We start from the raw sequence: 230686 nt of genomic DNA on the forward strand, positions 1-230686 counted from the left end.
CAAGAAGATCAACCAGCAGGTCACGGTGAAGGGCTTCCGCAAGGGCAAGATCCCGGCCCGTGTCATCGACCAGCGGTTCGGCCGCGGCGCAGTCCTCGAAGAGGCCGTCAACGACGCGCTCCCGAAGTTCTACACCGAGGCCGTGAACGAGGCCGAGCTCAACGTCCTGGGCCAGCCCGAGGTGGACATCACCGAGCTGAAGGACAACGAGACCCTCAACTTCACCGCTGAGGTCGACATCCGTCCCGCGATCGAGATCCCGGACTACTCCGGCATCGAGGTCGAGGTCGACGCGGTCGAGGTCAGCGACGAGGACGTCGACAAGGCCGTCGAGGAGCTGCGCGAGCGCTTCGCCTCCACGTCCCCCGTCGAGCGTGCCGCCGAGGACGGCGACGTCGTGACGATCGACCTCGAGGCGAAGGTCGACGGCGAGGTCCTGGAGGACGGCGTCGCGTCCGGCGTTTCCTACACGATCGGCTCCGGCGAGCTCCTCGAGGGCATCGACGACGCCGTGAAGGGCCTGGAGGCCGGTGGCGAGGCCACCTTCACCTCCGAGCTCAAGGGCGGCTCCGCCGCGGGCAAGGAGTCCGAGGTCACCGTCAAGGTCACCCAGGTCGCCGCCCGTGAACTGCCGTCCCTGGACGACGACTTCGCGCAGCTCGCGTCGGAGTTCGACACCCTCGACGAGCTGAAGGCCGACAGCCGCAAGCGCCTCGAGAACATGAAGCAGTACGACCAGGCGACGCAGGCCCAGGAGCGCGTCCTGGAGAAGCTGCTCGAGCTGGTCGAGGTCCCCGTCCCCGAGAAGCTCCTCGCGGACGAGATCCAGACCCGCAAGCACAACCTGGTGAACCACCAGCTCGGCCAGATGGGCCTCGACCTCGCGAAGTACCTGGAGATCCAGGGCAAGACCGAGGAAGAGTTCGACGCCGAGACCAAGGAGCAGGCCGAGAAGGGCATCAAGACGCAGTTCGTCCTCGACGAGCTCGTCAACAAGGAGAAGCTGAACGTGAACCAGGAGGAGCTCACCGAGCACCTCATGCGTCGCGCGCAGTCCTCCGGCATGTCCCCCGACCAGTTCGCCCAGGCCGTCGTCGAAGGCGGCCAGGTCCCGATGCTGGTCGGCGAGGTCGCCCGCGGCAAGGCCCTCGCGGTCGTCGTCGAGGCGTCCACGGTCAAGGACACGAACGGCGAGGTCGTGGACCTCGACGACGAGGACGAGACGGCTGCCACCGAGGGTGAGCAGGCCGAGGCGTCCGACTCCGCCGAGGAGAAGACCGAGGTCTGAGCGACCTCGCTTCGCTGAACGCACCACCGGGCCCCAGGGACGCCAGTCCCTGGGGCCCGGTGTTTAGGGGCGCGGGGAACCGCGCGCTCAGCCCCCGCCGGGGGCGCGGTCGCGTCTGCCGAGGCAGGTGCCACGGCGGGTTGCGGCTCCGCGTGGGCTGCTCGCGCAGTTCCCCGCGCCTCTGACGGGGCACAGTCATCCGCCCGCCCAGGCCGAGCGCGGCGACCTGCGCTCACAGCGAACAGTCAGGCCTCCGGGATTCCCGGAGACCCCCCGCGCGTTAGGGTCCATGAATACGAGGGCAGGGGAGTCCCCGAAGCCGCCCCGGAGCGGCGAGCACGCGGGGTCCCAGGTCCCAAGAAGACGTGAGACGGCCCGGCGCCGTCGTAAGACGAGCAGGTGGATACGTGACGAATCTGATGCCCTCCGCCGCCGGCGACCCCTCCATCGGTGGTGGCCTCGGCGACCAGGTCTACAACCGGCTGCTCGGTGAGCGGATCATCTTCCTCGGCCAGCCGGTCGACGACGATATTGCCAACAAGATCACCGCACAGTTGCTGCTCCTTGCCTCCGATCCGGACAAGGACATCTACCTCTACATCAACAGCCCGGGCGGCTCGATCACGGCCGGCATGGCGATCTACGACACCATGCAGTACATCAAGAACGACGTGGTGACGATCGCGATGGGCATGGCGGCCTCCATGGGCCAGTTCCTGCTCAGCGCCGGTACGCCCGGCAAGCGCTTCGCGCTGCCGAACGCCGAGATCCTGATCCACCAGCCGTCCGCCGGCCTCGCCGGCTCCGCGTCGGACATCAAGATCCACGCCGAGCGGCTGCTCCTCACGAAGAAGAAGATGGCCGAGCTCACGGCGCACCACACCGGCCAGTCCGTCGAGCAGGTCACGCGCGACTCGGACCGCGACCGCTGGTTCGACCCGCAGGAGGCCAAGGAGTACGGCCTCATCGACGACATCATGTCCAGCGCCGCCGGTATGCCGGGCGGGGGCGGCACCGGAGCCTGAGCCCCGTGCTCAGCGCCCCGAAGCCAGCACCTAAGCCCCTCCCTTCTCAGGAGAACCAGAGATGAACAACTTCCGCGGCAGCGGCCTCCACGGGCACGCGCAGGCCGAGAGCGGCCAGGCCGAGTTCACCGGCGCCAGCGCCGAGTCCCGTTACGTGATCCCGCGCTTCGTCGAGCGCACCTCGCAGGGCGTGCGTGAGTACGACCCGTACGCGAAGCTCTTCGAGGAGCGCGTGATCTTCCTCGGCGTGCAGATCGACGACGCGTCCGCCAACGACGTCATGGCGCAGCTCCTGTGCCTGGAGTCGATGGACCCGGACCGCGACATCTCGATCTACATCAACAGCCCGGGCGGCTCGTTCACGGCCCTCACGGCCATCTACGACACGATGCAGTTCGTGAAGCCCGACGTGCAGACCGTCTGCATGGGCCAGGCCGCCTCCGCCGCCGCCGTGCTCCTCGCGGCCGGTACGCCGGGCAAGCGGATGGCCCTGCCGAACGCGCGCGTGCTGATCCACCAGCCCTACAGCGAGACCGGCCGCGGCCAGGTCTCCGACCTGGAGATCGCCGCCAACGAGATCCTCCGGATGCGTTCGCAGCTGGAGGAGATGCTGGCCAATCACTCCACGACGCCGATCGAGAAGATCCGCGACGACATCGAGCGCGACAAGATCCTCACGGCCGACGACGCGCTCGCGTACGGCTTGGTCGACCAGATCATCTCCACCCGGAAGATGAACAATTCCGCGGTTGCCTGACGCAGAGCTGTAGCATCTGCCGCTCCTTGGCATGGTTCGCGTACGACTCGCGTCGAAGTGAACCGTGCCAAGGGGGGCCCGAACGGGGGGCCCGGCAGGGTACCGTCGGATATGAGGCACCAGGAGCCGCTGAACGTGGCGTCTCCCAGGCGAAGGGGAAGCACCTCGTGGCACGCATCGGTGACGGCGGCGATCTGCTCAAGTGCTCGTTCTGCGGAAAGAGTCAGAAGCAGGTCAAGAAGCTCATCGCAGGCCCCGGTGTGTACATCTGCGATGAGTGCATCGACCTCTGTAACGAGATCATCGAGGAAGAGCTCGCGGAGACGAGCGAGGTGCGCTGGGAGGAACTGCCCAAGCCTCGCGAGATCTACGAATTCCTTGAGGGCTACGTCGTGGGCCAGGAGCCCGCGAAGAAGGCCCTCTCGGTAGCGGTGTACAACCACTACAAGCGGGTCCAGGCCGGAGAGAACGGCGGCGCACAGGGCCGTGACGACGCGATCGAACTCGCGAAGTCCAACATCCTGCTGCTCGGCCCGACGGGATCCGGCAAGACGCTCCTCGCGCAGACGCTCGCGCGCATGTTGAACGTCCCGTTCGCCATCGCGGACGCGACGGCTCTGACAGAGGCGGGCTATGTCGGCGAGGACGTCGAGAACATCCTGCTCAAGCTGATCCAGGCGGCCGACTACGACGTCAAGAAGGCCGAGACCGGGATCATCTACATCGACGAGATCGACAAGGTGGCTCGCAAGAGCGAGAACCCCTCGATCACCCGCGATGTCAGCGGCGAGGGTGTTCAGCAGGCTCTGCTGAAGATCCTGGAGGGCACCACGGCCTCCGTCCCGCCGCAGGGCGGCCGCAAGCACCCGCACCAGGAGTTCATCCAGATCGACACGACGAACGTGCTCTTCATCGTGGGCGGCGCCTTCGCCGGCCTCGAGAAGATCATCGAGTCGCGGGCGGGCGCGAAGGGCATCGGCTTCGGCGCCACCATCCGCTCCAAGCGCGAGATGGAGGAGAAGGACCAGTTCGAGGACATCATGCCGGAGGACCTGGTGAAGTTCGGGATGATCCCCGAGTTCATCGGCCGCCTCCCCGTGATCACCTCGGTCCACAACCTCGACCGCGAGGCCCTGCTCCAGATCCTCGTGGAGCCGCGCAACGCGCTCGTGAAGCAGTACCAGCGCCTGTTCGAACTCGACGGCGTGGAGCTGGACTTCGAGCGTGAGGCCCTGGAGGCCATCGCGGACCAGGCGATCCTGCGGCAGACCGGCGCCCGAGGGCTCCGCGCCATCATGGAAGAGGTCCTGCAGTCGGTGATGTACGAGGTGCCGTCCCGCAAGGACGTGGCCCGCGTCGTCATCACGGCGGACGTCGTCCGTTCGAACGTGAACCCGACGCTGGTGCCGCGCGACGCGCGCGGTCCGGGCGCCGGTGAGCAGAAGTCGGCGTAGCCGCAGGCCGGTTGCGCGGTACGACGGAGGGGGCGCCCCGCGAGTGATCGCGGGGCGCCCCCTCCGTCGTGCGCACGTGAGGAGGGTCAGGCCTTCACACGGACTTCCTTGCGGACCTTGAGCGCGGTGGCCGAGGCGTCGTCGAGCGAGAGCTTGCCCGCCATGGCCTTCGCGACCTCGACGGGGACCACGACGCCGAGGGTGCTGTGGTCGCTCCAGATGCAGACGGGCATGCGGATCTCCTTGGGCCCCGACGAGGACGAGCCGCTGCTCGCGTTCTTGTTCTCGATCACCGACTCCTGGCACTTGAGGGCCGCGGCGCCGGTGCTGAAGTCCTTGGGGCTGCCGACCAGTTCGCCGGTTTCCGAGTTCTTGCCCTGGGAGTCGTTCTTGAGTTTGGCGAACATGGCGTCGACGACCTTCTCGGGCTTGTCGATGTCACCGTAGACGCCCATGAACTGGATCGCCTTCTGCGCCAGGGGATTGCTCTCGTCCCCCGACTTGTAGGCGGCGTCCACGTCTTGGGGGTCCTTCACGCCCGCCTTCTCGGCGGTGGCCAGGTCGCTGGAGTTGAAGCCGCCGCTGTCGCCCTCGTTCTTCTCGTACTCGCCGAGGAGCGTGCCGGGCGTGGTCAGCGTGTGCGGGCCGTCGTCCTTGATGCCACCGTCCGCGACGGCCGGGGAACCGCCCTTGTCGTCGTCCTTGCCCGAGAGGAGGAAGTAGCCGCCGACGGCTGCCGCGGCGACCACGGCGACGGTGGCGATGATGATGCCGGTCTTCTTCCCGCTGCCGCCCGGGGGCGGCGGGGGGACCTGCCCGTAGGGAGCCTGCTGGGGGAACTGCCCGTAGGGGCCGGGCTGCTGGGGCTGGCTGTAGCCGCCCTGCGGGGGCGCCTGCTGCGGGTAGCCGTAGCCGGGCTGGGGCTGCGCCGGGGGAGCCTGCTGGGGGTAGCCGTAGCCGGCCTGGGGTGCCTGCGGCGGCTGCCCGTAGGGGCCGGGCTGCTGCGGGGGCTGCCCGCCGCCGTACGGGCCGGGCTGCTGGGGCTGCTGCCCGCCGTACGGACCCGGCTGGTGGTAGCTCATGGGGGTTCCCCTCCGAAACGCTTTATGTGTTTCCGACATCCTGACGCAACAGGGCCCGGTCGCATGACCGGGCCCCGTTGCGTTCGGGATCGGCGGGCCCCCGCACGGCCCGGCGGGCGTCAGCTCTTGACGCGGACTTCCCCGCGGAACTTGGCCGTGGTCGTCGACGCCTCGTCGAGGTCGGCGGCGGTGCCGGAGAGCGCGCTCGCGACGTCCGTGGTGACGACGTAGCCGATGGTGCTGTGGTCACCCCAGATGCAGGTCGCCGCGGACATCTCGCTCGGCCCCGAAGAGCCGGTCGAGGAGCCGGACGTGCCCGCCCCGCCGCCCATCGCGACCTTCATCTCCTGGCACTTGAGAACGGCGCCGTCGAGCTCGGCGGGCTTGTACTCCTTGGGCTCGCCGACCAGCGTGACCTTCTGGCCGGTGCCGCTGCCGGAGGTCCCGTTCTTCTCCTTGGCATTGGTGAACATGTGGTCGACGACCCCTTCCGGGTCCTCGATGTCCCCGTAGACGCCGCCGAAGCTCAGGATCTTCTGCGCCATCGGGTTCTCCTTGGAGCCCGACTGGTACCCGGCGTGCACGTCCTTGGGGTTCTTCACGCCCGCCGCCTCGGCCTTGTCGAGGTCGATGCTGTTGAGGCCGCTGGACTGCTCCTCGTCCTTCTTGTAGTCGGTCAGGACGGTCATCGGCGTGGTCAGCTTGTGCGGCCCGTCGTCCTTGATGCCGCCGTCGTCGCCACCGCCCCCCGCGACGTTCGAGGTTCCGCCATTCTTGCCGCCCTCGTCGTCGCCGCCCGAAAGGAGGAAGTAGCCGCCGACCGCGGCCGCGGCGACCACGGCGACGGTGGCGATGATGATGCCGGTCTTCTTCCCGCTGCCGCCCGGGGGCGGCGGCGGGACCTGCCCGTACGGGGCCTGCGGGGGTATCTGGCCGTAGGGGGCCTGGGGCGGCTGCCCGTAGGGGCCGGGCTGCTGGGGCTGGCTGTAGCCGCCCTGCTGGGGCGCCTGCTGGGGGGCCTGCTGGGGGTAGCCGTAGCCGGGCTGGGGCGCCTGCGGCGGCTGGCCGTAGGGGCCAGGCTGCTGCGGCTGCTGGCCGTACGGCCCGGGCTGCTGGGGCTGCTGCCCGCCGTACGGGCCCGGCTGGTTGTAGCTCATTACTGGGGGTCCCTCCCGATGCTTATATGTTCCGAACATCCTGGCGGACGTGCGCTCGGGGTTGGGCCCCCGGGCCGGATCGATGCGGAGTTGTTGAGGGGCTGTTCCAGAGGCCGGACGAACGAAGGTCCGGGGCGGCACACCGCCCCGGACCTTTCCTCCCCCTATGCTCCGCTACGCCTTGATGCGGGCGCCCTTGCGCAGGTCGGCGGCGAACCCGGCGACGTCGTCCGTGGCCATGCCGCCACCGCCCCCCTTCGCCATCGCCGCCACGTCGACGCCGAACACGATGCCGTACGTGCTGTGGTCGGCCCAGATGCAGATCGGCAGCTTCGTCTCGTCGCCGTCGTCCTTGATGCTGGCGGTCTGGCACTTCATGACGGCGTTGTCGAGGCCGTCGGGCTCGACGGTCTCGGGGCTGCCGGCGAGTTCGACCTCGTCACCTTCGTCGGTGGACTTGCCCGACTCCTTCTCGGTGTTCTCGTCGGCCTTGGCGAAGCCGTCGTCGACGGCCTGCTCCGGGTCGTCGATGTCGCCGTACATCCCCTGGAAGCTCATCTGTTTCCCCTTGAGGGCCGCGCCGGTCTCGTACGTGGCCGACACGTTGTGCGGGTTCTTGATGCCGATCTCCTCGGCGTTCTTCTTGTCGCCGGAGCCGAGCGGGCCCCTGCCGGGGGCGCCCGCTTCGTCGCTCTTCTCGTACTCACCCACCGAGGCCGGCGGCACCAGCCTGTGCGCGCCGTCGTCCTCGACCGACGTCGAGTCGCTGCCGCCGAAGACGAAGTAGGCGCCGACGCCGAGCGCCGCGACCACCGCGACCGCGCCGATGACGAGCCCGGTCTTCTTCTTGCCGCCGCCCGCCGCGGGCGGGGGAGGGGGCGGGACCTGCCCGTACGGGGCCTGCTGCTGCCCGTAGGGCCCCTGCGGCGGCTGCCCGTAGGGGCCCGGCTGCTGGGGCTGGCTGTATCCGGGCTGCTGGGGCGGCTGCTGGGGGTAGCCGTAGCCGGGCTGGGGCGGCTGCTGCGGCGGGCCGTACCCCGGCTGTCCGTAACCCGGCTGTCCGTAACCCGGCTGGGGCTGCTGGCCGTAGGGCCCCGGCTGGGGTGGCTGCTGCCCGTACGGGCCCGGCTGGTTGTCGCTCATGACGTGGGTCCCCCCGTGGGAATTGATGTGTCCCGGCCATCCTGGACGAAGCCGTGACCCCGTGGGGAGCCCGGCGGCAACCGTTATCGAAGATTCCGGTTTCTGGACCGCTCGGTGACCCCTCTAAACTGACCGCGTGACCGAGAACGCTCAGCAGCAGCCCCCAGCGACCACTCCCGAACTGCCGACCCAGTACGCGCCGGCCGAGGTAGAGGGGCCGCTGTACGAGCGCTGGGTGGAACGGGGTTACTTCTCGGCCGACGAGAAGAGCGAGAAGCCCCCGTACACCGTCGTGATCCCGCCGCCGAACGTGACCGGCGCGCTCCACCTCGGCCACGCCTTCGAGCACACGCTCATCGACGCCCTCACCCGCCGCAAGCGCATGCAGGGCCACGAGACGCTCTGGCAGCCCGGCATGGACCACGCGGGCATCGCCACGCAGAACGTGGTGGAGCGCGAGCTCGCCAAGGAGGGCAAGTCCCGCCACGACCTCGGGCGCGAGGAGTTCATCGAGCGCGTCTGGAAGTGGAAGGGGGAGTCCGGCGGTCAGATCTCCGGGCAGATGCGGCGCCTCGGTGACGGCGTCGACTGGGACCGCGAGCGGTTCACGATGGACGAGGGCCTCTCGCAGGCCGTCCAGACCATCTTCAAGAAGCTCTACGACGACGAGCTGATCTACCGCGCCGAGCGCATCATCAACTGGTGCCCGCGCTGTCTGACGGCGATCTCGGACATCGAGGTCGAGTACCAGGACGACGACGGCGAGCTGGTGTCGATCACGTACGGCGAGGGGGACGAGACGCTCGTCGTCGCCACCACCCGCGCCGAGACGATGCTCGGTGACACCGCTGTCGCCGTCCACCCCGAGGACGAGCGGTACAAGCACCTGGTCGGCAAGCAGATCAAGCTGCCGCTGACCGACCGCACGATCCCGGTCGTCGCCGACGAGCACGTCGACCCCGAGTTCGGCACCGGCGCCGTCAAGGTGACCCCGGCGCACGACCCGAACGACTTCGAGATCGGCCAGCGCCACTCCCTGCCGAACATCGCGGTCATGGACGAGCACGCGGTCATCACGGTCCCCGGCCCCTTCCAGGGCCTCGACCGCCTGGAGGCCCGCTCCGCCATCGTCGGCGCGCTGCGCGCCGAGGGCCGCATCGTCGCCGAGAAGCGCCCCTACACGCACTCCGTCGGCCACTGCTCGCGCTGCAAGACCACCATCGAGCCGCGCCTGTCGATGCAGTGGTGGGTCAAGGTCGGCCCGCTCGCGAAGGCCGCGGGCGACGCGGTCCGCGACGGCAAGGTCAAGATTCACCCGCAGGAGATGGAGAAGCGGTACTTCGACTGGGTCGACAACCTCCACGACTGGTGCATCTCGCGCCAGCTCTGGTGGGGCCACCGCATCCCCGTCTGGTACGGGCCGAACGGCGAGGTCGTCTGCGTCGGACCGGACGACGAGGCCCCCACCGGCGAGGGCTGGACGCAGGACAACGACGTGCTCGACACGTGGTTCTCCTCGGGCCTGTGGCCGTTCTCCACGCTGGGCTGGCCCGAGCAGACCGACTCGCTCGCGAAGTTCTACCCGAACTCCGTCCTGGTCACGGGCTACGACATCCTCTTCTTCTGGGTCGCCCGGATGATGATGTTCGGCCTGTACGCGATGGACGGCACCCCGCCGTTCCACACGATCGTGCTGCACGGCATGGTCCGCGACCAGTTCGGCAAGAAGATGTCCAAGTCCTTCGGGAACGCGGTCAACCCGCTGGACTGGATGGACAAGTACGGCTCGGACGCCCTGCGCTTCACCCTCGCCCGCGGCGCCAACCCCGGCACCGACGTGCCGATCGGCGAGGACTGGGTCCAGGGCTCGCGCAACTTCGCCAACAAGATCTGGAACGCCACGCGCTTCGCGATGATGAACGGCGCCACGATCGAGGGCGAGCTGCCCCCGGCCGAGCAGCTGTCCGCCACCGACCGCTGGGTGCTCTCCCGCCTGAACGCGACGGTCGCCGAAGTCGACGCGCTCTACGACGACTTCCAGTTCGCCAAGCTCTCCGACGCCCTCTTCCACTTCGCGTGGGACGAGGTCTTCGACTGGTACGTGGAGCTCTCCAAGACGACGTTCATGGCGGGCGGCGAGGGCGCGAAGGTCTCGGCCCGCGTCCTCGGCGAGGTCCTCGACGTCACGCTGCGCCTGCTCCACCCGATCGTCCCGTTCGTGACGGAGACGCTCTGGACGGCGCTGACCGGCGGCGAGTCGCTCGTCATCGCCGACTGGCCCAGCGACAGCGGCTTCCGCGACGCCGGGGCCGAGCGCGAGATCGAGACGCTCCAGCAGGTCATCACCGAGGTCCGCCGCTTCCGCGCCGACCAGGGCCTCCAGCCGGGCCAGAAGGTCCCGGCCCGCCTGACCCTGGACGGTACGGCGCTCGCCCCGCACGAGGCCGCCATCCGCCAGCTCCTGCGCCTCCAGCCGGAGGGCGACGAGTTCACCGCGACGGCGACGCTGCCGGTCTCGGGCGCCACGGTCGCGCTCGACCTCTCCGGCACGATCGACGTGGCGGCCGAGCGCAAGCGCCTCGCCAAGGACCTCGCCGCCGCCGAGAAGGAGAAGGCGCAGGCCGAGGCGAAGCTGGGCAACGAGGCGTTCCTGGCGAAGGCCCCGGACAACGTGGTCGACAAGATCCGCGGCCGCCTCACCAAGGCGGAGGCCGACATCGCCCGGCTGCGGGCACAGCTGGAGGCCCTGCCGGCCGCGTAGCACCCCGTACGGCCGAAGGCCCCGGAACCGTCAGCGTCGGTTCCGGGGTCTTCGCGCGTCCCGCTAGGTGATGGACTCGGCGACGGGCCCGGTCGCCTGCCGCCCGATGGGGCCGAGCTCCTCCGGGACGCGCGGCAGCAGATCGAGGCCGAGCCGTTCGAGCTCCGCCTCGGCCAGCGCGGCCAGGGTCTGGGGGTCGCCGTTGCGCCAGCCCTCGGCGAGGCTGCCGGGGGTGGCGCCCGCGATGTTCGCCGCGGTCGCCGCCACCTCGTGGAGCGGTCTGAGCAGCGTGCGCAGGGCGAGGATCTCGCGGCCGTCGTCGGATGCGGCGAGATCGCGGGCCGCGCCCGCCTGCCGGATCCAGCGCAGCCGGCGCGGCAGCCAGGCGGCCAGGACGAGGCCGACCGGCAGCACGAAGAGGGCGAGGGCGCCCACGGCCACGGCTGTCCGGACGGCCACCGGGTCCATGGCGTCGACGACGTCCGCGACGCGCCGCAGCGCGGTGTCGACGCGGCCGCCGACCAGCGGCAGCGGCGCGTTGTGTTGCTGCAGGGCACGGGGGAGGGCGAGCAGGCAGGCCAGCCGGTACGTGAGGACGGCGGCGGTGGCCCACAGCGCGGTCCACAGGAGGATGCCGGCGTCACCGGCGAGCTGATGGGTCCGCCTGGCGGGGTTCTGGGCATACCACATGGTCCGATTTGACCCCCGGGGCGCCCCGGGGCCGGTCAGCCGCGCCGAAAGTACACCCGTTGTGTGCACACCCGGTGGTTCGCCCGCAAAAGCCCAGGGTGCGGCAAATCACCAAATCGAGGACCTAAGTCCGGTGGTCCGGGCCGAAAGACCTTGGATGATGGAAGGCATGCGCAACCTGCCCGCCGCCCAGGCGATACGCCAGGCGGCGGCCACGGCCGGCCGTCTCTGCGGGCGCTGGTCGCAGGAGCCGCGGGCCCTGGACGCGCTCACGGCGGCCAGCGCCTTCGCGCTGATGAGCCTGGACATCCCCGGCCTCGCCGAGGCGGACAACTCCCTCAACGGCCCGCTCGCCGTCCTGACCCTCGCGGCCGGCGCGTCCACGCTGCTTCTGCGCCGCAGGCTGCCCTGGGTGACGTACGGGGTCGCGCTGCTCTTCCTGGGGTGGCTGCACGAGCTGACGCTGGCCCAGTTCGTGCTGTACTCCCTGGGCCGCTACCGGGGGCGTCTGGCGGGCACGCTCGGAGTGATCGGCTACGTCGGGTTCGCCTTCGTCATGTTCAACCTGCCGGGCTGGCCGGTGCACCGGGGGGCCACGATCGGCTCCTTCCTGAGCCTGGTCGTCCCGATCGGGGTGCTCGCGGCGGGCGTCGGCGTCGCCGCGAACCGGCAGGACCTGGTCCGTGCGCTGGCGGCGCAGCGCGCGGAGACCGACACGCTGCACGCCGTCCAGCAGGAGCGGGTCCGCATCGCGCGGGACGTGCACGACTTCGTCGGGCGGGAGCTCACCCTGTTGAGCGTGCGCTCCCAGGTGCTCGCGCGACGGGCCTCCGGCGGCGCCTTCGAGAACGACTTCGAGGAGCTCTCGGAGACGGCCCGCAGCGCGCACCGGATGCTGAACGAGATCATCGTGCAGCGCGGCACGGACGGCACGCCGACGCCCGGCCTGGACGCGCTCCCCGAACTGGCGGAGCGCAGCGGCCGCGCGGGCAGCCCCGTCGACCTCCGGATCGCCGACGACGCCCACCGCCTGTCCCCGCTCCGCCAGGCGGCGGTCCACCGGGTGGTCCAGGAGTGCCTGACGAACGCGGCCAAGCACGCGCCGGGCGAGAGGGTGACGGTCCGCGTGGCCCTGGGCGCCGACCGCCTGGCCATCACGGTGACCAACCCGCTGCCCACCACGGCCCCGCCCGCCGCTCCGGTCTCGGCGGGCACGGGCACGACGGGGATGGCGGAACGGATCAGGGCGGTGGGCGGCACGTTCGCGGCGGGGCCGCGGGGGGACGTGTACGAGGTGCGGGCCACGCTCTCGCCGGGCGAACTGACGGCCACCTGACGCGACGCCGCCTGCCGCGGGCCGGTGGGGGTACTCGCGCAGTTCCCCGCGCCCCTGGGTGGTCCTTGCGCGGCGTCGCCCCAGAGGCGCTGTCCACCTGAGCTGTTTCGTCTGCGGGCTGGTGGGGGCCGGTCGCGCAGTTCCCCGCGCCCCTAGGTGGTCCACCGCATCGCCCCCCGGGGGCAGCACCCTGAGGGTGAGGGGACGCCAGGGTTACCTAGGGGCGCGGGGAACTGCGCGACAAGCCCCCACGGCCCCGCAGCCGAAGAACGCACCCCCAGCCAGAGCAGCACCTCACCCCCACCGCCCCACACCCGAAGAACGCACCCCCGGCCGAAGGCCTACGCCGCTGACATCACCCGCTCCAGACCGTCGAAGTCCTCCACACACTTCCCGCACCCCATCGCGACGCTGTCCAGCGGATCATCGGCGACGAAGACGGGAATCCCCGTACCGGAGGCGAGGCGCAGGTCGAGGCCGGGGAGCAGCGCGCCGCCGCCCGTCAGCACGATCCCGTGCTCCATGATGTCGCCGGACAGCTCCGGCGGACACTCCTCCAGGGTCGACTTGACCGCCGCGATGATGTGCTCGACCGGCTCGTCCAGAGCCGCCCGCACCTCGCGCGCCGTCAGGTCCACCGTCTTCGGCAGCCCGCCCACCTTCTCCCGCCCCCGCACGGTGAACGTCCGCATCTCCAGCGCGTCCTCGCCCGGCACGGGCCACGCGGAGCCGATGCCGACCTTGATGTCCTCGGCGGTGCGCTCGCCGATGAGCAGCGCGTGCTCCTTGCGCACGAAGTCGGTGATGGCCGTGTCGAGCCGGTCGCCCCCCACCCGCAGGGACTGGGCCGTGACGATGCCGCCCAGGGAGATCACGGCGACCTCGGTCGTGCCGCCGCCGATGTCGACGACCATCGACCCGCGGGGCTCGGCCACCGGCAGCCCCGCCCCGATGGCCGCGGCCATCGGCTCCTCCACGAGGTGCACGGCCCGCGCCCCGGCCCGCTGCGAGGCGTGCACGATGGCGCGCCGCTCGACGGGCGTGACCCCGCTCGGCACGCACACGACCATGCGCGTACGGGGGCGGCGCCCCGGCACGGCCTTGCGCACGAAGTGCCGGATCATCTCCTCGGCCGCTTCGTAGTCACTGATCACGCCGTCCCGCAGCGGACGGATGGCGGTGATGGACCCGGGCGTCCGCCCGATCGTCTCCTTGGCCTCCGTACCCACGGCGAGCACCCTGCTCCTGCCGCCCCTGTCCGCCCGCACGGCGACCACCGACGGCTCGTTGAGCACGATCCCCTTGCCGCGCACATAGAGAAGGGTGTTCGCAGTGCCGAGGTCGATACCTATGTCCATGATCGCCAAGTTTGCCCGGCGGCTCTCCAAAGCGGAGGGACCAAAGTCCCGAATCGGACGGGTCGAAAGTCCCGACGAAGGCCCCGCGGAGCTTCGTGGGGCTCGCGTGAGGTCCGTCCGAGGTCTACGAGGAGGTCCTGACGGCGAGTGTCGGCACCGCTCCGTAGACTGGCCTGCGTGAGTGACCTCCCCCCGCACGACGACGACCGACCCGCCGAGCCCGACGACGCCTTCGAGGAGATCGTCGGCGCCGAGACGGACCGTGACCCCGACCTCGCGGTGATCGAGGCCGGCAGCCGCACCCTGCGCGCCCAGGCGGGCCCGCCGCAGGGCGACGTCCCCGCCCGTCCCACCGATCCGGAGGTGGACAGGGCGCTGCGCGAGGTGGAGACGGAGCTCGCCGGCCGCTGGGGCGAGACGAAGCTTGAGCCCTCCGTCAGCCGCATCGCCGCGCTGATGGACGTCCTGGGCGAGCCCCAGCGCGCGTACCCCTCGATCCACATCACGGGGACGAACGGCAAGACGTCCACGGCGCGCATGATCGAGGCGCTGTTCTCGGCCTTCGACCTGCGCACGGGGCGCTACACCTCGCCCCACGTCCAGTCGATCACCGAGCGGATCAGCCTGGACGGCAGCCCCGTCGAGGCGGAGCGCTTCGTCGAGACGTACAACGACATCAAGCCCTACGTCGAGATGGTCGACGCCAGGGAGGAGTACCGCCTCTCCTTCTTCGAGGTGCTCACCGGCATGGCGTACGCGGCCTTCGCGGACGCCCCCGTGGACGTCGCCGTCGTCGAGGTCGGCATGGGCGGCAGCTGGGACGCGACGAACGTGATCGACGGCTCGGTGGCCGTCATCACCCCCATCGACCTGGACCACACGGACCGCCTCGGCTCCACGCCCGGCGAGATCGCCAAGGAGAAGGCCGGCATCATCAAGCCGGACTCGACGGTGATCATGGCCCAGCAGCAGGTGGACGCCGCGCAGGTGCTCCTGAAGAAGGCGGTCGAGGCGGACGCGACGGTGGCCCGCGAGGGCCTGGAGTTCGGCGTCGTCGCCCGCCAGGTCGCGGTCGGCGGCCAGCTCATGACGCTCCGCGGCCTCGGCGGGGAGTACGAGGAGATCTTCCTGCCGCTGCACGGCGAACACCAGGCGCACAACGCCGCGGTGGCGCTCGCCGCGGTCGAGGCGTTCTTCGGCATCGGCTCGCAGCACGCGCGCCCGCTGGACATCGACACGATCCGCAAGGCGTTCGCGACGGTGGCCTCGCCCGGCCGCCTTGAGGTGGTGCGCCGCTCGCCCACCGTCGTCCTGGACGCCGCGCACAACCCGGCGGGGGCCCGCGCCGCGGCCGCCGCGGTCAGCGAGGCGTTCGACTTCAGCCGGCTGATCGGCGTGGTCGGCGCGAGCGACGACAAGGACGTGAAGGGGCTGCTCGAAGCGTTCGAGCCGATCTTCGCCGAGGTCGTCGTCACGCAGAACTCCAGCCATCGCGCGATGGACGCCGACACGCTCGCGGGCCTGGCCGTCGAGGTCTTCGGCGACGAGCGCGTGCAGGTCGAGCCGCGCCTCGACGATGCCCTGGAGGCGGCGATCACCCTCGCCGAGGAGGAGGGGGAGTACGCGGGCGGCGGCGTGCTCGTCACTGGTTCCGTCATCACGGTCGGCGAGGCCCGACTGCTCCTGGGGAGAGGCTGATTCCTGTGCGTACGCTCTGCGCCTCGACGCTGATCGGCGAGTTCTTCGTCATCGGCTTCGCGGGTCTGGTCGCCATGAAGGACGAGGACCTGTCCATGGGCACGGTCTGGACGGTCTGCGGCATCGCGATGGCGGTGTCCGTGCTGCTCTGCGGAATGATCACCCGGCCCGGTGGGGTGCAGCTCGGCTGGGCGCTGCAGATCGCGCTGATCGCGAGCGGCTTCGTGGTGCCGACGATGTTCTTCCTGGGCGCGGTGTTCGCCGCCCTGTGGTGGGCGTCGGTCCACTTCGGCCGCAAGATCGACGAGGCGAAGGCGCGGTTCGCGGCGCAATCGGCCGAGACGGTCTGACCGCACGGGGTTCCGGTCGCCCGGCCCTGCGGCACGCCCGGCCGCGGCGGCTCGGTATCGTGCCGGGCAACCCCCGTGATCGTAAAGATCGTAAGAACACCTCTTGGAGCCGCACATGAGCCAGCGCACCCTCGTCCTGCTGAAGCCCGACGCCGTCCGTCGTGGGCTGGTCGGAGAGATCATCGGGCGCATCGAGCGCAAGGCGGGCTGGACGATCTCCGCGCTGGAGCTGCGTTCGCTGGACCAGGAGACCCTGGAGCAGCACTACGGGGAGCACAAGGGCAAGCCCTTCTACGAGCCGCTGGTCGCCTTCATGTCGTCCGGGCCGGTCGTCGCGCTCGTCGTCGAGGGGGAGCGGGTCATCGAGGGCGTGCGCGCGCTCGCCGGACCGACCGACCCGATCGCCGCCGCGCCGGGTTCGATCCGCGGCGACTTCGGCACGATCGTCCGGGAGAACCTGATCCACGCCTCGGACTCCGAGGAGTCCGCCGAGCGCGAGCTCAAGATCTTCTTCCCGGGCGCCGTCTGACCCGCAAAAATCTTCGTCATGGTTTCTTGACGCGGCGTCAGGACGGAGCCGGACCAGCGCTGGGACGGCCGGAGGAATTCGGCCGTCCTTTGGCATATGCAACCCCAATTGGGGGAACCCGTGCCTCCGATGGCACGTCTGAAAAGGCGAGGCGACGCATCATCTGCTGACAATGGCGAAGACCCTAGCGCCGTGTTCGCGCAGCCGAGACTACGATGGAAGCCTCCACTGCCACACAGCACCCACCTCGCCTACCTAAAAAGCCATCAAACGCTCCAATAGGGAAGGCCAGACGCATCCTCATGGGGAACAACATGTCGTTCATCGGCCGTGACATGGCTGTCGACCTCGGGACCGCCAACACGCTGGTGTACGTCAGGGGTCGGGGGATCGTACTCAACGAGCCGTCCGTCGTCGCGATCAACACCAACACCGGTGGCATCCTCGCGGTGGGCGCCGAGGCGAAGAAGATGATCGGGCGCACGCCCGGCAACATCGTCGCGGTGCGCCCGCTGAAGGACGGCGTCATCGCCGACTTCGAGATCACCGAGCGGATGCTCCGCTACTTCATCCTGAAGATCCACAAGCGGCGCTACCTCGCCCGTCCCCGCGTCGTCGTCTGCGTGCCCTCGGGCATCACGGGCGTCGAGCGCCGCGCCGTCATCGAAGCCTCCTCGCAGGCCGGCGCCCGCCAGGTGCACATCATCGAGGAGCCCATGGCCGCGGCCATCGGCTCCGGTCTGCCGGTCCACGAGGCCACCGGCAACATGGTGGTCGACATCGGCGGCGGCACCACCGAGGTCGCCGTCATTTCTCTCGGCGGAATCGTCACGGCACAGTCCATCCGTGTCGCGGGCGACGAGCTGGACAACGCGATCATCCAGCACATCAAGAAGGAGTACTCCCTCCTCCTCGGCGAGCGCACCGCCGAGCAGATCAAGATCACCATCGGTTCGGCGTACGACATGGACGCCGACGAGCACACCGAGATCCGCGGCAGGGACCTGGTCTCCGGCCTGCCCAAGACCGTCGTCATCTCCGCCGCCGAGGTCCGCAAGGCCATCGAGGAGCCGGTCAACGCGATCGTCGACGCGGTCAAGACCACCCTCGACAAGTGCCCGCCGGAACTGTCGGGTGACGTGATGGACCGCGGCATCGTTCTCACCGGTGGCGGCGCCCTGCTGCGCGGCCTCGACGAGCGGCTGCGCCGGGAGACCGGCATGCCGATCCACATCGCCGAGGACCCGCTCGACAGCGTGGCGCTCGGCTCCGGAAAGTGCGTCGAGGAGTTCGAGGCGTTGCAGCAGGTGCTTGACGCCCAGCCGCGCAGATGATCTGACGCGCCGACATCCGCCGTACGAGTGCCTGCCCTCTCGTGCGGCGGATCGTTGATATAGAGGCAAGGCAGAAGAATTCCCCAGAAACCCGTGGAACCCGCAGATTCCACGGAATCCGATTGAGGAAGGCACGCCGCCGCACGTGAGGGACACACGAGAGAGCCGGCTGCTCCTGGTGCTGCTGGTCGCCATCGCGTTCGCATTGATCACGGTGGACATCCGCGGCGGCGAGGACTCACCGGTCGACGGTGCCCGCCGGGCCGCCGCGACGGTGTTCGGTCCGGTCGAGGAGGGGATGTCCTCCGCCGTCGACCCGATCGGCAACGCCATCGGCGCGGTACGCGACTCCGGAGAGCGCCACAACCGCATCGCCGAACTGGAACGCCAGAACGCCGCCCTGAAGGCGAAGCTCGGCAGCGACGACCGCAACCGCAGCCGGGTGCAACAGCTCGACAGCATGCTGAAGAAGGCGGGCGCAGGACAGTACGGCATCAAGGGCGCCGAGGTCATCGGGATAGGAGCGGCCCAGGGCTTCTCCTGGACCGTCACCATCGACGCCGGCGCGCATGACGGACTCAAGCGCGACATGACCGTCCTGAACGGCGACGGGCTGGTCGGCCGCGTCACCACGGTCGGCCCGAACACCGCGACCGTCCTGCTCGCCAACGACCCCGACTTCACCGTCGGCACCCGCATGGAGAAGACCGACGAGCTCGGCTTCGCCACCGGCCAGGGCGACCGTCCGCTCTCCGTCCAGCTGCTCAACGGCAAGGCCAAGGTCAAGAAGGGCGACCGCCTGGTCACCTTCGGCTCGCGCAAGGACAAGCCGTTCGTGCCGGGCGTCCCGGTCGGCGAGGTCGTCCGCGTCGACCCCTCGGGCGGTGACCTCACCCGCAACGTCTACGTGAAGCCGTACGTCGGGTTCACCAAGCTCGACATCGTCGGTGTCGTCGTCGAGGCGCCCCGCGAGGACCCGCGCGACACGGTCCTGCCGAAGAAGCCCGAGAAGCCCAAGCCGACCCCGACGGTGACCGTCACGGCCACCCCGTCGGGCCGGCCGCCCGCCGAGGGCGCCGACACCGGCGACGACGAGCAGTAGGAGACCGGACCCATGCGCCTCAACCGAATCCTGCTGTCCACCGCCCTCGTCGTCGTCGCCCTGGTCGTCCAGGTCAGCGTCCTGGCCCGGCTCCAACTGCCGGGCGCGGTCCCCGACCTGGTCCTGCTCACCGTCCTCGGCCTCGCCCTCGTCTACGGCCACGTCGGCGGCGCCCTCGTCGGCTTCGGCGCCGGGCTCCTGGCGGACCTGGCGCCGCCGGCCGACCACGCCGTCGGGCGGTACGCGCTCGTGCTCTGCGTCGTCGGCTATCTCGCGGGCCTCGCCAAGCCCGACAACGGCCGGCTCCGCTCCGCCACCGGCCCCCTCGTCGTGGTCGTCAGCGCCGCCATCGGATCGACGCTGCTCTACGCGGGCGTGGGCTCCCTCGTCGGGGACACCGCCGCACGCCACGTGGGCCTGATCGGGCTCCTGTTCACCGCCGCTCTCTACGACCTGCTGCTCGCGCCCTTCACGGTGCCGCTGATCATCGCGCTCGCCCGACGGGCGGAGAACGACCCGCTGGGCGAGAACTCGCCGGTGAACAAGGCGGCCGACGTCTCCTCCGGCTGGCTCTCCTCCGGCACCGGGCTGAGCATCGGCAACCAGCGCGGCGGCGGCCTGCGGGCGAAGGCGGCCAAGGCCAGAGTCGCCCGCGCCGGCCGCATCAAGGGGGTCAAGCGCCTGTGAACGCCACCCGGCGGGCCCCGCGAGCGCCCGCGCACACGCACAGGCCGAGCGTGTACACGTACTACCCGTACGCACACTGAGAGGGGGAGGCAGCAGCAGTGACCAACATCCCCGAGACCGGACGGACCCCACGCGTCCAGATCCGCCTCATCGTCATCCAGATCCTCGTCGTCTCCCTCCTGCTCACCCTCGGCGGCCGCCTCTGGTACCTCCAGGTCCGCAACGGCGACGAGTACGCCGAGGAGGCCTCGGGCAACCACGTCCAGCAGGTCGTCCAGCCCGCCGTGCGCGGCTCCATCCTGGACGCCCGCGGCGTGCCGATCGCCGACAACGAGACCCGGCTGGTCGTCTCCGCGTCCCGCACCGACCTGATGAAGATGAAGGACGACGGCAAGGCGGTCCTCGCCAAGCTCGCCGACGTCCTCGACATGAAGCCCGAGGACGTCGCGGGCAAGGTCCGCCTCTGCGACGCCAAGACGCCGCAGCCCTGCTGGAACGGCTCGCCCTACCAGCCCATCCCGATCACCGACGAGGCCACGCCCCGCCAGGCCCTGCAGATCCGCGAGCGCTCCGAGGACTTCCCCGGCATCACCGCCGAGCCCACCGCCGTGCGCCGCTACGCCGCGCCCGGCAAGTCCAACACCGCGCAGGTCCTCGGCTATCTCTCGCCCGTCACCGACGAAGAGATCAACAAGGCCGAGAACACCGACTCGCCGTTCCTGCGCTCGGACATGGTGGGCCGCTCCGGTCTGGAGCGCACGTACGACAAGCAGCTGCGCGGCAAGGCCGGCGTCACCCGCTACGAGGTCGACAACCTCGGCCGCGTCATCGGCAAGGCCAAGTCGGACGAGGCCAGGTCCGGCGCGAACGTCGTCACCAGCATCGACGCGCGCGTACAGGCCGTCTCCGAGTACTGGCTCAACGACGCGATGAAGAAGGCCCGCAAGGAGTTCGACAAGAACACCGGGGAGAACTACAAGGCCGACGCGGGCGCCGTCGTCGTCATGGAGAACAAGACCGGCCGCGTCGTCTCCATGGCCTCCAACCCGACGTACGACCCGAACGCCTGGGTCGGCGGCATCTCAGGGAAGGACTACGCGCGCCTCACCGGCAAGACGTCCAACTACCCGCTGCTCAACCGCGCCATCCAGGGCCAGGCCGCCCCCGGCTCGATCTTCAAGGTCATCCCGACGACCGCGGCGGTCAACGCGGGCTACGACTTCAACGGCCGCTACCCCTGCCCCAGCTCGTACTCCATCGGCGGCCAGACCTTCAAGAACTACGAGTCCAAGGGCCACGGCTCCATCACCCTCGGCCAGGCCCTCGAGGTCTCCTGCGACACCGTCTTCTACAAGCTGTCGCACGACCAGTGGCGCAAGGACGGCGGCAACAAGCCGACGAAGCACCCCAAGGACTGGTTCTACAAGACCGCCCACCAGTTCGGCCTCGGCAAGGAGACCGGCATCGACCTCCCCAACGAGGTCTCGGGCCGCGTCCCCGACCGCCAGTGGAAGAAGGACTACTGGAAGGCCAACAAGGACGCCTGGTGCAAGCAGGGCAAGAAGAGCGGCGGCGACTACGCCGAGCGCATCGCCTACGAGAACTGCCTCGAAGGCATGAAGATGCGTGCCGGTGACTCCGTCAACTACTCCATCGGACAGGGCGACACCCTCGTCACGCCGATACAGATGGCCACGATCTACTCCGCCATCGCCAACGGAGGCACCCTCCACGACCCCACCGTCGGTAAGGCGATCATCAGCGCCGACGGCAAGCAGGTCGAGGAGATCGCGCCCAAGTCGCACGGCAGGCTGCCGTTCGACGCGAAGCTGCAGAAGGACATAGACGGTGCCCTCGCCGACGTCGCCACGCGCGGCACGGCTGCCTGGCGGTTCCAGGGCTGGCCGCAGAAGAAGATCCCGATGCACGCCAAGACGGGTACCGCCGAGGTCTACGGCAAGCAGACCACCTCGTGGTTCGCGACGTACACCAAGGACTACACGATCGTCATGACGATCGCCCAGGGCGGTACGGGCTCCGGCGCCTCCGGGCCCGCCGTCCGCAAGATCTACAACGCGATCTACGGCCTCGACGACGACGGCAAGCAGGACCTGAAGAAGGCCCTCCTGCCCGAACCGCAGAAGAACCTGCCGAAGATCGAGACCGACGGCTCGATCGACTCCCCGAAGATCAAGCCGTACAAGCCCGAGGCGCCCAAGCCGCCGGCCGAGGAGCAGCAGCTGGCCGGGGCACCGGCCGACTGGAGGCGTGACTGATGACCGGCAGTGGTTTCTCCGTCTCCGGGTACGGGCCCGAGCGGTCCGGCGTGTCGCGGCTCCTGGCCCGCGACTCGATAGTGCGCCGGCTCGACTGGCCGATGCTGCTCGCGGCGATCGCGCTCTCCGGGATCGGCACCGCGCTCGTCTACTCCGCGACGCGCAACCGCACCGAGCTCGTCGGCGACGACCCGTGGTCCTTCGCGCTCAAGCACGTCCTGAACACCGGCATCGGCTTCGCCCTGATGATCGGCACCGTCTGGCTCGGCCACCGCACCCTGCGCACGGCCGTGCCGATCCTCTACGGCATCTCCGTCTTCCTGGTGCTGCTCGTCCTGACCCCGCTCGGCGCGACGATCAACGGCGCGCACGCGTGGATCGTGCTCGGCGGCGGTTTCTCGCTCCAGCCCTCCGAGTTCGTGAAGATCACGATCATCCTGGGCATGGCGATGCTGCTCGCGGCCCGCGTCGACGCGGGCGACCGGGAGCATCCCGACCACCGCACGGTCGTCCAGGCGCTCGGCCTCGCCGCCGTGCCCGTGGCGATCGTGATGCTCATGCCGGACCTCGGTTCGGTCATGGTCATGGCGATGATCGTGCTCGGTGTGCTGCTCGCCTCCGGCGCCTCCAACCGCTGGGTGTTCGGGCTGCTGGGCACCGGCGTCGCCGGTGGCGTCGCCATATGGCAGCTCGGCGTCCTCGACGACTACCAGATCGCCCGCTTCGCCGCCTTCGCCAACCCCGCGCTCGACCCGGCGGGCGTCGGCTACAACACCAACCAGGCGCGCATCGCCATCGGCTCCGGCGGCCTGACCGGCACCGGTCTGACCAAGGGCTCCCAGACCACCGGCCAGTTCGTCCCCGAACAGCAGACGGACTTCGTCTTCACGGTCGCGGGCGAGGAGCTCGGCTTCGTGGGCGCGGGAGCGATCCTGCTGCTGCTCGGCCTCGTCCTGTGGCGCGCCTGCCGCATCGCCCGCGAGACGACCGAGCTGTACGGCACGATCGTCGCCGCGGGGATCATCGCCTGGTTCGCCTTCCAGGCCTTCGAGAACATCGGCATGACCCTCGGCATCATGCCGGTGGCAGGCCTCCCGCTGCCCTTCGTCTCGTACGGAGGTTCGTCGATGTTCGCGGTCTGGGTGGCCGTGGGACTGCTCCAGTCGATCAAGGTGCAGCGCCCGATGTCGGCGTAGGCCCGGCCAGGTCCTGTCGCAGGCATGTTTGCCTTCGTCTTTCGCGTCTAGATTCAATTCATGGCGGAGACGAAGCGCGAGATCGAGCGGAAGTACGACGTCGGGGCGGACGCGACACTGCCCGACCTGTCCGGGGTCGCCGGGGTCGCGGACGCCGTCGACAGAGGCGTCGTCGAACTGGACGCCGTCTACTGGGACACCACCGACCGGCGCCTGGCCGCGGGATCGGTGACGCTGCGGCGCCGCACCGGCGGCGCCGACGAGGGCTGGCACCTGAAACTGCCGGTGTCGCTCGCCGACGGCGTGCGCGACGAGGTCCGGGCGCCGCTCTCCGACACCGTGCCGCGCGAGCTCGCCGAGCTCGTCCGCTCCCGGGTGCGCGGAGCCGAACTGGTCCCCGTCGTACGGCTGTTGACCGCGCGGACTCGCTGTCACCTCCTCGACGCCTCCGGCGCCCTGCTCGCCGAGGTCAGCGTCGACCGCGTCCTGGCCGAGCGGCTCGCGGGCGGCGTCGGCACCGTCGACTGGACCGAGGCCGAAGTGGAGCTGGCGGACGGCGGCGACCCCGCGCTCCTCGACAAGGTCGAGAAGAACCTGAAGAAGGCGGGCGTACGGCGCTCCGCGGCGACCTCGAAGCTGGCCAGGGCGCTCGCCGAGACCGAACCGCGCGAGGACACCGGCCGCAAAGCCCGGTCCGAGGCGTCCGTGAACGGCGGCAAGAAGGCCGGGAAGAGCGAGGCCGTGGCCGCGGCGGTGCGCGAGGCCGTCGGCGAGGGCCCCGGCTCCGCGGGAGACCACGTCCTCGCCTACCTGCGCGCCCAGCGCGACGCGATCGTCTCGCTCGACCCCGCCGTCCGCCGCGAACTGCCCGACTCCGTACACCAGATGAGGGTCGCCACGCGGCGGCTGCGCAGCGCCTTCAAGTCGTACCGGAAGATCCTCGACCGCACGGCCACCGACCCTGTGGGCGACGAGCTCAAATGGCTCGCGGGCGAGCTGGGCGTCGCCCGCGACCAGGAAGTCCTCAACGAGCGGCTCGCCGACCGGGTGGGCGCGCTGCCGCGGACCCTCGTGCTCGGCCCGGTGCGCGGCCGGCTGCGCGTCTGGGACGTCGCACGCCGCACCGGCGCGCGGCACCGGACGGTCGCCGTCCTGGAGAGCAGGCGCTACCTCGCGCTCCTGGACGCCCTCGACGCCCTGCTCGCCGAACCCCCGCTGCGCCCCGCCGCCACCGCGCCGCCGAAGAAGGCGCTGCCCAAGGCGGCACTCAAGGACCACGCCCGCCTGGCCGCCCGTATCGGCCACGCCCTGGAACTGCCCCCGGGCCGCGAGCGCGACCTCGCCCTGCACGCCGCCCGCAAGGCCGCCAAGCGCGCCAGGTACGCGGGGGAGTCGGCGGTCCCCGCGCTCGGCAAGCCCGCGCGACGGTTCGCCAAAAGGATGAAGGCCGTCCAGAGCGTCCTCGGCGACCACCAGGACAGCGTGGTCGCGCGCGAGGCGCTGCGGGCGCTCGCGATCCAGGCGCACCTGGCCGGGGAGTCCGCCTTCACCTGGGGGCTTCTGTACGGCCAGGAGGAGGCGGCGGGCGCGGACCGGCAGCGGGAACTGCCGGAGACCTGGGCCGCGGCTGAGCGCGCGAAGGTGCGGGCGGCGCTGGGCGGCTGAGCAGCGGGGTACGCTTGATGGTCACCCCTGCCAGCTCATGAAGGTCCGCGATGTCTGCCGAATCGGTCTTCCCACAGCTCGAAGCTCTGCTCCCGCATGTGCAGAAGCCCATCCAGTACGTCGGCGGTGAGCTGAACTCCACCGTCAAGCCGTGGGACAGCTGTGACGTCCGCTGGGCGCTCATGTACCCGGACGCGTACGAGGTCGGGCTGCCCAACCAGGGCGTCCAGATCCTCTACGAGGTCCTGAACGAACGCGCGGGCGTCCTCGCCGAGCGCACGTACAGCGTGTGGCCGGACCTGGAGGCCCTGATGCGCGAGCACCGGGTGCCCCAGTTCACGGTCGACTCGCACCGCCCGGTCGGCGCGTTCGACGTCTTCGGCCTCAGCTTCTCCACCGAGCTCGGGTACACCAACATGCTGGCGGCCCTGGATCTCGCGGGCATCCCCCTGGAGGCCAAGGACCGCACCCTGGACGACCCGATCGTGCTCGCCGGCGGCCACGCCGCCTTCAACCCCGAGCCGATCGCCGAGTTCATCGACGCCGCGATCATCGGCGACGGCGAGCAGGCCGTTCTCGACATGACGGAGATCATCCGCGCCTGGAAGGCCGAGGGCCGCCCCGGCGGCCGCGAGGAGGTCCTCTTCCGGCTCGCCAGGACCGGGTCGGTCTACATCCCGGCGTTCTACGACGTCGAGTACCTCCCCGACGGCCGGATCGGCCGCGTCGTGCCCAACCGCAGCGGCGTGCCGTGGCGCGTGTCCAAGCACACCGTCATGGACCTCGACGAGTGGCCCTACCCCAAGCAGCCCCTCGTCCCGCTCGCCGAGACCGTCCACGAGCGCATGTCCGTGGAGATCTTCCGCGGCTGCACCCGCGGCTGCCGTTTCTGCCAGGCCGGCATGATCACGCGCCCCGTGCGGGAGCGAAGCATCACCGGCATCGGCGACATGGTCGACAAGGGTCTGAAGGCGACCGGCTTCGAAGAGGTGGGCCTGCTCTCCCTCTCCTCCGCCGACCACAGCGAGATCGCCGACGTCGCGAAGGGCCTCGCCGACCGGTACGAGGAGGACAAGATCGGCCTGTCCCTCCCCTCGACCCGCGTCGACGCCTTCAACGTGGACCTCGCCAACGAGCTGACCAGGAACGGCCGCAGGTCGGGCCTGACCTTCGCCCCCGAGGGCGGCTCCGAGCGCATGCGCAAGGTCATCAACAAGATGGTGTCCGAGGAAGACCTCATCCGCACCGTCGCGACCGCGTACGGCAACGGCTGGCGCCAGGTGAAGCTGTACTTCATGTGCGGCCTGCCCACCGAGACCGACGACGACGTCCTGCAGATCGCCGACATGGCGATGAACGTCATCCAGAAGGGCCGCGAGGTCTCCGGGTCCAACGACATCCGCTGCACGGTCTCCATCGGCGGCTTCGTGCCCAAGCCGCACACGCCCTTCCAGTGGGCCCCGCAGCTCTCCTCCGAGGAGACCGACGCCCGCCTGGAGAAGCTCCGCGACAAGATCCGCGGCGACAAGAAGTACGGCCGCTCCATCGGCTTCCGCTACCACGACGGCAAGCCCGGCATCGTCGAGGGCCTGCTCTCGCGCGGCGACCGCCGCATCGGCGCCGTCATCCGCGCGGTCTACGAGGAGGGCGGCCGCTTCGACGGCTGGCGCGAGCACTTCAGCTACGAGCGCTGGATGCGGTGCGCCGAGAAGACGCTGCCCGAGGTGGGCGTCGACGTCGACTGGTACACGACGCGTGAGCGCACGTACGAAGAGGTGCTGCCCTGGGACCACCTGGACTCCGGTCTCGACAAGGACTGGCTCTGGGAGGACTGGCAGGACTCGCTCGACGAGACCGAGGTCGAGGACTGCCGCTGGACGCCGTGCTTCGACTGCGGCGTGTGCCCCCAGATGGACACCCACATCCAGGTCGGCCCCACCGGCAAGAAGCTCCTGCCGCTGACGGTCGTGAAGTAGCGGGACCGGTACCGGAACCGAAGCGCCGAGCTGCCCGCAGATGCCCCGACTCGTCCTGCCCACCGCCCTGGTGCACCGCTCCTACATCGCCGCGATGGAGGAGCTCAGGGCCGAGGGGCAGGGCGGGCCCGACGACGACACGACGCTCGGCAGCACCCTGCGCCGGTACGGCACCCGCTGGCGCGACCCCGCGGTCTTCGCGGCGTACGTCGCCGAGGTCCGCGCAGCCGCCTACCCCGCCGAGCCGCTCGCCGTCCCCGTCACGACCCTCTGGTACGTCGACGGCGCCCACTACCTCGGCCGCATCACCGTCCGGCACAGCGTCGCCACCCGGTTCCTGCGCGAGTACGGCGGCCACATCGGCTACGACGTCCGCCCCACCGCCCGCCGCCGCGGCCACGCCACCGACATGCTGCGCGCCTGCCTTCCGTACGCCGCCGAACTCGGCCTGGAATCCGTCCTGGTGACCTGCGACACCGACAACACCGGCTCGCGCAAGGTCATCGAGGCGGTGGGCGGCACGTTCGAGGACGAGCGGGGCGGGAAGTTGCGGTACTGGATCAGGACGGGACGGATCCGAACCGGCGCCCCGGGCGTCTAGGACAACATGGACCTGGAAAAGCGGCCCCAGCAGGCTCACCCGCCGACCGAGCAGGTGGCCCCGCGTCCCCCGGCGCCCGCGCCACCACAGGCAGAGGGCTGTCTCGCCGTCGCGATCCGCATCCCGGTGCGGATCGTGGTCCTTGTCCTCGTGGTGCCCGTGCGCCTGGTGTGGGACGCGCTCGCCGTCTGCGGCACGTTCGTGTACCGGAACGCGCTGCGTCCCGTCGGACGCGGCATAGGTGCCGTCCTGACCTGGCTGTTCAAGGCGGTGTTCGTCTGGCCGTGGGTGGGGCTGTGGCGGTATGTGGTCGTGCCGGTCGGCAGGGGCCTCGCCTGGCTGGGCCGGATGCTGGTCGTGGCGCCCCTGATGTGGCTGTACGCGCGCGTGCTGACCCCCTTCGGGCACGGCGTCGCCTGGGTGCTGCGCGGCATCGGCGCCGGGATCGGCCTGCTCGGGCAGAGCGTCACCGCGATGGTGATCGGCATCGGCAGGGGCCTCGCCTGGCTGGGCCGGATGCTGATCGTGGTCCCGGCAACGTGGCTCTACGCGCGCGTGCTGACCCCGATCGGGCACGGCATCGCCTGGGTGGCCCGGGCCCTCGGCACCGGCGCCGCCGCTGCCGGACGCGGCATCGGCCTCGTCCTGGTCTGGCTGTTCAAGGCGGTGTTCGTCTGGCCGTGGGTGGGGCTGTGGCGGTATGTGGTCGTGCCGGTCGGCAGGGGCCTCGCCTGGCTGGGCCGGATGCTGATCGTGATCCCGGCAACGTGGCTCTACGCGCGCGTGCTGACCCCCATCGGGCACGGCATCGCCTGGGTGGCGCGGGGCATCTGGACGATCGGCGTGACGCTGTTGCGCTGGATCTTCGTCGTGCCCGCCGTCGCGGTGTGGCGGTGGGTGCTCGCCCCCGTCGGGCGGGCGCTCGCCGTCGTCGCGCGCGAGATCGGCGACGCGCTCGGCCACGCCTGGCGCGTCGCCGGGCACATCTCCCTCGTCGTCGGCCGCTTCCTCGGCCGACTCCTTCGGTGGATCTTCGTCGAGCCGGTGCGGTGGGCCTACCGCTCGGTGCTCACGCCCGTCGGGCACGTGGTCCGCGACGCGGTGTGGCGCCCCGCGGCCGAGGCCGCCCGCAGCGTCGGGCGCACGGCGCGCCAGGCGATCGCGTCGGCGCGGGAGAGCGTGCGCCAGGCCCGGGCCGACGTGCGGCGCATGCTGTTCGGGGCGCCGAAGGAGCCGGCGCCGGTACCGGTGGCCCGGCGGGAACCCGCGGCGCCCGCGGCACGTACTCTAGGTAGCAGTACGACCGCACTCACGAAGGACTGAGAGAACTGGGCAAGCGACAGCCCGTAGGCCCGCCGCCCGCACCCGCGGTGCAGCGCATCCGACTGCGTTACACCAAGCGCGGCCGCCTCCGGTTCACCAGCCACCGTGACTTCCAGCGCGCCTTCGAGCGTGCGCTGCGCCGCGCCGAGGTGCCCATGGCGTACTCGGCGGGGTTCACCCCGCACCCGAAGGTGTCGTACGCCAATGCCGCACCCACCGGCACGGGCAGTGAAGCCGAGTATCTGGAGATCGCGCTCACCGCGCAGCGCGACCCGGACAAGCTCCGTGAGCTCCTCGACGAGTCGATGCCCGCCGGGCTCGACATCGTCGACGCCGTCGAGTCCCGCACGTCAGGGCTCGCCGACCGGCTGACGGCGTCCGTCTGGGAACTGCGTCTGGACGGTGTGGAGCCCGCGGCGGCCGAACGTGCCGCCGCGCTGTTCACGGCCGCCGAGCAGGTCGAGGTGCAGCGCCGGACGAAGAACGGCATGCGCACCTTCGACGCCCGCGAGGCCGTCGTGAGCCTGGCGCCGGTCACCGACGGTGAACCGATCTCCGCCGACGCTGATAGGCCGACCGACAAGCCCTGTGCGATACTGCGGCTGGTTGTTCGGCACGTGACACCTGCCGTACGACCTGACGACGTCCTGTCCGGTCTCCGAGCTGTGGCCGACCTGGCGCCGCCGGTCCCCGCAGCGGTGACCAGGCTGGCGCAGGGGCTTTTCGATGAAGAGACCGGCACGGTGACCGACCCGCTCGCGCCCGACCGCGAGGCAGTCACGGCCGCTTCAACCACGGCCGCCGTAACTGCCGCCGCGGACGCGCCGGCGCCGGAAGGCCCCCGTTAAGGACGTACGTCACCGCGCAGCCCTCGTACTCGGGAGCCACCTGGGTCGGGCAGCGCACTGACCGAGACTTTCGCCAGGCCGTCCGCATTTGGGCGTACGGAACCGGCGAGACAAGACATAGAGCTCCCGTGCGGCGCCCACGCCCCGGATGGCGGCCCCGCGCATCTAGCGCGAGCCGCGGCCATCACCGGACCAGGCGCGGCGCCCGGGAGCGTGACGGGAGAACCGCCCGCATGCTTGAGCCGAACGAACCCACTGAGGGCTCGCAGAACGACACCCCCAGCGACACCCTGCCGCCGCGCCGCAGGCGCCGCGCGGCCTCGCGTCCCGCGGGCCCGCCGACGGGCGCCGCAGCCGCGGCTCCGGCCATACCGGCCACCCCCGCCCAGGACGTCGAAGACGCCGAGGAGACCGAAGAGGTGGCCGAGGCCACCGAGGCTCCTGCGCAGCCCGACCCCGAGCCCGAGGCCGCCCCGGCGCCGCGTGCGCGTCGCCGTGCGACCCGTCGCGCCTCCGCTCCGGCCGGTGCGCCGCAGGCCGCCGCAGAGGTGCCGGAGCCCGCGGAGGCCCAGGCCCCCGCGCCCGCCACGGAAGAGGCCGAGCCCGAGGCCGCCCCGGCGCCGCGTGCGCGTCGCCGTGCGACCCGTCGCGCCTCCGCGCCCGCCGGTGAGCCGAAGGCCACGGCCACGGAGCCGGCAGCCGCCGCGGAGGAAGCCCCCGCCGCGGCCGAGCCCGAGGCCACGCCCGAGCCCGTCGCCGAGGAGGCCGCGCCGCGCCGTGCGCGCCGTCGCGCCACCCGTGGTGCCTCCGCGCCCGCCGGTGAGCCGAAGGCCGCCGCCGAGGACAGGTCCGCGGAGAAGACCGCCCCGAAGGCGGCCGAGCAGGCCCCCGAGCCGGTGGCCGCCGAGAAGCAGGCTCCTGCCGAGGAAGCCGCCGCCGAGACCGAGGCCCCCGCCCCGCGTCGCCGCCGTGCCACCCGTAAGACCGCGGCCGCCGGATTCTCGGCCCCCGCGGGACACAAGGCCCGCAAGGCCCGCAACAACGACGACTCCGGCGAGGAGGGCGGCCGCAAGCCCGCCCGCCCGGCCGTCGCCGTCTTCCAGGCCCCGGTGTTCGCCGAGCCGATGTTCCAGACCCCGGAGCGCGCCGCCGCGGCGGCCGCCGCCGAGGCCGCGGAGCCGGAGCCGGAGCCCGCCGAGCCCGTGGCCCCCGCCGCCCCCGTGGCGGAGGAGGAGCAGACCCCGCGCCGCCGTCGCCGCCGTCGGGCCGCCGACGAGCAGCCCGCGGCCGCCGAGGAGCGCGAGCCGGTCAAGGCCGCCGATGAGCAGCCGGCCGACGCCCCCGAGGACACCGACGCCGTCGAGCAGGCGGAGTCCGACGACGACGCGGAGGACTCCGGCGAGCGCCAGGGCCGTCGCCGTCGTCGCGGTGGCCGTCGCCGCCGTCGCGGTGACGCCGCGGAGCAGGACGAGCAGAACGACGCCTCCGGCGAGTCCGACGACGCCGCCGAGCAGGCGGAGCGCGCGGGCGACGAGGACGCGACGGACGCCGCCGAAGGTGACGACGACACGGACGCCGACGACTCCTCGGAGTCCGGTGGTTCGGGCTCCAGCAGCAGCCGTCGCCGCCGCCGTCGCCGTCGCCGTGCCGGTGACTCCGCCGAGGGCGAGCCGGGCGACAGCGACCCGGAGCGTACGGTCGTGAAGGTCCGTGAGCCGCGCAAGAAGGAAGAGCGCGAGCTCGGCACCGGCGTCGACGAGGTCACGTCCATCAAGGGCTCGACCCGCCTGGAGGCCAAGAAGCAGCGCCGCCGCGAGGGCCGCGAGCAGGGCCGCCGCCGCGTGCCGATCATCACCGAGGCCGAGTTCCTGGCCCGCCGCGAGGCCGTCGAGCGCGTCATGGTCGTCCGCCAGAACGGCGAGCGCACCCAGATCGGCGTCCTCGAGGACAACGTGCTCGTCGAGCACTACGTCAACAAGGAGCAGGCCACCTCGTACGTCGGCAACGTCTACCTGGGCAAGGTCCAGAACGTGCTGCCGTCCATGGAGGCCGCCTTCATCGACATCGGCAAGGGCCGCAACGCGGTCCTGTACGCCGGTGAGGTCAACTTCGAGGCGCTCGGGATGGCCAACGGCCCCCGCCGCATCGAGTCCGCCCTGAAGTCCGGCCAGTCGGTCCTCGTGCAGGTCACGAAGGACCCGATCGGCCACAAGGGCGCCCGCCTGACCAGCCAGGTCTCGCTGCCGGGCCGCTACCTCGTGTACGTGCCCGAGGGCTCGATGACCGGCATCAGCCGCAAGCTCCCGGACACCGAGCGCGCGCGTCTGAAGACCATCCTCAAGAAGATCGTCCCCGAGGACGCCGGCGTCATCGTGCGCACCGCGGCCGAGGGCGCGAGCGAGGACGAGCTGCGCCGCGACGTCGAGCGGCTCCAGGGGCAGTGGGAGGACATCCAGAAGAAGGCCAAGATGTCCACCACCAGCTCCCCGAGCCTGCTGTACGGGGAGCCGGACATGACCGTCCGGGTGGTCCGCGACATCTTCAACGAGGACTTCTCCAAGGTCATCGTCAGCGGCGACGACGCGTGGGAGACCATCCACGGCTACGTCTCGCACGTGGCGCCCGACCTGGCGGACCGCCTCTCGCGGTGGACGTCCGAGGTGGACGTCTTCGCGACGTACCGCATCGACGAGCAGCTCGCCAAGGCGCTCGACCGCAAGGTCTGGCTGCCGAGCGGTGGCTCGCTGGTGATCGACAAGACCGAGGCGATGATCGTCGTCGACGTCAACACCGGCAAGTTCACCGGTCAGGGCGGCAACCTCGAAGAGACCGTGACGAGGAACAACCTCGAGGCGGCCGAGGAGATCGTGCGCCAGCTGCGGCTGCGCGACCTCGGCGGCATCGTCGTCATCGACTTCATCGACATGGTCCTGGAGTCCAACAGGGACCTGGTCCTGCGGCGCCTGCTCGAATGCCTCGGGCGCGACCGTACGAAGCACCAGGTCGCCGAGGTCACCTCGCTCGGCCTGGTCCAGATGACGCGCAAGCGCGTCGGCCAGGGGCTCCTTGAGTCCTTCTCCGAGACCTGCGTGCACTGCAACGGCCGCGGCGTCATCGTGCACATGGAGCAGCCCACCTCGGCCGGTGGCGGCGGCAAGCGCAAGAAGCGCGGGCGCGGCGGCCCGGACCAGCAGGACCAGGGCCACGAGCACACGCACGAGCACGACACGCAGGACGTCGAGGACACCGAGAGCGCGGCCGAGGTCGAGGCCGAGGTGGCGTCCCCGGTGGCGCTGCCCGAGCCCGAGTTCGTGGCGGACGAGGAGCTGTACAGCAGTGCGGCCGAGGCGGAGGCCGCGGCGTCCCGCGGTGGCCGCTCGCGGCGCCGGGCGACCCGGCGGGCCTCGGCTCCGGCCGGCGCCCCCCGCACCGAGTCCGCTCCCGACGCCCCGCAGGCCGAGGCTCCGCAGGCGGAGGCCCCGAAGGCCGCGTCGACGAAGAAGTCGGCCAAGCGGGCCAAGGCCGCCGAGAAGGCGGAGCGGGCCGCGAAGGCGGAGGCCAAGGCCGCCGAGGTGCCCGTCGTCGACTCCGAGGTCGCGCGCACCGAGGCCCCGGCCGTCGAGGACCCGATGGTGGGTTCCCCCGCGGCCGTCGAGGCGGCCCAGGAGGCACACGCCGAGGTGGCCGAGGCCCCCGCGCAGGACGCCGCGCCGAAGGGACGCACGCGCCGTCGTGCGGTCCGCAAGGCGACGTCGCCCGCCGGTTCGCCGAAGGCCGCGGAGAGCGCCGAGGCCGCCGAGACGGTCGTGGCCGAGGCGCCCAAGGCGGAGCCGGTCGCCGAGCCGGTGGCCGAGGCGCCCGTCGCCGACGCCGCGCCGCCGCGTCCGCGCCGCCGTGCCGTCCGCAAGGCCACCGCGCCGACCGCGTCCGCCGAGGCGGCCGTGATGGTCGTCCCGTCGCCGGAGAAGGCCGCCGGGAAGCCCGCGGAGAAGGCTGCCGAGAAGCCCGCCGAGAAGACCGGGACGGAGTCCGAGGCGCCCGCCGAGGAAGCCGCTCCGGCCAAGAAGACGGCGCGCAAGACGGCGGCCAAGAAGGCGCCCGCGAAGAAGACGGCCGCCAAGAAGACCGCTGCCAAGAAGACGGCCGCCAAGAAGACGACGGCCAAGAAGGCGACGAAGTCGACGGCGAAGAAGGCCGCGGCCGCGGAGCAGACGCCGTCCGGCGTCTCGGCGAGTGCCGGGGACGGCGAGAGCTGACCCCTTCGCGACCTGGTGCCCCCTGTTCCGCGTGCGCGCGGGGCAGGGGGCACCGCCGTGTCCGGCGAATCGGCTTCGACAGCCCGAAAGCGTGAAGCGGGGCCCCCTGCCTTGGTGCGCGGGGAGACACCTGTAAAACTCATGCGGTCTGATAAGTGAACAGGGACGTGAGCGTGCGGTTGGGGAGACGGCGCGCCCGTGTCAGGGGAGGGATGACAGATGGCGCAAGCGCGCCTGCGAGGTACGGGACGTCACCGTGCCGTGAAACCGGTCAAGGGCGGTCGTCAGGCGGTCGCGCTGGCCACGGTCCTCTCGGCCGCCGGAATCCAGGCCGTCGGCTCGGCGGGGACCGCATCGGCGGACCCGGGGCCCACCTGGACGGAGGGGCCGATCTTCAACAACCCGAAGGGGACCCCCGACCAGCAGTACGCGGTGCGCACCCGGCTGGTCGAGCTGACGAACGCCGCGGTGCCGGGCTCGACGATCAAGGTCGCGGTCTACCACGTGTGGGAGGCCACGGTCGTCGACGCGCTGGTGGCGGCCAAGCGGCGCGGCGTGCACGTGCAGATGCTCCTCGACTCGACCAGCAAGACCGACCGGCCGACGAACACCTCGTACAACACGCTGAAGTCGGCGCTCGGCACGGACCGGACCAAGTCGTCGTTCGTCTCGCTCTGCCCGACCGGCAAGTCCTGCCTGGGCGACCCGGCGTACGGCAAGTCGATCATGCACAACAAGTTCTGGCTGTTCTCGGAGGTCGAGGGCGCCAGGGACGTGGTGGTGCAGACCACCTCGAACTCGACGCCGTCGGCGCACACGAAGTTCTACAACGACGCGCTGCTGCTGCCCGACAACCCCGCCATGTACGACGCGTACGCGGACTACTTCACCGACATGCTCGGCAAGCGCTGGGCCGACTGGGACTACCGCACGGTCAGCAGCGGCCGCTACAAGGCGTACTTCTTCCCGCGCAACGGCACGGTCAACGAGACCGACACCATGTACTCGGTCCTGAACAACGTGAAGTGCACGTACAAGGACGCGGCGGGCACCACGCAGCACACGAAGGTCCGCGCCGCGATCTTCAAGATCACCCGACAGCAGATCGCCGACAAGCTCGTCTCGCTGAAGAAGTCCGGCTGCTCGGTGAGCATCCTGTACGCGGAGACGGACAGCGCCAAGAGCCAGGGCGGCACCCCGGGCACCTGGGAGCAGCTGCACAAGTCGGGCGGCCCCTCCGTGCGCTGCTTCAACGACGACAGGGACCCGCTGCACCCCGGCACGCCGCTCACGACGCCCTACATCATCCACTCGAAGTACCTGCTGATCGACGGCGTGTACGACGGCAAGCGGAACAAGGTCTCCTTCACCGGCTCGCAGAACTACACGGCGCCCGCGCTGCGCGAGAACGACGAGGCGATCGTCAAGATCGACGACGACTCGGTGCACGACACCTACCGCTCGCACTTCGACCGGACGCGCGCCGTGGCCTGGCCGGGCAGCGCGGACAGGACGGACCTGTGCAAGGGCGTCAAGCCGCTGCCGCCGGACGGTGAGAATCCCCTCAGGTGAGTGGGGGAGCGGGGCCGGTTTGACCCTTCCGGGTGGGCCCCGTAACCTTGACCGTCGGCGTGTTCCTATACACCGCCACCCCCTGTAAACCTTTTTCCTCTCGTGGCCCGGGCCGTGGCTCAGGCCCATGAGAGAGGCTGTTCCGCTTCTGCGGGCGGCTGGACTGCGGGGGCACCGTTCCGAGCGAGAGAGAGATCCGCGTGTACGCCATCGTGCGCAGCGGTGGTCGCCAGCACAAGGTTGCTGTCGACGACATCGTTGAGGTTGACAAGATTTCCACTGCCAAGGTTGGCGACACGGTCGAGCTCTCGACCCTGCTCGTTGTCGACGGCGAAGCCGTGACGAGCGACCCGTGGGTGCTGGCCGGCATCAAGGTCCAGGCCGAGGTCGTGGACCACCACAAGGGCGCGAAGATCGACATCCTTCGCTACAAGAACAAGACCGGTTACCGCCGTCGTCAGGGTCACCGTCAGCAGTACACGGCGATCAAGATCACCGGTATCCCCACGGCTGCGAAGTAAGGGACTGAGACAAGATGGCACACAAGAAGGGCGCATCGTCCACTCGGAACGGGCGCGATTCCAATGCTCAGCGGCTCGGCGTGAAGCGCTTCGGCGGTCAGACCGTCAACGCCGGTGAGATCCTGGTCCGCCAGCGCGGCACCCACTTCCACCCGGGCTCGGGCGTCGGCCGCGGCAAGGACGACACCCTGTTCGCGCTGGACGCGGGTGCGGTGGAGTTCGGTACCCACCGCGGCCGCAAGGTCGTGAACATCGTTCCGGTCGCCTGAGTCCGTCTTCACTGACTGACCAGTCGCTCGTCGAGCGGGTTCTGCGAGGGCGGACCTTCTTCCCGGTCTTCGGGAAGCGGGTCCGCCCTTCGCGTGTTAGACGTAAGACATTTCCGTACGCCCCCTCTGCCTCGACGGCGTGGGGGGACCCCCAGGAGGCACCAAACCATGACCACCTTCGTGGACCGCGTCGAGCTGCATGCCGCCGCGGGTAACGGGGGCCACGGCTGTGCCTCCGTCCACCGTGAGAAGTTCAAGCCGCTCGGCGGCCCGGACGGCGGCAACGGCGGCCGTGGCGGCGACGTGATCCTGGTCGTCGACCAGGACGTCACGACGCTCCTGGACTACCACCACAGCCCGCACCGCAAGGCCACCAACGGCCAGCCCGGCGCCGGTGACAACCGCTCCGGCAAGGACGGCCAGGACCTGGTCCTGCCCGTCCCCGACGGCACGGTCGTCCTCGACAAGGAGGGCAACGTCCTCGCCGACATGGTCGGCCAGGGCACCACCTTCGTCGCGGGCCAGGGCGGCCGCGGCGGCCTCGGCAACGCGGCGCTGGCCTCCGCCCGGCGCAAGGCCCCCGGCTTCGCGCTGCTCGGCGTGCCCGGCGAGGAGCGGGACGTCGTCCTGGAGCTCAAGACCGTCGCCGACGTGGCCCTGGTGGGCTATCCGAGCGCCGGCAAGTCCTCGCTGATCTCCGTGCTGAGCGCGGCGAAGCCGAAGATCGCGGACTACCCGTTCACGACGCTCGTCCCCAACCTCGGCGTGGTGACGGCGGGCTCGACCGTCTACACCGTCGCCGACGTGCCGGGCCTCATCCCCGGCGCCAGCCAGGGCCGCGGCCTCGGCCTGGAGTTCCTGCGCCACGTCGAGCGGTGCAGCGTGCTCGTGCACGTCCTGGACACGGCGACCCTGGAGTCCGACCGCGACCCCGTCTCCGACCTCGACGTCATCGAGGCCGAGCTGCGGGAGTACGGCGCGGGCCTGGAGAAGCGCCCCCGCATCGTCGTGCTCAACAAGATCGACATCCCGGACGGCCAGGACCTCGCCGACCTGGTCCGGCCCGACCTGGAGGAGCGCGGCTACCGCGTCTTCGAGGTCTCCGCCGTCGCGCACAAGGGTCTCAAGGAGCTCTCCTTCGCCCTGGCCGAGCTGGTCGCCGAGGCGCGTGCCGCGAAGCCGAAGGAGGAGGCGACCCGCATCGTCATCCGGCCCAAGGCCGTCGACGACAGCGGCTTCACGGTCACCCGCGAGGAGGTCGACGGCGAGCCGCTGTACCGCGTGCGCGGTGAGAAGCCGGAGCGCTGGATCCGCCAGACCGACTTCAACAACGACGAGGCCGTCGGCTACCTCGCGGACCGCCTCAACCGCCTCGGCGTCGAGGACGAGCTGATGAAGGCCGGTGCCCGCAACGGCGACGGCGTCGCCATCGGCCCGGAGGAGAACGCGGTCGTCTTCGACTGGGAGCCGACGATGATGGCCGGCGCCGAGATGCTGGGCCGCCGCGGCGAGGACCACCGTCTGGAAGCGCCGCGACCGGCCGCGCAGCGGCGCAAGGACCGCGAGGCGGAGCGGGACGAGGCGCAGCGCGAGTACGACGACTTCGAGCCGTTCTAGGCGGTTGCCGGGCGGTGCCCTCGGGTGTTGCCCTCGCCGTCCCGGGCGCCCGCCCCGCGGCACGTCGCCCGTAGCGCACGTCGCACATGAGAAGGCCCCCGGAGCTCGGCTCCGGGGGCCTTCTCATGTGATCGGGCGGGGTTACGCGGTGACCGAGTCCTCCGCGCCGTTCTGTTCGGACTGGTCCGCCACGTCCTGGTCCATCTCCTCCGCGGCTTCCTCCGCGGCGCGCGGGCCGGGGATGTCCGCGTCGACGCGCTGGTCCATGCGGGCGCGGCGGGCGTCGGCCTGGGCGGACAGGGCGAGGGCCGCCGCGTTGAAGCGGGTCAGGGACGGCGGGTTCGAGGGGCCCAGGAGGTGCTCCTTGAGCTCGGCGCGGGCCTCCGCGTGGGAGTCGAGCTCGGGGGCGCGTACGGCCTTCAGAAGGGCCGCCACGCCGCTCGCGTCGGGCGTGAGGATCGCCGCCGCGGACGCCGTCGGGAAGCTCGCCCGGAACTCCGCCTCGGTCATGCCGGCCGTGTTGGCGACGGCGTACGGCTTCTCGCTGCTCAGCCAGTCCGAGACGACCGAGGAGACGTCGCTGATCAGCAGGTCGGCCTGGTTGAAGCAGTTGAAGATCGCCGGGCGCGCGGCGGTGATGATCTGGTGCTCCCACTCGGGGTAGGACGCCCAGAACGCGGCCTCCCACGCGGCGGTCGCCGCGGCCACGGCGGCCTGCTGGTCGCCGTCCGGGGAGCCCTGGAGCATCATCCGCTCCTGTTCGTCCGCGCTCTTGCGGAAGGACCTGGCGGTCAGCCGGTCCAGCTCCACGGTGCGGCGGACCAGCTCGGCGGCGGCCTCGGGGCCGGGGCGCGCGCCGGAGCGCTTCGCGTTGGCGGCGAGGATCATCGCCTTGATGCGCTCGTTGGCGGCGCCCGCCTCGGGGTTCTGCGAGCCCGTCATCGGGTGCGGCTTGTAGAGGAGGCGCACGGCGGGGTCGGCGAGCAGCTCACGCACGATGTTCTCGCCGGCCAGGACCACCGAGGTGTTGCCGGGGTTGCCGTCCCAGCCCTCCCAGGTGGGGGCGTACAGGACGGTCGTGAACGCCCCGGTGGGCGCGCCCGAGTACGGGCGGATCGGCGACAGCTGCGGGCGGCCGACCTCGACCACGTCCTTGTCCTCGACGCCGATGTCCGCGAGCTGGTAGCGGTCGCGGGCCGCGGGGCCCGCCACCCACACCTCGTCGTACGCCTTCGCGTAGGGGTTGCAGGAGGAGAGCTTGTCGCTCTCGCCGTGGTTGATGAAGGCGTGCTTGATCGTGGGGATGCGCAGGACCTGCGAGGTCTTCGCGGCGTTCGCCGGGTGCAGCATCATCTTCAGCGTCGACGTCTCCAGGGAGAACATCGTGGCGACCTTCGGGAAGCAGATGATCGGCACGTCGGTCGCGTCGATCTTCTGCACCATGAACCGCTCGCGCAGCACGATCAGCGGCTTGCCGTCGAGCTCGGAGAGGGTGGAGAGCCACATGTTCGCCTGGTACGCGGACGTGGAGCCGCCCGAGAAGTACATGGCGACGGTCGGCTTGTACTCCGCCAGCCAGGCGTCGAGCCACTCCATGACCTTCTGGTCGTTCTTCGCCCGCTTCTTCGGGAACAGCCAGGTGGCGAGGTAGATCGCGCCGGCGCCGATCAGGAGGATGGAGATGCCGAGCCCGATGCCGCCCCAGAGCGCGTCGGCGGTCGCCGCGGTGATCAGGAGGCCGACGGTGCCGGGCACCGAGAACGTCAGCAGACGGTGGGCCTGACGGCGGGAGAGGATGCGCGGCGGCGCGGCCGTCAGGTGCAGCTCGGAGGTGTCGATGTTGCGCGTGACGATCGGCAGCGAGCGGGCGCGGCGCACAAGCACGGCGACGGCCTGGCAGCCGAAGTGCAGGGCGTAGAAGGCAAGCAGCGCGATGGTCAGCGGAGACTGCTCCGCCAGCGGCTCGATGCCGTCGATGCGCAGCAGACCCACCAGGATCAGCATGTCGCGCAGCAGCTGGCGGACCGTGACGTCGAAGCGGATCTTCCCGAGCAGGGAGAGCAGGCCCGGCTGCTTGTACTGCAGATAGATGTCGAGCGCGAGGTTCGCGGCGGCCGCGGCGATGAACACCGGAACGTAGGGGATCAGCGCGGTCGCGAGCTGCGTCGCGAAGAGCGCGAACATCGCGAACAGCGCTGACAGCTGCACGATGCGACGAGGGGCGAGTCCGGCAGAGGGCACGAGCTTGGGCTCCTGGCGGGGATGGAGGGGGAATGGGGGGAAGTCGACCACTGACCGTATGACGTGCGGTGGTCCCGTAGCAATCTTCCGTGACGTCAATCACCGGATAAAGGGGCAAACGGACTGAACCTCAAGACCGCTTTTTGCCTCTGACCGGAATACGCCCTCCGCTCCCGGCCGCCCGCGCGGCCCGGTCCGTCCCTCGGAACGGGCAGGCGCGGGGCCCCCGCGCTCACGTAGATTGCAGGTCCGGAAGAGGGCAGGTCCGGGGCATCGGGATCATTTGGGGAAGAGCGTGGCAGCGGCAAGGCAGTCAGTGGCAGAGGCGCGGCGGGTCGTGGTCAAGGTCGGGTCGTCGTCCCTGACCACCGCATCGGGGGGCCTGGACGCGGACCGTGTCGACGCCCTCGTCGATGCCCTCGCCAAGAGCCGCAGCGGCGGCGAGCGCGAGATCGTGCTCGTGTCGTCCGGCGCCATCGCGGCGGGCCTGGCCCCGCTGGGCCTGGTGCGGCGCCCCAAGGACCTCGCCCGGCAGCAGGCCGCCGCCAGCGTGGGGCAGGGGCTGCTGGTGGCCCGCTACACCGCCTCCTTCGCGCGGTACGGCGTACGCGTGGGACAGGTGCTCCTCACCTCCGACGACATGGCCCGCAGGGCCCACCACCGCAACGCCTCGCGCACCCTCGACCAGCTGCTCGCCATGGGCGCGCTGCCGATCGTGAACGAGAACGACACCGTGGCGACCGACGAGATCCGCTTCGGCGACAACGACCGGCTCGCCGCCCTCGTCGCCCACCTCGTCCACGCCGACCTCCTCGTCCTCCTCTCCGACGTCGACGGCCTCTACGACGGCGACCCCGCGAAGCCCGGCACCTCCCGGCTCGACGAGGTCACGGGCCCCGCCGACATGGCGCACGTCGAGATCGGCAGCGCGGGCAAGGCGGGCGTCGGCACCGGCGGGATGGTCACCAAGGTCGAGGCGGCCCGGATCGCCGCGGCCGCCGGCATCCCGGTCGTGCTGACCTCCGCGAGCCAGGCCGGCGACGCCCTCGCGGGCCGCGCCACGGGCACGTACTTCCACCGGACGGGCCGCCGCTCCGCCGACCGGTTGCTCTGGCTGCAGCACGCCTCCGAGCCGCGGGGCGCGCTCGTCCTGGACGCGGGCGCGGTGCGCGCGGTCGTCGAGGGGCGCAAGTCGCTGCTGCCCGCCGGGATCGCCGGGGTCGAGGGCGACTTCACCGCGGGCGACCCGGTCGAGCTGCGGGACGCCGGGGGGCGGGCGGTGGCGCGCGGTCTGGTGAACTTCGACGCGAGAGAGGTCCCGATGCTCATCGGCCGCTCCACGCGCGATCTGGCACGGGAACTCGGACCTGCGTACGAGCGGGAGGTCGTGCACCGCGACGACCTCGTCCTGCTGCACGGGTAGCCCCGGAGAAGTCCCAGGTCGCATCGGACCATCCGCCCCATCCGCCCCACGCGTCCCGGCCGAAAACCACCGCGAACGGCGCGGCGCGACCGGCCCCTGCGAGGTGAAACTCCCCAAAACCGCCCCGCGAGCCCGCTTGGCCTGCTCAACTTTGTTGAAGACAGTTCCGCATGACCATTGCGTATCTGCATCACCATTGCGTAAAGGAGGCCGTCGTGAGACGAGTGCGCCCAGGGGCGGCGTCCCGCGGCCCGGCTGAGCGGGCGCTGACGAGCGTCGCCGCGGGGGCGGTGTACGAGAGCGACCCGCACAGGACGCGCGAGGGGGACCAGGGCGAGGGCCAGGAGGGCGACACGGTGGACGTGCCGCGGCTGTGGCACGTCACGCTGAGCGTCTCCGGTGCCGAGGCCCCGTTGGACGAGGTCAGGCGCGGCCTCGAACAGCTCGCCCACGACCATCCCTTTCTGCTCACCAGCAGATACGCGCCGGACCACGCCGAGATCCGCTACTGGGAAGAGGCCCGCGACCTGCACGACGCGGCCGCGGTCGCGCTGCGGCTGTGGGGCGAGCACCGGCAGAGCGCGCAGCTGCCGCCGTGGGAGATCGTGGGGCTCGAAGTGATCGGCCGCGACACCTATCACCAGCGGATAGCGGAGGGATACGGACCGTTACCGGCCACGCCCGTGGGCGTGCACCCGTTTTGAGCCGTCGTCCCGCGCCGGTCCCGGGCCGCCGCTCCAGGGGCGCCCACGGCCGCGGGCGCACTCCCGGGGGCGCCGCCGGGCCCGCCCCGGACAGCCGGTCTCGGGGACTGGAATACCGGGTGGACGCCGCACCCGCGGGGATTACCCTGCGGACATGACGTCGCTCTCTCCCGTCTCGCCCTACGACAACCTCTCGCCGGTCGCCCAGGCCGCCTACCGCGCCCGCGGCGCCGCCGCCACGCTCGCGCCACTGCCGCGCGCCGCCAAGGACGACGCGCTGCTCGCGATCGCCGACGCGCTCGAGGTGCGGACCGCCGAGATCGTCGAGGCCAACGGCAAGGACATCGCGCGGGCCCGCGAGGCAGGCACCGGCGAGGGCATCATCGACCGGCTCACCCTCACCCCCGAGCGGGTCCGCGCCATCGCCGCCGACGTGCGCGACGTGGCCGCCCTGCCCGACCCGGTCGGCGAGATCGTCCGCGGCTCGACCCTCCCCAACGGCATCGACCTGCGCCAGGTCCGCGTCCCGCTCGGCGTCGTCGGCATCATCTACGAGGCCCGCCCGAACGTCACCGTGGACGCCGCCGCCCTCTGCCTGAAGTCCGGCAACGCCGTCCTGCTGCGCGGCTCGTCCTCCGCGTACGCCTCGAACGCCGCCCTGGTGCGCGTCCTGCGCGACGCGGTGCACGGCGCGGGACTGCCCGCCGACGCCGTCCAGCTCGTCCCGGGCGAGAGCCGTGACTCGGTGCGGGAGCTGATGCGGGCCCGCGGCCTCGTCGACGTCCTCATCCCGCGCGGCGGCGCCTCGCTGATCAGGACCGTCGTGGAGGAGTCCACCGTCCCGGTCATCGAGACCGGCACCGGCAACTGCCACGTGTACGTCGACGCCGAGGCCGACATCGACATGGCCGTCGACATCCTGATCAACTCCAAGGCGCAGCGCCCCAGCGTCTGCAACGCCGCCGAGACGCTGCTCGTGCACCGGGACATCGCCGACGCGTTCCTGCCGCGCGCCCTGGACGCCCTCGCCGACGCCGGGGTGACCGTCCACGCCGACGAGCGCGTCCTCACGTACGCCGACGCCACCAAGGCCACCGTCGTGCCCGCGACCACCGAGGACTGGGAGACCGAGTACCTCTCGTACGACATCGCGGCCGCCGTCGTCGACACCCTGGAGCAGGCCGTCGAGCACATCCGGCTGTGGACCTCCGGGCACACGGAGGCCATCGTCACCACCTCGCAGCGGGCCGCCCGCCGCTTCACCCAGCTCGTCGACTCCACCACGGTCGCCGTGAACGCCTCGACGCGCTTCACCGACGGCGGCCAGTTCGGCTTCGGCGCCGAGATCGGCATCTCCACGCAGAAGCTGCACGCGCGCGGCCCCATGGGGCTGCCCGAGCTGACCTCCACCAAGTACATCGTGACGGGTGACGGGCATGTGCGGTGAGCGCCCGGTGAGTTGAACGTCGTCCCGGCTGAATTCCCTTACCGTCTGCCCAAATTGCCCCGTCCAGGTCTACTCTGGAGGGGTGCCGGAGGACGTGGGGGGCACGCCGTCGTTCCCTGACGGCTGGGAGCCCGACGACGACCGCGACCACGGGGGTGCGGACGACGAGTTCGCCTCCGTGGTCTTCGACGAGGACTTCGTGCGAGCCGCGGAGGTCCATGAACTGTCCGCCGTGGAGCGCCTCTTGGCCGCCGCGCAGGCGCGCGCCGACGCCTCCGAGGCCGAGGCCCGCCGGGCGCGCACCCGGGGCCCGGCCGCCGACGCGACGGACGACGAGCTCTACGAGGACGGCTTCGGCCCCGACGGCTTCGGGCGCGACGACGACCTCGACGACGCCTGCGAACACGACCCCCTCGTCGAGAGGTACGGCCGCCCGGGACGCCACCCCGGCCAGCTCCGCTGGCACCGCCCCATAGCGTGGATGCTCGCCCTCCTGATGGGCGTCGGCATGGTCGCCCTCGCCTTCACGGCCGTCTACCGCGGCGCCTCGTCGGGCCGCCAGGAGCGGGTGCCCGCGCCCGCCTCGACCGAGGTCGGACGGAGCGCCGGCAGAGAGGCGCCGCCCAGCCCCTCCGTCTCGGCCGGGTTCAGCCAGTCGGCGGTGCCCGCGATGCCCCGCACGCCGTGAGCGCGACCCCGTCCGGCCTGGCACATCGCCGCCGCACACGGCCGCGCCCGGCCGTGAGGAGTTGTCGGAACTTGTCGTGTACCAGGGCGTTTACCGGGCGGCCCGGAGACCTACCCTGAAGGTATGGGCGGGCCAGGGGAACCACCGACAGGGATGCCCGAGGGCGGCGCTCCCGGGGGTGGCGAGGACGAGTACCGATCCGTCGTCTTCGACGAGTCGTTCGTCCGTGCTGCCCGGCTCCAGGAGTTCTCCGCGCAGGAGCGCCTCGACGACCACACGCGCGCCGTGCGCCGCCGCCCCGGCCTCCACAAGGCCCTCTCGCGGCAGCTCGTCATCCTCGTCGTGCTGATCGCGGTGGCCTTCGGCACGGCCATCTACATGGGCGTACGGCACCCGTACCAGTCCCCGGTGAGCAAGCCCCCCGAGCCCCTGCGCATGACGGTGATACCGCTCGCCCCCGCGGGCCGGGTGCCCGGTTCGGGAAGCGTCGGCGACCTCTACGCGCACAGCCCGGCCGCGCAGTTCCGGGTGGGCGCCGCAGGCATCAACCTCCCTGCCGTACGCCGCACTTCACACTTCTCGGACGGTCAGGCGATGGCCGCGCTGATCATCGCCAAGGACTATCTGGTCGAGTCCTCGCTCGACCCGGACGTGCTCACCGGCGGCTCCCCGCGCTCCGTGCGGCTCCTGATCGACCCGCGGCAATTCAGCCAGTTCGACCGGAGCTTCGCCCGCCCGGCGGCCGACGGACGGCACGCGGCCACCGGCTGGCTCGTGCGGTTCGACCCGGCAAGGGCCGCGCTCGCCGACAAGCGAGTCAGGGCCGAGGGCACGCTGCGGGTCGTCGAGGCCGACAGGAACACGCTAGAGGTGACCTCGGAGCACACGTTCGTGTACGCGCTGCGGCCCGCCGCCCGGCGGGCGGGGGAGCAGCGGGCCGCGGCCTCCCTGTTCACCGTCCGCCGTGAGCTGCACTTCCGCTTCGACCGCGACGACCTGCGGATGCACCGGGCCGAGGTGCTCACCTCCGCCACCCAGGCGGGCCCCCTCGCCTGCGCGGCGGGCACGGCGGAGCACCTGCTGCCGCTGCTCGCCGGGCAGAAGGCGGAGGCGGGCGGTCCGGCCGGCACCGATCCGTACGGGACGGGGAACGCGACGGCGCTGTGCGGTTCGCTGGCGACGACCGCACAGCCTTCGCTCTCGGCGTCCTGAGCGCTGCGTGACGGTTACGTGGCGTCGCCCCGATCGCCCTCGCCCTGACCCCGACCGCCCCGGTCCTGGCCGCCGCCCTGGCCCGTGAACTTCCCGCGCAGCTTGCCGCCCAGGTCGCCCGCGCCGCCCGCGATGTCGTTGACCAGCTTCATCAGCGGGTCCTTGCTGCCCCGCACGTCGTCGGCGTACGACGACGCGGACTGCCGGAAGGAGTCGGAGACCGAGGTGTCCTTGTCCTCGTCGCGGCGCGGGTAGTGGCCGTCCATGATCCGCTGGAAGTCGCGGGTCCCGGCCCACTTCTTCAGCTCGGCGGCGCGGACCGTGGCGAAGGGATGCGTGCGCGGCAGGACGTTGAGGATCTTCAGCACGGAGTCGCGCAGATCGCCACCGGCCTCGTACTCCTCGGCCTGCTCCAGGAACGCGTCCACGTTCATCTCGTGCAGGTGGTTGCCGCCCGCGAGCTTCATCAGGCCGCGCATCGACGCCATGAGGTCCTGGCCGACGAGCAGCCCCGCCCGGTCCGCCGACAGCTCGGACTTGCGGAACCACTCGCGCAGGCCCGTGACGATCGCCATGATCGCGACGTTGCCGAGCGGGATCCAGGCGACCTTCAGCGCGAGGTTGGTGAGGAACAGCAGGATTGTGCGGTAGACGGAGTGGCCGGAGAGGGCGTGGCCCACCTCGTGGCCGACGACCGCGCGCATCTCCTCCTCGTCGAGCAGCTCGACGAGCCCCGTCGTCACGACGATGATTGGCTCGTCGAGGCCGATGCACATCGCGTTCGGGTTCGGGTCCTGGTTGACGTACATCGGCGGGACCTTCTCCAGGTCCAGGATGTAGCAGGCGTCCCGCAGCATGGTGTTGAGGTGCGCGAACTGGGCGTCGGAGACCCGTACCGAGTCCGACAGGAACAGGAGCCTGAGGCTCCGCTCGGGCAGTAGGCCGCTGAGCGCCTTGAAGACCGTGTCGAAGCCGGTGAGCCTGCGCAGGGCCACCAGGGCGGAGCGGTCCGCCGGGTGCTCGTACGCCCGTGACGAGATGCCGGGGAAGCGCCGGCGCTGCCTGCTCGGCACGCGCTCGTGGCCCTCGTCGCCCCCGCGGTGGTTGTCGTCGGTCATGCCGCATCCCCCATGTCTCGTCCTCCTGTGCCCCCGAGGTGGGGCCCAGCCTAGGCGGAGATACCGTGACGGGGCAGCACACAGAAGGAGTCATCCGTCATGGAGTACAACCCCGGAGCCGAGTGGCTCACCGAGGCGGCCAAGGCCGCGGAGCGGCAGGGTCCGGGCAATCTGCTGCGGATCGTGCTGATCGTCATGGTCGTCGGCTGCGTCCTGGTCGGCTGGTTCCTGCTGCGCGGGTACCGGCAGAGCAGCGACAGCGGTTCGGTACGAGGCGTGGACCGCATGCCCGAGCGCCCGTCCGGCGAGGACACGGAGAGGCCGTCCGGCAAGGCCGCGGAGAGCGCGCCCGACCAGGGCACGGAAAGCGCGTCCGCCAAGAGCGCCGAAAGCGCGCCCGACAAGAGCGCCGAAAGTACGCCGGACAAGGGTGCAGACAGCCGCAACGGCTGAGTCGGCGTAACCCGGAACGGGCCCCCCGCTTACGATGGCCCGGAAGTCTTTATGTCCATCCCACCTCCGGATAGGTCCTGCCTGAGATGAGCCTCCACAGCAACGCCGCCCAGCTGGTCACTCTCGCCTCCGAGGGCGGCGAGCACGGCGGCAACCACGAAAGCCTCAGCCCCATCCTCACCGGCGGGGGTGCGTTCGTCATCCTCCTGCTGCTCCTGTGGATCACCACCCGCTTCAACCGGGACCGCTGAGCGGGGCCGTCCCGAACGGGACCGCTGAAACAGAGCCCGTCCGCCGGGCCGGTAGGGTCTGCACGCATGGGAGAGCAGGACATGCCTACCGGTCCGGAGACCGGTCCGGTGAGCAACGGCAAGCGCCGCCTGGGCGTCATGGGCGGAACGTTTGACCCGATCCACCACGGACACCTCGTGGCGGCCAGCGAGGTCGCCGCGCAGTTCCACCTCGACGAGGTGGTCTTCGTGCCGACCGGCCAGCCGTGGCAGAAGAGCGACAAGCAGGTCTCGCCCGCCGAGGACCGCTATCTGATGACGGTCATCGCGACCGCCGAGAACCCGCAGTTCTCGGTGAGCCGCATCGACCTCGATCGCGGCGGAGCCACCTACACGACGGACACGCTGCGCGATCTGCGTGCCCTCAACCCCGACACGGACCTCTTCTTCATCACGGGCGCCGACGCCCTCGGCCAGATCCTCACCTGGCGGGACACGGAAGAGCTGTTCTCCCTCGCGCACTTCATCGGGGTCACCCGGCCCGGCCACACGCTGGCCGACCCCGGGCTGCCCAAGGGCGGCGTCTCCCTGGTGGAGGTGCCGGCCCTGGCCATCTCGTCCACGGACTGCCGCGCGCGGGTCGCCAAGGGGGATCCGGTCTGGTACCTGGTGCCCGACGGTGTGGTGCGTTATATCGACAAGCGCGAGCTGTACCGCGGCGAATGAGCCGAGAGGGGCACCGGTGAACGACCGACAGTACGACCCGTATGCGGGCAGCGACCCGTATGCGGGCGAGTACGCGGGCGAATACGCGGCTGATCAGTACCAGGTCGTCGGGTACGACGAGTACGGGCGGCCGGTGTACCAGCAGGTGCAGCCTCAAGTGCCTCAGCAGCAGACGCCGCAGCAGGCGCAGCAGCATCAGGGGTACGGGTACGACCCCTACGCGGGCGGCCGGCAGCAGGGCTATGAATCCGGGGCCTACGGAGCGGGCGGGGCCGGGGCGTACGACGCGTACGGCAATGCCGGGACCTCGTACGACACCGGCTGGATCCCGCAGCAGCAGCAACCCCAGCCATCGCAGCAACCCCAGCAACATCAGCAACCCCAGCAACAGCAACAGGCCCAGGTGCCGCCCCAGCCCGCCCCGGACCCCGAGCCCACGCCGGAGCGCGAACCCGAGGGTGAGTACAAGGACGCGTACAAGACCGAGCAGTTCTCGTTCATCGAGGAGCCGGACGAGGACTCCGAAGACGTCATCGACTGGCTGAAGTTCACCGAGAGCCGCACCGAGCGGCGCGAGGAGGCCAAGCGGCGCGGGCGCTCCCGGGTCGTCGCGCTGGTCGTGGTCCTCGCCCTCGTCGTCGCGGGCGGCGTCGGCTACCTCTGGTACGCGGGCGAACTGCCGGGCCTGTCGGACGACAAGGACTCCGCGGGCGCCGCGGCCGGACCGCAGAAGCGCGACGTGGTCGTCGTCCACCTGCACAACACCAAGGGCGGCGGCACCTCCACCGCGCTCCTGGTCGACAACGCCACCACCGAGCAGGGCGCCACCGTCCTGCTGCCCAACTCCCTCGCCGTCTCGGACGACGACGGCACGTCGACGACGCTCGGCAAGTCCGTCGACGACGACGGCTCGACCGGCACCCGCGAGTCCATCGACACGGTGCTCGGCACCGAGGTGGAGGGCACCTGGCGCCTCGACACCCCGTACCTGAACAACCTCGTCGAGCTCGTCGGGAACATCGACATCGACACGGACACCGACGTGCCCGACCCCAAGGCGAAGAAGGGGCAGGCGCCCCTCGTGAAGAAGGGCGAGCGGCAGACCCTGAGCGGCCCGATGGCGGTCGCCTACGCCACCTACCGCGCGCCCGGCGAGTCCGAGTCCGCCCAGCTCGACCGCTTCGGCCAGGTCATGCAGGGCGTGCTGCGCAAGCTCTCGTCGGACCCCCAGGCGGCCACGACCACCGTGCAGTCGCTCGCGCAGATCCTCGACCCCTCGCTGAAGGAGAAGGACCTCGGCGCCTTCCTGGCCAAGCTCGCCGACCGGGCCAAGGGCGGCGACTACAAGACCACGCTGCTGCCGGTGCGGCCGGACGGCACGCTGACCGAGCAGGCCGGCGACACCGTGGTGAAGGACGTCCTCGGCGGAGCCGTGAAGAGCCCGGAGAAGGGCGCGGCCGTGCGGGTCGGCGTCAAGAACGCCTCGGGCAAGAAGGCCGCGGCCCAGGACGCCCGGGTCTCCCTGGTCAACGGCGGCTACACCTTCATCGACAGCGGCGCGGGCTCCACTGCCCAGGCCGCCTCGCAGGTCACCTACGCGGATGCGGCGAAGAAGACGCAGGCCAGTGAGGTCGCGAAGACCCTCGGGCTGCCGGCGAGCGCGGTCCGCAAGGGCAGGACACCGCCGAACGCCGATGTGTCCGTGGTCCTCGGTCAGGACTACCGGGACGGCTGAGGCGACCGGCGCGGACGGCCTCGCGCCGGCCGCGCCGGGGGCGGCCCCGGGGCGGTGACGTAATCGTCTGGGGTGCTGTCGGCGGTCCGTGAGACCCTGGGGGTGTATCCACCACCCGAAGGAAAGCTCACAAGTGACCGCCACGGACCGCTCCACCGAGCTCATCACCGTCGCCGCCCAGGCGGCTGCCGACAAGCTCGCGCACGACATCATCGCGTACGACGTCAGCGACGTGCTGTCGATCACGGACGCCTTCCTGCTCGCCTCCGCGCCGAACGACCGCCAGGTCAAGTCGATCGTCGACGAGATCGAGGAGAAGCTCAACAAGCAGCTCGGCGCCAAGCCGGTCCGCCGCGAGGGGGACCGCGACGCCCGCTGGATCCTCCTCGACTACGTGGACATCGTGGTGCACGTCCAGCACAGCGAGGAGCGTGTCTTCTACGCCCTCGAGCGCCTGTGGAAGGACTGCCCCGAGATCGACCTGCCCGAGGACGCCAAGGCGACCCGCGGCAAGGCCGCCGAGCACGCCGAGCAGCGGGCCGCGGAGGAGGCCGACCTGGACGGTGAGCTGCGGTGACCAACCGCGGCTGCCGGATCATCCTGTGGCGGCACGGCCAGACCGCCTGGAACCTGGAGCGCCGCTTCCAGGGCTCCACGGACATCGAGCTGACCGAGACGGGCGTCGCCCAGGCCAGGCGCGCCGCCCGGCTGCTCGCCTCCCTGAAGCCCGACGCCATCGTGGCCTCGGACCTCAGGCGCGCGGCGGCCACCGCCGGTGAGCTCGCCGCGATCACCGGCCTCCCCGTCGCGTACGAGGAAGGCCTCCAGGAGACGTACGCGGGCGAGTGGCAGGGCCTGACGCACGACGAGATCATCGCCCGCTTCGGCGAGCAGTACGCCGCGTGGAAGCGCGGCGAAGCGGTGCGCCGCGGCGGCGGCGAGCTGGAGACCGAGGTCGCCGACCGCGCCGCACCCGTCGTCCTGCGCCATGCCGAGAAGCTGCCCGAGGACGGCACGCTCGTGGTGGTCAGCCACGGCGGCACCATCCGCACCACGATCGGCCGTCTCCTCGGCCTGGAGCCCCACCACTGGGAGGGCCTCGGCGGCCTCACCAACTGCTGCTGGTCGGTCCTCGGCCAGGGCGCGCGGGGCTGGCGTCTGCTGGAGCACAACGCCGGCACGCTGCCGGAACCGGTGCTCGGCGACGACGACTGAGCACCCCGGAGCCGCTCCGGCGGGCGGCCGGACCCGGATTTCACATTCCGGCTGGTCGCAGGCTAAAGTTCTTCTTGTTCGCCCGCCGAGCGGGAAGAACACAAGGGGCTATAGCTCAGTTGGTAGAGCGCCTGCATGGCATGCAGGAGGTCAGGAGTTCAATTCTCCTTAGCTCCACAGTCCCGGAAATCCCGTCCCCGTCAGGGGGCGGGATTTTCCTGTTCCTCCCGCGCCTTCGTCCTGAGCCGGTGCAGCTCCGCCGTGTGCCGCCCGCTCTCCTCGTCGTCCGGGGTGTACACGACGATCCGGCACTCCGGCATGCCGTCGATGCTCAGGGAGACCGACGACATGCGCAGCTCGCCGATCGCGCGGTGCCGGAACGTCTTCACGCGCCGCCCGGGCGGTATCACGTCGCCGCTGTCCCAGAGCTCGGCGAAGTGCGGGCTCGCGGCGGAGAGCCTGCGCAGGAAGCCCTCCCAGGCCGGCTCGCCCACGTGTCTGCCGTACGCGCTGCGCAGGGTGGCCACCATCACCGGCAGCTCCGCGTCGCGGAACACCAGCGGGCACTCCGCCGCGGGAACGGTGAACAGCGACCACAGCACGTTCGGGGCGCCGGTGCCGGGAGGCTGGGGGAGGAGGAACAGGTCGCGGTAGGCGGGGTTGGTGGCGAGGATGTCGTACCGCGCGTTGTAGACCACCGCGGGGCGCGGGTCCATGGCGTCGATGATGCCCTGCACGTCCGCGCCCACCGCGTGCTCCGCGGCCGCGTGGTCCGGGGCGTACGGCACCTCGGCCAGGTGGTACAGGTGCTCGCGCTCCGGCCGGTCGAGGCGCAGGGTGCGGGCCACGGCGTCCAGGACCTGGGGCGAGGCGTTGATCGGGCGCCCCTGTTCCAGCCAGGTGTACCAGGTGACGCCGACTCCGGAGAGCTGGGCGACCTCCTCGCGGCGCAGGCCCGGTGTGCGGCGGCGCAGGCCGGGGGCCATGCCCACGTCGGCCGGCGTCACCCGGGCCCGGCGCCCGCGCAGGAAGGCGGCGAGCTCGGGGCGGCGGCGCTGGGCCGTCCCCGGGCGGCCCCGGTCGTGGATTCCGGGCTCGCCCTGCGCGGTCGTCATCGTCGTCACGTCCCCCATCGTCCGCCCCCGCCGAGGCCGCTGACAGGTGCTGTCAGTACCAGCATCGGCGGGCTCTCGTCACCCGTACCGAAGCGCCCGCACGCTCATGCCATGACAACGACCTCCCCGTCCGTCCCCGCGAGCCCAACTCCCGTGTCCAGTAAAGCGCCCGGCACCGACAAGCGGCCCGGCCCCCTGCTCGCCGTCGTCCTCGCCGCCCAGTTCATGGCCCTGCTCGACGTCTTCATCGTCAACGTCGCGGCGCCCACCATTCGTTCCGAACTGCACGCGTCCGGCGCCGGATTGCAGCTGGTGATCGCCGGCTACACCATCACGTACGCGGTGCTCCTGATCACCGGTGCGCGGCTCGGCGACCGCGTCGGGCACCGCCGGGTCTACCTCGCGGGGCTCACGGTCTTCACCGCGGCCTCGCTCGCCTGCGGACTCGCCCGGGGGACCGGCGAGTTGATCGGCTTCCGGCTGGTGCAGGGGGCGGGCTCCGCGGTCCTCATCCCGCAGGTGCTCAGCCTGATCCAGCGCAATTTCGCGGGCGAGGCACGGACCAGGGCGCTCGGCGCGTACGCGGCGGTCCTCGCGACCGGCGCCGCGGCCGGGCAGGTGCTCGGCGGGGCCCTCGTCGGCGCCGACCTGTTCGGCGCCGGGTGGCGCCCGGTGTTCCTGGTCAACGTGCCGGTCGGGGTGGTGCTCCTGGTCCTCGCGGTGCGCGTGCTGCCGCGCGACGACGACGGGGAGCGGGCGGCCGGGCGGGCACGCGGGCTCGACCTGTCCGGCCTGGTGCTGCTCGGCGCCGCCGTCTCGCTCTGCACCGTGCCGCTGGTGCTCGGGCAGCAGGAGGGCTGGCCGCTGTGGTCCTGGCTCTCGCTGGCGGCGGCCGCGGCCTGCTTCGCGCTCTTTCACGCGTACGAGTCGCGCCTCGCCCGGCGGGGCGGGGCGCCGCTGATCGCGCCCCGGGTCCTGCGGACGCCGGGCATGGGCCTCGCGGTCTTCCGGATCGCCGCCGGGATGGCCGTGAACGCGGGCTTCCTGCTCACGCTCACCCTGCACCTCCAGGGCGGTCTCGGCTACAGCCCGCTGCGGGCCGGTCTCACCTTCGCACCGACCGCCGTGGTCTTCGGCGCGGTGGGCCTGACCTGGCGACACTGGCCGCAGGCCGCCCAACGGGCGCTGATCCCGGGCGGCTTCGTGCTGACCGCGGTGGCGACGACCGCCGTGGGGCTGCTGCTGCGGGACGGCGGCGACGGCGGTCCCTGGCTTTATGCGGCTCTCGCCGGCGTGGGTGCGGGGCTCTCCCTGGGCTTCAGCCCGACCCTCACGCGGACGCTCGCCACGGTGCGCGGCGAGGACGCGGCCGACGCCAGCGGACTGCTCGCGACGGTCACACAGCTCGGTCAGCTGACCGGTGTCGCCTGCTTCGGCGCCCTTTTCCTGAACCGGATCGAGTCGCAGGAGGCTCCCGGGGCGTATACATCCGCGGGCGCGCTCTTGGTGTGCGCCTGCGCGCTGGCCGCGGTGGCCACACTCGGCGCCGTGTCCGGACTGGTACGAATGCGTCGCTGACCGGGTCGCTCAGAGCGTGGCAGAATCGGACGGCCGGAAGGAGACGCAGCCCGACGGGAGGGAGAGCGCGATGCCTGCGAGCATCCTCGGAGAGGCCGACCGCCTCTCCGAAGCGGCGGCCGTACGGGAACGAGCCGCTCTCCGCACGCTCCTCAACTGCCCTTCCTGCGGCTCGGCCCACGTCGCCCAAGTACTCGGTGACAACGGCGGAGTCTCGTACGTGTGTACCGCCTGCGGCCACAGCTGGAGCTGATCGATGGGTGCACACAGGCGAAAGTGCGACTGGTGCGGCAGTGGCACGCCGATCGTCCGCGACATGGAACCGGTCAACCCGGACTACCAGTACTGGTGCGAGGAATGCGCACGGGCGCTGATCATAAAGGGCGACCCCATCGAGACGTACCGCGAACTCGAAGGGGAGCCGATCTACGGTCGGCTGCTCGACGAGCACTGCACGCTCAAACGGTTCTACTCCTTCGCGACCGCGTGACGGCGACCAGAAGGAACACGAAAGCGGTCACCACGTAGAGGGCGGACAGCGTCATCTGGCCATAATTCTGGACGAGTTCCGGCCGCCCTCGCCCGTGCGGCACCCACCACAGGGCGTACGAGCAGAAGACCAGGGACGCCGCCCCGGCGACCGCCCACCGTGCCCGGCTGCCCCGGTGTGCCGCCTCCACCCCCAGGAGCAGCGCCATCGGCACGCACCACACCCAGTGGTGCGACCACGAGACCGGGCTCACCAGGAGCGCCGTCGCCGCACAGGAGAGCGCGGCCCAGGCCCGTTCCCCGCGCAGTGCGGCGGCCACCGCGACTCCGAGGCCGAGCGCTGCGGTCACGGCGGCGGCCAGGACCCAGGAGGCCCCGGGCTCCCCGGTGTGCAGACACCGGGCGAGGACGCCGCGCAGCGACTGGTTCGCGGTGTCCTCGGCGAACCCGACCCGCCCCGCCTCGAAGACCATCCGGCTCCAGAAGCGCCACGAGTCGTGCGGCAGGGCGGCGGCCGCGAGGAGCGTCGCGCCGGCGAACGAGACGGCCGCCACGCACGCGTGGCGCACCCTCGGCCGCCACGGCCCGCGCCGCAGCGCCTCGGCGGCCCCGGTCAGCAGCAGGAAGAGCGCGAAGAGCGCGGGCGTGAGCTTGATCGCCGCCGCGACGCCGATGCCCACGCCCGCCCAGCGGTGGCCGGGGTGCCGGGACAGGTCCCATAGGACGAGGACGGCGAGCAGCAGGTTGATCTGTCCGTAGCGCAGCGTCGTCCACACCGGTTCGCACCAGACGGCGAGGGAGGCCACCCACAGGGCGCCCGCCACGCGCGTGTGCCGCTCGCCGTGGATCAGCCGCAGGGAGAGGTGCGCGAAGCCGACCAGGAGCAGCAGGTTCCCCAGCGCCGCGAGGGTGCGCAGGTCCGCCGTGTCCAGGAGCGTCAGCGGTGTGAACAGCAGCGCTGCGAACGGCGGGTAGGTGGTGGGCAGATGGGCCTCTGTGGTGCGCAGTGCGTAGAGGTCGCCGCCCGCGCGCACGGTCGCGCCCTCGGCCCGGTAGACCATCAGGTCGATCATCGAGACGTCGGCGGCGCGCTGCGCGAGCCAGAAGGCCGTGAAGGAGAGCAGGCAGGCCCCGGCGGCCAGCGGTACGCGGCGGCGGGCGGCGGCGAACGCGATCACGGTCACGGGGGCTGACAGTACCGGCCGTATCGGGCCGTACCGGTGCAGACCGGAATCGATTTGGTGGAGCACGGGGATGACCGTGTAATGTTGGCGGAGCCGCCGGGGAAACCGGGCGGACAAGCAAGGGGCTATAGCTCAGTTGGTAGAGCGCCTGCATGGCATGCAGGAGGTCAGGAGTTCAATTCTCCTTAGCTCCACAGGATATGAGCGGGCCACCCGGATCGGGTGGCCCGCTCTTTCGTCGTCCCCCTTCTTCTCCGTCACTGCCTTCCGCTGCCGAGCGCCCTGCGCCGCCGCCCCGGCGGAAGCGCCGCAGGCAGCCCGGGGACGCCCTGCGGCTTCGCCTTCGACGGCTCCTCGATGCGCAGCGCGAGCGCGGGACAGCGGCGCACCGCACGTGCGGCACGCGCTTCGGAGTAGCGCGGTACGGAGGCTTCCGCGACGGACGGGAAGCCGTCCGGGCCCAGCTGGATCAGTTCCGGGACGATGTCCGCGCACAGCCCGTGGCCCTGGCAGAGCGTCCAGTCGACGGCCAGCTTGCGGCCGCTGGGCGCCTCGGCCGCGGGCACGTCCTCCTGGAGGGGCAGGACGCCCTCGACGGGGCGGCCGCAGCCACCGCCCAGGACGTGTGCCGCGAGGTCGTCCGTGAACGTCGAGATCGTGGACTCCAGGAAGGCCGCCGAGCCGTCGGGGTGCTTGCACGCCCCACGCCGCTTCACGGCCCGGGTCACCTCGCGCAGCGCTTCGAGAGCGGTCGGACCGCCGCCCTGCAGCACGTCAGCGAGGCCACGGGCCGCCGCGGGGAGGCCGAGGTAGCAGGGGCCGCACTGCCCGGAGCTCTCGGCGGCCAGCCAGTTCGCGACGCGCAGCGATTCGCCGAGCGGACACGTGCCCGCGCCGATCGGCAGGACGGCGCCCGCACCGAGAGCGCCCCCGCAGGCGTCCAGGGAGGCGCGGGAGACGACCGCGTCGTGTGCCGTGACGGTGTCGAGCCACTTGCCGTGATAGCCGCCGGTGAGCACGCCCTGGGGGAGCGCCGGTGCGCCGGCGAGCTGGAGGACGTACCGCAGCGGCACCCCGGTGGGCACCTCGACGACCATCGGCCGGGCGACCGCTCCGGAGAGGGTCAGCAGGACCGTGCCGGGCTCCTCGCGCAGGCCGGTGCGGCAGTAGCGGTCGGCGCCGGTCCGGGCGGCGACGGCGAGCTGGGCGAAGGTCTCCGCGTTGGACAGCAGGGTGGGTGCGCCGCCCACTCCCGAGTCGGACGTGCGGGCCTTCCGCCCCGGTGGCAGCGGGGGGCCGCCGTCCGCCGAGCGGACGAGGGCGGAGGACTCTCCGGTGACCATGCGCACCGGATTGCGCTGCACGCGCGCGCGAAGGGCCGGTCCGCGCCGGTCGCCGAGTCCCCGTTCGGCCAGCGCGGTGCGCATCGAGGCCTCGGTGGAGTCGCGCGTCACGCCGATGACGAGGGTGCGCGCCCCGAGGGCCTCGGCGGCGAGCAGGGCGCCGTCCAGGATGAGGTGCGGGGCGCGGTTGATCAGGACGGTGTCCTTGCGGCAGGCGGGCTCGTCCTCGCTGCCGTTGACGACGACCACGGGGCGTACGCCGCGACGTATCGCCGCGTCGGCGACGGCCCGCAGCTTCCGCGCGAAGGGGAAGCCGGCGCCGCCCCTGCCGCGCAGCACGATCTGCTCGGCGAGGCGGGCGAGCGGCTCGCCCGCCATGGGTTCCAGCGGGCCGTGCACCTTCAGGTGCATGGCCAGATCGAGGCGTTCGACGAGGTCGAAGCCCGAGGTGAGCAGAGGCAGGCCGACCACGCGGACTTCGGGGACGTCGGGCAGCGGCGCGTTCACGGGTGGCCTCCGGTGGCGGCGTTCCAGGGCTCGCCCGAGCTGGGGGCCTGGAAGGGCCGGGGCAGCGGCTCGGTGGCGGGGCCACTTTCGTACGCGGGGTCGAGAGCGATGTCGTACGACGACGGGTCGTGGACGGGCAGGGGAGTCGTGTCGTACGTGGGCGGGGGCGCGACGTACGGGGACTCGGCGGGCGGTGGTGGGCAGGGCGCGGGCCAGCGGGCGTCGGGTTCGGCGCGTGGCGGGGGGACGGTGGGGGTCAGCGCGCGGTAGGCCGCCGAGATGCCGGCGGCCGGGTCGGGGGCGGGGGCGGTCGCGCCGGGCAGCGGCGCCGACGCGGTGTCCCGCGCGGGAGGGCGTTCGCGGGGCGGGGCGTCGGGGGCCGGTTCGAGCAGGGCGAGGATCCGTGCGGCGACCTTCCGCTTGACGGGCAGCGGCGCCGCGCGCAGCGTGACGGCCCCGGCGACGGCGGCCAGGCACAGGCAGTACAGCGTGACCACCCACGGCTTCGGCTCGCGGCCCGCGTACAGGCCGTGGACCAGCGCCGAGCACCAGGCGGGGTAGGCCAGCATGTGCAGCGCCCGCCAGCGCGATGCGACCCGAGCAGGAGAAGCGAAGGCACTGCGCAGAGCGCCGGTGACGCCGGTGGCGATCATCAGGAGGCCTGCGAGGGAGCCCAGGCCGATGAGGCCGGAGCTGCCGGTGACGCCGAGCCCGAACGGCATCAGGGCGCCGAACAGCGACACGTGGTCCAGGGCGACCTTGACGGTCCCGTGCAGCAGCAGGAAGCCGATGGCGCAGACCGCGGTGGCCCGGTGCACGGCCTGGGCGAGCAGGCGCTGGCGGGAGTGCAGGAACAGCCGGTCGGTGGCGACCAGGCCCCAGACGACGGCGGCGGTGAGCGAGACCAGGGACAGGACGCCCGCGGTGAAGTCCAGCGCGGCGCGCAGCCCGTCGCTGCCCGCGAAGACGAGCACGGGTATCAGGAGCAGCGCTCCGGCGCTCAGGGCCCGCGACAGCGGGACGGGGGGCCGGGAGGGCGGACGCGGAGCGGGGCGGGCCGGCGAACGGGGAGACGATCGGGGAAGGGAACGGCTCTTGCGGTGCGGGTGCAGAGGGTTCATGGGGGCGACTCCGAAATGGTTCGGTCCCGCCGCATGCTAAGTCGCTCCATACCGGTGGGTACGAGGTTTGAGTTATTGCGTTGTTATCAAAGCGCGATCCGATCTTGGTGTTGCCCCGATAGTGGGCGGTACGCGGAGTAACCTTTGGCCAAAGGCTGGGGGTGGAGCACCCCGGGTGGTGCGCGGGGAAAGCTCGTCGCGGGCCGCGCGAGCGCTGCGGTACCCTGACGCCATGCGTGCCGTACGCCTTCTGCTTAGCGGGCCGCGCTGATCAGTCCCGACCGCCGCTGAACCGCGGTCGGAATCGGCGCGGCGTCCCCTCCTGTGCGAGGGGCATTTTTGTTTGGCCAGGACGGTCAATTCCGCAGGCAGAGACGATCGATGGAGCTTTGAGGATCATGAGCGAGACGAATTCTGCTGCCGCCTCCGAGGTGGCCGCGCCGCACCGCTATACGGCCGCTCTGGCCGCTGAGATCGAGGCACGCTGGCAGGACTTCTGGGACGCCGACGGCACCTACGAGGCGCCGAACCCGAGCGGCGACATGGCCGCGCGGACCGAGGCGGAGGCCGCCCTGGTGGCCAGGCCCAAGAAGTTCATCATGGACATGTTCCCCTACCCCTCCGGAGCGGGCCTGCACGTCGGCCACCCCCTGGGGTACATCGCCACGGACGTCTTCGCGCGCTTCCAGCGCATGACGGGCCACAACGTCCTGCACACCCTGGGCTTCGACGCCTTCGGCCTGCCCGCCGAGCAGTACGCCGTGCAGACGGGCACCCACCCGCGGGTCTCCACCGAGGCCAACATCGAGAACATGAAGTCTCAGCTGCGCGCGCTGGGCCTGGGCCACGACAAGCGGCGCTCGTTCGCGACGATCGACCCCGAGTACTACAAGTGGACCCAGTGGATCTTCGTCCAGATCTTCAACTCCTGGTACGACGCCGAGGCGGCGAAGGCCCGTCCGATCGCCGACCTGGTCGCGCAGTTCGAGAGCGGTGACCGCGCCGTACCGGACTCCACGCGCGCGTGGAGCGAGCTGGACGCCGTCGAGCGCGCCGAGGTGCTGAGCCAGTACCGCCTGGCCTACGCCTCCGACGCCCCCGTCAACTGGTGCCCCGGCCTGGGCACCGTCCTGGCCAACGAGGAAGTCACCGCCGACGGCCGCTCCGAGCGCGGCAACTTCCCCGTCTTCAAGGCCAAGCTGCGCCAGTGGAACATGCGCATCACCGCGTACGCCGACCGGCTGCTCGACGACCTGGACGCGCTGGACTGGCCCGACGCCATCAAGCTGCAGCAGCGCAACTGGATCGGCCGCTCCGAAGGCGCACGCGTGAGGTTCCCCGTGGGCATCGAGGGCGATGCGATCACCGTCTTCACCACCCGCCAGGACACCCTGTTCGGCGCGACCTACATGGTCCTGGCCCCCGAGCACGACCTGGTGGACAAGGTCGTGCCGGAGGCCTGGCCCGAGGGCACCCACGAGACGTGGACCGGCGGCCACGCCACCCCGGCCGAGGCCGTCGCCAAGTACCGCGCCTTCGCCGCCTCAAAGTCCGACGTGGAGCGCCAGGCCGACGCCAAGGAGAAGACCGGCGTCTTCACCGGCGTCTACGCCACCAACCCGGTCAGCGGCGAACGGGTCCCCGTGTTCATCGCCGACTACGTGCTGATGGGCTACGGCACCGGCGCGATCATGGCCGTCCCCGCGCACGACAGCCGCGACTTCGCCTTCGCGCGCGCCTTCAACCTGCCGATGCACTGCGTGGTCGAGCCCTCCGACGGCCGCGGCACCGACACCAGGACGTGGGACGACGCCTTCTCCTCGTACGAGGCGAAGCTGATCAACTCGTCGAACCAGGAGATCTCGCTCGACGGCATGGACGTCGAGGGCGCCAAGGCCCGCATCACCGGCTGGCTGGCCACCCGGGGCATCGGCGAGGGCACCGTCAACTTCCGCCTGCGCGACTGGCTGTTCAGCCGCCAGCGGTACTGGGGCGAGCCCTTCCCGATCGTCTACGACGAGGAGGGCATCGCCCACTCGCTGCCCGAGTCGATGCTGCCCCTGGAGCTGCCGGAGGTCGACGACTACTCCCCGCGCACCTTCGAGCCGGACGACGCGGACACCTCTCCGGAGACGCCGCTGTCCCGCAACGAGGATTGGGTCAACGTCACGCTGGACCTGGGCGACGGCCCCAAGCAGTACCGCCGCGAGACCAACACCATGCCCAACTGGGCGGGTTCGTGCTGGTACGAGCTGCGCTACCTGGACCCGCGCAACGACCAGCAGCTGGTCGACCCCGCCGTCGAGCAGTACTGGATGGGCCCGCGCGAGGGCCAGCCGACCGGCGGCGTCGACCTGTACGTGGGCGGCGCAGAGCACGCGGTGCTGCACCTGCTGTACGCGCGCTTCTGGTCGAAGGTCCTGTTCGACCTGGGCCACATCGCGTCGGCCGAGCCGTTCCACAAGCTGTACAACCAGGGCATGATCCAGGCCTACGTCTACCGGGACGCCCGCGGCTTCCCGGTGCCGGCGACCGAGGTCGAGGAGCGCGACGGCGCGTTCTTCTTCGAGGGCGAGCCGGTCAAGCGTGAGCTGGGCAAGATGGGCAAGTCCCTGAAGAACGCCGTCACGCCGGACGAGATCTGCGACGAGTACGGCGCGGACACCCTGCGCCTGTACGAGATGGCGATGGGCCCCCTGGACGTCTCGCGCCCCTGGGACACGCGCGCGGTCGTCGGCCAGTACCGCCTGCTGCAGCGGCTGTGGCGTCTGATCGTCGACGAGTCGACCGGTGAGGTCACCGTCGTGGACGTCGCCGAGGCCGACACCGACGAGAGCACCCTGCGCGCCCTGCACAAGGCGATCGACGGCGTCCGCCAGGACCTGGACGGCATGCGGTTCAACACCGCCATCGCCAAGATCACCGAGCTGAACAACCACCTGACGAAGGTGGGCGGCCCGGTGCCGAGGGCTGTCGCGGAACGCCTGGTGCTGCTGATCGCGCCGCTGGCCCCGCACATCGCCGAGGAGCTGTGGCGCAAGCTGGGCCACACCGACTCGGTCGTCCACCGGGACTTCCCGGTCGCCGACCCGGCGTACGTCGTGGACGAGTCCGTGACCTGCGTCGTGCAGATCAAGGGCAAGGTCAAGGCGCGCCTGGAGGTGTCGCCGTCGATCTCCGACGCCGAGCTGGAGAAGGTGGCGCTGGCCGACGAGAAGGTCGTGGCCGCGCTGGACGGTGCCGGGATCCGCAAGGTGATCGTGCGGGCGCCGAAGCTGGTGAACATCGTTCCCGCGTAACCGTCGGGCCACTGCACGGGCAGGTGCATAGGGGTCTTCCCCTACGGGCAGGTTGGGGGTTCCGCTGGAACCCCCGGCCTGCCTTCTCCGTTTACGGTGGGAGGAGTCACTGGAACGGACGGGATGCGGAGAGGAGCGTCATGGAAGCCGTGGGCGCAATCGTGGCGCTGCTGGTCGTGCTGTTCCTGGTGCTCGGGGTGTACGCGACGGTCAAGGTCGTCCGCGCAGCCAAGCGAGGCGTGGACCGCACCATCCTGGAGGCCCGCAGGACGGTGGAGGACACCACGCTGCGGGCGAAGAGCTTCGCGCAGGTCGGCACGGCCGCCGAACTGGCCCAGTTGCGGCTCTCGTTGCGCTCGTCCATGCGTGCCACGCAGGACGTCCTGCAGGCGGGCGCCGCCGACGACGCCTCTCTGAAGGAGACGCTGAGTCTCTTCGACCGGCTCAGCGCCCACGGGCACGAGCTGGACGACGAGCTCCGGCGCCTGGAGCGCGACCCGGACAAGGCCGCTCTGGCCACGCGCCTCCCCGACCTGCGGGAGCGCACGCAGCAGATCACCAAGGCGGCCGACTCGCTGCGCTGGTCCGCACGCGACCGGGCCCGCCGGTTCGCGGACGACGACCTGGACTCGCTGAGCACCCAGATCGACATGGAGGCGGGTGCCCTGCGGCACTGGACGACGGAGCCGTCGCCCGCGCAGGCCCCGCCCGCGTGGCCCGAGCCGGAAGCGGGCCGGGACGCCGAGCAGACCTGGGCCGAGCCGTCCGCGGCCGACCGGAAGGCGGCCCAGGAGCCGACGCGGCCCGCGATCACCCCGCCCACCGCGAGGGCCGCCCATCCGTGGGAGAAGAAGCCCAAGCCCGAGAGCACGACCTGATACGGCCGGCGGCGCCGGACGCTTCCCCGGAACGGGCTGTCCCCCTGTCACAGGCGTCAACAGGGGCCGGGCTGCCACCCGACAGCACAGACAGGTAATCTCCAGCTCATGTCCCGCCATGTCGCGATCGTCACGGATTCAACGGCCTACCTGCCGCAGGGGACGATGGAGCGGCACGGCATCACCGCGGTGCCTCTGACCGTGGTCCTGGGGGACCAGGCGCTGGAGGAGGGGACGGAGATCTCGGCCCGCTCGCTCGCGCTGGCGCTGCAGAAGCGGAAGTCGGTGACCACGTCCCGGCCCAGCCCCGAAGTCTTCGCACAGACCTACCGCAAGGCCGTGGAGGCGGGGGCCACGGCCATCGTCTCGCTGCACCTCTCCGCGGAGTTCTCCGGTACGTACGACGCCGCGGTCCTCGCCGCGAAGGAGGCGCCGGTGCCGGTACGGGTGGTGGACACCGGCATGGTCGCGATGGCCCTCGGCTTCTGCGCCCTGGAGGCTGCCCGGGCCGTGGAGGCGGGCGGCTCCGTGGAGGAGGCGGTGGCCGCCGCGGAGAAGCGGGCCGCCGGTACGTCCGCGTATTTCTACGTCGACACCCTCGACTATCTGCGCAGGGGCGGCCGCATCGGCGCCGCGCAGGCACTGCTGGGCTCCGCACTCGCCGTGAAGCCGCTGCTGAAGCTGGACGACGGCCGCATCGACATGCTGGAGAAGGTACGGACGGCGTCCAAGGCGATCGCTCGGCTCGAGGAGATCGTGGTCGAGCGGGCCGGCACAGGCCAGGTCGACATCGCCGTGCACCACCTCGCGGCGCCGGAGCGGGCGGAGACGCTCGCCGACCGCCTCAGGGACCGGGTGCCGGGCCTCGCCGAGCTGCACGTCAGCGAGGTGGGCGCGGTGATCGGGGCGCACACGGGACCGGGGTTGCTGGGGGCTGTGGTCTCGCCTCGGTGAGGTGTCGGGCGGTGCGGGGTGGAGCGGCGTGTGTTTGTTGCCTGTGTCTTCGCCCCCGTGTCTCGCCCCTCCTCTGTGTCTTTGCCCCCCCCGTGTGGGTGACGGAGTTATCCACAACTGCCGGGTAATCCACGGGAATTGACCAAGATCAACAACTTTGGCCGACGGTGCCTAACGTCGTCGGCATGGCACTTCGATCACTTTCCCGGACATCTTCCGCAACGAGCGGGCCCGGCCGCGGCCCCACTTCCGACGGCCGCGTGAGCCACCGCGAAGCCCGCGGGCGAGCGCGGCGCAGACGCGCTTCGGCGGGGGCGAGGGCGGCTGCGAGGACGGACGCGGAGGCGGTGCGACTGCGGGCGGAGAGGCTTTTCGCCGAGCCGTCGGAGGTACGGGCGGGGACGGAGCCGCGGTCGCAGGTGCGGGGGCGCCCCGGAGCGCCGCTTCCGGCTTCGTCGGGTTCGTTGCCGCGCTCGCCGCGGTTGGGTGTGGCGGCTGCCGATGCGGGGCTGGTGGACGGGGGCGGCTCGGCTGTTGGCGGTTCTGGTGGTGGCGGTTCCGTTGGTGGCAGGTCTGTGCAGCGCGGGCGTGAGCCGCGTGTGCCCGCGCCCGGGTGGGCGCGGGAAGCAGAGGCGGACGCGAAGGAAGGGGCCCCGGACGCGCGTGCGGAGAGGGACGCGGAGGCGCGTGCGGAGGGAGACGTGGAGGCGCGACCGGGGCCGCCCTCGCGGTGGGAGCGGGTCGGGTTCGCCGTGCGGGACCGATTGCCGCTGTGGCTGCAGGCACGGTGTGGTCTGGAGCGGCGCGGCGTCACCGCACTGGCCGTGGTCCTCATCGTCGCCGCGGTCTTCGCCGCTCAGCACTTCTGGACGGGCAGGGCCCAGCCCGTGCGGCCGCCGGACGTGGTGCGCGAGGCGGGCTCCGCCGCCGACCGGGGTGCGGAACCGGCTCCCTCACCGGGGCCCTCGGCGCAGGCGGGAGAGCCGGGAGAGTCGGCAGGGCCGGGCGGCGCGGCGGCCGGTGGCGGGGCTGCGACCAGGATCGTCGTGGACGTCAGCGGAAAGGTCCGCCACCCGGGGGTTCTCCGGCTTCCTGCCGGGTCGCGAGTGGCCGACGCCCTGCGGGCCGCCGGTGGGGTCCGACCGGGCACGGAGACGGAGGGCCTCAATCGCGCGCGGTTCCTCGTGGACGGTGAGCAGGTGGTCGTGGGCGGGCCCGCGACGGCGGCCGGAGCGGGCGGAGGCGGCGCCGGGGTGGGCGCCGGATCGGCAGGGGCGGCAGGTGGCGTGGGAGGAGGCGCGGGAGGTGTCGCCGCCACCGGTCCGATCGGGCTGAACACGGCGACGGCCGAGCAGCTCGACCAACTCCCCGGAGTCGGACCCGTATTGGCCCAGCACATCCTCGACTACCGCGCCGAGCACGGCGGATTCCGCTCGGTCGAGGAGCTCCGCGAGGTCAACGGCATCGGCGACCGGCGCTTCGCCGATCTGCAAGATCTCGTACGGCCATGACGCGCGCGGCGGTTCACCTCGCGTCGGGCCACCGTCTCGGCGCCTCGCATCCCCGACAGGAGGGTCCTGCCGACCTCCGTCTCGTGCCGCCCGCTCTCGCGGCATGGGTCGCGGCCGCTCTGATGCTGGACGCCCCGGCCCTTTGGGCGGTGGTCACGGTGGCGGGGTGTGTGCTGGTGGCCGGAGTCCTACTGATGATGTGGACGGCTCGCGGGCGAGTGCCTGGCCGCGAGTGGAGGCCGCGGGGGCATGGGCGATACGAGCAGGTGCCGGGTCGGCGGCAGTGGGGGTGGCTTTCGGTGGCGGCGGTTCTGCTCTGCGTGGCCGGGGCTGCGGCTTCCGCGGCGTTGCACGGGGCGGATCTGCGCCGTGGTCCGATTCCTGGGCTAGCACGTGAATACGCGCAGGTGGAGGCCGAGTTGGAGGTCACATCCGACCCTCGGCGCACCCGCTCCCGGGTGGCCGGGGCGCACACGATGCCGCCTGCTGTCGCCCTGGACGCCGAGGCGGTCCGCGTCACGGAGGCGGACGGTACGTCGACGGTGACGCGCACTCCGGTCCTGGTCGTGGTGAGAGGGGAGACGGCGGGCTCGGCGGAGGGTGCGGCTTCTATGGGTTCGCCCGGGGCTTCAGGCGGCCGAGGCGGGGCGGCAGGGGAGGAGAGGGCAGGGAAGAGGGGAGCCGGGTCCGAGCAGGGTGCCGGGCCCGATGGCGCCTGGTTGAAGCTGTTGCCGTCGACCCGGCTGCGGGTGCAGGCCCGGCTGGCCCCGCCGTTGCCGGAGGGGGACAGGGCGGCCGCGGTGCTCAGGGTGTCCGGTGAGCGGGTGCCGCGTGTGGTCGGAGAGCCGTCCGGTACGCAGCGGCTGGCCGGAAGGCTGCGGGGCGGCCTGCGTGCGGCCACGGACGGGTTGCCGGCCGATGCCCGGGCGCTCATCCCCGGCCTCGTCATCGGGGACACCTCACGTGTACCGGTCGAACTGGACCAGGCCTTCCGGGCGACCGACCTCACACATCTGCTTGCCGTCAGCGGGGCGAACCTCACGATCGTGCTCGTCCTGCTCATCGGACCCCAGGGCACCGCCCAACGGGTCGAACGGCGGGGTTTGGCGCCCAAGTTGGGCATTCCGCTCCGCGCGACCGCGGTGCTCGGCGGGGCGCTCACGCTCGGGTTCGTCATCGTCTGCCGGCCCGACCCGAGCGTGCTGCGGGCCGCGGCCTGCGGGCTGATCGTGCTCCTCGCCCTCGCCACCGGTCGGCGCAGATCCCTCATCCCGGCGCTGGCCACGGCGGTCCTGTTGCTGGTCCTGTACGACCCGTGGCTGGCGCGGAGTTACGGCTTCGCGCTCTCCGTGCTCGCGACCGGGGCGCTGCTCACCCTCGCGCCGCGCTGGGGCGCCGCGCTGCGCAGAAGGGGCATGCCGCCGCGGCCGGCCGACGCGCTGGCCGCCGCGGCCGCGGCGCAGGTGGTGTGTGCACCCGTCGTCGCCGTCCTGGCGGCCCGGGTGAGCCTGGTCGCGGTGCCGTGCAATCTCGTTGCGGAGTTCGCCGTCGCACCGGTCACGGTGCTCGGTTTCGCGGCGCTGGCCGTGGCGCCGGTGGCGATGCCGGTGGCCCAAGGGCTTGCCTGGGGCGCGAGTTGGCCTGCCGGGTGGATCGCGGGGGTCGCCCGCACAGGGGCGGCGCTTCCCGGGAGCGGGGTCGACTGGCCGGGTGGCTGGGGCGGGGGCTTCCTGCTCGCGCTCACCACAGCGGCCGTCGTCCTGGTGGGGCGGAGGCTCGTGAGGCATCCGTGGCTGATCGTGGCCTGCGCTGTCCTGCTCTTCCTGGTGGTCGTTCAACCCCCTCCCGTCACACGGGTGATCGCGGGCTGGCCGCCTCCGGGGTGGCGTCTGGTGATGTGCGATGTCGGGCAGGGCGATGCCATGGTGCTCGCGGCGGGGGAGGGGTCGGGGGTGGTGGTCGACGCGGGGCCCGACCCGGTGGCGGTCGACCGGTGCCTGCGTTCGCTCGGGATCACGCGTGTGCCGTTGATCCTGCTCACCCACTTCCACGCCGACCATGTGGCGGGGCTGCCGGGGGTGTTGCGGGGGCGTGAGGTGGGGGTGATCCAGACGACGGGGTTCCAGGAGCCGCCGGGGCAGGCCGAGTTCGTGCGGGAACAGGCGGCGGCCGCGCGGGTTCCGGTGACCCGGGCCGAGGCGGGGGAGCGGCGCAGGGCGGGTCCGCTGGACTGGCAGGTCCTCTGGCCGCTGCCGCTGGGATCGGCAGGGGCGTCACCAGGTTCGGGTTCGGGGGGTCCAGCAGGGTTAGCAGGCGCACCGGGTGCACCGGGTGCAGGAGGTGGCTCGCCGGGCGCGCCAGGCCCAGGAGGCGACTCACCGGGGGCACCGGGCTCAGGAGGCGACTCGCCGGGCGCAGCAGGCCCAGCAGGCGGCTCACCGGGCCCAGCAGGGCGAGCGAAGTGGCCGGGACCTTCGGGGGCGCCGGTGCCGCGGCCCGACGGGCCGAACGACGCGAGCGTGACGTTGCTCGTGCGGACGGGTGGACTGACCCTGTTGCTTCTCGGGGACCTCGAGCCCCCGGCGCAGCGGGCCCTGCTGCGCACCCCGGCGGCCGCCTCGCTCGCCTCCGTGGACGTGCTCAAGGTCGCCCACCACGGCTCGGCCCGGCAGGATCCGGGGCTCTTGCGACGGGCGGCCCCACGGCTGGCGCTGGTCTCTTGCGGCGCCGACAACTCGTACGGACACCCTTCGCCCGTCACGCTCGCGGCGCTGCGGGCCGGGGGAGCGGAGGTGTTGCGTACGGACACGAAGGGGGCGATCGCGGTGGTGGCAGTGGGGCGGCGGTCGGCGCCACGGCTCGAAGTGGCCACCCGGCCGCCCTGACGCCCGGCCCCTCCCGAGTCCCCGGCCCCTCCCGAGTCCCCGGCCCCTCCCGGGTCTCCCGGGTCTCCCGGGTCTCCCGCCCCTCCCCAGGCTCCCGCCCGTCCCGGGGCCGCCCTGCTGATGAGCAATTCGGGCTACTCGCGACACTTCCAGCGCAACGTCTGCATTCCCGTGATCTAGGTCCGTGTTGCGCCTAAAGCCGCAACGGTGATCGAATGCCTCTTCGTTGCAGTTTGCAGGCGTTGTCAAGTATCGCGGGGATGTGTCGCAGGGTGTTCGGCCGTTGGCTGGGAAACCGTATGAATCGGGCCGGACGGACGGGGCCCTTGTCGGTGCTCACGGTTCCGTCGAGTGCGGGAGTGCTCAGCTGTCGGGTGCTCGACCCGGTCAATGAACCCGTGCGGAACGCCGAGGTCGCGGTCAGTGACGCCATGGGGCGCAAGATTGTGAGCGGGGGCACGGATCCGTACGGCTCGTTCGTCACGGCGGTCCCGGCCGGGGACTATCGGCTCGCTGTCTCCGCGGAGGGGTTCACCCCGTACCGGGCCAGCGCCACGGTAGGGGAGGACGCGCACGCCTCGATCGGTGACGTCACGCTCCAGGTCGCCCAGCCTCCGGCGCTGCCCGAGCCCGGCGACTGGGAGATCGACCCCCTGCACTCCTCGGTCGGTTTCACGGCGCGCCACATCGGGCTCGCGCGTATCCGAGGACGGTTCAACACCTTCGCGGGCGCGATACGGATGGGCGAGCGGATGGAGGACTCCGCGATGCACGTCGTCATCGACGCGGCGTCCATCGACACGGCGGTCGCGATGCGCGACGACCATCTGCGCTCAGGTGACTTCCTCGATGTGGCGCGCTTCCCCACGATGGAGTTCTACAGCGAGCGCTTCGTGCACAAGGGCGGCAGCCGCTGGGCGATATCCGGCGGCCTGACGCTGCACGGGGTGACGCGCACGGTCACGCTCGACACGGAGTACCTCGGGGTCGGCAAGGGGCTTCAGGGCGAGACCCGCGTTGCCTGCCGCGCCAGCACCGAGCTGCACCGCGACGACTTCACGATTACGTGGCAGACGATGCTCGCGCGCGGCATCGCGGCCGTCGGACACAGCATCACGATCGACCTCGACATCCAGGTCATCCCCAAGAGCTGACCACCACCGGCGGCCGTGGGCAACCATGGCCGCCTCGCCGCCTCGCCGCCCGCCGACCCCCTGCCCCGCCGCCGCGACACCCCTGCTGTCCCGCGCCGTCCCGCCGTCCGTTGCGGCGTCCGCTACGGAGCTTCCAGCCAGCCCTCGTGCTCGGCCGCGAGCGCGTCGAGCGCGGCCGGGTCGAGGCGGGACTCGGGGTCCTCGACCACGACCAGCCACTGGGCGTCCTCGGCGTCGTCCTCACCGGCCAGCGCGTCCCTGACGAGCTGCGGCTCCTCGGCCACGCCGAAACGGTCGGGGAGTTCTTCCGCCACCACCTCGGCGGCGTCGCGGTCGGGCAGGACAAGGACATGTCGTACGTCGGTCACGGGCCCATTCTCCGACATGGGCCCGCCCCGCACGGCAGGGGGCGGGCCGTGCGGGGCGGGCTGTCGGTGCCGCGTGGGATGCTGGTCCGCGATGGCCAGGAAGACAGCAAACGACGATCCGCTCGCTCCCCTCACACTCGCCGTGGGGCAGGAGGACCTGCTCCTCGACCGCGCCGTGCAGCAGGTGGTCGCGGCCGCCCGAGCCGCCGACGCGGACACGGACGTGCGCGATCTCACCTCCGACCAGTTGCAGCCCGGCACGCTCGTCGAGCTGACCAGCCCGTCGCTCTTCGCCGAGCGCAAGGTCGTCGTCGTACGGAACGCGCAGGATCTGTCGGCGGACACGATCAAGGACGTCAAGGCGTATCTGGGGTCGCCCGCCGAGGAGATCACGCTCGTTCTGCTGCACGCGGGCGGTGCCAAGGGCAAGGGCCTGCTCGACGCCGCGCGCAAGGCGGGGGCCCGTGAGGTCGCCTGCCCGAAGATGACCAAGCCCGCGGACCGGCTCTCGTTCGTGCGGAGCGAGTTCCGCGTCCTTGGCCGGTCGGCGACCCCCGAGGCGTGCCAGGCGCTGGTCGACTCGATCGGCAGCGACCTGCGGGAGCTCGCCTCCGCGGTGTCCCAGCTGGCGGCGGACGTCGAGGGCACGATCGACGAAGAGATCGTCGGGCGGTACTACACGGGGCGGGCGGAGGCCTCGAGCTTCGCCGTGGCCGACCGGGCCGTGGAGGGGCGGGCGGCCGAGGCGCTCGAAGCGTTGCGCTGGTCGCTGTCGACCGGTGTCGCGCCCGTCATGATCACGAGTGCCCTCGCGCAGGGGGTCCGGGCGATCGGCAAGCTCTCCTCCGCGCGCGGGGGGCGTCCCGCCGACCTCGCCCGTGAGCTGGGCATGCCGCCCTGGAAGATCGACCGGGTGCGGCAGCAGATGCGTGGCTGGACCCCGGACGGCGTGGCCGCGGCGTTGACCGCGGTCGCGGCGGCTGACGCGGGGGTCAAGGGGGGCGGTGACGATCCCGAGTACGCGTTGGAGAAGGCGGTTGTGGCTGTTGCCCGGGCGGCGAGGGCGCGGCGCTGAGGCCTGGCGGTATCCGCCGGGTGGGTGGCGGGGTCAGGTTCCGTGTTCGCTCGTCTGCGGGTGAGTGGGGGCTGGTCGCGCAGTTCCCCGCGCCCCTGGGGAGCGTGCCCTGTTCTGCCTCTGCGGGTACGTCGTGGCTTGTTGCGCAGTTCCCCGCGCCCCTGACCGGCACCAGGCGCGCCCCGCACCGAGCCATGCCCCGGAACAGCACCATGTCGGCCACAGCACCATGTCGGCCACAGCGCCATGTCGGCCACAGCGCCACGTCGGCCACGGCACGGTCCCCGAACACAGCGATGCCCCCGGAGTGGGCCGGGGGCATCATCGCAGCGTGGCGTACTGCGTGGTCTGTCCGCGATTCGAGGTAGAGGGCTCGAATTACCCTCGCGGGAAGGATTGATCAGCGCCCCGGCGAACCGGGGCAAAGGCTTCAGCCCTTGAGGGACGCGGCCTTCGTCGCAAGCGCCGACTTCTTGTTGGCGGCCTGGTTCTTGTGGATGACACCCTTGGAGACAGCCTTGTCGAGCTGGCGCGTGGCCTCACGCGTGAGCTCGGCAGCCTTCTGGGCGTCACCGGCGGCAACGGCCTCGCGGGCCTTGCGGATCGCGGTCTTCAGGGAAGACTTGACCGCCTTGTTGCGCTGACGCGCCTTCTCGTTGGTCTTGATCCGCTTGATCTGGGACTTGATGTTCGCCACGAAAGAGCCTTTTCAGGTTCAGGTACTGCAGAGGTACTGCAGATGAGTGTTATGACACGCGCCTCGATGCTTGAGAGGGCTACGAGACACAGCTGTCCACGGTACCAGCCGCCGTCGGACCGGCCCAAACCGAGCGCCGGAGTCCTGCCGCACCCCTCCGACCGGCCCAAACCGAGCGCAGTGCCCCACCCATGGGACGATGGAACCTACGTATAGATCCGACCCGAGGCGACAGGCGCCTCAAGAGACAGGACCCTGCGTGCCCGCGACCCCTAAAAATGTGCCCGAGCCGAGCCGTACCGATCCGGCGCTGATCCGCAATTTCTGCATCATCGCGCACATCGACCACGGCAAGTCCACGCTCGCCGACCGCATGCTGCAGCTCACCGGTGTGGTGGAGCAGCGGCAGATGCGTGCTCAGTACCTCGACCGCATGGACATCGAGCGCGAGCGCGGCATCACGATCAAGTCCCAGGCGGTGCGTCTGCCCTGGGCCCCGACCGAGGGCCCGGACCAGAGCAGGACGCACATCCTCAACATGATCGACACCCCGGGCCACGTGGACTTCACGTACGAAGTCTCACGTTCGCTCGCGGCCTGTGAGGGCACGGTCCTCCTGGTCGACGCGGCCCAGGGCATCGAGGCGCAGACTCTCGCCAACCTCTACCTGGCGATGGAGAACGACCTCAAGATCATCCCCGTACTGAACAAGATCGACCTGCCGGCCGCCCAGCCGGAGAAGTTCTCCGAGGAGCTCGCCAACCTCATCGGCTGTGAGCCCGAGGACGTCCTGAAGGTCTCCGCGAAGACCGGCATGGGCGTCGACGCGCTGCTCGACAAGGTCGTCGCCGAGATCCCCGCGCCCGTCGGTGTCGCGGACGCCCCTGCGCGCGCGATGATCTTCGACTCGGTCTACGACTCCTACCGCGGCGTCGTCACGTACGTACGAGTCGTCGACGGCCAGCTCAACAAGCGCGAGCGGATCCGGATGATGTCCACCGGCGCCACGCACGAGCTCCTCGAGATCGGTGTCTCGTCCCCCGAGATGACCCCGGCCGACGGCATCGGCGTCGGTGAGGTGGGCTACATCATCACCGGCGTGAAGGACGTCCGGCAGTCCAAGGTCGGTGACACGATCACCTCCCTGAACAAGGGCGCGACCGAGGCCCTGGGCGGCTACAAGGACCCGAAGCCGATGGTCTTCTCGGGTCTCTATCCGCTGGACGGCTCGGAGTACCCCGACCTGCGCGAGGCTCTCGACAAGCTGCAGCTCAACGACGCCGCGCTCGTGTACGAGCCGGAGACGTCGGCCGCGCTCGGCTTCGGTTTCCGCGTGGGCTTCCTGGGGCTGCTGCACCTGGACGTGATCCGTGAGCGTCTCGAGCGCGAGTTCGGGCTCGACCTGATCGCCACCGCCCCCAACGTGGTCTACCGCGTGATCATGGAGGACGGCACCGAGCACACGGTCACCAACCCGAGTGAATTCCCCGAGGGCAAGATCGACCAGGTCTTCGAGCCCGTCGTGCGCGCCACGATCCTGGCGCCCAGCGAGTTCATCGGTTCGATCATGGAGCTGTGCCAGAACCGGCGCGGCGTCATGCTCGGCATGGACTACCTCTCCGAGGACCGCGTCGAGATCCGCTACACGCTGCCCCTCGCGGAGATCGTCTTCGACTTCTTCGACCAGCTGAAGTCCAAGACGCGGGGTTACGCCTCGCTGGACTACGAGCCCACCGGCGAGCAGTCCGCCCAGCTCGTCAAGGTCGACATCCTGCTCCACGGCGACAAGGTCGACGCGTTCTCGGCGGTCACGCACAAGGACCAGGCGTACGCGTACGGTGTGCGGCTCGTCGCCAAGCTGCGCGAGCTCATCCCGCGGCAGGCCTTCGAGGTGCCCGTCCAGGCGGCGATCGGGTCCCGGGTCATTGCCCGCGAGACCATCCGCGCCATCCGCAAGGACGTCCTCGCCAAGTGTTACGGCGGTGACATCTCCCGTAAGCGGAAGCTGCTCGAGAAGCAGAAGGAGGGCAAGAAGCGGATGAAGATGGTCGGCTCCGTCGAGGTGCCGCAGGAAGCCTTCATCGCCGTGCTCTCCAGCGACGACAGCGGCCCCGGCAAGGCCAAGAAGTAATCACCCCGACCGCGGCGCAGCCGCGGTCACGCGGGCCCGGTGCGCACACGCATCGGGCCCGCGGCGCTTCCGGGCGGCGGGCCCGTTCCGTAGGGGTGTCCGGAGAAAGTGACAGGCAGCTGCCCCTTACGCGCCGGGCGTCGGAGCTCTACTCTGATCACCACTCGTAGGTTACTCACAAGTTAAACAAGTAGCCGCAGGGGCATCAGAGCAGACGCAAGACGCAGACCTGAGAACGCAGACGTAAGAAGCAGCCGCCAGCCAGTTCGCCGCACAGTCGTGGGCCCGGAGGATGTCGTGAGCGACACACAGACCTTGATCGAGAACCGTCCGCCCTCCGTGGCGCACCTCTTCGTGGAGCGCGTGGCGGCCACTCCGGACGCCGAGGCCTATCGCTACCCCGTCCCGGCCGCCTCCGGCGAGGGGCCCGACGAGTGGAAGTCGCTCAGCTGGTCGCAGGCCGCCGACCGCGTGTACGCCATCGCGGCGGGCCTGATCGAGCTCGGTCTGGAGTCCGAGGACCGCGTGGCCCTCGCCTCCTCCACGCGCGTCGAATGGATCCTGGCCGACCTCGGCATCACGTGCGCGGGCGCGGCCACCACGACGGTGTACCCGCAGACCAACGCCGAGGAGTCGGCGTACATCCTGGCCGACTCCGGCAGCCGGGTGCTGATCGCCGAGAACGCCGCGCAGCTCGCCAAGGCGCGGGAGAAGCGGGCCGACCTGCCGGAGCTGCGGCACGTCGTCGTCCTCGACGCCGAGGGCGCCGAGCCCGCCGAGGGCGACCCCGAGGGCTGGGTGCTCACGCTCGCCGACCTGGAGGCCCGCGGCGCCGCGCACCTGGAGAAGAACCCCCAGCTGATCAAGGAGCGGATCGCGGCGATCACCGCCGACCAGCTCGCCACGATCATCTACACCTCCGGCACCACCGGCAGGCCCAAGGGCGTGCGCCTGCCGCAGGACAACTGGTCGTACATGGCCAAGGCCATCGCGTCGACCGGGCTGCTCGGCCCGGACGACGTGCAGTACCTGTGGCTGCCGCTCGCGCACGTCTTCGGCAAGGTGCTGACCTCCGGGCAGATCGAGCTCGGGCACGTCACCGCCGTCGACGGCCGCGTGGACAAGATCATCGAGAATCTTCCGGTGGTGCAGCCGACGTACATGGCCGCCGTGCCGCGCATCTTCGAGAAGGTCTACAACGGCGTCGCGGCCAAGGCGCGGGCCGGCGGCGGGGCCAAGTACAAGATCTTCCAGTGGGCCGCCGAGGTCTCCCGCGAGTACGCGAAGGTCAGCCAGGACAACTTCCGCAGGACCGGCACCGCCTCGGTGCCGTTCGGGCTGCGCGCCAAGCACCGCACGGCCGACGCGCTCGTCTACTCCAAGCTGCGCGAGGCCTTCGGCGGGCGGCTGCGGGCGGCGGTCTCCGGCTCCGCCGCGCTCGCGCCGGAGATCGGGTACTTCTTCGCCGGTGCCGGCATCCACATCCTGGAGGGGTACGGCCTGACCGAGTCCTCCGCGGCCTCCTTCGTGAACCCCGGTGAGGCCTACCGCACCGGCACCGTCGGCAAGCCGCTGCCCGGCACCGAGGTGCGGATCGCCGACGACGGCGAGATCCTGCTGCGCGGCCCCGGCATCATGGAGGGCTACCACGGGCTGCCGGAGAAGACGGCCGAGGTCCTGGAGTCCGACGGCTGGTTCCACACCGGGGACATCGGCGAGCTGTCCGTCGACGGCTATCTGCGGATCACCGACCGCAAGAAGGACCTGATCAAGACGTCGGGCGGCAAGTACATCGCGCCCGCCGAGGTCGAGGGCCAGTTCAAGGCCGTCTGTCCGTACGTCTCCAACATCCTCGTGCACGGCGCCGACCGGAACTTCTGCACCGCGCTCATCGCCCTCGACGAGCCCGCCATCCTGGACTGGGCCAAGGAGAACGGCCAGGAGGGGAAGTCGTACGCCGAGGTGTGCGCCGACCCGGCCACGGTCGCGCTCATCGACGGCCACGTGCGGGAGCTCAACGAGGGCCTGCAGCGCTGGCAGACCATCAAGAAGTTCCGGCTCCTGCCGCGCGACCTGGACGTCGAGCACGGCGAGCTGACGCCCAGCCTGAAGCTGAAGCGCCCGGTCGTCGAGCGGGAGTACAAGCACCTCATCGAGGAGATGTACGCGGGGTCCCGCGAGGCCTGAGACCGGCCGTGCGCGGGGCCTGAGCCCGTCGGGCCGGGCTCAGAACGTCGTACCTGTGCTGTGTCGTGCCTGTGCCGTCCGGCGGGCGGGGCGTCCCGTTCAGACGTCCCGCCCGCGGCGCATTTCCTGCACCAGTTCCTCCATGTGGGTCACGTGGCGGCGCAGTTCCAGGACGTCCCCCAGGCTGCTCGCGGCCATATGGGTCTCGATCGCGGACAGGCGCGCCGCCAGCTCGTCGAACTGGCGCTGCTCACGGGCCAGTATCCGTTCCAACTGCTGGTTCTTCCGGTGCAGTTCGAGGAACACGGTGACCTTGGCGCGCAGCACCCACGGGTCGAAGGGCTTGGTGAGGTAGTCGGCGGCGCCCGTCGCGTAGCCGCGGAAGGCGTAGCCCGCGTCGTTGTCGGTGCCCGTCAGGAAGATGATGGGCACGTCCTTCGTCTGGTCGAGCCGTTTGATGTTGGACGCGGTCTCGAAGCCGTCCATGCCGGGCATGCGGACGTCGAGGAGGATGACGGCGAATCGTTGCCGCAGGATCGCCTTCATCGCCTCCTCGCCCGAACGGGCGCGGACCAAAGGCTCGTTCAGTGACCCCAGGACAGCTTCGAGTGCCATCAGATTGTCCTCCATGTCGTCGACAAGGAGGATGCTTGCGCGGTTGTCGGTCGTGGCCTCAGCGCTCATGGTGACGGTGCCTCACTCGGGTGCCTGCGGAACAGCCTTCTCCTTCGGTGTGACGGGCTGTTCCGTGGCGACGGATTGTGGGTCGGGGGAGGTGGCCTCCCCGGTGCCGTCCGCGCCCTCGGGGTCCAGGAGGGAGCAGACGACGCCGAGGAGCTGGTCCACGTCCACGGGTTTCGGTACGTAGTCGGTGGCGCCCTGCGCGATGGCCTTCTCGCGGTCGCCGGGCATGGCCTTGGCGGTGAGGGCGACGATGGGCAGCCCCTGCCAGCGGGAGCTGCGGCGGATCGCGGCCATCGTCTCGTAGCCGTCCATCTCCGGCATCATGATGTCCATCAGGACCAGGTCGACGTCCGGATTGCGCTCCAGCGTCTCGATGCCCTCACGGCCGTTCTCCGCGTACAGGACGGGCATGCCGACGCGGCTCAGCACGTGGGTGAGCGCGAAGACGTTGCGGATGTCGTCGTCGACGATGAGCACGCGGCGGCCCGGGAGTATGCGGCCCGCGCGCCCTTCCTTCCACTCCTCCAGTTTGGTCGGGGTCGGCCAGCTGTCGTCGGGTTCGAGTGTGGTGTGCGGGTGCAGGGCGGCCTGCTCCGCCGGTTCGGGCAGCTGGGTGTGGGTGGCTGCGTACGCGACGGCGGCCGCGCCGTGGCCGGGGTGCACCACGGGGACGTAGAGCGAGAAGGTCGAGCCGTGGCCGGGGCGGCTCTCCGCCGTGATGCGGCCGCCGAGCAGGCCCGCGATCTCGCGGCTGATGGACAGACCGAGGCCGGTGCCGCCGTACTTGCGGTTGGTGGTGCCGTCCGCCTGCTGGAACGCCTCGAAGATCACCGGGAGTTGTTCGGCCGGGATGCCGATGCCGGTGTCGCTGACGGCGAAGCAGAGCAGATCGTCGTTGTCGTGCAGGAGCCGGTCGCCCGAGGCCGCCCTGACCCGGCTGACCCGCAGCTCGACGCTGCCCGCCGAGGTGAACTTGACCGCGTTCGACAGCAGGTTGCGCAGGATCTGCTGCAGGCGCTGCTCGTCCGAGAACATCTCGCGCGGCACGTCCTCGCCCACCGACACGTCGAAGGCGAGACCGCGGTCGAGGGTGAGCGGCCGGAACGTCGCGTGGACGTAGTCCAGGACCTTGATGAGCGGGAGCTTCTTGGGCCGGACGTCCATCCGGCCCGCCTCGATCTTCGACAGGTCCAGGATGTCGTTGATGAGCTGGAGGAGGTCCGAGCCCGAGCGGTGGATGGTCGTCGCGAACTGCACCTCCTGGTCGGAGAGGTGGTCGTCGGGGTTGTCGGAGAGCAGCCGGGCCAGGATGAGGAGGGAGTTGAGCGGGGTGCGCAGCTCGTGCGACATGTTCGCCAGGAACTCCGACTTGTACTGGGAGCTCGTGGCGAGCAGGGCGGCCTTCTCCTCGAGCTCCGCGTTCGAGCGGCGCAGCTCGGCCTGCTGGCGCTGGAGTTCGTCCGAGCGCTCCTGGAGCTGGATGGCCAGGCGCTGCGACTCGCCGAGCAGGGACTCCGTACGGGAGTTGGCGATGATGGTGTTGATCGCGACGCCGATGGTGTTCACGAACTGGTCGAAGAAGGCCAGGTGGACGTCGGAGAAGCGGGAGAACGTCGCCAGCTCGATGACGCCGAGCAGCTTGTCCTCGAAGAGGATCGGGATGATGACGACCGTCGCGGGGGCCGCGTCGCCGAGCCCCGAATGGATCTTGATGTAGTCGGGCGGTACCTCCTCGACGAGGATCCGCTTCTTCTCCAGCGCCGCCTGCCGCACCAGGCCCTGTGCGGGCATGCCGCCGGTGTCGACGACGGAGCCCTGCGCGGCGCCGTACCCGGCGATGAAGGCGAGGCCCTTGGCGGTGACCTGGGTGGGCGCCGGGGACTCCGCCGTGTCCGGGTCGGCGAGGAAGAACGCGCCGTACTGCGCGTTCACCAGCGGGGTCAGCTCGCGCAGGATCAGGTCGGCGACCTCCATCAGGTCGCGGTGGCCCTGCATCAGACCGGCGAGACGGGCGAGGTTGGACTCCAGCCAGTCCTTGGCGCGGGTGGTCTCGCGGAGGTTGGAGACCATGAGGTTGATGTTGTCCTTGAGGTCGGTGACCTCGCCACGCGTCTCGACGGTGATGGCGCGGGTCATGTCGCCCTGGGCGACGGCGGAGGCCACCTCGGCGATGGCGCGGACCTGTGTGGTGAGGTTCAGCGCGAGCTCGTTCACGTTCGTCGTCAGGCGCTTCCAGGTGCCGTAGACGCCCTCGACCCGCGCCTGGCCGCCCAGCTGGCCCTCGGAGCCGACCTCGCGGGCCACGCGGGTGACCTCGGAGGAGAACGAGGACAGCGTGTCCACCATGGTGTTGATGGTGGTCTTCAGCTCCAGGATCTCGCCGCGCGCGTCCACGTCGATCTTCTTGGAGAGGTCGCCCTGGGCCACGGCGGTCGCGACCTGCGCGATGTTGCGGACCTGGCCCGTGAGGTTGTCCGCCATGTAGTTGACGTTGTCGGTGAGGTCCTTCCACACGCCCGACACGCCGAGGACCTGCGCGCGTCCGCCGAGCCGGCCGTCCGTGCCGACCTCGCGGGCCACCCGGGTCACCTCGTCGGCGAAGGCGCGCAGCTGCTCCACCATGGTGTTGACGGTGTCCTTGAGCTCCAGGATCTCCCCGCGCGCGGTGACCGTGATCATCTTGGAGAGGTCGCCGTTCGCCACTGCGGTGGTGACCTGGGCGATGTTGCGGACCTGCGAGGTGAGGTTCGACGCCATGAAGTTGACGTTGTCGGTGAGGTCCTTCCACACGCCCGACACGCCGCGGACCTGCGCCTGACCGCCGAGGTTGCCTTCCGTGCCGACCTCGCGGGCGACGCGGGTGACCTCGTCGGCGAAGGCGGACAGCTGGTCGACCATCGTGTTGATCGTCGACTTCAGCTCCAGGATCTCGCCCTTGGCCTCGACCGTGATCTTCTTGCCGAGGTCGCCCTGGGCCACGGCCGTCGACACGAGCGCGATGTTGCGCACCTGGGAGGTGAGGTTGTCCGCCATGAAGTTGACGTTGTCGGTGAGGTCCTTCCACACGCCCGACACGCCCCGCACCTGAGCGCGCCCGCCCAGATTGCCTTCCGTGCCGACCTCGCGGGCGACGCGGGTGACCTCGTCGGCGAACGCGGACAGCTGGTCGACCATCGTGTTCACCGTCGACTTCAGCTCCAGGATCTCGCCCCGGGCGTCGACGGTGATCTTCTGGCTCAGGTCGCCGTTGGCGACGGCCGTGGTGACCTGGGCGATGTTGCGGACCTGCGAAGTGAGGTTCGACGCCATGAAGTTGACGTTGTCGGTGAGGTCCTTCCACACGCCCGACACGCCCCGGGCCTGCGCGCGGCCGCCCAGCTGGCCCTCCGTGCCGACCTCGCGCGCCACGCGTGTCACCTCGGCGGCGAACGCGGAGAGCTGTTCCACCATCGTGTTCACGGTCAGCTTCAGTTCGAGAAGCTCTCCCGTCGCCTCGACGGTGACGGTGCGCGTCAGGTCGCCCTGCGCCACCGCCGTGGTGACGAGGGCGATGTCGCGCACCTGCGCGGTGAGGCGGGACGCCATCGTGTTGACGGCCTCCGTCACGTCCCGCCAGCTGCCGGAGAGCCCTCGTACCTTGGCGCGCCCGCCGAGCCGGCCCTCCGTACCGACCTCGCGGGCGACGCGCGTGACTTCACCCGTGAAGAGGGACAGCTGATCGACCATCGTGTTGACGGCGCGGCCCAGGCGGCGCAGATCGCCCCGGAGCTCGCGGGTGCCGTCGTGCAGGTCGACGCGCTGGGTGAGGTCGCCGCCCGCCACCGCGTTGAGCACCCGGGTGGCGTTCGCCGCCGGGGCGACCAGCGCGTCCAGGAGGGTGTTGACCTCCGACACGCGCGCCGCCCACCGGCCCTGTCCCGGGCTCGCGGCGAACCGCTCGTCCAGCCGACCGTGTCGTATGATCTCCCGCCGCACGCGGACGAGTTCGCCGTCGAAGTGCAGCGAGCGGTCGAGCATCTCGTTGAACACCACGTACAGCTCGGCGGTTATGCCTTCGCCGACCGGCGCGACCTTGGTGAAGTCCCCGTCCCGCGCGGCGCGCATGGCGGCGAGAAGCGGGCGCAGCTGACACATGGCCGAATCCGTACCGGACACGGCGGCCTGCGCGGGGACCGGAATCCGGTCGTCTCGAACCGCAGGCATAGCACTGTTCTCACTCATAACGGCCCACTTCAGTAACTCGGTGCTTATGGGCGCGGCCAGTCTGTCACTCTGTCGGTGTCGCCTGAGGCGTATTCGCCCGAACTGCTCAGGAGCCGCACCGTGGGGTCCATTCCGCTGCAACGGGAGACCGACTTCCGTTCTTTCGCTCCGGCCCCGGACCGCCCCGGGCCGTCGGTCGTGGTGGGTACATCTCTGCCCGGAAATCCGCTTGCGCCCGCCGCCGCACGCAAGTTCGTGCGTGCGGCGCTCGCCGACTGGACCGAACTCGGCGTGCCCGCGGCCGTGGGATTCACCGACCGGCTGGCCGACGACTCCGTGCTGCTGGTGAGCGAACTGGTGACGAACGCCGTCGTGCACGCGGGCACGGCCGTCGAGCTGCTCTGCCGCCTGGACGACGCGGAGCCCGGCGCGAGCACCGGGGCCCTCGTCATCGAGGTCTCCGACCACCACCCCTCCCGCGCCGTCCGCAGCGAGCAGACCCGCCCGGCGAGCGGCACCCCCGAGTACGGCCGCGGCCTGTACCTCGTCGCGACCCTCTCCGAGTCCTGGGGCATCACCTACCGCCCGGGCACCAAGACCGTCTGGGCCCGGCTGCCCGTCGAGGGCGTCCAGGCCGTCCACGAGATCGAGTCGTACGCGAGCGAGCAGGCGCTCCACCGCGGTCTGCGCGCCGCCGAGATCCTCGCGCCCCTGCCCAAGAGGACACCGCACGACATGGAATGGGTGAACAGGGGCGCGCTCACGTTCCTCGCCGAGGCCTCCGACATGCTGGCCGGACAGTTCGACGAGGACATGGTGGCCGCCCTCGCCGGACAGCTGCTCGTGCCGCGGCTCGCCGACTGGTGCGCGGTGTGGCTGGAGGAAGGCTCGGAGGGGCCCGTGCGCGGGGACCCGGGCGCCCCCGGCGCACGTCTCGCCCGCGTCTGGCACAGCAGCGAGCACCGCATGGAGGAGCTCCGCCGCGTCCTGGAGAAGGAGCCGCCGCAGCTGCCCGAGGCGGCCGGCTCGGGCGCCTTCCCCATCCCCTGGCCCGGCGAGGCCCTCGCGGCCGGAGCGGGCTCGTCCGGCGCGGCCCTGGCCTACCGGCTGGCCGCGGGCGGGCGCTCGCTGGGCACCCTCGTCATCGGCCGGGCGGGCCTGGTCCGGTTCGCCGACGAAATCACCGGCCTCGTCGAGGACTTCGCCCGCCGCGTCGCCCTGGCGATCAGTACCGCGCGGCGCTATCAGCGCCAGGCCAACATCAGCCAGGTGCTGCAGCGCGGGCTGCTTCCCAGCAAGGTCGCGGAGATCCCCGGCGTCGAGAGCGGCCTGGTGTACGAGCCGCGGGACAAGGGCGGCCCCGGTGGCGACTTCTACGACGTGTTCCACGCCAGTGAGGGCCGCTGGTGCTTCGCGCTCGGCGACGTCCAGGGCAAGGGCCCGGAGGCGGCCGTCGTCATCGGCCTCGCCCGCCCCTGGCTGCGCCTGCTCGCCCGCGAGGGGTACGCGGTCGCGGAGGTCATGGACCGGCTCAACCAGCTGCTCCTCGACGACGCGACCGAGGCGGCGGACGCCGCGGCCGCGGTCGTCGCGGTCGCGGGCGGCCAGGGCGTGCCGCCCGACGGCCCCACCTCGCGCTTCCTCTCCCTCCTGTACGGCGAGCTGGTCCCCTACGAAGGGGGAGTGCGCTGCACGATCGCGTGCGCCGGCCACCCGCTGCCGCTCCTCCTCTCGCCCGAGGGCGAGGTGCGGGAGGCGGCCACCCCGCAGATGCTGCTCGGGGTCGTCGACGACGAGACGTACACGAGCGAGAGCTTCGACCTGCGGGCGGGCGAGACGCTCCTGTGCGTCACGGACGGCGTGACCGAGCGGCGCTCGGGGCGCAGCCAGTTCGACGACGGGGACGGCCTCGCCGAGGCCCTCGCCGGCTGCGCGGGGCTCGACGCGGGGCTGGTGGCGGAGCGGATCAGGCGGCTCGTGCACGAGTTCTCGGACCGGCCGCCGGACGACGATCTGGCGCTTCTGGTGCTGCGGGCGCGCTGAGGCGGGCCGGGCGAGGGGGCCTGAGCGGTGGGGGACAATCGAAGGCATGCCTTCCGCACTGCCCGATGGTGAGCCCATGCCCGAGGACGGCGCGCTGCCCGCGTCCGCCCTGGCCGGCGCGGCCTCGCGCCCACTCGGCTTCTACCTGCACGTTCCGTACTGCGCCACGCGCTGCGGCTACTGCGACTTCAACACCTACACCGCCACCGAGCTGCGCGGCTCCGGCGGCGTGCTCGCCTCCCGCGACAACTACGCGGACACCCTGACCGACGAGGTGCGCCTCGCGCGCAAGGTCCTCGGCGACGACCCGCGGCCGGTGCGGACCGTGTTCGTCGGGGGCGGCACGCCGACGCTCCTTGCCGCGGGCGACCTCGTACGGATGCTCGCCGCCGTACGGGACGAGTTCGGGCTCGCCGACGACGCGGAGATCACGACCGAGGCGAACCCCGAGTCGGTCGACGCGGCGTACCTGGCCGAGCTGCGCGAGGGCGGGTTCAACCGCGTCTCCTTCGGCATGCAGAGCGCGAAGCAGCACGTCCTGAAGGTGCTTGACCGCACGCATACGCCGGGGCGGCCCGAGGCGTGCGTCGCGGAGGCGCGGGCGGCCGGGTTCGAGCACGTCAACCTCGACCTGATCTACGGCACACCGGGCGAGACGGACGACGACTGGCGGGCCTCGCTCGACGCGGCGATCGGCGCCGGGCCCGACCACGTGAGCGCGTACGCGCTGATCGTCGAGGAGGGCACGCAGCTGGCGCGGCGGATCCGGCGCGGAGAAGTGCCGATGACCGACGACGACGTGCACGCGGACCGGTACCTGATCGCCGACGAGGTCCTCGGGAGCGCGGGCTTCGAGTGGTACGAGGTCTCCAACTGGGCCACCTCCGAGAGCGGCCGTTGCCTGCACAACGAGCTGTACTGGCGCGGTGCCGACTGGTGGGGCGCCGGGCCGGGAGCCCACAGCCACGTGGGGGGCGTGCGGTGGTGGAACGTCAAGCATCCCGGCGCGTATGCCGGGGCGCTCGCGGGGGGCGGGTCGCCCGGCGCCGGGCGTGAGCTGCTCTCCGACGAGGACCGTCGGGTGGAACGCATCCTGCTGGAGCTCAGGCTGCGCGACGGCTGCCCGCTCCCGCTCCTGAAGGAGACCGGCCTCGCCGCGGCGCGGCGCGCGCTGGGGGAGGGCCTCCTGGAGGCCGCCCCGTACGACGAGGGGCGTGCGGTGCTGACGCTGCGGGGGCGGTTGCTGGCCGACGCGGTGGTGCGGGACCTGGTGGACTGAGGCGGTTCGCGGGGGCGGGCGCGGGCGCGGGGAATCTCACGCGCCGTGCGGGGCGCCCTGAGTGTCGTCACCACGGCACGGAGGCCGGCCCGGTACATGCAGGCGCAGGAGCCCCCCGTGCCGTCAGGGCAGCGTGACGAAGTCGATCAGTTCCTCCACACGGCCGAGCAGCGCCGGTTCGAGGTCCTTGTAGCTGCGCACCGAGCCCAGGATCCGCTGCCACGCGGCCCCCGTGTTCTCCGGCCAGCCCAGCGCCCTGCACACACCCGTCTTCCAGTCCTGGCCCCGCGGGACCCGGGGCCACGCCGTGATGCCGACCGAGGCGGGCTTCACCGCCTCCCAGACGTCGATGTAGGGGTGGCCGACCACCAGGGCGTGCGCGCTGGTGACCTCCGCGGCGATGCGGGACTCCTTGGAGCCGGGGACGAGGTGGTCCACGAGGACGCCGAGGCGCGCGTCGGGGCCGGGGGCGAACTCGGCGACGATCGCCGGGAGGTCGTCGATGCCCTCCAGGTACTCGACGACGACGCCCTCGACGCGCAGGTCGTCGCCCCAGACCCGCTCCACGAGTTCGGCGTCGTGCCGGCCCTCCACGTAGATGCGCCCCGCGCGGGCGACCCTGGCCCGCGCCCCGGGGACGGCCACCGAGCCGGACGCGGTGCGGGAGGGGCGTACCGGAGCGCGCGCGGCGCCCGAGGGGCGTACGAGGGTGACAGGACGGCCCTCGAGCAGGAACCCGCTCGGCTCCATCGGGAAGACGCGGTGCTTGCCGAAGCGGTCCTCCAGGGTCACGGTCGGGCCCTGCGCCGTCTTCTCGCAGCGGATCACCGCCCCGCAGAAGCCCGTGCTCAGCTCCTCGACCACGAGGCCGGCGTCCGCCGCCACCTCGGGCACGGGCTTCGGCTTCTTCCAAGGGGGCGTGAGATCGGCGGAGTACTGGCGCATTCTGCCGACGATAGGAAGAACGGGCCCGCTCCCGCCTACGACACGCCGAAACGGGCCGCCAGTGTGGCGCGCTGCGCACGGACAAAAGCCGCATCCACCACCGCACCGTGCCCCGGCACGTACAGCGCGTCCTCGCCCCCGAGCTCCAGGAGCCGGTCGAGCGCTGCGGGCCACCGCGTCGGCACCGCGTCCGGGCCCGCCTGCGGTGTGCCCGACTCCTCGACGAGGTCGCCGCAGAAGACGACCTCGCGGCCCCCGTCCACGCCCGGCACCAGGACCACCAGATCGTGGGCCGAGTGCCCGGGGCCGATGTTCGCGAGCAGCACCTGCAGGCCGCCGCCCAGGTCGAGCGTCCACTCCCCGCACACCAGGTGGTGCGGGTGGACCAGGAGGTCGGCGGCCTCGGCCGCCGCGTCCGCGTCCAGGCCGTGCCGCACCGCGTCCGCGCGCAGCTCGTCGCGGCCCGCCGTGAGAACCGTCTCGATGCCCACCGCGCCGTACACCTCCACGCCCGCGAAGGCCGCCGCCCCGAGGACGTGGTCGAAGTGCGGGTGGGTGAGGGCGAGGTGGGTGACCCGGCGGGCGCCGCCGAGGATGGCGCGGGCCTGGGTGCGCAGGGCCGCGCCCTCGGCCAGGCTCGACCCGGCCTCGATCATGAGGGCCGCGTCCCCGCCGACGACGAGTCCCGCCGTGCAGTCCCAGGTGGGCAGGCGGCGCCGCCCCACGCGCGGCGCGAGCTGCTCCCAGCCCGCCGCTTCCCAGGCCGGCGTCACGTCCATGCGGTGACGCTATCCCACGGGAGGCGTTCGGTCCGGCTGCCCGGAGTGCGGCATGACACAGGGGGGTCCGCCCTTGCCGGGGCCGTACCCGACGGCCGTACACTGACCTTCTGAAAGGCTGGCACTCCCGCACGGTGAGTGCCAGACGGGGGCTCGGGGAACGTTCGGGGCCCGTCGTGACGGAAGACAGTTGGAGGTGTGCGCGATGCTCAATGAACGCAGGCTCGAAGTGCTGCGCGCCATCGTCCACGACTATGTCGGGACGGAGGAGCCCGTCGGCTCCAAGGCCCTCACCGAGCGGCACCGTCTGGGGGTCTCACCGGCCACCGTGCGCAACGACATGGCGGCGCTGGAGGAGGAAGGGTTCATCGCCCAGCCGCACACCAGCGCGGGGCGCATCCCGACGGACAAGGGCTATCGGCTGTTCGTCGACAAGCTCGCGGGCGTCAAACCGATGACGGCGCCCGAGCGCCGGGCCATCCAGAACTTCCTCGACGGCGCCGTGGACCTCGACGACGTGGTGGGGCGCACGGTCCGGCTGCTCGCGCAGCTGACGCGGCAGGTCGCCGTGGTGCAGTACCCGTCGCTCACGCGGTCGACGGTGCGGCACGTGGAGCTGCTCTCGCTGGCTCCCGCGCGGCTGATGCTCGTACTGATCACGGACACCGGCCGGGTCGAACAGCGCATGATCGACTGTCCGGCGCCGTTCGGCGAGACCGCGCTCGCGGACCTGCGGGCACGGCTCAACAGCCGGGTCGCGGGCCGCCGCTTCGCGGACGTGCCGCAACTGGTGCAGGACCTGCCGGAGGCCTTCGAGGCCGAGGACCGCGGCACCGTCTCGACGGTCCTCGCGACCCTCCTCGAAACCCTGGTCGAAGAGACCGAGGAGCGGCTGATGATCGGCGGAACCGCCAATCTCACCCGCTTCGGACATGACTTTCCCCTCACCATCCGGCCCGTTCTCGAAGCCCTTGAGGAGCAGGTCGTGCTCCTCAAGTTGCTTGGGGAGGTGCAGGATTCGGGCATGGCCGTACGGATCGGTCATGAGAACGCCCATGAGGGACTCAGCTCTACTTCCGTGGTCTCGGTCGGCTACGGTTCGGGCAGCGAGGCAGTAGCCAAGCTCGGCGTGGTCGGACCGACCCGCATGGACTATCCGGGAACGATGGGAGCAGTACGCGCAGTGGCACGTTACGTCGGACAGATCCTGGCGGAGTCGTAAGTGGCCACGGACTACTACGCCGTACTCGGCGTGCGCCGCGACGCTTCCCAGGACGAAATCAAGAAGGCCTTCCGGAGGCTTGCGCGAGAGCTTCACCCGGACGTGAATCCGGATCCGAAGACTCAGGAGCGCTTCAAGGAGATCAACGCCGCGTACGAGGTGTTGTCGGACCCGCAGAAGAAGCAGGTCTACGACCTCGGCGGCGACCCGCTGTCCCAGGCGGGCGGCGGCGGTGGCGCGGGCGGTTTCGGGGCCGGTGGCTTCGGCAACTTCTCGGACATCATGGACGCGTTCTTCGGTACGGCGTCGCAGCGCGGCCCCCGGTCGCGCACGCGCCGTGGCCAGGACGCCATGATCCGCCTGGAGATCGACCTCGACGAGGCGGCCTTCGGGACCACCAAGGACATCCAGGTCGACACGGCGGTCGTCTGTACGACCTGCAGCGGTGAAGGTGCCGCGCCGGGGACGTCCGCCCAGACCTGTGACATGTGCCGCGGTCGCGGTGAGGTGTCGCAGGTCACGCGGTCCTTCCTCGGCCAGGTCATGACCTCGCGGCCGTGCCCGCAGTGCCAGGGGTTCGGCACGGTCGTGCCCACCCCGTGCCCCGAGTGCGCCGGTGACGGCCGCATCCGGTCGCGGCGGACGCTCACCGTGAAGATCCCCGCCGGTGTCGACAACGGCACCCGGATCCAGCTCGCGGGCGAGGGCGAGGTCGGCCCCGGCGGCGGCCCCGCGGGCGACCTGTACGTGGAGATCCACGAGCTGCCGCACGAGGTCTTCCAGCGGCGCGGGGACGACCTGCACTGCACCGTCACCATCCCGATGACGGCGGCCGCGCTCGGCACGAAGGTGCCGCTGAAGACGCTGGACGGCATGGAGGAGATCGACATCAGGCCGGGCACGCAGTCCGGTCAGTCGGTCCCGCTGCACGGCCGCGGCATCACGCACCTGCGCGGTGGCGGTCGCGGAGACCTCATCGTGCACGTCGAGGTCCTCACGCCCACGAAGCTCGATGCCGAGCAGGAGCGGGTGCTGCGGGAGCTGGCGCAGATGCGGGGCGAGGAACGGCCCACGGGGCAGTTCCAGCCGGGGCAGCAGGGGCTTTTCTCTCGGCTCAAGGATGCGTTCAACGGGCGGTAACGCCTGGAGCGGTGTCTTCGTAAGGGTTCCCCTTCGGTGCGGGTTGTCCCCGTGCCGGGGGGCCTTTGCGTGTGGCCCTTCCTGCGGGTCGTGGGGGCTTGGCGCGCGGTTCCCCGCGCCCCTGAAGGCCGCTGCGCGGCCCCTTGAGGGGCGCGGGGAACCGCGCGAGCAACCCGGGGCGGCCCGCACCTGCCGGTCGGCGCGTGGCACGATGCGTGCATGAGCTCCGCACTGACCGATCTCTGCCGCCATCCGATCGTGCAGGCACCCATGGCGGGCGGTGCCTCCGGCCCGCAGTTGGCCGCGGCTGTCGCCGAGGCCGGTGGGCTCGGGTTCCTCGCCGCCGGGTACAAGACCGCCGACGGGATGTACCAGGAGATCAAACAGCTGCGGGGGCTGACCTCGCGGCCCTTCGGCGTCAACCTCTTCATGCCGCAGCCCGACACCGCCGACGCCGCGGCCGTCGAGGTCTACCGCAACCAGCTCGCCGGTGAGGCGTCCTGGTACGAGACGCAGCTCGGCGACCCGGACAGCGGGCGTGACGACGGGTACGACGCCAAGCTCGCGATCCTGCTCGACGACCCCGTGCCGCTCGTCTCCTTCACGTTCGGCTGCCCCACGCGCGACGTCCTCGACGCCTTCGCGCGCGTCGACACCACGACCGTCGTCACCGTCACCACGGCCGAGGAGGCCCAGACGGCCCAGTGGGCCGGGGCCGACGCGGTGTGTGTGCAGGGCATCGAGGCGGGCGGCCACCAGGGCACCCACCGGGACAACCCCGAGGCCGACGGCGCCGGGATCGGGCTGCTCTCCCTGATCACGCAGGTCCGCGAGACCGCGCAGATCCCGATCGTCGCGGCCGGCGGGCTGATGCGGGGCGCGCAGATCGCCGCCGTCCTCGCGGCCGGCGCGGAAGCGGCGCAGCTCGGCACGGCGTTCCTCGTCACCCCCGAGTCGGGCGCGAACCCGCTCCACAAGCAGGCCATGACCAACCCGCTGTTCGTGCGGACCGAGCTGACCCGGGCCTTCTCCGGCCGCCCGGCGCGTGGCCTCGTCAACCGCTTCATGCGCGAGCACGGCCCGTACGCCCCCGCCGCCTACCCGCAGGTCCACCACCTCACCAGCGGTCTGCGCAAGGCCGCGGCGAAGGCCGGTGACGCGCAGGCCATGGCGCTCTGGGCCGGGCAGGGGCACCGGCTCGCCCGGGAGCTGCCCGCCGGACAGCTCGTGGAGGTGCTCGCCGCCGAGCTGGCCGAGGCGACGGCGGCGTCGGGTCCGGAGGACGCGGCATGACCGCCCCCGTCTTCGTCGTCGAGGACTTCGCCGCGGGCGCCGGCGGACGCTACGTACTGGACGGGCCCGAGGGGCGGCACGCCGTCTCCGTGAAGCGGCTGCGCGCCGGTGAGGACGTCGTGCTGACCGACGGCGCGGGGCGCTGGGCGCGGTGCGTGGTCCTCGACACCGAGGGCAAGGACCGACTGGTCCTCACCATGGACCCGGTGACCGAGGAGCCCGAGGAGTCGCCCCGTATCACCGTCGTGCAGGCCCTGCCCAAGGGAGACCGCGGTGAACTGGCCGTGGAGACCATGACGGAGACCGGCGTCGACGCCGTCGTGCCGTGGACCGCCTCGCGCTGCATCACGCAGTGGAAGGGCGAGCGCGGCCTCAAGGCCCTGGCCAAGTGGCGGGCCACCGCGCGCGAGGCGGGCAAGCAGTCGCGCCGGGTCCGCTTCCCCGAGATCGCCGACGCCGCGTCGACGAAACAGGTCGCCGCCCTCCTCGCGGAGGCCGACTTCGCGGCCGTCCTGCACGAGGAGGGCAGCGAGCCCCTCGCCACCGCGGAGCTCCCGAAGGCCGGGCACATCGTGCTGGTCGTCGGGCCCGAAGGGGGCGTGTCCCCGGACGAGTTGGCGGCCTTCGCCGGGGCGGGCGCGAAGCCCTACCGGCTGGGGCGCAGTGTGTTGCGCACGTCGACGGCCGGAACCGCGGCGACCGCTCTGCTTCTCGGCCGTACGGGCCGCTGGGCCTGACCGAACCCCCTTGGAGACCGATATGGAACTCGCTCAGGTCCGGCTGCTCGTCACGGACTTCCCCGCCTGCTACCGCTTCTACGACGAGGTCCTCGGCCTCAAGCCCCAGTCGGGCGCCGAGGAGGGGCCGTACGAGAAGTTCAGCCCCGCCGCGGGCTCCGCGGGCATCGCGCTGCAGGACCGGGCGATGATGGCCGGGCTGCTCGGCGAGGTGGCCGGGTCGGTGGCAGGCCACCGCTCGCTGGTGGTGCTGCGGGTCGACGACCTCGACGCGTACTGCGCGGTGATCACCGGCCGGGGCGCCGTGCTCACCCACGGCCCGGCGCCGCTGACGGACCGCATGCGGGTGGCGCACCTCAAGGATCCCGAGGGGAACCTGGTGGAGCTCCAGGAGTGGCTGCTGCTGCGCGCCTGACGAAGCCCGGACGGGCGCGAGGGAGCAGATGGCCGCAAGCGGTCTACCGCACCGGGGCGCGCAGTGGCACTCTGCCGCCTATGGGGGCATGGAGACGGTTACGCGGCCGGGCCATGGCGACCCGGCGCACGACGTCGTTGTACGCCGTCGCACTCGTCGGCGCCGCCGCGCTCGGCGTCACCGCGTGCGACCCCGTGGACGGGGGGATGAACACCTCCTCGATCGCGCTCACCACCGACGAGATGGGCACCAAGGAGCTGGAGCGGCAGCACGCGGACGTGGCGTGGCTCAGCTGTACCGCCGGCTTCGGCGACAAGGTCACCCCGCGCGGCAGGTCCGCGTCGTCCGACGTGGTGGCCGAGGTGGACTGCCAGGGCGAGACCGACGGCGGCAAGGACATCACCATCAAGGGCAAGGTGCGTTCCGTCGTCGACGGCAACTGCGTCCGCGGCAACCTCACCGCGCGGGTGGGCGGCAAGCAGTGGTTCCGCGTCGACGTGCTGGGCAACTGCGACGCGGACGACGGCAATGGGGACGGGAACGGGAACGGGAACGGGGGCGGAAGTGGTGGCGGGGGCGGCGAGCCGTCCGGTCCTGCCGTCTCCCACCGGCCGCCGCCCACCCACGAACAGCCCCGCCCCACGCCCACCACCACCGTCACCGTGACCGTCACCGCGGACCCGCCTCCCGGGCCGACCTGCAACTGCCTGCCCGGCAAGTGATCCAAACCGCTGTCGGCCGACTCGGCGGCTGCCTAGGGTGGACGTCGTGACAGAGGCAGCGCACACCGCATATCTCCGGTTCCCGCACATCCACGGCGAGTTGACCACCTTCACGGCCGAGGACGACGTCTGGGTCGCGCCCCTCGACGGGGGGCGCGCCTGGCGGGTCAGCGCCGACAACATGCCCGTCAACCACCCACGGATATCCCCCGACGGCACGACCGTCGCCTGGACCTCCACCCGCGACGGAGCCCCCGAGGTGCACGTCGCGCCCCTGGACGGCGGGGCCTCCAAGCGCCTCACCTACTGGGGGAGCGGGCGGACCGCGGTGCGCGGCTGGACCCCGGACGGCCGGGTCCTCGCGGTCAGCACCGTGGGACAGGCCTCGCTGCGCCGCTCCTGGGCGCGGGCCGTGCCGCTCGACGGCGGACCCGCGGCCACCCTGCCGTACGGCATCGTCGGCGACGTCGCGCACGGGCCCGACGGGCAGGTCCTCCTGCTCTCCGCCCCGATGGGCCGCGAGGCCGCCTGGTGGAAGCGGTACCGGGGCGGCACCGCGGGGAAGCTGTGGATCAGCGGGCCCGACGGGGACGGGGCGGCCCCCTTCGTACGGGTCCACGAGGAGCTCGACGGGAACATCGAGTACCCGCTCTGGGTGGACGGCCGCATCGCCTTCCTCTCCGACCATGAGGGGGTGGGCGCCCTCTACTCCTCCCTGCCCGACGGCTCCGACCTGCGCAGGCACACCCCGGTCGACGGGTTCTACGCGCGCCACGCCGCCACCGACGGCACCCGCGTCGTCTACGCCTCGGCCGGTGAACTCTGGCTCCTGGACGACCTGTCGGAGGCCGAACCGCGCCGCCTGGACGTCCGTCTCGGCGGCCAGCGCACCGATCTGCAGCCGCACCCCGTCTCCGCGGCCCGCTGGTTCGGCGCCGCCGCCCCCGACCACACCGGACGCGGCAGCGCCGTCTCCGTGCGCGGCTCCGTGCACTGGGTCACGCACCGCGAAGGGCCCGCCCGCGCGCTCGCCGCCGAGCACGGGGTGCGCGCCCGGCTGCCCCGCACCTTCCGCGTGGAGGGCGAGGAACACGTCGTGTGGGTCACGGACGCGGAGGGCGACGAGGCGCTCGAATTCGCCCCGGCCACCGGCCCCGCGCCCGGCGCCACGCCCCGCCGCCTGGCCGCGGGACAGCTCGGCCGGGTCCTCGCGCTCGCCATGTCCCCCGACGGCTCCCGCGCCGCCGTCGCCTCGCACGACGGCCGGGTCCTGCTCGTCGAGCGGGAGAGCGGCGAGGTCCGCGAGGTCGACCGCAGCGACGACGGCGACGCCACCGGGCTCGTCTTCTCGCCCGACTCCGCGTGGCTCGCCTGGTCGCACCCCGGGCCCCGGCCGCTGCGCCAGCTCAAGCTCGCCAACACCGCCGACCTGTCGGTGTCCGAGGCGACCCCGCTGCGCTTCCGCGACTACGCGCCCGCGTTCACCCTCGACGGCAAGCACCTCGCCTTCCTCTCCGCGCGCTCCTTCGACCCGGTCTACGACGCGCACGTCTTCGACCTCGCCTTCGTCGGCGGCTCACGGCCGTACCTGATCACGCTCGCGGCGACCACGCCCTCGCCCTTCGGCCCGCAGCGGCACGGCAGGCCCTTCGAGGCGCAGGACGGCGCGGGCGCCGAGACGCCCGACAGCGAGGGCGCGCCCGTCACCCGCATCGACTTCGACGGACTCGCCGACCGCATCGTCCCCTTCCCCGTCGAGGCGGCCCGCTACAGCACGCTGCGCGCCGCCAAGGACGGCCTGCTCTGGCTGCGCCACCCGGTGCGCGGCGTGCTCGGCGCCTCCCGGGCCACGCCGCACGACCCCGACCCGAAGACCGAGCTGGAGCGGTACGACTTCGCCCAGCACCGCGTCGAGGAACTGGCCGCGGACGCCGACCACTTCGCGGTCACCGGCGACGGCAAGCGGGTCCTGCTGTGGACCGACGGCAAGCTGAAGGTCGTCCCCGGCGACCGGCGCGCCTCCGGCGACGAGGACAGCGACTCGAACATCACCGTCGACCTCTCCCGGGTCCGGCTCACCGTCGACCCGGCCGCCGAGTGGCGCCAGATGTACGACGAGACGGGCCGCCTCATGCGGGACAACTTCTGGCGGCCCGACATGGGCGGCGTCGACTGGGACGCCGTCCTGGAGCGCTACCGCCCCGTCCTCGCCCGCGTCGCCACCCACGACGACCTCGTCGACCTGCTGTGGGAGGTGCACGGCGAGCTCGGCACCTCGCACGCCTACGTCGTCCCCGGCGGCCCGCACACCGCACACCGGCAGGGGCTGCTCGGCGCGGACCTCTCGCGCGGCACGGACGGCCTGTGGCGCATCGACCGGATCCTGCCCTCGGAGACCTCCGACCCGTCCGCGCGCTCGCCGCTCGCCGCGCCCGGCGTCGCGGTCCGCCCCGGCGACGCGATCGTCGAGGTGGGCGGCAGGGCCGTCGATCCGGTCGCGGGGCCCGGGCCGCTGCTCGTGGGCACCGCGGACAAGCCCGTCGAGCTGACGATCTCGCCCGTAGGCGGCGGGGACGCGCGGCACGCCGTGGTGATCCCCGTCGACGACGAGGAGCCGCTGCGCTACCACGCCTGGGTCGCCGACCGGCGGGCGTACGTCCACGAGCGCTCGGGCGGCCGCCTCGGCTACCTCCACGTGCCCGACATGCAGGCGCCCGGCTGGGCGCAGATCCACCGCGACCTGCGCATCGAGGTGGCCCGCGAGGGGCTGGTCGTGGACGTCAGGGAGAACCGCGGCGGGCACACCTCGCAGCTCGTCGTGGAGAAGCTGGCGCGCCGCGTCGTCGGCTGGGACCTGCCCCGCGGCTCGCGCCCCCTCAGCTACCCCGCGGACGCGCCGCGCGGCCCCGTCGTCGCCGTCGCCAACGAGTTCTCCGGCTCCGACGGCGACATCGTCAACGCCGCGATCAGAGCGCTCGGCATCGGGCCCGTGGTGGGCACGCGCACGTGGGGCGGCGTCGTCGGCATCGACAGCCGTTTCCATCTGGTCGACGGGACGCTGGTGACGCAGCCGAAGTACGCGTTCTGGCTGGAGGGCGAGGAGTGGCGCGTCGAGAACCACGGCGTCGATCCCGACGTGGAGGTCGTGACCACCCCGGACGACTACGCGGCGGGCCGCGACCCGCAGTTGGACGAGGCGATCCGCCTCGCCCTCGCCGCGCTCGCCGAGCACCCGGCGAAGGCGGCGCCGGACCTGCCGGGCACGCGGTGACCTTCTCCCGGCCCGTCGGACCGGGGCCGATAGCATGCCGAACGTACTGATCATTCCGTTCTAGGAGGCGGCCCATGGCGGGCGAAGCGCAAAGCGACTGCCTGTTCTGCAAGATCGTCGCGGGGGAGGTGCCGGCGACCGTCGTGCGCGAGAGCGAGACGACCGTGGCCTTCCGCGACATCAACCCGCAGGCGCCGACCCACGTCCTGGTGATCCCCAAGGTCCACCACCCGGACGCCGCGTCGCTGGCCGCCGCCGAGCCGCGGATCGCCGCCGACGTGCTGCGCGAGGCGGGCGAGGTCGCGGCCCAGGAGGGCGCGGACAGCTACCGCATCGTCTTCAACACGGGCTCCGGCGCGGGCCAGACCGTCTTCCACGCGCACGCGCACGTCCTGGGCGGCCGCGGCCTCCAGTGGCCTCCCGGATAGCGGAGCCGACCCCTCTTGTCCGTACGAGAACTGGTGGTGCTCGGCACCGCGAGCCAGGTCCCCACCCGGCACCGCAACCACAACGGCTATGTCCTGCTCTGGGACGGCCAGGGCATCATGTTCGACCCCGGCGAGGGCACCCAGCGGCAGCTGCTGCGCGCCGGGGTCGCCGCCCACGACCTGCACCGGATCTGCGTCACGCACTTCCACGGCGACCACAGCCTGGGCCTCGCCGGGGTGATCCAGCGCATCAACCTCGACCGGGTCCCGCACCCCGTCACCGCCCACTACCCGGCGTCCGGCGAGCACTTCTTCGAGCGCCTGCGGTACGCGACGGCCTACCGCGAGACCGTGCGCCTCACGCAGGCGCCGGTCGCCGCGGACGGGCCCCTCGCCGTCACCTCCTCGTACACGCTCGACGCGATGAAGCTCTCCCATCCGGTGGAGTCCTACGGCTACCGCGTCACCGAGCCCGACGGGCGCCGGATGCTGCCCCGCCTGCTCGCCGAACACGGAATCGCGGGCCCCGACGTCGGGCGGCTCCAGAAGGAGGGCAGCCTCGGCGGCGTCACCCTCGACGAGGTCAGCGAGGTGCGGCGCGGGCAGCGGTTCGCCTTCGTGATGGACACCCGGCTCTGCGACGGCGTGCACGCGCTCGCCGAGGGCTGCGACATGCTCGTCATCGAGTCGACCTTCCTCGACGAGGACGAGCGACTCGCCACCGACCACGGCCACTTGACCGCCGGGCAGGCCGCCCGCGTGGCGACCGCGGCGGGCGTGCGCCACCTCGTGCTCACCCACTTCAGCCAGCGCTACCCCGACCCGTCCGCCTACGAGCGGCAGGCGCGCGCCGCCGGTTACGACGGTGAACTCACCATCGCCCGCGACCTGACCCGCGTCCCCCTGCCCAAGCGGACCTGAACCACCCTCCCCCCCGAACTGAGCGAGACCGCACCATGCCGATCCCCAAGGCCGAACTCCACCTCCACATCGAAGGCACCCTCGAACCCGAGCTCGCCTTCGCGCTCGCCGAGCGCAACGGCGTCGAACTGCCCTACGCCGACACCGAAGAGCTCCGCAAGGCCTACCTCTTCGACGACCTCCAGACCTTCCTGAACCTGTACTACCGCCTGATGGCCGTGCTGCGCACCGAGGCCGACTTCGAGGAGCTCGCGGACGCCTACCTCGCCCGCGCCGCCGCACAGGGAGTGCGGCACGCGGAGATCTTCTTCGACCCGCAGGCGCACACGGCGCGCGGCATCCCCATCGGCACCGTCGTCGAGGGCCTCTGCCGCGCGCTCGACCGCAGCGAGGAGCGGCACGGCATCTCCACGCGGCTCATCATGTGCTTCCTGCGCGACCAGTCCGCCGACTCCGCCCTCGAAACCCTGACGGCCGCCGAGCCCCACCTGCACCGGATCATCGGCATCGGCCTCGACTCCGCCGAGGTCGGCCACCCGCCGGCCAAGTTCCGGAAGGTGTACGAGGCGGCCGCCGCCCGCGGCCTGCGGCTCGTCGCCCACGCGGGCGAGGAGGGCCCGCCCGCGTACATCACGGAGGCCCTGGACGTCCTGCGCGTCGAGCGCATCGACCACGGGCTGCGCTGCATGGAGGACCCGCAGCTGGTGGAGCGCCTGGTCCGCGACCGCGTGCCGCTCACGCTCTGCCCGCTCTCCAACGTCCGGCTGCGCGCCATCGACGTACTGGAGGAGCACCCGCTGGCGCGGATGCTGGACGCCGGTCTGATGTGCACGGTCAACTCCGACGACCCGGCCTACTTCGGCGGGTACGTCGACGACACCTTCCACGCGGTGCGCGAAGCTCTCGGGCTCGACCAGGAGCGGCTGCGCACGCTCGCGCGGAACTCCTTCGAGGCGTCCTTCCTGGACCGGGACGAAGCGGACGAGGCGCTGCGGGCGCGCTACCTCGCCGAGGTCGAGGCTTATTCGTTCGACTGACGGGCGGCGGCGGGATACCGTCCCGCCCATGGACACCATCGCGCAGATCTACGGCTGACACGGCCCTCTGGCCCCCGCCCGCCCTTCCTGGGCCGCGGCGGTGGGCCGTCGTGTCCCCACCCGTAGCTTTCCGTACGCGAAGGAACACCCATGTCATCCCGACGTCCCTCCCGTCGCCGCGCCCATATCGCCATGATCGGCGTCCCGATGGTCAGCCACGTGCTGCCCACCCTCGAGGTCATCCGTGAACTGGTGGCGCGCGGCCACCGCGTGACGTACGCCAACGACCCGGCCACCGCCGGGCTGATCGAACCCACGGGCGCCGAACTCGTCCCGTACGACTCGACGCTCCCGTTCCGCGACAACATCTGGCCCGACGACCCGATCGAGGCCGGCTCGCTCTTCCTCGATGACGCGATGGCGGTGCTGCCGCGGCTCCACGATGCGTACGACGACGACCCCGCCGACCTGTACCTGTACGACATCGGCGCGTACGTCGCCCGGGCGCTCGCCGAGGCGCAGGGCCGGCCGCTCGTCCAGCTGTCGCCCACCTTCGTCGCCTGGGGCAGCTACCAGGAGGACGTCGGCGCGGTCCTCGCCCAGCTGCCGGGCGCCGACGCGCTGGAGGCCCGGTTCAAGGAGTGGCTCGCCGGGTGCGGGGCCACCACGCTGGACGTCGGGGAGTTCTCCGGCGTGCCGCCGCGGGCCGTCGCCACCGTCCCGCGGGCCATGCAGCCGCACGCCGACACGGTCGACGCCGATCGGATCGACTTCGTCGGGCCCTGCCTCGGCGAGCGCGCGCGGCGGGAGAGCTGGACGCGGCCCGAGGGCGCCGAGAAGGTGCTCCTGGTCTCGCTCGGCTCGGCGTACACCGTGCAGCCGGAGTTCTACCGGCAGTGCGTGGCCGCCTTCGGGGACCTGCCCGGCTGGCACGTCGTGCTGCAGATCGGCAAGCACGTGGATCCCGCGGAGCTGGGCGCCGCCATCCCGGCGAACGTCGAAGTCCGCTCCTGGGCGCCGCAGTTGGCGGTCCTTCAGCAGGCCGACGCGTTCGTCACCCATGCGGGCATGGGGAGCAGTTCCGAGGGGCTCTTCTGCGGTGTCCCGATGATCGCGGTGCCGCAGGGGGCGGAGCAGCCGATGAACGCGGACCGGCTCGTGGAACTGGGGGTCGCGCGCCGCGTCGACACGGGGGCCGCGACGGCGGCTGTGCTGCGGGACGCGCTGCTCGCGCTGACCTCTGACCCCGAAGTCGCGCGCAGGTCGGCCGAGTTGAAGGCGGAGGTCCGTGCGGAGGGCGGGGCCTCCAGGGCCGCGGATCTGATCGAGGCCGAGCTTTAGCGCTCCGCTGGGTGGGGCGGTGTGCGGTGCGCGGTGTGTGGTGTGCTGGCCGCGGGTTCGTTGTGGCTGGTCGCGCCGTTCCCCGCGCCCCCTGCGGAGTTCCCCGCGCCCCTTTCGCGGTTCCCCGAGCCCCTTTTCAGGGCTCGGGGAACGCGCCATTGACGGTGCGTGGTTCGCGTATCTAGTCTCCGTTCTCATGTATGGACAGCGTTCCGGCAGTCTTGTCATCGCGGAAGTTCGGCTCACGCCCGTCCTCGTCGCCGATCCGCCGCTGCTCAACACCCAGGGCGTTCACCAGCCCTACACGCCCCGGCTGATCATCGAGGTGGTCACCGCAGGTGGGGTGACCGGCATAGGGGAGACGTACGGGGACTCGAAGTATCTGGAGCTCGCCCGGCCGTTCGCCGGGCGGCTCGTCGGGCACGAGGTGTCCGATCTGAACGGGCTGTTCACACTTGCGGACGAGGTGGCCGTCGACGCCGCACGGATCGACGACTCCGTGGACGTCGGCGGCCTGCGCGGCGTGCAGACCGCCGACAAGCTGCGGCTCTCCGTCGTCTCCGGGTTCGAGGTCGCCTGCCTCGACGCGCTCGGCACGTCCCTCGGGCTGCCCGTGCACGCGCTGCTCGGCGGCAAGGTGCGCGACGCCGTCGAGTACAGCGCGTACCTCTTCTACAAGTGGGCGGACCACCCCGACGGGGTCGCGAGCGAGCCGGACGCGGGATGGGGCGCCGCGCTCGACCCGGCCGGGATCGTCGCCCAGGCCCGGCTCTTCGCCGAGCGGTACGGCTTCTCCTCCTTCAAGCTCAAGGGCGGCGTCTTCCCGCCGGAGCAGGAGATCGCCGCGATCCGCGCCCTGGCCGAGGCCTTCCCCGGGCGGCCGCTGCGGCTCGACCCCAACGGCGCCTGGTCCGTGCGGACGTCGCTGAAGGTCGCCGCCGAGCTCGGCGACGTCCTCGAATATCTGGAGGACCCGGCGCTCGGCACCCCGGCGATGGCGGCGGTCGCCGCGGGCACGCCCCTGCCGCTCGCCACCAACATGTGCGTGACCACCTTCGAGGAGATACCGGAGGCCTTCGCGAAGGGGGCCGTGCAGGTGGTGCTCTGCGACCACCACTACTGGGGCGGGCTGCGGCGCACTCGTGAACTGGCCACGCTCTGCCGGACGTTCGGGGTGAGCGTCTCGATGCACTCCAACACGCACCTGGGCATCAGTCTGGCCGCCATGACGCACGTGGCGGCGACCGTGCCCGGGCTCGACCACGCCTGCGACTCGCACTACCCGTGGCAGACCGAGGACGTGCTGACCTCGCGGCCGCGGTTCGTGGACGGCAGGGTCGCCGTCACCGACGCGCCCGGCCTCGGCGTGCAGCTCGACCGGGCGGCGCTCGCGACGCTGCACGCGCGCTGGCTCGACGCGGACTTCCGCGCGCTGCGGGAGCGGGACGACGCGGCGGCGATGCGGGTGGCCCACCCCGCGTGGGAGACCCCGTCCGTGCCGCGCTGGTAGGGCCCGTCCGTTACGTTGCCTGCATGGTCGTACCCGTAAAGCCCACCATCGACCCGCTGAAGGCGGCCCGCAGAGCCGGTGATCCGGACTGCGACGTCTACCTCACCGGCACGGTCTTCCTCGACATCATCTTCACCGGCCTCGACTCCGCGCCCGTGCGCGGGACCGAGTCCTGGGCGCGCGGCATGGGGTCGAGCCCCGGCGGCGTCGCCAACATGGCGACCGCGCTCGCCCGCCTCGGCCTGCACACCTCGCTCGCCGCGGCCTTCGGGGACGACCACTACGGGGAGTACTGCTGGGACGCCCTCGAACAGGGCGAGGGCATCGACCTCACACCGTCACGGACCGTCCCCGGCTGGCACTCGCCGGTGACGGTCTCCATGGCGTACGAGGGCGAACGCACCATGGTCAGCCACGGCCACGAACCCCCGCCGGACGCCGCGGCACCGGACGGGGGCGCCCCTTCCTGCCCGCCCCGGGCCCGCGCCGCCGTCGCCTCGCTGACGCCCGGCACCCGCGCCCCGTGGATCGCGCAGGCCGCCCGCAGCGGCACGCGGATCTTCGCCGACGTCGGCTGGGACGACACGGGCCGGTGGGACCTGGCCGGGCTCGCCGACCTGGCGCACTGCGAGGCGTTCCTGCCGAACGCGGAGGAGGCGATGCGCTACACGCGCACCTCGTGCCCGCGCGCCGCGGCCCGCGCCCTCACCGAGCACGTGCCGCTGGCCGTGGTGACGCTGGGCTCGGAGGGCGCGTACGCGGTGGACGGCCGCACCGGCGAGACCGCCGAGGTCCCGGCCATCGCGGTCGAGGCGCTGGACCCCACGGGGGCGGGCGACGTCTTCGTCGCGGGCTTCGTCACCGGCACGCTGGCGGAGTGGCCCCTCGCGGACCGCCTCGCCTTCGCGGGACTGACGGCGGCGCTCTCCGTCCAGGAGTTCGGCGGCTCCCTGTCGGCGCCCGGCTGGGCGGAGGTGGGGGCCTGGTGGCGCCGGGTGCGGGAGGTCGACGCCCAGAATCCGGTGGCGCTGCGGAGGTACGCGTTCCTGGAGGGCCTGCTGCCCGCGGCGGCCCGTCCGTGGCCGCTGCGCAGGGCGGTGCCGACCATCGGCTTCCGGTCGGCGTAGGAGGTCATCAGCGGTTCTACCTGCTGGTTTCGTCGGTTAAGGTGCACGATGCACCATTAGCGAACACCGTGAGGGGCAAGGCGGACGTGCCTCCCGTGAACGTCATGATCGTCGACGACGACACGCTGCTGCGGCACGGACTGCAGCGCATCCTCGAAACCGCCGACGACATCCGCGTCAGCGCGGTGTGCGACGGTCACGAGGCCGTGGAGCAGGCCGTACGCCACCGGCCCGATGTCGTCCTCGTCGACATCCACATGCCGGGCGTCGACGGCCTCACGGTGCTCGCCGGGCTGCGCGCCCTCGACGACGCCCCGGTCGTGGCGATGCTCACCGGCTTCGGTACCGACGACAACGTCGCCAGGGCGCTCGCCGCCGGGGCCACCGGCTTCTTCCTCAAGGACGCCGCCGTCCGTGAACTGATCCCCGGCATACGGCTGCTCGCGGCCGGTGGCGGCGCCATGTCCGCCCGCGTCACCCGCTCCGCCGCGCTGCGGACCCGCTCCGCCGCCCGGCCGTCCGAGCCGTCCTCCGCGCCGCCCGGCGAGGCACTCACGGACCGCGAGCGGGACGTGTTCGCCCTGCTCCCCACCGGGATGACCAACGCGGAGATAGCCGAGCGGCTCTCGCTGAGCCGCTCCACGGTCAAGGACCACGTGAGCGCCGTCCTCGGCAAGCTCGGCGCCGCCAACCGCATCCAGGCCGCCGTCCTCGCCCACTCGGTGGCCACGGCTCGGCGGGACGAGGGGTGAGGCGCCGCCCGCCGGCCGTGGTCGTCGACGCGGGGATCATCGGTACGGCCGCCGCCGAGTTCTGGACGGTCCGCGACCTGGTCGGCCCGCTGACGGCCGTCTCCTACGCCGTGGCCGTGGCGGCCCTCGCCTTCCGCAGGCGCTGGCCCACGGCCACCGTCCTCGCCACAGTGCCGGCCGCGCTCAGCGGCTACCTGTGGCTCGCCCCGATGACCGCCCTCTATGGGGTCGCCGTCATGGTTCCCGGCCGGCTCGTGGTCTACGTCTGCGCGGCCCTGATGTTCGTCGCCGCGGCCGCGCCGAAGTCCGTCGCCGAGGCGCGGAGCAGGACCACGGACCAGTGGGCGGCCGCCCTGCTCGGGCCGGGGCTGTTCAGCGCGGGACCGACGGCCCTGGGGCGGCTCACCCGTACGCGCAGGGAACTGGTCCTGCGGATCGGGGAGTTGGACGCGAGCCGCGCGCAGGAACGTCGGCTCGAGGCGGAGCGGGCCGTGGCGAGGGAGCGGGCCCGGCTGGCGCGCGAGATCCACGACGGCGTCTCCCATCAGGTCAGCCTGATCACCGTGGAGGCGGGCGTGCTCGCCCTCGAAGCCGGTGACCTCCGGACGCGGCGCAGCGGCGAGCGCATCGGCGAGCTGGGCGCGAGGACCCTCGACGAGCTCAGGGACATGCTGGGCGTGCTGCGGGGCGTCGGGGAGTCCGAAAGGCTGCTGGGGTTCGCCGAGTTGCCGGCGCTCGTGGCGGCCGGCGGGCGGGCCGTGCGCGCCGGGCTCAGGCTGCCGGAAGAGCTGCCGGACGCGGCGGCCGAGGCGCAGCACGCGGTGTACCGGACCGTGCAGGAGGCGCTGACCAATGCCGCCAAGCACGCTCCCGGCAGCGCGGTCGACGTCGTCGTCTCCGCCCGGCCGGAGCGAGGCGTGCTGCGCGTGGAAGTGGTCAACGGGCCCCCGCCGGAGACGGCCGGGCGGCCCGCCCCGGCCGGCCCCGGCCCCTCGGGGCACGGTCTCACCGGCGTGCGCGAGCGCGCGCGGCTGCTCGGCGGGACGGCGAGCGCGGCACGCACCGGCGAGGGCGGGTTCGCCGTGCGCGCGGTCCTGCCCCTCTTCCCCCGGCCCTCCGCGGAGTGACCCCCGCCGGACGGCGGGGGTGGCGCCCGGACTCTCCTCCTGGGGAATGAGGCGCCCATTCTTTTCGGGGTGCGAAGATTTCCCTGTTCCGGCGCCCTTCCGCGACAATTTCGGAACTGTCGAAACTTCGCGGAATTCCGGGCGCCGGGAAATGGAAGAAGACATCGGGGGATGAGGGCACGTCGTGTCCGACCAAGTTTCCACGCCTCGTCGGGCGCCGACGTGCCCTCCCCCCGCTTTACGCGAGTACGGAGTTTACGTGAACCGCAAGCACATTCGCATCGCGGCGGCGTCCGCCATGGCCGCCGTCGCCCTCGGTGTCGCGGCACCCGCGGCGACCGCCGCCACCGCCGAGCGCACGCCCCAGGGCAACGCCCGTACGGCCGCCCAGCAGGCCGAGGTCCAGACCGCGTTCCGGGCACTGCTGAGCGCCCCGGAGATGCAGGGGTTCGTCGCCGGCCTGACCGCCGAGGAGCGCGCCGAGTTCCAGAAGCTCGCCGACGGCGACGTGCAGCAGGCGCCCAACTGGGGTGCCATCTGGAAGGGGCTCCAGAAGATCGGCGGCTTCGCCAAGGCCGTCGCGGGCAAGTACGCCGATTTCAAGAAGTGGGTGGACAACCAGAACTGGTTCGTCCGTAACGCGATCAAGCTGGTGACGCCCGGCCTGAGCCTTTACGACATCTGGTGGCACTTCAACCACTGATGCCCGCTGAATAGACGAACGCGACAGGGGGGAGGGCCCGGGGTCCACGGCGATCCCGGGCCCGTTCACGGAAAGGCCCCGACCATGACGGAACCGATGAATGCCCCTGCCGGAGAGCGGACCGGCGAGGCCGGCTGGCTCATCCCGCTGGCCCTGCTCGTGCCGGTCGTCCTCGTCCGCCACCTCACCGGCCTGACCACGCCCTGGCTGATCGGCGCGTGGGCGGTCTGGGCCCTGGCGGCCCTGCTCACCGTGGCCGAATGGGTCACCGTGGCCCGCCGCGGGGCGCGGGACAGGCGTGGCTGGACGGCCTGTCTGCTCGTGCATGTCGCTCTGGTGTGGCAGGCGGTCGCCCTGGCCTGAAGGGGCGCCGGACGGGGAACATCCGGCGGGCTGCTGTGGTTGCCGTCGCCGGGTGCGGCGAAAAGGCCTACGGCACTGACAGTGCCGCGTCGTACTCTTGGCAGTGCAAGGCTGTCGAGCGGCCACCAAGCCCCGCACGAGGAGGATGAGCAGGCCTTCAGAGCCGGCCCATGACTCAGACACCCACGACTCACACCGACGCGCAGAACCAGGCCCGAGCCCACTTCACCGTCCCCGCTAGCCATCCGATGGTGACGGTGCTCGGCTCCGGCGACGCCCTGCTGCGGGTGATCGAGAAGGCCTTCCCGGCGGCCGACATCCATGTCCGGGGCAATGAGATCAGCGCGGTGGGCCACGCCCACGAAGTCGCCCTGATCCAGCGCTTGTTCGACGAGATGATGCTGGTGCTCCGCACCGGACAGCCGATGACGGAGGACGCAGTGGAACGCTCGATCGCCATGCTCAGGGCGGACGAGAACGGCAACGGCGCGGAGGAGACCCCCGCCGAGGTCCTCACGCAGAACATCCTCTCGTCCCGCGGCCGGACCATCCGCCCCAAGACCCTGAACCAGAAGCGGTACGTCGACGCGATCGACAAGCACACCATCGTCTTCGGCATCGGCCCCGCAGGTACGGGCAAGACGTACCTCGCCATGGCCAAGGCCGTGCAGGCGCTGCAGTCCAAGCAGGTCAACCGCATCATCCTGACGCGGCCCGCCGTCGAGGCCGGCGAGCGGCTCGGCTTCCTGCCCGGGACGCTCTACGAGAAGATCGACCCGTACCTGCGCCCGCTCTACGACGCCCTGCACGACATGCTGGACCCCGACTCCATCCCGCGTCTCATGGCGGCGGGGACGATCGAGGTCGCCCCGCTGGCGTACATGCGCGGCAGGACGCTGAACGACGCGTTCATTATCCTCGACGAGGCCCAGAACACCAGCGCTGAGCAGATGAAGATGTTCCTCACCCGCCTCGGCTTCGAGTCGAAGATCGTCATCACCGGTGACATCACCCAGGTCGACCTGCCGGGCGGCACGAAGAGCGGCCTGCGCGAGGTGCAGCGGATCCTGGACGGCGTGGAGGACATCCACTTCTCCCGGCTCACGTCGCACGATGTGGTCCGGCACAAGCTGGTCGGCCGTATCGTCGACGCGTACGAGCAGCACGACAGCCGCGACGGGAAGTAGACCAGCACCACCATGTCGATCGACGTCAACAACGAATCCGGAACCGCGGTCGACGAGCAGGCGATCCTCGACATCGCCCGCTACGCCCTCGCGCGGATGCGCATCCACCCGCTCTCCGAACTCTCGGTGATCGTCGTGGACGCCGACGCCATGGAGCAGTTGCACATCCAGTGGATGGACCTGCCGGGGCCGACGGACGTCATGTCCTTCCCGATGGACGAGCTGCGGCCGCCCATGAAGGACGACGAGCCCCCGCAGGGCCTCCTCGGCGACATCGTGCTCTGCCCCGAGGTCGCCACCCAGCAGGGCAAGGACGCCCCGACGCAGCACTCCATGGACGAGGAGCTCCAGCTCCTCACCGTCCACGGCGTGCTGCACCTGCTCGGGTACGACCACGAGGAGCCCGACGAGAAGGCCGAGATGTTCGGCCTGCAGGCCGCGATCGTCGACGGCTGGCGCGCGGAGCAGGGCCTGACCGGGCCGTCCCCGGCGCCCACGGTCTCGTAGCGCCATGAGCCCTCAGATGATCGCCGGTGCCGTGGCCCTCGTGGTCGTGGCCTGGCTCGCCGCGTGCGCCGAGGCGGGCATCGCCCGCGTCTCCAGCTTCCGCGCGGAGGAGGCGGCCCGCTCCGGGCGCCGCGGCAGCGCGAAGCTCGCGCAGGTCGCCGCGGACCCGACCCGCTATCTCAATGTGGCGCTGCTCGTGCGGGTGGCGTGCGAGATGGCCGCGGCGGCCCTGGTGACGTACGCGTGCCTGCGGGAGTTCGACAAGACCTGGCAGGCGCTCGCCGTCGCCATCGGCGTGATGGTCCTCGTCAGCTACGTCGCCGTGGGGGTCTCGCCGCGCACGATCGGCCGGCAGCACCCGCTGAACACGGCCACCGCCGCGGCGTACGTCCTGCTGCCGCTGGCCCGCGTCATGGGCCCGATCCCGCCCCTGCTGATCCTCATCGGCAACGCGCTCACGCCCGGCAAGGGATTCCGGCGCGGCCCGTTCGCCTCCGAGGCCGAGCTGCGCGCGATGGTGGACCTCGCCGAGAAGGAGTCCCTCATCGAGGACGAGGAGCGGCGCATGGTCCACTCCGTCTTCGAGCTCGGGGACACGCTCGTACGCGAAGTCATGGTGCCCCGCACCGACTTGATCGCCATCGAGCGCTTCAAGACCATCCGCCAGGCGCTCACCCTCGCGCTGCGCTCCGGCTTCTCGCGGATCCCCGTGACGGGGGAGAGCGAGGACGACGTCGTGGGCATGGTGTACCTGAAGGACCTGGCCCGTAAGACGCACATCAACCGCGACAGCGAGTCCGAGCTGGTGTCGACGGCGATGCGCCCGGCGACGTTCGTGCCCGACACCAAGAACGCGGGGGACCTGCTGCGCGAGATGCAGCAGGAGCGCAACCACGTGGCCGTCGTGATCGACGAGTACGGCGGGACGGCGGGCATCGTCACCATCGAGGACATCCTGGAGGAGATCGTCGGTGAGATCACCGACGAGTACGACCGCGAGCTGCCCCCCGTCGAGGAGCTCGCCGACGGCTGCTACCGCGTGACGGCGCGGCTCGACATCGGCGACCTGGGCGAGCTCTTCGGGTTCGACGAGTTCGACGACGAGGACGTCGAGACCGTGGGCGGTCTGCTCGCCAAGCAGCTGGGACGCGTCCCGATCGCGGGCGCCTCGGCGGTCGTGCCGCTGCCGGACACGCGGGAGCTGAAGCTCACCGCCGAGTCCGCGGCCGGCCGCCGCAACCGCATCATGACCGTGCTCGTGGAGCCGGTGGCGGCCGACGGCGACGAGGAGAAGGCCGGGGAGTCCGCGTGACGCCCGAACGGCTGCGCGCCTTCTGCCTGTCCTTCAACGGCGCGGTGGAGGACTTTCCGTTCACCCCGGAGACCTCGGTCTTCAAGGTGGGCGGGAAGATGTTCGCGCTCACGGCCCTCGACGGACGTCCCCTCACCGTCAACCTCAAGTGTGAGCCGGACATCGCCGTGCGGCTGCGGGCCGCGCACCCGGAGATCGTGCCGGGCTGGCACATGAACAAGCGCCACTGGAACACGGTCACGGTCGACGCCGGACTCGCCGACCGGCAGGTCAGGGAGCTCATCGAGGACTCGTACGACCTGGTGGTCGCGGGGCTGCCACGGGCGGAGCGGCTGCGTCTCGACCGCCCCTGAGGGCGTGCGCGGACCGGGGCGCACCGTGGAGTGTCCCAACAGCCCCTCGCCATCGGGGTGGTGGGGCGGCAGAATGGGGAGACAGGCGGATCCTGAACGCTCCCACTCCGGGCTGCCGGCCAAGGAAACTCGGAGTGGAAACGTCGTGCGATGGCGTCCGCCGCAGCTGGTCCCGGCCGTGCGGCCGGGGCCAGTTCCGTTTACACGTGGGGCAGGACCCACTTGTCGATGATCTCCTGGACCAGTGCCAGAAGGCTCACCCACGGGGCCGACAGAACGGCCCGGTCGGTCCACGTGCGGGTGGTGCGGCGCCCGTCAGGCTTCTCGGCCATCGGGCTGTACTCCTTCCTGGTTCCACGCGAGTCGTGGGTACCGCGGCGAGCCACGAACGGGTGGCGCCAGGAAGGGGGAACTGACGGTGGACGGCACTCGATGGAATTGGTCCGTGCCGTACCGGTTCCGATCTCAACCTCCTTGCGGCGGTGGACAGTTGAGCAGGCTACCCTCTGCGATATCGTACCCTGGAGGATGCGACATGGGTAGTACTGACGGGCACGTTGCTCATCGTGGGCTCGCCAAGTGCGATATAGCTATCCGGCAACTGTCGACCTCGGGCCGTCGCTCCGGTTGCGTACCCATGGGGTCCGGGGTCTCCTGACAGTGGCGTGAACTGTCGTCCCGAAAGGTCTCGATGAGTAAGCTGCTAGTCTGCTATGTTGCACCTCGCACCGTCCGGTCGGAGGTGAAGCCATCATGAGCGCGCCAAGTGCGGCACTTCAGCGGCTGCGGCTGCGCACAGAGCTCCGCAAGGCGCGGACCGCCGCGCGCCTCACCCAGCGGCAGGTCGCCGCGAAGATGGAGTGGAGCCCCTCCAAGCTGATCCGCATCGAGGCGGGTGAGGTCGGCGTCTCGGTCAACGACCTGCGGCCACTCCTGGATGCGTACGGGATCCGGGACCGCCGCAAGATCGAGGAACTCCTCGACCTCGCGCGCGGCAGCCGGAAGATGCCGTACGCCGAGTACCGCGACCTGTACAGCAAGGAGTTCCTGCAGTTCCTCGCCCTGGAGTCGTCGGCGTCGATCGTCCGGGCGTACAACTCCCTGCAGGTTCCGGGGCCGTTGCAGACCGAGGAGTACGGACGCGCCATCATGCGGGCGTACGACAAGGGGATCGCCGACGACGTGATCGAACGCGCCGTCGAGGTGCGCCTCTCCCGCCAGGACATGCTGGCGTCGGGTGACCGCGAGGTGTTCTACATCCTCGACGAGGCGGTCCTGCGCCGCCAGGTCGGCGGGCGCGGCGTCATGCGCGCCCAGTTGGAGCGGCTCGCGGAGCTGGCGGCCCTGCCGAAGTTCACCATCCAGATCCTGCCGTTCAGCGTCGGCGGGCACCCCGGTGTCCAGGGCCCCTTCACGCTCTTCGAGTTCGAGGCGGACGAGATGCCGGACTCGCTCTATCTGGAGAACCCGCGCGGCGATTCGTACAGCACCAGCGCGCCCGAGGAGAGCGGGCGTTACCTGGAGAGGTTCTGGGAGCTGGAGGACCTCGCCATCAAGGAACGAAACGTGGACATCCTCAAGGCCCTGGCGGCCAGGGCCGAGGAGGGCGCCGACGATCTGGAGAGGCTCCTGACGACCGTCGAAGCAGCCTGATGCTCCATCAACCACGGCTGCACCACGGGACCTTGGCGCGAAACGAGTCGTTCAGATATCTATGACGCGCCGTTATCCTGGAAGAGGTGCTACGTCCCTCTGCACCAGCCGTGCTGGGCCGGCTGGCCTTCCGCACCCGGGGTGGAGGAGAAGCGTGGTCAGCACATGGGGATGGTGCAAGAGCAGTGCGAGCGGGGCTTCTGACAACGACTGCGTGGAGATCGCCTGGACCGGTAGGACGGTCCTGATCCGCGACTCCGCGCGCCCCCGGGGCGCCGTCGTCGCGGTGGGCCCGGACACCTGGGTCGCTTTCCTCGCCTCGGTCGCCCGCCCCGCGGCGCGCGGCGTGCCGTCGGCCCGCCCCTGACGGGGCCGGGCCGACGGCACGCCGGGACGCGACGGGCTCACCCGCGCTTGCGCCCGCCGAGCCCCACCGCCACCGCGGCGGCCGTCGCGAGGACCACCGCGGCGTCGATCGCGAGGACCGTCCGCGTGCCCGTCAGCAGGTCCGGGCCCGTCGTCGCGAGGACACCGAGCACCGGGATGCCGATGGTGAGGCCCACCTGCTGGGTGGAGGTGACCAGGCCCGTCGCCAGGCCCTGCTCCGCGTCGGGCACGCCCGAGGTGACCGTCACGCCGTACGAGACGATCGCGCCCAGGTGGAACATGCTCGCCACCGACACCGCGGCCGTGGCGAGCCACACCGACCAGCCGCCCTCGCCGATGCCCAGCAGCGCCGCACCCAGCAGGCCCTGGCCGACCAGCGAACCGACCAGCGTGCGGCGTGCGCCGAAGCGGCCGATGACCCGCGGCGCGTACACGCCGGCGACCACCGACAGGACGCCCTGCACGCCGAAGACCAGGCCGGTCTCGAAGGCGGAGAGGCGCAGGACCTCCTGGAAGTAGAGGGTCAGCACGAAGACGACCGTCGACATCATCGAGAACGTGACCAGGCCGCCGAGGTTGCCCCACGCCACCGTGCGGCGGCGCAGCATGGGCAGGGAGACGAGCGGCGAGGCGGCGCGGGACTCCACGTATCCGAAGGCCGCGAGCAGGAGGACGCCCGCCACCAGCGTGCCGATGACGTCCGCGCCGCCGAAGCCGCGCTGGGCCGCGGTCGAGAGGGCGTAGATCAGGGAGAGCAGACCGCCGGTGACCGTCACGGCGCCGGGGATGTCCAGGCGCGGGCGGTCCGGGGTGCGCGACTCGGGGAGCAGGCCGGGCGCGAGCGGCAGCACGATCAGCGCGAACAGGGTCAGCAGGCCCATCGTGGAGCGCCAGCCGAGGGTGTCGGTCAGGACGCCGCCGAGGACCATGCCGACGGTGAAGCCGAGCGAGAGGAGGGTGCCGGAGATGCCGAGCGCGCGGTCGCGCTGCGGGCCCTCGGGGAACGTGGTCGTCAGGAGCGACATGCCGGTCGGCACGATCGCCGCGGCGCCCGCGCCCTGCAGTGCTCGACCGGTCAGGAACGACGCCGGGTTCCACGCGAACGTGGCGAGCAGCGAGGCCAGGCCGAAGAGGGCGAGGCCCGCGAGGAACAGCTTGCGGCGCCCGAAGAGGTCGCCGGTCCTGCCGAAGAGGAGCAGGAAGCCGCCCGACGGCAGGGCGAAGGCGGTCACGGCCCACTGCAGTGCGGAGTGGCTCATGCCGAGGTCGGGGCCGAGCACGGGCAGCGCCACGTTCAGTACGGAGAAGTCCAGCGCGACCATGAACTGCGCGGCGCAGAGCACGAACAGGACGAGCTTGTCGCGGGTGGAGAGCTTGGGGTTCTGCGGTAGCGGCGCCGGTGGGGCGGCCTGGACGGACGGGGCAGTGGTGGTGTCGATCGCCATGGTCAAGAGCGTGCGCCGGCCGGAATAGACGTGGGGAGCGGGAACTTATGCTGGTGGTCGGAACACCAGTCAGGGCTTGGGGGAGCGCCACATGGCGGCAGCAGCGTCGGGCACGGCATCAGTCGCGGCATCGCACACGGAGCCGGACGCCGGCGCCTCGAAGGCGCGGCGGCTCGGGGAGCTCCGGGAGTTCCTGATGAGCCGCCGCGCGCGGGTCAGCCCCGCGGAGGCCGGGCTCCCCGACGGCGGGGCCCGGCGCCGCACGCCGGGACTGCGCCGCGAGGAGGTCGCCGTGCTCGCCGGGGTCGGGGCCTCCTGGTACCAGTGGCTGGAGCAGGGGCGCGACATCTCCGTGTCGCCGCAGGTCCTCGACTCGGTGGCGCGGGTGCTGAAGCTGAGCAGCGCGGAGCGGCGCCATCTGTACGTCCTGGCCGGGCTCAACCCGCCCGCGCCCGAGGTCGCGCAGACCGACTGGGGCATGTGCGAGGGGCTGAACCGGCTCATCGACACGTGGATGCCGTATCCGGCGCACATCATGGACGCGTACTGGAACTGCGTCATGTACAACGACGCGGCCGCCTCCGTGCTCGGCATGCGCTCGGAGACCTCCGAGAACTGCCTGCTCACCTTCTTCACCGACGCCATCTACCGGGCCAGGGCGAGGAGTTGGGGGCAGAACGCCCCGCAGGTCGTGGCGATGTACCGGGCCGCGTGCTCGGAGCACCCCGAGGACGACGGCTTCGCCGCGGTGATCGCCGAGGCGAAGGCGGCGAGTCCGGAGTTCGTGGAGCTGTGGGAGCGGCGGGACATCCTGCCGGGCGGGCAGGTCGCCAAGGAGATCGAGCACCCGGTGGTGGGCGTGCTGTTCCTGGAGTCGACGCAGCTGAAGGTGCCGGCCAGGCCCGACCTCACGATCGTGCTGCACACGCCGCTGCCGGATGCCGAGGTGGACACGGCGGGCAAGCTGGCGTGGCTCGCCTCGCCCGAGGGGCGCCGGGGATCGATCCATCCGGTGGCGATGTAGCGGGGCGTGCTCCGTATGCTCGGTCCATGACTGAGAGCGCCGCGCTGGACCCCGAGGACCGCAAGATCGTCACCCTGGCCCGTTCCGCACGGGCCCGCAACGGTGTGCCCGAGGGGGCGGCCGTGCGGGACGAGACGGGCCGTACGTACGTGGCGGGCACCGTCGCCCTCGACTCGCTGCGGCTCTCCGCGCTGCGGACGGCGGTGGCGATGGCCGTGGCGTCCGGGGCGGAGTCGCTGGAGGCGGCGGCGGTCGTCTCCGACGGGGTGCGGGTCGGCGAGGAGGATCTGGCCGCGGTGCGGGATCTCGGCGGAGCCGGGACGCCGGTGTTCCTGGCGGGGGTGGACGGGGAGGTCCGCGAGCGGGTGGTGGCGGGCTGAGGTCTGGCCTGCGGCGGCTTCTTCCCCGATCCCGCCCCTTCCCGAATCCCCGGCTCCGCCGGCCGTGACTCGGTTCCCGGGGCTCCGCCCCGGACCCCGCTCCTCAAACGCCGGAGGGGCTGGAATCAAGCCTGTCCCCGGACTCCGCTCCTCAATCGCCGGAGGGGCTGGGACTGTATCGCCGGAGGGGCTGGAATCAAGCCCGTCCGGCGATTGAGGACGAACGCGGCGGAGCCGGTGATGGGCCGAGCCCCGTGGCACCGCTCACCAGGACCGGAGGTCACACCGCGTCAGGGCCCCGTTCCCCCGTCCGGACACGGACCACCGTTTCCACCGGGACCGCCCAGACCTTGCCGTCGCCGATCTTGCCCGTGTGGGCGGCGCGCACGATCGCGTCGATGGCCGGGTCCGCGTCCCGGTCGTCGACGACCACTTCCACGCGGACCTTGGGGACCAGGTCGACCTGGTACTCCGCGCCCCGGTAGACCTCCGTGTGGCCGCGCTGGCGGCCGTATCCGCTGGCCTCGGTGACCGTCAGGCCGTGTACGCCGAGTTCCTGGAGCGCCGACTTCACCTCGTCCAGGCGGAACGGCTTGATGACCGCGGTGATCAGCTTCATGCGGGGTGGCTCCCCTTCTTGACCGGGTTCTTGACGGGGTTCTTGACGGCGTTCTTGACCGAGGCGGAGCCGACGGGACTCGCCAGGACGCCGTGATCGTAGGCGCTCTCCGCGTGCTGTGTCTGGTCCAGGCCCGTCACCTCGTCCTCGGCGGACGCCCGGAAGCCCATCAGCTTGTCGACGCCCTTGCCGATCCCGTAGGTGACGCAGAACGTGTACGCCGCCACCGCCACGACGGCCACCGCCTGCCTGCCCAGCTGCGCCACCCCGCCCCCGTGGAACAGGCCCTGCGCGCCGTCCGTCATCGTGGCCGTCGCGAACAGGCCGATGAGGAGCGTGCCGATCACGCCGCCCACCAGGTGCACGCCGACGACGTCGAGCGAGTCGTCGTAGCCGAGGCGGAACTTCCACGCGACCGCGTACGAGCAGACGACGCCCGCCGCGAGACCGATCACCGCCGCGCCCGCGATGTCGACCACGCCGCACGACGGGGTGATCGCGACCAGGCCCGCGACCGCGCCGGACGCCGCGCCGAAGGTGGTGGGGTGACCGTCGCGCCGCTGCTCCACGAGGAGCCAGCCGAGCAGACCCGTGCAGCCCGCGACCAGGGTGTTGAGGAGGGACGCCGCGGCGAGGCCGTTCGCGCCGAGGGCCGAGCCGCCGTTGAAGCCGAGCCAGCCGAACCAGAGCAGGCCCGCGCCCATCAGGACCATGGGCAGGTTGTGCGGACGCATCGCCTCCTTCCTGAACCCGATGCGCGGGCCGAGCACCAGGCACAGGGCCAGGCCCGACGCGCCCGACGCGATCTCCACGACCAGGCCGCCCGCGAAGTCGAGGGCGCCGAGCGAGTCCGCGATCCAGCCGTCGGGACCCCACACCCAGTGCGCCACGGGAACGTATACGGCGAGGGTCCAGACCGGCACGAAGACCAGCCAGGCCGCGAACTTGGTGCGGTCCGCGATCGCGCCGCTGATCAGCGCCGCCGTGATCACCGCGAAGGTGAGCTGGAAGGTGGTGAAGAGGAGGGTGGGGACCGTGCCGGTGAGGGTGTCCGGGCCGATGCCCGCCAGGCCGAGGTGGTCGACGCCGCCGATCAGGCCCGCGAAGACGTCGTCCCCGAAGGCGAGCGAATAGCCCGCGACCAGCCACACCACGGTGACCAGGGCGATCGCCACGAAGGACATGAGCAGCATGTTCAGGACGCTCTTCGTGCGGACCATGCCGCCGTAGAACAGGGCGAGGCCCGGCGTCATCAGGAGGACGAGCGCGGTGGCCGCGAGCAGCCAGGCGGTGTCGCCCGTGTCGAGGTGGGGGGCGGCGTAGGTCGTCATGGGGGCAGAGCGTCCCGGGCGCGCGTTTCGTATCGGGCACCCACGGGTTTCGGCCGTGTTTCGTGTCGCCCGGCGGTCCTCCGGGGGGCCCACCCGGCGGGCCCGCGCGACGGGCGGTGCGGCGGGGCTTCCGGGATCAGGGACAATGGGCGCCATGAGCGTTCGTACCCCGTCATCAGCCGAGCCGTCCGAGGCCGCCCACCGGGCCGGCTTCGCCTGCTTCGTCGGCCGCCCCAACGCGGGCAAGTCCACCCTCACGAACGCTCTGGTCGGCAAGAAGGTCGCGATCACCGCGAACCAGCCGCAGACCACGCGGCACACCGTGCGCGGCATCGTGCACCGGCCGGACGCCCAGATGATCCTGGTCGACACCCCCGGCCTGCACAAGCCGCGCACGCTCCTGGGCGAGCGGCTCAACGACGTCGTGCGCACGACGTGGGCCGAGGTCGACGTCATCGGCTTCTGCCTGCCCGCGAACGAGAAGCTCGGCCCCGGCGACCGGTTCATCGCCAAGGAGCTCGCCTCCATCAAGAAGACCCCGAAGATCGCGATCGTCACCAAGACGGACCTCGTCGACAGCAAGACCCTCGCCGAGCAGCTCATCGCCATCGACCAGCTCGGCGCGGAGCTCGGCTTCGAGTGGGCCGAGATCGTGCCCGTGTCGGCCGTCGGCGACCAGCAGGTCGGCCTGCTCGCCGACCTCATCGTGCCGCTGCTGCCCGAGGGCCCCGCGCTCTACCCCGAGGGCGACCTCACCGACGAGCCCGAGCAGGTCATGGTCGCCGAGCTGATCCGCGAGGCCGCGCTCGAAGGTGTGCGCGACGAGCTGCCGCACTCCATCGCCGTCGTGGTGGAGGAGATGCTGCCGCGCGAGGACCGGCCCGCGGACAAGCCGCTGCTCGACATCCACGCGTTCGTCTACATCGAGCGGCCCAGCCAGAAGGGGATCATCATCGGCCCCAAGGGCAAGCGGCTGAAGGACGTCGGCATCAAGTCCCGCAAGCAGATCGAGGCGCTGCTGGGGACGCCGGTCTTCCTGGACCTCCACGTGAAGGTCGCGAAGGACTGGCAGCGGGACCCTCGCCAGCTGCGCAAGCTCGGGTTCTGAGGCGGGGCACGAGGCTCGGTCGGTCACCGGCTTCGCCGAGTTCGTCCTCAATCGCCGGACGGGCTGTCACCTCACCCCCTTGATGCGGCGTACGAGCACCGCCCCGATCAGTCCCACCACCGCCGCCGTCAGGTACAGCGTCCGGTAGCCGCCCAGGTACGTCACGATCGGGGCCGCCATCGCCGGGGCCGCCACCTGGGGGAGCGAGTTGGCGATGTTGATGACGCCGAGGTCCTTGCCGCGGTCCATGGCCGTGGGCAGGACGTCCGTCATCAGGGCGAAGTCGACCGAGGTGAAGACGCCGAAGCCGATGCCGAGGAGCGCCGCCGCGACGATCGCTCCGGGCCACGTCTGCCAGACGGCGAGCAGGCCCGTCGCCACCGCCATCAGCGCCCCCGCCCAGATCACGAAGGGCTTGCGGCGGCCGACCCGGTCCGACCAGGCGCCGCCCACCACGACCGTGGCGAGCATCGTCGCGCCGTTCACCGCCGTCAGGATCAGCACGCCCTCGTCCGGGTCGGCGCGGTGCAGGCGGTCGCGGAGGAAGTACAGCAGGTAGAGCAGGACCACCGAGTTGCTGACGTTGATCAGGAAGCGGGTCAGCCAGGCCCAGCCCAGGTCCGGGTGGCGGCGCGGGCTCGGCCAGAAGCCGGCGAGGAACTCCCGCGGGTTCCACGGCGGCCGTTCGGCGGCCGTCAGGCGCAGGTCGCGATGGCGTACGACGTAGGGGACGACGCCCACCGCGGTGCAGAGGGCGCAGGCCGCGTACCCCGCGACCGTGCCGCCCGCCACCGTCGCGAGCCCCGTCCCGACGACCACGCCGAGCAGCTGCGCCGCGCCGAGCCAGCCGCCCACCGAGCCGCGCTGGAGCCGCGGCACCCGGTCCGGCACGGCGGCCGTGACGGCGGCGAAGGCGGCGTTCAGGGTGAGCTGGACCAGGCACCAGCCCGCCGCCATCCACCACACCGAGCCCGCCGCGGAGAGCAGCAGCAGCGAGGCGGCGCCGCCCGCCGTCCCCGCCACGATCCACGGGGTGCGCCGCCCCCACCGGGACGTGGTGCGGTCGGAGAGGGCGCCGAAGAGCGGGTTGGCGGCGAGGGAGACGACGGCGCCCGCGCCCGTCACCCAGGCGAGCACCGTCTCCTTCGAGGTGCCCGCGGGCGCCAGGTCCTCCGCCTGCACGGCGAGCAGGATCTGCAGCGGCCCGTACCAGCCCACCCAGATCGCGCCGTTGGCGAGCGAGAGACCGGCGGTCCAGCCGCGGCCGACCCGGTCGGCCGGTTCCCGCAGCGCGGTGGCGGTCATGGTCGCTGCGCCCGCAGGGCCTCGCGCAGCCAGTGGTACGAGGCCTTCGGGGTGCGCTCCTGGGTGGTGTGGTCGACGTGGACGAGGCCGAACCGCTGGCGGTAGCCCTCGGCCCACTCGAAGTTGTCGATCAGGGACCAGACGAAGTAGCCGCGCACGTCGACCCCGGCCCGCAGGGCGCGGTGGAGCGCGCGCAGATGGCCGTCCAGATAGGTGATCCGCTCCTGGTCGTCCAGGCCCTCGTAGGAGCAGCCGTTCTCGGTGATCACGAGGGGCGGCAGGCGGTCGCCGTAGCGGGTGTGGAAGGCGGTGAGCAGTTCGGTGAGGGATTCGGGGACGACCGGCCAGCCGAAGTCGGTGACCGGGTACCCCTCGATCTCCCGCGGCGAGAAGGGGAGTTCGGGCGGGAGCGTGACGCCGGAGAACTCGGCGGCGGTGCCCTCGGGGGGCGGGGCGCCCACCTTGGTCGGCTGGTAGAAGTTGATCCCGTACCAGTCGAGCGGTTCCGCGATGACCGCCAGATCGGCCGCCAGGTCGCCCGAGGGCATCAGTTCGCCGATGCCGTCCGGATAGCGGCCGAGGAGGAGCGGGTCGGCGAAGAGGCGGTTGAGGAGCAGGTCGTAGAAGTCCGCGGCGGCCGTGTCCTCCCGGGCGGCGGAGGCGGGCCAGGTCGGGCCGTGCGAGTTGGCGATGCCGATGTCGCGGGCGCCGGCCGCGCGCAGCGCCCGTACGGCCAGGCCGTGGGCGAGGAGCTGGTGGTGGGCGACGGGCAGGGCGTCGAAGAGGAGCCGCTCGCCGGGGGCGTGCTGGCCGAGGGCGTGGCCGAGCAGCGTGTGTTCCGCGGGTTCGTTGAGGGTGATCCACTTCGTGACGCGGTCGCCGATGCGGGCGGCCACCGACGCCGCGTACTCGGCGAACCGCTCGGCGGTGCACCGCTCCAGCCAGCCGCCTGCCTCCTGCAGGGCCAGCGGGGTGTCCCAGTGGAAGAGGGTGGGGACGGGGCGCACGCCCGCGGTGCACAGCTCGTCGACGAGGCGGTCGTAGAAGTCGAGGCCCGCGGGGTTCAGCGGGCCCGTGCCGGCGGGCTGGACGCGGGGCCAGGAGACCGAGAAGCGGTAGGCGTCCACGCCGAGCTCACGGACGAGGGCCACGTCCTCGCGGTAGCGGTGGTAGTGGTCGCAGGCGACGGCGGCCGTCGAGCCGTCCTTCACGTTCCCCGGCACGGCCGTGAACGCGTCCCAGACCGAGGCGCCGCGCTCGTCGGCGGCGCCCTCGATCTGGTGGGCCGATGTGGAGACGCCCCACAGGAAGCCGTGGGGGAACTGGGGGAACGGTGATCTCGCCGGTGTCGCCGCGCTCGCTGCCATGGGCGGGATCCTCCGTACCGCCGAGTACGGAAGTCAATGGGCCTGCGAGAGAAAGGTGAACAAGGCTCAGGTTTGCGGGTGCGCCCGGGCGGGGCCGCCGTGCCGCTACGCGCCCTCCTTCAGCACCCGTGAGATCAGTTTCCGCTGCGCCTCGGTCAGCCGCGGGTCCGAGCAGTACACGGTCCGCCCGTCCACCGTCAGCTGGTAGCTGAAGCCGTCGGGCACCCCTATGGGCGGGGCGTCCCGTCCCTCGGCCAGGGCCTGTTCGGCCAGGGCCTGCCATTGCGGGGCATCGGCCAGCTGCGAGGTGTCCACCTCGGCATGCCGGTCGATGCCCGCGAATCCTCCGGTCCGCTTCACCTGGATACGCATGGGTCCTGTCTACTGCACCGGATGGGCGGCCGGTAGCGCGGTGTCAGCCGTCGGTGGCCGGCACCTTCACCGTGGACCACGCGTCGATGACGGCCTTCAGCTCGTCGCCGTCGCCGTACTTGGCGCGCGCGGCGGCCACCGTCAGCTTCGCGAAGTCGCTGAAGGAGGCGTCCTGCGCCAGCTCTCCGCCGGTCAGGACGGCGTACCAGATCTCACCGGCCCGCTCCCACGAGTGCCCGCCCAGCGCGTCGGCGACCAGGTAGAACGCGCGGTTGGGGATGCCGGAGTTGATGTGCACGCCGCCGTTGTCGCGGCCCGTCCTGACGAAGTGGTCCATGTCGGCGGGCTGCGGGTCCTTGCCGAGCACGTCGTCGTCGTAGGCGGTGCCGGGCTCCTTCATGGAGCGCAGCGCCTTGCCGGTGACGCGCGGGGCGAGCAGGCCCGCGCCGATCAGCCAGTCGGCGTCGGCGGAGGTCTGGCCGAGCGAGTACTGCTTGATCATTGAGCCGAAGACGTCGGAGAGGGACTCGTTCAGGGCGCCCGGCTGGCCGAAGTACGTGAGGTTCGCCGTGTACTGCGTGACGCCGTGGGTGAGCTCGTGGCCGATGACGTCCACGGGGATGGTGAAGTCGAGGAAGATCTCGCCGTCACCGTCGCCGAACACCATCTGCTCGCCGTTCCAGAAGGCGTTGTTGTAGTCCTCGGAGTAGTGCACGGTCGCGGTCAGCGGCAGGCCGCTGCCGTCGATGGAGTTGCGCTCGTACGCCTTGCGGTAGAGCTCGAAGGTCGCGCCGAGGCCCGCGTACGCGCGGTTGACGGTGGCGTCCTTGCCGGGCTTGTCGCCCTCGCCGCGGACCTTGCGGCCCGGGAGCTCCGTGCGGTGCTTGGCGTCGTGGATCGTGCGGTGCGGCTTGCCCTCCGCGGCCTCCTTGGGCGCGGCGACGGACGGGGCGCCGATGACGGTGGTCAGGCGGCGCTGGGTGCGCTCGAACGCGTCGCGCTGCAGCGTGCGGCGGGCGGGCGCGGCGAGCGAGGGGTCCTGGCTCTGGGCCAGCGTGTCCAGGACGTGGGGCGGCACGATGGTGCAGAAGACAGGCTCGAAGCCTGCTGGGTTCGCGGTCATGGCGTGCAATGTGGCACTGGGTCATGCCGCTGTCACTACCTGCAACCAGGATTAGTGAAATAGAGGTATTGATCACGCCATACCCGTTACCTGACGGTGATCCCGCATACTGATACGGGCCCGCGCGTCACGGGCGTCTCGGCTAGGCTGCGGCACATCATGCGATGCGGGCTGCTCCTTCTTAGCTGCCGCGGCGAGGGCCTGTAGACGAGGCCGACCCCCTCCCCGCGGAGTTCGGTGTTGCGCTCAGACCGTCGGCCGTCCCTCTGCCGGAGCACCAGTTCCGGCGAGGATCCAGCGGACACCCTCCCGAGGAGCCCACGCACCATGCCGAACTTCCAGCGCCCCACCTCCATGCCGATCCACAAGTACGGGCAGTACGAGCAGGTCGCGATCCCCGACCGCACCTGGCCGGACAACCGGATCACGGTCGCCCCCCGCTGGCTCTCCACCGATCTGCGGGACGGCAACCAGGCCCTGATCGACCCGATGTCCCCGGCCCGCAAGCGCGCGATGTTCGACCTGCTCGTACGCATGGGCTACAAGGAGATCGAGGTCGGCTTCCCCTCATCGGGCCAGACCGACTTCGACTTCGTGCGCTCGATCATCGAGGACGAGGACGCCATCCCCGAGGACGTGACGATCTCCGTCCTGACCCAGGCGCGCGAGGAGCTCATCGAGCGCACCGTGGAGTCCCTGAAGGGCGCCCGCCGGGCCACCGTGCACCTGTACAACGCGACCGCCCCCGTCTGGCGCGACGTTGTCTTCCGCGGCTCGCGCGACGCCGTGAAGCAGATCGCCGTCGACGGCACGCGCCTGGTCGTGGAGTACGCGGAGAAGCTGCTCGACGACCGGACGACCTTCGGCTACCAGTACAGCCCGGAGATCTTCACCGACACCGAGCTGGACTTCGCGCTGGAGGTCTGCGAGGGCGTCATGGACGTCTGGCAGCCCGACGCCGAGCGCGAGATCATCCTCAACCTGCCCGCCACGGTGGAGCGTTCGACGCCCTCGACCCACGCGGACCGCTTCGAGTGGATGTCCCGCAACCTGTCCCGGCGCGAGTTCGTCTGCCTCTCCATCCACCCGCACAACGACCGCGGCACCGCCGTCGCCGCCGCCGAGCTGGCCGTCATGGCCGGTGGCGACCGCGTCGAGGGCTGCCTGTTCGGGCAGGGCGAGCGCACCGGCAACGTCGACCTGGTCACCCTCGGCATGAACCTGTTCAGCCAGGGCGTCGACCCGCAGATCGACTTCTCGGACATCGACGAGGTCCGCCGCGTGTACGAGTACTGCACGCAGATGGAGGTCCACCCCCGTCACCCGTACGCGGGCGACCTGGTCTACACCGCCTTCTCCGGCTCCCACCAGGACGCCATCAAGAAGGGCTTCGACGCGCTGGAGTCCCGGGCGGCCGCCGCGGGCAAGACCGTCGACGACGTCGAGTGGGCCGTGCCGTACCTGCCCATCGACCCCAAGGACGTCGGCCGCTCCTACGAGGCCGTCATCCGCGTCAACTCGCAGTCCGGCAAGGGCGGCATCGCCTACGTCCTGCAGAACGACCACAAGCTGGACCTGCCGCGCCGCATGCAGATCGAGTTCTCGAAGATCATCCAGCAGAAGACCGACGCCGAGGGCGGCGAGGTCACGCCCGGCGCCATCTGGAGCGTCTTCCAGGACGAGTACCTGCCCAACCCCGAGAACCCCTGGGGTCGGATTCAGGTCAAGAACGGCCAGACGACGACCGACACCGACGGCGTCGACACCCTCACCGTCGAGGCCACCCTGGACGGCGAGGACACCGTCCTGACCGGTACGGGCAACGGCCCGATCTCCGCGTTCTTCGACGCGCTGCAGGGCATCGGCATCGACGTACGGCTGCTCGACTACCAGGAGCACACGATGAGCGAGGGCGCGTCCGCGCAGGCCGCCTCGTACATCGAGTGCGCGATCGGCGACAAGGTGCTGTGGGGCATCGGCATCGACGCGAACACCACACGCGCCTCGCTGAAGGCCGCCGTCTCCGCGGTCAACCGCGCGGCGCGCTAGTCCACCGAACGGTCGCGACCGGCCCCGTCCGCCGTTGTGGCGGGCGGGGCCGCGTCGTCTCCCGGCCAGTTCGGGCTCGCTCTCCTGTGCGAGGTGCTGACGCCGCATCACCGATGTGGCTAACATCACGCCAACGCGGCAATGCAGCCGGGGAGTTACGGAGGTGCGTGGTGCTGCCAGCTCGGGGACAGAACGGCCGGGATACCCGCATCCCCGCCAAGCCGGTCTCGCGCGGGCGGGCGCTGTGCAGACGCGTCATCGGCATGCACACCGCCTGGGACACGGTCGGTGACGGCGAGTTCTTCTGTCCGGCCTGCGGCGGCGACCGCAACTACCAGCGGCTCACCGGACGGCGCCGCTTCGTCCTGCTCGGCCTGCCCGTCGTGCCGCGCGGCTCCCGGGGCCCGGTCATCCAGTGCGCCGCCTGCCAGGACCTGTTCGACCCCGACGTCCTCGACCACCCCACCACCACCCGGCTCTCCGCGATGCTCCGCGACGCCGTGCACACGATCGTCCTCGCGGTCCTCACCACCGGCGGCACCGCCTCGCGCACCACCCTGGACACGGCCGTCGCCGCGCTGCACGGCGCGGGGTACGACGACTGCACCGAGGAGCAGCTCGTCGCCCTCGTCGAGGCGCTCGCCACGGACGCCGGGCGCGCCACCGAGCCCGACTGCGCCCCCGGCCTCGCCATCGAACTCCACGAGGCCCTCGGCCCGCTGGCCCCGCACCTCGCCCCCGCCGGCCGCGAGGCCCTGCTCCTCAAGGGCGCCCGCATCGCCCTCGCCGACGGCCCGTACACGACCGCCGAGCGGGACGTGCTCACCACGGCGGGCTGCGCGCTGACGATCTGCTCGCAGGACGTGACCCGCCTCCTCGCGACGGCGCGGACGCCTTCCTGAGGTACTGCGGCAGGAGTAACTTCCGGCCACCGGCCTCCCCGGGCCGTAGCCCCCAACTCGCCCCCCGGTCCGACGGATTCGCCTCCGCCCGCCGCAAGGGTTGACGCAGAACACGTCATCCCTGCCGAAGGAGGCCCGCGATGGGGGCCGCACAGACCACTGCCGCGTCACCACGGCGACGGCGCGCCGTGCCCTGGGTGTTCCTGGGACTGTGGATCGTCGTGCTCGCGGTCGCCTCGCCCTTCGCGGCGAAACTGGCCGACGTGCAGCAGGACCGGGCCGTCGACTACCTGCCGGCCGGCGCCGGATCCACCGAGGTCGCCAGGATCCAGGAGCAGTTGCCGGGCGGCGGGGCCACCGAGCTGGTGCTCGTCTACCACCGCGACGGCGGGCTCACCGCGGCCGACCGGGAGAGGGCGGGGGAACAGGTCGCCGGGGTGGCGCAGGGCCACCGGCTGGTCGCCGAGCCCGAGGCCGTGCCGTCGAAGGACGGCACCACCCTCATGTACCCGGTCGCCACCACCGAACCGGGGCAGGACGAGGACAAGCGGGACGCCCTCGTCGACGACGTGCGGGACACCGCCACGGGAGAGGGCGGCCTGACCGTCGAGGTCGGCGGGCCCGGCGCCCTCGGCACCGACGCGAGCGAGGTCTACAACTCGCTCGGCGGCCCCCTGCTTTACACCACCGCCGCGGTCGTCGCCCTGCTGCTGATCGTCATCTACCGCAGCCCCTTCCTGTGGCTCGTGCCGCTCGCCGTCGCGGGCGTCGCGGACTACCTCGCGATGGGCGTCGCGTACGGCCTGCACCAGGCCTTCGGGACCTCCGTCACCGGGCAGAGCTCGGGCATCATGACCATCCTCGTGTTCGGCGCGGGCACCGACTACGCACTGCTGCTCGTCTCCCGGTACCGGGAGGAGCTGCGCGGGACCGAGCGCCCCCACGACGCGATGGCCGCCGCCCTGCGCGGCTGCGGGCCCGCCGTCCTCGCCTCCTCGGGGACCGTCGCCGCCGGGCTGCTCTGCCTGCTCGCCGCCGACCTCAACAGCAGCCGGGGCATGGGGCCGCTCGGCACGGTCGGCGTGCTGTGCGCGCTCGCGACGATGCTGACGCTGCTGCCCGCCGTGCTCGTCCTGCTCGGCCGCCGGGTGTTCTGGCCGCTCGTGCCCGCCTTCGGCAGCGCGGTCCGGCAGCGGCGCGGCCTCTTCGCCGCGATGGGGAGTTCGGCGGGGCGCAGGCCGCTGACCGTGCTCGCGGGCGGCGCCGTGCTGCTCGGCGCGCTGGCTCTGGGGGCGCTGAACCTGCCGGGCGCGCTCAAGCAGGAGGACTCCTTCACCCGAACCCCGGAATCCGTGGCCGCCATGAAGACCCTCGCCGCCGCCTATCCCGAGCGGAGCACCCAGCCCATCAGCGTCATGACCCCGGCCGACCGGTCCGGCGCCTTCCTCGCACGGATACGGGACACCGACGGCGTCGACGGCGCGGCGCGCGGCCGTACCGGCGGCGGCTGGACCGAGATCTCCGTGACCGCCACGGACGCGCCCGAGTCCGCGGGGGAGACCCGGACCATCGAGGCGCTGCGGGACGGGCTCGACGGCGCGTACGTGGGCGGCCCCGCCGCACAGCAGCTCGACCTGAAGGACACCAACGCCCGGGACCGGAACATCGTGGTGCCGCTCGTCCTCGGCGCCGTCCTGCTGGTCCTCGTCGCCCTGCTGCGCAGTCTCGTCGCGCCGCTGCTGCTGCTCGCCGCGGTCGTCGCGGTGTGGGGCGCCTCGCTCGGCGTCGCGGGCCTCGTCCTCGAACCGCTCTTCGGGTTCGAGGGCACCGATCCGGGGCTCGGCCTGCTCTCCTTCGTCTTCCTCGTCGCGCTCGGCGTGGACTACGGGATCTTCCTGATGCACCGGATGCGCGAGGAGTGCCTGAACGGGTCCGAACCGGGCGCCGCCGCCCTCACCGCGCTGCGCACCACCGGCGGCGTCATCGCCTCGGCGGGGCTCGTCCTCGCCGCGACGTTCGCCGTACTCACCAGCATGCCGCTCGTCCAACTCGTCGAACTGGGCTTCGTCATCGGCGTCGGCGTCCTGCTCGACACCTTCCTGGTCCGCACGTACCTGGTCACGAGCGCCAGTGTGGCGCTCGGCAGGAAGGTGTGGTGGCCGGGGCCGCTGTCCCGGCCCGCCGCCGCGGACACGCCGCCCGCCCACGAGGCGGCGCCGGTCCGGGTCCCCTCGCCTTGAGCCGGTCCCCCGGGGCGCACTCCCTCTCCCGGAGGGGCGCCCGCGTGCCGGAAGATGGAGCGGTGGAATTACCTGTCGCGGTCCGGGGCACGGCCTCGGGAGCCGCCGCCCGCCGCAACCTCGTCGAGCGCGTCCTCGGCCCCGCGGCCCCCGACGAACGGCTGCGCACCGACGCCCTGTTCGCCCTGGCCATGGCCACGAGCTCCGTCGTGGTCGTGCAGGTCGTACGGGACAACGGCGACCCGCCCGGGGTGCTCGGCTGGGCGCTGCTGCTCGCCGCGCACACGGTCATCGTCTGGCGGCGCCGTGCGCCGATGCGCGTCATGACCGCCCTGATGGTCATCCTGCTGACCTACCACTCCCTGGACGCCAACCACACCGCCCCCATGGCGGTGTCGATGGCCGCGCTGTTCACCGTGGCCTCACGGTGCCGTCCCCGGAACACCGTCCTCGTCGGCGCCGCGGTCATGGGCATCATGCTCGGCCTGAAGTTCCACGAGGGGATGGCGCAGGGCGCCGAGTCGCTGCGCATCTCCGGCTGGATCGTGGCCTTCCTGCTGATCGGCGTGTACGTGCGCATCCACCGTCAGTACGTCACGTCCGTGGTGGAGCGGGCCGAGCGCGCCGAGCGCACCCGCGAGGAGGAGGCGCGCCGCCGCGTCGCCGAGGAGCGGCTGCGGGTCGCCCGGGACCTGCACGACCTGCTCGCGCACAGCATCACCCTGGTGGGCGTCCAGACCTCCGTCGCCGCGCACGTGCTGACCGCCGACCCGGACCGGCTCGACCGTGCGGCCGTCGCCAAGGCGCTCGACGACGTCGCCGAGACCTGCCGCAGCGCCCGCGGTGAACTCCGCGCCACCCTCCAGGTGTTGAGGTCCGGCACGGAGGACGAGGCCAGAGGGCCGCTGCCGGGCCTCGACGGTCTGCCCGACCTCGCCGACGCGGCCCGCACGGCGGGCGCCCGGGTGGAGCTCACGGTCGCGGAGTGCGAGGCGCCGCCCGCCGTGGGCGCGGCGGCCTACCGCATCGTGCAGGAGGCGCTCACCAACGTCGTGCGGCACGCGGGCCCCGGCATCACCGTACGGGTGTCGGTCGGCACGGCGGACGCGGCGCTGTGCGTGCGGGTGGTCGACGACGGGAGCGGCGACTCCTCCCAAGAGGCCGACCAAACACCGGGGTTCGGGCTCCTCGGGATGCGGGAGCGGGCCCGTACGGTCGGCGGCACCCTGGACGCGGGGCCGCGCCCCGAAGGGGGTTTCATGGTGTCGGCGGTGCTGCCCCTCGCGCCCCTGTCCCTGGGAGGTCTGTCATGACGGTTCACCGCTCGGGAGGGCCGCTCGCGAGACCGGCCGGAACGGCCTGTCGCCGGGGAGGGCCGCGATGACCATCCGGGTGCTGCTCGCCGACGACCAGACGCTGGTGCGCGCGGCGTTCGCGATGCTCGTCGACTCGGCGCCCGACATGGAGGTCGTGGGGCAGGCGGGCACGGGGCGCTCCGCGGTCGAGCTGGCCCGCTCCGCGCGCGCGGACCTCGTCGTGATGGACATCCGCATGCCCGACCTCGACGGCATCGAGGCGACCCGGCTGCTCGCGGCGGACGAGGACCTGGCGGGCGTGAAGGTCCTGATGCTGACGACGTACGACACGGACGAGCACGTCCTCGACGCGCTGCGGGCGGGCGCGTCCGGCTTCCTGATCAAGGACACCAGGCCCGCCGAACTCCTCGACGCCATCCGTACGGTGGCGGCGGGTGACGCGCTCCTCTCGCCCGGTCCCACGGCCCGTCTCATCGCCCGGGTGCTGCGGACGCCGGACGCCGGGCTGCCCGTCACGGGCGGGCCCGAGGGGCTCTCGGAGCGGGAGCGGCAGGTCCTGCGGCTCGTCGCACGGGGCCTGAACAACCAGGAGATCGCCGACACGCTCGGGCTGAGTCCGCTGACCGCGAAGACCCACGTGAGCCGCATCATGGGGAAGCTGAGCGCCCGGGACCGGGCCCAACTGGTCATCATGGCCTACGAGTCGGGGCTCGTCGCACCCGGTTCGGTGGCGGCGCCCTGAGGGGGGAGGGCCCTGAGAGGCTCAGGTGCCCAGGGCGACGGTGGCCGCGACGGCCGGGACGAAGGCGCCGCCAAGCCGGAGGTGCTCGGCGACACCAGCGTCAAGTGACGGCGCGCGGCGTGCGGGTCAGAGCAGGCCCGCCGCCGCCAGGTGCCTGCCCACCCGCTCCGTCTCCGCGCGGGACAGCGGGATCTGCGGCTCCGCCGTGGCGGGGCAGTCGATCACCCCGCGCAGGTGCAGCGCCGCCTTGAACGCGCCGAGCGCCGAGGAGCTCCCGCCCATCCGGGCGGGGTCCCCGGCCGTGACCATGCCGAACAGGCCGCACAGCCGCTCCTGTTCGGCCCGCGCCCCCGCCCGGTCCCCCGCCACACCGGCGCGGTAGAGACGCGCGTACCCCTCGGGGTCCACGTTTCCCAGGCCGGGCACGATGCCGTCCGCGCCCATCGCGAGGGCCGAGTCGGCCGTCACCTCGGACCCCGTGAGCACGCTGAACTCCGCGAGCCCCGGCGCCGACCGCTTGCCGAGGACGACCTCGCGGAAGGCGCCCTCGTCGCCGCTGGAGTCCTTCAGCCCCGCGAGCACGCCCTCCTCGGCCAGGCGCAGGACCAGCTCCGCGCCCAGCTTGCTGTGCACCGACGCCGGAATGTCGTACGCGAGGACCGGCACCGGGCAGTCCCGGGCGACCAGCCGGAAGTGGCGGTCCATCTCGGCCGGATGGGTCCGCGTGTAGAAGGGCGCGGTGACCACCGTCGCGTCCACGCCCGCGCCGGCGAGGGCGCGCACGTGGTCGAGGACGCGCGGCGTGGTCATATCGATCGCCCCGGCCAGGACGGGCAGTTGACCGGCCACGTGCCGGACGACCGTGTCGACGACGACCGCGCGCTGCCGGTCCGTCAGGTAGGCGGCCTCGGAGGTCGAGCCGAGCACGAACAGGCCGTCGACGCCGCCCGCGACCAGATGGTCGACGAGCCTGACGAGCGAGGGTGTGTCCACCTCGCGGTCCGGTGTCAGCGGGGTGCAGACGGGCGGGACGACACCGGTCAGCGGGGCGGGTACGGGCATGGCTGCTCCCTGGGGGTGGGGGCCGTGGCGGCGGCCTGGGTGACGAGGTCGTGGGTCGACTCTCCCTCGTCCACGGGGTGAAAGCAGCGGAACAGGTGACCCGCGCCCGCCGGCCGGGCCTCGGGCATGGCGGTGGCGCACGCCTCGTCCGCCTTCCAGCAGCGGGTGCGGAACGGGCAGCCGCTCGGCGGCCGGGTCGCCGACGGCACGGGCCCCGCCAGCGGGATCGGGTCGATGGGGTCGAGCAGGCCGGGCGTGGCGGAGAACAGGGCGCGGGTGTACGGGTGACGGGCGCGGTCCAGGATCTCCCGGGCCGGTGCCTCCTCGACGATCCGGCCGAGGTACATCGTCACGACGCGGTCGCTCATCCTGCGCACGGTCTGGATGTCGTGGGAGACGAACACCAGGGCCAGGCCCAGGCGTTCCTTCAGGTCGAGGAGGAGGTTGAGGATCTGGGCGCGCACCGACACGTCGAGGGCGCTCGTCGGTTCGTCGGCGACGATCAGGTCCGGTTCCAGCGCGAGCGCGCGGGCGATGGCGACGCGCTGGCGCTGCCCGCCGGACAGCTGCCCCGGCAGCCCGTCCGCCAGGGCCTTCGGCAGGCCGACCAGGGCCATCAACTCCCTTACGCGCGCGTCGCGTTGCGCCGGGGTGCCGCGGCGGTGCACGTCCAGGGGATCCCGCAGTATCCGGCTGACCGGCAGCCTGCGGTTCAGGGCGGTCGAGGGGTCCTGGAAGATCATGCCGGTGTGCGTGCCGATGGAGCTCCGCCGTTCGGCGGGCCTCATCTCCCAGAGGTCGCGGGCGCGGAACGAGACGGTGCCGCCGGTGGGGCGCTGGGCGCCCACGAGGACCTTCGCCAGGGTCGACTTGCCGCAGCCGGACTCGCCGACGATGCCGACGGTTTCGCCGGGGGCGACCTCAAGGGTGGCGTCGGTGAGGGCGTACACGTGGTCCCGGGAGAAGAGGCCGCCCGAGCGGGCCCTGTGGACCACGTGCACCTCGTCCAACCGCACGATGGGCGTGGTCATGTCGGCTCACTCTCCGTCGTGGCTGGGCGCGCGGTTCCCCGCACCCCTGACGGCGCCCCCGCGGGGCGCACCGCCGGGTGGTGGCAGGCGACGGAGTGCTCGGGGGCGCCCGTGAGCTCCGGCGCCGTCACCCGGCACGTCCCGTCCGCCAGCGGGCAGCGGTCCGCGAATCTGCAGCCCGCGGGGAAGTCCGCGGGGGACGGCACCACGCCCTTGATCTGGGTGAGGCGCTGGGCCGCCGATTCCAGGGAGAGGACCGAGCCGAGCAGGCCCCGCGTGTAGTGGTGCGCGGGGGATTCCACCAGGTCCGCCGTCACGCCCGTCTCGACGATCTGGCCGCCGTACATCACCACAACCCGGTCGGTGACGTCGGCGACCAGCGCCAGGTCGTGCGAGACGAGGATCAGCGCGAAGCCGAGCTCCTCGCGCAGCCCGAGGAGGAGTTGGATGATCTGTGCCTGCACGGTGACGTCGAGCGCGGTGGTCGGCTCGTCGGCGACGATCAGCTTCGGGTCGCGGGAGAGGGCCATCGCGATCAGGACGCGCTGGCGCTGGCCGCCGGAGAGTTCGTGCGGGTAGCTGCGCAGGGTGCGTGCCGGGTCGAGGCCGACCAGTTCGAGGAGTTCGGCCGCCGTGCGGCGGCCGCCTCTGCGGACGACCTGCCCCAGCTGGGAGCGGACCGTCATGGCGGGATTCAGGGAGGACAGGGCGTCCTGGTAGATCATCGCCATGTCGTGGCCGAGCAGGCGGCGCCGGGCGCGCATCGGCAGGCCGACGAGTTCCTGCCCGTCGAAGGTGACGCGGCCGCCGACCTCGGCGCCCCGGGGCGCGAGACCCATCACCGTCAGCGCGGTCAGCGACTTGCCGCAGCCCGACTCGCCGACCAGGCCGAGGACTTCACCCGGCCGTACGTCGAAGCTGATCCCGTCGACGATGTCCACGCCCCCGTGCCGCTGCGGGAAGGAGAGGGTGAGGCGGTCGACGCGGAGGACCGGGTCGCCGGCGGGCAGGGGGCGGGCGCGGGTGCGGAGCCGGTGGGCGGCCTCCGTGAGGCCGGGCAGTTCGAGGACCTGGCCGCTGCCGGGCTCGGGGGCCTCCAGGCGGTCCTCCGCACGGGCCGCCCCCGTGGTGTCCCGGGTGGAGGGCGCCGCCCACGCGTCCGACACGCCCTCGGAGAGGATGTTCAGGGCGAGGACGGTGAGCAGCATGAGCAGTCCGGGGAAGACCGTCGCCCACCAGCCGCCGATCAGGACCATGTTCTTGCCGTCGGCGATGACGCTGCCCCAGGACGGGTCGGGCGGCCGTACGCCCGCGCCGATGAAGGAGAGCGACGCCTCGAAGACGATGGCCTCGGCGACCTGCACCGTGCAGAAGACGAGGATGGGCGCGGCGCAGTTCACGGCGACGTGCCGGATCAGGATGTGCGGGGTGCGGGCGCCGATGACGTGCTCGGCGACCACGTAGTCCTCGCCGTACTGGTCGAGCACGTTGGCCCGTACGACGCGGGCGATGGGCGGCGTGAACAGGAAGGCGATGGCGCAGATCAGCACGAGGATGCCGCCGCCGAAGACCGCGACGAGCACGGCGGCGAGGGCGATCCCGGGGAAGGCCATGACGACGTCCAGGCAGCGCATCAGCGTCTCGTCGACGGCCTTGCGGGAGGTCGCCGCGACCGCGCCGGTCACGGCGCCGACGACGAGGGCGAGCAGGGTGGCGCCGAGCCCGATCGCCAGCGACCAGCGCGCCCCGTACATCAGCCGGCTGAGGATGTCGCGGCCCAGGCTGTCCTGGCCCATCCAGTGGCCGGCGGAGGGGTGGCCCGTGCCGTCGGCCTGGGGCTGCTGGTCGAGCGGGTCGTGCGGGGCGAGGAGCGGCGCGAACAGCGCCACCAGGACGACGAGTCCGACGACGCCGACCGCGATCTTGGAGAGCGTGGGCAGCTTGCGCAGGGAGCGCAGCCGGATGCCGGGTACGGAGAGGCGCTCGGTCAGCGATCCGCGGGGGGCGAGCATCAGACGGACCCCCTCAGGCGCGGGTTGACCAGGAGGTGGAGGACGTCGATGACGAGGTTCACGACGACGAAGCCGACGGCGGTCGTGATGACGACGCCCTGCACGACGGCCGGGTCGCCGTTCTTCACGGCGTCGATCATCAGCTTGCCCATGCCGGGCAGCGAGAAGATCGTCTCGATGACCACCGCGCCGCCCAGCAGGTAGCCGACGCGCAGCCCGAGCACGGTGAGCGGATTGATGAGGGCGTTGCGCAGGACGTTGCGGCCCACGACCACCACCGGCGGCAGCCCGCAGCCGATCGCGGTCCGCACGTAGTCCTTGTCGAGCTCCTCGACCACGGCCGTGCGGATGATGCGGGTGAGGCCCGCCGCCACCGGCAGGGAGAGGGCGAGGGCGGGCAGCGTCATGGTCCTGAGCCAGCCGGTGAAGGAGTCGGCGGGGTTGATGTAGCCGCCGGTCGGGAACCAGCCGAGGTCCACCGCCAGGTACTGGATCATCAGCAGGGCCAGCCAGAAGCCGGGCGCCGCGACCCCGGTCAGGGAGACGACGCGGATCAGCTGGTCCGGCAGCCGGTCGCGGTGGATGGCGGCGGTGACGCCGAGGGTGAGGGAGAGCGCCACGGCGATGCCCAGGCCCAGGAAGGTGAGCTGCACGGTGAGCGGCAGGGCGGTGGTGACCTGGTCGACGACGGGGGAGCGGTTGAGGACGCTGATGCCCATGTCGCCGTGGAGGAGGTCCCCCACGAAGGCGATGTAGCGCACGGGCAGCGGATCGAGGAGCCCGTTGTCCGCACGGAACTGGTGCAGTTGCTCGGGCGTGGGGTTGGCGCCCTGGAAGAACGCGGACGCCGGGTCGACGTCGGAGAAGCGCATCACGAGGAAGACGAAGAGGACGATGCCGAGCAGCAGCGGAACGAGCAGGGCGACGCGGCGGGCCAGGATGCGGAGGACTGCGGTCACGGCACGGGACTCCTGAACTGTCCGGGAGTCAGGCCCACTTGGCCTGCATCAGGTTGATCCCCGGATAGGGCTGGGCCCTGACTCCGGTGATCTTCTTCGGGTCCCAGGCGGTCATGAGTTCGTTGTGGACCACCGGGTAGAGCACGGCTTGTTCGGCGATGACGTCGAGGTACTCCTGGACCATGGCCTTCTTGCGGCCCGCCTCCGGCTCGCGGGTGGCCTGGTCCATGTCCTTGAAGAGCTTCTTGGCGACCGGGTCGCCGGCCCAGCGCGCGTAGCCCATCCACAGGTTCTCGGGGCCGTAGTTGTAGTGCATGATCAGGTCGGCGTCGAGCCCGAACTGGTTGGGGTTGGAGGCGGCCGCGACGATCTGGAAGTCCTTCCTCTGGTCCAGTTTGGTGAAGACCGCGGTGGTCTCCTGCGGGTCGAGGGTGACCTCGACGCCGAGCTTCTCCCAGCCGTCCTTGACGGTCGGCAGGCAGTCGACGATCCAACTCACGTTGACGGCCATGAGGTTGACGCTCAGCTTGCCGACCCCGGCCTCCTTCAGGAGCTTGCGCGCCTTCGCCAGGTCGTATCCGTACACGGTCCTCGCGGGCCGGTAGGAGGGGTTGGCCTCGTTGAGGAAGGAGGTCGACGCCTTGCCGTGGCCGCGCAGGGCGGCCTCGATCATCTTGTCGCGGTCGATGGCGTAGTGCAGGGCCTGGCGGACGCGGACGTCGTCGAACGGCTTGTGCGCGGTGTTGAAGAGCAGGAAGAGGTTGTTCATCCCGGCGCCGCCCTCGACGCTCATCCCGCCCCTCTTGAGCCGCTCGATGTTGGCGTACGGGATGTTGTCGGCGATCTCCGCGTCGGCACTGCCTCCGGAGATCTTCGCGACGCGCGGCGCGGCGTCCACGATGGTCAGCCAGTTCATCTTCTTGAAGGCCGCCTTGCGCGGGCCGTTGTAGCCGTCGAAGGCCTCGAAGGTCGTGTTCGACTTCGGGTGGTGCGCGACCTGCCTGTACGGTCCCGAGCCCACCGCCTTCCCCTTGGTCGCCTCGTCCCAGGCGCCGGGCTTCCCGAACACGTGCTTCGGCATGATCTTGGCGAGGGAGAGGCGGGCGGCCCCGTCGGGGAAGGGGAACTTCAGGACCAGCTCGACGGAGGTCGCGCCGGTCTTCCTGACCTCCTTGAGCCAGCTCGCGAAGAAGCCCTTGGCGAGGGTCTGGGTCTTCGGATCGAGGATCCGGTCGAAGACGAAGACCACGTCGTCGGCGGTGACGGGCTTGCCGTCGTGCCAGGTGGCCCCCGGGCGCAGGGTGAACTTCCACGTCGTCGCCTTCAGGTCGGCGGGGATCTCGGTGGCGAGCGCGGCGTACGGCTCCCGGGTGATCGGATCGGCCCCGAGGAGCCCCTCGTAGATGTGCTCGTTGCCCGCCATCGCGAAGGCCGACGCGGTCTGGGTCGGATCCCAGCTGCCGTCGTTGCCGTACCCGATGACGGCCGTGAGCGTGGAGCCGGCGCCCTGGCCGCCGCCCCCGGTCTCGTTGGTGGACTCGGGCCCCGAGGAGCAGGCGGAGAGCGCGGGCGTGACGACGGTGGCGGCGCCCAGGGCGCCGGAGTATCTGAGGAAGGAGCGGCGGTCCGGCGGGATGGCGCGGTGCAGGGCCGCGGAGGGCAGATCGGTCACTGTGTCTCCCTTGCCTACCTAAGAGGTCCCACGTCCTACGTCATGGGTGGCGTGGCGACGATAGGAGGGGCGGGAGGGCCGGTCAAGGTCCCCGGCACGGGCTCGCCGGAGCGGTGGGCCGGGTGGGGGAGCGGGGGACAACTCGGGTGTGCGGGAAGGCTTTTCGGGGCACGGGGTGGCGCGGGCGCCGCGGGACGGCCCACGGCGGCGGGGCCGGCGCGGGCTACGGGCGGGGCGTGCCGTCGTGCACGACGGGACCCGGATCGCGTGCCAGGGCCACCGTGAGGGCCCGGAAGATGCGTACCTCCGGGTTGTCCTCGTCCGCCCGCACCGCGAGGTAGCTGCTCTCCCACGGGGCGTCGAGGACCGGTACGAAGGTGGCGCCCGGCCAGGCGTAGTAGCGGGCGAAGGATTCGAGGCCCGAGCCCGCGGCCCGGCCGGTGACCACGCCGGTCAGCACCTCCTGCGGCGTCACCGCGAAGTCCGTGCTGCGGTGGCGGGCCTCGTCGCCGAAGTAGAGGTAGTCGGTGAAGGAGCGCGGGGTGTGGCCGGGGACGCGGAAGAACGGCAGGCCCGCGATGTCCGCGACCGTCGCGCCGGTGAGCCGGGCCGCCGCCAGCGGGGAGCGGTCGGGCACGACCACGATGCGCCGCTCCGTCGTCAGGACGTCCGCCGACACCCGCTCGTCGTCGGGCCCCGGCCGTACGAAGGCGACGTCGACCCGGTCCTCCGTCAGCGCCGTCACATGTTCGGTGAAGTCCAGCTGGGTGATCTCCACCCGGACGTCGGGCCGCGCGCGGCGGTAGGCGTTGATCGCGGCCGGGGTCAGCTCCGCCGAACCGTGGCCCATGATGCCCACCCGCAGCGGCCGGTCCGCCGCGCCGGTGCGCGGGTGGGTCACCTCGGCCAGGTCGTCGAGGGCCGCGTTCGACGCGGCCAGCAGGAGGCGCGCGTGGCCGGTCAGGCGCACGCCCGCGGGGGTGGGCACGACGGGGCTCGCGCTCCGGTCGACGAGAGTGGTGCCGAGGTCCGTCTCCAGGCGGCGCACGTGCTGGGTGACGGCGGGCGGCGAGAGGAAGAGCCGGGCCGCAGCCCGGCCGAAGTGGCCCTCTTCCACGACCGCGAGGAACGACGACAGAAGTCGCAGATCGAGCGGCGCGGAAGACATGTCTCCCAGCGTAGACCCGGAGGTCACGGGGGTGCGCGGGGTCTTCACGAATCATGAACGCAGGCGGCGCGCGGGCTTGCGGCCCGCTTACAACTGGCCGTCATGAGCATCACCACGCAGACCCCGGGGCGCCCCGGAACCGCCCCGCCCGCCGCCCCGCGCGGACCCGGACACGGCGTGCGGGCGGCCTGGATCATGACCGCCTCCGGCTGGAGCGCCAACCAGTTCTCCGCGCTGCTCGGCGCCTACCGCTCCGAACTCGGCCTCTCCGAGTCCGCCGTCACCGGGCTCTTCGCGCTGTACGTCGTGGGACTCGTCCCCGGCCTCCTCATCGGCGGCCCGCTCGCCGACCGGGCCGGACGCAGGCCGGTCGCGCTGACGGCACTCGCGCTGAACCTGCTGTCCACGGGGGTGCTGATGCTGGGCGCGGAGGCCACGGGGTGGCTGTGGGCCGGAAGGTTCCTGACGGGGATCAGCGCGGGGGCGCTCCTCGCGGCGGGCAGCGCGTGGATCAAGGAGCTGTCGTCGCCTCCCCACGCGGCCGCGGGCCCCGCGGCGTCGCGCCGGGCGGGCCTCTACGTCTCGGCGGGCTTCGCCTTCGGCGGCCTCGTGGCGGCGCTGATCGCCCGCTGGGCGGCGGCGCCGATGGTCACGGCGTACGTACCGCACGTGCTGCTGGCCGCGGGGGCGGGCCTCGCCGCGCTGAGCGCACCGGAGACGGTGAGGCGGCACGGCGGAGACCGCGGTCACGACGGCGGCACCGGAGCCCCGACCGGCACCGGGCCCCGGTTCCGTCGCGCGATCCTGCCCGTGGCTCCCTGGGTCTTCGCCGCGCCGAGCATCGGTTTCGCGACGCTGCCCGGGCTCGTGCACGGCGGGCTCGTCTACGCCGGGGTGGCCACCGCCGTCGTGCCCGGGGCGGGGCTGCTCGTGCAGCCGGCGGCGCGGCGGGTGGCGCGGCGCCACCGGCTCGCCACCGCCGTCGTCGGGCTGCTCGTCGTCGCCGTCGGGTTCGGCGCGGCCGCTCTCGCGGTGCGGGAGGTCAGCCCCGTGCTCGGCCTCGCCGCCGCCGCGGTCCTCGGCGCGGGGTACGGCTTCGTGCTGACGTACGGCCTCACGGAGGTCACCGCCCTGGCGCCGCCGCACCGCCTGGCCCGGCTCACCGCGTACTTCTGGACGGCCGCCTACGTGGGCATGCTCGCCCCGTACGCCGTGTCGCTCCTGTCCGGCGTGGCGCCGCCGCCGGTCCTGTTCACCGCGGCCGCCGCCCTCGCGGTCCTCTCCTGCGCCCTCTTGACCGGTCTCGCGAAGCGGGCACCCGCGCCCCGGTCCTCGCCGGCTTTGTATGGTCGGCGGGCGCCATCCACCGAAAGCGGCACCTGCGAGAGGCACCACCATGACCACCGAGCTGAGCCCCGACACCCAGGCCCTGGCCGGGCTGCTTGAGCAGGCCCGGAAGGAGTACGACGAACTCGCGGGGCGCGGCCTCGCCCTCGACCTGACCCGGGGCAAGCCCGCGCCGGAACAGCTCGACCTCAGCGAGGACCTGCTGAGCCTGCCCGGTGGGCGGCACACGGCCGCCGACGGGACGGACGTGCGCAACTACGGCGGGCTCCAGGGGCTGCCCGAGCTCCGCGAGATCTTCGCGGAGCTGCTCCAGGTGCCCGTGGGGCAGCTCCTCGCGCTCGGCAACTCCAGCCTGGAGCTCATGCACGACTGCCTCGTGCACGCCCTGCTCGGCGTGGTGCCCGGCGCCGCGTCGCGCTGGGCGGACCAGGAGCGGATCGCGTTCCTGTGCCCCGTGCCCGGCTACGACCGGCACTTCGCGCTCTGCCAGCGCTTCGGCATCGACATGATCCCCGTGCCGATGACGGCCGACGGCCCGGACATGGCCGAGGTGGAGCGGATCGCCGCGGAGGACCCCGCGGTCAAGGGCATCTGGTGCGTGCCGAAGTACAGCAACCCGGACGGCGTCGTCTACAGCGACGAGACCGTGGCGCGGCTCGCCGCGATGCCCACCGCCGCGCCCGATTTCCGGATCTTCTGGGACAACGCGTACGCCGTCCACCACCTCACCGACGAGCCCGCCGAGATCGCCGACCTGCTCGCCGCCTGCGCCGCGGCCGGGCACGAGGACCGGGCGTTCGTCTTCGGCTCCACCTCGAAGATCACCGCGGCGGGTGCGGGCGTCGCGTTCTTCGGCTCCTCGCCCGCCAACGTGAAGTGGCTGCTCGCGGCCAACCAGAAGCGGTCGATCGGCCCCGACAAGATCAACCAGCTGCGGCACGTGATGTTCCTGAAGGACGCGGAGGGTGTGCGGGCGCACATGGAGCGCCAGCGTGCGCTGCTGCAGCCCAAGTTCGAGACGGTCGCCCGGATCCTCGGCGCGGAGCTGGGCGGCACGGGTCTGGCCACGTGGACCTCGCCCAAGGGCGGTTACTTCGTGACCCTCCGGGTTCCGGACGGCTGCGCCGAGGAGGTCGTGCGTCTCGCTGCCGCGGTGGGGATCGTGTTGACGCCGGCCGGGGCGACGCATCCGTACGGTGACGATCCTCGGGACGGCGTTATTCGTATCGCGCCCAGTTACCCGGGGCTCGAGGAGCTGGAGCAGGCGATCGAGGGGCTGACGGTGTGTGTTCGGCTCGCGGGGTACGAGCGGCAGGCCCAGCTCGCCCGCTGAGTCCGTCCGGAGGTGGGCGGGGACCTGTGCGGGTCGGTCGTGGCTGGTCGCGCAGTTCCTCGCGTCCCTGGGGTGGACCCCGTGTTTGGCCCGTGCGGGTCGGGCGTGGCTGGTCGCGCAGTTCCTCGCGCCCCCTATCGGGGCTGGTCGCGTACTTTCTCGCGCCCGCTGCCTGGGGTGGTTGCGCAGTTCCCCGCGCCCCTGCCGGGGCTCTCGGAGCGTTCCAGGAAGGGGGTGAGCAAGCCCGGTACCGTGCGGTCCGCGAACGTGAGGGCCTCCGGTTCGGCTACGTCGTACGCCGCGTAAGCCTGCGCGCCCGCTGACGTCGTCGCGCTCAGGGTCACCAGGCCCGCCCGGCGTTGCAGCACGGACTGCTTGACGGTCCAGCCGATCACCCCGCCCCGGCGCAGGGCCACCGTCGAGCGACGCAGCGTGCCGGAGCGCACCACGAGGTAGTCGCCGTCGAGCGCGTGCCCCAGGCTGCGGTACGCGTCGTACGCGAGCGCCACCGCGAGGGGGGTCAGGAGCGCTGCGGTCCCGGCTCCCCAGTAGATCAGCACCGGCACGTCAAGGAGCGCGCCGAGCAGGGCCAGGACGAGCGCGGGCGTCAGCGCCGCCGACACCGCCCAGCGGATCCGCCGCGACCGTGCCGCCCGCGGATGCGGCGTGAGCCGCGCGGCGGTGGGCGTCACCGGCTCCCGCAGCACGCGCGCCGCCACCTCACCGGCGAGCGCGCGCGGCGCGGCGGGCAGCAGGGTGCTCGGGCCCGCCTGGTCCTCCTCGTCGCGGCGGGAGAGGCCCGTGGCGACCGCGTCCACGCGGGCCGCCCCGGACAGCCGCAGGCCGAGCGGCTCCACCACGTCGACGCCGCGCAGCCTGGCCTCCTCCAGGGAGACCGAACGGGTCGTGAAGAGCCCGCGCCGCACCCGCAGCGTGCCGCCGGGCTCCCGTTCGAGGCGGTAGCCCCACCACATCTCCACCCACAGCCCCAGAGCCCCCACCGACCCGGCAGCGAGCGCCCCCGCGGTCAGCGCGAGGACCATGCCCGCGACCGACATCCCGCGAAAGGCGTCACCCACCTGCTCGATGACCTCTTCCTGCACCCCGAACCACTCGCTGACCTGCATCACCGCCCCGCCCACCGCGGCCGCGAGCGCCGAGGTGACGAAGGACAGCGGGGCGTAACGGATCCAGCGGAGATCGAGCGCGGCGATCGTGCCCTCGGCGGCGGAGACGTCGCCGGAGGCCGTGCGGCGCAGCAGCTCGCGCCGCAGCCGTTCGCCCTCCGCCCTGCGCACGGCGCGGAGTTCGAGCGTGGCCTCCTGGCCCGCGCTCTGCTCACCGGTGCCGATGCGGACCTCGACCAGGCCGAGGACGCGCAGCAGCGGATGGGCGACGAGGTCGACGGAGCGTATGCGTTCCCTGCTGAGGGAGCGGTGCTTGGCGAAGAGGATGCCGCTGCGCAGCTCGGCGCGGACGGGCCCGATGCGGTAGCGGCTGTGCCGCAGCCGCAGCGCGTCGATGCCCACGCCGCTCGCGATCAGCAGCAGGCTCAGGCCCACGGCCCAGGCGATCACGGGCCCCATGGCCACCCAGCCCTGGAAGCTGAGCGTCACCGGCAGGCCGACGGCGGTCACCACGCCGCCGGTCATCTGAACGGTGACGAGCAGCGAACGCCGGTCGAGCCGCCGCCAGTCGTGCTCCTCGGCGGCCTCCGCGAGCCCGCTCACGTCGCGTCGCCCGGTGTCGCCTGGGTGACCAGGGCGAGCCGCTCGGCCAGTTCGGCCGCGGTCGCGTGGTCGAGGCCCTTGATCTTGAGGGCGCCCTTGGCGGACGCCGTGGTGACCGTGACGGTGGAGAGCCCGAAGACGCGCTGGACGGGCCCGCGCGTCGTGTCGACGGTCTGCAGCCGCGACATCGGCGCGATCCGGCCCTCGGTCCAGAAGAAGCCGGTCCGTACGTACACCGCGTGGTCGGTGACCTCCCAGCGGTGCACCTCGTACCACCACAGCGGCAGCAGCACCCCGGCGAGCAGACCGCCCGCCGCGAGCACCGCGGCGGGCAGCAGCAGCCAGAACCTGGCCGGCGCGATGAGCGCCCCGAGCAGGCCGAGGAGCGCGACCGGGGCGGCGGCCGTCAGCAGCAGCTGGGTGCGCCACCAGGCGACGGCACGGCGGTCCAGGGGATGGCGCGGCGGCCGCAGCCGCACGCCGGTCCCCTCGTCCGCCGCTGCTCTCCCGGCTCCTTGGTCAACAAGCATGAGACGAAAGGTACTTGGTTGCCCGAGATGCCTGCTCACCGGCTGTAGTCGGACTCGGCCGAGCGTCGACCGCGTCCGGTGCGCGGTGCCGCGTCCGGTGCGCGGTGCCGCGTCCGGTGCTCAGCGCCGCGTCCGGTGCTCAGTGCTGCTGCGGCTTCTGCGGCGTCGCCTCGCTCGGCCGCACGATGACGTGCCCCTCGCCCTCCAGCTTCAGCTGGACCGCCTCGCCCGAGCCGCCGCGGATCATCGACCCGATGGACTGCGAACGGTGCAGGGACGTGCTGAGGTGGGCGGTCCAGCCGACCACCGCGTCCGTGTCGACGTACACGGGCTGCTGTGGCGAGACGGGGATCACCAGCGGGCTGCCCTCACACATCAGCCCCAGCTGCCCCGCCCCCGTGAACACGCTGTTGAACAGCCCGCCGCCGGTGACCCCCGCGCCCTTCACGGTCTTGATCTCGTACGAGAGGGTCGCGTCGAAACAGAGGACATTGCGGCCGTTGACCGTGAGGACGTCGCCCGGCTCGACGTCGACGATGAAGCAGTTCTGCGCCTCGTGCGCGAACCAGGCCTCGCCCTGGCCGCGCACGGCCATCAACGGCAGCCCCTCCCCGGTCATGGCGCGCTTGAGCATGCCGCCCACGCCCTGCCCCTTGCGCTCGAACTGCAGGTTGCCCCGGTAGGCGATCATCGCCCCCTGCCGGGCGAACATCTCGCCGTTCACCGCGTACTTCACGGACTTGGCGTTCTGCAGGGTCATGCCGGGGGCGTGGGCCGGCTGGGCCATGTGCTCGCTGGAGAACAGATCACTCTTCATGCCCACATCTTGGGCTACGGCCTCGCGCGGGGGAAGCGGTTCCGTGGCTCCCGGACCCCGGCGACGAAGGTGTGCCAGGCGGGGGCGCCGAGCAGAAGGGTGGGGCTCTGCGACCCGATCTTGCTGTCCCGCACGGGAACGATTCCGGGCACGTTGTCGGCGACCTCGACGCACTCGCCGCTGTCGCCGCCGCTGTAGCTGCTCTTGCGCCAGTGGGCAGTGCTCAGGTCGTACTCGCGCATTGTCTGTAGTCCTCCGCCGCGGATCTGATCAGGTCCAGGGATGCCGCCGGTGACATTGCGGTGGCCCTGAGCTGATCGTATGCCGCCTGCATCTGCTTCACCATGACCGGTTCGTCCAGCAGATTTCCCGAAAGGACGCCTTCTGTATAGGCAGTTGGCGGGGCGTCATCGAACTCCATGAGCTTCAGCATCTTGCCCATCCCGGGGTACGCACCGGCCGAGAACGGCAATACCTGCACCATGGCCCGGCGCTCGTGGACCATGGCGATGATGTGGTCCAGCTGGTCGATCATCACCTCGGCGCTGCCGACCGGCGTGCACAGGGTGGCTTCGTGGAGGATCACCCAATACACGGGCCGTGTAGCGTCCCGGAGGATGGATGCGCGGTCCATGCGGGCCCTGACCCGCTCCTCGACGTATTCGTCGGTGGCGAACGGGTGGCTGGCCAGGAACACCGCGCGGGCGTAATCCGGCGTCTGCAACAGCCCCGGGACCACCGCCGGGGCGAAGTCGCAGATTTCCGTGGCCAGCCCTTCAAGCTCCGCCACGTGCGCGAAGTACTCCGCATAGCGGGTCTCTTTGATCAGCTTCCGGCACATCCGCTCGAAAAAGCCGTCGGTTTGTAGGGCCTCATCGATCCGTTCCGCCACATCCAACTGCGGTTTACGAATTGCCTGTTCGAACTGGCCGATGTATCCACCGGAGACGAAGACCCTCGTACCCAGCACGGACTGGCTCAGGCCCGCGTCCTCCCGGCGTCGTTTCAGCTCCGCTCCGAAGAACTCCCACGCCGCCTGCCGTGAACCATTGGCCATGGCCAACCGCCTTCCACTGCCCCGCAGTTGTAGAGGACAGAGTCCTGCCGAGTGTAGGTGCAGTGCGTCACCGTATGTGCGGGAAGAGTGAAATCCGGAGGCGAAGGGGAGCCACGTGAAGGCGGATGGAAAGCATCACGCAGCGGCATGTATCGAACATGCGGAGGAAACCGTGAAGGAATTGCGCGACGCACTCGGTCAGGCGGGAATTACGTTGCCGTCGTTGGGGATCGATCCGGCGACGCTCGCCAGGGAGACGCCCTGTCCGCGCATCGAATTGGGCGGGTGTTCCGCCGACGTCGCGGCCCGGCTCGCCGCCGCCCTGAGGAGGGCGGGATGAACCTCGACCTGCCCGTCGGGGCGTACGTGGTCGACACCCGCAGCGGCCAGGTCGGCCGGGTCATGGGGCACGAGGGGCCGTACGTCCAGCTGCGCCCCTACGGCGGGGGCCGGGAATGGGACTGCGCCCCGGAGGCCGTCCGCACGGCGACCACCGCGGAGCGGCTGCGCGCGGCGACGGCGTACGCGAACGCCAGGAGCCGGGGAGAGGTGCCTTGACGTTCAGCCGTACCAGGTGATGTTGCAGCCCTCCGGGGCGGGCGGGACGGGTCTTCGTACGCTACCGCCCCGGCGGAGGAGGTACAGGGCATACGCGGCGAACCGGGGCCTCCATGGGCACCTGGGCCCGCTGCCCGCCAGGCATACGCGAGAATGGCCCCATGAGTCTGTTCCGCGACGACGGCATCGTGCTGCGCACCCAGAAGCTGGGTGAGGCGGACCGGATCATCACGTTGCTCACGCGCAGTCACGGGCGGGTACGGGCCGTGGCGCGCGGGGTGCGGCGGACCAAGTCCAAGTTCGGGGCGCGGCTGGAGCCCTTCTCCCACGTCGACGTGCAGTTCTTCGCGCGGGGGAGCGAGCTGATCGGGCGGGGGCTGCCGCTCTGCACGCAGAGTGAGACGATCGCTCCGTACGGTGGCGGGATCGTCACGGACTACGCGCGGTACACGGCCGGGACGGCCATGCTGGAGACCGCCGAGCGGTTCACCGACCACGAGGGCGAGCCGGCGGTGCAGCAGTATCTGCTGCTCGTCGGCGCGCTGCGCGTCCTGGCCCGCGGGGAGCACGAGCCCCACCTCGTGCTCGACGCGTTCCTGCTGCGCTCCCTCGCCGTGAACGGCTACGCGCCGAGCTTCAACGACTGCGCGAAGTGCGGCATGCCCGGCCCGAACCGGTTCTTCTCGGTCGCGGCGGGCGGCTCGGTCTGCGTCGACTGCCGGGTGCCCGGCAGTGTCGTCCCGTCGGCGGAGACGCTCACGCTGCTCGGCGCGCTGCTCACCGGCGACTGGGAGACGGCGGACGCCTGCGAGGCGCGGCACGCCAGGGAGGGGAGCGGGCTTGTTTCCGCCTATCTGCACTGGCATCTGGAGCGCGGCCTGCGCTCCTTGAGGTACGTAGAGAAGAGCACGTGAGTTCGTCGCGTGCGGTGAACAGCTAGGTAGGAGAGAGCCCCCCATGGCACGACGCGGAATCCTCGGACGGTCCCGCCGCGAGTACGCGCTTCCCGAGCCCCACCCGTCGGGCGCGCGGCCGCCGAAGATCCCCGGTGAGCTCGTCCCGCAGCACGTGGCGATCGTCATGGACGGCAACGGACGCTGGGCGAAGGACCGCGGCCTGCCGCGCACCGAGGGCCACAAGGTCGGTGCGGAGCGCGTCCTCGACGTGCTGCAGGGGAGCATCGAGATGGGCGTGGGCGCGATCTCGCTGTACGCCTTCTCCACGGAGAACTGGAAGCGTTCTCCGGAGGAGGTGAAGTTCCTGATGAACTTCAACCGCGACTTCATCCGCAAGACCCGCGACCAGCTGGACGATCTCGGGGTGCGGGTGCGCTGGGTGGGCCGGATGCCCAAGCTGTGGAAGTCGGTCGCCAGGGAGCTGGAGATCTCCCAGGAGCAGACCAAGGACAACGACAGGCTCACCCTGAACTTCTGCATGAACTACGGCGGCCGCGCCGAGATCGCGGACGCGGCGCAGGCCCTCGCCGAGGACGTGAAGGCGGGCCGGCTCAACCCGGCCAAGGTCAACGAGAAGACCTTCGCGAAGTACCTGTACTACCCGGACATGCCGGACGTCGACCTCTTCCTGCGCCCGAGCGGCGAGCAGCGCACGTCCAACTACCTGATCTGGCAGAGCGCCTACGCCGAGATGGTCTTCCAGGACGTCCTGTGGCCGGACTTCGACCGGCGCGACCTGTGGCGGGCCTGTCTCGAATACGCCGGGCGCGACCGGCGCTTCGGCGGCGCGATCCCCAACGAGGAGCAGATCGCGAACAGTTGATCAGGGGGTGTGGGGGTACGGGGTACCCCCACACCGAGAAGGGCGGGCGGGTGGGGCGGGCAGGCCCGCGAGGGCGCCGCTCAGGCCGCCGCGCAGGCGGCACACGTGCCGAAGATCTCCACCGTGTGCGCCACGTTCACGAAGCCGTGCTCGGTGGCGATCGTCTCGGCCCACTTCTCGACCGCGGGCCCCTCCACCTCGACCGCCTTGCCGCAGACGCGGCAGACCAGGTGGTGGTGGTGATCGCCGGTCGAGCAGCGGCGGTAGACCGTCTCGCCCTCGTTGGTGCGCAGGGCGTCGACCTCACCGGCGTCGGCGAGGGACTGGAGGGTGCGGTAGACCGTGGTCAGACCGACCGAGTCGCCCTTGTGCTTGAGCATGTCGTGCAGCTCCTGCGCACTGCGGAACTCGTCCACGTCGTCGAGCGCCGCGGCCACCGCCGCACGCTGGCGGGTCGACCTGCCTCGAACCGGGGCTCCCACGGTTGCCTCCTCGCGTCGCGCTCTGGTCTGGGGCCTGCCGGGCCATTGTGCCAGGTCGGGCAGGACGCAGGTCAGGTCTTGGCCATCGGCTGGGCCGGTACCGAGCACTCCGCGGGGTCGCCGGCCGCCTCCGCGGCGGCCACGGCCCGCGCTCTGCGCCTGGCCAGCGGCGTCGCGAGGACCGTCAGGACGATGAAGACGCCGATGGTGAGCAGTACGATCGTCGCGCCCGGCGGGACGTCCTGGTAGTACGACGTGACGGTGCCGCCGAGCGTCACCGCGACGCCGATCGCCACCGCGACCACGAAGGTCACCGCGAAGCTCCGGGTGAGCTGCTGGGCGGCCGCGACCGGCACCACCATCAGCGCGGAGACCAGGAGCAGGCCCACGACCCGCATGGCGACGGTGACGGTGATCGCCGCGGTGACGGCGGTGAGCAGGTTCAGGGCCCGCACCGGCAGGCCGGTGACGCGCGCGAACTCCTCGTCCTGGCTGACCGCGAAGAGCTGGCGGCGCAGCCCGACCGTGACCACGACCACGAAGGCGGCGAGCAGGCAGATCGCCGTGACGTCCTCCTCGGAGACCGTCGAGAGCGAGCCGAAGAGGTACGACTGGAGGTTCGCGTTCGAGCCGCCGGGGGCGAGGTTGATGAACATGACGCCGCCCGCCATGCCGCCGTAGAACAGCATCGCGAGCGCGATGTCGCCGCGCGTCTTGCCGTACCAGCGGATCAGCTCCATGACGACGGCGCCGACCACGGCGACCGCCGTCGCCATCCACACGGGCGACGTCGAGAGCAGGAAGCCGAGGCCGACGCCGGTCATCGCGACGTGGCCGATGCCGTCGCCCATCAGGGCCTGGCGGCGCTGGACGAGGTAGATGCCGACGGCGGGCGCGGTGATGCCGACCAGGACGGCGGCGAGCAGGGCCCGCTGCATGAAGGCGTAGTCGAGGATTTCCATGGCTCTCGCGTCCTCAGGTGAGCAGGCCGGTACGGACCGGCTCCGCGTCGGCGGTGTGCGGGTGGACGTGGTCGTGGCCGGGCAGGGCGTGCTGGCCGACGGCGTGCGGGGGCGGCCCGTCGTGCAGGACGCAGCCGTCGCGCAGCACCACGGCGCGGTCGATCAGCGGTTCCAGGGGGCCGAGTTCGTGCAGGACGAGCAGGACGGAGGCGCCCTGGGCGACCTGTTGGCGCAGGGTGGCCGCGAGGACCTCCTGGCTGGCCAGGTCGACGCCCGCCATCGGCTCGTCCATGATCAGGAGTTCCGGTTCGGAGGCCAGCGCGCGGGCGATGAGGACCCGCTGGTGCTGGCCGCCGGAGAGGGCGTTGACGGAGTCCTTGGCGCGGTCGGCGAGGCCGACGAGGTCGATGGCGCGGGCGACGGCCGCGCGGTCGGCCTTGCGCAGCACGCCGAAGCGGGCGCGGGAGAGCCGCCCGGAGGCGACGACCTCGCTGATGGTGGCGGGCACGCCGCCCGCGGCGGTGGTGCGCTGCGGGACGTACCCGACGCGGGCCCAGTCGCGGAAGCGGCGGCGCGGGGTGCCGAAGATCTCGACGTCGCCGCCGCTGACGGGGACCTGCCCTATGACGGTGCGCACGGCGGTGGACTTGCCCGAGCCGTTGGCGCCGAGGAGGGCGACGACCTCACCGCGGCGCACGGTGAGGTCGATGCCGCGAAGGACGGGGCGCGAGCCGAGCTCGGCCGTCACGTCGCGCAGGGATATGACGGCTTCGCCGGTGTGGGGCTGCTTGCTCATGGCGCGTGCCTCCGTAGCCGCGGGGGAGTCGGTCACTTGGCGCCCAGGGCCTTCTGCAGGGCCTTGAGGTTGGACTCCATGACCTGGATGTAGTCGGTGCCCTTGGAGTCGTCGGTGATGCCCTCGATCGGGTCGAGCACGTCGGTCTTCAGGCCGGTGTCCTTGGCGAGGGTCCGCGCCGTCTCGTCGCTGACGAGCGTCTCGTAGAACACCGTGGTGACCCCGTCGGCCTTCGCCATCTTCTGGAGCTCCCTGACGCGCTTGGCGCTGGGCTCGCCCTCGGGGTCGAGGCCGCTGATGGCCTCCTCGGTCAGGCCGTAGCGCTCGGCGAGGTAGCCGAACGCGGCGTGCGTGGTGATGAAGACCTTGGAGTCGGTGTCCTTCAGGCCGTTCTTGAAGGACGTGTCCAGGCCACCGAGCTTCTTCACGAGCTTCGCGGTGTTCTTCTCGTACGTCGCCGCGTTGTCCGGGTCGGCCTTCTCCAGGGCCTTGCCGACGCCCTCGGCGACCTCCGCGTATTTCACGGGGTCGAGCCAGATGTGCGGGTCGGCGCCCTCGTGGGAGTGGTCGTGGTCGTGCCCGTCGTGCTCCTCGGCGTGCCCGCCGACCTCGTTGCCGTGCTTCTCCGTGCTCGTGAGGGAGGCGGCGTCGACCTTGGTCTTGATGCCGGACTGGTCGATCGCGTCGTCCACGGCGGGCTGCAGGCCCTTGAGGTAGAGGGCGACGTCGGAGTCCTCGAGAGCGCCGCGCTGCTTGGCGGAGACGTCGAGGTCGTGCGGCTCCTGGCCGGGCTGGGTGAGGCTGGTGACGGAGACGTGGCCGCCGCCGATCTGCTCCGCCAGGTACTGCATGGGGTAGAACGACGCCACGACGTCCAGCTTGCCGTCCTTGTCGGCCGCGGAGGAGGTGGAGCAGGCCGTCAGCGCGGTGAGGCCGAGGACCGTGGCGGAGGCAAGGGCGGCGGTGGGTATGAGGCGTCGTACGTTCATGACACTCATTTTCAACAAAAGTGGAAACGATTGTCAACAAGGCCTCCTGCGGGGAGCTCGGCGGGCACCCTCGGGGCAGCTCGTGAGGAACCGATTTGATTAGGGGGGTAAGGCCGCCGGTAACCTGAAGCATTCGCTCCCGAAGCGCCTAACCATGCTTCGTCCGCCGTCGTAATGAAGAGAGCACCGTGGCCGCCGACAAGATCGACACCATCGTCAGCCTGAGCAAGCGCCGTGGCTTCGTTTTTCCCTGCAGTGAGATCTACGGCGGACAGCGCGCCGCCTGGGACTACGGACCGCTGGGCGTCGAGCTGAAGGAGAACCTCAAGCGCCAGTGGTGGCGCTACATGGTCACCTCGCGCGAGGACGTCGTCGGCATCGACTCGTCGGTGATCCTGGCCAGCGAGGTCTGGCAGGCCTCCGGCCACGTCGCGACCTTCTCCGACCCGCTCACCGAATGCCTCTCCTGTCACAAGCGCCACCGCGCCGACCACCTGGAAGAGGCCTACGAGGCCAAGCACAACCGCCCGCCGGCCAACGGCCTTGCGGACATCAACTGCCCCAACTGCGGTACCAAGGGCCAGTTCACCGAGCCCAAGCAGTTCTCCGGCATGCTCGCCACGCACCTCGGCCCGACCCAGGACACCGGCTCCGTCGCCTACCTGCGCCCCGAGACCGCGCAGGGCATCTTCACCAACTTCGCCCAGGTCCAGCAGACCTCGCGCCGCAAGCCGCCGTTCGGCATCGCGCAGACGGGCAAGTCCTTCCGCAACGAGATCACGCCCGGCAACTTCATCTTCCGCACCCGCGAGTTCGAGCAGATGGAGATGGAGTTCTTCGTCAAGCCGGGCGAGGACGAGCAGTGGCAGGAATACTGGATGGAGCAGCGCTGGAACTGGTACACCGGCCTGGGCCTGCGCGAGGAGAACATGCGGTGGTACGAGCACCCGAAGGAGAAGCTCTCCCACTACTCCAAGCGCACCGCTGACATCGAGTACCGCTTCCGCTTCGGCGGCAGCGAGTGGGGCGAGCTGGAAGGCGTCGCCAACCGCACGGACTACGACCTGACGGCGCACTCCAAGGCGTCCGGCCAGGACCTGTCGTACTTCGACCAGGAGGCCGGCGAGCGCTACACCCCGTACGTCATCGAGCCCGCGGCCGGTCTCGGCCGCACCATGCTCGCCTTCCTCCTCGACTCCTACTTCGAGGACGAGGCGCCCAACGCCAAGGGCAAGATGGAGAAGCGCACGGTCATGCGCTTCGACCACCGCATCGCCCCGGTGAAGGTCGCGGTCCTGCCGCTCTCCCGCAACCCGGAGCTGTCGCCGAAGGCGAAGGGCCTGGCCGCCGCCCTGCGGCAGAACTGGAACATCGACTTCGACGACGCGGGCGCCATCGGCCGCCGCTACCGCCGCCAGGACGAGATCGGCACGCCGTACTGCGTGACCGTCGACTTCGACACCCTCGACGACAACGCCGTGACGGTGCGCGAGCGCGACACGATGAAGCAGGAGCGCGTCTCCCTCGACCAGATCGAGGGCTACCTCGCCACGCGCCTCGTGGGCTGCTGACGCTCGTACGTTTCCGGCGTGAACGCCGCGGGAAGCCCCCGGTTCCGGGTTATGGAACCGGGGGCTTCTGTGCACACTGAGGCGCATGCCTCCACGGACCACGAGCAGGGTCAGACGATGGGACCAGCACGGACGCGAGCACGTCGTCCAGGTCCAGAAGGCGGGTGTGCAGCGGGAGTTGAGCTGTGACACCTGCGGCTGGCGCAGGAAGGCGCAGTTCCTGCCGTGGCTCAAGGCGGAGGAGCACCTGGCCGGGGAGCACCAGGCGACGGTGGATCCGGCGGCCCCGGCGTCGTAGGGGCCGCGCCGACCGCAGCCGGTCGGCTAGCCCTGGGACCACGCGGCCACCGGCAGGGACAGATAGACGCCGAAGTCGTCGCACCCGGTGGCCGCGCGGATCCCGTCGTGCAGGTGGTCCACCCGCTCCTGCCGGTTGCCGGCCCGGCTCTCGAACCACTTCGACCGCACCTCGATCACGAAGTCCAGGCCGCTGCGGTCCCACGGCCCGAGCTCCTTGAACCGCAACTCCACGTCGCCCGGCTGGAGATCGCCGTCGTACGGCTCCTCGGGGCACTCCACCGCCAGGGACACCAAGTGGGGGAGGACCGCACCGAGTTCGCGGAGCGTCGCTTCGGGGATGTGGGGGGCGTAGGTGATCTCGACGAGCGGCATGGGATCACCCTACCCAGCGCCGTGACGCGGGCCTCGGGCGCGCAGGCCCCGCAGCGTCAGGTCGAGCACCGCGGCGAACGCGTCCTCGATGCCGGGGCGCGACCAGTGGGCGGCGTACGCCGGGTCGTGGAAGCGGGACGTGGCGTCGAAGACCGCCCGCGCCGTGACGGCGGGGTCATCGGACGCGAAGTCGCCGCTGTCCACGCCCTGTTGGACGATGGCCGTCAACTGTCCCGTCAGGTCGGCGATGTGGTCGTCCACCACGTCGCTGTTCTCGTCGACGAGCACCGAGTACGTGGCGAACAGTTCGGGGTCGTCCCCCGCCTTGTGCTGCTTGGCCTCGAAGAGGCCCGCGAGCCACTGGCGGAGCTTCGCCTCGGGGGGCTCGGAGCCGGTGACGACCGCCGAAAGCGCCCGCGACGTACGGTCCAGCCAGCGCCGCGTCACCGCACCGCGCAGCTCCGACTTCGTACGGAAGTGGCGGTACACCGTGCCGTGGCTCACCCCGAGGGCGCGGGCCACGTCGACCACCGTGGCCTTGGCGGCGCCGTGCCGGCGCAGCACCTCCTCGGTCGCTTCGAGAATGCGCTCGGGGGTCAGGGGAGCCGCGGTTGCCATGGCATAGACCGTACCCGTGGGCGGCTCAGTGCTCGCTGTCGAGGTGTGCCATCTGCGCTTCCGGGTAGCGCGCGCCGGCCGCCGCGTCCGCGGGCACGGCCGCCTCGATCGCCGCCAGGTCCGCGTCGTCGAGCGTCACGTCGAGGGCGCCGAGTGCCTCGTCGAGCCGGTCCCGGCGGCGCGCGCCGACCAGCGGCACGATGGCCGCGTCGTGGCGGGGGCCCTGCGCGAGCACCCAGGCGATGGCGGTCTGCGCGACACTGACGCCCTTCCGGTCCGCGATCTCGCGCAGGGCGTCGACCAGGTCCAGGTTGCGGTGGAGGTTCTCGCCCTGGAAGCGGGGGCTCATCGAGCGGAAGTCGGTGGCGGCGAGCTGCCGGTCGCGGGTGAAGTGGCCGGAGATCAGACCGCGCGAGAGCACGCCGTACGCCGTGACGCCGATGCCGAGCTCGGCGGCCGTCGGCAGGATCTCCGCCTCGATGCCGCGCGAGATCAGGGAGTACTCGATCTGCAGGTCGGAGACGGGGGCCGTGGCCGCCGCGCGGCGGAGCGCGTCGGCGCCGACCTCGGAGAGGCCGATGTGCCGGACGTACCCCTTCTCGACCAGCTCGGCGATGGCGCCGACGGTCTCCTCGACCGGGACGTGGGGGTCGAGGCGGGCGATGCGGTAGACGTCGATGTGGTCGACGCCGAGGCGCTGCAGCGAGTACGCGGCGAAGTTCCTGACCGCGGCCGGGCGGCCGTCGTACCCCGACCAGCCGCCGTCCGGGTCGCGAAGGGCGCCGAACTTGACGCTGGTCAGCGCCTGTTCGCGGCGGGCGGCAGGGGCGGTGCGCAGGGCCTCGCCGATCAGCAGTTCGTTGTGGCCCATGGCGTAGAAGTCGCCGGTGTCCAGGAGGGTGACGCCCGCTTCGAGGGCCGCGTGGATCGTCGCGATGGACTCGGCGCGGTCCGCCTCTCCGTAGAGCGCGGACATGCCCATGCAGCCGAGGCCGAGGGCGGAGGTGCGGGGGCCGGTGGTTCCGAGAGTGAGAGTACGCATGCGTCCACCATGACATGACAGATAACAGATTTCAATATCTGTCATCTGTCATCCACCATCTCTCATCCGCACCTGTCATCCGCCACCTGTCGTGTCATGCCTCACGTCCGCGGCAGCCGCAGGCTCAGCAGGGCCAGGCAGAGCAGCCCCGCGAACTGCACTCCGAGCGCGGTCACGAACGCGTCCCGCATGCCGAGGTCCGGTACGAGCGCCAGGAAGAGCGAGCCGACCGTCGCCACTCCCACGGCCAGGCACGACTGCTGCACGGTCGCGGCGAGACCGCCGCCCGCGCCCGCCCGCGCGGCGGGCACGGCCGCGAGCGCGATCCGGTAGTAGAGCGCGAGCTGGACGCCCTGTCCGGCGCCGCACAGCAGCAGCCCCGGCGCGAGGGCGAGCGGCGTGAGCCCGGACCACGACGTCCACAGCACCGTCAGGCCGAGCACCGCGAGACCCGCGGCGTGCACCAGGGCGGCCCGGGTCATCGCACGGGTGCCCCAGCGGCGCATCAGGCGCGGCACCAGCACCGACGCGGGGATCTGCGTCAGGCCCATGGGGACCACCGTCAGGCCCGCCCGCAACGCCCCGTAGCCCAGCCCCTGTTGGAGGACGATCGCGAACCCGAACATGAAGCCGCTGAACCCGATGAAGATCGGCAGGCCGAGGGCCAGGCTCCTGCGCACGGCAGGCTCGCGGAGCAGTGAAGGGGGCAGCAGCGGACTGCCGCCGGTGCGCTCGGCGCGGCTCTCCACGGCCCCGAAGGCGCAGCCGAGCAGCGGGGCGGCGATCAGCAGGAGCACGGACCACAGCGGCCAGCCCGTCGCGCGCCCCTCGGTGAGGGGCAGCAGGAGCGCGGTCAGCGCCCCGGCGAACAGGACGGTGCCGAGGACGTCGCTCCGCGCGGGCCGCTCGGCGCGGCTGTCCGGCACCGTGCGCGCCCCGGTCACCACGGCCGCGAGGGCGATCGGCACGTTGACGAGGAACACCGCGCGCCAGCCGGTGCCGCCCGGATCCGCGGCGACCAGGGCGCCGCCGAGCGCCTGGCCGAGCAGGCCCGCGACACCGCTCACGGCGCCGTACAGGGCGACGGTCCGCGCCCGCCGCTCGCCGCGCGTCGTGGCGTGGATGGTGCCGAGCACCTGCGGGAGCATCAGCGCGGACGCGGCGCCCTGCGCCACCCGCGCGCCCACCAGCCACCATGCGCCGGGCGCGAGCCCGCAGGCCAGCGAGGTCAGCCCGAAGGCGGCCACGCCCCAGAGGAAGAGCCTGCGGCGCCCGTACGTGTCGCCGAGCCGGCCGCCGAGGACGAGCAGCACGGCGTACGCGACCGCGTAACCCGCGACGACCATCTCCAGGGTGGCGGGGGAGGCGTGCAGGTCGCGCTGGATGCTGGGCAGCGCGACGTTGACGACGAAGAAGTCGACGCTGGAGAGGGAGGCGCCGAGGAGGACGGTGAGGAGGGCGAGGGGGGTCAGGGCGGCGGGTGGGGGTGCGGGTGTGGGTGTGGGGGTGTGGGCGGGTGCGGGCGCTTTGTTCGTTGCGTGGGTCACGAATATGACGATGTTCGAGCCCGCAGAGGGGTACCAGAGTCTTCTTATCCTGGTACCAGGCGAACCTGGAAACAGGCTGCGGTATGCGCCAACCTTGGGTGGTGACCGTTACAGCCGTCCCGGCAGGACCGGGCGCCGACATCCGCCGCCGAGAACTCGCCGCCTTCCTCCGCAGCCGCCGCGAGCGCGTCACGCCCGAGCAGGTGGGCCTGCCCCGCGGCGCCCGCCGCCGTACGCCGGGACTGCGCCGCGAGGAGGTCGCGCAGCTCGCCTGCGTGGGCGTCACCTGGTACACGTGGCTGGAGCAGGCTCGGCCCATCAAGGTGTCGGCGCAGGTCATCGACGCGATCGCCCGCGCCCTCCTGATGGACCCCGGCGAGCGCGCGCACCTCTTCGCGCTCGCCGGGGCCGTCGACCCCCGCCCCGAGGCGGAGCGCACCGCCCTCTCCGCCGAGGTCCGGCGCCTGATCCGCCGCCTGTGTCCCTACCCGGCCACCGTGCAGAACGGCCGCTACGACGTCCTCGCCCACAACCGCTCCTGGACGCACGTCTTCGGCGACTTCGACGCGATGGCGCCCCGCGACCGCAACTGCCTCTGGCTCCTGGCCACCAGCGAACGCTGGCGCGAGACGTTCATCGACCGCGACGAGATGCTGCGCGACCTGGTCGCCAAGTTCCGCGGCTCCATGACCGAGCACGGCGCCGAACCGGCCTGGAGGGAACTGCGCGACCGGCTGGCCGGGGCCTCCGCCGAGTTCCGCGAGCTGTGGGAGCGGCACGAGGTGGCGACCATGTCGCCGCACGTCAAGCGCTATCAGCACCCCCAGGTCGGCCTGCTCCGCCTGGAGCACCGGATGCTGTGGACGGCCCCGCTGGTGCAGGCGCACCGCTTGATCGCGTACGTACCCGCCGACGACGTGACGGAGGAGCGTCTGGAGCGCCTGGCGGAGCTGTCGGGGAGCGACGCCGGGGGAGCGCGGGACGGGTGCTCGGGGAGTGTGGGACGGCCGCCCGCGGAGTGAGGGACAATGAAGGGTCCTGTCGTACGTTCCGGAGATCATCGATGCCGTCCCAGCCGCAGCCCCTGTCGATCGGCCCGCACACCGTGCAGCCGCCGGTCGTGCTCGCCCCCATGGCGGGGATCACGAACGCGCCGTTCCGGACGCTGTGCCGGGAGTTCAGCGGAGGCAAGGGCCTCTTCGTCAGCGAGATGATCACCACGCGCGCCCTGGTCGAGCGCAACGAGAAGACCATGCAGCTGATCCACTTCGACGAGACCGAGAAGCCCCGGTCCATCCAGCTGTACGGCGTCGACCCCGCGACGGTCGGCAAGGCGGTCCGCATGATCGCCGAGGAGGACCTCGCCGACCACATCGACCTGAACTTCGGCTGTCCCGTCCCCAAGGTCACCCGCAAGGGCGGCGGCTCCGCGCTCCCGTACAAGCGCCCCCTGCTCCGCGCGATCCTGCGCGAGGCCGTCGCGGGCGCCGGTGACCTGCCGGTCACCATGAAGATGCGTAAGGGCATCAACGACGAGCACATCACCTTCCTCGACGCGGGCCGGATCGCCGTCGAGGAGGGCGTCACGGCGATCGCCCTGCACGGCCGCACCGCCGCCCAGCACTACGGCGGCACCGCGGACTGGGACGCAATCGCCCGCCTCAAGGAGCACGTCCCCGAGATCCCCGTGCTCGGCAACGGCGACATCTGGTCGGCCGCCGACGCGGTCCGCATGATGAACGAGACCGGCTGCGACGGCGTCGTCGTGGGCCGCGGCTGCCTCGGCCGCCCCTGGCTCTTCGGCGATCTGGTGGCCGCCTTCGAGGGCACGGGCGCCCCGCAGGCGCCGACCCTGCGCGAGGTCTCGAAGGTCATGCTCCGCCACGCGACGCTCCTGGGCGAGTGGATCGGCGACGAGGCGCGCGGCGTCATCGACTTCCGCAAGCACGTCGCCTGGTACCTGAAGGGCTTCGCGGTCGGCTCGGAGATGCGCAAGCGCCTCGCGATCACCTCCTCGCTCGCCGAACTGGAGGACGGGCTCGGCGAGTTGGACCTCGACCAGGCGTGGCCGGCGGGCGCCGACGGCCCGCGCGGCCGTACGTCGGGCAACAACCGCGTGGTCCTGCCGGACGGCTGGCTCAAGGACCCCTACGACTGCGCGGGCGTGAGCGAGGAAGCCGAACTGGACACGTCGGGCGGCTGAGAACCCGTCGCCGACCGGCTCCGGGAGCCTGCGCCGCCGGTCCGTCAGGCCGTGCGGCGCCGCGTGGCGAGAAACATCCCCGTCGCGCACGCGAGTTCGGCGACGACGAGGCGGGGATGCCGCCAAAGCCCGGAAAGCCTTGCCCGACACGGCACTTGAGCGGCGGCTCGGCACCCTTGCCGAGGTCGAGGCGGTCTCCGCGCAAGCCGTCCTGGAGGCGACGGGCGCACCGCGGGACGCGGCCGAGGTCGCCGCCGCCCTCGCGTCCAGCCACGCACTGGCCACGATGCCGGAAATCACCTGACGTATCCCCGGGCCTACGTGATCATGACCCGATGGACGCTCGTTTCGTAGGTATTCCCGATGTCCCCGGCCTGGCCCGGGTCCCCTCCGTGGCGGTCGTGGTCGACGTCATGCGCGCCTTCACCGTGGCCGCCTGGGCCTTCGCCCGGGGCGCGGAGAAGATCGTGCTCGCCGAGTCGCCGGCCGAGGCCCTCGCGCTCAAGGCCCGGAACCCGGACTGGGTGACCCTCAAGGACGGCCCGCCCGCACCCGGGTTCGACGCGGTCAACTCGCCGGGCCTGCTGCGCTCCGCCGACCTCGACGGACGGACCGTCGTGCAGAAGACCACGGCGGGGACGGTCGGCGCCCTGGCGGTCAAGGACGCGTCGCTGGTGCTGTGCGCGGGCTTCGTGGTGGCGGAGGCGACGGCCCGGCTGCTGCGGGCCCACGGCTGCGACAGCGTCACGTTCGTGGTCACCGGCGAGGACGGACGGGCCGACGAGGACCTGGCGTGCGCCCAGTACATCGCCCGCAGGGCCGCCGGCGCCCCGACGGACGCGGCCGGGTTCCTCCACCGCGCCGCGGCTTCGCGCGCCGCCACCGAACTGTCGACGGGGGTGCGCCAGGGAGCCCACCCCGACGACGTCGCGCTCTGCCTCGAACTCGACCGCTTCCCCTTCGCCATGGCGGCGACCCAGGAGGACTCGCTCACGGTCCTGCGGAGACGCGACGCGGGCCACCGGGCCCGATGACGCACGAAGGGACAGCACCCCCGCACAGGGTGCTGTCCCTCCTCGTGGACCGGAGCCGACGCCGCATCGGTACTGAGGGTCGGGGACACGGCGTCGGCCCCGGAGCTCTACCGGTGGTCGCTGCCCGTCGAGTGCGACGCGGCGCGGCCGGCCTCCAGGCGGGCCACCGGGATGCGGAACGGCGAGCAGGAGACGTAGTCCAGGCCCACCTCGTGGAAGAAGTGCACGGACTCCGGGTCGCCGCCGTGCTCGCCGCAGACGCCGAGCTTCAGGTCGGGGCGGGTCTCGCGGCCCAGCCTCGCGGCGTCCCGTACGAGCCTGCCGACGCCGTCCTTGTCGATCGTCTCGAAGGGCGAGACGCCGAAGATGCCCTTCTCCAGGTACGCCGTGAAGAAGCTCGCCTCCACGTCGTCGCGGGAGAAGCCCCAGACCGTCTGCGTGAGGTCGTTCGTGCCGAAGGAGAAGAACTCGGCGGCCTCCGCGATCTGGTCCGCGGTGAGCGCGGCGCGCGGCAGCTCGATCATCGTGCCGAGCGCCAGCTTCAGCTCGACGCCGGTCGTCTCGACGACCTCCGCGATGACCTGCTCGGCCTCCTCGCGGACGATCTCCAGCTCCTGGACCGTGCCCACGAGCGGAATCATGATCTCCACGCGCGGGTCGCCCTTGGCGGTCTTCCGCTCGGCCGCGGCCTCCGCGATGGCCCGCACCTGCATGGTGAACAGGCCGGGGATGACCAGGCCGAGGCGCACGCCGCGCAGACCCAGCATCGGGTTCTGCTCGTGCAGGCGGTGCACGGCCTGGAGCAGGCGCAGGTCGTTCTCGTTGGCGTCCTTGCGGGACTCGGCGAGCGCGACGCGGACCGAGAGCTCCGTGATGTCGGGGAGGAACTCGTGCAGCGGGGGGTCGAGGAGGCGGACCGTGACCGGCAGGCCGTCCATCGCCTCGAAGAGCTCCACGAAGTCCCGCTTCTGCAGCGGCAGAAGCTCCTTCAGGGCGTCCTCGCGCTCCTCGTCCGCGTCGGCGAGGATCAGCCGCTCGACCATCTCGCGGCGCTCACCGAGGAACATGTGCTCGGTGCGGCACAGGCCGATGCCCTGCGCGCCGAAGCGGCGGGCACGGAGCGCGTCCTCGGCGTTGTCCGCGTTGGCGCGCACCCGCAGGCGGCGGACCCGGTCCGCGTACGCCATGATCCGGTGCACGGCGGCGACCAGCTCGTCGGCGTCGTCGGCGCCCGCGTGCATGCGCCCCTCGAAGTACTCGACGACGGGGGAGGGGACCACCGGCACCTCGCCGAGGTAGACCTTGCCCGTCGAGCCGTCGATGGAGACGGTGTCGCCCTCCTCGACGACGGTGTCGCCCACCGTCATCCGGCGGCGCTTGGTGTCGACCTCCAGGTCCTCGGCGCCGCAGACACAGGTCTTGCCCATGCCGCGCGCCACGACGGCGGCGTGCGAGGTCTTGCCGCCGCGGGAGGTCAGGATGCCCTCGGCCGCGATCATGCCGTCGAGGTCGTCGGGGTTGGTCTCGCGGCGGATCAGGATGACCTTCTCGCCCGAGCGCGACCACTTGATCGCGGTGTACGAGTCGAAGACGGCCTTGCCGACCGCGGCGCCCGGCGACGCGGCGATGCCCCGGCCCAGCTGCTCGACCTTGGCGCCCTCGTCGAAGCGGGGAAACATCAGCTGCGCGAGCTGCGCGCCGTTGACCCGCTGCAGCGCCTCGGCCTCGTCGATCAGGCCCTGGTCCACGAGCTGCGTCGCGATGCGGAACGCGGCACCGGCGGTGCGCTTGCCGACGCGCGTCTGGAGCATCCACAGCTGGCCGCGCTCGATGGTGAACTCGATGTCGCACAGGTCCTTGTAGTGCGTTTCGAGGGTCTCCATGATCTGCATGAGCTGGTCGTACGACTTCTTGTCGATCTGCTCCAGATCGGCGAGCGGCACGGTGTTGCGGATGCCCGCGACGACGTCCTCGCCCTGCGCGTTCTGCAGGTAGTCGCCGTACACGCCCTGGTGTCCCGAGGCCGGGTCGCGAGTGAACGCGACGCCCGTGCCGGAGTCGGGGCCGAGGTTGCCGAAGACCATCGAGCAGACGTTGACGGCCGTGCCGAGGTCGCCGGGGATGCGCTCCTGGCGGCGGTAGAGCTTGGCGCGGTCGGTGTTCCACGACTCGAAGACCGAACGGATCGCGAGGTCCATCTGCTCGCGCGGGTCCTGCGGGAAGTCCCGCCCGGCCTCCGTCTTGACGATCTTCTTGAACTTCGTGACCAGCTTCTTGAGGTCGGCGGCCTCGAGGTCGGTGTCGACCGAGACCTTCTTGGCCTCCTTGGCCTTCTCCAGGGCGTCCTCGAAGAGTTCGCCGTCGACGCCGAGGACGGTCTTGCCGAACATCTGGATGAGCCGGCGGTAGGAGTCCCACGCGAAGCGGTCGTCGCCGGACTGCTTGGCGAGGCCCGTCACGGACTTGTCGGAGAGCCCGATGTTGAGGACGGTGTCCATCATGCCGGGCATCGAGAACTTGGCGCCCGAGCGGACCGAGACGAGCAGCGGGTCGTCGGACTGGCCGAGCTTCTTGCCCATCCTCTTCTCGAGGGCGTCGAGGTGCGCGCTCACTTCGTCCCGCAGCTCGACGGGCTCCTCGCCACTGCCGAGGTACGTCTTGCACGCCTCGGTGGTGATGGTGAAGCCCGGAGGGACGGGCAGCCCGAGGTTGGTCATCTCGGCGAGGTTCGCGCCCTTGCCGCCGAGAAGGTCCTTGAGGTCCTTGTTGCCCTCGGTGAAGTCGTAAACGAACTTCACGGCCTCGGTCGCCTCACTCGTGTGAGCTACATGGGGATCTTTGTTTTCCGACACGGGTCTCGACTCCTCGAGGACTCGGTGGCTGCCCTGACGGCGAGGAACATACCCAGATCGAAGGCGCCTGGGTACGTCCACTTGTGCGTCATGCGGCCGTAACCACCCGTCCGCCGCTAGATCGAAAGTGACTGAGCGGTAGCCGGAGAGACACTCTTGCCTACAACCCTTGAACACTGGATGCGCTCGGACCCCTTAAAACGCTCAGATGAGCGGGCTAAACTCAAATGTGAGTTCACCTCATGAATGATCGAGCATTGGCACTGAGTGCCACCCCTTGGAGAAGTGCAGTCGCCCGTGAAGCGCTCATCTGAGCGCAAGGCCTATCAGGGGTGGCGAGAATCACGCCGTTTGAAGCGGCCGGATGTCAGTATCCGGACCCCCCGGCGGCGAACCGGAACCATCAGCGGGCTCCCGGGGGCGCGGAGTGGGGCAGGGCTCGCTGGTGGAGCGGTTCGCGGCCGTCGGTGAGGGAGGGGGTTCCGGCCAGATCTCCGGCGAGCGCCGGAACGCCCCGATTCGGCGCCCCGGCTCTCGCGGACCCGCTCATCCGGCACCGCTCCCGCTCCGTTCGCGACCGCCCGTTGTGCCACAACTGCACGTTATTTATCAGCTTTTGCCCGTTGTGCAGTCGCGACCCTAAGGTGGACGACGCACATGACGCGCGGGGCGGGCTCTCTGAAGGAGAGGTGTGGGCATGAGTGACCGGCATCGGCTGCTGGTGCGGGGACGGACGTTCGCGGCCGTCGGCACGGGCGGCGACATCAGCGGCGTCGGGGCGGCGCGCGGCGGTGGCGCCGGCCCGGACGGCCTGTTCGTACGGGACGCGCGGCACCTGAGCCGCTGGCAGCTGACGGCCGACGGGGCCGTCCCCGAGGTCCTCACGCCCGTGGACACCTCGGCCGCGGCCACCGGCGCGGCGCGCTGCGTCCTGGTGCCGCGCGGCGGCCGCCAGGAGCCGCCCGCGTACACGCTCTTTCGTGAACAGGCCGTCGCGGACGGCGCGTTCGTGGAATCGCTGCGGGTCGTGAGCAACCGGCCGGTGCCGTCCCGGGTGCGGATCGAGCTGACCGTGGACGCCGACTTCACCGACCAGTTCGAGCTGCGCGCCGACCACCGTACGTACGCGAAGCCGGGCGCCGTCAGGTCCCGCAGGCCGCTCGACTTCGGCGGGGCGGACGGGGCGGACGGGGCGGACGGGGCGGACGGGGCGCACGGGCCGGACAGGGCGGACGAGACGGGAGGGGCCCGCGAGAAGGGCGTCGGCGGGGTCGAGTTCACCTACCGGCGGGGCGAGTGGTGTTCGCGTACGACCGTCACGACCGACCCCGCACCGGGTGCCGTCGAGGAGACCGGGGCCGGGGCGCGTCGCCTCGTATGGACGCTGGACCTCGACGCGCACGACGCGGTACGGGTGGCACTGCGTGCCGTGGCGCATCCGCACGGGGAGGCCGCCGCGGGCCGGCCGCACTCCCCGGCCGAGGCGGCGCGCCATCTCGCCGCCATCGAGGACGAGTTCGTGTCCGCCGTGACGCCGCCCGCCCGGTGGCCGGAGCTCGCGGACGCCTGCACGCGCGGACTCGCGGACCTCGCCGTCCTCCAGGTGCCCGCCGCGGGCCCGGACGGCGAGGAGCTGAGCGTGCCCGGGGCGGGCGTGCCGTGGTTCCTCACGCTGCTCGGCAGGGACGCCCTGCTGACCTCCCTCTTCGCGCTGCCCTATCTGCCCCGCCTGGCCGCCGCGACGCTGCCCGCGCTCGCCGCGTCGCAGGCCACGGAGGCCGTGCGCAGCGCGGTGGCCCAGCCCGGGAAGATCGTCCACGAGGTGCGGCAGGGCGAACTCGCGCACTTCGGGCAGGTGCCGTTCGGGCGCTACTACGGTTCGGTCGACGCCACCCCGCTCTTCCTGGTGCTGCTCGGCGCGTACACGGAACAGACCGGTGACCCCGCGGCCGCCCGCCGTCTGGAGGCGCACGCGCGGGCCGCCGTCGCCTGGATGCTCGACCACGGCGGGCTCACCTCGCGCGGCTACCTCGTCTACCGCGCGGACGAGGGCGGCCTCGCCAACCAGAGCTGGAAGGACTCGCCCGGCGCGATCTGCTCGGCCGACGGCGTCGGTGCCACGGGGCCCGTCATGGCGGCCGGGGCGCAGGGGTACGCGTACGACGCCCTGCGGCACACGGCCCGCCTCGCGCGGACCGTCTGGGACGACAAGGTGTACGCGGACCTGCTCACGCAGACGGCGGCCGACCTGCGGGACCGCTTCCAGCGCGACTTCTGGATGCCGGACCGGGGCTTTCCCGCGCTCGCCCTGGACGGCGAGGGACGCCAGGTCGACGCGCTGGCCTCGGACGCGGGCCATCTGCTGTGGTCCGGGCTGCTCGACGAGGAGTACGGCGAGGCGGTGGGCCGCCGTCTCCTGGAGCCCGACTTCTTCTCGGGCTGGGGCGTGCGGACGCTCGCGGCCGGGCAGGCCGCGTACCACCCGCTCTCCTGCCACCGGGGCTCGGTGTGGCCGCACGACAACGCGCTCATCGCCCTCGGCCTGGCGCGCTACGCCCTGCGTGACGAGGCACGCGCGGTGGCCCGCGCCCTGGTCTCCGCCGCGACCGCCGCCGGCGGCCGCCTCCCGGAGATCCTCGCGGGCTACGACAGGTCGGTGTATCCGCTTCCGGTCCCGTACCCGCACGCGTGCGAACGGGAATCCCGTTCGGCGGCGGCGCCGTTGGCGTTGTTGACGGCGGTGGGCGGAGCGTAGACAAGTAGCAGGTGGGCTTCAAGTAGTCAACCCTGCAAAGGAGTTGCGCTTGATTCGATCCTTTGTCTCAGTGAAGGCGGTACCTCTGGCCGGGGTGCCGCCTAATTGTTTTTACTAACGTGGATTCTTCGAACTGGTCTGCCTATCCGATAAGTGTGGCTATCACGACCGCGCCGCTGCCAGCATTGCTCCCATTAATAACAAGCCCCTGCGGAACGGGTGTTGACCATCGCATCGATGGTCGGTCGCGCCTTTCCGGAGAGTCTCGGCCATGAGTGAGGCAACGCATGAGTGAGGCGACGAACGACGGGCCGTTTCCCATTCCCGTGTCCCGGGAGCGGCAAGAGGCGTGGATCGAGGCGGTGTTGGCCACCGAGGGGGTCAACCTGCCTCGGGGAGCGTTGGAGAACATTGCCCCCTTCGTGGTCGATCCCGAGGAAACGCTGGGGGAACCCGATGCGCAGGGGGTGCGCAGGCTCAAGGGGGGCTCGGTCCGTCGTATTCGTACGGACGCCGGGGACATGGTCGTAGCCGTCGTCAGGATGCACGGCGTCGGCGGCGTGCAGTGGGGGCACAACGAACGGATCAGCTCGATCTGGCGCTCCGTCGCGGACCCGACGGTCGGCCCCGCGACCGAGGGGACGTTGGCCTCGGTCCGCCCGTGGCGGCGCGTCGACGACGAGGGGAACGAGACGTTCTACGCCGCCCTTCAGAGCTCCGTGGCCAACCGGCACGCGCTGATGATGAACACCGAGGATGCGGCGGACGCGCTGGAGAGGCGTGACCGCGTCCGCCCGTACGACCTGGAGGCCGATCTCGTCCTCAACGGACAGCAGGATCCTGGAATGTATGTTCCCCAACAGGTATGCCTCCAGGAGAATCCCGAGACGGACGCCGACGGCAATCCACTGTATCCCGACGCCTATTGGGGGTGGATGGCTGTTCGAGGGAATAATCGAACACAGAAAAGGCAATCGATTTTTCGTTTGACTTCCGGTGAGGTCCTGGCGGGCGTTCCCCGGGAAAAGCTGGAGCGGGCCGAGGAGGGCGTCATCTGTGACCCCCGCGACTGGCTCCCCGAATTCTCCGCCGTGCTCAACAGGGAGTACGCGGAGACGGACGAGGACGAGCTGGACCCGACGAGCAGCTCACGGGCGCGGCGGGCGGCGGCCATCGCCGTGGTGGACGCGCACTTGGTCGTCGGCACCCCGACCCCACAACGGCTCTACCGCATCGTGCAGATGAACAACCGCCGGGACCACGTGCACCCGCCCCTGGAATTCGACGCCCTCGACCGGTCACGCGCCCTGGGGCGGAGCGTGCTCGGGATGTACGTGGCCCAGCGGGTCATGGACGAGAAGACGGCGGAGGTCCTGTCCGGACTCGCCCCGATCCGCGAACTCCCGGACGCCACACCGGACATGACGGTGTCCGAGCTCCGCGACCTGCGGTCCATGCGGCTGCTCCAGGAGCTCTTTCCGGTGGACCCGCGCCGCCAGCTCCTGCTGCGGCGGGCGCTCAGCGAACATCCGCCGTCCCAGCTGAAGGCGGGGGAGATCAACCAACGGGCCCGTACGTGGTCCGCGTTGACCTCCGAGAGCTACGCCACGCCGTGGAACCCGCGCGTGGGCGAGGTCTTCTCGACCAAGGTCCGGGGCGGCGTCGTGCTCTCCGGGCGCAGGCTGCCTGACCTGCTCGCCACCGCCGACACCGACGAGTCCGCCTTCGAGGAGCTGGTGGCCTACCGGGCCGCGCACTGGCTCGCCTCGTTCGGCATCGTCGAGGCCGACCGGGGCTCGCTCGACGGCCAGGAGGCGTTCAACGACGCGGGGGAGCGGATCCGGCGGTCCCGCAGGACCGTCTCGAACTGCCTCCAGGCCCTGCGCGCCCAGCGGCGGGCGATGGCTGTCGGCGTGCTGAGGGCGCTCGCCTCGGCCATGGACGACGGGGACCGCAAGCCGTGGCGGGTCAGCGGTTCCGGGACGGAACTCAAGGGCCGCGAGATGACGCCGGTCTGGTTCGACCAAGCGTTCCCGAAGGAGACCGGCACGAGGCCGCGCAAGCCCGCGACCCCGGTCCTGCCGAGGCCGTCGGCGCCGATTCCGGTACCGGTATCGGCACCCGCTCACGTATCGGCACCCACGGCCGCATCGGCAACCACATCCGCCCCCGCCCCCGCCCTGGCACCCGCACCCGCCTCCGCACCCGTGACAGTGCCGCTCCCCTCCGCACCACCACCGCCACCGGCCGCCGAAGACTCCCTGGACACCCTGGTGGACCGCGTCGAGGAGCGGATCCAAGGGCTGCACCTCGCCTCCGTCGAGGTCGGCGAGATCCTGGACGCGCTGGCCCAGCGGACCCGCACGGAGACGACGCCGCACCCCATCGCACGCCCCCGCGCCGACACGGCCGTACGCCTCCTGACCCAGACCCTGTCCAGGCTGCGCAAGCTCCCCGAGCGCATGGAGGACCTGGCGGAACCCGTATGACGCCGCGTGGGGCGTCTCAGCCGGAGGGCGTGGGCGGGGACCACACGCCCCTCCACTGCTCGGCGCCCCACGCCTCGTACCGTCCCGCCTCGGTGAAGCCCAGCCTGGCCGCGAGGCGCATCGCGCGGTCGTTGGCGGTTCGGGTGATGAGCGCCACCGGCTCGCCGGGGAGCGCGTCGGCGAACCAGCCGAGCGCCGCCGCGCACGCCTCGGTGGCGTATCCGCGTCCCCATGCCTGGGGCAGGAACAGGAAGCCGAGCTCGGCCTCCCCGGCATCCGGCCCGGCATCCGGACGGACATCGCCGCGCTGCTCCGCCTCGCGCCGGCTGAGCTCGACGGTGCCGATCATCGCGCCGTCGCGCTCCACCACGAAGAGGCCGGGGCGCTGCCCGGGAACCGGGGGTACGGCGCGTTCGAGCTCATCGCGCGGGCGGGGACCGCCGACGTGCGTGCCCACCTCCGGCGAGGCGAAGAGCTCGATGAACGCCGCACGGTCCCGGGCCTCGGACGCGCGGAGCACGAGCCGTTCGGTCTCGATCGGGGCGGGCGGCCAGGTGAGGGACCCGAGTTCAGTCATGCGGGCACGCTACCGCCCGTCCGAGGGCGTCACCGGAGCCGTGTCAGTCGTCGATGCCCGACCGCTCCACCCCCGCCACGATCCACCGCTGGAAGAACAGGAACACCACGAGGAGCGGCACGATCGACACCGCCGCCGCGATGAACAGCTCGTGCAGGCGGATGACTTGGGACGTGGTGAAGGACGCGAGCGCCACCTGCACCGTCCACGCGTCGCGGTCCTGGCCGATCACCAGGGGCCACAGGAAGGAGTTCCAGGCGCCGATGAAGACGATCGTGCCGACGGCCGCGAAGACGGGGCGGGAGTTGGGGACGACGACGCGCCAGTACGTGCGCCAGTAGCCGAGGCCGTCCACCCGCGCCGCGTCCTCCAACTCCCGTGGAAAGCCCAGGAAGTACTGCCGGAAGATGAAGCAGGCGAACGCCGAGAACAGGGTCGGGACGATCAGGCCCCGCAGCGTCGACACCCAGCCCAGCGAGGAGACCAGCACGAAGCTCGGTACGAAGGTGACGGCGGCCGGGACCATCATCGTGCCGAGGATCGCGTAGAAGACCTGGTTCGCGTACCGGTAGGGGATGCGGGCCAGGCCGTACCCGGCGAGCGAGGCGAGGACGAGCGTGCCGAGCGTCGTCGCGACCGCGATCAGCGTCGAGTTGAACAGGGCGCGCGCCATCGGCACCGTCGGGTCGTCGAAGAGCTCGGAGAGGTTCGACCAGTGCAGCGTGGCGGGGAAGAACGTCCAGTCGGGCGACGTGATGTCGTCCTCGGACGCGAGGCCGTTGCGTACGAGGAGGTAGAAGGGGATCAGGAAGAGCAGCGCGAGGGCGACCAGGAGGACGACGCGCAGCGCGCGGCCCGTGCGGACCAGGGCGTCGTCCATGGGCCGGTGCGGAGGTCTCACGGATCGGGGCACGGAAGACTTCGCGGATCGGGACGCGGAAGATCTCACGGGTCGGGACACGGCGCTCAGTCCTCCTTCCTGCCGAGGCCGAACCAGCGGGCCTGGCCGACCGTCACCACCGCGATGATCAGTGCGAGGATCACCGCGCCCGCGCTGCCGAAGCCGAGGTTCTGCTCCTGGCCGAGCGCCGTGTAGTAGAGGTAGACGAGCGGCGGCCGGGCGTAGGGCGGATAGCCCTGGGAGTCCGAGAGCAGGTTGTAGAACTCGTCGAAGGCCTGGAAGGCGTTGATGACGAGGAGCAGCGTCACGGCGACCGAGGTGGCGCGCAGCTGCGGGAGCGTGATGTGGCGAAGGACCTGCCAGCCGGGCCGGGCCCCGTCCACCGCCGCCGCCTCGTAGAGCGTGGGGGAGATGCGCTGGAGGCCCGCGAGGAACAGGATCATGTAGAACCCGGCCTGGAGCCAGAGCCGTACGGTGACGATGACCAGCCAGTACCAGGGCGGATCGGTGGTGGAGAGCCAGGCCGTCTGGTCGGCGCCGAACCAGCCGAGGACCGTGTTGGCGAGCCCGAACCGCACCCCGTTGAAGATCGACAGCTTCCAGATCAGCGCCGCCACGACGTAACTGCACGCCGCGGGCAGGAAGAAGACCGACCGGAAGAACGCCTGCGCGCGGCGCACGCGGTTCACCATCAGGGCCAGCGCGAGCGAGAGGACGAACGTCGTCGGCACGATGAAGGCGGAGAACACCGCGAAGGTGACGAGGCTGTCGGTGAACGCGTCGTTGCGCAGGATCGACGTGTAGTTGTCGAAGCCGATGAAGTCGGTCGGCGAGACCGTGTTGTGGGCGTCGAAGAAGCTGAGGTACACGCTCCAGGCGAGCGGCACGTAGGTGAAGAGTGCCAGACCGAGGGCGAAGGGTCCGACGAACACCCAGAACCACAGCGTGCGGTTCTGGGTCCCCCACACCCGCCTCACGGCTTCTTCTTGGCGCGGTCCAGCTCCGCACGCACCGTGCGCACGACGGACTTCAGCTGACTCTCGGGATGCGCGCCGGACTTGATGATCCGGCTCAGCGCGTCCTGGTAGGCGGTGCGGGCGGCCGGTGTCCACAGCAGCGGCTCCGCGTAGCCGTACTCCGTGGAGTAGCGCACGGCGTCCGCCGCCGGGCCCTCCTTCAGCTTGTCGGCCTTCTTCGCCAGGGAGAGCCTGGCGGGGATGTGGAAGCCGTACGACAGCGCGAAGTCCTCCTGGTACTCGGTCCGGTCGATCCACAGCCACTTCAGGAAGTCCTTCGCCTCCTTCTTGTGGCCGCTGCGGGCGCTCACCGCCGCGCCGTACGAGCCCACGGGCAGCGCGGGCCTGCCGTGCGCGCCGTCGGCGGGCAGCGCGAGCACGCCGAAGTCGTCGCCCAGCTCCTTCTTCACCGCGGGCAGCGCCCACAGCCCGCACCACTGCATGGCGGTCAGCTCCTGCACGAACGCGGACGGGTCCGACCAGTCGGCGGGCGCGCCGAGCAGCAGCGACTTGTCGGCGTACAGCCGGTGCAGTTTGCCGAGGGTACGGGCGGCCGCCGGATCGTCGAAGCCGACGTCGCCGTCCTCGGTGACCGAGGAGAGGCCCGCCGCGTACAGGGGCGTGACGCCGAGGGCGCCCGCCCCGCCGTCGTTGCCGAGGAAGAGGCCCTTCACGTCCTTCGTGGTCAGCGCCTTCGCCGCGTCGACCAGCTCGTCCAGGCTGCGCGGCGGCCGCACGCCCGCCTCGTCGAGCAGGCTCTTGCGGTAGTAGAGCAGGTGCATGTCGACGACCTGCGGGATCGACCAGATCTTCCCGTCGTACGTCTTCGGCGCGAGCACCGCCGGGTTGAAGTCGTCCTTCACACCGTCGAACAGGTCGGTGAGATCGACGACCTGGCCGCGCCGGATCTGGTCCAGGGACGGGCCGTTGACCTCGAAGACGTCGGGCCCCGAGTCGGTGAGCAGGGCCGCCGCGGTCTGCTCGTCGTAGTTGCCGGGGCGCCACTGGACGCGGACGTCCGCCTTCTTGTACGCGGCCGCGTACCGCTTCACTGCCTGCTCGGTGCCCGGCTCGCCGTACTGGTGGTACCACTGCGCGAGCCGTGGCCCCCGGCCGCCCGAACCGCCGCCGTCGCGGCCGGTGTTGGACCCGCACGCGGTGAGCAGCCCGAGTGCCGCGCCCGTCGTGCCCGTCCCGAGCAGTGTCCTGCGGCTGATGGTCATGCTGGTCGTCCCCCTGCGTGATGTCGGACTGCGTGTGCCGGACGGCGTGTGCCGGAACTTCGGTGGCACGGCGTTGTGTGCCCGGCTCAACGATCAACCATGCAGAGGGATTACGACAGGTGTGTTGCGGACGAGTGTCGCCCTTCGGGGCGAAGGGGCCCGGGGCCCGTGCCCGGCGTACTGCGCCCGGTGTCCTGTGTCCTGTGTCAGCGTCGCGTCAAGGTCTCCCCACCGGGTGTATATGCCACGTCAACGGCGGTGACGCGGGGGTGCCGACCTCCTACCGTGCCGCACATGGGACACGACATCACAGAACGGGACGCGGGGACGACGGGGCCGATCCCGGCGGAGCAGATCACGGCGGACCGCGGCTGGGGCGCCGGAGTGCGGTCCGCCGTCTTCTGCGCGTGCGCGCTCTTCGGCCTCGTCCTCCTCATCGACCGGGCCGACGACACGCTCACCCCCGCCCGCACCGGTCTGTGGGCCGGACTCTCCGCGCTGCTCTACCTGGTGCTGCACCCCGCCCGGGTGACCGCGGGCCCCGGCTGGCTCGCGGTGCGGGGGCTCGGGCGCCGCAGGCACGTCTGCACCTGCCTGCTGACCGCCGTGCGGCGCAGCGAGGGCGTCGCCGCCCGCCTCGTCCTGTGCGACTCGCTCGGCAACCGCGTCGAGCTCGACCCGCAGGTCCTCGTGGACAACCCCCTGCTCCTGCACCGCCTCGACACCGGCGCCCGCACCGCGCGGGAGATCGGGCTGCTCACGACCGGCTGCGCCGAGCTGCGGCGGCTGGCCACGCGCGCGGACGAGGCGACGGCCCGAGCCGTCTTCGAGGCCTCCGACCTGCGCTGAGCGGGACCTTCGGCCCTGGGAGCGGGCGGGCGCGGGGGCGGACCGTGGAGCCATGGACGCCCCGCGACACCTTGCCCCCGCCCCGCGGCTTTCCCCTTCCGCCCCGGCCAGTCCGCGTTCCCCTGCCGCCGCACCCTCCGCTCGTGGCACAGTCGTACGTGTGGACATCGCCTCCCGCGCCGACCTCGACGTGCTGCTCCGCCGCTTCTACACGGCCGCCTTCGCCGACCCGCTGATCGGCCCCTTCTTCACGGAGATCGCCGGCACGGACCTCGACGTCCACCTGCCGCGCATCACCGACTTCTGGGAGCGGGCGCTCCTGCGCACCGCCGAGTACCGCCGCGACGCCTTCGCCCCGCACGCCGCCCTGCACGCCGCGCGCCCGCTCACCGCCGCGCACTTCGGCCGCTGGGTGCAGCTGTGGCACGCCACCGTCGACGGCCTGCACCGGGGGCCGAACGCGGACCGCGCCAAGGCGCAGGGGGAGCGGATCGCGGTCGCCCTGCTGCGGCGCCTGGAGGGCAGGGCCGCCTCGACCGAGGGCGAGGGCCCCGGCTTCGTCCCCCTGGCGGCGCTGCGGCTGCGCGGAGCAGCGTGAGGCGTGGGGCGCTGAGCCCGTGAAGGCGGAGCCCCGGAGGGCGGTGCTCAGCCCTTGAGCGCGTCGTACCGTACGCCCGTCAGATCCTCCGACGCCGCCCAGAGCCGTTCACCGGCCACGTCGTTGCGCGTCCACTTCGCCCGCCAGGACGGCGCCGGTGCCCCGCGGAGTCCGAGGCCGCCGGGCCCGGTGAACCAGTCCGACCGTACGCCGGGCGCCGTCGCCGCGTACAGCGTGGGCAGCGCGCCCGCCTCGGCGGACTGCGCGATGATCCGGTTGCCGAGCGCCACGACGCGCTCGGCGACCCTGCGGTTCTCCATCCGGGGCCCCGCGGTCTGCAGGTTGGTCGAGGCGTAGCCGGGGTGGGCGGCGGCCGCGACGGTGTCGGCGCCGGAGGCGGCGAGGCGGCGCGCCAGCTCGTGGACGAAGAGGAGGTTGGCCGTCTTGGAGCGGCCGTAGGCGATCCAACGCCGGTAGCTGCGCTCGCCGTTGAGATCGCCGATGTCGATGTTGCCGAGCACGTGCAGGCCGGACGAGACCGTGACGATCCGCGCGCCGGGGGTCTCCAGGAGGCGGGGGAGCAGCAGGCCCGTGAGCGCGAAGTGCCCGAGGTGATTGACGCCGAACTGCGTCTCGAAGCCGTCCGCGGTGCGGCGGAAGGGCAGCGCCATCACCCCCGCGTTGTTGATCAGCAGATCCAGGCGCGTGTCCTCGTGTGCCGCCGCGAACTTCCGTACGGACGCCAGGTCCCCGAGGTCGAGCCGCCCGAACTCGGCGTGGGCGCCCGGCACTTCGGTGAGCAGCCGGGCCACCGCCGCGCTCCCGCGCTCCTCGCTGCGGCAGGCCAGGATGGTGCGGGCGCCGCGGCGGGCCAGCTCACGTGCGGTGACGTAGCCGATCCCGCTGTTGGCGCCGGTGATCACGGCCGTGCGGCCGCTCTGGTCGGGGATGTCGCTCGTGGTCCACGCGGCCATGGCAAGGCTCCCTCTCCGTCGATTCCTTACTCAACAGTAAGTCGGAGGGGGAGCCTACGGCAGGGCGCCCCTGCCGGGCCGGAACGCTCGGGCCGGAGCGCTCAGGCCGCGGCGCCGCCGTCGATCACCAGGTCCGCGCCGACCACCGAGCCGGACTCGTCGGACGCCAGGTACAGCACCGCCGCGGCGATCTCCTCGGTCGTCGACACGCGGCCCAGCGGCGTCGAATCCTTCATGCGGGCGGCCCGTTCGGCCTCGGTCTCGCCGGGGCGGAACGACATGGTCGTGTCGGAGGAGCCGGGGCTGACGGTGTTGATGCGGACGCCGTCGCGTATGTGCTCGGCGGCCGCCGCGCGGCTCAGCGCGGAGACGGCCGCCTTGGTCGCCCCGTACGCCGCCAGGCCCGGCACGCTGGTGTGCGCGCCCAGCGTGGAGCCGATGTTGACGACGGCGCCCCCGGCGGGCTGCGTGCGCATCTGCCGCACCTCGGCCTGCAGGGCGAGCAGGACGCCGGTGACGTTGATGTCGAGCATCAGGCGCCAGTCGTCCTCGGGCAGTTCGGCGACCGGCGTTCCGGCGCGCAGGATGCCCGCGTTGTTCACGGCCACGTCCAGGGAGCCGAAGCGGTCGACGACGGCGGCGACGAGGGAGGCCAGGTCGGCGGAGCGGGAGACGTCGGCGGTGACGGCGAGGGCGGTGCCGCCGGCGGCCTCGATCAGGTTCACGGTCTCCTTGAGCGGGCCCTCGGTGCGCCCGGCGACGACGACGTTCGCGCCCTCGGCGGCGAAGGCGAGCGCCGTGGCCCTGCCGAGGCCGGAGCCGCCGCCGGTGACGAGGGCGGTGCGGCCGGTGAAGCGGGAGCGCGGTGCTGAAGTCATGACGGTGCTCTTTTCTTGAACGATCGGTTCAGTATGAGGGCATGGAAGAGGTGTAAGAGGCAGGTGGGCCGGAGGCCGGTGGGGTGTGCTGGGGGCCGTTCAGTCGAGCAGGCTCAGCGCCTGCTCCGTCGCGTCCCGTACGCGCGCCGGGTCCTGCGACGCCTTGCCGATCACGCGCAGCCCCTGCATCAGGGTCAGGAGCATGCGCGCGAGCGCCAGGGGGTCGCGGTCCTCCGCGAGCTCGCCCTGCGCCTGTGCGCGGACGAGCGCGGAGTGCAGCAGCGTCTCCATGTGCTCCCAGCTGCGCTCCACGCAGCGGGCGGCCGGTTCGTCGTGCGGGCCGAGCTCGGCCGCCGTATTGGTGATGAAACAGCCGTTCCGGCGCCCTTCGGCCGAGGAGGCCTCGCCTCCGAAGCGGCGCACCACCGCGCGCACCGCGGGCAGTGCGGGGCCGGGCTGCGAGAGCTCGGCGAGCAGGCGCGGGTTCTGGAGCGCGGCGTACCGCTCCAGGGCTTTCAGATACAGCTCGTGCTTGTTCCCGAAGGTCGCGTAGATGCTGGCGCGCCCGACGCCGAGCGCCTCGACGAGGTCCGCCATCGACGTCGCCTCGTAGCCGCGCCGCCAGAACAGCTCAAGGGCCGACTGCAGCGCGGCGTCCGGATCGAATTCCTTGGTCCTGGCCACGAGGGAGACGCTACGTGATTCTGGAACGGTCGGTCAAGAAGGTTCCGTGCGATCGGTCAGGCGATGCGCACGGCGTGCACCGCGACCGACACCTCGTCGTCGTCCAGGCACCGCCCCGTCTCCAGGTCGAACCGCTGCTTCAGGAGCGGCGAGGCGACGAACGGCCGCCCCCGCTCCGTCCCGAGCAGGCCCCGGGAGAGCACCGCGGCACCCGTGAACGGATCGCGGTTGTCGATCGCGTACGCCCGGCCCTCGCGGTCGAGGAAGAGCGCCGCCTGACGGCCGTCGGGCAGCAGGGCCGCGAGGCCCCGGCCCGGCATCAGCTGTGTACGGTCGCAGATCGCGAACCAGTCGTCGTCCAGGCGCAGTTGGACATGAGAAGCGTGGGTGGCGGTCGAGTCGCTCATCGTGCGGCTCCTTCCAGGGGGCGGGGGCTGATGGACAGCAGGGGGAGGTCGGGCTTGATCTGGTCGCGCTCCGGGACGAAGCCGACCGTGGGGTCGGGCACGCCCGGCGCGTTCACGAAGGACACGAACCGGGCGAGCCGCTCCGGGTCGTCCAGGGTCTCGGCCCACTCGTCGCGGTAGTGCGTGACGTGGGCGGCCATCAGCGACTCCAGCTCGTCGCAGATGCCGAGCGAGTCGTGGACGACGACGTCGCGCACGTGGTCGAGGCCGCCGTCGATCCGGTCCAGCCAGGCGGCGGTGCGCTCCAGACGGTCGGCGGTGCGGATGTAGAACATCAGGAACCGGTCGATGAGACGCACCAGCCCGGTGTCGTCGAGGTCCTGGGCGAGCAGGTCGGCGTGGCGCGGGGTGGCGCCGCCGTTGCCGCCGACGTACAGGTTCCAGCCGCTCGCCGTGGCGATCACGCCGAAGTCCTTCGACTGGGCCTCGGCGCACTCGCGGGCACAGCCGGAGACCGCCGACTTCAGCTTGTGCGGGGCGCGCAGGCCGCGGTAGCGCAGCTCCAGGTCGATGGCCATGCGCACGGAGTCCTGCACGCCGTAGCGGCACCAGGTCTGCCCGACGCAGGACTTCACGGTGCGCAGCGCCTTGCCGTACGCGTGGCCCGACTCGAAGCCCGCGTCCACGAGGCGCGTCCAGATCATCGGCAGCTGCTCGACGCGCGCGCCGAACAGGTCGATGCGCTGGCCGCCGGTGATCTTCGTGTAGAGCCCGAAGTCCCGCGCCACCTCGCCGATGACGATCAGCTTCTCCGGCGTGATCTCGCCGCCGGGGATGCGCGGCACCACCGAATAGGAGCCGTTCTTCTGGAGGTTGGCGAGGAAGTGGTCGTTGGTGTCCTGCAGGGCGGCCTGCTCGCCGTCCAGGACGTAGCCTCCGGCGCCGATCGAGGGGGCCAGCGACGCGATGATCGAGCCGACCGCGGGCTTGCACTCGTCACAGCCCTCGCCGCCGCGCGCCGCCTCCCGGCCGTGCCCGTCGAGCAGGTCGCGGAAGGAGGTGATCCGCAGGGCACGCACGATCTCGTACAGCTCCTGGCGGGTCTGTCCGAAGCAGCCGCACAACCCGTCGTCGCCGCTCTTGGGCAGCAGCTGGCCGATCATCTTCAGGCAACTGCCGCACCCCGTACCGGCCTTGGTGCACTTCTTCACCTCGGGCAGGCCGGCGCAGGCGCAGATCTGGTCCTTGGTGACGTTGTGGCAGTTGCAGATCACGGCGGAGCCGGGCAGCGCCTCCGGGCCGAGCGCCACGGGGGCGCCCGCACCCGCGGGCAGCACCAACTGCTCCGCGGGGACCGGCGGTACGGATCCGGTGAGCGGGCGAAGGAGCCCGTAGGCCTCCGCGTCGCCGACGAGGATCCCGCCGAGCAGCTCGCCGCCCGGCGCCATCACCAGCTTCTTGTACGTGCCCGAGCGTGAGTCGGTGTAGACGACGTCGAGGCAGCCATCGGCCGTGCCGTGCGCGTCGCCGAAGGACGCCACGTCGACGCCGAGGAGCTTCAGCTTGGTGGAGAGGTCGGCGCCGGTGAAGCTCGCCTCCCGCGACGCGATGGCGGCGGCCGCCGTCTGTGCCATCTCGTAGCCCGGCGCGACCAGGCCGTAGACGCGGCCGTCCGCCGCGAGGGCGCACTCGCCGATCGCGTACACGTACGGGTCGCTGGTGCGGCACTGCTCGTCGACCGCGATGCCGCCGCGCTCGCCGACCGTCAGGCCGTGCTCGCGGGCGAGCTGGTCGCGCGGGCGCACCCCCGCCGAGAACACCACCAGATCCGTGGCGACCTCGCTGCCGTCGGACAGCTTCATGCCGCGCACGGCGCCGTCCTCGCCGGTCAGGATCTCCTGCGTGCCGGTGCCGGTGTGCACGGTCAGGCCCATCCCGGTGATGGTGCGCAGGAGCGCCGCGCCGCCGCCCTCGTCGACCTGCACCGGCATCAGGCGCGGCGCGAACTCCACGACGTGCGTGGCCAGTCCGAGGCCCTTCAGGGCGCCCGCCGCCTCCAGGCCGAGCAGCCCGCCGCCGACGACCGCGCCGGTCGTGGCGTGCCGCTTCGCGTACTCCTCGATGGCGAGCAGGTCCTCGATGGTGCGGTAGACGAAACAGCCCGCCGCGTCCTTGCCGGGCACCGGTGGCACGAACGGGTAGGAGCCGGTGGCGAGCACGAGCGCGTCGTACGCGAAGACGGCGCCCGAGCGTGCGGTGACCGTCCTGGCCTCGCGGTCGATGCTCCGCGCCGCGTCGCCGACGTACAGCTCGATGCCGTGCTCGTCGAGGAACTCCCGGTCGGTGAGCGAGAGTTCGTCGGGCGTGCGGCCGGAGAAGTACGAGGTGAGCTGCACGCGGTCGTAGGCGGGGCGCGGCTCCTCGCACAGCACGACGATCCGGTGACCGGCCGTGAGGCCCTGCTCGGCGGCGGCTTCGAGGAACCGCTGGCCGACCATGCCGTGTCCGACGAGCACGAGGGTGGGGCGGGGGTTCGGGTTCGGTGCGGGCATCGGCATGTCAGCGGCCTCCGGTCGGGGTCTCGCCTGCTCGAACGAAGTCGAGAGCTGGGGGATGGGTGAGCAGGTGGAGCAGCGGGGTGTCGTCGTCGGGCAGCGGGTCGTCGGCCTCCCAGGCACGGGCGAGCGCCCCGACCGCCCCGAGTTCGCCGAGCAGGACGCCGCCGACCAGCCGGCCCCCGCGGACGACGACCTTGCGGTAGGTGCCGCGGGTGGCGTCGGCGAGCTGGACGACGTCGTCGTCGGGGCGCGGCTCCGGGTCCCCGAAGGCCGCGAGGTCCAGCGGCCCGGGGCCCGGCAGGGTGAGGCGGGTGAGGGTGCGGGTGCCGGTGTAGGGGCGTACGGGGGTTGCGGCGGCGGGGTCCTGGGCGAGGGCCGCGGCGAGCGCGTCGGCCTGCTCCACGGCGGGCGTCGCCAGGCCGTAGACCCGGCCGCCGTGCTCCGCGCAGTCGCCGACGGCCCGGATGTGCGGATCGGAGGTCCGCAGCAGGTCGTCCACGACGATCCCGCGGCGTACGTCGAGTCCGGCGGCCCGGGCGAGACCGGTACGGGGGCGCACGCCGCAGGCGAGGACGGTCAGATCGGTGTCCAGGAGATAGCCGTCGGCGAGCTCGACGCGGCGCACGGCGCCGTCGACGACGCCGACCCCGCGGACCCGGCACTCGGTGTGCACCTCCACGCCGAGCTCCGTGAGGTGCCGGCGCACCAGCTTCGACGACGTCGGGTCGAGCTGGCGCTCCATCAGCCGCTCGGCCTGCTGGGTCAGGACGACCTGGGCGCCGCGCCGGGCGAGGGCGCGGGCCGCGGAGACCCCGAGCAGGCCGCCGCCGATGACGACGACGCGGACGCCCGGCGCCACGGCCGAGGACAGCGCGAGGCAGTCGTCCATGGTGCGGAAGGCGTGCACGCCGCCCGGGAGTTCGGCCTCGGCGTGCGCGAACAGGCCGCGCAGCGGCGGGAGTACGGGGTTCGAGCCCGTCGCGAGGACGAGCGTGCCGTACGGCACGACGGTGCCGTCCGCGCAGTGCACCCGGCGTTCGGCGCGGTCGACGCGGACCGCCCGGGTGCGCAGCGTCGTCCCCGGCGTGCCGGGCAGCGCGATCACGTCCGGCCCGTACCGGCCCGCGAGGACCTCGGCGAGCAACACGCGGTTGTACGGGGCGTGCTCCTCCTCGCCGATCAGTACGGTCCCCGCCCCGAGACGCTGCGCCACCCGGGCACCGGCGAGGCCCGCGCCGATCACCACCACACCGTGGGCCGGTGCGGTGCCGACGGGTCGCGGCTGCGCTGATGAGGTCATGCACAGGAGCCTGCGGTGCGGGTGTTACCCGACAGGATCGGACCTGTTTCCCCGGGGGAACGCTGCCCTCAGCGGGGGCGGGGGAGGGGTGTGAGGCCCCGTTGCTTAACGCGCGTTGAGCCGATCCTCAAGGCCGCCTTAAGGATCGCGGAAACGCCGCTGACCAGGAACTTCCCGCGCTCTCCTGCGCCTAGTGTGCGGCCGTGACCACCGAGGCAGCCGACCCCCGACTCGACGCGTACCCCGCCCTGGCCGCGTACCTCCGCCGGACGCGCCCCGCGCCGCCGTCGCCGACCACCCAGCCGCCGACGGCGCCGACGGGGGGTGCGCGGACGGTGGCGGCGCCGCCGCGTGGTGCTCCGCCGCGGCCCGGGATTCCACCGGACGTGGGCCCGCCGACCGGGCCCGCGGCGGGCGGATACGCACCTCGCCCCGCTCCCGTCACCCTCGCTCCCGTCACCCCAGCCCCCGTCACCCCCGTCCCCCCGCCCCGCCTCTCCCCCCGTGCCCTGCGCGCCGGAGTCCTCGGGGGCGGGCTCGCCGTCACCGCGCTGTGGGCCGTGCAGATGGAGCCGTCCGCACGGCTCGACGTGCTGTTCGCCACCGGGGCGCACCTCACGGGGCTGCTCGCCGGGTACGGGATCCTCGTCATGCTCTTCCTGATGGCCCGCGTCCCCGCCGTCGAGCACGGCGTCGGCGCCGACCGGCTCGCGCGGCGGCACGCCCTCGGCGGCCGGTACGTCCTGGGCCTCTGCGCCGCCCACGCCCTCCTCGCCCTCTGCGGCTACGCCGCCCACGCGGGCACCGACCTCCTGCACACCACCCTCGACCTGCTCGGCTACCCCGGCCTCGCCGCCGCCACCGCGGGCACCGCCCTGCTCGCCGCCGTCGGCGCCGCCTCCGCCCGCGCCCTGCGCCGCCGCATCCGGCACGAGACCTGGCGCGCCGTGCACCTGCTCAGCTACCTCGGCGCCGCCCTCGCCTTCGCGCACCAGCTCGCCGGACCCGACGTCGCGGGCAGCGGCCTCACCCTGTGGCTCTGGTCGCTCGCGCACGCCGCCGTCGCCGTCCTCCTCGGCTGGTACCGCCTCGTCGTCCCCGTACGGCAGGCGCTGCGCCACAGCCTGCGCGTCGTCGAGGTGCGCGGCGAGGGGCCCGGTGTCGTCTCCGTCGTCGTGCAGGGCATCGGAGTCGACCGGCTGCGCGCCGAACCCGGCCAGTTCTTCCGGTGGCGCTTCCTGCAGCGCAGGCTCTGGCACACCGCGCTGCCCTTCTCCCTCTCCGCGCCGGTCCGCGACGACACGCTGCGCATCACCGTCAAGGCGGCCGGCGACCACACCCGCCGGATGCGCCGCCTCAGGCCCGGCACGCGCGTCCTGGCCACCGGCCCCTTCGGCGCGCTCACCGCGCACCGGCGCACCCGGCGCAAGGTGCTGCTCCTCGCGGGCGGCGTCGGCATCACCCCGATCCGGGCGCTGTTCGAGACGCTGCCCGGCGGGCCCGGCGACGTCACCCTGCTCTACCGCGCGACCAGCGCCGGGCAACTCGTCCTGCGGGCGGAGCTGGAGGCCATCGCGGAGCGCAGACAGGCGGGGCTGCACTACCTGCTCGGCCGTTCCGACGCCGCGTTCGACCCGCTCGCCCCGCAGTCCCTGCGCAACCTGATCCCCGACATCGCCGAGCACGACGTCTACCTGTGCGGCCCGCCCGGCATGTCCGCCGCGGCCACGGCGGCGCTCGTGCGCGCGGGCGTCCCGCAGGAGCGCGTCCACGCGGAGTGCTTCACCTTCTGAACCCGCCGGCCTCGACCCGACCGCCCCGAGCCGCATGAGCCACGCCCCCGCCCCTTCGAGCCCGAGAAAGCTGGTCACCCGGTCCATGGGACGCCACCGCAAACCCGCCGCCCCCGCCCCGGGCCCCACCCTCCAGGCCCGCCGCAGGCTCGCCGCGGGCCTCGCGGGCGCGAGCGCGCTCGTCGCCACGGCGCTCGCCCTCGCCGTCGACCCGGCGGCGCCACCGGCCCCCGACCGCGCGCCGGCGGGCGTCCCCGCGCCGCAGGCCGCGCCGTGATCCGGCGGTGCCGGGCCGGTGGCCGGGGGCCCGTCACCTCAGAAGACGCTCAACTCTCCACGATTTCGTGGACGGCGTGATCATCCCGAACCTATGGTCGCGATCATGCCTGACATATCCCTGACCGCGGTCGTCGTCCTCTGTCTCGCCGCCCTCGCGGCGGGCTGGATCGACGCGGTGGTCGGCGGCGGCGGACTGCTGCTGCTCCCCGCGCTGCTGCTCGGTCTGCCGGGCGGCACCCCGGCCGCGCACGCCCTGGGCACGAACAAGGCCGTCGCGATCGTCGGGACCACGGGCGCCGCCGTGACGTACGTCAGGAAGACCCCCGTCGACGTGCCGACCGCCGTCCGGATCGGCCTCGCCGCGCTCGCCGGGTCGATGGGCGGCGCCTTCTTCGCGGCCGGCATGAGCACCGAGGTGCTCAAGCCCGTGATCATGGTGGTGCTGCTCGCCGTCGCCGCCTTCGTGATCCTGCGGCCCGCCTTCGGCACCGCGCCCGCCACGGGCCCCGCTTCCCCGAAGCGGATCCTCGCCGCGATCGGCCTCGCGGGCCTCGGCATCGGGTTCTACGACGGCCTCATCGGCCCGGGGACCGGCACCTTCCTCGTGCTCGCCCTGACCGCCGTGCTCCACCTCGACCTCGTCACCGCCTCCGCCACCGCGAAGATCGTCAACTGCTGCACCAACGCGGGCGCCCTCGCGATGTTCGCCTGGCAGGGCGCCGTCCTGTGGCAGCTGGCCGGGCTCATGGCCGTCTTCAACCTCGCCGGTGGCATGTTCGGCGCGCGCACGGCGCTGAAGAAGGGCAGCGGCTTCGTCCGGGTCGTCCTGCTGACCACGGTCTTCGCGCTCGTGGTGAAGATGGCGTACGAGCAGTGGCTGGCGTGAGGCACGCGCGTCGGCGGCGGGGGAGGGTTCAAAGACAGGCTCTCAGCGCACCGAGGTCAGGTGCGCGAAGACCACGACGTTGCCCTGATATCCGGTCTGCTTCGAGTACTTCCCCCCGCAGGTGATGACCCGCAGCTCCGGCCGGGACGCGGCGCCGTACACCTTCTCGTCGGGGAAGTCCGCGGCGTCGTACACCTCGTTCGCGTCGACGGTGAAGACGGCCACGCTGCCGTCCCTGCGCTCGACCTCGATCGTGCGGCCCTTGCGCAGCGCGCCCAGCTCGTAGAAGACGGCGGGGCCCTCCTTGTTGTCGACGTGCCCGGCCACGATGGCGGTGCCGCGCTCGCCGGGCGTGGTGCCCGCCTCGTACCAGCCCGCCAGGTTCTTCCGGTCGAGGGGCGGCACGTCGAGGCTGCCCTGCCGGGTCAGGCCGAGCCCCATCAGGGGCGTGTCGACGCCGATCGCGGGGATCCGCACGCGGTCGGGCGGGGACGGCGGGAGCGGGGCGGCGGCGCGGTCGCGGTCGGCCAGGGGGTGGTGGCGGGTGCCGGGCCCGGCCGACGCGGCCTGCTCGGCGGAGGGCTGCGGCGGCGGGTGCGACGCGGCGCCGTTGCTCAGCAGCCACGCCCCGGTGCACAGCGCCACGGCGGTGACGGTGCCTATGACGGCGTTGCCGGTCCTCCTGCGGGCGCGGGACCCTGCCCGGGTGCCCGTACGGGTTCCCGCAGGGGACTGGGGTGCACGGCGTGTACGGCGCATACGGCGTCCCCTCGGGGTCGGGCGGGCCGGGTCCCCCGCCCCCCTCCCGCCCGCGAGGGGACACGGACAGGGAGAGGGCAAGGGATGGCGGTACCGGTGGACAGCGGAGGGTGTCCGGCTAGATCCCGTCGCCTCTCGCCCGGCGGTGCAGGAGCCAGGTACCGCCCGCGGCGGCGACGGCCAGGGCCGCCACTCCCGCCGCGGTCTGCACGGGGTCGGGGCCGAGTGCGCCGCCGACCCCCGTCTTCACGTGTCCCCTCGGATGTCGCTGCGGCAGCTCGCCGGCGGCCGCCGTGGAGGTGATGGTGACCATGAGATCGCCCGCGACCTGCTTGTCCTTCACTCCGGAGCCACCGGACCCGGAGCACTTCGCGACGATCTCGTACGTGCCGGGCTGCGCGGACGGCGGCACCTCGAACCGGCCGGCCGCGGCCTCGCCGCCGTTCTCCGCGTGCCCGCCGGGCGCCAGCGTGAACCGGCCCGCGCCCACCGCGCTCGCGTCGCCCGTCGCGGTCCCGCCGGGGCCGCAGGCGGTGGTGTGCACGGTGACGGTGGAGCCGGGGGTGACGGTGGCCGGCTGGATCCGCAGGTCCCCGGCGGGCGGGCCGGGGGCGGCGGAGGCGGCGGGGAGGGCCAGGGCGCCCACCGCCACGGCGAGGGCGGTACCGGTCAGCAGGCGGGACTTGCGCATGTGCTCGTTCCTCCGAGGGCCTTCGCGCGAGCACGGCCCGCGGCACCCCCAAGTGCCGCTGCGTCGGTCGAACCCCGCTCTACCGAGGTAAGTGGCACTCGGCGCCGCACGCCTCCTGATGAGGCATCAGAAAGGCCGCGTACGGGCCTCCCCGAACGCCGTGAGCGGTGCGTTACAGCAGGTCACCGGCGTATCGGAGGAAAGTGTTCGAAGAGCGCGCGCGGCGCCGGTGAATGGGTGACCCCACCCGCCGGACGGACCACGGCCGAGCCCTGGCCGGGGACATGACACAGGCGCTCAGACCGTGTCCCACGGAACCGCCTCGTAGGCCCCGGCCACCGTCGCCATCAGCCGCTCGTCGATCCCGTACGCGATGTCGTCGATCCGCCGCACGGGCCGGACCCCCCAGGCGTTCGTGACGAAGGCCGCCGAGTACGAGGGGAGGTCGGCGAGGGTGACCGGGGCGTGCCGGGTCGGCAGGCCGGCGGCGGGCAGGGCCGCCTCGACCAGCTGCATCGTGATGCCGGACAGGTGCGGCGCGTCGGGCCACACCACCTCGCGGCCGTCGAAGAAGGCGACGTTCGTGACGGCGCCCTCGCTGACCGCGCCGTCCGGGCCGGTGAGCAGCGCCTCGTCGAAGCCCGCGCGGCGCGCGAGGTCGGCGTGGCGGGCCTGGGCGAAGCCGCCCAGGTGCTTGATGTGGGCGAAGGGCCGCTGGTACGGCACCGACCGCAGCGACTGGGCGCGGTCCTCCATCGTGGCGGGCAGCTCCGTGGGCGGCCGGACGGTGACCATGAGGGACGGCTTCCCCTCGGGGGCGTGGACGTAGACCCGTACGGATGCCTCGGTGATGTCGTCGCGCAGGATGTGCCGGATCAGGCCGCGCACGTGGTCCCCGTCGAGCGCGTGCCCGAAGAGCTCCCGGGTGGCCGCGTCGAGCCGGGCCAGGTGGCGGTCGATGCCGCGCACTCTGCCGCCCCTGACCTGCATCGCGGTGAAGTGCCCCGTCTGGACGAGGGCGGGCCACAGCAGGGCCTCGGCGGTGGCGGGGCTGCCGTCGATCTCGATGCGCTCGATCAGTGCGGAGATTGTCATGCGGCCACGCTACGAGACGCCTTCTTCCTGCTTCTCCGCGGCGGACGCACAGCTTCCTGTGGTGCACGGGATCTGCTTCTCCACCAGGCGGCGCGGGCCCGGTCCGCGGGCGCCCAGCGCGTCCCACGTGTTGGACAGCGCGCACTTCGAGAGCGAGAGACAGCCGCAGCCGATGCAGTCCGTGAGGTTGTCGCGCAGCCGCTGGAGGGTGCGTATGCGGGTGTCGAGGTCCTCGCGCCAGCACGCGGAGATCCTGGCCCAGTCCGCGCGGTTGGGCGTGCGGTCCTCGGGGAGCAGGGAGAGCACCTCGCGGATCGCGGCGAGCGGCATGCCGAGCTGCTGCGAGGTGCGGATGAAGGCGACGCGGCGCAGGGTGTCGCGGCGGTAGCGGCGCTGGTTGCCCGTGGTGCGACGGGAGGAGATGAGCCCTTCGCTTTCGTAGAACCGCAGGGCGGAGGGGGCGACGCCGCTGCGCTCGGCGAGCTCGCCGATGGTGATTTCCTTGGCTTTCGGGGCGAGGCGGGGGGTCATGCCGCCAGCGTAGTCACCGCACGGCCCGACCTGAACCAGGATTCAACCCGCACAACTCCCTTACGGGAACGCCCTGTCAGGAATCCGTTCGGCCGCACCGCCGCACCGCCGCACCGCCCGCCCGGCCGGGGCCATGGCGCGGGCTCTCTCAGGCCTTCGGCAGCCGCACCACCGCCACCGCCCCGCCGTCCGCCGCGTTGGCGAGCTCCACCCGGGCGCCGATCACCTGGGCCTGGCCGAGGGCGATGGTCAGGCCGAGGCCGGTGCCCTGGCCGCGTTCGCGCGCGCCGGTCTGGAAACGCTGCGGGCCGTCGGCGAGCAGGTGCTCGGGGAACCCGGGCCCGTGGTCGCGGACCGTGACCCGCGCGCCGTCGACCCGCACGTCGACCGGCGCTCCGCCGTGCTTGTGGGCGTTGGCGACGAGGTTGGCGAGGATCCGCTCGAGGCGGCGAGCGTCGGTCCGTACGAACGTCTCGTCCGCGGCCTGCACCGACGCGCACGCGGCGTCCGCCTTCCGCGCGATGTCCGCGACGAGCGGCCCCAGCGAGTGCACCGACAGGTCGGGCTTCTCCACCTCCGCGTCGAGGCGGGCCACTTCGAGCAGGTCCTCCGTGAGGGTGCGCAGGGCGTGGACGCGGTCGCGCACGAGCTCGGTCGGACGGCTCGGCGGCAACAGCTCGGCCGCCGTGTGCAGCCCGGTCAACGGTGTGCGCAGCTCGTGCGCGACGTCCGCGGTGAAGCGCTGCTCGGCCTCCAGGCGCTGCTGCAGGGACGCGGCCATCGTGTCGACGGCGGTGGCCAGTTCGGCGACCTCGTTCCTGCCGTGCCGCCCCACGGGCGGGCGCGGGTGGTCGATACGGGCGTCCAGGTCGCCCTGGCTGATGCGGCGCGCGATGGCGGCGGCGGTGCGCAGTTCACGGCTGAGCCTGCTGGACAGGCCCGCGCCGCCGAGCGCGGCGAGCACGACGACGACGGCACCCGAGATGATCACCTGCCGGTCGAACTCGGCCATCTCGTCGGCCTGTTCGCGCAGCGACTCGCGGACGGACAGGACGTGGCGCGGGTTGTCGCCGACCGGCCGGGCCGCCCAGACGCACGGCTCGGCCGCCGCCATGTCGAGGTAGGTGGTGCGCTGCCCGGCCAGCGCCGCGCTGCGCAGCGGCGCGGGCAGCCGGGGGTCGTCGAGGCCGGCGTCCGTGCCGTCGTCCTGGTCGACCTGGCCCGACAGCTCGTACAGCTGGCGGATCCGGACGAGTTGGGCCACGGCCCCGGACCGGGCGCTCGTGGTGACCTGGTCGAGCCGGGCGTGGTGGACGAGCAGGCCGATGGCCACGGCGACCACGGCGCAGCCCGCGGCGAGCAGCGCGGCGATCTTCCAGCGCAGCCCGAGGTTGTGGAACACGGTACGGACGCAGGCCATGGCCGCGCGCCCGGCCGCGGCGCCGCGCGGCATCAAGGGCCTCCCCGGGAGGGAGGTGTGGGCGCGGTGGGCGGGAAGGGCCGCCCCGCCGCCTCGGAGGGCTCGGTCGTGACGGTCGGCTGGGGCGGCTTCCGGTAGTTCCTGGTGTCGCTGACCGTGGACAGCCGCGCGCCGTCCCAGTGGTAGCGCACGGCCTGCTCGCCGCCCTCCGAACACGGCGTGCGCACCAGCAGGTCGGGGCCGATCGTCTCCACGCCGATGCTCCTGCCGGAGGTGAACAGGATCGGATAGACCTTGCCGTCGCGCTCGGTGTAGACGGCCAGGATCGACCGGCCGCTCTCCGTGTCGGCGGCCACGAGCATCTCGGGCCTCTGGTCGCCGGTCAGGTCCACGAACATCGGCGGCCGCAGGCCGGCCCGCCCGGGCCGGTCGATCGTGCCGCGTCCGGCCAGCGGCCTCGTGCGCGGGTCGGCCCGCAGGAGCGCGTGGACGTCCACCGAGGCCAGCCCCGCGGAACCGACCTTCGGCAGGCCCTTCAGGGGGCGCGGCGGCGGCTGGCGGGTGGAGGCCTCGGCGCCGGGCGACCGCGGGGACGAGCCCGACCAGGCGGGCCAGACCGGCTCGGGGTGGGGCTGCACGGATACGGACGGCGCGCTCTCGCCCGGCCCGAGACCGGTCGGACCGGCGCACCCGGTGAGCGCGAGGGCCGCCAGGGCGGCGAAGGGGGCGGCGCCCAGGAGGACAGGGCGGCGGAGGATCGGGTTCATGGAGGGGCTGACCGTCACGTGAGGGGCCGTTGGTGGCGGCCGGCCCAGGGACTGCGCTGGGGATTCGGCAGAGGGGCCGGCCACCGCTCTCGAAGGTAGGAACCGTCCATCACGGAAATCCGGAGGTTGTGTAACAACTGCGCCTAAGAGCCGTGAAAGCGCAACGTTCGGGACCTTCGGCATGGGCGCACGCCTCTGGACGGGACGCCGCGCCGCCGCGCCGTTCTGCGGCGCGGGCACAATCGGCGCATGGACCACGAACCGGAGAAGGCGCCGACACCGGCCGTGCCGACCGCCCCGGCCACGGCACGGACGGAACGGGAGGCCGCCGAGTGACGACCGGACGCGGCCCGGCCCGGCTGCCGTTCTTCGTGTACGGCACGCTGCGCCCGGGTGAGCCCCACCACGCCGCGTACCTGCGCGGCCGGACCGCGGCGGAGGAACCGGCCCTGCTGCCGGGCGCGGTCCTCTACGACGGCCCCGGCTATCCGTACGCCGTCGAGGCCCCCGGCGCGGGCCCGGTGCACGGCGAGCTGGTCACGGCTCTGCCCGCCGCCTACGGCCGACTCCTCGTCGCCCTGGACCTCCTGGAGGAGTACGTCCCGGGCGACCCCCGCAACCTGTACGAGCGGATCGCGCGCGACGTCGTCCGCCCGGACGGGACGCCGGTGCGCGCCTGGGTGTACGTCGCCGCCCCGCGCCTCGCGGCCGGACTGCGGGCCTCGGGAACGGTCATCGGGGGAGGGGACTGGGCGTCGCACCGCCTCGGGAGATAACCCACGCCCCCACGGTCAGCGCCCGCCCCAGAAGCGTTAACCCGCAGCTCAAACCCCCGCACACTCGATCTGATGATCCGAACCACTCGTGCGGGCGGCTTCGCACGACTACCAATAGCGATTGACGGGGGGCTCTCCGTTTCCGCCCCCCGCCACCCCTACGGGTGCTCCACCCTCTCCAACCGCACCGCACACACCTTGAACTCCGGCATCCGCGAGACGGGATCCAGCGCCGGGTGCGTCAGGGTGTTGGCGCGGCCCTCGCCCGGCCAGTGGAAGGGCATGAAGACCGTGTCGGCGCGGATCGCCGACGTGACCCGCGCCGGAGCCACCGCGCGGCCGCGCCGCGAGACGACGGCGACCGGATCGTCCTCCCCGACCCCCAGACGCGCGGCGAGCCGCGGATGCAGCTCCACGAAGGGCCCCGGTGCCGCCGCGTTGAGCTCGTCGACGCGCCGCGTCTGGGCCCCGGACTGGTACTGCGCGAGCACCCGTCCCGTGGTCAGCAGTACGGGATACTCCGCGTCCGGCTCCTCCGCCGCGGCCCGGTGCACCACCGGCACGAACCGTGCCCGCCCGTCCTCGGTGGCGAACCGGTCGAGGAACAACCGAGGCGTACCGGGATGCGGCTCCCTGCCCTTGCTCCTGCCCCTGCCCTCGCCCCCCTTCTCCTCGCGAGTCTCCCCGCCGCTCTCCCCGTGCTTTTCCGTGTCGCCCTCGACGACGGCGGGGCACGGCCAGAACACCCCCTTACCGTCGTCCTCCCTCAGCCGCTCGTAGCTGATCCCGGAGTAGTCCGCGGGGCCGCCCGCGCTCGCCCGGCGCAACTCCTCGAAGACCTCCTCCGGTTCGGTGGGGAAACCCTTCGCGTGCCCGAGCCGCGCCGCGAGCCCGTGCAGCACGTCCAGGTCGCTGCGCACCCCCACCGGCGCGGACACGGCCCGCCGCCGCAGCAGCACCCGCCCCTCCAGGTTCGTCACCGTCCCCGTCTCCTCGGCCCACTGCGTCACCGGCAGCACCACGTCCGCCAGCTGAGCCGTCTCGGACAGCACCACGTCCGCCACCGCGAGGAAGTCCAGCGACCGCAGCCGCTCCTCCACATGGGCCGCCCGCGGTGCCGAGACGACCGGGTTGGAGCCCATCAGGAGCAGCGTCTTGATGTCCCCGCCCAGCGCGTCGAGCAGTTCGTACGCCGACCTGCCGGGGCCCGGCAGGGAGTCGGGGTCCACGCCCCACACGCCCGCGACATGCGCCCGCGCCGCCGGATCGGTCAGCTTGCGGTACCCGGGCAACTGATCCGCCTTCTGACCGTGTTCGCGCCCACCCTGGCCGTTGCCCTGCCCCGTCAGGCAGCCGTACCCGGACAACGGCCGCCCGGCGCGGCCCGTGGCGAGGCACAGATTGATCCACGCCCCCACGGTGTCCGTGCCCTTGGCCTGCTGCTCCGGCCCGCGCGCGGTGAGCACCATCGCGTCCTCGACGTCGCAGAAGAGGCGTACGGCATCGCGCAGTTGCGGCACGGACACGCCGGTGATCCGCTCGACGTGCTCGGGCCAGTGCGACATCGCCGCCGCCCGTGCCTCCTCCCATCCGCTCGTCCGCTCCCCGATGTACGCGTCGTCCGTCCGGCCCTCCGCCACGACCAGGTGCAACAGGCCCAGCGCCAGGGCGAGGTCCGTGCCGGGCCGGGGGGCCAGGTGCAGGTCGGCCTGTTCGGCGGTCCGGGTCCTGCGGGGGTCGACGACGATCAGCGTGCCGCCGTTCGCCCGCAGCTCCGTGAGGTAGCGCAGGGCGGGCGGCATCGTCTCGGCGAGGTTCGACCCGACGAGGATCACGCACCCGGTGCGCGGGATGTCCTCCAGCGGGAACGGCAGCCCCCGGTCGAGGCCGAACGCCCGCGTTCCGGCTGCCGCGGCCGACGACATGCAGAACCGTCCGTTGTAGTCGATCTGCGACGTGCCGAGCGCCACCCTCGCGAACTTGCCCAGCGCGTACGCCTTCTCGTTGGTCAGGCCGCCCCCGCCGAACACGCCGCACGCGTCCGCGCCGTGCTCCGTGCGGGTGCGGGTCAGTGCGTCGGCTGTGCGGTCGAGTGCCTCCTCCCAGGTGGCCGGTGTGAGCTTGCCCGTGGCGTGGGACCGGACGAGGGGCTCGGTGAGCCGTACTCGCGCGGAGAGAACGGCGGGGGCGGTGCGGCCCTTGCCACACAGGGCTCCCTTGTTTACGGGGAACCCGGCGCGCTCCACGACCTCCACGGCGCCGTCGGGGGTCGTCGTCAGGCCCATTCCGCACTGGAGGGCGCAGTACGGGCAGTGGGTGGCCGTCACCTCGGCCGGGGCGGTGGTCTGGGCGGCGTGGGCGGTGGCCTGAGTGGCCTGGGCGGCCTGGGCTGGGGCCGAGGGTGTCGTTGTCGGGGGCGCCGGTGTTGCCGAGGAGTGCATGTCGTTCAGGGTCTGGCGGGTGTGTTACGTGCCTTGGCCTGGTCGGGTTACGCGTGCGGTAAGCGGACCTCAGCGGGGGCCTGGGCGGCCTGTGAGGCGGATCTTGGTTGCTCGGGGCGGGGGTGGGTGTGCGGGGTGGTGGGGTTGGGTGGGGGCTTCGGGTGCGGGTTGTTGGTGGCTGGTCGCGCAGTTCCCCGCGCCCCTGGGAGGGGTTGCTGGTTCGTCTTCTTCTGCGGGGTGTGGGTGGTTCTTCTGCGGGATGTGGGTGGCTGGGCGCGCCGTTCCTCGCGCCCCTAGGAGGCCCTGGTTAGCGGGGGGTCGTCAACGCTTGTTCTATGCCGGGCTCTTGGGGGCCCAGGAAGTGGGGGTCGGGTTCGAACGTGGCGTCCAGTGCTGCTTTGGCTGCTGCGAAAACCTCTCGTGCGCCGCCGTAGTACCAGGTCGAGTCATGCACCGCGTCCACCCCGACCCCGTACGACGAGACGCCCGCCGCGTCGCAGAGCGCGACCGCCCTGCGTATGTGGAAGCCCTGACTGATCAGTACCGCCCGGTCCACGCCGAAGATCTTCTTGGCTCGGACGCAGGAGTCCCACGTGTCGAACCCGGCGTAGTCGCTCACGATCCGGCGCTCCGGCACGCCGTGCTTCTTCAGGTAGGCCCGCATCGCGTCCGGTTCGTCGTACTCCTCGCGGCTGTTGTCGCCCGTGACGAGTACGACCTCTATTCGCCCCTTGCGGTACAACTCGGCCGCCGCGTCGAGCCGGTGTGCCAGGTACGGCGACGGCTCGCCCTTCCACAGACCGGCCCCGAAGACCACGGCGACCCGGGCACGCGGCGCGTCCGCGACCGTGCCCACCTTGCCGTCCGTCGACACGAACAGCCAGGTCGCGGGCAACAGCGCGAGCACGCACAGCGCCATCACCGCCTGCACGGTCCGCCGCTGCTCCTTCCGCGTGCGCGGCAGACGGAGCCACGCAGGTCTCCGCAGCCGGGCCGGTCGTCGCCGCAGCCGCAATCGCCGCATCCACCCCGGTCGTTCGCCGGACCGTTCCCCCGGCCCGCTCTCACGTCGTTCCATCTGTCTTCCGCCCCCCGTGCCCAGCCCCGTACCGCCGGATCTCCCCGATCCGATCTCTGCCACAACCGTAAGCTCCCGCGGCGGCGACGTCGGTGACTCCTGCCCCCTAAACGACCCGGAGATCCGCCCCCGCCCCACCCCCGGCCCCGCCTCCGGGACCTCCCTGACAGCGTCCCGCCGCCCGCCGTGAGCACGGGGAAAACAGCCGTCACCGCCGCGCAACGCCCCGGCAACATGCCCCCGACATCCTCGGTCCATGACGCCGTCGAACTCTCTTCACCCAGTGTCCGGCAGCACTCACCTCGACAGTACGGCGCAGCTCATGGAGCACATCACCAGCAGGCTCGGCACCCAGCTCAGGCTCGTCACGCCCGACGGCCGCCTGCGCCGTCCAGCGGCCCGCGCCGACCTGCGGCCCGACCCCCGCCCCACCCTCGTCCTGGTCGCCCACGGCAGCCGTGACCCGCGCGCCCTCGCCACCGTCACGGCCCTCGCCGAGCGGGTCCGCGAGCAACGGCCCGGGCTCGCCGTCCGCCTGGGCCACATCGAGCTCAACGAACCGCTGCTCGCCGACACCCTCAGCGACCTCGACACCCTCAGCGACCTGGACGGCCCCGGCGCCCTCGCCCCGCACGACCGCGGCCGCGCCGTCCTCGTGCCGCTGCTCCTCGGCCGCGGCCAGCACGTCAAGCGCGACATACCGGCGGCCGCCGCCCGCGTCCCCGCCCTCGACACCCGCGTCGCCGCCCCGCTCGGCCCGCACCCGCTGCTCGCCGAGGCGCTGCACGCCCGGCTCGTCGAGGCGGGCTGGCCCGCGCGGCCCCTGGGCGCCGGCGCGCGCCGACGGCACGCGGTCGTCCTCGCCGCCGCGGGCTCCCGCGACCCGCAGTCCGCGGCCGACACGGAGACCGCCGCCGGACTGCTCGCCGAGCGCCTGGGCGTTCCGGTCGTGCCCGCCTACGCCGCTCCCACCGCGGCCTGCCCCCGTACGGTGCCGGAAGCGCTCGAAGCCCTGGCCGGGGACGGGCGGACGCGCACCGCCGTCGCCGCGTACTTCACCGCGCCGGGCCGCTTCGCGACCCAGAGCGCGGCCGCCGCCCGCTGGCTCGCCGCGGCGCCGCTCGGCGCGCACGCGGCCCTCGCCCGGCTCGTCCTGCACCGCTACGACCGGGCATGCGCAGAACCGGCGCCCGCCGCACGGCCGCCCGCCCTGCGGCACCGCCTCACCGGCGTCTGAAGGAGGCCGGATCAGGCGGGGCCAGATCCCTGTTTGTCACTGCTTGCGTCTACTGTCGGTGCATGGAAGGCACAGCACCGAACGCGCGATACGAGGCCTACAGCGCCTACGACGAGGCTGCCGTGGAGCGGTGGGCCGCCGAGCCCGACAAGAGGCCGGGGCGAACGGCCTTCCAGCGCGACCGCGCGCGCGTCCTGCACTCCGCGGCGCTGCGCCGCCTCGCCGGCAAGACCCAGGTCGTCACGCCCGGCACCCGCAGCCAGGCCTGGGACGCCAGCGCCCGCACCCGCCTGACGCACTCTCTGGAGTGCGCCCAGGTGGGCCGTGAGCTGGGCGCCGCCCTCGGCTGCGACCCCGACCTGGTGGAGACGGCCTGCCTCTCCCACGACCTGGGCCACCCGCCCTTCGGGCACAACGGCGAGCAGGCGCTGAACGAAGTGGCGGCGGACTGCGGCGGTTTCGAGGGCAACGCCCAGTCGCTGCGGCTGCTCGCCCGCATCGAGCCGAAGCGCTTCGTGCGCTCCGAGGACACCGGCGAACTGGTCAGCGTCGGGCTGAACCTGACGCGGGCCGCCCTGGACGCCGCCACCAAGTACCCCTGGCCGCTCGGCGGGCACCCCACCGACCCGGCGTCCCCCAAATTCGGTGTCTACGAAGACGACCGGCCGGTCTTCGACTGGGTCCGCAAGGAGGCGCCCGGGCAGCGCACCTGCTTCGAGGCGCAGGTCATGGACTGGTCCGACGACGTCGCGTACTCGGTCCACGACTTCGAGGACGGCCTGCACGCCGGTCACATCGATCCCAACGTGCTGCACGCCGAGCCCGAGCGACAGGACGTCTACGCCGTGGCGATCGGGCGCTACGTCCCTTCGGACACCGACCCCGAAGAGCTCGCCCAGGCGCTCGACCGTCTTCTCGACCAGGAGTGGTGGCCGCACGGGTACGACGGATCGGCCGTCAGCCAGGCCCGGTTGAAGGACGCCACCAGCCAGCTCATCGGCCGCTTCTGCCAGGCCGCGGAGACGGCCACCCGCGCGCGGTACGGCACGGGGCCCCTCACGCGGTACGCGGCCGAACTCGTCGTCCCGCGCGCGGCACGTCACGAATGCGCGGTGCTCAAGGCCGTCGCCGACCGCTATGTGATGCAGCGCCCCGCCCAGGAGCGGCTCCGCGCGGACCAGCGCATCGTCGTCGCCGAGCTCGCCGAGGCGCTCACCGCGCGGGCACCCGACGGACTCGACCCGCAGTTCCGCGCCCTGTACGACGCGGCGGACGACGACCGCGCCGCCCAGCGCGTCGTGGTGGACCAGATCGCGTCGCTCACGGACGCGGCGGCCCGCGCGCTGCACACGCGGATGACGGCGAGACCCCAGTGAAACGACGGTAAATGACCATGAAGTGACCACAGGGCGTGACGGAATGTGGCCAGTTGGGGCCACGCCCCCTTCCCGCATCACGCTGCGTGCGGGACGCTCCCTGTGGCGGCAAGGCCGATCGGCAAGTCTGTGTTCTTCCGGGGGACATCCCCGGTACCCCGGGCAAGGAGGCATCAAGTGGTCGACGCGGATCAGACGTTCGTCATTGTCGGAGGAGGTCTGGCCGGCGCCAAGGCGGCCGAGACACTCCGTTCCGAGGGATTCACCGGCCGGGTGATCCTCATCGGCGACGAGCGTGACCACCCCTACGAGCGCCCGCCGCTGTCCAAGGGCTATCTGCTGGGCAAGGAGGAGCGCGACAGCGTCTTCGTCCACGAACCGGGGTGGTACGCGCAGGCCGACGTCGAACTGCACCTGGGCCAGACCGTCGTCGCCATCGACCGCGCCGCCAAGGCCGTGCGCCTGGGCGACGGCGCCGCCATCCGCTACGACAAGCTCCTGCTCGTCACCGGCGCGGAGCCCCGCCGCCTCGACGTCCCCGGCACCGGCCTCGCGGGCGTCCACCACCTGCGCCGCCTCGCGCACGCCGACCGGCTGCGGCACGTCCTCGCCGCCCTGGGCAGGGACAACGGCCACCTGGTGATCGCGGGCGCCGGCTGGATCGGCCTGGAGGTCGCGGCGGCCGCCAGGGAGTACGGCGCGGAGGTCACCGTCGTCGAGCCCGAGCCGACCCCGCTGCACGCCGTCCTCGGCCCCGAGGTCGGCCAGATGTTCGCCGACCTGCACGCCGAGCACGGCGTCCGCTTCCACTTCGGCGCGCGGCTCACCGAGATCACCGGCCAGGACGGCATGGTCCTCGCCGCCCGCACGGACGACGGCGAGGAGCACCCGGCGCACGACGTGCTCGCGGCGATCGGCGCGGCCCCCCGTTCGGCCCTCGCCGAGTCCGCGGGCCTGGAGCTCGCCGACCGCGCGGATGGCGGCGGCATCGCCGTCGACGCGTCCCTGCGCACCTCGGACCCCGACATCTACGCGGCGGGCGACGTGGCCGCCGTCCGCCACGAGCTCTTCGGCACCAGGCTCCGCGTGGAGCACTGGGCCAATGCCCTGAACGGCGGCCCCGCCGCCGCCCGCGCCATGCTCGGCCAGGACGTCCGTTACGACCGCGTGCCCTACTTCTTCTCCGACCAGTACGACGTGGGCCTGGAGTACTCGGGCTGGGCGCCCCCGGGCACGTACGACCAAGTGGTGGTGCGCGGCGACACCGCCAAGCGCGAATTCATCGCCTTCTGGCTGCGTGAGGGGCAGGTCCTCGCGGGGATGAACGTGAATGTGTGGGACGTCACGGAGCCGATTCAGGAGCTGATCCGGCAGGGCGCACGCCCCGACCCCGACGCCCTCGCGGACCCGTCGACCCCCTTGGCGTCGCTCCTGACGTGACCGGCCGGGCAGGAGTGTCACAGGCGAGCCGTAGTATTCCTACGTGGCAGGCAGGATCAATGACGAAGACGTGAAGGCGGTTCGGGACGCGGTCCCGATCGACGCCGTGGTCTCCGACTACCTCCAGCTGCGCAACGCGGGGGGTGGAAACCTCAAGGGCCTGTGCCCCTTCCACGACGAGAAGTCCCCGTCCTTCCAGGTCAGCCCGAGCAAGGGTCTCTTCCACTGCTTCGGCTGCCAGGAAGGCGGCGACACGATCGCCTTCGTGATGAAGATCGACCACCTCACCTTCTCGGAGACGGTCGAGCGCCTCGCCGCCCAGGCGGGCATCACGCTGCGCTACGAAGAGGGCGGGTACAACCCCGCGCACCAGCGCGGTGAGCGCATCCGCCTCGTCGAGGCCCACAAGGTCGCCGCGCAGTTCTACGTGGACCAGCTGGAGAGCCCCGAGGCCGAGATCGGCCGGAAGTTCCTCGCCGAGCGCGGCTTCGACCAGGCCGCGGCCGCGCACTTCGGCGTGGGCTACAGCCCCGCGGGCTGGGACCACCTCACCCGCTACCTGCGCGGCAAGGGCTTCACCGACAAGGAGCTGACCCTCTCCGGCATCTCCCAGGAGGGCCGCCGCGGCCCCATCGACCGCTTCCGCGGCCGCCTGATGTGGCCGATCCGCGACATCGGCGGCGACGTGGTCGGCTTCGGCGCCCGCAAGCTCCGCGACGACGACAACGGCCCGAAGTACCTGAACACGCCGGAGACGGCGATCTACAAGAAGTCCCAGGTCCTGTACGGCATCGACCTGGCCAAGAAGGAGATCGCCAAGTCCAGCCGCGCCGTCGTCGTCGAGGGCTACACCGACGTGATGGCCTGCCACCTCGCGGGCATCACCACCGCCATCGCGACCTGCGGCACCGCGTTCGGCGGCGACCACATCAAGATCCTCCGGCGCCTCCTGATGGACAACGGCTCGGCCCGGGTGATCTTCACCTTCGACGGCGACGCGGCCGGTCAGAAGGCCGCCCTGCGCGCCTTCGAGGACGACCAGAAGTTCGCCGCCGAGACCTACATCGCGATCGCCCCCGACGGCATGGACCCCTGCGACCTGCGCCTGGCCAAGGGCGACACGGCCGTCGCCGACCTCGTCGAACCGCGCACGCCGCTCTTCGAGTTCGCGCTGCGCCAGATCGTCTCGCGGTACGACCTGGAGACCCCCGCGGGCCGCGCCGCCGCCCTGGACGAGGCCGCCCCCGTGGTCGCCCGCATCAAGAACAGCGGCGCGCAGCACGAGGTCGCCGTCCAGCTCGCGGGCATGCTCGGCATCCTCGACACGCAGTTCGTCGTCAAGCGCGTCGCCCAGCTGGCGCGCTGGGCACGCGACCGCGGCGGCCGGGGCCCCGCCCCGGCCCCCCAGCGCTCCTCGCAGACGTACGAGGCGGCCCCGCAGGGCTTCAGCGGCCCCGCCCTCAACCTCCGCAGCCCCGCGCACCGCACCGAGCGCGAACTGCTCAAACTCGCCCTGCAGTACCCGCACTTGGTCTCCCCGGCCTTCGACGCGTACGGCCTGGACGAGTTCACCGCCCCGCCCTACGCGGCGGTGCGCCGCGCCATCGAGGAGGCGGGCGGCGCGGAGTACGGCACGCAGGACCCGCAGGAGTACCTCGTCCGGGTCCGCGACGCCGCGCCCGACGACGCGGTCCGCTCCATGGTCACCGAGCTCGCCGTCGAGGCCATCCTGCGCAAGACCGTCGACGAGATGTACGCGGGCATCCAGCTCGTGCAGGTCCGGCTGCGCGCCGTCGACCGCCGCATCCGCGACGTCCAGGGCACCCTCGCCCGGGTCGGCGCGGGCGGCGACCCGCAGCATCTGGCCGCCGTGCAGAGCGAGTTGTGGGTCCTCCAGCAGTACGGCCAGGCGCTGCGCGAGCGGGGCGCGGACGCGCTCTGAGGGCAGCCCCCGAGGTGGTCCCGGAAAGCGGTCCCTGACATTCCCCGGGGATTCGACCCGGACCCACGGGTTACCCGGCGGGTAACCACGCGGTCACGGACCGGACTCAAAAAGTCACCGCACGCCCCTCGTGGCGGCCGTGTGTCGTACCCCACACTGGTTCCGGTGCCTGAGTCCTCGGAGCGCGGCCGACCCGCAGACAGCGGGTCCGACACCCCCGCGGTTCCACACATCGTGTCCGGGACGGACAGCGGCGAGGCCGTCGTCCCTCTCCCGTTGCCGCACGCCTCAGCTGCGATCACCCTGGAGGTCGCCCCCGTGCAGACCCAGACCCTCACCCAGACCGACACCGCCGCGCGCGTGGATCGCGCGGAAGCGGAAGCGGACGTCCTGGAGTCGGTCCCGCCGCAGAGCCGGGCCGCCCGGCACCCGGAGGCGCGGGACATACAGGAGGCCCCCGAGGCTCCCGAGCCCGTCGAGGTCCCCGAGCCCCCCGAGGCCGTCGAGGCGCTGGAACCGGAGACCCTCGAACTCCCCGCCCCCCGCAGCCGCGCCGACGCCGGCGGCCCCTCGTCCGACCTGTTCCGCCAGTACCTGCGCGAGATCGGGCGGATCCCGCTGCTCACCGCGGCGGAGGAGGTGGAGCTCGCCCGTGCCGTCGAGGCCGGTCTCTTCGCCGAGGAGAAGCTGAGCAACACCCCCGACCTGGACTCCCAGCTCGCCCTCGACCTCGACAAGTTGGTGGTCATGGGCCGGATGGCCAAGCGCCGCCTCATCGAGGCCAACCTCCGCCTGGTCGTCTCCGTCGCCAAGCGGTACGTGGGCCGCGGGCTCACCATGCTCGACCTGGTCCAGGAGGGGAACCTCGGGCTGATCAGGGCCGTCGAGAAGTTCGACTACGCCCGCGGCTACAAGTTCTCGACGTACGCGACCTGGTGGATCCGCCAGGCCATGTCCCGCGCCCTCGCGGACCAGGCCCGTACGATCCGCGTGCCCGTGCACGTCGTGGAGCTCATCAACCGCGTCGTACGCGTCCAGCGCCGCATGCTCCAGGAGCGCGGGTACGAGCCCACGCCCGAAGAGGTCGCCGCCCACCTGGATCTGCCGCCCGAGCGCGTCAGCGAGGTGCTGCGCCTGGCGCAGGAGCCCGTCTCGCTGCACGCCCCCGTCGGCGAGGAGGACGACGTCGCGCTCGGCGACCTCATCGAGGACGGCGACGCCACGAGCCCCGTGGAGTCGGCGGCGTTCCTGCTGCTCCGCGAGCACCTGGAGGCCGTCCTCTCCACGCTCGGCGAGCGCGAGCGCAAGGTCGTCCAGCTCCGCTACGGCCTCGCGGACGGCAGGCCCCGCACCCTGGAGGAGATCGGCCGGATCTTCGGCGTGACCCGCGAACGCATCCGCCAGATCGAGTCCAAGACCCTCAACAAACTCCGCGACCACGCGTTCGCGGACCAGTTGAGGGGCTACTTGGACTGACTGCCGGGAGAGCCCCGCACGGGGCACGGGGAACTGCGCGCTAGTCCACTTCGGCCACGGCCTGCGCGAACTGAGCCGCGTACAGCCGCGCATACGCCCCGTCCGCGGCCAACAGCGCGTCGTGCGTGCCCTGTTCGACGATGGATCCGTTCTCCATGACCAGAATCGTGTCCGCGTCCCGGATCGTGGAGAGCCGGTGCGCGATCACGAACGACGTACGACCGTGCGCGAGGCGGGCCATGGCCTTCTGGATGAGGACCTCCGTACGCGTGTCGACGGAGCTCGTCGCCTCGTCGAGCACCAGGATCACCGGGTCGGAGAGGAACGCCCGCGCGATCGTGATGAGCTGCTTCTCGCCCGCGCTCACCCCCGTGCCGTCGTCGTCGATCACGGTGTCGTACCCGTCGGGGAGCGTGCGCACGAAACGGTCCGCGTGGGCGGCGCGCGCCGCCTCCTCGATCTCCTCGCGCGTGACGTCCTTCGACGCGCCGTACGCGATGTTCTCCGCGATGGTGCCGCCGAACAGCCAGGTGTCCTGGAGCACCATGCCGATCCCGGAGCGCAGCTCGTCCCGCGACATCCCGGCGATGTCGACCCCGTCCAGGGTGATGCGCCCGCCGGTGACCTCGTAGAACCGCATCAGCAGGTTGACCAGCGTCGTCTTGCCGGCGCCCGTCGGGCCGACGATGGCGACCGTGTGACCGGGCTCCACGACGAGGGACAGGTCCTCGATGAGCGGCTTGTCCGCCTCGTAGCGGAAGGAGACGTGCTCCATTCCGACCCGCCCGCGCAGCCGGTCGGGCCGCTCGCCGGGGAGCGGGTCGGCCTCCTGCTCGTCGGCGTCGAGGATCTCGAAGACCCGCTCGGCCGACGCCACGCCCGACTGGACGAGGTTCGCCATCGAGGCGACCTGCGTCAGCGGCATGGAGAACTGCCGCGAGTACTGGATGAAGGCCTGCACGTCACCGATGGACAGCGAACCGGACGCCACCCGCAGGCCGCCGACCACGGCGACCAGCACGTAGTTCAGGTTCGAGATGAAGAACATCAGCGGCTGCATGACACCGCTGTTGAACTGCGCCTTGAAGCCCGCCTCGTAGAGCTGCTCGTTCTGCTCGGCGAACGCCTTGGCCGACTCCTCCTGGCGGCCGAACACCTTCACCAGGGTGTGCCCGGTGTACATCTCCTCGACGTGGGCGTTGAGCGCGCCGGTGGTCTTCCACTGCTGCACGAACTGCGGCTGCGACCGCTTGCCGACCTTCGTCGCCACGAAGAACGACAGCGGCACGGTGATCAGCGCCACCAGGGCGAGCAGCGGCGACACCCAGAACATCATCACGAGCACGCCGATGATCGTCAGCAGCGAGTTGATGAGCTGGCCCATCGTCTGCGTCAGCGTCTGGTTGATGTTGTCGAGGTCGTTGGTGGCGCGGCTCAGCACCTCGCCGCGCTGCCGCTTGTCGAAGTACGACAGCGGGAGCCGCGACAGCTTCGCCTGGACGTCGCCGCGCATCCGGAAGACGGTCTTGTTGATGGCGCGGTTCGAAAGCCGGGTCGCCACGGCCATCAGCAGCCCCGCCACCAGGAACGTGCCGAGCGCGAGCAGCAGGACCTCGCCCACCGCGTCGAAGTCGATGCCCTTGCCGGGGGTGAAGTCGACGCCGGAGAGCATGTCGGCCATGCCGCCCTCGCCCCTGGCGCGCAGGCCGTCGAGCGCCTGCTCCTTCGTCGTCCCCTCGGGCATGTCGCGGCCGACGATGCCCGCGAAGAGCAGGTCGGTGGCGCGGCCGAGGATCTTGGGGCCGAGCACGGAGAGCGCGACGCTCATGACGGTGGCCAGGAGCAGCGCGTACATCGTGCCGCGCTCGGGCTTGAACTGCGCGAGGAGCCGCCTGCCCGAGCCCTTGAAGTCCATCGAGCGGGAGTCGGGGCCCATCATGGGTCCACCCATGCCAGGGGGCATTACGCGGCCTCCGCTTCCGTCAGCTGGGAGAGGACGATCTCCCGGTAGGTCTCATTGCTCTCCATCAGCTCGTGATGGCGGCCCGTGCCCACGACGCGGCCCTCGTCGAGGACCACGATGCGGTCGGCGTCCCGGATGGTGGACACCCGCTGGGCGACGATGACGACGGTCGCCTCGGCGGTCTCACGGCCGAGTGCGGCCCGCAGCGCCGCGTCGGTCGCGTAGTCGAGCGCGGAGAACGAGTCGTCGAAGAGGTAGATCTCGGGGCGCTGTACGAGCGTGCGCGCGATGGAGAGGCGCTGGCGCTGGCCGCCGGAGACGTTGGTGCCGCCCTGTGCGACGGGCGCGTCGAGGCCTTCCTCCAGGCCCTCGACGAACTCCTTGGCCTGGGCGACCTCCAGCGCGTGCCAGAGCTCCTCGTCGGTGGCGTCGGGGTTGCCGTAGCGCAGGTTGCTCGCCACGGTGCCGGCGAACAGGTACGGCTTCTGCGGTACGAGGCTCACGGTCTTCGCGAGGAGCGCGGGTTCGATGGTGCCGACGTCCACGCCGCCGACCAGGACCTCGCCCTCGGTCGCGTCGATCAGCCGCGGTACGAGGCTGAGCAGCGTCGACTTGCCGCTGCCGGTCGACCCGATCACGGCGGTCGTCTCGCCCGGCCGGGCGACGAGGTGGACGGACTTGAGGACGGGCTCCTCGGCGCCGGGGTAGCGGAAGCCCGCGTCCCGTATCTCCAGGTGGCCGTGGCTGCGCAGCTCGCGCACGGGGGCGGCCGGCGGCACCACACTGCTGTCGGTGTCCAGGACCTCCTCGATGCGCTCGGCGCAGACCTCCGCGCGCGGCACCATCATGAACATGAAGGTGGCCATCATCACCGACATCACGATCTGCATCAGATAGGCGAGGAACGCGGTGAGCGCACCGATCTGCATGCCGCCGCTGTCGATGCGGTGCGCGCCGAACCAGACCACCGCGATCGAGGAGATGTTCACGACGGTCATGACGATCGGGAACATCAGCGCGAGCAGCTTGCCGGTGCTGAGCGAGACGTCGGTCAGGTCGGCGTTGGCCTTGCGGAAGCGCTCCTTCTCGTAATCGTCCCGGACGAAGGCGCGGATGACGCGGTTGCCGGTGATCTGCTCGCGCAGTACGCGGTTCACGGTGTCGAGGCGCACCTGCATCGTGCGGAACAGGGGCCGCAGCCGCCGCACGATCAGGCTCACGCTGATGCCGAGCACGGGCACGACGGCGACGAGCACGCCGGAGAGCGGCACGTCCAGGCCGAGCGCCATCACGATGCCGCCGACGCACATGATGGGCGCGGTCACCATGAGCGTGAACGACATCAGGGCCAGCATCTGCACCTGCTGGACGTCGTTGGTGGTCCGCGTGATCAGCGACGGAGCCCCGAACTGCCCCACCTCGCGCGCGGAGAAGGACTGCACACGGTCGAAGACGGCGGCCCGGACGTCGCGGCCGAGGGCGGCGGCGGTCCGCGCGCCGTAGAAGACGGCCCCGATGTTGCAGACCATCTGCACGACGGTGACGGCGATCATGATGCCGCCGAAGCTGAGGATGTAGCCCGTGTCCCCCTCGACGACACCGTTGTCGATGATGTCGGCGTTCAGGCTGGGCAGATAGAGCGCGGCGCAGGTCTGCAGGAACTGCAGCAGCACCAGCAGGGTGATGGGTTTGCGGTACGGACGCAGGTACGTCCGCAGAAGTCTTATGAGCACGCTCGGTCTCTCGAGGAGTCGGGTGTCGGCACGTTGGGCGAGGTCGCCCCCAATCCTGCGACACCCGACCCGTGGGCGTGCAACTGATTAACCCATGACCGGGTCAAATTTCAGCCCGGGTAAAGAACTGGGATCACTCAAGGATCTTGGGCCCCGGGACCCAAGGATCTTGGGCCCGGGACCGCGCCCCCAGGACGGCCCCGACGGCAAGCTTCCTCAGGCGAACGCCCCCGGATGGGCCTGCTCCCGCACCGTCACGTACTGCTGGCGCACCGCCTGCCCCACCGCGAGCTCCTCGCCCGGCTCGAAGACCTGCGCCGCAGCCCCCTGCCAGAGCGGCAACTGGCCGGTCAGCGCCCAGGCCGCCTGCCGCGCCGCCCCGATCGCCGCGTAGTCCGCGGGCTGCGGCACCACGACCTGCGTACCGAGCAGCATCGGCGCCGCCGCCTGGACGGCGGGCAGCTCCGCGGCGGCGCCGAGGAGGAACACCCGCCGCACCTCCACCCCGCGCCCCCGCAGGACGTCGAGCGCGTCCCCGAGCCCGCACAGCATGCCCTCGAACGCGGCCCGCGCCAGGTGCTCCGGCCTCATCGACTCGCGCCGCAGTCCGGTCAGCGTTCCCGCCGCGTGCGGCAGGTTCGGCGTCTTCTCACCCTCCAGATAGGGGAGGAGCACGAGCCCGTGCGCGCCCGGCGTCGACTTCATGGCGAGCTCGGAGAGCTCCTGCAGATCCGTGCTGCCGAGCATCTCGGCGGTGCCGCGCAGCACCCGCACGGCGTTCTGCGTGTGGACCACCGGCAGGTGCATCCCGGTGGCGTCCGCGAGCGAGGTGACGATGCCGCGACCGTCGGTCAGTGCCTCGTGGTGCACGGCCATCACGGACCCCGACGCCCCGAGCGAGACGACCGCGTCGCCCTGCTGCACCCCGAGCCCGAACGCCGCCGCCATCGTCTCGCCGGTACCGGCCGAGATCAGCAGCCCCTCGGGCGTCGTGCCCGCGGCCTCGGCGGGGCCGATCACCTCGGGCAGCATCGCCTGGTGACCCAGGGCCAGTTCGACGAGGTCGGGGCGGTACGTGCCGCCCGCCGCGGACCAGTAGCCGGTGCCCGAGGCGCCGCCGCGGTCGGTCGTACGCCGGGCGGGCCGGCCGAGGAGCTGCCAGACCAGCCAGTCCGGGGCCTGCATGAGGGAGGCGATCCGCCGCGCGGCCTCCGGCTCCGTCCTCGCCAGCCAGCGGAGCTTCGTCACCGGGTGCGCGGACTGCGGCACGCACCCCACGGCCTGCGCCCAGGCCTCGCGGCCGCCGAGCCGGTCGATGAGGTCGACGGCGGCGACCTGCGCCCGCCGGTCGTTGCCGACCATCGCGGGCCGCACCGTGTTGCCGTGCTGGTCGAGCGGTACGAGCGCGTTCTGCTGGGCGGACACGCCGATGGCCTGCACCCCTTCGAGCAGCCCGCCGCCCGCTGCCTCCCCGAGGGAGAGCAGCCACGCCTGTGGATCGACGTCGGACGGCCGGGAGCCGCCCTCCGTGCTCTCCAGCGGATGCGGGGCGTAGCCCTGCTTGAGTACGGCGCCCGTGTCCGCGTCACAGACCACGATGCGCGTGAAATCGGGCGAACTGTCCAACCCTGCGACTATCCCCATGCCTGGAATTCTGCCGCACCGGGGGCCGGGCCCGTACCTGTGTTCGCTCTCCGTGATCCGGCAGGGGGCCTTCTGATCCGGCGAGGGGGGGATTGGCTGGGGGCTCCTTCAGGGCGCGGGCCGCCCCGGAGTCAGCCCTTGGGGGCGGCCCGCGTCTCACGCGACCGACTGAGGTATTGCTCGACTCAGGTGTTGCTGGTGCCCCAGTCGTCCTCGGCGCCGCCCGGCCCGCGCTGCTCACGCAGGGAGCGGACCCGGTCGGCCACCGAGTCGGGCATCTTGTCCCCGACCTTCTCGGACACCGAGTGGAAGGCCTTGCCCGCCACCTCGCGGCCCTGCTGCGTCGCGGACTCGACGGTGTTGCGCACGGCCGGGTTCTGCGAGATCTCACGGGCGGACTTCTTCAACTGCTCATAGCGCTCGCGTCCGGCCCGGGTCCCGAGCACGTACCCGAGGGCCAGTCCCGCCACGAATGTGAGCCGGTACCGCATGGCTGCCACCCTTTCCTTGCGTCGGCTTCGCACGTCTGTCGCTCGCCTGCTGGTCGCCTGGCGATCGCCTGCTGATCGCCTGAGGGATACCGATTGGCGGAGCACCCCCCTGCTTGCGCTAATGTATGTGTCGCAGCGGGCGCCCGCCGCCTGGAGAGTTCCCAGGTAGGTGCGTTCGATGCAACGAGACGATCCCCTGTAGCTCAATTGGCAGAGCAGCCGGCTGTTAACCGGCAGGTTACTGGTTCGAGTCCAGTCGGGGGAGCTCGGTCTCCTGTAGCTCAATTGGCAGAGCAGCCGGCTGTTAACCGGCAGGTTACTGGTTCGAGTCCAGTCGGGAGAGCTGTACGTAAGGACCCCCGAGGAGCACCTCGGGGGTCCTTTTTCGTGCCTGGTGGAACCATGCGGGCAGCCCTGCGGTCCTCATGGTCGTGCGATGCCGACCATCCGAAGCAGGAGATCGTATGAGCGGCTATGCTGCGGCAGACGGCGCGCACAAATGTGCGCGACGCGCCGTTAGGGGCGGTAGCTCAGCCGGTTAGAGCAGCGGACTCATAATCCGTCGGCCGTGGGTTCGAGTCCCACCCGCCCCACCACAGCGTCGTGGCGCAGGAACGATTCCACCTGCGTCAACCGCGCAAACCCCTGGGCGAGCACCTTTTGGGTGGCGCCGATGTAGATCATCTGCTGGCCCCCTGCTGGCCCGAAGGTCTGACGATCATCGCGTGAAGGACCAGAAGGCCCCGACCAGGCAGTGACTCCTGGTCGGGGCCTTCTGGCTGTGAGCGGCCGCCCTGGGAAGCCTCGGGGCGGCCGCCCCCTCTCCCGCCGCGCGGCCTCTCCTGCTGGCGACGGGGAGCTTGACGTTCCGCTCCGCGACCTCGTGTAACGGCGCCCCGAGCTGCTGGCGGCCTGCCCCTTGGCCGGCGTGGGGCGGGCCGCCCTTCCCGGCTCCGCGGCTCTCCCGGCGAGGTCGCGGGCCGGGGGGGGCTAGGGGGTGCGGCGGACGAAGGCGGGCCGCTTCGGGCAGTCCTTGTGCAGGACGACGGTTGAGCCGCCAGCCGAGATGGACAGCTTCACGGCCGTCATGAGGGGCTGGCCCTGGAGGAGCGGCTGGTCGCAGGTCCAGCAGAACCGCGTGCCCTCACTCATCGCCGGTCGCGGCCTGCTCGTCGGCGTGGCGGAGGACGACCCGGGTCGCCCGTAGCGCTCGCCGGATCCGTGTCGCCTCTGTGCAGTCCTCCTCGGCCCGGCAGGAGGCGCACTCGACGGTGTGCAGGAGGAGGACCTCGTACACCTCCTGCTCGTGCCGCACCAGCTCTTCCTTCTCCATGAGGGTCACCGGTCCCCCTTGGCGCGCGCTCCGAGGGCGATGTGGACGAGCGCGGCGACGGACGGCACCGGGCACAGGGCGCCGACGATGCGGGGTCGTACTGCCCAGTGCAGGCCGGTCGGGCCGCGCATGTCGGAGGCGGGGACGCTCAGGAAATGACCGGTGCCCAGCATCGGGGCTTCGTCGGGGTACCGCCACGAGGCCACAGGACCCTTGTCGACCAGTGCGTAGTACGTGTTCTGCGGGGCGTTGTGGATGACCGGGCCGCAGAGCAGCTCGGCCAGCGTCCGGCCCACTACGTCGAGGTCGTCGGTGCCGGCGCCTGCGTGCACGATCCGTGCGGTCAGGCATACGGAGTTGAACCGTTTGCCGAGCGGCAGCAGGGCGATGCCCCGCTCCTGCCACTCCCGGTGGGCCTGGTGCGGCTCTTGCTGGGCGCGCGCGAGCCAGTCGAAGGCCGCGCTCACCGACTGCGGGAATGCGCCGCTTCCCGAGACCAAAGCTCGGCCCGTGTCATCGGCCATGTCGACTCCTACGTGTCGGCCATGCCCCGGGGCCGGTCACGCGGTCGCCGGGTCCGTTTTCCCATCGAAGCGCGTCGTCAGTACGGGGGGAGGTGCCCACTAGGGGCCTGCTGGGGGCCAGTTGCGCGGGTAGCGTGGCGGGTGGGAGGCCTCTTGCATGGACTACGTGACGGCACGGCGTGATTTCGGCGCGCATCTCGCGGCTCTGCGCAAGCACGCCCAGCTGTCGCAGGCCCAGCTCGCCACACGGCTATGCCTGCTCAGCGGCACAGCCACGCTGACCCGCAATGAGGTCTCCCGATGGGAGCGCGGGCAGCGGTTGCCTGGTGCGTGGCTGGCTCCCCTCGCCACTGTTCTCGGTGTGCCCGCGGCCGAGCTGAATCGCGCCGCGGCCCGGGCCCGCGGGGAGGTCGATGAACCGCAGGACGATCATCCTCACGCCGTCGTGCTGGAACGGGCGGGGTGGCTGCTCGCCCACGACAACGCGCACGGCGGCGACCATGTGGCGGATGCGGCGATCCAGGTGTGGCGCTCCGAACGCGCGAGGATCACAGAGGGCGCCAAGAGGCATCTGCGTGTTGTCGCCGAACTCGCTGAGATCGCAGGCTGGTTGCTGTTCGATGCGGCACGCCATGACGAGGCTCGGGCGGCTTGGTTGGAATCCCTGCACATGGCACGCAGCGCGGGCGATTCCCCCATGCAGTGGTTCGCTATGGATCTTCTGTCCATGGAGGCCGTCGCGAGCGGCCGGGTGGGAGAGGCCCTGGCCCTCTGCGAGGAGATCACTGGTCGCGGCGTTCCCCCGCGTGTGGCGTTGCTGACCGAACTTCGGCGGAGCCGTGCCCTTGCCGCAGCCGGTGATCACGCGCGGGCACGGCAGGCGATCGGGAAGGCTCGCAGCAGCCTGGAGGACTCCTTGGACCCCCGTGATCCGCTGTGGGCGTGGTGGGTGAACGACCTCGAAGTCACCGGGCATGAGGCGGAAGTTGCTCTGTTGTTGGATCAACCCGCGCGTGCCGTGCCGGGCTTTGAGCGAACTCGGGAGTTGGTCGCGGCGATCAACGCGACTGGACGCGGAGCCTTGTACTACGCCACCGCCGAGCTCGACGCCCTTGTCCGGGTCGGGGCTTGGCGGCAGGCCGAGGAGCCCCTGTTGCGCCTGCCGCCGATCCTGCGCAACGTGACCTCGTCACGGAACCGCAGGCGCCTGCGAACGACGTTGCGCGCCATCGAGAGGGACGGTCCTCCTTGGCTGGCAGATACGGCGCGCGAAGTCGTGCCGAGCTGACGAGGCATGACGGAGGTGCATCACGTCGCAGAGTGGGGTGGCCCGGCTGATTCTTGGACTGCCTCTCGGCTGCCCCGCACCCATGAGTACGTGTGACGGGCACGTGTCCGCGCCCGCGACGGGCCCCGGCGGGCCGTGAATCCGCCGCATGTCACAACGCGGCGCCCCCGATCCGTCGCATGGGTACTGACGCCTATGACGGAGGAGCCCATCATGGCCACCACCCCGGATGCCCGCTTGAACATGCGCGACAACCCGGTCGCAGGCAAGGTCTGGAAGCACATCATCGCGGCGAACACGGCACTCGCCGGGATGACGGTGCCGACCGCGACGCTGGAACTGGTGAAGATCCGCGCGAGTCAGATCAACGGCTGCAGCGGGTGCCTCGACATGCACACCAAGGATGCCGCGGCCGCCGGCGAGAGCGCGGTCCGCCTCCACCTGATCGCGGCCTGGCGCGAGGCCACGGTCTTCACCGACGCGGAGCGCGCGGCACTGGAACTGACGGAACAGGGCACGCGCCTCGCCGACGCGGGCACCGGCGTCACGGACGAGGTCTGGGCGAACGCGGCGAAGCACTACGACGAGGACCAGCTCGCCACCCTGGTCGCCCAGATCGCCGTGATCAACGCCTTCAACCGCGGCAACGTCATGACCCGCCAGCCGGCCGGCGACTACGTGCCGGGGCAGTTCGGCTGATACCGCCGGAGCCTTCGCCGCCGCGTGTGGGGTAGGGGACGACCCCGCACGCGGCGGCCAGGGTCCGGGGCGGGTGCAGGTGGGCGTCTAGAGGGTTGGAGGTTCCTCCAGGGAGGGTCGCAGGTGCGGCGTAGATCCGTCTCAAGTTTTCGAGATGCCAGGCGATCGGCCGTATCTTGTCGCACATGCAGTCCTACACAATTGGGCAGGCCGCGCGTCTGCTCGGGGCCAGTCCCGATACCGTTCGTCGTTGGGCGGATGCCGGTCGCGTCGCCACGCATCGGGATGAGGGCGGGCGGCGGCTCATCGACGGGCGGGATCTTGCCGCGTTCTCCGTCGAGGTCGCGCAGAGCGGGGGCGGGGCGGAGGACGACGTCTCGTACACCACCGCCCGTAATGCCTTTCCCGGCATCGTCACCGCCGTGAAGCTCGGCGACGTGGCTGCCCAGGTGGAGATTCAGGCGGGGCCGCACCGGCTGGTCTCGCTGCTGACCAGGGAGGCGGTGGAGGAGCTCGGCCTTGAGGTCGGAATGCAGGCCACCGCCCGGGTGAAGTCCACCAACGTGCATATCGATCGGGCCTGAGCGACAGGGCGTATCCCGCGCCCTCCCGCCGGGCGTACCTCCGGCGGTCCCTCCGCTCACCATCCGTCAGGAGCTGTGTCATGTCCCCGAAGTTCCCCGCCCGCCCCGCCCGCCGTACCGCCGCCGCCCTGGCGACCGCCGCACTCCTCGTCCCCCTCGCCGGCTGTGGGAGTGATGACGACAGCGGGAGCGAGAAGAAGGGCGGGGGCAAGGACGTGAAGCTCACCGTTCTTGCCGCCTCGTCCCTCACCGACGTCTTCGCCACCGCCGAGAAGGCGTACGAGAAGGCGCACCCGGGGACCGACATCACCGTCTCCGCCGCCGGGTCGCAGGAGCTTGCCGCGCAGGTCAAGCAGGGGTCGCCCGCCGATGTGCTGGTCACCGCCGATACCAGGACCATGGACGGGCTCAAGGGGGAGACCGGCACGCCCACCGTCATCGCCAAGAACCGCCTCGTCATCGCCACCCGCGAGGGCAATCCGGAGAAGGTGAAGGGGCTCGGGGACCTCGCCGACAGTGAGCTGAAGGTCGTCCTCGCCGATGACACCGTGCCCGTCGGGCGCTACAGCAGGCAGGTGCTCGACGCCCAGAAGGTCGCCGTGAAGCCCGTCTCCAAGGAGGCCAACGTCCGCTCCGTGCTCAGCAAGGTCGAGCTCGGCGAGGCCGACGCCGGGATCGTCTACAAGACGGACGCCGCCACCGCGCCCGACAAGGTCGACGCCGTCGACATCCCCGACGCGCAGAACGCCGTCGCCTCCTACCCGGCCGCGACCCTCAAGGGATCGGAGAACGGTGCCGACGCCGCCGCCTTCGTGAAGTGGCTCAGCACCCCGGAGGCGCAGAAGATCCTGCGGGACGCGGGCTTCCAGAAGCCGTAGTCCTCATCATGTCGCGCCCCCGGATCATGTCGCGCCCCCGGAACCGCAACCGCCCGCCGCTCACGCTGGCCCTCCCCGCCCTGCTCGCCGTCGCGTTCCTGCTGATGCCGCTCGTCGGCATCCTCGCCAGGACCGAGTGGGGCGACCTCGGCACGCACCTGACCACCCCCGGCGTCACTCAGGCCCTGAAGCTGTCGCTGCTCGTGTCCTTCTGGGCGCTCGGGCTCTCGCTCGTGCTCGGGGTGCCGCTGGCCTGGCTCCTCGCTCGGGTGGAGTTCCGGGGGAAGGCGCTCGTACGGTCCCTCGTCCTGCTGCCGATGGTGCTGCCGCCCACCGTCGGCGGCGTCGCCCTCCTGCTCGGGTTCGGGCGGCGCGGGCTGCTCGGGCCCTGGCTGGAGCACACCTTCGGCATCGTGCTGCCCTTCCACACGTCGGGCGCCGTCGTCGCGGCGACCTTCGTGGCCATGCCGTTCCTCGTCATCAGCCTGGAGGGCGCGCTCGGCGGGCTGCGGCCCGGCTTCGAGGAGACGGCGGCCTCGCTCGGGGCCTCCCCGGTACGGGTCTTCCTCACCGTCACCCTGCCGATGGTCGCCCCCGGGCTCATCGCGGGCGCCGCGCTGACCTGGGCGCGGGCCCTGGGTGAGTTCGGCGCGACCATCACCTTCGCGGGGAACCTGCCCGGGACCACGCAGACCCTGCCCCTCCAGGTGTACCTGCTGCTCCAGGAGTCCCCGGAGGCCGCGACCTCGCTGTCGCTGCTGCTGCTCGCCATCGCGATGGCCGTCCTCGCCGGGCTGCGCGGGCGGTGGACGACGGGAGCCGCCGTACGCGTACGGGAGCAGCCCGCCGACTCCGGGGAGGGGGACGAAGGAGCAGGTGAGGGGGGCGAAGGAGCGACGGCGTCCCGCGGACCGATCGTCCAGACCGCGGCCTTGGAGGAGCCGGAGCCGGAGCGGGAGCGGTGGGCCCTGCACGCCGACGTGAGCGGCCACAACGAACTCACCCTCGACGCCGCGCCCGGCACCACCATCGCCGTCGTCGGGCCCAACGGCGCGGGCAAGACCACTCTGCTGCGCGCCCTCCTCGGTCTGACCCCGCGCGCCCACGCACGACTGCGGCTCGGCGAGCGCGACGTCACCGGGCTGCCGCCGCACCGCCGCGGGGTCGCCTGGGTTCCGCAGGAGGGCGCCCTCTTCCCGCACCTCAACGCGCTCGGCAACACCGCCTACGGGCTGCGCGCGCAGGGCGTCCGGCGCGCCGAGGCCCGCCGGGAGGCGCAGGCGTGGCTCGACCGGCTCGGCGTCGGACACCTCGCGCACCGCAAGCCCGCACAGCTCTCCGGCGGCCAGGCCCAGCGGGTCGCGCTGGCCCGTGCGCTGGCCGCGCGGCCCCGGCTGCTGCTCCTCGACGAACCGCTCGCCGCCCTCGACCAGACCACCCGCGCCCACGTCCGCCACACCCTGCGCAGGCACCTCGACGGGTTCGGCGGGGTGTGCCTCATCGTCACGCACGACCCGGTCGAGGCCGTCTCGCTGGCCGACCGGGTCCTCGTGCTCGACGAAGGGCGTACGTTGCAGGACGCGCCGCCCGCCGACGTCACCCGGCACCCGCGCTCGCCCTGGGTCGCCCGCATGCTCGGCCGCAACGCCTGGCCCGGCACCGCGGCCGACGACGGCTCGCTCGCGCTGGCGGGAGCGGGCCGCCTGGTCGTCGCCGAGCCGCTGGAGGCGGGGGCGCGGGCGCTCGCCGTCATCGCCCCGGAGGCGGTGTCCGTGCACCGCGAGCGGCCCGAGGGCAGCCCGCGCAACGTATGGCCGGGAACGGTACGGGAGATCACCGCCGCCGGCAGCAGGCTGCGCGTCCTGATCGCCTCGCGCGAGGCGCCCGACCTGATCGCCGAGATCACTCCGCAAGCGGCGACCGACCTCGGTCTCGCGGACGGGACCGAGGTCTGGACGAGCGTGAAGGCCACGGAGGTGTCGGTGGTGGCGCTCTGACCTCCCGGTGGGACGGGGGACAGGGGGGCGGGGGACAGGGGGGGTGGCTCTTACAGCGGTGCCTGCCAGGTCACCGTCGTGCCCGCCTCCACGCCGTCCGTGTCCCCGTCGTCGTACACCGTCAGGCGTACTCCCTCCCGCCGGTCGGGCAGCGTCGCCTTCGCGTCGATCGCCACATCGACCCGGGTGACGCCGGTGCGGCGCGACGCGGCGGCCAGGGCCCGGCGCAGGGCCGCGAGCAGGTGCCCCGCGGTGGGCTCCGTGACCTGGGTGTCGACGGCCCCGGCGAAGTGCACCGACGGCTGGATGCCGAGGACCGCGGCCGCGCCCGCCGTCTCGCGCAGCACCTTGCCGCGGAAGGTGGCCGGGGCGTCGGCGGGCGGCTGCTGGAGCGCGAAGATGGCCGTGCGCACCTCCTGGATGGTGGACTCCAGCTCGTCCACGGCGTGGTCGAGCGTGGACGCGACCCGCGTCGACCGGGCCCTGCTGCGGGTCGCGTCCAGCATCATGCCGGTGGCGAAGAGCCGCTGGACGACGAGGTCGTGCAGGTCGCGGGCGATCCGGTCGCGGTCCTCGAAGACCGCGAGGCGCTGCCTGCTCTGCTGGGCGTCGGCCAGGACGAGGGCCAGCGCGGCCTGCGAGGCGAACTGCGTGGCGAGCAGGCGCTCGGCCGAGGTGTAGGCGGGGGCGCCGCGCCTGCGGGGCAGCGCCAGGGTGCCGATGAGGCGGCCGCCGGCCTGGAGCGGCAGCATCATGCTGGGGCCGAAGCGGACGCGGACGTGCGTCGTCATGCGGGGGTCGGTCGCCGAGTCCTCGATGAACACGGGCTCCCCGCCGAGGAGCTTCTCCAGCACCTCGCTGCCGGGCTCGATGGTGGTGCCGATGAGGTCGTTGTGGGCCGGAGGGTACGGCCGGGGGGCCGGCCTCGCGGGTGCCGTGGTGGCCGGAGGTGCCGTGGTGGTGGGAGGCGCCGTGGTGGTGGGAGGCGCCGCGGGGGCGGCGTGGCCGGGCCGCGTGCCCGCCGTCGTGCCCCAGCCGTGCGGCGCGCCGTCCGTGGCCGCCGCGACGATGCTCATGCCCCCCGCCTCCGTGGGCTGCAGGATCACCCCCGCCGCCGCGCCCGCGAGGAGCCGCGCCCGGTCCGCCACCGTCATCAGCGCGTCGGCCGCCGCCTCGCCGGTGAGCAGGGCCGTGGTGACCGCCGCCGCGCCCTCGATCCAGCGCTCCCGCTGCCGGGCCGCCTCGAAGAGCCTGGCGTTGCCGATGGCGATGCCCGCCTGGCTCGCCAGGACCCGCAGGAGCTGCCGGTCCTCCTCGGTGAAGGGGCCGTCCCGCGGCTCTCGCGCGAGCAGGAGCGTGCCGAACGGCTCGTCGTGGACCTGCACGGGTACGTCGATGACGGTGCCGTCGGCGGTGGGCCGTACGGCCGGAACCCCGTCGGGGAAGCGGCCGGGACCGCCCGCCACGAAGAGCTCCTCCGGTCCTTCGTGGCCGGAGGCGTCGACCCCGAGCGTGCCGAACTCCGCCCCGGTCAGCCTCGCCGCGCTGTCCACGATGTGCTGGAGCGTGGCACGGAGTTCGAGGTCCGTGCCGACGCTGAGGACGGCTTCGAGGATCGGCTGCATCGAGGGCGGCGCCGTGTCCGCACCTTCGGGCGTCTCGGTCACGTACGGCGTACTCCGTGGTCGGGGAGGCTGTCCGGTCAGCCGGACAGCGGAGCCAGGGACAGCGGCTGGATCTTGCCCTCCAGCATCGCACCGAGCCCCAGCACGGCACACACATCGGGCCGTTCCGCGATGTGTACGGGCATTCCGGTCGCGTCCCGCAGCATCTGGTCCAGGCCCGGGAGCAGCGCGCTGCCGCCGACCATCATGATGCCGCGGTCGGCGAGGTCGGCCACCAGATCCGGCGGGCAGTCGCGGAGCACCTTGCCGATGCCGTCGAGGACGGCGGTGAGCGGGGTGTGGATGGCATCGCGGACCGCGGCCGTGTCCACCTGGACGGAGCGGGCCAGTCCCGTCGCGACGTCCCTGCCGTGGATCTCCGTCGACTCCGGGCCGTGCGGCGTGAGGCCGTTGCCGTGCAGGGCGAGCTGGAGGGGGCGCACGGACTGGGAGGGCAGCATCAACTCGTGGTGGTGGCGCAGGTGCTGCACGATCGCGTTGTCGATCGCCTCGCCGCCCACCGGGACCCGCTGAGCGGTCACGATGGCGCCGAGGGAGAGGACCGCGACCTGCGTGGTGGCGGCGCCGCAGACGAGGATCATCGTCGCCTCGGGGCGCTCCACGGGAAGTCCGCAGCCGACCGCCGCCGCGATGAGCGTGTCCACCAGCTCCACGCGGCGCGCGCCGAGCCCGACCATGGTCTCGGTGGCGGCGCGCTGGGCCAGGGGATCCGCGTCGTGCGGGGTGCAGACGGCCGCGCGCAGCCGGGGCTTGCGGCGCAGGGTGCGGCGGAGCTTCTCGCCGATCAGGTTGCGCAGCATCCGCTGGGCCATCTCGATGTCGACGACGGTGCCGCCGGAGACGGGGCGGACCACCCGGATGTAGCCGGGCGTACGTCCCGTCATCTGCTCGGCGAAGTGGCCGACCGCGATGAGCGCGCCCGTACGCGTGTTGACGGCGGCGGCGCTCGGCTCGTCGACGACGAGTCCCGCGCCCTTCACGAACACCCGGGTCCTCGCGGCTCCGAGGTCGACGGCGATGTGACAGCGGCGCAACTGCTCCAGACTGACGGTCATGGCAGATCCTCCCGAGAGCGCAGACCGTACGGACCGTCGGTCGGCGGTCCTGTCTCGCATCGTGCGACGGGTGCGGGCGGCTCGCGCGCTGGGCTGAGCCGAGCGGGGTGCCGCCGCACGGGTGGTCTTCCGTCCCGCGGGAGCTCTCAGCTCTCACCTCTCGCGCAGCGCGCCCGCCACGTCCGACAGGAGTCCGCGGGTGAACCGCGCCCCGGCGTCGATCAGGCGTCGGCGCGCCCCGCCGTCGGCCGCCATCCCGATGAAGGGGATGCCCAGGCTCCGTGCCGCGGCCGCCTCCGCCGCCGACGAGCCGACCATGACGCAGCGGTCCGCGGGCGAACCCAGCCGGTCGAGGGCCCGGCGCAGGCAGTCGGGGTCGGGCATGAGGAGGGTGAGGTCGGGGGTGCGGCCGTGGACGGCGGACTCGGGGACGGGGAGGCCCCGGGCTGCGAGGTACGAGGTGACGGCGCGCGGTGAGACGTCCGTCGCGACGGCCAGGCGCGGGCCTCCCGGCCCGGCCAGGGTGCGCAGGGCGTCCGGGACGAGACCCGCGGGGCCGGGCGGGTTCGCGGTGGCCGCGGCCCGCAGTTCGATCGCTTCGAGGCGGGCGTGCAGCTCCGGGGGGAGCGTGGGGTGCCGCGCGAAGGCGCGCAGGATGTCCAGGGGGTGGATCCGGTCGTCCGCGAGGGAGGCGGTTCCGCCCGAGGGCAGGAGGGGGTCGCCCGCCTCGGCCGACTCGGGGCTGCGCAGCTCGGCGATCAGGGCGGCGAGGGAGCGGGCCGCGTCGCGCGCGGTGCGGCCCGGGTAGAGGTGGGCGAGGGTGCCGTCGAAGCCGAGGATCACGGAATCGACGTCCCGGGGGAGGCCGCCGGGTTCCGGGGCGGGGCCGGTGGGCGGGCGAGCGGTGATGCCGCAGTACCAGTCGTCGGACTGCGGCACCGGCTCGAAGTGTCGTGCCCCCGCCCGGCCGGATGCGTAGAGCCGGTCGTGCAGGTCGCTGGAGACGATGACCACGGCCCGGGTGCCGGTGCGGTCGAAGAGGTGGCGCAGCCCGGAAGGGAAGGAGGGCGCGGACACCGTCGGGTCCGCGTCGTGGGTGACGGTGACCCCGAGCCCGAGCGCCGGGAATCCGTCGAGCGCGGCGGGCAGCCCGTCGACGGTCGTGAGGAGCACCTGCAGGACGTGGACCTCGGGCGCGACGGTCACGTCCCAGCCGCGCGGGCGCGGCCGCATCTCGAAGCGGTCCGGGCCGATGCCGCCCGCGACGAGGAGGTGCGAGACGGCGCGGCCCAGGCTCTGCAGGGTGGTGTCGGGGGACTCGGCGGGGCGCGCCAGATACTCGAAGGAGACGGTGGTGGCGGGAGGCGAGGGCTCGCCGGACGTGCCGCTCGTCGCGGCGTCGAGGGTGTCGGGGCGGGCGCCGGGGAACCGCTCGTGCGGGGCGAGCCCGTCCTCCTCGACGAGCGACAACTCCGTGAGCAGTTCGTCGAGTTCGGCAGGGTCCTGCTCGGCACCCTCCAGCTCCTTGGTGAGTTCCCACTGCAGGTGGAGGAGGGACTGCCGCAGGGCGCGGACGGTGGCGCGGGCTTCCTCCGCCGCCGGGCCCGGGACGTCCTCCAGAGCGTCGCCGCCCCACAGGCTCAGCGCGGAGGCGACGCGGTGCAGGGCCTCTTCGAGGTCGCCCCCGCGGCGGTGTGCCTCCGCCTCGGCGGCCAGTCTGCGGCAGTGGAACAGGTCGACTTCGTTGACGTCCGACGTGAGGGTCAGGGCGTATCCGTCCCCTGCCGTCGCCGCCACCGAGTCGGGGCCGAGGGTCTCGCGCAGGCGGGCGGCGGACAGGGCCAGCAGGTGCGAGGCGTTGGCTGGGGGAGCGTCTCCCCAGATGCCCTCCGCCAGTTCCGCCTCCGGTACGGCGCGCCCCTCCCCGAGCAGCAGCATGCAGAGCATCGCCCTGCCCCTCGGCTCGCCGATGGGCAGGGGCCGGTCGGCCTGCGTGACGCTGAGCGGTCCGAGCACGGAGTACGTGCGTGCGTGCATCGAGGGCGAGGCGAGCTGCCTGAGCCGTCCGATGCCGCGGCGGAGCACGGTCGCTTCGCGGGAACGCAGGTCACGCAGGGCCGCCAGCAGGGTCTCCGCGGCCTGTTCGCTCAAGGAATACGCGTGCTGGGGCCGCGTGGGCCCGGGGCCGGCCCTCCGGTGGGACTCGGGCTGCCAGGGATCGTCGAACGACACGCCCTCCGTCGGCTCGTACATCTGGCGGACGAGGCGGCCGAGCACGTGGAGTTCGCCCGCGCGGACCGCTTCACCGAACGGGGTGAGCGTGAAGCCGCACAGCACCGGGCCGCCCGGTGAGATCCGCACGTTGGCGGGAGAGAGGTCGCCGTGGACCATCTCCTCGGCGTGCAGGGCGGCGACCGCCTCGGCCAGCCGCGGCACGATGTCCATCAGACGGTCGGCGGGGAGCCCCCGCGGGTGGTCGAGGAGCAGCTCCTCCAGGCTCGGCCCCTCGATGAACTCCATGGCCAGGTAGGGAACGCGGCGGTGGAAGCCGTAGTCGTGCACGGCCGCCACGTTCGGGTGCCGGAAGCGGGAGAGCCGCCGCGCCGCGTGCACGAAGTCGAGGCGCAGCCACTGGGGAGCCCGCAGGAAGCGCTGCACCACGACGGTCCGGTGCTCGTCGCCCAGGTCCTCGGCCCGCCAGACGCACCCGCTCAGCCCGATCCGCCCCAGGCCCCGGTAGCGGCCACCGACCAGCGGCCCGCGGCCCGGCTCCGCGGCCTGCATAAGGCTGTCGGGCGCCTCGGCCTGCGGGGCGCGGACCGGGGCGCCCAACTGCCGTACGGTGTCCGGCGTGACGGTCGCGAACGGCTCCCACGCGGGTCCCTGTACCCCGGCCCTGGTCCCGGCACCGCCCCCGGAACCGACCCCGGCGTCCCGCCCCGAGCCCGGCACGCGCGCCATCGCCCGCAGCTCCCCGGGTGCCGTCCCCGCCCGGTCGTCGATCAACTCGCCGGTCCGGGCCAGCAGTTCGCGCGTACGCCCCCGCGCGGTGCGCGGCAACGTGCGCAGCAGCACCTCGCGTACACCGTCACGGAACGCGTAGGAACCCGGCGCGGCGGCGGGCCCCTCGGTCAGCATGCCGCTGAGGATCACCTCCGCCAGGTGCTGCGGCCGCGGCCGGTCCTCCACGGCGGCCTGGACCAGGCGCATGACCGCCAACCGGGGTTCGCCCACGGCCAGATGGCCCGCCAGGCGGAAGGCCTCGGGGGAGGCCGTGGACCGGAAGCGCAGAACGAGGTCTTCGGGGGTGAGCCGTGTGACGTCCTCCGTGGGTGCCTCCTCGCCCGGGTACGTGGAGGGCGAGGCCGGCTCGCGCCCCAACCAGCCCACCGACGCGGGCAGTTCGACTCCGCTGCCGTCCGCGACCAGTGACGCCCAGTGGGCGAGCCAGCCCGGCGCCGGTTCCAGGACGGGGACCGGCAGGGCGCCGGGCGGCGACGGCTCGGCCGTGTACGGGGTGAAGGTGAGGGCGCCGGAGGCGGCGGCCGGGTGCGGGGCGGCGAGGGAGCCCGGGGTCGTGGGGAACGCCGTGGTGCGCCAGAGGCGTTCCGGGAGCGGCTGGAGCACGGCCAGCGGCATCCGTGCCGCCCACCGGCGCAGGGTGCGGTACCAACGGGTGCCCGCCGCGCCCTGCCGCCACTGCGGGCCCATGCAGTCGCTGACGAGGAGGGTGACCGTGCGGCCGGTGGCCGGCGCGGCGCCCGCGCGGGGCGGCACCGTGCCGTCGGGGGCCGCGCGGTGGAGCTCGACCGTGCGGAAGATGCCGGACTGGGCGAGCGCCGTGTGGAGTTCGTGGACCAGCGGGTGCCAGACCGGCATGGTCGGCCCGGCGTCGCACACCAGCGACAGCCGCAGCCAGCGCTCCTGTGCCGGGCGCAGCACCGGCAGCCAGCCCCAGGGGTGCCCGCCGACGCGCGCGATGCGGTGTGCGGTGGCCTCCTCGTCGATGACGTGCCCGACGGGGGAGGGGACGCGGCGCTTGAGCGGGCGCAGGGCGCGTTGCAGCGCCAGGGGGTGCGTGACCATCGGTGGGACGGGCACGCGCAGGGCGGTGTGGCGGGTCTGCGGAAGAGGTGTGCGCGGCGGTCGGGGCGTCTCGGCGGCGGTGGGGGCGCCGCCCGCGTCGTCCGGGGCGCGTCCGTCGCTCCTGGGCGTGGGCAGGTGGAGCGGCACCCGGTCGTCCGAGGGGGCGGCGGGGTGCGGTGGCGCGGCTGGGGGCGTCGTCGACGGGGTGTCGGGCGACGGCGGTACGTCCCCGGGAGCGCTCGCCGTCGTCGCCGGGGCTCCCTTCTGCGCCGCAAGCCACAGCAGTTCGGCCAGTTCCACGGGGGTGGGCGGGGTGCCGTCCGCCGCCTGGGTCAGCACGTCGGAGAGGCGGGCCAGGGGGCCTGGATGCCGAGGCGCGTCAGAGTTCATCGGGCCCCGGATCCGCCGACTGCGTGAGGTAGGGCATCAGCTGCTGGGCGAGCTCGTCGCGGGAGGCGGCGTCGATGCCCGCGGCGCCGGTCAGGTAGATGGCGTTGAGGAGTTGGTCGGTGGCGAGCTCGCCGCCGGTGCCACGCTCCAGGAAGCGGGTGATGAGGCCGCGGGCGTAGGCGTCGGGTTCGCCGAGGTGGGCGCGGACGATCTCCTCCAGATGCTCGTCGCGCGGCTGGCGCAGCCGCAGGGTGACGCAGCGGCGCAGGAAGGCGGGCGGGAACTCGCGTTCGCCGTTGCTGGTCAGGACGACGAAGGGGAAGGCGCGGCAGCGCACCCGGCCGCGTACGACGGTGACCGGGTCGTCGGAGCCGTCGGCGGGCAGGCTCGCCTCGGGGGTGTGCTTGGCGATCCGTACCAGCTCGGGGATCTCGTACTGGCCCTCCTCCAGGATGTTCAGGAGGTCGTTGGGCAGGTCGAGGTCGCTCTTGTCGATCTCGTCGATGAGGAGGGCGCGGGGGCGGGCGTAGGGGAGGAGCGCGGTGCCCAGCGGTCCGAGGCGCAGGTGGTCCTCCACGCCCGCGCTGTCGGCCGGCCGCCCGTCCCGGTCCGCCGCATCGCCGCCGGACCGCGCGGAGCGGGCCGCGCGGCCCGCCGCGTACAGCCGGGAGAGCGGGTCGTACTGGTAGAGCCCGTCGTGCAGGGCGCTGCGGCTGGTGATGTTCCAGCGCAGGACCGGGCCGAGGCCCAGCTCCCTGGCCACCGCGTACGCGAGGCTCGACTTGCCGCTGCCGGGCGGGCCCGTCACGAGGAGGGGGCGGCGCAGGTACAGCGCGGCGTTGACCAGCTGTACGCAGTTCTCGGTGGCCCGGTACGTCCGGGCCCGGTGCCTGCGGTCCGGTGAGGTCGCGGAGCCGTCGTCCTCGGGGACGGGGAGGACCGGACCGCCGTCGAAGGCGCGCCAGGGCGGCGGCGGGGGCAGCTCCGTGATGCCGTCGTGGGGCTCGTTCGTGCCGGTGTAGACGGGCCACAGGGACATGATCCGGGTTTCTCCGTAAGGGCTCGGGCGGCGCGGGGCATCGGGAGGGGGCGGCGTCGGGGACGGGTCACGCGACGGGTGAGTGCAGGTGGGGCGGGGGTGGTCCGGGCAGGCAGCGGGGGTCGTCCCAGAGGAGCTGTACGTCTCTGGCCCAGTGCGCGTCCGGGTCGTCCGAGGCGTCGGCCGTCTCCCGCAACTCCAGGATGGCGCGGGGGAGTTCGGTCAGTGACAAGCCATCGATGTGTGCGGCCACACTGTCCAGGAAGGCGGACCCGGCGCAGCCGCCGGTGCCTGTACCGGGACCGGCGCCGCCGCCCGTACCGCCCCCGTCGTCCCGCTGGTGTGCGGCGCACCCCGAGCGCGGCCACAGCACCACCGGCACGGGCGCGTTGAGCGTCGCGTCGAAGTGCGCGCCGACCGCGGCCTCCCGCGGCGGGAGCGTGAAGCCCGCCAGGTCGGCGTCGTCCTGGCGCAGCCGGTACCTGAGCCGGTTCGGCTTCTCCTGGGTGCCGCACTCGACGCGGTACAGCGGCGCCGCGGGCCTGCCGTCGACGTGCTGCCACTTGCGGGCCAGCTGGTGGCGGAGCCCTCCCGTGCGCCGCGCGCGGTCGGCGACGACCAGCGGGTACGAGCAGCCGAGCGGGGTCGGGTCGTCGGAGCCGCGCCCCCACTGCGCCACCGGCATGTTGAGCAGCGTGCGGGGCAGCACGAAGGCCAGTAACTCCTCGGCGTCCGGCGCGAGATGGGAGAAGGCGTCGTCGACGCTCGCCTGGACGTAGGCGGGCACCCGGTCGCGCGCCAGGGTGTGCGAGGCGACGGGGTGGCGGTGGCCGTCGCGGCAGGCGGACACCTCGACGAGGACCTGGTCGCCGCCCGCGCCGCTGTGATCGATCTCGACGAGGATCGGCGACCAGGCGGGCGGTGGTCCGCCGGGGGACGGGGAGAGGGAGGGCGCGGGGGCGGCGGGCGTGGCGGTCGCGTCGAGGAGGTCGTCCAGGCGGTCGGTGAGCCGGGTCACCGCGGCCGGGTCCTCGACCTCCGAGAGGACGTACCAGGCCGCCGCCCAGAGTGAGGCGAAGCCCTCCGGCGGCACGGGCGGGCCGAGCGGTCCCACGGCGTCTCGGTACAGCCGTTCCGGGCCGGGCGCGCCACCGGTGCCGGCGGCGACGACCCTGTCCACCAGCGCGCGTAACCGCTCCTTCGCCGCCCGCCGGTGGCCGGGCGTGGGGACGAGGTCGCCGAGCGGCGGCCAGTAGCGGGCCATGACGGAGGTGGGGAGCATCCTGCCGTTGCGGACGCCTGCCCCGCCCGCGGCCGCCGACACCATGCCCACGACCCGGCCGGAGTCGGCGAGCGTCACCGCGGCCCCGCTGAACCCCGGTGCCAGCGGCTGCCCGTGGGCGCTCCACGCCTCCAGCTGGACCCATTCGTCGGCGATCAACTGGGCGGCCGTGGCGCGGTACTCGGCGAGCGTGCCCTCGTCGTACCCCTGGGGGAACCCGTAGACGAGAAGGCGGGGCCGGGGGTGGTCGTAGGCGTCCTCGGGCAGGGCGAACTCGGCGGGGGTGACCCGAACGGGGTGCTCCAGTTCGAGCACGGCGAGGTCCCCGGCGTCGTCGTGGCGGCCGCTCCAGCCGCCGTGGGCGCACACCGTGGCCGGAACCGTGCCGAGCCCCCTGTGGTGCGGGAAGGAGACGGCGATCTCGCGGGCGCCGCTGTCGCGGACGACGTGCGCGCAGGTGAGCAGGTGCCGCTCGGAGACCAGGAACCCCGCGCCTGTCTCGCGGCCGCAGTCGATCCGGGCGTGCCAGGACGTACTGCTCATGAGGTGGCGGAGGGCTCCGGCGACGGCGCACGGGTCGCCGCCGCCGACGGGGCGGCGGGCTCCGGTGGCGGCCCGGACGGCGCGGCGGCCGCCTGCTCCCCGATCCGGGCCCCGGCCCGCGGGGGCGCATCGGGCGACCAGGTGAGCCGGACCACGAGGTGCCCCTCGGCCTGCCCCTTCACGATGACGGCCCCGGTCTCCGCCGACATCCGCACCCCGAACTCGATCTCGACCGAGTCGGGCCGCAGGCTGCCGTCGCGGAACACGCGCAGCGCGGAGGCGGCAGCCGCCCGTGCGCCGTCCAACGAGGCCTCGAACGTACGGGCGGCCAGGGCGGGGCCTTCGCCGCGCGAGACGAGGCGGGAGCCGGACCCCTCGTCCACGTCCGCGACGACGACCCGCGCGCCGTCGTCGGTCGTGAACTCCACCAAGCCATCCATGTGACGCCCCCGTTGAGCTGTGTCGATGTCGCGCGTCTGCCAACGGCATTGTTGCGGACCGGCCTTGCGGCTGTCATCCGCTCCTCGCCTTCGACGGTCCGGGGGCGTGGCAGCGCGCCCCTGGCGGGAAGGCGCCCTGGCGGCTTCCCGCCACGCACGGCCAACTCACGTGCGCCACTGGGGACTCGACACTCTTTGCAGCACCCGGGCACCACCCCCGCCCGGGTCCGACGAAGAGAGGCAGCCCCATGACCAGAGCTCCCGTGCGGCGAAGAGCGCCGCTCGTGGCCGCCGCCGGTCTCGCGTTCGCCCTGCTTCCCGCCGGGCAGTACGCCACCGCCGACGCGAACCCGGACGGATCGGCGGCCCCGACGGCCCCGGCCACCCCCACCGCGCGCGCCGCCCGGACCGTCACCCTGATCACCGGGGACAGGGTCACCGTCCACCGGCTCCCCGGAGGCAAGCAGTCCGTCACCGTCGAGCGGACCCCCGGGGCGAGCGGGGCGGTGCGCAGCCAAATCTCGGGCGGGCACGTCACCGTCGTACCGGACGAGGCACGGCCGTATCTGCGCGCGGGCACCCTCGACGAGCGGCTGTTCGACGTGACGGAGCTGATACGGCAGGGCTTCGGCGCTTCCGGAGCGGGCGGGGCGGGGCCGAGGGCCGGGAAGGCGGGCGGGGCGCTGCCGCTCATCGTCACCTACGACAAGGGCGCGGACCGCGCGGCGCGCGAACTGCCGCGCGGCGTGGCGAAGGTGCGCTCGCTGCCCAGCGTCGACGGCGCCGCCGTGCGCGCCGAGAAGCCGGGTGCGCTCTGGCGGTCCGTGCGGGACAAGGCGTCCGGGATCGGGAAGGTGTGGCTCGACGGGCGCGTCGAGGCCGACATGGCGCAGAGCAACGCGCAGATCGGCACCCCGGAGGCGTGGCAGGCCGGGCTCACCGGGAAGGGCGTGAAGGTCGCCGTCCTCGACACGGGCGTCGACACCGGGCACCCCGACCTCAAGGACCGCGTCGGCGAGACCAAGAGCTTCGTCCCCGGCGAGGACATCGCCGACCGCAACGGTCACGGCACCCACGTCACGTCGACCGTGGGCGGCAGCGGCGCCGCCTCCGAGGGGAACAAGGAGAAGGGCGTGGCGCCCGGCGCCGCGCTCGCCGTCGGCAAGGTGCTCAGCGACGAGGGCTACGGCAGCGAGTCGGAGATCATCGCGGGCATGGAGTGGGCCGCCGGGGACGTCGGCGCCAAGGTCGTGTCGATGAGCCTCGGCTCACAGGAGGCCAGCGACGGCACCGACCCGATGGCCGCCGCCGTGAACTCCCTGACCGAGCGGACCGGCGCCCTCTTCGTCATCGCGGCGGGCAACACCGGCGCGCCCTCCTCCATCGGCTCGCCCGGCGCCGCCGACTCCGCGCTGACCGTGGGCGCCGTCGACTCCGCCGACGGGGCCGCGTACTTCACCAGCCAGGGGCCGCGCGCCGGCGACCACGCGCTCAAGCCCGACCTGTCGGCGCCCGGCGTCGACATCCTCGCCGCCCGCTCCGGGCTGACCGGCGGCGAAGGCTTCTACACCGGGATGAGCGGTACGTCGATGGCGACCCCGCACGTCGCGGGCGTGGCCGCACTGCTGGCCGAGAAGCACCCGGGCTGGACGCCCGCGCGGCTCAAGGACGCGCTGATGTCCACGTCCAAGCAACTGAGTTCACCTGTATACGAGTTGGGCGCCGGGCGGGTCAGTGTGCCCGACGCGATCGGGGCGCGGGTCACCGCGAGCGGCAGCGTCGACTTCGGCTTCTACGGCTGGCCCTACGACGCCAACAAGCCGGTCACCAAGACCCTCACCTACACCAACACCTCCGACGAAGCGGTCGAGTTGAGCCTGGCGGCGCAGGGTGCCGCCGACGGCGTGGTCGCCCTCGCCGACTCCACGCTCACCGTCCCCGCGCACGGCACCGCGTCGACCACCGTCACCGGTGACGGCGCGCAGGCGGCCGTGGGGAACACCAGCGGCCGGGTCGTCGCGAGCATCGGCGGCAAGGAGGTCGCGCACACCGCGTTCGGCCTGGTCAAGGAGGAGGAGCGGTACACGCTCACCGTCCACGCCAAGGACCGCGACGGCGGCGCGACCGCCGCCGACCTGGTGGTGCAGCACCTGGTGAAGGACACCGACCCCTTCCCGGCGTCCATCGGCGAGTCGGGCACGCTGAAGCTGCGCCTGAAGCCGGGCACGTACGCGCTCACGTCCTTCCTCGACGTGCGCGGCGGCAGGGGCAAGGACTCCCTCGGCCTCGGCTTCCTCGCCGCCCCGCAGATAAAGCTCGACCGCGACCGCGACGTCACGCTGGACGGGCGGCAGTTGCGGGAGATCATGGCCGAGGTCGGCCGGCGCACCGAGACCCGCCAGCTGCTCATGGAGTACGACAGGAAGGCCGGCGGCGCCGACCTGATGGGCGCCGTCCAGGTGCCCGTGAAGTACGACAGCGTCTTCGCCGCGCCCACCGAGAAGGTCACCGAGGGCAGCTTCGAGTACCGCACCGTCTGGCGCCTCGGCAAGCCTGTCGTGGACGTGAAGGGCGTGCGCGAGGCCGTGGCCCAGCCCGGCGGGACGATCGCCGCGGGGCGCCACACGTGGGCCCTGGTGGACGCGGGCGACGGCACCCCGGCCGCGTACGAGGGCAAGGACGTGCGGGGCAGGGCGGCCGTCGTGCGGCGCACGGCGGATGTCACCCCGGCGGAGCTCGGACAGGCCGCCCAGGACGCGGGCGCGCGGGCACTGTTCGTCACGGATGACAGGCCGGGGCGCCTCAACGCCTGGTTCGGCACCGACGACAACGGGGAGCGGCCGCTGCAGATCGCCACGGTCGACGCGGCGGACGGCGCCCGGCTCCTCGCGGCGGCGAAGGCGGGCAGGAAGGCCAAGAGCACCGGCACGCCCGACACCCCGTATGTGTACGACCTCTCCGAGGGGCACGAGGGCGCGGTTCCCGGGGACCTGACGTACGAGCCGAAGAAGAGTGAACTGGCCGTGGTGGACAGCGCGTTCCACGCGGTGAAGCCCGCCGCGGGCGGCGAGTACCGGTACTCGGTCACCGACACCTTCCCCGTCGGCCTCGGCTTCCAGGAGAAGATCGACTATCCGGCCGAGCGCACGGAGTACGTGTCCGCGGGGGCGGGCCAGAAGTGGCACGAGTCCGTGTCCACCGGGCCCGGCGCGCTGGAGGAGCGGAGCGGACTCGTCACGTACGAGGGCGGCAGGCACACCGAACTCGACTGGTTCAAGCCCGTGTGGCACCCCTGGCTCGGCACCGGGCTCGGCTGGGGCCAGACCCGCACCGGCAACGACCTGGAGTTCAACGTGCCCGGCTGGGGCGACTCGGGGCCCGACCACACGGGCTTCGGCGACGTGTGGAACGAGGACTCGATGACGCAGGTCAGCGAGGTGTTCGTGGACGGGGTGAGCGCCGACCGGCGCAAGAGTTCGGGCGTGTACGTGTGGGACGCGGATCCCGCCGAGCACACCTACAAGGTCGTGACCGATACGACGCTGTCCCCCGAGCGGTGGGTGCTCGCGACGAAGGGGCACGCCGAGTGGACCTTCCGGTCCAAGGAGACGGCCCCGGACAAGAAGACCTTCCTGCCGCTCCTCAACCTCGGCTTCGACGTGGATACGTCGCTGGCGGGGGAGGTCAGGGGTGGGCGGTCCGTGGCCGTCGGAATCTTCGCCGAGTACGTCGAGGGGGCGCCGGGCGGCGGTGTCGTCGGGGGCGGGAAGCTCTCCGTGTCGTACGACGAGGGCGCGTCATGGAAGGCGGTTTCGCTGGAGCGGGACGCGCTGGCGCGGGACGGCGAGAAGGCGGCCTGGAGCGGCAGGTTGAAGGTTCCCGCGGGCGCCGAATCCGTGTCGTTGCGGGCGTCGGCCAGGGACGACCGGGGCGGGGTGGTGTCGCAGGAGGTCATCCGGGCGGTGGGGGTGAGGTAGGGGACCTCACGGCCTGGTGCAGGAAGTCCTCGGTCGCCGGACGGGCCGACACGCGTCAGCCCGTCCGGAGCGCCCGCTTCAGACCTGCGGCAACGCCCGCTTCATGATCTTGCCCATGTCGTTGCGCGGCAGCGCCTCCAGGTACCGCACCACCCTCGGCCGCTTGTGCGGCGCCAGGCGCGCCGCCACGTGGTCCGCCAACTCCTTCTCCGACGGCGGGACGTCCGCGTCCGCCGGGACGATCCACGCCACGATCCGCTCGCCGAGGTCCGGGTCCGGCTCTCCGGTGACCGCTGCCTCCCGCACCCCCTCGTGCTCCAGGAGCGCGTTCTCGATCTCGCCCGCGCCGATCTTGTAGCCGCCGCTCTTGATGAGGTCGGTGGCCTTGCGGCCGACGATGCGGACGTAGCCGTCGGGGTCGCGCACCGCCATGTCACCGGTGCGGAACCAGCCGCCTTCCGCGAAGGCCCGGGCCGTCGCGTCGGGGCGGTTCAGGTACTCGGTGAAGAGGTGGGGGCCGCGCACCTGGATCTCGCCGACCGCCTCGGGGTCGTCCGCGGGCAGCTCCTCGCCCGCCTCGCCGACCAGGCGCAGCTCGACGCCGGGCAGGGGCACGCCGACCGTGCCCGCGCGCGGTTCGCCGTCCGCGCGGACGCTCGTGTTCATGAGCGTCTCCGTCATGCCGTACCGCTCGATGACGTGGCGGCCCGTGGCGCCCGTGATCCGGTCGTGGTCGTGCACCGGGAGCGCCGCCGAACCGGACACCAGGAGCCGCGCCCCGGCCAGCGCCTTCGCCAACTCCGGTTCGCGGGGCAGTGCTTCGGCGATGCGGTGGTGCATCGTGGGCACGCCGAACAGCATCGTCGCGCCCGAGCCGAGTTCGCGCGTCACGCCCTCCGTGCTGAAGCGGCCGAGGTGCCGTACGGAGCCGCCGCGCCGCAGCGGGCCGAGGATGCCGAGGATCAGGCCGTGCACGTGGAAGAGCGGCAGGCCGTGCACGAGGACGTCGTCGCCGGTCCACTGCCAGGCGTCCGCGAGCGCGTCCAGGGTCGAGGTGATCGCGCGGCGCGGCAGGACGACGCCCTTGGGCGGGCCCGTGGTGCCGGAGGTGTAGACGATCAGGGCGGGGGTCTCGGGGTCCGGCTCGGCGGGGAGGTCCGCCGGGTGGGCCGGGACGCCCTCGCGTACCTCGACGTCGAGGCGCGTCGGACCCGCGAGCGCGGGCGGCAGCTCGGCCCCCGGCTCGGCGAGGACCAGCGACGGCGCGCTGTCGCCGAGGATGTGCGTCAGTTCGGAGCCGCCCGACTTGGGGTTGAGCGGCACCGCCGGTACCCCGGCGAGCAGCGCGGCGACCACGGCGACAGCGGTCTCCAGCGACGGGGTGGCCCAGACGGCGACCCGCCCCGCGCCGTCCAGGCGGGCCGCCAACGCGCCTGCGTTCGCCGCGAGTTCGGCATACGTGAGGGAGCGGTCACCGAAGCGCAGCGCCTCGCCGCGCGGGGCGGTCAGGGCCGGGAAGAGGGGATCCACGTGTCGTAACTCCTCGAAGTCTGCTCGTCGTCCGTGTGCTGTGTGCGTGTCGTCCGTGTGCTGTCCGTGCGCGATCCGCGCCGGTCGCGCTGCCAGTGTGACGGTTCTGTCCGTTCTGCCTGCGCGCCCCGTGCAGAGCCTGTGCAGTCTCTGCACCGGCGCGTAATGAGAGCGTTACGCCGCTGAAGGTGCGGTGTCACAGTGATCGCTGAGGCTGATGTGACCCATTGGCCCACCTTCCCGCACCTGCGAACCCCTAGGAAGTCCGGTCCTCCCCCCACAATCCGAACAGGATGGGACCACCTTCATGTCTGATGTCCTGAGGCGTCCCGACGCCTCCCCACCGGTGCTCGTACCGCACCGGTCCACCCCCTCCGAATCCGCGCCGCCGGGCCACCCCCACGTGCTCGCGGTCGGCGCCCCGGGACCCGGCCGGGAACAGCTCACCCGCACCCTGCGCCGCACCGGCCACGAAGTCACGCACGCCGTCCCCGGCGACGTCCGCCGTCAGGTCAGGCTGGCTCCGCCCGACGCGATCGTCGCCCTCGACGGCGGGCCCGACGGCCGCAGCCAGGGCCGCGACGTCATCAGGGAGGTGCGCGCCGACCCGGCGGGCCAGGCGCTGCCGCTGGTCATGGTCACCGCGGAGCGCGCCCCCGCGACGGCCGCCGAACTCCTGCGGTACGGCGCCGACGACTGCGTGTCGGAGGCGTTCGACCCGGACGAGCTGTCCGCCCGCATCGCGGCCAAGCTGCACCGGGTGCCCGTCCCCGTCGAGCAGTTGCTGCTCGACCCGCGCACCGGCCTGTACTCGGCGCCGCACTTCATGGCCGAGCTCGACCGGGAACTCCAGCGGCCCGCGGCCGCCCGGCGCGGCGGCATCCTCGCCGTGGTCCGCGTCGCCGAGACGGAAGCCCTGGAGACCCGGCTCGGACCGCGCGTGCGGCGCGAGATCGCGGAGCGGCTCGCCCAGGTCGGCGAGCGGCTCGGCAACGTCTGCGACCGGCTCGGCTGGGACGACGAAGGGAGCCTCCTCGTCCTGATGCCGGGCGTCGACGAGGAGACGGCCACCGCGAGCCTGCGGGAGTTCGCCGTCTCCGTGGCAGGCACCCCGTTCGTCGTCGCGGACGAGAACGTCCGGCTCACCCCCGCCGTCGGCTGGGCGCCGCTGTCGGCCTGCACCGGCAAGGGCGCGAGCGCCCAGGCCGCCCAACAGGCCCGGGACGCCGCCGAGGAGGCCCTGCGCCACCGCGACCTGCGGCCCGTCCGCTACGAACCGTGGATGCGGACCACCGCCGCGCACAGCCACCGCCGCGCCCGGCCGGGCCTGCGCGCCCTGCTCGCGGCGGTGACGCCGCTGCTCTCGCCCGTCCTGATGGCGGCGCTCGGCGTGGGCGTGCCGTTCCTGCTCTACCAGCAGGCGTACGCGGCGGGCTGGGACGCCGCGGCCGTCGCGTACTGGGTGGTGGTGGCGGGTCTGGTGACCTCCGCCCTGCTCATCGTCCTGGAGTGCCTCTTCTCGCTCGACGCGAAGCCGCGTCCGGCCGCGCCCGGCCGGCCCTACCCGGTGGCGAGCGCGGTCATCGCGGCGTACCTGCCGAACGAGGCGGCGACGATCGTCGACACCGTCGAGTCGTTCCTGCGCCTCGACTATCCGAACGAGGTCGAGATCGTCCTCGCGTACAACACCCCGCACCCGCTGCCCGTCGAGGAGACGCTGCGGGAGATCGCGCGGCGCGATCCGCGGCTCGTGCTGCTCCCGGTGCCGGGCAGCACGTCCAAGGCGCAGAACCTCAACGCGGCGGTGACGCGGGTGCGCGGGGAGTTCGTCGGCATCTTCGACGCGGACCACCATCCGGCGCCGGACGCGTTCCGGCACGCCTGGGACTGGCTGTCCAACGGCTACGACGTGGTGCAGGGCCACTGCGTCATACGCAACGGCGAGAGCTCCTGGGTCGCCGAGCTGGTGGCCGTCGAGTTCGAGGCGATCTACGCGGTCAGCCACCCGGGCCGCACCCGGCTCTACGACTTCGGCGTCTTCGGCGGCTCCAACGGCTTCTGGCGCACCGACCTGCTCGCCCGTACGCGGATGCACGGCTCGATGCTGACCGAGGACATCGACTCCACCCTGCGGGCCCTCGGCGCGGGCGCGCGCATCGCCATGGACCGCACCCTCGTCTCGCGCGAGCTCGCCCCGACACTCCTGAAGCCCCTGTGGAACCAGCGCTCGCGCTGGGCGCAGGGCTGGCTGCAGGTCTCGCTCAGACACCTGTGGCGGGGCCTGCGTTCGCCGGTCTTCACGCGGCGCCAGAAGGCGGGCCTCTTCGTGCTGCTGGGCTGGCGCGAGGTCCAGCCGTGGCTGACGCTGCAGATCCTGCCCATCCTGCTGCACGCGGCCGTGCGCGCGGGCGGCGCGGACCACCTCGACTGGGCGGTGCCCGTCTGCGTCGTCGCGGCGGCCGTCACGATGTCGGCGGGTCTGGTGCAGGCCGCGTTCGCCTGGCGGCTCGCGGTGCCCGAACTGCGCCGCCGCAGGGCCTGGTTCTGGCGCTATCTGTTCGTGACGACGTTCTTCTACACCCACTTCAAGAACATGGTGGCGCGGGCCGCCCATCTCAAGGAGGCGCTCGGCGACCGGCAGTGGCGGGTGACGCCGCGGGCCGCGGCCGCCGAAGCGCCCGCCGCCGTCGGCGAACCGGCCGGGGCCGGAGGGGGTTCATGACCTCGCTCATCGCTCCCGGGACCACGGCGCCGCCCCGGGCCCCCGGGCACCGGGAGCCGCCGACCCGCGGCCGCGCGCCGGAGCTCCAGGGCTTCCGCGGTCTGGCCGCGCTCAGCACGGTGACCTTCCACGTCTGGCAGCAGTACTCCACGTACGACGCGTCGGGCGCGCGTCCGCCGGTCGACAGCCCGTACATCGGGGCGCTGCTCTCCCTCGAAGTGATCGACCTCTTCTTCGTGATGTCGGCGTACCTGCTCACACTGGCGTACGCGCGGGCGGCCATCGACGGCGAGGAGGGCGCGGTCAGGCCCGGCAGGGTCTTCCTCTTCCGGCGCGCGATCCGCATCCTGCCGCTGTACTTCCTCGCGGTCCTGGTCGTCTGGTCGACGCGCAATCCGACGCTGCCCGGGGACTGGCGGGACCTGGTCGAACACCTCACGTTCACCCACGTCTTCGACCGTGAGCGGATCTTCTACACGCTCGGCCCGAGCTGGTCGCTCTCCCTGGAGGTCGCCTTCTACCTGGTGCTCGTGGCCCTCGGGCCGCTCGCGGTGCGGGCCTGCCGCGGGCTGCGCACCCGGCGGGCCCGGGTGGCGCTGTGCGCGGCGGGCTGCGCGGTCCTCTTCGCCGTACCGCTCGGCTGGATCTCCTGGGCGCACTACGTCCTGGACGTGCCGCACACCGACTGGCCGGTGTACTTCGGTCCGCAGGCCCGCTTCGGCGGCTTCGCGGCGGGCATGGCCCTCGCGGTCCTGCTCACGGCGCTCGGCGACGACCGGGGCAGGCTGCGGGCCCGCTGGGCGACCGCCCTGTCGGCCGCTTCCCTGGCCGGCCTGCTGACCCTGTCGTACCTCAGCGCGCCGGAGAACACCGCGCAGACCTTCTACCATCCGGTCGCCGGCGTGCTGTGGTGCGCGCTGCTGTACGCGACGCTGCACGTCCGGCGCGGAGAACGCCAACGGATGCGGTGGCACGGCCTGTTGCGGGCCCGTTGGGCCACGGCGGTGGGGCTGGTCAGCTACAGCCTCTACATCTGGCACGAGCCGGTGATGCTCCAGCTCGACAGGTCCGGCCTGCTGCCGTCGGCGCGGGCGGGCTTCCCGGTCGCGGCGCTCGTCGTGGTCCTGGTGGCCCTGGCGGTCGGCACGGCGAGCTACTGGTGCGTGGAGTACCCGGCGAGTCTGCTCGGCCGGGCGAAGGACGGCAGGGGGCGGGCCCGGGAGTTCTACCCGGAGGCCACCACGACCCGCTGAGAGCCGGACACACGGCGACGCCGCCTCCCGTGGGACGGGGGAGGCGGCGTCGCTGTCGCTCGCGGGTGACGTCAGACCAGCCAGCCGAGGAAGTGGGCGAGACCGGCGACGACGTCAGTGATGAGGTTCATGGTGGTGCTCTCCTTGTGGGACTTTCAGGAACGCCGGGACCCGGGAACACGGGCCCGGTCACCCGGCCCCGTACGGGACACGGGCCGGGGCGAAGTCACGGTCTGCAGCCCGTCGCTTGCGCACCGTAAGCATCGTCAATCACACGCCTCACGCGCAATCCCCGGCGCGACGATCACCTGTTCCAGGGAACAACTGCCCAGTCGTTCGCATCCGTTGTTCGCATCGGTTGTGCGCCCCGGCTCTCAGGTCAGCAGCACGCCCACGTACGAGATCCCCGCGATCACGCACCACGAGACGAGCCCGAGCGCCGCGACCCGGCCGCCGGTGCGGGTCAGGGACGGCAGGTCGACCGCGCTGCCCAGGCCGAACAGGGCGGCGGCGAGCAGGAGTTCCTGAGCCGTCTGCGCGACGTCGATCGCCGTGCCGGGCAGCAGGCCGGTGGTGCGCAGGGCGACCATGGCGAGGAAGCCGACGACGAACAGCGGCACGAGGGGCGGCCGTTTGGTGCCCGCGGCCGACCCGGACCCGCGCCCCTGCCGCCGCCGCGCCCGCACCGAGAGCGCCACCGCCGCGACGAGCGGCGCGAGCAGCGCGACCCGCATCAGCTTGACCAGGACCGCGTCGCCGAGCGCCCCGGCGCCCGCGGTCTGCGCGGTCGCCACGACCTGGCCCACGTCGTGCACGCTCGCCCCGACCCAGCGGCCGAACTCCGCGTCGCTGAGCCCCAACGGGTGCTGCAGCAGGGGCAGTACGGCGATGGCGAGGGTGCCGCACAGGGTCACGAGCGCCACCGACGTGGCCGTGTCCCGCTCGTCGCTCTCGGACACCTCGCTGACCGCGCCGATCGCGGACGCGCCGCAGATCGAGTAGCCGGTGGCGATCAGCAGCGGCTGGTCGCCGCGCAGCCCCATGCGGCGGCCCAGCCACCAGGTGCCGAAGAAGGTGACCGCGACCACGCAGAGGACCATCGCCACCGAAGCCCAGCCGAGTCCGAGCACGTCGTCCAGGCTCAGCTTCAGGCCGAGCAGCACCACGCCGACGCGCATCAGCCGCTTCCCGGCGAACGTGAGCCCCGCCTTGCCGGGGCCGCGGACGAACGCGTGGGCGGCGCCCGGCAGATGGGCCGCGGCGATGCCGAGGACCACGGCGGCGGTGAGCATCGGCACGCCGGGCACGAGGTGGTGCACGCCCCAGGCGACACCGACGCCGAGCGCGGCGAGCGCCAGACCGGGCGCCTTGCCCGGCGGGCGCACGACGGACGGCTCCGCCGGTGCCGTACGGGAGGTCGGGCGCTGCCCGAGCAGCGCCATTACCGGTCGGCCGGGAGCTCGTACACCCGGCGGACACTGCTGCCGAGCCGGGCGATGTCCGCGCCGTAGACGTGGATCGATATCGCGCGCGTCCCACAGGCGTTCCACACCCGGTGGATGTCGCCGGGCGGCGCGAAGCCGCAGACGGAGCCCTGCGGATTGACGACGTCCTCGGTGGCGACGAGCCGGGCGGCGCCGCCCGGCCCCGCGGCGGGCACCAGACGGTAGCGGCGCTCCTGCTCCTCGCCCTCGTGCACGCCGGTCACGCACCACGAGACGTGGTCGTGGACGGAGGTCCGCTGCCCCGGCAGCCAGACCAGCGCCACGATCGAGAAACTGCCGTCCTGCTCGGCGTGCAGGACGTGCTGGCGGTAGTGGTCGGGGTCGCCCTCGCTCTGCTCCTCGGTGAGCAGATCGGCGCCGCCGAGGTGCGGGGCGAGCCGCTCGCCGACCAGATACGCGGTCAGGTCGGGAGGCAGGCCGCGCCCCACGGCCTCGCGCACGTCGGCGACGAGGGTGTCGAGGCGCTCTGTGGTCCGGGCGGCCCGGTACGCGGTCGGAGTGCTCATACCGGCAGCGTCGCGCCGCGCGATCCATCACGTCCAACGACAGTCTTTTCGCCACCCTGCAACTTCCGCTTATGGATCGCGCGAAGGCGCGGGGCGCGGAGGGGGAAGCGGGGAGGGGATGGGAGGGAAAGTGGGAGGGGGAGGGGAGGCGGTGGCCTCTCAGCAGCCGACGCGGTTCGCGGCCACGGTCTTCAGCTCGTCCAGGACCAGCGCGGTG

The 230686-nt window shown here is 72.2% G+C and carries 193 protein-coding genes and 5 tRNA genes (2 of these 198 running past the window's edge); 118 read left to right on the top strand and 80 right to left on the bottom strand.

Translation table 11 applies throughout. From position 1 onward, the window contains the following. From tig to clpX, 4 genes are all read left to right on the top strand, one after another. Nucleotides 1–1288, top strand: partial view of a trigger factor gene (gene tig / locus ACZ69I_RS01510; protein ID WP_470829993.1) — the 3' portion only. The gene continues 95 nt to the left of window position 1, outside the view; 1288 of the gene's 1383 nt are visible here — the last part of the coding sequence; its start codon lies beyond the left edge, outside the window; its stop codon occupies nucleotides 1286–1288. A gap of 407 nt (nucleotides 1289–1695) precedes the next feature. Continuing rightward, nucleotides 1696–2313, top strand: a complete 618-nt coding sequence (locus ACZ69I_RS01515; protein WP_467669190.1) for an ATP-dependent Clp protease proteolytic subunit — start codon at nucleotides 1696–1698, stop codon at nucleotides 2311–2313. Nucleotides 2314–2374: 61 nt separating this feature from the next. Continuing rightward, nucleotides 2375–3070 (top strand): ATP-dependent Clp protease proteolytic subunit, encoded by a 696-nt coding sequence (locus ACZ69I_RS01520; RefSeq protein ID WP_467669188.1) that lies wholly within the window; start codon nucleotides 2375–2377, stop codon nucleotides 3068–3070. A gap of 167 nt (nucleotides 3071–3237) precedes the next feature. Further along, a complete protein-coding gene (gene clpX, locus ACZ69I_RS01525) occupies nucleotides 3238–4524 on the top strand; it encodes an ATP-dependent Clp protease ATP-binding subunit ClpX (RefSeq protein ID WP_365132323.1) in 1287 nt (428 codons plus the stop codon). Between the two features lie 86 nt (nucleotides 4525–4610). On the opposite strand, the gene ACZ69I_RS01530 is transcribed toward clpX, so the two are convergent. The 3 genes from ACZ69I_RS01530 to ACZ69I_RS01540 form a co-directional block, all read right to left on the bottom strand. Next, nucleotides 4611–5606, bottom strand: coding sequence for a hypothetical protein (locus ACZ69I_RS01530; RefSeq protein WP_470829996.1), 996 nt, complete (start codon nucleotides 5604–5606; stop codon nucleotides 4611–4613). Nucleotides 5607–5725: 119 nt separating this feature from the next. Continuing rightward, entirely contained in the window at nucleotides 5726–6763 is a 1038-nt protein-coding gene (locus tag ACZ69I_RS01535; protein ID WP_470829998.1) for a hypothetical protein, read from the bottom strand. 174 nt (nucleotides 6764–6937) lie between these two features. Continuing rightward, nucleotides 6938–7906 (bottom strand): hypothetical protein, encoded by a 969-nt coding sequence (locus tag ACZ69I_RS01540; RefSeq protein ID WP_470829999.1) that lies wholly within the window; start codon nucleotides 7904–7906, stop codon nucleotides 6938–6940. 136 nt (nucleotides 7907–8042) lie between these two features. On the opposite strand from ACZ69I_RS01540, the gene ACZ69I_RS01545 reads away from it, so the two are divergent. Then, nucleotides 8043–10667 carry a valine--tRNA ligase gene (locus ACZ69I_RS01545; RefSeq protein WP_470830001.1) on the top strand — a complete coding sequence of 875 codons (2625 nt, stop codon included), beginning with the start codon at nucleotides 8043–8045 and terminating at the stop codon, nucleotides 10665–10667. A 63-nt stretch (nucleotides 10668–10730) separates the two neighbouring features. Here the strand turns inward: ACZ69I_RS01545 and ACZ69I_RS01550 are convergent, their stop codons facing one another. Further along, nucleotides 10731–11357, bottom strand: a complete 627-nt coding sequence (locus tag ACZ69I_RS01550; RefSeq protein WP_467669178.1) for a hypothetical protein — start codon at nucleotides 11355–11357, stop codon at nucleotides 10731–10733. A 169-nt stretch (nucleotides 11358–11526) separates the two neighbouring features. On the opposite strand from ACZ69I_RS01550, the gene ACZ69I_RS01555 reads away from it, so the two are divergent. After that, nucleotides 11527–12693, top strand: coding sequence for a sensor histidine kinase (locus ACZ69I_RS01555; RefSeq protein ID WP_470830002.1), 1167 nt, complete (start codon nucleotides 11527–11529; stop codon nucleotides 12691–12693). 341 nt (nucleotides 12694–13034) lie between these two features. On the opposite strand, the gene ACZ69I_RS01560 is transcribed toward ACZ69I_RS01555, so the two are convergent. Continuing rightward, the gene (locus tag ACZ69I_RS01560; RefSeq protein WP_467669174.1) at nucleotides 13035–14051 is read right to left on the bottom strand and encodes a rod shape-determining protein; all 1017 of its coding nucleotides are present in this window, start codon (nucleotides 14049–14051) and stop codon (nucleotides 13035–13037) included. Nucleotides 14052–14228: 177 nt separating this feature from the next. Between ACZ69I_RS01560 and folC the strand changes: the two genes are divergently transcribed. From folC to obgE, 18 genes are all read left to right on the top strand, one after another. Next, nucleotides 14229–15749 carry a bifunctional tetrahydrofolate synthase/dihydrofolate synthase gene (folC, locus tag ACZ69I_RS01565; protein ID WP_467669171.1) on the top strand — a complete coding sequence of 507 codons (1521 nt, stop codon included), beginning with the start codon at nucleotides 14229–14231 and terminating at the stop codon, nucleotides 15747–15749. A 5-nt stretch (nucleotides 15750–15754) separates the two neighbouring features. After that, the gene (locus ACZ69I_RS01570) at nucleotides 15755–16099 is read left to right on the top strand and encodes a DUF4233 domain-containing protein (protein WP_467669169.1); all 345 of its coding nucleotides are present in this window, start codon (nucleotides 15755–15757) and stop codon (nucleotides 16097–16099) included. Between the two features lie 115 nt (nucleotides 16100–16214). Then, nucleotides 16215–16628: a nucleoside-diphosphate kinase gene (gene ndk / locus ACZ69I_RS01575; RefSeq protein ID WP_467669167.1), complete on the top strand. Its 414-nt coding sequence runs from the start codon at nucleotides 16215–16217 to the stop codon at nucleotides 16626–16628. A 314-nt stretch (nucleotides 16629–16942) separates the two neighbouring features. Then, a complete protein-coding gene (locus ACZ69I_RS01580; RefSeq protein ID WP_030362602.1) occupies nucleotides 16943–17962 on the top strand; it encodes a rod shape-determining protein in 1020 nt (339 codons plus the stop codon). A gap of 145 nt (nucleotides 17963–18107) precedes the next feature. Next, entirely contained in the window at nucleotides 18108–19064 is a 957-nt protein-coding gene (mreC, locus tag ACZ69I_RS01585) for a rod shape-determining protein MreC (RefSeq protein ID WP_467669165.1), read from the top strand. Between the two features lie 12 nt (nucleotides 19065–19076). Next, nucleotides 19077–19751 carry a rod shape-determining protein MreD gene (gene mreD, locus ACZ69I_RS01590; RefSeq protein ID WP_467669163.1) on the top strand — a complete coding sequence of 225 codons (675 nt, stop codon included), beginning with the start codon at nucleotides 19077–19079 and terminating at the stop codon, nucleotides 19749–19751. Between the two features lie 98 nt (nucleotides 19752–19849). Continuing rightward, nucleotides 19850–22027, top strand: a complete 2178-nt coding sequence (gene mrdA, locus ACZ69I_RS01595) for a penicillin-binding protein 2 (RefSeq protein ID WP_470830004.1) — start codon at nucleotides 19850–19852, stop codon at nucleotides 22025–22027. Beyond that, nucleotides 22027–23223 (top strand): rod shape-determining protein RodA, encoded by a 1197-nt coding sequence (gene rodA / locus ACZ69I_RS01600; protein ID WP_467669159.1) that lies wholly within the window; start codon nucleotides 22027–22029, stop codon nucleotides 23221–23223. The genes mrdA and rodA overlap by 1 nt, the downstream gene beginning before the upstream one ends. Before the next feature lie 60 nt (nucleotides 23224–23283). Then, nucleotides 23284–24888, top strand: coding sequence for a CYTH and CHAD domain-containing protein (locus ACZ69I_RS01605; RefSeq protein WP_470830006.1), 1605 nt, complete (start codon nucleotides 23284–23286; stop codon nucleotides 24886–24888). Between the two features lie 50 nt (nucleotides 24889–24938). Then, nucleotides 24939–26864: a TIGR03960 family B12-binding radical SAM protein gene (locus ACZ69I_RS01610; protein ID WP_470830007.1), complete on the top strand. Its 1926-nt coding sequence runs from the start codon at nucleotides 24939–24941 to the stop codon at nucleotides 26862–26864. 40 nt (nucleotides 26865–26904) lie between these two features. Then, a complete protein-coding gene (locus ACZ69I_RS01615) occupies nucleotides 26905–27465 on the top strand; it encodes a GNAT family N-acetyltransferase (RefSeq protein WP_470830008.1) in 561 nt (186 codons plus the stop codon). A 6-nt stretch (nucleotides 27466–27471) separates the two neighbouring features. After that, nucleotides 27472–28788: a hypothetical protein gene (locus ACZ69I_RS01620; protein ID WP_470830009.1), complete on the top strand. Its 1317-nt coding sequence runs from the start codon at nucleotides 27472–27474 to the stop codon at nucleotides 28786–28788. A 47-nt stretch (nucleotides 28789–28835) separates the two neighbouring features. Further along, nucleotides 28836–29636 carry a TIGR03936 family radical SAM-associated protein gene (locus ACZ69I_RS01625; RefSeq protein ID WP_470830010.1) on the top strand — a complete coding sequence of 267 codons (801 nt, stop codon included), beginning with the start codon at nucleotides 28836–28838 and terminating at the stop codon, nucleotides 29634–29636. Between the two features lie 233 nt (nucleotides 29637–29869). Next, the gene (locus ACZ69I_RS01630; RefSeq protein ID WP_470830011.1) at nucleotides 29870–33892 is read left to right on the top strand and encodes an Rne/Rng family ribonuclease; all 4023 of its coding nucleotides are present in this window, start codon (nucleotides 29870–29872) and stop codon (nucleotides 33890–33892) included. A 219-nt stretch (nucleotides 33893–34111) separates the two neighbouring features. Continuing rightward, nucleotides 34112–35464: a phospholipase D-like domain-containing protein gene (locus tag ACZ69I_RS01635; RefSeq protein WP_470830012.1), complete on the top strand. Its 1353-nt coding sequence runs from the start codon at nucleotides 34112–34114 to the stop codon at nucleotides 35462–35464. 200 nt (nucleotides 35465–35664) lie between these two features. Beyond that, nucleotides 35665–35985 carry a 50S ribosomal protein L21 gene (gene rplU, locus ACZ69I_RS01640; protein ID WP_365355698.1) on the top strand — a complete coding sequence of 107 codons (321 nt, stop codon included), beginning with the start codon at nucleotides 35665–35667 and terminating at the stop codon, nucleotides 35983–35985. A gap of 14 nt (nucleotides 35986–35999) precedes the next feature. Continuing rightward, on the top strand, nucleotides 36000–36254 hold the full coding sequence (gene rpmA / locus ACZ69I_RS01645; RefSeq protein WP_030564037.1) for a 50S ribosomal protein L27: 255 nt from the start codon (nucleotides 36000–36002) through the stop codon (nucleotides 36252–36254). A 168-nt stretch (nucleotides 36255–36422) separates the two neighbouring features. Continuing rightward, on the top strand, nucleotides 36423–37871 hold the full coding sequence (obgE, locus tag ACZ69I_RS01650) for a GTPase ObgE (protein ID WP_467669142.1): 1449 nt from the start codon (nucleotides 36423–36425) through the stop codon (nucleotides 37869–37871). Nucleotides 37872–38012: 141 nt separating this feature from the next. Here obgE and ACZ69I_RS01655 read toward each other — a convergent pair whose 3' ends face one another. Further along, nucleotides 38013–40112, bottom strand: a complete 2100-nt coding sequence (locus ACZ69I_RS01655) for a hypothetical protein (protein WP_470830014.1) — start codon at nucleotides 40110–40112, stop codon at nucleotides 38013–38015. 316 nt (nucleotides 40113–40428) lie between these two features. Here ACZ69I_RS01655 and proB point away from each other — a divergent pair, with 316 nt between their 5' ends. From proB to ACZ69I_RS01680, 5 genes are all read left to right on the top strand, one after another. Continuing rightward, entirely contained in the window at nucleotides 40429–41535 is a 1107-nt protein-coding gene (gene proB / locus ACZ69I_RS01660; RefSeq protein WP_467669138.1) for a glutamate 5-kinase, read from the top strand. A 170-nt stretch (nucleotides 41536–41705) separates the two neighbouring features. Beyond that, nucleotides 41706–42239, top strand: a complete 534-nt coding sequence (locus ACZ69I_RS01665) for a hypothetical protein (RefSeq protein ID WP_470830016.1) — start codon at nucleotides 41706–41708, stop codon at nucleotides 42237–42239. Nucleotides 42240–42393: 154 nt separating this feature from the next. After that, nucleotides 42394–43686: a glutamate-5-semialdehyde dehydrogenase gene (locus ACZ69I_RS01670; RefSeq protein WP_470830017.1), complete on the top strand. Its 1293-nt coding sequence runs from the start codon at nucleotides 42394–42396 to the stop codon at nucleotides 43684–43686. Nucleotides 43687–43768: 82 nt separating this feature from the next. Continuing rightward, entirely contained in the window at nucleotides 43769–44374 is a 606-nt protein-coding gene (locus ACZ69I_RS01675) for an SCO2584 family spore wall biosynthesis protein (RefSeq protein WP_467669132.1), read from the top strand. Nucleotides 44375–44497: 123 nt separating this feature from the next. Beyond that, complete coding sequence (locus ACZ69I_RS01680; RefSeq protein ID WP_467669130.1) at nucleotides 44498–45586, top strand: SCO2583 family membrane protein; 1089 nt, start codon at nucleotides 44498–44500, stop codon at nucleotides 45584–45586. A gap of 14 nt (nucleotides 45587–45600) precedes the next feature. Here ACZ69I_RS01680 and ACZ69I_RS01685 read toward each other — a convergent pair whose 3' ends face one another. Beyond that, nucleotides 45601–46704: a M48 family metallopeptidase gene (locus ACZ69I_RS01685; RefSeq protein WP_470830018.1), complete on the bottom strand. Its 1104-nt coding sequence runs from the start codon at nucleotides 46702–46704 to the stop codon at nucleotides 45601–45603. Between the two features lie 99 nt (nucleotides 46705–46803). Here ACZ69I_RS01685 and ACZ69I_RS01690 point away from each other — a divergent pair, with 99 nt between their 5' ends. The 7 genes from ACZ69I_RS01690 (at nucleotide 46804) to ACZ69I_RS01720 (ending at nucleotide 51240) form a co-directional block, all read left to right on the top strand. Continuing rightward, nucleotides 46804–47157 (top strand): hypothetical protein, encoded by a 354-nt coding sequence (locus ACZ69I_RS01690; RefSeq protein WP_470830669.1) that lies wholly within the window; start codon nucleotides 46804–46806, stop codon nucleotides 47155–47157. A gap of 86 nt (nucleotides 47158–47243) precedes the next feature. Continuing rightward, complete coding sequence (locus tag ACZ69I_RS01695) at nucleotides 47244–47408, top strand: hypothetical protein (protein ID WP_467669126.1); 165 nt, start codon at nucleotides 47244–47246, stop codon at nucleotides 47406–47408. A 66-nt stretch (nucleotides 47409–47474) separates the two neighbouring features. Further along, on the top strand, nucleotides 47475–48113 hold the full coding sequence (gene nadD / locus ACZ69I_RS01700) for a nicotinate-nucleotide adenylyltransferase (protein WP_268771192.1): 639 nt from the start codon (nucleotides 47475–47477) through the stop codon (nucleotides 48111–48113). 16 nt (nucleotides 48114–48129) lie between these two features. Beyond that, nucleotides 48130–49848, top strand: coding sequence for an LCP family protein (locus ACZ69I_RS01705; RefSeq protein ID WP_470830020.1), 1719 nt, complete (start codon nucleotides 48130–48132; stop codon nucleotides 49846–49848). Nucleotides 49849–49981: 133 nt separating this feature from the next. Beyond that, nucleotides 49982–50425, top strand: coding sequence for a ribosome silencing factor (gene rsfS / locus ACZ69I_RS01710; RefSeq protein ID WP_467669121.1), 444 nt, complete (start codon nucleotides 49982–49984; stop codon nucleotides 50423–50425). Further along, a complete protein-coding gene (locus ACZ69I_RS01715) occupies nucleotides 50422–51063 on the top strand; it encodes a histidine phosphatase family protein (RefSeq protein WP_467669119.1) in 642 nt (213 codons plus the stop codon). The genes rsfS and ACZ69I_RS01715 overlap by 4 nt, the downstream gene beginning before the upstream one ends. A 104-nt stretch (nucleotides 51064–51167) precedes the next feature. After that, a tRNA-Ala gene (locus ACZ69I_RS01720) sits at nucleotides 51168–51240 on the top strand. A gap of 23 nt (nucleotides 51241–51263) precedes the next feature. On the opposite strand, the gene ACZ69I_RS01725 is transcribed toward ACZ69I_RS01720, so the two are convergent. Beyond that, nucleotides 51264–52196 (bottom strand): helix-turn-helix transcriptional regulator, encoded by a 933-nt coding sequence (locus ACZ69I_RS01725; protein ID WP_470830022.1) that lies wholly within the window; start codon nucleotides 52194–52196, stop codon nucleotides 51264–51266. Nucleotides 52197–52289: 93 nt separating this feature from the next. Between ACZ69I_RS01725 and ACZ69I_RS01730 the strand changes: the two genes are divergently transcribed. From ACZ69I_RS01730 to ACZ69I_RS01740, 3 genes are all read left to right on the top strand, one after another. Then, entirely contained in the window at nucleotides 52290–53756 is a 1467-nt protein-coding gene (locus ACZ69I_RS01730; protein ID WP_470830024.1) for an MFS transporter, read from the top strand. Nucleotides 53757–53826: 70 nt separating this feature from the next. Continuing rightward, nucleotides 53827–54009, top strand: coding sequence for a hypothetical protein (locus tag ACZ69I_RS01735; protein ID WP_467669115.1), 183 nt, complete (start codon nucleotides 53827–53829; stop codon nucleotides 54007–54009). A gap of 3 nt (nucleotides 54010–54012) precedes the next feature. Further along, nucleotides 54013–54246 carry a hypothetical protein gene (locus ACZ69I_RS01740; protein WP_016643127.1) on the top strand — a complete coding sequence of 78 codons (234 nt, stop codon included), beginning with the start codon at nucleotides 54013–54015 and terminating at the stop codon, nucleotides 54244–54246. Here the strand turns inward: ACZ69I_RS01740 and ACZ69I_RS01745 are convergent. Continuing rightward, entirely contained in the window at nucleotides 54215–55429 is a 1215-nt protein-coding gene (locus tag ACZ69I_RS01745) for a glycosyltransferase 87 family protein (RefSeq protein WP_470830026.1), read from the bottom strand. The genes ACZ69I_RS01740 and ACZ69I_RS01745 overlap by 32 nt on opposite strands. Before the next feature lie 121 nt (nucleotides 55430–55550). On the opposite strand from ACZ69I_RS01745, the gene ACZ69I_RS01750 reads away from it, so the two are divergent. Continuing rightward, nucleotides 55551–55623: transfer RNA gene (locus tag ACZ69I_RS01750), tRNA-Ala, on the top strand. 63 nt (nucleotides 55624–55686) lie between these two features. Here the strand turns inward: ACZ69I_RS01750 and ACZ69I_RS01755 are convergent. Then, a complete protein-coding gene (locus ACZ69I_RS01755; protein ID WP_470830027.1) occupies nucleotides 55687–57279 on the bottom strand; it encodes an NADH-ubiquinone oxidoreductase-F iron-sulfur binding region domain-containing protein in 1593 nt (530 codons plus the stop codon). Then, a complete protein-coding gene (locus ACZ69I_RS01760; RefSeq protein WP_470830028.1) occupies nucleotides 57276–58253 on the bottom strand; it encodes a hypothetical protein in 978 nt (325 codons plus the stop codon). Before ACZ69I_RS01760 ends, ACZ69I_RS01755 begins: the two co-directional genes overlap by 4 nt. A 545-nt stretch (nucleotides 58254–58798) precedes the next feature. Between ACZ69I_RS01760 and leuS the strand changes: the two genes are divergently transcribed. The 6 genes from leuS to ACZ69I_RS01790 all read left to right on the top strand — a co-directional run bounded on the left by leuS (nucleotide 58799) and on the right by ACZ69I_RS01790 (nucleotide 69081). Continuing rightward, the gene (gene leuS, locus ACZ69I_RS01765; RefSeq protein ID WP_470830030.1) at nucleotides 58799–61699 is read left to right on the top strand and encodes a leucine--tRNA ligase; all 2901 of its coding nucleotides are present in this window, start codon (nucleotides 58799–58801) and stop codon (nucleotides 61697–61699) included. A gap of 140 nt (nucleotides 61700–61839) precedes the next feature. Further along, nucleotides 61840–62577 carry a hypothetical protein gene (locus ACZ69I_RS01770; RefSeq protein WP_470830031.1) on the top strand — a complete coding sequence of 246 codons (738 nt, stop codon included), beginning with the start codon at nucleotides 61840–61842 and terminating at the stop codon, nucleotides 62575–62577. A gap of 108 nt (nucleotides 62578–62685) precedes the next feature. Beyond that, complete coding sequence (locus ACZ69I_RS01775) at nucleotides 62686–63531, top strand: DegV family protein (protein WP_470830032.1); 846 nt, start codon at nucleotides 62686–62688, stop codon at nucleotides 63529–63531. A gap of 701 nt (nucleotides 63532–64232) precedes the next feature. Next, entirely contained in the window at nucleotides 64233–65042 is an 810-nt protein-coding gene (locus ACZ69I_RS01780; RefSeq protein WP_470830033.1) for a ComEA family DNA-binding protein, read from the top strand. Further along, nucleotides 65039–67927, top strand: a complete 2889-nt coding sequence (locus ACZ69I_RS01785; protein WP_470830035.1) for a ComEC/Rec2 family competence protein — start codon at nucleotides 65039–65041, stop codon at nucleotides 67925–67927. The genes ACZ69I_RS01780 and ACZ69I_RS01785 overlap by 4 nt, the downstream gene beginning before the upstream one ends. Nucleotides 67928–68199: 272 nt before the next feature. Further along, nucleotides 68200–69081: a YceI family protein gene (locus tag ACZ69I_RS01790; protein WP_470830037.1), complete on the top strand. Its 882-nt coding sequence runs from the start codon at nucleotides 68200–68202 to the stop codon at nucleotides 69079–69081. 122 nt (nucleotides 69082–69203) lie between these two features. Here ACZ69I_RS01790 and ACZ69I_RS01795 read toward each other — a convergent pair whose 3' ends face one another. After that, nucleotides 69204–69467 (bottom strand): hypothetical protein, encoded by a 264-nt coding sequence (locus ACZ69I_RS01795; RefSeq protein WP_467669095.1) that lies wholly within the window; start codon nucleotides 69465–69467, stop codon nucleotides 69204–69206. Nucleotides 69468–69540: 73 nt separating this feature from the next. Between ACZ69I_RS01795 and holA the strand changes: the two genes are divergently transcribed. Beyond that, a complete protein-coding gene (gene holA, locus ACZ69I_RS01800) occupies nucleotides 69541–70524 on the top strand; it encodes a DNA polymerase III subunit delta (protein ID WP_467669093.1) in 984 nt (327 codons plus the stop codon). 430 nt (nucleotides 70525–70954) lie between these two features. Here the strand turns inward: holA and rpsT are convergent, their stop codons facing one another. Next, nucleotides 70955–71221 carry a 30S ribosomal protein S20 gene (gene rpsT / locus ACZ69I_RS01805; protein ID WP_030783448.1) on the bottom strand — a complete coding sequence of 89 codons (267 nt, stop codon included), beginning with the start codon at nucleotides 71219–71221 and terminating at the stop codon, nucleotides 70955–70957. Nucleotides 71222–71480: 259 nt separating this feature from the next. Here rpsT and lepA point away from each other — a divergent pair, with 259 nt between their 5' ends. After that, the gene (lepA, locus tag ACZ69I_RS01810) at nucleotides 71481–73352 is read left to right on the top strand and encodes a translation elongation factor 4 (RefSeq protein WP_467669090.1); all 1872 of its coding nucleotides are present in this window, start codon (nucleotides 71481–71483) and stop codon (nucleotides 73350–73352) included. A 297-nt stretch (nucleotides 73353–73649) separates the two neighbouring features. Then, on the top strand, nucleotides 73650–75539 hold the full coding sequence (locus ACZ69I_RS01815; protein WP_470830039.1) for an AMP-dependent synthetase/ligase: 1890 nt from the start codon (nucleotides 73650–73652) through the stop codon (nucleotides 75537–75539). Between the two features lie 99 nt (nucleotides 75540–75638). Here the strand turns inward: ACZ69I_RS01815 and ACZ69I_RS01820 are convergent, their stop codons facing one another. Both ACZ69I_RS01820 and ACZ69I_RS01825 read right to left on the bottom strand, forming a co-directional pair. Next, on the bottom strand, nucleotides 75639–76223 hold the full coding sequence (locus ACZ69I_RS01820) for a response regulator (RefSeq protein WP_467669086.1): 585 nt from the start codon (nucleotides 76221–76223) through the stop codon (nucleotides 75639–75641). A 12-nt stretch (nucleotides 76224–76235) separates the two neighbouring features. Further along, nucleotides 76236–80327: a HAMP domain-containing protein gene (locus ACZ69I_RS01825; RefSeq protein WP_470830637.1), complete on the bottom strand. Its 4092-nt coding sequence runs from the start codon at nucleotides 80325–80327 to the stop codon at nucleotides 76236–76238. Nucleotides 80328–80546: 219 nt separating this feature from the next. Here ACZ69I_RS01825 and ACZ69I_RS01830 point away from each other — a divergent pair, with 219 nt between their 5' ends. Then, nucleotides 80547–82469, top strand: a complete 1923-nt coding sequence (locus ACZ69I_RS01830) for a SpoIIE family protein phosphatase (RefSeq protein WP_470830040.1) — start codon at nucleotides 80547–80549, stop codon at nucleotides 82467–82469. Between the two features lie 46 nt (nucleotides 82470–82515). Next, entirely contained in the window at nucleotides 82516–83748 is a 1233-nt protein-coding gene (gene hemW / locus ACZ69I_RS01835) for a radical SAM family heme chaperone HemW (protein ID WP_470830041.1), read from the top strand. 123 nt (nucleotides 83749–83871) lie between these two features. On the opposite strand, the gene ACZ69I_RS01840 is transcribed toward hemW, so the two are convergent. Both ACZ69I_RS01840 and ACZ69I_RS01845 read right to left on the bottom strand, forming a co-directional pair. After that, a complete protein-coding gene (locus ACZ69I_RS01840) occupies nucleotides 83872–84693 on the bottom strand; it encodes a DUF3097 domain-containing protein (RefSeq protein WP_467669080.1) in 822 nt (273 codons plus the stop codon). A 35-nt stretch (nucleotides 84694–84728) separates the two neighbouring features. Continuing rightward, nucleotides 84729–85466: an MBL fold metallo-hydrolase gene (locus ACZ69I_RS01845; RefSeq protein ID WP_470830638.1), complete on the bottom strand. Its 738-nt coding sequence runs from the start codon at nucleotides 85464–85466 to the stop codon at nucleotides 84729–84731. Nucleotides 85467–85677: 211 nt separating this feature from the next. Here ACZ69I_RS01845 and hrcA point away from each other — a divergent pair, with 211 nt between their 5' ends. The 21 genes from hrcA to ACZ69I_RS01950 all read left to right on the top strand — a co-directional run bounded on the left by hrcA (nucleotide 85678) and on the right by ACZ69I_RS01950 (nucleotide 106940). Next, a complete protein-coding gene (gene hrcA / locus ACZ69I_RS01850; protein WP_467669078.1) occupies nucleotides 85678–86694 on the top strand; it encodes a heat-inducible transcriptional repressor HrcA in 1017 nt (338 codons plus the stop codon). After that, nucleotides 86695–87834 carry a molecular chaperone DnaJ gene (dnaJ, locus tag ACZ69I_RS01855; protein WP_389714466.1) on the top strand — a complete coding sequence of 380 codons (1140 nt, stop codon included), beginning with the start codon at nucleotides 86695–86697 and terminating at the stop codon, nucleotides 87832–87834. Between the two features lie 219 nt (nucleotides 87835–88053). Beyond that, a complete protein-coding gene (locus ACZ69I_RS01860) occupies nucleotides 88054–89127 on the top strand; it encodes a nitronate monooxygenase (protein ID WP_470830042.1) in 1074 nt (357 codons plus the stop codon). Continuing rightward, nucleotides 89124–89864 (top strand): 16S rRNA (uracil(1498)-N(3))-methyltransferase, encoded by a 741-nt coding sequence (locus ACZ69I_RS01865; RefSeq protein ID WP_470830043.1) that lies wholly within the window; start codon nucleotides 89124–89126, stop codon nucleotides 89862–89864. Before ACZ69I_RS01860 ends, ACZ69I_RS01865 begins: the two co-directional genes overlap by 4 nt. 22 nt (nucleotides 89865–89886) lie before the next feature. Then, nucleotides 89887–90279, top strand: coding sequence for a VOC family protein (locus ACZ69I_RS01870; protein WP_470830044.1), 393 nt, complete (start codon nucleotides 89887–89889; stop codon nucleotides 90277–90279). A gap of 113 nt (nucleotides 90280–90392) precedes the next feature. Continuing rightward, on the top strand, nucleotides 90393–91001 hold the full coding sequence (locus tag ACZ69I_RS01875; RefSeq protein ID WP_470830046.1) for a hypothetical protein: 609 nt from the start codon (nucleotides 90393–90395) through the stop codon (nucleotides 90999–91001). A gap of 46 nt (nucleotides 91002–91047) precedes the next feature. After that, nucleotides 91048–94272 carry a S41 family peptidase gene (locus ACZ69I_RS01880; protein ID WP_470830048.1) on the top strand — a complete coding sequence of 1075 codons (3225 nt, stop codon included), beginning with the start codon at nucleotides 91048–91050 and terminating at the stop codon, nucleotides 94270–94272. Between the two features lie 74 nt (nucleotides 94273–94346). Beyond that, entirely contained in the window at nucleotides 94347–94700 is a 354-nt protein-coding gene (locus ACZ69I_RS01885) for a histidine triad nucleotide-binding protein (RefSeq protein ID WP_470830049.1), read from the top strand. A gap of 15 nt (nucleotides 94701–94715) precedes the next feature. Continuing rightward, entirely contained in the window at nucleotides 94716–95621 is a 906-nt protein-coding gene (locus ACZ69I_RS01890; RefSeq protein WP_470830050.1) for a ribonuclease Z, read from the top strand. Between the two features lie 35 nt (nucleotides 95622–95656). Continuing rightward, entirely contained in the window at nucleotides 95657–96658 is a 1002-nt protein-coding gene (locus ACZ69I_RS01895; protein ID WP_467669061.1) for an adenosine deaminase, read from the top strand. 150 nt (nucleotides 96659–96808) lie between these two features. Further along, nucleotides 96809–97999 carry a macrolide family glycosyltransferase gene (locus tag ACZ69I_RS01900; protein ID WP_470830053.1) on the top strand — a complete coding sequence of 397 codons (1191 nt, stop codon included), beginning with the start codon at nucleotides 96809–96811 and terminating at the stop codon, nucleotides 97997–97999. 196 nt (nucleotides 98000–98195) lie between these two features. Continuing rightward, a complete protein-coding gene (locus tag ACZ69I_RS01905) occupies nucleotides 98196–99509 on the top strand; it encodes a glucarate dehydratase family protein (RefSeq protein ID WP_470830055.1) in 1314 nt (437 codons plus the stop codon). Nucleotides 99510–99532: 23 nt separating this feature from the next. Continuing rightward, entirely contained in the window at nucleotides 99533–100636 is a 1104-nt protein-coding gene (locus tag ACZ69I_RS01910) for a carbohydrate kinase family protein (protein ID WP_470830056.1), read from the top strand. 86 nt (nucleotides 100637–100722) lie between these two features. Then, nucleotides 100723–101388, top strand: a complete 666-nt coding sequence (locus ACZ69I_RS01915) for a response regulator (RefSeq protein WP_470830058.1) — start codon at nucleotides 100723–100725, stop codon at nucleotides 101386–101388. Next, entirely contained in the window at nucleotides 101385–102515 is a 1131-nt protein-coding gene (locus ACZ69I_RS01920) for a sensor histidine kinase (protein WP_470830060.1), read from the top strand. Before ACZ69I_RS01915 ends, ACZ69I_RS01920 begins: the two co-directional genes overlap by 4 nt. A 259-nt stretch (nucleotides 102516–102774) precedes the next feature. After that, entirely contained in the window at nucleotides 102775–103218 is a 444-nt protein-coding gene (locus ACZ69I_RS01925) for a hypothetical protein (RefSeq protein WP_470830062.1), read from the top strand. 84 nt (nucleotides 103219–103302) lie between these two features. Beyond that, nucleotides 103303–103581 (top strand): hypothetical protein, encoded by a 279-nt coding sequence (locus ACZ69I_RS01930; RefSeq protein ID WP_470830063.1) that lies wholly within the window; start codon nucleotides 103303–103305, stop codon nucleotides 103579–103581. A gap of 170 nt (nucleotides 103582–103751) precedes the next feature. Continuing rightward, a complete protein-coding gene (locus tag ACZ69I_RS01935; RefSeq protein ID WP_470830064.1) occupies nucleotides 103752–104768 on the top strand; it encodes a PhoH family protein in 1017 nt (338 codons plus the stop codon). Nucleotides 104769–104780: 12 nt separating this feature from the next. Beyond that, nucleotides 104781–105275, top strand: a complete 495-nt coding sequence (gene ybeY / locus ACZ69I_RS01940) for an rRNA maturation RNase YbeY (protein ID WP_467669051.1) — start codon at nucleotides 104781–104783, stop codon at nucleotides 105273–105275. Between the two features lie 4 nt (nucleotides 105276–105279). Further along, nucleotides 105280–106587 carry a hemolysin family protein gene (locus ACZ69I_RS01945; RefSeq protein ID WP_470830065.1) on the top strand — a complete coding sequence of 436 codons (1308 nt, stop codon included), beginning with the start codon at nucleotides 105280–105282 and terminating at the stop codon, nucleotides 106585–106587. After that, nucleotides 106584–106940 carry an MmcQ/YjbR family DNA-binding protein gene (locus ACZ69I_RS01950; protein ID WP_467669047.1) on the top strand — a complete coding sequence of 119 codons (357 nt, stop codon included), beginning with the start codon at nucleotides 106584–106586 and terminating at the stop codon, nucleotides 106938–106940. The genes ACZ69I_RS01945 and ACZ69I_RS01950 overlap by 4 nt, the downstream gene beginning before the upstream one ends. A 200-nt stretch (nucleotides 106941–107140) precedes the next feature. On the opposite strand, the gene ACZ69I_RS01955 is transcribed toward ACZ69I_RS01950, so the two are convergent. Continuing rightward, the gene (locus tag ACZ69I_RS01955) at nucleotides 107141–107272 is read right to left on the bottom strand and encodes a hypothetical protein (protein ID WP_467669045.1); all 132 of its coding nucleotides are present in this window, start codon (nucleotides 107270–107272) and stop codon (nucleotides 107141–107143) included. A gap of 421 nt (nucleotides 107273–107693) precedes the next feature. On the opposite strand from ACZ69I_RS01955, the gene ACZ69I_RS01960 reads away from it, so the two are divergent. Together ACZ69I_RS01960 and ACZ69I_RS01965 are read left to right on the top strand one after the other, a co-directional pair. Then, nucleotides 107694–108593, top strand: a complete 900-nt coding sequence (locus tag ACZ69I_RS01960; protein ID WP_467669043.1) for a helix-turn-helix domain-containing protein — start codon at nucleotides 107694–107696, stop codon at nucleotides 108591–108593. Between the two features lie 154 nt (nucleotides 108594–108747). Continuing rightward, entirely contained in the window at nucleotides 108748–108960 is a 213-nt protein-coding gene (locus ACZ69I_RS01965) for a DUF397 domain-containing protein (protein WP_470830067.1), read from the top strand. 37 nt (nucleotides 108961–108997) lie between these two features. Here ACZ69I_RS01965 and ACZ69I_RS01970 read toward each other — a convergent pair whose 3' ends face one another. Then, complete coding sequence (locus ACZ69I_RS01970; protein WP_470830068.1) at nucleotides 108998–110425, bottom strand: MFS transporter; 1428 nt, start codon at nucleotides 110423–110425, stop codon at nucleotides 108998–109000. A 196-nt stretch (nucleotides 110426–110621) separates the two neighbouring features. Here ACZ69I_RS01970 and ACZ69I_RS01975 point away from each other — a divergent pair, with 196 nt between their 5' ends. Both ACZ69I_RS01975 and ACZ69I_RS01980 read left to right on the top strand, forming a co-directional pair. Next, the gene (locus tag ACZ69I_RS01975) at nucleotides 110622–111449 is read left to right on the top strand and encodes a helix-turn-helix transcriptional regulator (protein ID WP_467670789.1); all 828 of its coding nucleotides are present in this window, start codon (nucleotides 110622–110624) and stop codon (nucleotides 111447–111449) included. A 26-nt stretch (nucleotides 111450–111475) separates the two neighbouring features. Further along, nucleotides 111476–111829, top strand: coding sequence for a cytidine deaminase (locus ACZ69I_RS01980; RefSeq protein WP_467669039.1), 354 nt, complete (start codon nucleotides 111476–111478; stop codon nucleotides 111827–111829). 280 nt (nucleotides 111830–112109) lie between these two features. Here ACZ69I_RS01980 and ACZ69I_RS01985 read toward each other — a convergent pair whose 3' ends face one another. Together ACZ69I_RS01985 and ACZ69I_RS01990 are read right to left on the bottom strand one after the other, a co-directional pair. Continuing rightward, nucleotides 112110–112448, bottom strand: coding sequence for a P-II family nitrogen regulator (locus ACZ69I_RS01985; protein WP_470830070.1), 339 nt, complete (start codon nucleotides 112446–112448; stop codon nucleotides 112110–112112). After that, a complete protein-coding gene (locus tag ACZ69I_RS01990) occupies nucleotides 112445–113779 on the bottom strand; it encodes an ammonium transporter (protein WP_470830072.1) in 1335 nt (444 codons plus the stop codon). Before ACZ69I_RS01990 ends, ACZ69I_RS01985 begins: the two co-directional genes overlap by 4 nt. Before the next feature lie 145 nt (nucleotides 113780–113924). Here ACZ69I_RS01990 and era point away from each other — a divergent pair, with 145 nt between their 5' ends. Next, nucleotides 113925–114887 carry a GTPase Era gene (era, locus tag ACZ69I_RS01995; RefSeq protein ID WP_467669033.1) on the top strand — a complete coding sequence of 321 codons (963 nt, stop codon included), beginning with the start codon at nucleotides 113925–113927 and terminating at the stop codon, nucleotides 114885–114887. 66 nt (nucleotides 114888–114953) lie between these two features. Here the strand turns inward: era and ACZ69I_RS02000 are convergent, their stop codons facing one another. The 4 genes from ACZ69I_RS02000 to ACZ69I_RS02015 form a co-directional block, all read right to left on the bottom strand. Further along, nucleotides 114954–116192, bottom strand: a complete 1239-nt coding sequence (locus ACZ69I_RS02000; RefSeq protein WP_470830073.1) for an MFS transporter — start codon at nucleotides 116190–116192, stop codon at nucleotides 114954–114956. Then, a complete protein-coding gene (locus tag ACZ69I_RS02005; protein WP_470830075.1) occupies nucleotides 116189–117559 on the bottom strand; it encodes a GH1 family beta-glucosidase in 1371 nt (456 codons plus the stop codon). The genes ACZ69I_RS02000 and ACZ69I_RS02005 overlap by 4 nt, the downstream gene beginning before the upstream one ends. 105 nt (nucleotides 117560–117664) lie before the next feature. Then, entirely contained in the window at nucleotides 117665–117931 is a 267-nt protein-coding gene (locus ACZ69I_RS02010; RefSeq protein WP_470830076.1) for a protealysin inhibitor emfourin, read from the bottom strand. Nucleotides 117932–117974: 43 nt separating this feature from the next. Next, a complete protein-coding gene (locus ACZ69I_RS02015; RefSeq protein WP_467669025.1) occupies nucleotides 117975–119054 on the bottom strand; it encodes a M4 family metallopeptidase in 1080 nt (359 codons plus the stop codon). Nucleotides 119055–119381: 327 nt separating this feature from the next. Here ACZ69I_RS02015 and leuA point away from each other — a divergent pair, with 327 nt between their 5' ends. The 5 genes from leuA to ACZ69I_RS02040 all read left to right on the top strand — a co-directional run bounded on the left by leuA (nucleotide 119382) and on the right by ACZ69I_RS02040 (nucleotide 126303). Continuing rightward, the gene (gene leuA, locus ACZ69I_RS02020) at nucleotides 119382–121103 is read left to right on the top strand and encodes a 2-isopropylmalate synthase (protein WP_470830077.1); all 1722 of its coding nucleotides are present in this window, start codon (nucleotides 119382–119384) and stop codon (nucleotides 121101–121103) included. Between the two features lie 170 nt (nucleotides 121104–121273). Next, entirely contained in the window at nucleotides 121274–122005 is a 732-nt protein-coding gene (locus ACZ69I_RS02025) for a TerB family tellurite resistance protein (protein WP_467670787.1), read from the top strand. Between the two features lie 140 nt (nucleotides 122006–122145). After that, entirely contained in the window at nucleotides 122146–124245 is a 2100-nt protein-coding gene (locus ACZ69I_RS02030; protein ID WP_470830079.1) for an MMPL family transporter, read from the top strand. A 62-nt stretch (nucleotides 124246–124307) separates the two neighbouring features. Further along, nucleotides 124308–125558 carry a sensor histidine kinase gene (locus ACZ69I_RS02035; RefSeq protein ID WP_467669019.1) on the top strand — a complete coding sequence of 417 codons (1251 nt, stop codon included), beginning with the start codon at nucleotides 124308–124310 and terminating at the stop codon, nucleotides 125556–125558. Between the two features lie 67 nt (nucleotides 125559–125625). Next, nucleotides 125626–126303 (top strand): response regulator transcription factor, encoded by a 678-nt coding sequence (locus tag ACZ69I_RS02040; protein ID WP_470830080.1) that lies wholly within the window; start codon nucleotides 125626–125628, stop codon nucleotides 126301–126303. A 126-nt stretch (nucleotides 126304–126429) separates the two neighbouring features. On the opposite strand, the gene ACZ69I_RS02045 is transcribed toward ACZ69I_RS02040, so the two are convergent. From ACZ69I_RS02045 to ACZ69I_RS02070, 6 genes are all read right to left on the bottom strand, one after another. Then, nucleotides 126430–127365: a dihydrodipicolinate synthase family protein gene (locus ACZ69I_RS02045; protein ID WP_470830081.1), complete on the bottom strand. Its 936-nt coding sequence runs from the start codon at nucleotides 127363–127365 to the stop codon at nucleotides 126430–126432. Continuing rightward, nucleotides 127344–128396: an oligopeptide/dipeptide ABC transporter ATP-binding protein gene (locus tag ACZ69I_RS02050; RefSeq protein WP_470830083.1), complete on the bottom strand. Its 1053-nt coding sequence runs from the start codon at nucleotides 128394–128396 to the stop codon at nucleotides 127344–127346. The genes ACZ69I_RS02045 and ACZ69I_RS02050 overlap by 22 nt, the downstream gene beginning before the upstream one ends. After that, nucleotides 128393–130408 (bottom strand): dipeptide/oligopeptide/nickel ABC transporter permease/ATP-binding protein, encoded by a 2016-nt coding sequence (locus tag ACZ69I_RS02055; RefSeq protein ID WP_470830084.1) that lies wholly within the window; start codon nucleotides 130406–130408, stop codon nucleotides 128393–128395. The genes ACZ69I_RS02050 and ACZ69I_RS02055 overlap by 4 nt, the downstream gene beginning before the upstream one ends. Then, nucleotides 130408–131367 (bottom strand): ABC transporter permease, encoded by a 960-nt coding sequence (locus ACZ69I_RS02060; RefSeq protein ID WP_470830085.1) that lies wholly within the window; start codon nucleotides 131365–131367, stop codon nucleotides 130408–130410. Before ACZ69I_RS02060 ends, ACZ69I_RS02055 begins: the two co-directional genes overlap by 1 nt. A gap of 28 nt (nucleotides 131368–131395) precedes the next feature. Further along, nucleotides 131396–133039, bottom strand: a complete 1644-nt coding sequence (locus tag ACZ69I_RS02065) for an ABC transporter substrate-binding protein (RefSeq protein WP_470830087.1) — start codon at nucleotides 133037–133039, stop codon at nucleotides 131396–131398. A gap of 223 nt (nucleotides 133040–133262) precedes the next feature. Continuing rightward, nucleotides 133263–134207: a LysR family transcriptional regulator gene (locus tag ACZ69I_RS02070; protein ID WP_467669006.1), complete on the bottom strand. Its 945-nt coding sequence runs from the start codon at nucleotides 134205–134207 to the stop codon at nucleotides 133263–133265. Between the two features lie 102 nt (nucleotides 134208–134309). Between ACZ69I_RS02070 and ACZ69I_RS02075 the strand changes: the two genes are divergently transcribed. Together ACZ69I_RS02075 and ACZ69I_RS02080 are read left to right on the top strand one after the other, a co-directional pair. Then, nucleotides 134310–135653 carry an MFS transporter gene (locus ACZ69I_RS02075; protein WP_470830089.1) on the top strand — a complete coding sequence of 448 codons (1344 nt, stop codon included), beginning with the start codon at nucleotides 134310–134312 and terminating at the stop codon, nucleotides 135651–135653. Further along, on the top strand, nucleotides 135604–136887 hold the full coding sequence (locus ACZ69I_RS02080; protein ID WP_470830091.1) for an aspartate aminotransferase type Ic: 1284 nt from the start codon (nucleotides 135604–135606) through the stop codon (nucleotides 136885–136887). Before ACZ69I_RS02075 ends, ACZ69I_RS02080 begins: the two co-directional genes overlap by 50 nt. Nucleotides 136888–137021: 134 nt before the next feature. Here ACZ69I_RS02080 and ACZ69I_RS02085 read toward each other — a convergent pair whose 3' ends face one another. The 5 genes from ACZ69I_RS02085 to ACZ69I_RS02105 all read right to left on the bottom strand — a co-directional run bounded on the left by ACZ69I_RS02085 (nucleotide 137022) and on the right by ACZ69I_RS02105 (nucleotide 141021). Next, nucleotides 137022–138617: a PH domain-containing protein gene (locus ACZ69I_RS02085; RefSeq protein WP_470830092.1), complete on the bottom strand. Its 1596-nt coding sequence runs from the start codon at nucleotides 138615–138617 to the stop codon at nucleotides 137022–137024. Then, complete coding sequence (locus ACZ69I_RS02090) at nucleotides 138614–139147, bottom strand: PH domain-containing protein (protein WP_470830094.1); 534 nt, start codon at nucleotides 139145–139147, stop codon at nucleotides 138614–138616. The genes ACZ69I_RS02085 and ACZ69I_RS02090 overlap by 4 nt, the downstream gene beginning before the upstream one ends. 139 nt (nucleotides 139148–139286) lie before the next feature. Further along, a complete protein-coding gene (locus ACZ69I_RS02095) occupies nucleotides 139287–139964 on the bottom strand; it encodes an AIM24 family protein (protein ID WP_467668995.1) in 678 nt (225 codons plus the stop codon). Nucleotides 139965–139978: 14 nt separating this feature from the next. Further along, nucleotides 139979–140206 (bottom strand): DUF397 domain-containing protein, encoded by a 228-nt coding sequence (locus ACZ69I_RS02100; protein ID WP_470830096.1) that lies wholly within the window; start codon nucleotides 140204–140206, stop codon nucleotides 139979–139981. Then, nucleotides 140188–141021: a helix-turn-helix domain-containing protein gene (locus ACZ69I_RS02105; protein WP_467668991.1), complete on the bottom strand. Its 834-nt coding sequence runs from the start codon at nucleotides 141019–141021 to the stop codon at nucleotides 140188–140190. Before ACZ69I_RS02105 ends, ACZ69I_RS02100 begins: the two co-directional genes overlap by 19 nt. A gap of 115 nt (nucleotides 141022–141136) precedes the next feature. Between ACZ69I_RS02105 and ACZ69I_RS02110 the strand changes: the two genes are divergently transcribed. The 4 genes from ACZ69I_RS02110 (at nucleotide 141137) to ACZ69I_RS02125 (ending at nucleotide 143358) form a co-directional block, all read left to right on the top strand. Next, nucleotides 141137–141361, top strand: coding sequence for a hypothetical protein (locus ACZ69I_RS02110; protein WP_467668989.1), 225 nt, complete (start codon nucleotides 141137–141139; stop codon nucleotides 141359–141361). Further along, nucleotides 141358–141579 (top strand): hypothetical protein, encoded by a 222-nt coding sequence (locus ACZ69I_RS02115; protein ID WP_389714529.1) that lies wholly within the window; start codon nucleotides 141358–141360, stop codon nucleotides 141577–141579. The genes ACZ69I_RS02110 and ACZ69I_RS02115 overlap by 4 nt, the downstream gene beginning before the upstream one ends. Before the next feature lie 161 nt (nucleotides 141580–141740). Continuing rightward, on the top strand, nucleotides 141741–142493 hold the full coding sequence (recO, locus tag ACZ69I_RS02120; protein WP_467668986.1) for a DNA repair protein RecO: 753 nt from the start codon (nucleotides 141741–141743) through the stop codon (nucleotides 142491–142493). Between the two features lie 43 nt (nucleotides 142494–142536). Further along, complete coding sequence (locus ACZ69I_RS02125; RefSeq protein ID WP_467668985.1) at nucleotides 142537–143358, top strand: isoprenyl transferase; 822 nt, start codon at nucleotides 142537–142539, stop codon at nucleotides 143356–143358. Nucleotides 143359–143438: 80 nt separating this feature from the next. Here the strand turns inward: ACZ69I_RS02125 and ACZ69I_RS02130 are convergent, their stop codons facing one another. From ACZ69I_RS02130 to ACZ69I_RS02145, 4 genes are all read right to left on the bottom strand, one after another. Then, a complete protein-coding gene (locus ACZ69I_RS02130) occupies nucleotides 143439–143840 on the bottom strand; it encodes a Fur family transcriptional regulator (RefSeq protein ID WP_467668983.1) in 402 nt (133 codons plus the stop codon). Nucleotides 143841–143911: 71 nt separating this feature from the next. Continuing rightward, nucleotides 143912–144802 (bottom strand): metal ABC transporter permease, encoded by an 891-nt coding sequence (locus tag ACZ69I_RS02135; RefSeq protein ID WP_467668980.1) that lies wholly within the window; start codon nucleotides 144800–144802, stop codon nucleotides 143912–143914. Between the two features lie 13 nt (nucleotides 144803–144815). After that, nucleotides 144816–145598 (bottom strand): metal ABC transporter ATP-binding protein, encoded by a 783-nt coding sequence (locus tag ACZ69I_RS02140; protein WP_470830098.1) that lies wholly within the window; start codon nucleotides 145596–145598, stop codon nucleotides 144816–144818. A 32-nt stretch (nucleotides 145599–145630) separates the two neighbouring features. Continuing rightward, complete coding sequence (locus tag ACZ69I_RS02145) at nucleotides 145631–146587, bottom strand: metal ABC transporter substrate-binding protein (RefSeq protein WP_470830099.1); 957 nt, start codon at nucleotides 146585–146587, stop codon at nucleotides 145631–145633. A 188-nt stretch (nucleotides 146588–146775) separates the two neighbouring features. On the opposite strand from ACZ69I_RS02145, the gene ACZ69I_RS02150 reads away from it, so the two are divergent. Together ACZ69I_RS02150 and ACZ69I_RS02155 are read left to right on the top strand one after the other, a co-directional pair. After that, a complete protein-coding gene (locus ACZ69I_RS02150; RefSeq protein ID WP_467668974.1) occupies nucleotides 146776–148158 on the top strand; it encodes a glycine--tRNA ligase in 1383 nt (460 codons plus the stop codon). An 85-nt stretch (nucleotides 148159–148243) separates the two neighbouring features. After that, the gene (locus ACZ69I_RS02155) at nucleotides 148244–148456 is read left to right on the top strand and encodes a hypothetical protein (RefSeq protein ID WP_470830101.1); all 213 of its coding nucleotides are present in this window, start codon (nucleotides 148244–148246) and stop codon (nucleotides 148454–148456) included. Between the two features lie 26 nt (nucleotides 148457–148482). On the opposite strand, the gene ACZ69I_RS02160 is transcribed toward ACZ69I_RS02155, so the two are convergent. The 4 genes from ACZ69I_RS02160 to ACZ69I_RS02175 all read right to left on the bottom strand — a co-directional run bounded on the left by ACZ69I_RS02160 (nucleotide 148483) and on the right by ACZ69I_RS02175 (nucleotide 152037). Continuing rightward, complete coding sequence (locus ACZ69I_RS02160; RefSeq protein WP_467668971.1) at nucleotides 148483–148830, bottom strand: hypothetical protein; 348 nt, start codon at nucleotides 148828–148830, stop codon at nucleotides 148483–148485. A 9-nt stretch (nucleotides 148831–148839) separates the two neighbouring features. Then, nucleotides 148840–149448, bottom strand: coding sequence for a TetR/AcrR family transcriptional regulator (locus tag ACZ69I_RS02165; RefSeq protein ID WP_467668969.1), 609 nt, complete (start codon nucleotides 149446–149448; stop codon nucleotides 148840–148842). A gap of 25 nt (nucleotides 149449–149473) precedes the next feature. Further along, the gene (locus ACZ69I_RS02170) at nucleotides 149474–150490 is read right to left on the bottom strand and encodes an aldo/keto reductase (protein WP_470830103.1); all 1017 of its coding nucleotides are present in this window, start codon (nucleotides 150488–150490) and stop codon (nucleotides 149474–149476) included. A gap of 101 nt (nucleotides 150491–150591) precedes the next feature. Continuing rightward, the gene (locus ACZ69I_RS02175; RefSeq protein WP_467668965.1) at nucleotides 150592–152037 is read right to left on the bottom strand and encodes an MFS transporter; all 1446 of its coding nucleotides are present in this window, start codon (nucleotides 152035–152037) and stop codon (nucleotides 150592–150594) included. Between the two features lie 101 nt (nucleotides 152038–152138). Between ACZ69I_RS02175 and ACZ69I_RS02180 the strand changes: the two genes are divergently transcribed. The 4 genes from ACZ69I_RS02180 to ACZ69I_RS02195 all read left to right on the top strand — a co-directional run bounded on the left by ACZ69I_RS02180 (nucleotide 152139) and on the right by ACZ69I_RS02195 (nucleotide 155274). Then, the gene (locus tag ACZ69I_RS02180; RefSeq protein WP_467668963.1) at nucleotides 152139–153059 is read left to right on the top strand and encodes a helix-turn-helix transcriptional regulator; all 921 of its coding nucleotides are present in this window, start codon (nucleotides 152139–152141) and stop codon (nucleotides 153057–153059) included. A gap of 41 nt (nucleotides 153060–153100) precedes the next feature. After that, nucleotides 153101–154240 (top strand): tRNA dihydrouridine synthase DusB, encoded by a 1140-nt coding sequence (dusB, locus tag ACZ69I_RS02185; protein WP_467668961.1) that lies wholly within the window; start codon nucleotides 153101–153103, stop codon nucleotides 154238–154240. Between the two features lie 139 nt (nucleotides 154241–154379). Beyond that, the gene (locus ACZ69I_RS02190; RefSeq protein ID WP_467668959.1) at nucleotides 154380–154544 is read left to right on the top strand and encodes a hypothetical protein; all 165 of its coding nucleotides are present in this window, start codon (nucleotides 154380–154382) and stop codon (nucleotides 154542–154544) included. A gap of 31 nt (nucleotides 154545–154575) precedes the next feature. Then, complete coding sequence (locus ACZ69I_RS02195) at nucleotides 154576–155274, top strand: 2-phosphosulfolactate phosphatase (RefSeq protein ID WP_470830106.1); 699 nt, start codon at nucleotides 154576–154578, stop codon at nucleotides 155272–155274. A gap of 107 nt (nucleotides 155275–155381) precedes the next feature. Here ACZ69I_RS02195 and ppdK read toward each other — a convergent pair whose 3' ends face one another. Then, entirely contained in the window at nucleotides 155382–158126 is a 2745-nt protein-coding gene (gene ppdK / locus ACZ69I_RS02200) for a pyruvate, phosphate dikinase (RefSeq protein ID WP_470830107.1), read from the bottom strand. Between the two features lie 697 nt (nucleotides 158127–158823). Between ppdK and ACZ69I_RS02205 the strand changes: the two genes are divergently transcribed. Beyond that, nucleotides 158824–160881: an amylo-alpha-1,6-glucosidase gene (locus ACZ69I_RS02205; RefSeq protein ID WP_470830109.1), complete on the top strand. Its 2058-nt coding sequence runs from the start codon at nucleotides 158824–158826 to the stop codon at nucleotides 160879–160881. 287 nt (nucleotides 160882–161168) lie between these two features. Further along, complete coding sequence (locus tag ACZ69I_RS02210) at nucleotides 161169–163370, top strand: hypothetical protein (protein WP_470830111.1); 2202 nt, start codon at nucleotides 161169–161171, stop codon at nucleotides 163368–163370. A gap of 16 nt (nucleotides 163371–163386) precedes the next feature. Here ACZ69I_RS02210 and ACZ69I_RS02215 read toward each other — a convergent pair whose 3' ends face one another. From ACZ69I_RS02215 to ACZ69I_RS02230, 4 genes are all read right to left on the bottom strand, one after another. Beyond that, nucleotides 163387–163947 carry a GNAT family N-acetyltransferase gene (locus tag ACZ69I_RS02215; RefSeq protein WP_470830112.1) on the bottom strand — a complete coding sequence of 187 codons (561 nt, stop codon included), beginning with the start codon at nucleotides 163945–163947 and terminating at the stop codon, nucleotides 163387–163389. Nucleotides 163948–163990: 43 nt separating this feature from the next. Beyond that, nucleotides 163991–164827 carry a carbohydrate ABC transporter permease gene (locus ACZ69I_RS02220; protein ID WP_470830114.1) on the bottom strand — a complete coding sequence of 279 codons (837 nt, stop codon included), beginning with the start codon at nucleotides 164825–164827 and terminating at the stop codon, nucleotides 163991–163993. 86 nt (nucleotides 164828–164913) lie between these two features. After that, on the bottom strand, nucleotides 164914–165825 hold the full coding sequence (locus ACZ69I_RS02225; protein WP_470830116.1) for a carbohydrate ABC transporter permease: 912 nt from the start codon (nucleotides 165823–165825) through the stop codon (nucleotides 164914–164916). Then, on the bottom strand, nucleotides 165822–167087 hold the full coding sequence (locus ACZ69I_RS02230; protein ID WP_470830118.1) for an ABC transporter substrate-binding protein: 1266 nt from the start codon (nucleotides 167085–167087) through the stop codon (nucleotides 165822–165824). Before ACZ69I_RS02230 ends, ACZ69I_RS02225 begins: the two co-directional genes overlap by 4 nt. Nucleotides 167088–167381: 294 nt before the next feature. Here ACZ69I_RS02230 and ACZ69I_RS02235 point away from each other — a divergent pair, with 294 nt between their 5' ends. Together ACZ69I_RS02235 and ACZ69I_RS02240 are read left to right on the top strand one after the other, a co-directional pair. Beyond that, a complete protein-coding gene (locus ACZ69I_RS02235; protein ID WP_470830119.1) occupies nucleotides 167382–167936 on the top strand; it encodes a hypothetical protein in 555 nt (184 codons plus the stop codon). Nucleotides 167937–168096: 160 nt separating this feature from the next. Further along, the gene (locus tag ACZ69I_RS02240; RefSeq protein WP_467668939.1) at nucleotides 168097–168534 is read left to right on the top strand and encodes a group III truncated hemoglobin; all 438 of its coding nucleotides are present in this window, start codon (nucleotides 168097–168099) and stop codon (nucleotides 168532–168534) included. Between the two features lie 47 nt (nucleotides 168535–168581). Here the strand turns inward: ACZ69I_RS02240 and ACZ69I_RS02245 are convergent, their stop codons facing one another. From ACZ69I_RS02245 to ACZ69I_RS02270, 6 genes are all read right to left on the bottom strand, one after another. Then, nucleotides 168582–169508 (bottom strand): oxidoreductase, encoded by a 927-nt coding sequence (locus ACZ69I_RS02245; RefSeq protein ID WP_470830120.1) that lies wholly within the window; start codon nucleotides 169506–169508, stop codon nucleotides 168582–168584. Between the two features lie 101 nt (nucleotides 169509–169609). After that, on the bottom strand, nucleotides 169610–170386 hold the full coding sequence (locus ACZ69I_RS02250) for an SDR family NAD(P)-dependent oxidoreductase (protein ID WP_470830121.1): 777 nt from the start codon (nucleotides 170384–170386) through the stop codon (nucleotides 169610–169612). Nucleotides 170387–170485: 99 nt separating this feature from the next. After that, nucleotides 170486–171070, bottom strand: coding sequence for a TetR/AcrR family transcriptional regulator (locus ACZ69I_RS02255; protein WP_470830123.1), 585 nt, complete (start codon nucleotides 171068–171070; stop codon nucleotides 170486–170488). Between the two features lie 56 nt (nucleotides 171071–171126). Further along, entirely contained in the window at nucleotides 171127–171477 is a 351-nt protein-coding gene (gene nirD / locus ACZ69I_RS02260; protein ID WP_470830124.1) for a nitrite reductase small subunit NirD, read from the bottom strand. Beyond that, nucleotides 171474–174029 (bottom strand): nitrite reductase large subunit NirB, encoded by a 2556-nt coding sequence (gene nirB / locus ACZ69I_RS02265; RefSeq protein ID WP_470830639.1) that lies wholly within the window; start codon nucleotides 174027–174029, stop codon nucleotides 171474–171476. Before nirB ends, nirD begins: the two co-directional genes overlap by 4 nt. Nucleotides 174030–174036: 7 nt before the next feature. Beyond that, nucleotides 174037–175335, bottom strand: a complete 1299-nt coding sequence (locus ACZ69I_RS02270) for an NAD(P)/FAD-dependent oxidoreductase (protein WP_470830126.1) — start codon at nucleotides 175333–175335, stop codon at nucleotides 174037–174039. Between the two features lie 203 nt (nucleotides 175336–175538). Here ACZ69I_RS02270 and ACZ69I_RS02275 point away from each other — a divergent pair, with 203 nt between their 5' ends. The 3 genes from ACZ69I_RS02275 to ACZ69I_RS02285 all read left to right on the top strand — a co-directional run bounded on the left by ACZ69I_RS02275 (nucleotide 175539) and on the right by ACZ69I_RS02285 (nucleotide 178293). Continuing rightward, nucleotides 175539–177128 (top strand): ferredoxin reductase family protein, encoded by a 1590-nt coding sequence (locus tag ACZ69I_RS02275; protein WP_470830127.1) that lies wholly within the window; start codon nucleotides 175539–175541, stop codon nucleotides 177126–177128. 85 nt (nucleotides 177129–177213) lie between these two features. Beyond that, nucleotides 177214–177405 carry a hypothetical protein gene (locus tag ACZ69I_RS02280; RefSeq protein ID WP_470830129.1) on the top strand — a complete coding sequence of 64 codons (192 nt, stop codon included), beginning with the start codon at nucleotides 177214–177216 and terminating at the stop codon, nucleotides 177403–177405. Between the two features lie 105 nt (nucleotides 177406–177510). Further along, entirely contained in the window at nucleotides 177511–178293 is a 783-nt protein-coding gene (locus ACZ69I_RS02285; RefSeq protein ID WP_389714613.1) for a sulfite exporter TauE/SafE family protein, read from the top strand. A gap of 42 nt (nucleotides 178294–178335) precedes the next feature. On the opposite strand, the gene ACZ69I_RS02290 is transcribed toward ACZ69I_RS02285, so the two are convergent. From ACZ69I_RS02290 to ACZ69I_RS02315, 6 genes are all read right to left on the bottom strand, one after another. Further along, nucleotides 178336–179052 carry a class F sortase gene (locus tag ACZ69I_RS02290; protein WP_470830131.1) on the bottom strand — a complete coding sequence of 239 codons (717 nt, stop codon included), beginning with the start codon at nucleotides 179050–179052 and terminating at the stop codon, nucleotides 178336–178338. A 118-nt stretch (nucleotides 179053–179170) separates the two neighbouring features. Beyond that, complete coding sequence (locus ACZ69I_RS02295; RefSeq protein ID WP_470830133.1) at nucleotides 179171–179743, bottom strand: hypothetical protein; 573 nt, start codon at nucleotides 179741–179743, stop codon at nucleotides 179171–179173. Between the two features lie 297 nt (nucleotides 179744–180040). Further along, nucleotides 180041–180838, bottom strand: coding sequence for an aminotransferase class IV (locus ACZ69I_RS02300; protein WP_470830135.1), 798 nt, complete (start codon nucleotides 180836–180838; stop codon nucleotides 180041–180043). A gap of 9 nt (nucleotides 180839–180847) precedes the next feature. Next, nucleotides 180848–181369 (bottom strand): redox-sensitive transcriptional activator SoxR, encoded by a 522-nt coding sequence (gene soxR, locus ACZ69I_RS02305; protein WP_467668915.1) that lies wholly within the window; start codon nucleotides 181367–181369, stop codon nucleotides 180848–180850. A 148-nt stretch (nucleotides 181370–181517) separates the two neighbouring features. After that, the gene (locus ACZ69I_RS02310) at nucleotides 181518–182822 is read right to left on the bottom strand and encodes an ATP-binding protein (RefSeq protein WP_470830136.1); all 1305 of its coding nucleotides are present in this window, start codon (nucleotides 182820–182822) and stop codon (nucleotides 181518–181520) included. After that, the gene (locus tag ACZ69I_RS02315; RefSeq protein ID WP_470830138.1) at nucleotides 182822–183556 is read right to left on the bottom strand and encodes a hypothetical protein; all 735 of its coding nucleotides are present in this window, start codon (nucleotides 183554–183556) and stop codon (nucleotides 182822–182824) included. Before ACZ69I_RS02315 ends, ACZ69I_RS02310 begins: the two co-directional genes overlap by 1 nt. Before the next feature lie 332 nt (nucleotides 183557–183888). Between ACZ69I_RS02315 and ACZ69I_RS02320 the strand changes: the two genes are divergently transcribed. Next, entirely contained in the window at nucleotides 183889–184332 is a 444-nt protein-coding gene (locus tag ACZ69I_RS02320; RefSeq protein ID WP_467668909.1) for a gamma-glutamylcyclotransferase family protein, read from the top strand. A 158-nt stretch (nucleotides 184333–184490) separates the two neighbouring features. On the opposite strand, the gene ACZ69I_RS02325 is transcribed toward ACZ69I_RS02320, so the two are convergent. Then, nucleotides 184491–186617: a molybdopterin oxidoreductase family protein gene (locus ACZ69I_RS02325; protein WP_470830640.1), complete on the bottom strand. Its 2127-nt coding sequence runs from the start codon at nucleotides 186615–186617 to the stop codon at nucleotides 184491–184493. A 463-nt stretch (nucleotides 186618–187080) separates the two neighbouring features. Further along, the gene (locus tag ACZ69I_RS02330) at nucleotides 187081–187797 is read right to left on the bottom strand and encodes a SanA/YdcF family protein (protein ID WP_467670779.1); all 717 of its coding nucleotides are present in this window, start codon (nucleotides 187795–187797) and stop codon (nucleotides 187081–187083) included. Nucleotides 187798–188107: 310 nt separating this feature from the next. Here ACZ69I_RS02330 and ACZ69I_RS02335 point away from each other — a divergent pair, with 310 nt between their 5' ends. The 5 genes from ACZ69I_RS02335 (at nucleotide 188108) to ACZ69I_RS02355 (ending at nucleotide 195322) form a co-directional block, all read left to right on the top strand. Beyond that, entirely contained in the window at nucleotides 188108–189088 is a 981-nt protein-coding gene (locus ACZ69I_RS02335; RefSeq protein WP_470830139.1) for a sirohydrochlorin chelatase, read from the top strand. A gap of 62 nt (nucleotides 189089–189150) precedes the next feature. Continuing rightward, the gene (locus ACZ69I_RS02340) at nucleotides 189151–190464 is read left to right on the top strand and encodes a deoxyguanosinetriphosphate triphosphohydrolase (protein ID WP_467668904.1); all 1314 of its coding nucleotides are present in this window, start codon (nucleotides 189151–189153) and stop codon (nucleotides 190462–190464) included. Between the two features lie 177 nt (nucleotides 190465–190641). Continuing rightward, complete coding sequence (locus ACZ69I_RS02345) at nucleotides 190642–191904, top strand: NAD(P)/FAD-dependent oxidoreductase (RefSeq protein WP_470830140.1); 1263 nt, start codon at nucleotides 190642–190644, stop codon at nucleotides 191902–191904. A gap of 43 nt (nucleotides 191905–191947) precedes the next feature. Beyond that, entirely contained in the window at nucleotides 191948–193846 is a 1899-nt protein-coding gene (gene dnaG / locus ACZ69I_RS02350) for a DNA primase (RefSeq protein ID WP_467668900.1), read from the top strand. A gap of 165 nt (nucleotides 193847–194011) precedes the next feature. After that, complete coding sequence (locus tag ACZ69I_RS02355; protein WP_470830141.1) at nucleotides 194012–195322, top strand: RNA polymerase sigma factor; 1311 nt, start codon at nucleotides 194012–194014, stop codon at nucleotides 195320–195322. Between the two features lie 40 nt (nucleotides 195323–195362). On the opposite strand, the gene ACZ69I_RS02360 is transcribed toward ACZ69I_RS02355, so the two are convergent. From ACZ69I_RS02360 to ACZ69I_RS02375, 4 genes are all read right to left on the bottom strand, one after another. Next, a complete protein-coding gene (locus ACZ69I_RS02360) occupies nucleotides 195363–197273 on the bottom strand; it encodes an ABC transporter ATP-binding protein (RefSeq protein ID WP_467668896.1) in 1911 nt (636 codons plus the stop codon). 11 nt (nucleotides 197274–197284) lie between these two features. Next, nucleotides 197285–199018 (bottom strand): ABC transporter ATP-binding protein, encoded by a 1734-nt coding sequence (locus ACZ69I_RS02365; RefSeq protein WP_470830143.1) that lies wholly within the window; start codon nucleotides 199016–199018, stop codon nucleotides 197285–197287. Nucleotides 199019–199234: 216 nt separating this feature from the next. Then, nucleotides 199235–200662 carry a xylulokinase gene (locus tag ACZ69I_RS02370; protein WP_467668892.1) on the bottom strand — a complete coding sequence of 476 codons (1428 nt, stop codon included), beginning with the start codon at nucleotides 200660–200662 and terminating at the stop codon, nucleotides 199235–199237. Nucleotides 200663–200847: 185 nt separating this feature from the next. Further along, on the bottom strand, nucleotides 200848–201162 hold the full coding sequence (locus ACZ69I_RS02375; RefSeq protein ID WP_470830145.1) for a YtxH domain-containing protein: 315 nt from the start codon (nucleotides 201160–201162) through the stop codon (nucleotides 200848–200850). Between the two features lie 183 nt (nucleotides 201163–201345). Between ACZ69I_RS02375 and ACZ69I_RS02380 the strand changes: the two genes are divergently transcribed. From ACZ69I_RS02380 to ACZ69I_RS02390, 3 genes are all read left to right on the top strand, one after another. Beyond that, a tRNA-Asn gene (locus ACZ69I_RS02380) sits at nucleotides 201346–201418 on the top strand. Nucleotides 201419–201423: 5 nt separating this feature from the next. Then, nucleotides 201424–201496 (top strand) — tRNA-Asn (locus ACZ69I_RS02385). 176 nt (nucleotides 201497–201672) lie between these two features. Next, a tRNA-Ile gene (locus tag ACZ69I_RS02390) sits at nucleotides 201673–201749 on the top strand. A gap of 394 nt (nucleotides 201750–202143) precedes the next feature. On the opposite strand, the gene ACZ69I_RS02395 is transcribed toward ACZ69I_RS02390, so the two are convergent. From ACZ69I_RS02395 to ACZ69I_RS02405, 3 genes are read right to left on the bottom strand one after another with little or no spacing between them, the layout of a single operon-like run. Further along, complete coding sequence (locus tag ACZ69I_RS02395; protein WP_470830146.1) at nucleotides 202144–202305, bottom strand: hypothetical protein; 162 nt, start codon at nucleotides 202303–202305, stop codon at nucleotides 202144–202146. Continuing rightward, a complete protein-coding gene (locus ACZ69I_RS02400) occupies nucleotides 202298–202495 on the bottom strand; it encodes a hypothetical protein (protein ID WP_470830147.1) in 198 nt (65 codons plus the stop codon). The genes ACZ69I_RS02395 and ACZ69I_RS02400 overlap by 8 nt, the downstream gene beginning before the upstream one ends. Then, nucleotides 202492–203010 (bottom strand): hypothetical protein, encoded by a 519-nt coding sequence (locus ACZ69I_RS02405; RefSeq protein ID WP_470830148.1) that lies wholly within the window; start codon nucleotides 203008–203010, stop codon nucleotides 202492–202494. Before ACZ69I_RS02405 ends, ACZ69I_RS02400 begins: the two co-directional genes overlap by 4 nt. A 157-nt stretch (nucleotides 203011–203167) precedes the next feature. Here ACZ69I_RS02405 and ACZ69I_RS02410 point away from each other — a divergent pair, with 157 nt between their 5' ends. The 5 genes from ACZ69I_RS02410 to ACZ69I_RS02430 all read left to right on the top strand — a co-directional run bounded on the left by ACZ69I_RS02410 (nucleotide 203168) and on the right by ACZ69I_RS02430 (nucleotide 208456). Continuing rightward, nucleotides 203168–204298, top strand: a complete 1131-nt coding sequence (locus ACZ69I_RS02410; RefSeq protein ID WP_470830150.1) for a helix-turn-helix domain-containing protein — start codon at nucleotides 203168–203170, stop codon at nucleotides 204296–204298. Between the two features lie 213 nt (nucleotides 204299–204511). Further along, nucleotides 204512–204997, top strand: coding sequence for a carboxymuconolactone decarboxylase family protein (locus ACZ69I_RS02415; RefSeq protein ID WP_470830152.1), 486 nt, complete (start codon nucleotides 204512–204514; stop codon nucleotides 204995–204997). Nucleotides 204998–205182: 185 nt separating this feature from the next. Continuing rightward, nucleotides 205183–205581: a TOBE domain-containing protein gene (locus tag ACZ69I_RS02420; RefSeq protein ID WP_470830154.1), complete on the top strand. Its 399-nt coding sequence runs from the start codon at nucleotides 205183–205185 to the stop codon at nucleotides 205579–205581. An 80-nt stretch (nucleotides 205582–205661) separates the two neighbouring features. Further along, the gene (modA, locus tag ACZ69I_RS02425; protein ID WP_470830155.1) at nucleotides 205662–206459 is read left to right on the top strand and encodes a molybdate ABC transporter substrate-binding protein; all 798 of its coding nucleotides are present in this window, start codon (nucleotides 205662–205664) and stop codon (nucleotides 206457–206459) included. A 26-nt stretch (nucleotides 206460–206485) separates the two neighbouring features. Next, nucleotides 206486–208456, top strand: a complete 1971-nt coding sequence (locus ACZ69I_RS02430) for an ABC transporter permease (RefSeq protein ID WP_470830641.1) — start codon at nucleotides 206486–206488, stop codon at nucleotides 208454–208456. Nucleotides 208457–208506: 50 nt separating this feature from the next. On the opposite strand, the gene ACZ69I_RS02435 is transcribed toward ACZ69I_RS02430, so the two are convergent. The 6 genes from ACZ69I_RS02435 to ACZ69I_RS02460 form a co-directional block, all read right to left on the bottom strand. Continuing rightward, nucleotides 208507–210081: a GAF domain-containing protein gene (locus tag ACZ69I_RS02435; protein ID WP_470830642.1), complete on the bottom strand. Its 1575-nt coding sequence runs from the start codon at nucleotides 210079–210081 to the stop codon at nucleotides 208507–208509. Nucleotides 210082–210158: 77 nt separating this feature from the next. Beyond that, entirely contained in the window at nucleotides 210159–211196 is a 1038-nt protein-coding gene (gene mreB / locus ACZ69I_RS02440) for a rod shape-determining protein MreB (RefSeq protein ID WP_467668874.1), read from the bottom strand. Nucleotides 211197–211349: 153 nt separating this feature from the next. Beyond that, complete coding sequence (locus ACZ69I_RS02445; RefSeq protein ID WP_470830157.1) at nucleotides 211350–215672, bottom strand: SAV_2336 N-terminal domain-related protein; 4323 nt, start codon at nucleotides 215670–215672, stop codon at nucleotides 211350–211352. Beyond that, nucleotides 215662–216711: an AAA family ATPase gene (locus ACZ69I_RS02450; RefSeq protein ID WP_467668870.1), complete on the bottom strand. Its 1050-nt coding sequence runs from the start codon at nucleotides 216709–216711 to the stop codon at nucleotides 215662–215664. The genes ACZ69I_RS02445 and ACZ69I_RS02450 overlap by 11 nt, the downstream gene beginning before the upstream one ends. 67 nt (nucleotides 216712–216778) lie before the next feature. Then, complete coding sequence (locus tag ACZ69I_RS02455) at nucleotides 216779–218536, bottom strand: VMAP-C domain-containing protein (protein ID WP_470830159.1); 1758 nt, start codon at nucleotides 218534–218536, stop codon at nucleotides 216779–216781. Beyond that, the gene (locus ACZ69I_RS02460) at nucleotides 218533–218964 is read right to left on the bottom strand and encodes a CU044_2847 family protein (RefSeq protein ID WP_467668866.1); all 432 of its coding nucleotides are present in this window, start codon (nucleotides 218962–218964) and stop codon (nucleotides 218533–218535) included. The genes ACZ69I_RS02455 and ACZ69I_RS02460 overlap by 4 nt, the downstream gene beginning before the upstream one ends. Nucleotides 218965–219224: 260 nt before the next feature. Between ACZ69I_RS02460 and ACZ69I_RS02465 the strand changes: the two genes are divergently transcribed. Continuing rightward, nucleotides 219225–222953, top strand: a complete 3729-nt coding sequence (locus ACZ69I_RS02465; RefSeq protein ID WP_470830161.1) for a S8 family serine peptidase — start codon at nucleotides 219225–219227, stop codon at nucleotides 222951–222953. Nucleotides 222954–223031: 78 nt separating this feature from the next. On the opposite strand, the gene ACZ69I_RS02470 is transcribed toward ACZ69I_RS02465, so the two are convergent. Further along, nucleotides 223032–224483 (bottom strand): acyl-CoA synthetase, encoded by a 1452-nt coding sequence (locus ACZ69I_RS02470; RefSeq protein WP_470830162.1) that lies wholly within the window; start codon nucleotides 224481–224483, stop codon nucleotides 223032–223034. Between the two features lie 307 nt (nucleotides 224484–224790). Between ACZ69I_RS02470 and ACZ69I_RS02475 the strand changes: the two genes are divergently transcribed. Both ACZ69I_RS02475 and ACZ69I_RS02480 read left to right on the top strand, forming a co-directional pair. Continuing rightward, nucleotides 224791–227205, top strand: coding sequence for a glycosyltransferase (locus tag ACZ69I_RS02475; protein ID WP_470830164.1), 2415 nt, complete (start codon nucleotides 224791–224793; stop codon nucleotides 227203–227205). Continuing rightward, complete coding sequence (locus tag ACZ69I_RS02480; RefSeq protein WP_470830165.1) at nucleotides 227202–228458, top strand: acyltransferase family protein; 1257 nt, start codon at nucleotides 227202–227204, stop codon at nucleotides 228456–228458. Before ACZ69I_RS02475 ends, ACZ69I_RS02480 begins: the two co-directional genes overlap by 4 nt. A gap of 374 nt (nucleotides 228459–228832) precedes the next feature. Here ACZ69I_RS02480 and ACZ69I_RS02485 read toward each other — a convergent pair whose 3' ends face one another. The 3 genes from ACZ69I_RS02485 to ACZ69I_RS02495 form a co-directional block, all read right to left on the bottom strand. Then, a complete protein-coding gene (locus tag ACZ69I_RS02485; protein WP_470830167.1) occupies nucleotides 228833–229900 on the bottom strand; it encodes a YeiH family protein in 1068 nt (355 codons plus the stop codon). Continuing rightward, complete coding sequence (locus ACZ69I_RS02490) at nucleotides 229900–230469, bottom strand: cysteine dioxygenase family protein (protein WP_467668852.1); 570 nt, start codon at nucleotides 230467–230469, stop codon at nucleotides 229900–229902. The genes ACZ69I_RS02485 and ACZ69I_RS02490 overlap by 1 nt, the downstream gene beginning before the upstream one ends. A gap of 159 nt (nucleotides 230470–230628) precedes the next feature. Beyond that, nucleotides 230629–230686, bottom strand: partial view of a LysR family transcriptional regulator gene (locus ACZ69I_RS02495; RefSeq protein WP_470830169.1) — the final stretch only. It continues 848 nt past the right edge of the window; 58 of the gene's 906 nt are visible here — the last part of the coding sequence; its start codon lies beyond the right edge, outside the window — the gene reads right to left on this strand; it ends in the stop codon at nucleotides 230629–230631.

This window comes from Streptomyces sp. NPDC036815 (genome assembly GCF_055609205.1).

Coding starts and splice junctions, on each gene's coding strand:
- ACZ69I_RS01955 (WP_467669045.1), bottom strand. CDS start 107,272: ATGGCCGAGAAGCCTGACGGGCGCCGCACCACCCGCACGTGGACCGAC.
- rodA (WP_467669159.1), top strand. CDS start 22,027: ATGACCGGCAGTGGTTTCTCCGTCTCCGGGTACGGGCCCGAGCGGTCC.
- ACZ69I_RS01535 (WP_470829998.1), bottom strand. CDS start 6,763: ATGAGCTACAACCAGCCGGGCCCGTACGGCGGGCAGCAGCCCCAGCAG.
- ACZ69I_RS02005 (WP_470830075.1), bottom strand. CDS start 117,559: ATGGCAGCGAGCGCGGCGACACCGGCGAGATCACCGTTCCCCCAGTTC.
- mreD (WP_467669163.1), top strand. CDS start 19,077: ATGCGCCTCAACCGAATCCTGCTGTCCACCGCCCTCGTCGTCGTCGCC.
- ACZ69I_RS01580 (WP_030362602.1), top strand. CDS start 16,943: ATGTCGTTCATCGGCCGTGACATGGCTGTCGACCTCGGGACCGCCAAC.
- ACZ69I_RS01825 (WP_470830637.1), bottom strand. CDS start 80,327: ATGCGCGCCGCGCGGGACGGGGACTTCACCAAGGTCGCGCCGGTCGGC.
- ACZ69I_RS01735 (WP_467669115.1), top strand. CDS start 53,827: ATGCCTGCGAGCATCCTCGGAGAGGCCGACCGCCTCTCCGAAGCGGCG.
- ACZ69I_RS01630 (WP_470830011.1), top strand. CDS start 29,870: ATGCTTGAGCCGAACGAACCCACTGAGGGCTCGCAGAACGACACCCCC.
- ACZ69I_RS02370 (WP_467668892.1), bottom strand. CDS start 200,662: ATGGGGATAGTCGCAGGGTTGGACAGTTCGCCCGATTTCACGCGCATC.
- ndk (WP_467669167.1), top strand. CDS start 16,215: ATGAGCCAGCGCACCCTCGTCCTGCTGAAGCCCGACGCCGTCCGTCGT.
- ACZ69I_RS02050 (WP_470830083.1), bottom strand. CDS start 128,396: ATGACCACGCCCATCGTGCGGTTGGACGAGGTGCACGTGGTCCACAGG.
- ACZ69I_RS01775 (WP_470830032.1), top strand. CDS start 62,686: ATGTCCCGCCATGTCGCGATCGTCACGGATTCAACGGCCTACCTGCCG.
- ACZ69I_RS02140 (WP_470830098.1), bottom strand. CDS start 145,598: ATGAGCAAGCAGCCCCACACCGGCGAAGCCGTCATATCCCTGCGCGAC.
- ACZ69I_RS02465 (WP_470830161.1), top strand. CDS start 219,225: ATGACCAGAGCTCCCGTGCGGCGAAGAGCGCCGCTCGTGGCCGCCGCC.
- ACZ69I_RS01860 (WP_470830042.1), top strand. CDS start 88,054: ATGAGCTCCGCACTGACCGATCTCTGCCGCCATCCGATCGTGCAGGCA.
- ACZ69I_RS01740 (WP_016643127.1), top strand. CDS start 54,013: ATGGGTGCACACAGGCGAAAGTGCGACTGGTGCGGCAGTGGCACGCCG.
- ACZ69I_RS01910 (WP_470830056.1), top strand. CDS start 99,533: ATGGTCGTACCCGTAAAGCCCACCATCGACCCGCTGAAGGCGGCCCGC.
- ACZ69I_RS01795 (WP_467669095.1), bottom strand. CDS start 69,467: ATGTCGGAGAATGGGCCCGTGACCGACGTACGACATGTCCTTGTCCTG.
- ACZ69I_RS01520 (WP_467669188.1), top strand. CDS start 2,375: ATGAACAACTTCCGCGGCAGCGGCCTCCACGGGCACGCGCAGGCCGAG.
- ACZ69I_RS02220 (WP_470830114.1), bottom strand. CDS start 164,827: ATGGACGACGCCCTGGTCCGCACGGGCCGCGCGCTGCGCGTCGTCCTC.
- ACZ69I_RS02045 (WP_470830081.1), bottom strand. CDS start 127,365: ATGCCCGTACCCGCCCCGCTGACCGGTGTCGTCCCGCCCGTCTGCACC.
- ACZ69I_RS02070 (WP_467669006.1), bottom strand. CDS start 134,207: ATGTCTTCCGCGCCGCTCGATCTGCGACTTCTGTCGTCGTTCCTCGCG.
- ACZ69I_RS02290 (WP_470830131.1), bottom strand. CDS start 179,052: ATGCGCCGTACACGCCGTGCACCCCAGTCCCCTGCGGGAACCCGTACG.
- ACZ69I_RS02445 (WP_470830157.1), bottom strand. CDS start 215,672: ATGAACTCTGACGCGCCTCGGCATCCAGGCCCCCTGGCCCGCCTCTCC.
- ACZ69I_RS01680 (WP_467669130.1), top strand. CDS start 44,498: ATGGGCGGGCCAGGGGAACCACCGACAGGGATGCCCGAGGGCGGCGCT.
- ACZ69I_RS02075 (WP_470830089.1), top strand. CDS start 134,310: ATGAGCATCACCACGCAGACCCCGGGGCGCCCCGGAACCGCCCCGCCC.
- ACZ69I_RS01935 (WP_470830064.1), top strand. CDS start 103,752: ATGACTCAGACACCCACGACTCACACCGACGCGCAGAACCAGGCCCGA.
- ACZ69I_RS01770 (WP_470830031.1), top strand. CDS start 61,840: ATGGAAGCCGTGGGCGCAATCGTGGCGCTGCTGGTCGTGCTGTTCCTG.
- ACZ69I_RS02310 (WP_470830136.1), bottom strand. CDS start 182,822: ATGCCGCGCGGCGCCGCGGCCGGGCGCGCGGCCATGGCCTGCGTCCGT.
- ACZ69I_RS01900 (WP_470830053.1), top strand. CDS start 96,809: ATGTCATCCCGACGTCCCTCCCGTCGCCGCGCCCATATCGCCATGATC.
- ACZ69I_RS02195 (WP_470830106.1), top strand. CDS start 154,576: ATGGACGCTCGTTTCGTAGGTATTCCCGATGTCCCCGGCCTGGCCCGG.
- ACZ69I_RS01885 (WP_470830049.1), top strand. CDS start 94,347: ATGGCGGGCGAAGCGCAAAGCGACTGCCTGTTCTGCAAGATCGTCGCG.
- ACZ69I_RS02405 (WP_470830148.1), bottom strand. CDS start 203,010: ATGGCCGATGACACGGGCCGAGCTTTGGTCTCGGGAAGCGGCGCATTC.
- nirB (WP_470830639.1), bottom strand. CDS start 174,029: ATGCCCGCACCGAACCCGAACCCCCGCCCCACCCTCGTGCTCGTCGGA.
- ACZ69I_RS01990 (WP_470830072.1), bottom strand. CDS start 113,779: ATGACGACCTACGCCGCCCCCCACCTCGACACGGGCGACACCGCCTGG.
- ACZ69I_RS02160 (WP_467668971.1), bottom strand. CDS start 148,830: ATGCCGCTCGTCGAGATCACCTACGCCCCCCACATCCCCGAAGCGACG.
- ACZ69I_RS01610 (WP_470830007.1), top strand. CDS start 24,939: ATGTCTGCCGAATCGGTCTTCCCACAGCTCGAAGCTCTGCTCCCGCAT.
- ACZ69I_RS01840 (WP_467669080.1), bottom strand. CDS start 84,693: ATGCGCCAGTACTCCGCCGATCTCACGCCCCCTTGGAAGAAGCCGAAG.
- dusB (WP_467668961.1), top strand. CDS start 153,101: ATGCCGTCCCAGCCGCAGCCCCTGTCGATCGGCCCGCACACCGTGCAG.
- ACZ69I_RS02155 (WP_470830101.1), top strand. CDS start 148,244: ATGCCTCCACGGACCACGAGCAGGGTCAGACGATGGGACCAGCACGGA.
- ACZ69I_RS02250 (WP_470830121.1), bottom strand. CDS start 170,386: ATGACTTCAGCACCGCGCTCCCGCTTCACCGGCCGCACCGCCCTCGTC.
- ACZ69I_RS02475 (WP_470830164.1), top strand. CDS start 224,791: ATGTCTGATGTCCTGAGGCGTCCCGACGCCTCCCCACCGGTGCTCGTA.
- ACZ69I_RS01945 (WP_470830065.1), top strand. CDS start 105,280: ATGAGCCCTCAGATGATCGCCGGTGCCGTGGCCCTCGTGGTCGTGGCC.
- leuA (WP_470830077.1), top strand. CDS start 119,382: ATGCCGAACTTCCAGCGCCCCACCTCCATGCCGATCCACAAGTACGGG.
- ACZ69I_RS02335 (WP_470830139.1), top strand. CDS start 188,108: ATGACGCCGTCGAACTCTCTTCACCCAGTGTCCGGCAGCACTCACCTC.
- ACZ69I_RS01985 (WP_470830070.1), bottom strand. CDS start 112,448: ATGAAGCTGATCACCGCGGTCATCAAGCCGTTCCGCCTGGACGAGGTG.
- obgE (WP_467669142.1), top strand. CDS start 36,423: ATGACCACCTTCGTGGACCGCGTCGAGCTGCATGCCGCCGCGGGTAAC.
- ACZ69I_RS02295 (WP_470830133.1), bottom strand. CDS start 179,743: ATGCGCAAGTCCCGCCTGCTGACCGGTACCGCCCTCGCCGTGGCGGTG.
- nirD (WP_470830124.1), bottom strand. CDS start 171,477: ATGAGCGACTCGACCGCCACCCACGCTTCTCATGTCCAACTGCGCCTG.
- ACZ69I_RS02410 (WP_470830150.1), top strand. CDS start 203,168: ATGGACTACGTGACGGCACGGCGTGATTTCGGCGCGCATCTCGCGGCT.
- ACZ69I_RS02430 (WP_470830641.1), top strand. CDS start 206,486: ATGTCGCGCCCCCGGAACCGCAACCGCCCGCCGCTCACGCTGGCCCTC.
- ACZ69I_RS02280 (WP_470830129.1), top strand. CDS start 177,214: ATGGGACGCCACCGCAAACCCGCCGCCCCCGCCCCGGGCCCCACCCTC.
- ACZ69I_RS02230 (WP_470830118.1), bottom strand. CDS start 167,087: ATGACCATCAGCCGCAGGACACTGCTCGGGACGGGCACGACGGGCGCG.
- ACZ69I_RS01980 (WP_467669039.1), top strand. CDS start 111,476: ATGACTGAGAGCGCCGCGCTGGACCCCGAGGACCGCAAGATCGTCACC.
- ACZ69I_RS01690 (WP_470830669.1), top strand. CDS start 46,804: ATGGAGTACAACCCCGGAGCCGAGTGGCTCACCGAGGCGGCCAAGGCC.
- ACZ69I_RS02490 (WP_467668852.1), bottom strand. CDS start 230,469: ATGAGCACTCCGACCGCGTACCGGGCCGCCCGGACCACAGAGCGCCTC.
- modA (WP_470830155.1), top strand. CDS start 205,662: ATGTCCCCGAAGTTCCCCGCCCGCCCCGCCCGCCGTACCGCCGCCGCC.
- ACZ69I_RS02455 (WP_470830159.1), bottom strand. CDS start 218,536: ATGAGCAGTACGTCCTGGCACGCCCGGATCGACTGCGGCCGCGAGACA.
- ACZ69I_RS02210 (WP_470830111.1), top strand. CDS start 161,169: ATGAGTGAGGCGACGAACGACGGGCCGTTTCCCATTCCCGTGTCCCGG.
- ACZ69I_RS02270 (WP_470830126.1), bottom strand. CDS start 175,335: ATGACCTCATCAGCGCAGCCGCGACCCGTCGGCACCGCACCGGCCCAC.
- ACZ69I_RS02325 (WP_470830640.1), bottom strand. CDS start 186,617: ATGGGCCTGACGACGACCCCCGACGGCGCCGTGGAGGTCGTGGAGCGC.
- mreB (WP_467668874.1), bottom strand. CDS start 211,196: ATGACCGTCAGTCTGGAGCAGTTGCGCCGCTGTCACATCGCCGTCGAC.
- ACZ69I_RS02420 (WP_470830154.1), top strand. CDS start 205,183: ATGCAGTCCTACACAATTGGGCAGGCCGCGCGTCTGCTCGGGGCCAGT.
- ACZ69I_RS02100 (WP_470830096.1), bottom strand. CDS start 140,206: ATGCGCGAGTACGACCTGAGCACTGCCCACTGGCGCAAGAGCAGCTAC.
- ACZ69I_RS02095 (WP_467668995.1), bottom strand. CDS start 139,964: ATGAAGAGTGATCTGTTCTCCAGCGAGCACATGGCCCAGCCGGCCCAC.
- ACZ69I_RS02285 (WP_389714613.1), top strand. CDS start 177,511: ATGCCTGACATATCCCTGACCGCGGTCGTCGTCCTCTGTCTCGCCGCC.
- ACZ69I_RS02115 (WP_389714529.1), top strand. CDS start 141,358: ATGAACCTCGACCTGCCCGTCGGGGCGTACGTGGTCGACACCCGCAGC.
- rpmA (WP_030564037.1), top strand. CDS start 36,000: ATGGCACACAAGAAGGGCGCATCGTCCACTCGGAACGGGCGCGATTCC.
- ACZ69I_RS02360 (WP_467668896.1), bottom strand. CDS start 197,273: ATGGGTGGACCCATGATGGGCCCCGACTCCCGCTCGATGGACTTCAAG.
- nadD (WP_268771192.1), top strand. CDS start 47,475: ATGGGAGAGCAGGACATGCCTACCGGTCCGGAGACCGGTCCGGTGAGC.
- ACZ69I_RS02010 (WP_470830076.1), bottom strand. CDS start 117,931: ATGCGTATCCAGGTGAAGCGGACCGGAGGATTCGCGGGCATCGACCGG.
- ACZ69I_RS01635 (WP_470830012.1), top strand. CDS start 34,112: ATGGCGCAAGCGCGCCTGCGAGGTACGGGACGTCACCGTGCCGTGAAA.
- ACZ69I_RS02485 (WP_470830167.1), bottom strand. CDS start 229,900: ATGGCGCTGCTCGGGCAGCGCCCGACCTCCCGTACGGCACCGGCGGAG.
- ACZ69I_RS01970 (WP_470830068.1), bottom strand. CDS start 110,425: ATGGCGATCGACACCACCACTGCCCCGTCCGTCCAGGCCGCCCCACCG.
- ACZ69I_RS01555 (WP_470830002.1), top strand. CDS start 11,527: ATGCGCAACCTGCCCGCCGCCCAGGCGATACGCCAGGCGGCGGCCACG.
- ACZ69I_RS02030 (WP_470830079.1), top strand. CDS start 122,146: ATGGGGGCCGCACAGACCACTGCCGCGTCACCACGGCGACGGCGCGCC.
- ACZ69I_RS01820 (WP_467669086.1), bottom strand. CDS start 76,223: ATGAGCGCTGAGGCCACGACCGACAACCGCGCAAGCATCCTCCTTGTC.
- ACZ69I_RS01930 (WP_470830063.1), top strand. CDS start 103,303: ATGACGGAACCGATGAATGCCCCTGCCGGAGAGCGGACCGGCGAGGCC.
- ACZ69I_RS01725 (WP_470830022.1), bottom strand. CDS start 52,196: ATGGGGGACGTGACGACGATGACGACCGCGCAGGGCGAGCCCGGAATC.
- ACZ69I_RS01870 (WP_470830044.1), top strand. CDS start 89,887: ATGGAACTCGCTCAGGTCCGGCTGCTCGTCACGGACTTCCCCGCCTGC.
- ACZ69I_RS02480 (WP_470830165.1), top strand. CDS start 227,202: ATGACCTCGCTCATCGCTCCCGGGACCACGGCGCCGCCCCGGGCCCCC.
- ACZ69I_RS02235 (WP_470830119.1), top strand. CDS start 167,382: ATGGGACACGACATCACAGAACGGGACGCGGGGACGACGGGGCCGATC.
- hemW (WP_470830041.1), top strand. CDS start 82,516: ATGCCTTCCGCACTGCCCGATGGTGAGCCCATGCCCGAGGACGGCGCG.
- soxR (WP_467668915.1), bottom strand. CDS start 181,369: ATGACCCCCCGCCTCGCCCCGAAAGCCAAGGAAATCACCATCGGCGAG.
- ACZ69I_RS01685 (WP_470830018.1), bottom strand. CDS start 46,704: ATGACCGACGACAACCACCGCGGGGGCGACGAGGGCCACGAGCGCGTG.
- ACZ69I_RS02015 (WP_467669025.1), bottom strand. CDS start 119,054: ATGACCGCGAACCCAGCAGGCTTCGAGCCTGTCTTCTGCACCATCGTG.
- ACZ69I_RS02000 (WP_470830073.1), bottom strand. CDS start 116,192: ATGACCGCCACCGCGCTGCGGGAACCGGCCGACCGGGTCGGCCGCGGC.
- ACZ69I_RS01530 (WP_470829996.1), bottom strand. CDS start 5,606: ATGAGCTACCACCAGCCGGGTCCGTACGGCGGGCAGCAGCCCCAGCAG.
- ACZ69I_RS02040 (WP_470830080.1), top strand. CDS start 125,626: ATGACCATCCGGGTGCTGCTCGCCGACGACCAGACGCTGGTGCGCGCG.
- ybeY (WP_467669051.1), top strand. CDS start 104,781: ATGTCGATCGACGTCAACAACGAATCCGGAACCGCGGTCGACGAGCAG.
- hrcA (WP_467669078.1), top strand. CDS start 85,678: ATGCTCAATGAACGCAGGCTCGAAGTGCTGCGCGCCATCGTCCACGAC.
- ACZ69I_RS02215 (WP_470830112.1), bottom strand. CDS start 163,947: ATGACTGAACTCGGGTCCCTCACCTGGCCGCCCGCCCCGATCGAGACC.
- ACZ69I_RS02165 (WP_467668969.1), bottom strand. CDS start 149,448: ATGGCAACCGCGGCTCCCCTGACCCCCGAGCGCATTCTCGAAGCGACC.
- ACZ69I_RS02145 (WP_470830099.1), bottom strand. CDS start 146,587: ATGAACGTACGACGCCTCATACCCACCGCCGCCCTTGCCTCCGCCACG.
- ACZ69I_RS01615 (WP_470830008.1), top strand. CDS start 26,905: ATGCCCCGACTCGTCCTGCCCACCGCCCTGGTGCACCGCTCCTACATC.
- ACZ69I_RS02340 (WP_467668904.1), top strand. CDS start 189,151: ATGGAAGGCACAGCACCGAACGCGCGATACGAGGCCTACAGCGCCTAC.
- ACZ69I_RS01560 (WP_467669174.1), bottom strand. CDS start 14,051: ATGGACATAGGTATCGACCTCGGCACTGCGAACACCCTTCTCTATGTG.
- ACZ69I_RS01975 (WP_467670789.1), top strand. CDS start 110,622: ATGAGCCGCCGCGCGCGGGTCAGCCCCGCGGAGGCCGGGCTCCCCGAC.
- ACZ69I_RS02330 (WP_467670779.1), bottom strand. CDS start 187,797: ATGCGGCGATTGCGGCTGCGGCGACGACCGGCCCGGCTGCGGAGACCT.
- ACZ69I_RS02080 (WP_470830091.1), top strand. CDS start 135,604: ATGACCACCGAGCTGAGCCCCGACACCCAGGCCCTGGCCGGGCTGCTT.
- recO (WP_467668986.1), top strand. CDS start 141,741: ATGAGTCTGTTCCGCGACGACGGCATCGTGCTGCGCACCCAGAAGCTG.
- ACZ69I_RS01865 (WP_470830043.1), top strand. CDS start 89,124: ATGACCGCCCCCGTCTTCGTCGTCGAGGACTTCGCCGCGGGCGCCGGC.
- ACZ69I_RS01905 (WP_470830055.1), top strand. CDS start 98,196: ATGTATGGACAGCGTTCCGGCAGTCTTGTCATCGCGGAAGTTCGGCTC.
- ACZ69I_RS01550 (WP_467669178.1), bottom strand. CDS start 11,357: ATGTGGTATGCCCAGAACCCCGCCAGGCGGACCCATCAGCTCGCCGGT.
- ACZ69I_RS01960 (WP_467669043.1), top strand. CDS start 107,694: ATGAGCGCGCCAAGTGCGGCACTTCAGCGGCTGCGGCTGCGCACAGAG.
- ACZ69I_RS01875 (WP_470830046.1), top strand. CDS start 90,393: ATGGCGACCCGGCGCACGACGTCGTTGTACGCCGTCGCACTCGTCGGC.
- ACZ69I_RS02450 (WP_467668870.1), bottom strand. CDS start 216,711: ATGTCCCTGTGGCCCGTCTACACCGGCACGAACGAGCCCCACGACGGC.
- ACZ69I_RS02090 (WP_470830094.1), bottom strand. CDS start 139,147: ATGCTTGTTGACCAAGGAGCCGGGAGAGCAGCGGCGGACGAGGGGACC.
- ACZ69I_RS02415 (WP_470830152.1), top strand. CDS start 204,512: ATGGCCACCACCCCGGATGCCCGCTTGAACATGCGCGACAACCCGGTC.
- ACZ69I_RS01785 (WP_470830035.1), top strand. CDS start 65,039: ATGACGCGCGCGGCGGTTCACCTCGCGTCGGGCCACCGTCTCGGCGCC.
- leuS (WP_470830030.1), top strand. CDS start 58,799: ATGAGCGAGACGAATTCTGCTGCCGCCTCCGAGGTGGCCGCGCCGCAC.
- ACZ69I_RS02315 (WP_470830138.1), bottom strand. CDS start 183,556: ATGAACCCGATCCTCCGCCGCCCTGTCCTCCTGGGCGCCGCCCCCTTC.
- ACZ69I_RS01895 (WP_467669061.1), top strand. CDS start 95,657: ATGCCGATCCCCAAGGCCGAACTCCACCTCCACATCGAAGGCACCCTC.
- ACZ69I_RS02135 (WP_467668980.1), bottom strand. CDS start 144,802: ATGGAAATCCTCGACTACGCCTTCATGCAGCGGGCCCTGCTCGCCGCC.
- ACZ69I_RS01605 (WP_470830006.1), top strand. CDS start 23,284: ATGGCGGAGACGAAGCGCGAGATCGAGCGGAAGTACGACGTCGGGGCG.
- ACZ69I_RS02300 (WP_470830135.1), bottom strand. CDS start 180,838: ATGACAATCTCCGCACTGATCGAGCGCATCGAGATCGACGGCAGCCCC.
- ACZ69I_RS02170 (WP_470830103.1), bottom strand. CDS start 150,490: ATGCGTACTCTCACTCTCGGAACCACCGGCCCCCGCACCTCCGCCCTC.
- ACZ69I_RS02105 (WP_467668991.1), bottom strand. CDS start 141,021: ATGGCCAATGGTTCACGGCAGGCGGCGTGGGAGTTCTTCGGAGCGGAG.
- ACZ69I_RS02125 (WP_467668985.1), top strand. CDS start 142,537: ATGGCACGACGCGGAATCCTCGGACGGTCCCGCCGCGAGTACGCGCTT.
- ACZ69I_RS01695 (WP_467669126.1), top strand. CDS start 47,244: ATGAGCCTCCACAGCAACGCCGCCCAGCTGGTCACTCTCGCCTCCGAG.
- ACZ69I_RS01670 (WP_470830017.1), top strand. CDS start 42,394: ATGACGTCGCTCTCTCCCGTCTCGCCCTACGACAACCTCTCGCCGGTC.
- ACZ69I_RS02055 (WP_470830084.1), bottom strand. CDS start 130,408: ATGCTCGCCCCCCGCGGATCGCTGACCGAGCGCCTCTCCGTACCCGGC.
- ACZ69I_RS01620 (WP_470830009.1), top strand. CDS start 27,472: ATGGACCTGGAAAAGCGGCCCCAGCAGGCTCACCCGCCGACCGAGCAG.
- ACZ69I_RS02205 (WP_470830109.1), top strand. CDS start 158,824: ATGAGTGACCGGCATCGGCTGCTGGTGCGGGGACGGACGTTCGCGGCC.
- ACZ69I_RS02435 (WP_470830642.1), bottom strand. CDS start 210,081: ATGCAGCCGATCCTCGAAGCCGTCCTCAGCGTCGGCACGGACCTCGAA.
- ACZ69I_RS01730 (WP_470830024.1), top strand. CDS start 52,290: ATGACAACGACCTCCCCGTCCGTCCCCGCGAGCCCAACTCCCGTGTCC.
- ACZ69I_RS02395 (WP_470830146.1), bottom strand. CDS start 202,305: ATGAGTGAGGGCACGCGGTTCTGCTGGACCTGCGACCAGCCGCTCCTC.
- ACZ69I_RS01540 (WP_470829999.1), bottom strand. CDS start 7,906: ATGAGCGACAACCAGCCGGGCCCGTACGGGCAGCAGCCACCCCAGCCG.
- ACZ69I_RS01665 (WP_470830016.1), top strand. CDS start 41,706: ATGACCATTGCGTATCTGCATCACCATTGCGTAAAGGAGGCCGTCGTG.
- era (WP_467669033.1), top strand. CDS start 113,925: ATGGGCGCCATGAGCGTTCGTACCCCGTCATCAGCCGAGCCGTCCGAG.
- holA (WP_467669093.1), top strand. CDS start 69,541: ATGGCCAGGAAGACAGCAAACGACGATCCGCTCGCTCCCCTCACACTC.
- ACZ69I_RS02245 (WP_470830120.1), bottom strand. CDS start 169,508: ATGGCCGCGTGGACCACGAGCGACATCCCCGACCAGAGCGGCCGCACG.